Consider the following 230686-nt stretch of genomic DNA (forward strand, 5'->3'; position numbering starts at 1 on the left):
CGGCGGGCCATACCGAAAACCCGGCGCGACGTGAGTCGGTAGAATTCGGCGAAGGCGGCCTGGTCGCCCCGGCCTATGCCTTCCAGCAGGACTGAAAGCCGGTGGCTGAGATCGGCCGGAGGGTCAGTTACCGCGGCATGGGCCTCGGAATGCGGGGCCTCGGAATGCTGGGCCTCGGAATGCGGGGCATTGGGGGTTTCCATTACTACCAAGCATAAGTGTCCGGACCGTGAATCCTCAGCAGTGCCGCCCCGGCTGCTGCGGGCGGTCCTGGAACGTGACTCCAGCAATGTCACCTGCAGCTCCTTGAACACGATGGAATGTTGTCGGGAGTGATTCGACGCCGCAGCAGGGGCGGATGGGTTGGCTGGGAAAAATGATACGGCCCGCCCGTTGTGTGCCTGGAACGGAGCGGGTCAGATCCTGGCGCCGGCGAAGCCCTGTTGGCGCCACGCTTCGTACACGGCGATGGAGGCGGCGTTGGCCAGGTTCAGGGAACGCAGTGCCGGCAGCATGGGCAACCGGACGGTGGAGGTGACATGGGGATCTGCCTTCAGTTCCGCCGGCAGGCCCACGGATTCCCGTCCGAACATCAGGACGTCACCCGGCTGGTAGGAGATGTCCGTGTAGCTGGCGGCTCCGTCCGACGTAAAGGCGTACACCCGTTCCGGCTTCAGGTGCTGCCAGGCGTCCTCGATGCTCGGGTGCACTGTGACGACGGCGAGGTCGTGGTAGTCGAGGCCGGCCCGTCGGAGTTTCGCATCCGAAAAGTCGAAGCCGAGCGGTTCCACGAGGTGCAGTTCGGCCCCGGTGATGGCTGCCAGCCGGATGGCGTTGCCGGTATTGCCGGGGATTTCGGGGGCATGGAAAAGGATGCGGAACACGGTTCCATCCTAGCGACCGTTGCAGGCGCAGGGCGTCCAGGGTCAGTGCATGCCGCGCAGCAGCCTGGCCAGCACCGGAACGTTCACCGTATTGGGGGCCGGCCCGGCGGCAAGGAACTCCTTGAGGCCACGCACCATCCCCGCGGCATTGACCACCTGTACGGCTTCCAGCCCGCCTGCCGACCGGCGGTGGTTGTCGATCACCGGCTCATGAAGGTTGCCGCCCGGACTGAGCACGACGGTCCAGCCTGTGACATTCAGTTCCGGGAAGATGTCCTGCATGGCACGCACCACGTGTGCGAGCTGCGGCGGGGGGATGGCACGGCCGCCGTGGTTCAAGGTCCGGCCGTCCCAGGCATAGGCTCCTTTGGGCAACAGCATGGAGCCGATCAGCGCCAGCCGGTACCCGGACAGCACAGCATGGTCGATGTGGCTGTTGTCCGCGGGGGACTGGAGGCCATTAATGAGCCTGGCGGCCGGAATTGCCGGCAGGACGTGTCGGGTGAGGAGCTGGACGGTGCGCATTTCCCGCTGAATGCGTGCCTCGGCGCCGAATATTCCACGTTTCCGGGGCATGCCGTGGACCTGCTGGCTGGCGAGTTCCAGCGGAATAAGGGGAACTTCGCTGGCAGGAACGCTGTCGTACGCCGGGACGTAGACCGGGGGATCTCCGGCGGTGTTGCGGGCGTTGCCTGGCCGGTGCACGGTGGCAGAAGCGCGGCTGCCTGCCGCCGGGGCGTCGAAGTGCGGCTCCCTCCCGGCCTCGTCCCCGCGGACAGTGCCGGCGGCGTAGGAGCGGTCGTAGGCTTTCCTGCGGATGGGGTCGATGAGGGTTTCATAGGCCTTTGTCACCCGCCGGAATGCTGCGGCATCTCCCCCGTGATCGGGGTGGGCCGTGCGGGCAGCCCGGCGGTAGGCCACCTTGATTTCCTTCTCCGTGGCTGTCACCGGCACGCGAAGCACCTGGTAATACGAGCCGCTGCTCTCGGTCAAGCACCCATCCTTTGGTTGATTCGGCCAGTCTTCGCGGGTAGCCCGGTCTGCACAGTTTAATGGCCCTGCCTGAACAACGACGTTCCGGCCCCGCCGGGTTCCCTGCAGCCGGCAGGGGCTGGCGTTGCGGGGCGGGGACCAGGGCGTTGGCCCGGGCCCGGATACCTCTAGACTCGTGCATGCGCGGCCGTCCGGCCGCGGCGGGATGCATTGGGGTAGGAATGGAAATGCCGGCGACGGCGGGAACGGCTGGCTGGGCCGGGCGGCGGCCCGTGCCGATACTGGCAGCCGCAATGGCGGCCCTGCTCATGGGCGGCTGCAGCGTTGAGGTACGGGACCCGGCGGCTCCGGAACCTGCGGCCAGCACGCCCGCAGTGGCTACGCCCACCATAACGCCGGGCCACGACGCTGAGGCAGTAGCCGGCCGGGACCTGCCCTTTGCTGCCGGCGGCACCCTGGCCCCGGGGGTGCCGGTTGGAATCTCGGATGGACTCAAGGAAGCTCCGGGCTGGAAGGCCGGGAGCCGCAACGTCGCGGGCGAAAGCCGGTACACCAAGGCCGACGGATGCCTGGTTGCCGCCAAAGCCCGCACCAACCAGAACGCCCTTGCCAGGGCTGATGACCGGGAATCGACCATTGCCCTCTTCGAATACCTTGATCCGTCCATCCTGCCCGGCTACCTGAAAACGGAGACCCTGCAGTGGGGCGCATCCCCGGAAGGGCCAGGGCGCGCGGTGGAGGTGCTGGCCCTGGAGCCGGCACCGCAGCCGGGCGGCAGGGCAACGGCTGTGCTGGCCAGGCTTTTCGGCACGGCCGGTTCGTCGGTCTATGTCTCCATCTCCTGTCCGGACGCCGCCTCGCTCGCGTCGGCCAGGTCCGACGTCGTGCGTTTCCTGCCTCTGGTCCCGCCGGCCGGCTAGCAGCCCCAGGCGCAGCCGCTCCTGCCTCAAGGCATGGACAGTAGAATTGGGAGGTGCCCGTTTACCTGGACCATGCCGCAACCACGCCCCTCTCACCTGAGGCGCTGGCTGCCTTGACGCGTGAGCTCGCGCGCACCGGGAATCCCTCCTCCCTGCACGGCTCCGGCCGACGCGCCCGCCGCGCGGTGGAAGACGCGCGGGAGGCCATTGCGGCTGCAGCGGGGGCCCACCCCTCGGAAGTCATCTTCACCTCGGGGGGCACGGAGTCTGACAACCTGGCCGTCAAGGGCCTCTACTGGTCACGGGTGGCAGAAAACCCTGCCCGTCGCCGCATCCTGTGTTCCGCCGTCGAGCACCATGCCGTTCTGGACACCGTGGAGTGGCTGGAGCGGCACGAAGGCGCCGAGGTGGCATGGCTTCCCGTGGACAGCGAGGGGGTCGTGGAACTGACCGCCCTTGAAAAGGAACTTTCCCGTGACCCGGACACCATTGCCCTGGCAACGGTCATGTGGGCGAACAACGAGGTGGGCACCATCCAGCCCGTCAGCCGGATCGTGGAACTGGCCCACGCCGCAGGGGTGCCCGTGCACTCGGACGCGGTACAGGCATTCGGTTCGCTTCCCGTGGACTTCAAGGCCTCCGGCCTGGACGCCATGTCAATCTCCGGGCACAAAATCGGCGGACCGGTGGGGGTGGGGGCCCTCCTGCTAGGGCGGGCGGTGAAACTGACGCCCGTCCAGCACGGCGGCGGCCAGGAACGTGACGTCCGCTCAGGCACGCTGGACACCGCATCCATCGCAGCCTTCGCCGCGGCTGCGGAAAAGGTTGCGGCCACCCTGGGCCAGGAGTCGGCGCGGATCGCGGCCCTCCGCGACCGGCTGATTGACGGCGTCCATGCACAGGTTCCGGAAGCCGTCCTGCGGGGTGCCCCAGGGAACGGCCGGCTCCCCGGGAACGCGCACTTCACCTTCCCCGGCTGCGAAGGGGACTCCCTGCTGTTCCTCCTGGACCTGGCAGGGGTGGAGTCATCCACGGGGTCTGCCTGCACGGCAGGGGTGCCGAGGCCTTCGCATGTCCTGCTGGCCATGGGCCTGGACGAGGAGACGGCGCGCGGAGCGCAGCGGTTCACCCTGGGCCACGCGTCCGTGGAGGCCGACGTCGATGCGCTGCTGGCCGCGCTTCCGGGAGCCTATGCGCGGGCGCGGCAGGCGGGCATGGCAGGACACGAGTCCAGTATCCAAACCGCAGGAACCCTGGCCCGCCGGGTGCCGGCCCAGGAATGACGGTAGCTTGCCGCGCCCGTCGAATTGACACCGCCGTAGAATAGATAGGCGAAGATCGTTTCCGGGTGACTGCCCGCCTTTTAAGCCGGCCTCCGGCAGTTCGGCCCCGGAAGTACCCCAACAGAAAGCAAACATGCGAGTTCTAGCAGCCATGAGCGGCGGAGTCGACTCCGCCGTTGCCGCCGCCCGCGCCGTCGAGGCAGGGCACGACGTCGTCGGCGTCCACCTGGCGCTGTCCCGCATGCCCGGAACGTTGCGCACCGGAAGCCGGGGCTGCTGCACCATTGAAGACTCCCGCGATGCATGGCGCGCCTGCGATGTGCTGGGCATTCCGTACTACGTCTGGGATTTCTCCGAGCGGTTCAAGGAAGACGTCGTCCAGGACTTCATCGATGAATACGCCGCCGGCCGCACGCCCAACCCCTGCATGCGCTGCAACGAACGGATCAAGTTCGCGGCACTGCTGGAGAAGGCCATCGCGCTGGGCTTCGACGCCGTGTGCACGGGGCACTATGCCAAGGTGATCGAGGACGCTGACGGTAACCGCGAACTCCACCGCGCAGCTGACTGGGCCAAGGATCAGAGCTACGTCCTGGGCGTCCTGACCCACGAGCAGCTCAAGCACTCCATGTTCCCGCTCGCCGATACGCCGTCCAAGGCTGAAGTGCGTGCAGAGGCGGAGCGGCGCGGCTTGTCTGTAGCCAACAAGCCGGACAGCCACGACATCTGCTTCATCCCCGACGGCGACACCGCCGGATGGCTGGCTGAAAAGATCGACATGTCCACCGGTGACATCGTGGATGAAACGGGCACCAAGGTGGGCGAACATCCTGGCGCCAACGCCTTCACCGTGGGCCAGCGCCGCGGGCTGAAGCTGGGCACCCCCGCCGCCGACGGCAAGCCGCGGTTTGTCCTTGAGATCCGGCCCAAGGAGAACAAGGTTGTGGTGGGCCCCGAGGCGCTGCTGGCGATTGACGAGATCCGCGGCATCAAAGTGTCCTGGGCCGGAATGCCCATCGCTGAAGTAGGGACGGGCGGGGACTTCGAATGCCACGCGCAGGTCCGTGCCCACGGCGATCCCGTTCCTGCCACTGCACGCATGGAGCCGGCCGGCCGGGATACGGAAGCGGGCGGAGGCCAGCTCGTCGTCCGGCTCGCCACTCCGCTGCGCGGAGTGGCCCCCGGGCAGACGATAGTCCTTTACCAGGGCAGCCGCGTGCTGGGCCAGGCAACGATCGACGCTGCCCGCTCGCTTCAGCGCGCCGCGCTCTAGACCCTTATTTTCGAGCACCGCCCCGGTTCCGCCGGGGCGGTGTTCTTTGTTGTGCGCGCCCTGGCGGGAGGACCGGGGCTCATTCAGGTAAATTTTGTGTCTCAACTCACAAAATCGTCCCGTCTGAGGGTTGACTCTCTGATTGAATCTAGGCATCAGCACCGCGCGCTTCCCGCCTGAGCACATGTACCCGTCAGCGGTCGGCGGGCGCGCACTCATCGAACAGAAAGTTCACAGATGACGAAGAGCAACAAAGCACTGCATGGCGCAATCGCGCTGGCAGGCATCTCCGCAATCGCACTGACAGCCTGCACGGGCCCCTCAGGCGGCGGCGGAACCTCAACCGGCGAGGCAGGAGGCGGTGCCATCACCTACGGCACCACGGACAAGGTGGTCACCCTCGACCCCGCCGGATCCTATGACGGCGGATCCTTCATGGTGATGAACCAGATCTACCCGTTCCTGCTCAACTACAAGCCCGGCACTGCAGACGCCGCGCCGGACATCGCCGAGTCCGCCTCCTTCACCAGCCCCACCGAGTACACGGTGAAGCTAAAGCCCGGCCTGAAGTTCGCCAACGGCAACACGCTGGACTCCTCGGACGTCGTGTTCTCCTTCAAGCGGGTCAAGGCCATTGACGATCCCAACGGCCCGGCCTCACTGCTTTCGAACATGGAAAAGATCGAAGCGACGGACCCCAACACCGTCGTATTCACCCTTGCGGCCGGAAATGACCAGGTGTTCCCTGGCGTCCTCGCCTCCAACCCCGGGCCGATCGTGGACGAGCAGGTCTTCCCGGCGGACAAGGTCATGGACGACGACGCCATCGTCGCCGCAAAGCCCTTCGCCGGCCAGTACACGATTGAAAGCTACAAGAAGAACGAACTGGTCAGCTTCAAACCCAATCCGGACTACCAGGGCCTGCTTGGCAAGGCGGCCAACGACGGCGCAACCCTCAAGCACTATGCCGACCCGAACAACCTGAAGCTCGACGTGCAGCAGGGCAACATTGACGTTGCCGGCCGCATCCTCACGGCCACGGACGTCGCCGACCTCGAGAAGGATTCCAAGGTCAAGGTCCACAAGGGCCCGGGCGGGGAACTGCGCTACATGGTCTTCAACTTCGACACCATGCCGTTCGGCGCGAAGACGCCCGAAGCCGATCCCGCGAAGTCGCTGGCCGTGCGCCAGGCGATAGCACACCTCGTTGACCGCGATGTCATCGCCTCCCAGGTCTTCAAGAACACCTACACTCCGGTCTATTCCTACGTCCCCAAGGAATTCGAAGGAGCAGCGGAGCCGCTGAAGAGCCTGTACGGCGACGGAAACGGCAAGCCAAGCGTGGACAAGGCCAAGAAGGTCCTGGCCGACGCCGGCGTCACCTCCGTGGTTGACCTGAAGCTGCAGTACACGGACCGCTACGGTACGTCAGCTGCCGACGAGTACGCCCTGGTCAAGGAGCAGCTTGAGAAGTCAGGTCTCTTCGCCGTTGACCTGAAGTCCACGGAATGGACTACTTACACCAAGGAGCGCCGTGCTGACGCCTACCCGGTCTACCAGCTGGGCTGGTTCCCGGACTACTCGGACGCGGACAACTACCTGACCCCGTTCTTCATTCCGGGCAACTTCCTCGGCAACCACTACGAGAACCCGGCCGTCACGGAAATCGTGAAGAAGCAGCTCGTCACCACGGACAAGGCGGAACGCAGCGATCTCCTGGGCCAGGCCCAGGAAGCCATTGCGAAGGATCTCTCCACGCTTCCGCTGCTGCAGGGCGCCCAGGTAATGGTGGCCGGAACGGATGTCAAGGGAGTCGAGAAGACCCTGGATGCGTCCTTCAAGACCCGTCTTGGCGTGATGTCCAAGTAGGTCCACTGAACAATCCGGCTCTGACCTAAGACGGGGCGGGACGCGGTGCGCCTGCACAGGTGCGCGTGTCCCGCCCCGTCTGCTGGTCGGGAAGCGGTGAACGCCCACCGCGGGCACCGCAAATAACAACCTGAGGCACCATGACTACATTGATCGACGCGCCGCCAACAGACGCGGACGGCCTGCTTCCGGCGGCCAAGAAATCCTCCGGCGGGGGATTGGGACAGTACATCCTGATCCGTTTCCTGCTGATTTTCCCCACAATATTCATCCTGGTGACCATGGTCTTCTTCCTGATGCGGATCACGGGAGACCCCATCACCGCGGCCATGGGCGGACGCCTGCCCGAGGACCAGCTGCAGGCGCGGATCCAGGCTGCAGGCTACGACCGGCCCATCCTGGTCCAGTACTTCGAGTACCTCGGCCAGCTGGCCACCGGCAACTTCGGCCGGACGCTCACCGACAACCGGGCCGTCGTCGAAATGCTGACAACCTACGGCTCAGCCACCCTGGAGCTGAGCATCAACGCGCTGCTCGTCGCCCTCCTGGTGGGCATTCCCCTGGGCATGGTGGCGGCCCACCGCCGGGACAAGGCGCCGGACGCCGTCCTGCGGGTCTTTGCCATTCTTTGCTACGCCACCCCCGTCTTCTTCGCCGGCATGCTCCTGAAGCTGACCTTCTCTGTCTGGCTCGGATGGCTGCCGGTGGCCGGGCGGGCCAAGACCTCCAGCGAACTCGCCCTGACCTCCCTCCAGGCCCCCACCGGGATCTATTGGCTCGATGCCCTGCGGAGCGGCAACATGGCCGCACTCGGAGACGTCCTGGCGCACGCGGTCCTGCCTGCGGTGGCGCTGGGACTGCTGACGGCAGGGATTTTCCTCCGCCTCGTCCGGACCAACGTGATCGGCACCCTGGGCCGGGACTACATAGAAGCGGGGCGGTCCAGGGGCGTCAGCGAATACCGACTGGTCACCAAGCACGCCTACAAGCCCGCGCTCATCCCCATCATCACGGTGATGGGCCTGCAGATAGCGGTCATGCTTGGCGGCGCGGTACTGACCGAAAAGACGTTCGAATGGAAAGGCCTGGGGTTCCAGCTGGCCAACTACCTCACCGCGCGCGACTTCGTCGCGGTGCAGGGAATCGTGGTGCTGCTCGCCATCATCGTGGCCATGACCAACTTCATCGTGGACATCATCGCCGCGCTGATCGACCCCCGCGTGAGGTACTGACCATGAGCATCCCCACTGTTCCCGTCCCCATGGAAAATCCCAGGGCGCCCTGGTACCGGCGCCTGCCGGTGGTTTCACATTTCAACAAGAGCGTGGGCCTCCAGCGCGGCATGCTAGTGGCGGGCCTGATCCTCACCGGCCTCTTTGTCCTGACGGCACTTTTCGCGCCGCTGCTGGCACCTTACGGTTTCTCCCAGCTTTCCGACGCCGACGGCAACTTCCCCACGCAGGAGGCCCCCGGAGGCAAGCACCTTCTGGGCACAACGGTGGGCGGTTACGACGTCCTGTCCCGTGTCGTCTGGGGAGCGCAGACGGCCATCCTGGTGATCGTCGTCGCCGTCGCCATGTCCATCGTCCTGGGTGTTGCCCTCGGCCTGGTCAGCGGCTACCTGGGCGGGTGGCTCGACCGGATCCTGGTGGTCATCGCCGACGCCGTGTACGCCTTCCCGTCCCTGCTGGTTGCCATTGTCATGGCCATTGTCATCAGCGGCGGCCAGTCCAGCCTGCTTGGCGGCATCTTTGCCGCCGGCACGGCAATCACACTGGTGTTCATTCCGCAGTATTTCAGGGTGATCAGGGCGGAGACGGTCCGGCTCAAGGCCGAGCCGTTCGTGGAGTCGGCCAAGGTGGTGGGCGCTTCCAACATCCGCATCATGACCCGCCACATCTACCGCAACGCCACCCGCACCCTGCCGTTGATCTTCACGCTCAACGCTTCCGAGGCCATCCTCACCCTTGCCGGGCTGGGGTTCCTTGGCTTCGGCATCGAGCCGAGCTCGGCCGCTGAATGGGGATTCGACCTCAACAAGGCGCTCGCCGACACGACTTCCGGGATCTGGTGGACCGGCCTGTTTCCGGGCCTGGCGATTGTGCTCACCGTGGTGGGCCTGACCTTGGTGGGCGAGAGCATCAACGACCTGAATGATCCGCGGCTCCGGGGCCGCAAGAGCACGGGCGGCGGTTCGCCCGCGCCGGTGGACAACGCCGCCATCGCAACAGAAGTGAGGGCATCATGACCGTTAACATCGATCCGTCGTCCGGGGCCGGCTCCGGCCACGAGTCCGGCGGCGGCCGTCCGGTCCTCGACATCGACCACCTCCAGGTCACCTTCGCCACCGACGGCGGCCCGGTCCATGCCGTCAAGGACGTCAGCCTGGAGGTCCGGAAGGGAGAAGTGCTGGCCATCGTGGGGGAGTCGGGGTCCGGCAAGACCGTCACCGCCAAGACCATCCTGGGCCTGCTTCCGGAAACAGCCAGCAGTTCGGGGGCCGTGGTGATCAACGGCGCTGACGTGATCAGCGTCAGCGCCGCCAAACTGCGCCAGATCCGCGGCCGCGATGTCGCCATGGTGTTCCAGGAACCTTCAACAGCCCTGAACCCGGTGTTCACCGTGGGCTGGCAGATCGCCGAAGGCATCCGCGCACACGCCGGCAGCGGCGGTAAGCGGGTTTCGGCCAGGGAAGCCAAGTCCCGGGCCGTCGACGCGCTCCGCAAGGTGGGCATCCCCGACCCCGAACACCGCGTCAACTACTACCCCCACCAGTTTTCGGGAGGACAGAAGCAGCGGGTGGTGATCGCCGCCGCGCTGGCCCTGAATCCGGGGCTGATCGTAGCCGACGAGCCAACCACCGCCCTCGATGTCACGGTCCAGGCAGAGATCCTGGAACTGCTGCGGGACCTGCGGGACAAGTACGGCACGTCCATCGTGCTCATCACCCACAACATGGGTGTGGTCGCGGACCTCGCCGACCGCGTGGTGGTCATGTACCAGGGGGACGTGGTGGAGGAGGCGCCGGCCCGCACCTTGTTCGCTGAACCCAAGCAGGACTACACCCGGAAACTGCTCGCAGCAGTGCCGCACCTGGGGCGCAACTCGGCGTCGGAGGGCCTGACCAGCCGGGCCCACCAGGATGAGGAAATCCTGGTGGAGGCCAGGAACCTCACCATCGAATACCCCGGCAGGCTGGGAACGCCGGCGTTCAAGGCAGTGGATGGCGTCAGCTTCACCGTCTCCAGGGGCGAAGTCTTCGGGCTGGTGGGGGAGTCCGGTTCCGGGAAGACCACCATCGGGCGCGCAATCGCCGGCCTCAACAGGACCACCGGCGGGAGCCTCAAGGTCCTGGGCTACGAGATGCTGAACCTAAAGGAACGCACCTTCAAGCCGCTCCGGAAGGACATTGGCTTCGTGTTCCAGGACCCGGCGGCGTCCTTCAACCCGCAGCTGACCATCGGGGACTGCATTGCCGAACCCATGGTCATCCACACGAAGCCAAGCCCGGCCCAGGCGCGCAAGCGCGTAGGCGAGCTGCTCGAATCAGTCCAGCTGCCGGCGTCGTACGCGGGCCGCTACCCGCACGAACTGTCCGGCGGGCAGCGGCAGCGGGCCTCGTTGGCCCGGGCACTCAGCCTGAACCCCCGCCTGCTGATCGCGGACGAGCCGACGTCTGCCCTGGACGTGTCGGTGCAGGCGAAGGTCCTGGAGCTGTTCAGGGACATCCAGGAGGAGTTCGGTTTTGCCTGCCTGTTCATCAGCCACGACCTGGCCGTCGTGGACACGCTGTCATCCTGGGTGGGCGTGCTCTATAAGGGGAAGCTGGTGGAGCAGGGAATCGGGAGCCAGGTGATGGGAAGCCCGCAGCATGACTACACGCGGCGGCTGATCGCGTCACTGCCGGTGCCGGACCCGCAGGAACAGGCACGGCGCCGGGAGGAGCACCGGGCACTGCTCGGCATCTGATGGGTCGCGGCAAGCCCGGGGTTTGCGGCGCCGGTGCCGGTTGCGGCGCCGGCGCTTAACACCCGGGCTATCCGCGTGCCCTCCCATAGACTTGAGCCATGACGCAGCACAACCCCCACTCTCCTGATTCCGATGACTACGACCCCTCCGCCAGTTCTTTGGCCGGCCAGGTGGACAACTCGGTGATGGCTGAGCTGCTGTCCATCCGTTCCAGCATTGACAACATCGATGCGACCCTGGTCTATCTGCTGGCTGAGCGCTTCAAAGCCACCCAGAAGGTGGGGTTCCTCAAGGCCGCCCACCGGCTCCCCGCCGGCGACCCCGGCCGTGAGGCAGCCCAGATCGCCAGGCTGCGCAGGCTGGCCGAGGATGCGCACTTGGATCCCGCGTTCGCGGAAAAGTTCCTGAATTTCATCATCGGCGAGGTCATCAGGCATCACGAGGCGATTGCCGAAGACCACGAGGCGGCCTCCGGACAGCACCCGCAGGCACCAGCACGCGCGTGAGCCGGGACGAACGGCGCCGCGCCGACTCCAGCACCGGACCGGGGAACGGGGCTCCGACGCGTCAGGTGACGGCCACCGCGCTGGGACCCTGGCCGGGTGAAGATCCGGTGGAAGCGGCAAAAATCATCCGCGGCGAGCTGGGCAGCCCCCACCTGCCGTTCCTCGCCGAGCTGCCGGACCGGGGCGTCGGCTCTGATGCCCTGGGACGCACTGCCTGCCTCCTGGAGGAGCTGGCGGTCGACGTCCAGCCGTATGGCTGGCGGCTCGTGGACCGTCCCGGCAAGGACTTCCGGCGTGCGGCCTCCGCCCTTGCCACGGACATCAATGTCCTGGCCGACGTGGCCGGGACCGAGGAAAATCCGGCAGCCGAAATCAAGGTGCAGCTGGTGGGGCCGCTGAGCCTTGCGGCCGGGCTCCACCTGCACAACGGCGAACGGGCACTCATCGACTACGGGGCCCGCCGGGACCTTGCGGCTTCCCTTGCCGCCGGTGTGGGACGGTACCTCTCGCGGGTTGCCGCTGCCGTGCCGGGTGCCCGGCTGGTGGTCCAGGTGGATGAGCCGGACATCGCCGCGGTGCTGGCCGGCACCATCCCCACCTCCAGCGGCTACCGCACCCTGCGTGCTGTGGCCGCCTCCGAAGTACGGGAATCGTGGCGGGTGGTCCTGGACGCACTGCGCGCGTTCGGCGCAGCCGAAGTCGTCATAGCCGTGCCGGCGATCGAGGCGCCCTTCGAGCAGATCCTCGCGGCAGGAGCCGACGGCATTGCCGTTCCGTTTAACGCCCTGACTTCCCGGCAGTGGGAACAGTTGGCTGGAGCGGTTGAGGCGGACAAGCGCCTGTGGATCGGCGCGCTGGATACTGCGGGACGGTCCCTGCCAAAGGTGTCGGACTGCGTCGAGGGCGTGTGGCGCCCCTGGCGCCAGCTGGGGCTGCCCGCCACAGCGCTTGGCACCGTGCGGATCACTCCCTCGCAGGGGCTGGCCGGCGGCACCCCGGCACAGGCCACGGCGGTCCTCGGACGCCTCACGCAGGTGGCGGATGGGCTGAACCAGCTGGCGCTGGGATAGCGGGACTCAGACCCGGTTTTCCCAACGGTCCGGCTGCGCGTAGCGGGGCAGGAAACTCTGGGCTGAACTGCCGCCGGTGTAGGGGCGCAGCCTGTAGTCGAAGCTGCCGGCATACACCAGCACCAGGCCGATCTGCGGCTGGATCACCTTTACCTGGATGCGGTGCTTGCCCGCGGCGCCGTCGGCCGGGTCCCACCACTGTTCCGCGTATGCTTTGGCATCCAAGGCGGCGGGAAGGGGGATGCGGAGGGGGCCAATGAAGAGCCGGGAGGCTTCGGAGATGCCGCGAAGCCGGCCCTCCGGCGTGACGCTCAGGTTCAGGTCGGTCACCAGCCTCCGGTACCGTCCCACGTAGTCCACCAGCTGGGTGGCGCCGGCCCGGCGGGTCGCACTGGTGGTGTCCTGGAAGATCCGCGTCCGGCCCGGGAACCGGATTTCGCGGCGGGCTGTCAGGCTGGAGCGGCCAAAGGGGTCCTGGTGGGCATGGTTCTCAATCCGGAAAGGAATGTTCTCGCCGTACTCGGGGAAGAATGCTTCCTCCCCGCTGGTAAGCCGCAGCAGGGGGCGCAGCCATTCCTGCCGGCAGCCAACGACGTCGAAGGTCCCTTCCCCCACTCCGTAGCTGCCGGAACCCGGGGCCAGGGAAAAGTATTCCTGGAGCTCCGGCTGGAGCCGGGAAAAGTGCGCGCCGAGCGCCTGCTGGTAAATGGGAATGTTCAATGGGGCCTCCTGCGAAACGGTAGGACAAGATGCTGTGAATTCACAATGTACCGGCGGCCTTGAGCCTGATGTACATGTCGGCCAGCTTCGGCGGCAGCTGGTGCGGTTCGGCGTCCACCACTTCCACGCCGTGCTGCCGGAGCTCGGTACTGATGGCCGCGCGCTGCAGCAGCGCCCGCTCTGCGGCGGCGGCGCGGAATACACCGGTGGCGTCGTCGCGTTCCTTGAGCATGGAACCGAGCTGGGGGTCCCGGACGGCTGCCACCACCACCACGTGCTGCCGGGCCAGCTGTGCCGCGACGGGAAGGAGGCCTTCCTCGGGTGCGCCGCCGTCCAGCGACGTCAGCAGCACCACCAGGGAACGGTGCGCGGAAACGGCGCGGACCTGGGCCGGGACCGCTGGCCAGTCCATCTCGATGAGTTCAGCCTCAAGCGGTGCCATCGCCTGGACCAGCTGGCCCAGGAGGTTCCCCTGCCCGCAAGAGCCCGCCCGGGCGCGGGTGCGGCGGTCAAACGCCACGAAGTCCACGCGGTCCCCGCCCCGCTCGGCCAGCACACCCAGCAGGAGCGCCGCTTCCATGCCCGTGTCCAGGCGGGTTTCGTCGTCGATCCTTGCCGCCGAGGTCCGTGAGGTGTCCAGGACCATGACCACCCTTCGGTCCCGTTCAGGCCGCCACGTGCGCACCACCACCGCTGACCGGCGCGCGGTGGCCCGCCAGTCAATGGACCGGACGTCGTCTCCCCGGACGTAGTCCCGCAGTGAATCGAACTCGGTGCCCGCGCCGCGGATCTGCACCGCAGCCTTGCCGTCGAGCTCACGCAGTTTTCGCAGCTTTGACGGCAGGTGCCGCCGGGAATGGAAGGGAGGCAGCACCCGCAGCGAGCCGGGGCAGTCAATGGTCCGCTGCCGCGCGGCCAGCAGCAGCGGGCCGAAAGAGCGAAGGGTGACGTGGGGTACTTCCAGGTCGCCCCGCCGGACCGGCCGCAGCCGGACGGTGACGCGCCTGCCTTCCCCGGCCGGGACGTCGATGTCCTGCACCGGATTCTGCGCTCCCGCGGAGGGCTGCCATGCGTCGCGGAGGACACCTCGGAGCCGCCGGCCGCCGTCGTTCTGCACCTTTAACACGGCGTCCGTACCCGCATGCAGCGTGACGTTGCCAGGCTCGGAACGCAGGACGTGCACCGGACGCAGGGAAGCCGCCAGCAGGAGGTCGACGGCGGCAAGGGCCGCCAGCGCGGCGGCCACCAGCAGCACCGTTCCCCAGCCCGGCAATGCCAGGACCGGCACGGCGCCCAGCAGCACCAGCAGCACGAAACGCCCGGAGACGGCCATCAGCGGGGAACGGGAACGGACGCCAGGATGCTGCCCAGCACGTCGTCCACGCGTACTCCGTCCATTTGGGCTTCAGGCTGCAGCGCCACGCGGTGCCGGAGGCAGGGGAGGGCCAGGGCCTTGACGTCGTCGGGGGTGACAAAGCTCCTGCCGGAGAGCCAGGCCCAGGACCGCGAAGTGTTCAGCAGGGCAGTGGCGCCGCGGGGCGAGACCCCAAGCAGGAATGAAGGTGCGGAGCGGGTGGCACGCACCAGGTCCACGATGTACGCGATGACTTCAGGGTCCACCGCCACGGAGGCCACCGCCTGCCGCGCCCGTGCCAGGTCCTCCGCACCTGCAACGGCGCGGACGCCGGCGGCGGTAAGGTCCCTCGGATCGAAGCCGGCGGCGTGGCGCCGGATGACTTCCATTTCGTCCTGGCGCCCTGGCAGCGGCATGGTCAGCTTGAGCAGGAACCGGTCAAGCTGCGCCTCAGGCAGCGGATAGGTGCCTTCGTACTCCACCGGGTTTTGGGTGGCAGCGACGAGGAACGGTCCGGGCAGCGGCCGGGACTCGCCGTCCACGGACACCTGCCGCTCCTCCATGGCTTCGAGCAGGGAAGCCTGCGTCTTGGGAGGCGTCCGGTTGATCTCGTCCGCCAGCAGGATGTTGGTGAAGACCGGCCCCTCCCGGAAGGTGAATTCCGAGGTGTGCGAGTCATAAACCAGCGAGCCCGTGATGTCGCCTGGCATCAGGTCCGGAGTGAACTGGACGCGCTTGGTGTCCAGGCTCAATGCGGCGGACAACGCGCGGACCAGCAGGGTTTTCGCGACCCCCGGAACGCCCTCCAGCAGCACGTGCCCCTGTGACAGCAGCGCGATCAACAGGCCGGTAACGGTGGCGTCCTGGCCCACCACGGCCTTTGCCACCTCACTGCGCACGTCCAGGAGTGCCTGCCGGGCGGAGTCATGTTCCATGTGGTCCAGGACCCGGGGGCCGCTGCCTTGCTCGCTCATCGCCTTTTGACTTCTTTCTCTAGGTTGTCCAGCTCCCGCGACCAGGCAACAAGCCTTGCCTCGGTCCGCGGATGTTCGTTGACGAGTTCGTGTATCTGCCGGGCCGGCTGGCCGAGGTGCCGTGCTGCGGCGTTGACCACCTGGTCGGCCGTGGCCGCGGCGCCCACCCGCAGGTGCCCTGCAAGCCGAACCAGGGTTCCGGCCCGGAGGTTGTCCCGGGCCTGGTCCACGGCGCGGGAATCGTGGTAAAGCCGGGCCCTGCCCTCTGCTGTCTCCACTGCCTTGACCACTACGGGAAGGGGCTCAAACACCAGCGGGCCCAGGCGCCTGCCCCGCCAGGCTATTGCCGCCGCGGCCACCAGGGCGAGCCACGGCCCGAGGAAACGCACCCAGTCGGGTGCGAGTTCGTCGAGGGTCTGCGGGGAAGCGCCGGTTTCCAGGTCCTCGATGGTCGGGAGGTACCAGACCAGGTCCGGGGAGGTGCCGAGGGTGCGGATGGCCAGCGCAGCGTGGCCGAGATCGTCCAGCCGCCCGTTATTGAGGATGCCGGTGCTTCCCAGGACAGTGAGCCGCCCGTGACCCTCCACGGCAAGCACTCCGGCGGCAGAACCGGCAGGCCGGTAACAGGAGGTCCCGCCGTCGTAAATAAAGCCTGACTCGCCGGACACCGGTCCGGCTGCTTCCGCGTCAGGAAGGCTGCACCCGGGATCCAGCGCGGAGGAGGCGTCCGGGACCACCCCTGCCTGGCGGATGCTGCCGCTGAGCGCGGCCAGGGTCTGCAGCCTGGGCGAAACCAGCACCACCCTCTCCGCGGACGCCGCCAGTTCCTGGAGCCGCGGCTCGTCGAGGAAGCCGCTCCTGTCGTACAACAGAAGGGTCGGGGAGGTTCCCGCCTCCAGCGCCGCCATGGCCGCCTCGAAGTTCCCGACGCCGTGGACCTTGACGCCGTGCCGGCCCAGGATCTGCGTGACGGCCCGGGCACCGTCCGGGCCGGCGTTGTTGAGGGACAGGGGAACGGCGTCACCTTTCGGAGCGAGCTGCGCCCAGAGAACCAGCGCCAGGGCTGCGCCGACGAGGGCCCACAGTGCGGCGAGGGCACGGTGCCGCCCCAGCCACCCCCACAGCCCCTTGGCTTTCCCGGTGCCGCTGTCCGGTGCAGCGCCCGGCTCAGGCACCTCGCGGGTTGAGGGTGCCGGAGACACGGCGGTCATGGGCGCGCCGCCGTGTGAGGCAGGGAATCCTGCCGGGCCTGCTCCTGTGGGGCCTGCTCCTGCTGGGCGGGGGTGCGGGCGGGCTTCATGGCTTCGAGGCTCTTGTCCAGGCTGGCCATTGCCTGGTAGTCGGCGGCGTCCGCCGCCAAGTTCCCGTACCGGATAGCGTCGAAGGTCCCTGCTGCCTTGCCCAGTCGGTCCGCTTCGGTACGGAACGGTGCAGCAAGCTCACGGACCACCTCGTCAGCCGTCCGTCCCGGCTGCGGATCCAGGATGGTGCGGTCCTCGGCAGAACGGACCAGTGCCCGGAAACGGTCGACGACGGCGTCCCCCCACTTCCCGGCCGCAGCGGACGTTTCGGCGCGCTGCCGGTAATCCGCTGGCGTCAAGACGCTGTCAGGCTCAAAGACCTCCTTGGCCCGCCGCACTTTCGCATTTAGCCGGGGCTTGGCAATGATCACGGCGGCGGCGATGACCACGGCGATGACGATCCCAATGACCGGGCTGGGCACTGTGCTCCCGTCAGCCGCGGAGCCGTCCAGCGACTGGAGCCAGTCCACGAAGTCCTTCCAGAGCTCCTCAAGCCAGCCCGGAGCAGCTTCGCGGTACTCCGGTTTAGCCAGTTCCTCGGCCGCCCACCGCCGGGCTTCCTCTGCCGCGGGCAGGACCGGGGGTTCAGCGGCCATCCGGCCATGCCCCCGCCACGGGTCCGGGTCCGGGGCTCCAGCCAGGCTGGCTCCAGCCTGGCGTGCCCCTTGCGTGGCCCCGGCCCGGAATGCCGTCCGGATCGGCGCCGGACTCCATTTGGCGGAGCAGTGAGATGTCCAGCCCGTCCTTCCTCATCCGGAGGTCCATGTAGACCAGTGCCATCACAGACGTCTGCAAGGCGTAGCCGAGGGCCCCGGCCAGCGCGCCGAGGATTGCTGTGATGACTCCGACTGCCACGGCGAGGGCCACCTCCTGCTCACTGCCGCCGTGCGGGGACAGGAAACCGGCCACCAGCGGGGGCAGCAGGCCTACCGGGATCATGACGATCTGGCTGGTGACGCCGACCAGAATGCCCACCACCAGCGTGATCCCCAGGATCCGCCACCAGTTGGCCCGGGTCAGTTCCCATGACCGGCGGAGGCTGTCCAGCGCACCCAGCTCCTCAATCACGACCGCGGCCGGGGCTACCATCAGCTTCACGTAAATCCATACGTACAGGGCAACGAAACCGAGGAACAGGGGGATGAGCAGCAGGATCCCGATCCCTTCCATGCTTGCGATCAGCGCGACGGCCAACGCTGCGGGGACAAGCACCGCCAGCAGGCCGGCGGCCATCAGCAAGGCAGCAAGCCGGACCAGGGCTCCGACCCGCGGGCGGGCGAGCGACCACATCTGCTTGAAACTGGTGGGCCGGTTGAGGATGGACCGGGCCACCGGCACCACCATGGCGCCCTGCAGGACGGAGGCAATGAAGAGGCTGAGGACGGCCACCAGCAGCATGGCGGCCACGAACCCCAGGCCGAGGGTTGCCAGATCGGCATTACTGGCGCTGTTTGCCCAGCCTTCGATGGAGCCCGCCGAAGTTGCCGTGGCCGCGGTGAGGACAGCGGTAAGGATGGCGGCGAGGGATTGCGCCAGCAGGGAAGCGCCCAGCATGGCCTTCGCGTTCCGCCGGATCACCTGGAAGGACCCGTCCATGATTTCCCCGAACACCAGGGGACGCAGCGGGACTATGCCCGGCTTCGGGGGAGCAACATACCGCGGCTGGCCGTAGGGAGGGCCCTGGTTCGGAAAGTGCTGGCTGGGATACCGGGGCTGCGGCAACCCGGGATAGGCAGAACCGGGCTGCCCCCAAGGCTGCTGCGGCGAGGGCTGTTGAAACGGCGGCGGCCCCCAAGGCTGCTGCGCCGAAGGCGGTTGCCACGACGGCGGCCCCCACGGGTTCCGGGCCGGCGGTTGCTGCTCCGGAGGTTGTTGCCCGGACGGCTGTTGTCCCGATGGCTGCGGTCCTGGCGGCTGGTGGCCGGAAGGGTGCCGCCAGGCAGCCTGCCGGTCCTGAGGCTCCTGCGCGTCCGAATCCTGTGGTGACACCGATGTTCCTTCCCCCGTACCAGTGCGCCGTCAGCCAGGCGCCCGCTCCATTGACGCAGGCGCGGCGCGCCAACGCACGGCGTGGCACCAGCCTATAGTTCCGGCGTCGGGCATCCTAGCGCCCCGCCATGCCGGAGGGCGTCCAATAGGACAAAGCCATCCTCATAAGGGAATATATAGCTATGAAGGCACGCATTCTGGTGGTAGATGATGACGAAGCGCTGGCCGAAATGATTGGAATTGTTCTCCGCAACGACGGCTTCGAGCCCGTCTTCTGCGCGGACGGCGCCCAGGCGCTGGACGTTTTCCGGTCATCCCGGCCGGACCTTGTGTTGCTGGACCTCATGCTTCCCGGTGTGGACGGCATCGAGGTCTGCCGGCAGGTCCGCGCGGAGTCGGATGTTCCGATTGTCATGCTCACCGCCAAGTCAGATACGTCCGACGTCGTCCGCGGACTCGAGTCCGGCGCCGATGACTACGTGCCCAAGCCGTTCAAGCCGGCGGAACTCGTGGCCCGCGTCCGTGCACGGCTCCGACCCGGTGACCAGAAAGCGCCCGAAACGTTGCGCATCGCGGACATCACCATTGATGTCGCCGGGCACACCGTCAGCCGGGGCAATGAGCGGATCTCTCTGACGCCCCTGGAGTTTGACCTCCTGGTGGCGCTCGCCCGGAAGCCTTGGCAGGTGTTCACCCGCGAACTGCTGCTCGAGCAGGTCTGGGGCTACCGGCACGCTGCCGATACGCGCCTTGTGAACGTCCATGTCCAGCGGCTTCGTTCCAAGATCGAGCAGGATCCGGAAGCTCCGGAAGTCGTATTGACGGTGCGTGGTGTCGGCTACAAAGCAGGGGCCTGAACCCGCGGCGCAAGGCGGTACACCCGGTACGGGCGTGCCAGCTTCCGCGAACCCCGCTCCGGGGGAAACTTCCGGGCACCACAGCAGCGGCACCGGGCCGCCGCCTCCCCCCGAACACACGGATGCCATCAGCCTGCGGGGCCTGACGTTCCGCGCCCATCTCTGGCAGCGGCGGTCCCTGATTGTCAGCCTGCGCGTTGCGCGGCTGGTCAAGACCGGAGTCCGCCGGTTCCTGCCGGCGCTGCGGTACGTCGGACGTTCCCTCCACCGCCGGTGGCGCCGGTCCCTGCAGTTCCGGACTGTCCTCACCACCCTGCTCCTGGCCGTCACCTCCTTCGCTGTGGTGGGCGCGTACCTGTCCAACCAGATTGCCAACAACCTCTTCCAGGAGCGGTTGACGCAGGCCGAGTCGGAGACCCGCTACAACGTCAAGCAGGTGCAGGACACGTTCGACGGCGCGCAGGTCACCGACCAGGCCAGCGTGATCACCCTCGTTTACGACACCCTGAACGCCGTGGAGGGCCGCGGGTCGGTCATCCAGCGCAGGTACGTCTTCGAGGCCGTGCCTGAACAGACCAAACCGCGGAACCGCTGGGTCGAATCCCGGGCCTCCGACCAGTTGACCGTCAGCGTCATTCCGCCGGCGCTTCGCAAGGCCGTGCAGGAATCCGGGAAGGACCAGTACTGGGCATCCACGGTCATCCCGGTCGGCACCGAGGACCGGCCAGGCATTGCCGTGGGCAACAAAGTGACCTTCAACGGCACCGTCTACGAGCTCTACCTTATTTACGACCTGAATACCGCCCAGAAGACGCTGGACGAGATCCAGAGCGTCCTGTGGGCGGGCGGTGCGGTGCTGGTGCTCCTGATCGGAGCCGTCGCCTGGTATGTCACGCGGAACGTGGTCAGCCCGGTCAGCCACGCCGCCATGGTCTCCGAGAAGCTCGCCGCGGGCCAGCTGCAGGAGCGGATGGTGGTCCGGGGTGAAGATGAAGTGGCCCGCCTCGGCGCCTCCTTCAACCACATGGCAGCCAGCCTCCAGGAACAGATCACCCAGCTGGCAACCCTCTCCCAGATGCAGCAGCGCTTCGTCTCCGACGTCTCCCACGAGTTGCGGACACCGCTGACCACCGTCCGGATGGCTGCGGAGGTCCTGTACGACGCCCGGCACGATTTCGACCCCATCAACAAGCGTTCGGCGGAACTGCTCTACAACCAGGTGGAGCGTTTCCAGTCGCTCCTCTCGGACCTGCTGGAGATCTCCAGGTTCGACGCCGGTGTGGCGGTACTGGATGCGGAAGCGGAGGACATCCTGCAGGTGATCGCCCACGCCATCGAGGGTGCGGCCCCGGTGGCTGCCGAATATGGTTCCGAGATTGTCCTCAGGGCACCGGAGGGGGCCGTCATCGTGGAAATGGATGCCCGCCGTATCGACAGGATCCTGCGGAACCTGATCCTCAACGCCGTGGAGCACGGCGAAGGTAAGCCCGTCACTGTCACGGTGGCAGCCAGCCAGACCGCCGTCGGGATTGCCGTCCGGGACCAGGGGATCGGAATGGATCCCGCGGAAGCGGCGCGCGTCTTTGACCGTTTCTGGCGGGCAGACCCTGCACGGGCGCGCACTACCGGCGGAAGCGGCCTCGGCCTGTCCATCGCCATGGAAGACACCAAACTGCACAACGGCTGGCTCCAGGCGTGGGGCAGGAAGGGAAGCGGCGCCAACTTCCGGCTGACGCTGCCGCTCCGCCAAGGAGAAGAGATCGACAAGTCGCCGGTCCAGCTGGAGCCGGAGGACATCACCCTTCCCGGTGAGCCGCGCTCAGAGAACATACTCGTCCTGGAAACGGGTGCCGCGTCGCTTGCTCCGGCATCGTCCCCGAAGGAGGGAAAATGATCGGTCGCGCCGGCCGCCGGGCGAAGCTGCATGCTTCACTGCTGGTCCTCCTGCTGGTGCTGCTGGCCGGCTGCGCCCGTATTCCCACCTCGGGGCCGGTGGGCAAAAGCAGCGAAGGCAGCGCGGGGAGCGTCAGCGCGCCGGTGTTCCTGCCGGCAGCTCCCCAACCGGGTGCCTTGCCGGAAACCATCATCGATTACTTCTACCGGGCCGGCAGCGGCTATGAGGACGACTACGCTGTGGCACGCCAGTACCTGACCCAGGCCGCCTCGGTGTCCTGGAAGCCGGACCAGCGGGCGCTCGTCTACCGGGAGGCGCGGGTGGTGGCAACAGGAAACGAGAACGTCTACAACTACGAGCTGGATGTCGCCTACACCGTGGATGCGGACGGCATCGCCACACAGTCGCCGGAGGGAACCATTGAGAATATCCCGGTGACTCTCACCCAGGTGGATGGTGAATGGCGTATTTCAGGCCTCCCGGACGGCACCGCCATTGCTGAGGAAACCTTCAAGGTGATTTACGGGGCTTACCCCATCTACTTCTACGACCCCACATTCACGTTCGCTGTCCCGGATGTCCGCTGGTTCATCAAGAACAAGACCGTCAAGGCGATGACCAGCGCACTGCTGGCAGGGCCGGCGCCGTACCTGCGCGGGGCGGTGGCGAGTGCCTTTCCGTCCGGCATCAAGCTCGCGCGGGAGTCGGTCCCCGTCGTCTCAGGGGCTGCGCAGGTGGACCTGACGGCCAAGGAACTGATGGAGACGTCCCCGGAGGACCGGCTCCGGATGCAGATGCAGCTGACGCTGACGTTCCGCAGCCAGCCCGACGTCGTCAATGTCGAGCTGCGCGCCAACCAGGACCTGGTGCGGGTGGAAGACAACGGAGCCGTCCTCCCGCCGGTCCAGGACAAGAGCGTGCCGTCCCGCCAGATTGCCATCAGCGGCAACGAGCTGGTGCGGTACGAGAACAACAGGGTTTCGCCGCTTCCGGACATGCAGCCCGTATCATCGTTCGCGCCGCGGTTCCCCGCGGAGTCCCCGGTTTCGCAGACGGCCGCTTTCCTCAACGAAAGCCGCACGACGCTGTACAGCATCAGTCCCGGGCAACCCGCCCGGGCCCTGACCACGAGGAGCACCCTGAGCAGGCCATCCTTCGGCCTCAGTGAATGGGTGTGGTCGGCAGGTCCGGGTGCCACGGGCGGCACTGAAGTTGTGGCGTTCCGCCCGGCCGGGATTGCGGAGGGCGCCCCCGTTCCAACTGTCACCCTGTCGCCCGCATGGCTGGCTGGAAGGACAGTCAAGGAGTTCCGGATTTCCAGGGAAGGGGTCCGGGCGCTGGTGATTTCGGAGCAGAACGGCAAAACCAGGGTTCAGGTAACCGCAATCATCCGGGGCGCCGACGGCACCCCGCGGGAGCTGACACCACCGGCCACCTTGGCCACCGGCAGCGATCCGGACCAGGGCGTCTGGGTCACGGATACAACTGTTGCCGTGATGAAGGCATCAGCGGGGCAGAACGTCACCCCGGAACTGCTGTCCCTCACCTCCGGGCAGCCGCAGCAGCTGGCACCGTGGCCAGGCCTCGTGGCCCTCAGCGCGGGCAACGGGGCTGAGGAAATCTATGCACAGTCGGCTGAAGGGATTTTCCAGCGGCTTGGTAACGGCTGGTCTCCGCAGATCAAGGGCCCGATCGATCCGGCATTTCCCGGCTGAGAACCGCGGCCGGACATCGTGGCCGGCAGTAGCGCTTCGGGGCACTGTCCACATAGCGCGCCTGCCCGCTGCGCGGCGACGGGGCGCAGGCCGAAGATGGTGGGGTGAGCCGCAGACCCTCAGCCGGCGGGCGGGCCGTGACAGGTGTCCGGCCCGATCCCGACCTTGACCCGCCCGACGGAATTGCCGCCCGGCACCGCTCAGACCACGGCAGCGCCTTCCTCCGGTTCACCGACCAGCTCACGGGAGCGGCGGCGGACCTCCTGTCGCTTGCTGTTCCGGTTGACTGCGTCAGCTGCGGCGCGGAAGACCGGGCGCTCTGCATCCCCTGTGATCGTCGCATCCGGCACCTCACCGCAGCCCCGTTCCGGGCAGAAAGCGGAGCGCCGGCACTCATGGATGTGGACGGGTCGGTGCTGCTTCCGGTGGTGGCTGCCGGCGTCTACCGCGAAGAGCTCGCGCAGGCCCTGCTTTCGTTCAAGAGGCACGGCCAGCAGCAGCTCAAGCGAAGCCTGGGCCGCGCGCTCGCCGGGGCGGTTCGCGCAGCCGCCGAGGGCTCCGGAGAGATCTGCCTCGTCCCCGTGCCCACCAGCACCAAGGCCTACCTGAATCGGGGTTTCAGCCCTGTCCACCTGCTGCTGGCCGGGGCCTCGCAGCAGCTTGCAGGGTTGCCTGTCGCAGATGTCCTCGCCAAGGCCGGCGGGTCCGTCCTGCAGCTGCCGGGCGGCCAAAAAGGCCTGGGCCGGGGCGCCCGGGCGCTGCGGGTGCGCGGTTCCATGCGGGTTTCCAGGCGGGGGCGGGCAAAGGTGGCCGGGCGCCGCTGCGTCATCATCGACGACGTCCTGACCACCGGTTCCACGCTGGCCGAAGCAGCCCGCGCGCTCCATGCATCAGGGGCACAGGTAACGGGTGCCGTCGTCCTCGCTGCGACACGCCCGCCGGACGCCGAGGGCCACGGCGCCCCACTCCCGAAGACCCGCGGAAGCCGCCATGACTTAGAAAAAAATAAACCAAGAAAGGATGAATAACGGGTGCCTATGAACTAACGTCGGTGGTGGGTACCAAGAACAGAATGTACCTTTCGATGGCGGCTCGGAGAGGGGCTCGACTGTCACACAGATCGGCCCAGGGAAGCGCCGCCGTCGTGTCACCGAAGTCATTTGGAGGGCACCATGGAGTTTATGATCAGCGGACGAAATCTGACAGTCTCAGACCGGTTCCGTGAATATGCCGGGGAAAAGATTTCGAAAATCGAGTCGCTTGGGGACAAGGTCCAGCGGGTGGACGCGAAAGTCTCGAAGGAGACCAATGCCCGGCAGACCGGCGACCAGCTGACCGTTGAGGTGACGGTGCTGGGCCGGGGACCCGTGATTCGTGCCGAAGCCAGCGCCGCTGACAAGTTCGCGGCCTTTGATCTTGCCTACAACAAACTGCTTGAACGGCTCCGTCGGGCCAAGGACCGCAAGAAGGTCCACCATGGACGGCACACCCCTAAGGCTGTCCGGGAAGCGACGGCCACCCTGGAACCCGCCAGCACGCAAGAACCGCTTTATGTCGAGGCCAGCCACCGGAATGAGGCCGTCGCCGCCCCCGAGGACAAGTCTCCCTACGATGTTGAAAACGACATCCCGGCCGGCAACTCGCCCGTCCTGATCCGGCGCAAGGTTTTTCCTGCCGCCTCCCTCTCCCTCGACGACGCCGTGGACAACATGGAACTTGTGGGCCATGATTTCTACCTCTTCGTGGACAAGGCCACCAACACGCCGTCGGTCGTGTACCGGCGCCGCGGCTGGACCTACGGGGTCATCACGCTGGATCACGAGTGCGAACCCGGAGACACCGTGGTGGAGGAAAAGGTCATTGCGTACCGTTCGGACGACGCCGCCGCAAACGCGTAGGGTGGTTGACACCATCCACAGAGAGGACTGAAGTGTCAGCGACGCTGAGCCTGGACCAGGCACGGCGAATCGCTTTGGCAGCCCAGGGACTCGACAAAGGACGGCCCACCGGCCCCGTGACCTCACGGGCGGTGGGCCGCACCTTTGCCCGGATCCAGCTCGTCCAGATCGATTCCGTGAACGTCGTCTCCCGGAGCCACCTCCTGCCCTTCTTTTCGCGGCTGGGAAACTACGACCGAACCATCCTCCAGCGAATGACCGCCGTCCATCCGCGGCGCATGGTGGAGTACTGGGCACACGAAGCGAGCTACATCCGCCCGGAGCACTACGCGGACCTCCTCCTGTGGCAGAAGCGCTCCTGGGTCGGCGCCTCCCGCATGGACCCTGACCTTCGCGCCGCAATCGCAGGGAAGATCCTGGACACGCTGGCACGCTCCCGGCCCCTGACCGCGGCCCAGCTGACTGCCAGGATGGGCCACGTCGAGGAGAAGGAGACTGCCAACTGGGGCTGGAACTGGAACGCCGTCAAACGGGTGCTCGAGCACCTGTTCGAGGAAGGCGTGGTCTCCGCGGCAGCGCGGACGGAGCAGTTCGAGCGCAGGTACACGTTGACATCCAGGGTGCTGCCGGAGTTGTCCGGGCCGGCGACAGGCGACGCCGGTCCAGCGGAAGCGATGCACCGGCTGATCGACGCCGCTGCCCAGGCACATGGCATCGGCACCGTACGTTGTTTCGCGGATTACTTCCGCACCCCTCCGAAGGCCGCGGCGGCCGCCGTCGAACATCTGGTGCGGATGGGCAGGCTGGAACGCGTCACAGTTCCGGGCTGGGAGCGTGATGTCTTCCGCCATGTCGAAGCGAGGTTGCCTCGGCGCGCCACCGGCCGCGCCTTGCTGAGTCCGTTCGACTCCCTGGTGTTCGAACGCCGGCGGCTTGAGGAACTGTTCGGCTTCCACTACCGGATCGAGATTTACACGCCCGAACACAAGAGGCGCTACGGGTATTACGTCCTTCCCTTCCTCCTCCGCGACAGGATCGTGGCCCGTGTGGACCTGAAGGCGGACCGCCAACGCGGGATCCTGCTGGCGAGGTCCGCCTTCGCGGAGCCTTACGCCCCGCCGGACACCGCCGTCGAACTCGCTGCGGAGCTTCGGCTCATGGCCGACTGGCTCGGCCTGTCCGAAGTGGAAGTCTTCCCGGTTGGCGACCTCGCCGGGAGCCTCGCCGCGGCGGTCAGCGGCAGGGGAGTATCCGCTCTGAGGGAACAAACGGGGCTCGCGGCGGCGTCTCTCCCGTAGACTAAAAACGCCAGAATTCGGCGGCATGAGACTGGGAGCATCTTCACGTGGCATCACTTATCGAAAAACTTCTCCGCACCGGTGACAAAAAAACACTCCGGCAGCTGAGGAACTATGCCGACTCCATCAATGCCCTGGAAGACTCCTTCAAGACCTTCACGGATGCCGAACTCCGGGAAGAAACTGCCCGGCTCCGCGAACGCCACCAGGATGGCGAGGAGCTGGATGACCTGCTTCCGGAGGCTTTTGCCGCAGTCCGCGAAGCTTCGTCACGGACCCTGGGGATGCGCCACTTCGATGTCCAGTTGATGGGTGGTGCCGCCCTGCACCTGGGCAACATCGCGGAAATGAAGACCGGCGAAGGCAAGACCCTGGTGGCGACCGCTCCCGCCTACCTGAACGCGTTGACCGGCAAGGGTGTCCACGTGGTCACCGTTAACGACTACCTCGCCGAATACCAGTCCGACCTCATGGGCCGCGTCTACCGTTTCCTTGGTTTGACCAGCGGGTGCATCCTGGCCAACCAGGACCCGGCGGTCCGGCGCCAGCAGTACGCCGCGGACATCACGTACGGCACCAACAACGAGTTCGGTTTCGACTACCTCCGCGACAACATGGCGTGGGACAGGAACGAGCTCGTCCAGCGCGGGCACAACTTCGCCATCGTTGACGAGGTGGACTCGATCCTCATCGATGAGGCGCGTACCCCGCTCATCATCTCCGGCCCCGCGCAGGGGGACACAAACCGCTGGTACAGCGAATTTGCCAAAGTGGTCCAGCGGCTGCAGCCGGAGAAGGATTACGAGGTCGACGAGAAGAAGCGCACCGTCGGCGTCCTGGAGAGCGGCATCGAAAAGGTGGAGGACTACCTCGGCATCCAGAACCTGTACGAGTCCGCGAACACGCCCCTCATCGGGTTCCTTAACAACGCCATCAAGGCCAAGGAACTGTTCAAGCGGGACAAGGACTACGTCATCCTGGACGGTGAAGTGCTGATTGTCGACGAGCACACCGGCCGCATCCTGGCCGGCCGGCGCTACAACGAGGGCATGCACCAGGCGATCGAGGCCAAGGAAGGCGTCGAGATCAAGGCCGAGAACCAGACCCTGGCCACCGTTACGCTGCAGAACTACTTCCGCATGTACGACAAGCTCTCGGGCATGACCGGCACCGCCGAAACCGAGGCGGCCGAGTTCATGAGCACCTACAAGCTGGGCGTAGTGGCCATTCCCACCAACCGGGACATGCAGCGCATCGACCAGCCGGACCTCGTCTATAAGAATGAAACGGTCAAGTTCGACGCCGTTGTGCGGGACATTGCCGAACGCCACGAAAAGGGCCAGCCTGTCCTGGTGGGCACCACCAGCGTTGAAAAGAGCGAATACCTCTCCCGGCTCCTTGCCAAGGAAGGCATTCGCCACGAGGTCCTCAACGCGAAGAACCATGCACGCGAAGCCGCCATCGTTGCCCAGGCGGGCCGAAAGGGTGCCGTCACGGTGGCAACCAACATGGCCGGCCGCGGTACCGACATCATGCTCGGCGGCAACGCTGAGTTTACCGCTGTCGCCGAGCTCGCGAAGCGCGGACTGGACCCTGAAGAGAACTCCGAGGAGTACGAGTCCCAGTGGCCCGCCGCCCTTGAGGCTGCCAAGCAGTCCGTCAAGGACGAGCATGAAGAAGTCCTGGATCTCGGCGGACTCTACGTCCTCGGCACCGAGCGCCACGAATCACGCCGCATCGACAACCAGCTCCGCGGACGTTCCGGCCGCCAGGGCGATCCCGGCGAATCCCGGTTCTACCTGTCGTTGACCGATGACCTCATGCGGCTCTTCAACTCAGGGGCGGCGGAACGGCTCATGAACAGCTCCGTGCCCGACGACGTCGCACTGGAATCGAAGCTGGTGTCCCGGGCAATCGCCTCCGCCCAGGGGCAGGTTGAGGGCCGCAACGCCGAACAGCGCAAGAACGTCCTGAAGTACGACGACGTCCTTAACCGCCAGCGAGAAGCGATCTACAGCGACAGGCGCCGGATCCTCGAAGGCGACGACCTGCATGAGAAAGTACAGTTCTTCGTCGAAGACACCATCACCGCTTTCATCGACGCCGCAACGGCCGAAGGAAACGGGGACGACTGGGACTACAACTTGCTCTGGACCAACCTCAAGACGCTCTACCCTGTCAGCGTTACTCCGGACGAGATCATCGAGGAAGCCGGCGGGAAGTCCAGGCTCACTGTTGAGTTCCTGAAAGAGGAGCTGTTGTCCGACGCACGGCTGGTGTACCAGGCGCGCGAGGAAGCCATCGGCTCCGAAAGCATGCGGGAACTTGAGCGCCGAGTGGTCCTCTCCGTCATTGGACGGAAGTGGCAGGAACACCTGTATGAGATGGACTACCTCAAAGAGGGCATTGGCCTGCGAGCCATGGCACAGCGTGATCCCCTCGTGGAGTACCAGCGTGAAGGCTTCCTCCTGTTCCAGAGCATGATGGAAGCCATCCGCGAAGAGAGCGTGGGGTTCCTGTTCAATCTCGAAGTGGAAGTCACTCCTGCCCAGGACGTGGTGGTGCCGGATGCACAGGGCGGACACACCGAGCATGTCGAACCGCAGGTACGGGCCGCCGGTCTGGAAGCTCCGGAAAAGCCTGCCCAGCTGCAGTACACGGCTCCGAGCGAAACCGGTGGCACGCAGACCAGGGTAGAGACCCGTTCCTCCGGCCGTTCCGGAAATCCGGCCAAGGCGGCCGCGCAGGATGCGGCAAAGCGCCCCGCAAAGAAAAAGCGCCGCTGACCACAGAACGACCTGCCTGCCGGCCGCGGTGCCAGGCAATGAGTGCGGGCAGGGCCGGGAACAGTGGTTCCCGGCCCTGCTTTCTTTCCGCTGCGTCGTCAACCAATGACAAGTTCGGTCACCCGCCAAACCTGCTTGCTTTGCTCCAGCCGGACGGCAACGGCACGGGCCCGTACGTCGTCCACCACCACTGCGCTGGCCTCGTAAATGCCGTCGGCGACCTCGCAGACCCGGACCGACCTGACAGTCGAGTTGCGATGGAGCCTTGCCAGGGCCGGACTGCCCGTACGCGTGAGCTCGCGGCGGATAAGGGCGGCCCGGTGTTGCAGGGCCGCCAGGCAACGGGGGTCAAGGCGCCGGGCAAGCTGATGGATCGGCCGGATCCCGGCAAGTACCTCCATGGCCGCCTGCACTGTGGTGCGGGTGACTGCGCGGACCTCCGCCATGTCGTCGACGGGACGCAAAGGCGTGGAAGCTGCCTGGCGGCCCGGAGACAACGGTGGCGTGGTTGGCCGGCGCGGCGCATGTCCTGCCTCCGCTCCCGGGGCCGTCCCTTGGCCCGCCCTGTTTGTGGTCTTGGCCGTGCGTATCGGTGTCACTGCACTCATTGGTTTCCCCTTGGTTGGATTGCCCGTCAGTGGGATGGCGGACGGGATCGGGCTTGGCTCGTAGGGTGTGGCCTGGCTATTCGCGGCCCGGCTATTTGTAGGCGGGTGAAGGTGGCTGAAGAATCTGTCCCGGGAGCAGCACGTCAGGGTTCTGTCCTATGAGTGCCAGGTTGGCCTGGTACCAGCGGGGCCATTGAAGTGCGATGTCCAGGTCCGAAGCACCGTGTCCCAGATGACGGGCAGCGATGTCCCACAGGGTGTCTCCCGCCTGGACGGTGACGCCTTCAACCTCCGCAGGCGCTGCTTCCCGGGTGGCACGGATGGCAGGAGCCGCAAGCATGCCCGGATTCACCACCGGCGGGACCGGTTGCCAGCCGGGGTGGACGGGTGGCGGTGGCGCCGTTGTTTCAACGACGGCGTGTTCCTTCCCTGTATGGACCGGCGCCACGTTGCCGGCCGGTGCTTCATTCCCGGATCGGGTCACTGCACCGGCCAGCGTCTCCGTATGGGCCGGCGGGGATTTGGCTGGATCTTGGGCTGTCGCAGTGGCAGGGCCGGCGGGCGCCGAGGATGAGTGGCCTTGCGTGGGTGCCCACACCGGGCCGGGCGCCGGTACCGAGGCGTGGGCCACGGGTCCGGCCAGGAGTTGAACGGACAGCGCGCCGAGCACCAACCGCTGCATGAAAGCGGGGGAAAGCTTCCGCGTGGCTGCTGCGGCCCGGGCTCTGCCTGTTCTGGCCAGGACGGCGGTAGCGGCCGCGCACGCCAGCGACACGAACCACCAGGCCACAATGCCCGCTCCTGCAATGCCTGCTGCGGCAGCCAGATGAATCTCCACGCCGGGCAGCTGCTGCCGCGCATACGAATCCTTCCACTGTGCCAGCAGCCCCGAGCCGATGAGGCACAGCAAAAGGCCCAACAGGAGGACAGCTGCCGCTGCCACGGCGTCGGCAGACAACCGCCGTGATCCAGGCCTAGCCACAGAACTGCTCATTTGACGCAGTTTGATGTTGTTTGATACGCATAAGGAAAGTTTGAGCCCGTGCGTGCAGGTTTGTCCATACGCTGGAACGAATTACTTGATGCATTGACCGGCCGCCCGGCCCGGTCCTACGCTGACGCAATGCGCTGGGATGCACTCTTCAATGACATGGAAAGCCAATTTGCCGAATCGGAGCGGCTTTCCCTGGACGCGGAGATCAACGAACGGACCCGGGCGGAGATGGTGGACGTCGGGCTCGCGGACCGGCTCCGCGGCGCCGTGGGGTGCCGCCTCGCCGTGCATCTCGCGTGTGGCGATGTTGTCCGCGGCGCGCTGAGCCACGCCGGCGCGGACGCCTTGGTTCTCGATGAGGAGCGGCACCAGGTCCTGGTCCCGTATGCCGCCGCTGTACGTTATGTGGGCCTGGGCAGGTTCTCCGTGGCTGAACCGTCGGCGGTGCGCAGGGGGCTGGGACTTGCGCACGCGCTGCGCGCTTTGGCACGGGACCGCGCGGAACTGGCGGTGACGTTGGCGCATGGTGCCGGTGCGGTGAGGCTGGCCGGGGTCATCGACCGGGTGGGGAAGGATTATCTGGACCTGGCGACGTTCACTCCGGGAGAGGTGCGCCGCAGCAACCAAGTCGGCCAGGTGTCAGTCATCCCCTTGGCGGCGTTGGCGGCCGTCAGGTCACGGCGGACTGGCGATTCTTAGCCGGCGGTGCTGTTGGCGCCGAAGTCCCGGACGGAGCTCAGACGGACCTGGACTTGGATTCCTGGATCATCCGGCTGGCCTCGGCGTAGCGCTCCTCGATGTATTGCTCCAGCATCTTTTCTTCAACCCGCCATTGGCCGCGGTTATCTTCAATGGATTCTTGGTGTGAGAATTGTGGGTTTTGGCACGATACCCGTAGGTCCCTAACACTCTTCTCGTGCTTGTGAGCGTGATTGTGGCAAATGGGTCGGTGGTTATCGCCGCTGGGATCCCCTGCGCTGGTTGGCGACTGCACCTGTGCCGTATAGGGTTCCTTGGACTACGCCGATCCTTGGAAGGCCGCCCAGTGGTTGCAGCTGGCGCTGCTATGGTTCTGTGCCTCCCCTCAACAGCGGCGCCGGTGGGGTGGCTAGGCGTCAAATCCGAAGCGCCCGCAATTCAAAATCCGTCGGAATGGAGACTTTGGCGAGAATCCAGTGGGAACCGTTGGGCGCCCTTAGCACGGCGTTCCCTCTGCCGTCCGCGGCGAACCACATCCGAATGTGAGACCCTTCCTCTGGTTCGAGTCCTGCAGGTCTGCGCCCATTGCAGCGGACCAACAGGTTGCGGCTCTTGCCGACCGAGTCGGTAACAAGCATCACGAATGACTCCGGTCCGTCGTAAATCCATACACCGGTGACCAGGCCTTCAACCTCATGCCACGGTCGGGCCCGTGTAAGACGCTTCACCAAAACGTATCTTCTGGTGATCCACAGCATGACACCGAATGCCACGGTGGTTGCGCCCAGTCCAACAAGGAAAGTCAACTCGGATAATTGGCTCAGGTAGCGGTCGTAGCCCACAATCCTTATGGCCCGGCCATCGGCGTCGATCAGCAATGTGACCGGTTCATTCGGCCCAGGCATGCTGCGGCAATGGTTTGGTGTCTCTACGACAGTCGTCCTTTGCTCCGATCCCACCGTGAACCCAAGAAAGACATCACAGTTTGCACCGCCCCTTAACACCGTAAATTCCCTGGTGCTTAGAACCGCCGCGGATACGGGGCGGAACTCTCCCCAAAATGGTTTGGATGCCAAGGAAAAAAGGATCGCTGACACAACAAGGGTCAAGACCAAAATCGCGCTGTATTTCCAGGACCTGGCCCGCAAATTCCGCCTCTGGGGCAGTGTGTCCCACGCCGGGTCTTCCCCGGCAGGCTTAATAACGGGCAACCGGAGTCCGTCCGTGAGGTGAAAATCATCCGGCTGCATCAATCCCCCATTGCTCGCTGCGCATCAGTTTACGTGGAGCGTGGACGCTTGGTCGGAAACCAGGTTCAAAGGCTTCCCTTAGCGCTAACAGTCCTGGTCAGGGTTCCTCAAATGGGCCACATGGTGGCAGCCGGAAGTGCGATTTCATTAACCCTCTGTTTGCAGACGCCCGGATCCCGGGGAATAGCTCTTCGCATCCGTTTGGATACAGTTAATCCCGCTGTTATCTGATGGTGGTTGTTGACGTTATTGGGACTGGATAGGTTGCGTTTTATGCGGGTTTTCTATGCGGTCGCAATTGCAGCGGAGGAGGGCCCCAGGGTGTGGGCTGTGGTGGATGATCGGTTCCGCCTGAGTGATGAATGCCGCGGCTACGCCCTGTGGCTGGCGCATTCGGGGCGGGCGGTAAATACGCAGAAGGCCTACCAGCTAAGGCTGGCACGGTTCCTGTCCTGGTGCGAGCAGACTGACTCTTTCTGGAAGACTCTGCGGTTCCATCGGCTGGCAGCCTACAAAGCCCATCTTGAACGGCAGGACGCCGAAGGCGGCCGCCTATCGGGCCGGACGGTCAATGCTCATCTGACGGCCGTGATGGTGTTCCTCCGTTACGCGGTGGCGCATGGTTTTGGAACTGACACGCTGCAGGCCACAGTGAAAGAGCGGCAGCACGGTGCAGCGCCGCTGTTTCTGGCGGGAACCGGAAAGACTCCTCCTCCAGCTAGGCTGCTCAAGGCCCGGGAGATACATCGCCGACCGGTTGTGCTGTCGCCGTCGCAGGCTGAACGCGTCCTCGGAGCGGTTGAACGGCCCCGGGACAGGCTTCTGATCCTGTTGATGCTGCGGTGCGGACTGCGTGCCGGTGAAGCGCTCGGACTGAGACTGGAAGACATGCACATGCTGCCCGACTCCGGTCATGTGGGCTGCATAATTCCAGGGCCCCACGTCCACATCGAAAGGCGCAGCAACCCGAACGGGGCCTGGGCCAAGTCACCCTATGAGCGAAATGTCCCGGCTCCGGCTGATGTCTGCGAGGTGCACGCCGCCTACATGGCCCAGAGATACAGTTCCCTTGGCCACCACCAGCCCGACGCAGTGTTCCTGTCGACTGCGGGTAAGAACCCGGCACCGCTGGGATATTCGGGGCTTCACAGCATGCTCACGGCTATCGGGAAGGCCACGAATTTGCCGGTCAAGGCCCATCAGTTCCGGCATACCGCAGCCACCTGCTGGGCGAGGGCCAAGGTCGATCCGGATGTCATCATGGCATTGCTGGGCCACCGGTCTTTGGCGTCGACCTCCATCTATCTGCATCCTGCACAGGAGGAGCTTCGCAACGCGGTTGACAGCACAATGCCAAGCCGGGAGGCACCGCAGTGACAGCTGCCGCCGACTTCCTGCGCCGTGAATCACCGGTGCCCGAGGCCGGTTCATACCTCGCCTATCTGGAATCCATGCTGAAACACCCGTGGCGTTCAGAGGAATGGAACGCCCGGCTATGGCTGTTCGCTGCAGACCCGGACAACCCGCTGACCGGAATCTACGCCTGCCCCACGCCCGGGTGCCCCCGGGTCGCAACCGTCACAGGTCGTCTCTGCCTCTCCTGCACGGGCGGCGAACCAGATGCTGAACCTGCGCCCACCCGGCGCCGGGCCTTGGACCCGAACCCACCGCGCTGCATAGTCGGCTCAGCCGGGCAGGGCTGCCGGGCCATGGGCATGATCAAGGGACTCTGCCACCGGCATTACGCACGCTGGCACCACAGCTCTAACAACGGACAGCAACGGCCCACCATCGAAGACTTCGCCGCGGCGGAGAAAGAGATGTTTCCTCCCGGCAAGGCGTGCGCATCGCGGGGTTGCAGGGAGGAATCGAACCAGCGCGCGTCCGGTCTGTGCCTGTGGCACCACGCCATGTTCCGGAAACTCGCCAAACTCGGTGTCGACCACGAAGCCTTCATCACCGTCGAACGTCCCCTCGACATCCGCTACCACCGTCACGAGTTCTCCTTCATCGATCTGCCACCGATCCTTCGCACGGAGTTGCTGCTCGTCCTCCAGGAACGCGACCGGAACTCATACCGGATCCTGCCTGCCACGATGCGCAGGATCGTCCGCGTGGCCATGGAAACCCGCGCCCGCTCCATCCACCGGCTGCTGGACACCGAACAGGCCCGGCCACGACCCGACGCCGGCGTCGTCGGCTTCCTCCGGCACGCCGGCCTGCTCGCCGCCCGCTGGCGCTACCGTCACTCGGGCCGGGACATGCGCTCCGAGGACATCTGGGACGCCGCGGTCATCGGCCTCCGCAAGGACCGGACAACCCACACAATCTGCTCCAAAGGCACTCTTGATTTTCGTCCCATCACGGTGGACTGGCTGCGTCGGGCAGCCAAGGATTACTGCCGCCACTTCGACCTCGCAGCCGATCAGGTCCGCGACGTCATTCGCACCGTTCAGGTCGCCTCGGACGCTCTGGCACGCCGGCCACACGGAACCCGGCCCGAGCAGCTGACCCGGGCCGACGCGAACGCGGTCGTGGACGCATACCGTCACCTCACCGGCGCCGACGGCGAACCTCGCACGGATTCTGTCAAGTACGACTACTTCAAGCTCTTCCAGCGGATGCTGCGCAATGGAGGCGACCTGGAGATTCTGGCCCGGGTGAGCGCCCGATTCATGTTCATCACCGCAGAGTCCCTGCCGACGGCAGGACCGCACAAGAACCCCGGAAAAGCGGTCCCGGACCACATCATCAGGATTCTTGATGCGAACCTGGAACTGCTCGCCGTGGACCCGGCCTATGCCGTTCCGGCCGGACGAACCCGGGCCTCCCAGAACCTTATGCTGCAGACCATTTACCAACTGATGCGGGACCTCGGCCGGCGGCCGACTGAAATCTACTCGCTTCGTCGCGACACCCTGCGGGAAACCGATGACGGCCAGCCCTACATCATTTACGACAGCCACAAAACGGCCGAATACGGGCTGGAACTTCCCATCCACCGCTCCACGGCCCGAGTTATCCAGACCTGGCAGAATGCGCTCGGGACAATCGAGAACATCCACCCCGACGCCGTTGGTTACCTGTTCCCTTCGCCAAGGCCCTACGGTCCCCAGTCCAGGACCCACATCACGCCCACCGGCTTCCACACCAACTACTGGCGCTGGATCGACAGGATCCGAGACCTGCCCGAAGTCCAAGACGACCCAGCAAGACCAGCCGACTTCCTCACTCGCTCCCGGATGGGCCTCTACAACTGGCGCCACACCTACGCCCAACGGCTCAGCGACAACAGCACCCCTCCCGACGTCATCCAAGAACTGATGAACCACAAAAGCTTCACCACCTCCACGGAATACATCAAGATCACCAGGGAACGACAGCGTCAGGCCATCGAGACCGTCAACAGCACCACCATCGACCGCCGGGGACTGCTCCACGGCCCCAAAGACTATGCAGCTTATGTCCGGGAATCCGTCTCAACACCACTGGGGCTCTGCACCGAACCCAGCAACGTGAAAGCAGCCGGACAATCATGCCCCGTCCGCAACAAATGCGGCGGCTGCCAGTACTATCGCGCCAACCTCTCCCACCTGCCCCAGATCGATGCCCATATCGTCGCCCTTACCGCCGACCTGGCCTCAGCCGGGGACATCGCCGAACCCTGGGTCCACCAGTCACTCAAAGAGGAGATCAGCTCCTATAAGCGAATGCGCACCGCACTCGTGAAGGAAAAATCAAGGCTTACTCCTGAAGACAGGGCCGCGATCGACGACGCCGTCACGCTGCTGCAGCAGATCCCTGCCGCGGCACCGCCTCACACCGCGGCAGGAGGGCGCCGAATGCTGCCATTGACCCCCGTCAGCACCGGCAACCGAACGTGAGCGAAAAACGGCAGGTAGCGGTTGCCGTGCTCATTGCGGCCAAGAAAAAGGAAAGTAAAGCTAAACACGCCAGCGTCCGCAAAGCGGCGGCCAAACTTCTCAAAGGCCCGGAGCTCCTCACGGTCTCCTCAGTAGCCAGGACAGCCGGCGTCAGCCGCTGGCTGATCTACAACACTCCCGAGCTCAAAACCACGGTTACCCGCGCCGCCGCCCAGCAACGGGCAGCATGGGCCGAAGGACACGAGCAAACAGGGATGACCCCAAAAGGCGCCGTGACGGAACTCCTGCGGCTCCAAGAGCGGCTCGCCGCCGTCAGCCGACAACGCGATGACTACAAGCGGGCGGTGCATACCAACCTGGCCGAGGCACTGGCTGGCCGAACACCGGAGCAGATGGCGAGCTACATCACGGAACTGGAAAACGAACTCACCGCAGAGCGGGAGAGCGCTGACCGGGCCCGCACCGCCATCTCAATCCTCGAAGCCAGAGTCGAAGACCTGAACGATCAGCTGCGCGCCGCGCAGTCCATCAACAGGACCATGATGAAACAACGGAACGAGACATCACCCGTCACGGAGCTCGAATCTCGAAGACCCTGAAAGCGCTAGACCTCGTCCGGCACGGGTCGGGTCTCGGCGGACTGCGCACGGACATACTCCGCGGTCTTCTCATAGCCCCGGGAAATGTACTCCTCCAAAAGGCGCGACTCAACCCGCCACTGACCTCGGCCCCCGACCTGGATCGCCGGCAATTCGCCCGATCGCACCAGGGCATAGGCCTGGGCTGAGGAAATATTCAGAATCTCCGAAACATCAGCCAACGCCAAAAATCGCTTCTCAGCCACAGAACATCACGCCCCAAAGACTACCGAACCAGGCCCTACGATCCTCACGACCCTCGCACAAATCAGTCGCCGCCATCAGACCCTCTGCCCCTGAATTCCGGCAAAGCATTGCATCGACCCAACTGGCTGAGCAAGATAACCGCGCCCGCCCACCTGGATGGCCTTCAGTTCTCCACTGCGGACCAGCGCGTACGCGGCCGGCGAGTTGATCTGAAGCTGCTCGGCGACATCTGCGAGCGTTAGGAACCTTGGCATGCCTCCATTTTGCCATCGAATGGGACCTTATGCTGCTGTTATCCACAGATTGGCCCTGTTTGGCATCGTGACTTTCGTTCCAGCGTCACGGCGGTAACAATGAGGGTGTTTGGACACGGCGAGCAGGGCCGGCGCACATAGGGGGAGAAATTTTCATGGTTCTTGATTCATCTGCCACGGCGGCCAGGCTGAAACGGCCATCATGGAAGGACCCCCGCCTGCTGGTAGGTGTCCTCCTGGTCCTGGTGTCCGTGGCGGGTGTTGTGTTCCTTGTCGGCAGCGCGGACCGGACCACCGAGGTATATGCGGCCCGTGACGGCATCGCCGTAGGGGAGAGGCTGACCCGGGATAACGTTGTGCGCGCAAAGGTGCGCCTGGGTGAGACGGAGGAGCAGTATATTACGGCCGAATCAGGCATCCCCGAAGGGGTGGTGGCGGTCCAGCGCATCGGCAAGGACCAGTTGGTGCCCCGCGCCAGCCTTGGCTCAGTCGACCAACTCGACCGGAAGCCGGTAGCCCTCACCATCGAGGAAACCCTCCCGACGCAAGCCGTCGCCGGCGCGAGGGTGGACGTTTGGGTTGCGCAGCCGGATGCCCGCAACGGATTCAGTGAACCGAAACTCCTCCTTCCCGGCGCTGAGATCGCGGAAGTAACTTCCGGCTCGACGGCTCTGGGCTCATCAAAAACCACCGTCCTGATGGTGTTGGTGGAGGATGGTCAAATGCCGGCCCTTCTGGGGGCCCAGGCCAACGAGGCGAAAATCTCTGTGGTCTGGAACCCGGGCGGCGGTGCCAGGTGAGCATCCCGGTAGTTACCGTCGGCCAGAGCAGGGACGATCTGGTGGGCGGGCTCGAGCGCCTGCATGGACCGGTAACGGTGGTCAGGAGGTGCACGGAACTTCCCGAACTTCTGGCGGCGTGCCAAAGCGGCCTGGCCAGGGCTGCGGTTGTGGCGGACGGGTCCGAAGGACTGACTTCCTCGCTCGTGGACAGGCTTTCGGCAGTTGGGGTGGCAATCATTGCCCTGACTGACAACGCCGACGAAGCCGCCCGGCTGCGGTCGATAGGGGTAGCTTCAGCGCTGACCGGCGTGGAGTCCGCGGCGCTCTCGGACAGGATCGCAGAGGCGGTAGCCCAACTTACAGGGCAGGGGCCAGGTGTTGCCCGGAGAAGCGGCCCGGCTGACCCCGGGGCTGCACTGAAGTCCGTCCAGGCCGAGCCGCCGGCGGGGCCGGATGAACCGGGTCCGGGCAGGATCATTGCGGTCTGGGGGCCGGCCGGAGCTCCCGGACGGACCACCGTTGCTGCAAATATCGCCGGTGAGTTGGCTGCGGAAGGAACGGCCGTGCTTCTTGTTGACGCCGACAGTTACGGCGCCAGCATCGCGGCTGTCCTGGGCCTCCTCGATGAGTCGGCGGGCCTGGCACAGGCATGCAGGCTCGCGGACCAGGGCCTGCTGGACAGGGAGGCGCTCGAGAAGATCGCCGCGCCAGTGGCAACCAAAGCGGGCACCTTCAGGGTCCTTACCGGGATTACCCGGGCGGACCGCTGGACGGAGCTCCGGGCCTCCGCCCTTGCGCTGGTCCTCGAACGCGCCCGGGAGATTGCGGAAGTCGTGGTGGTGGATGCCGGGTTCTGCCTTGAAGCGGACGAAGAACTCAGTTTCGATACGCTGGCCCCGCGGCGGAACGCAGCCACGCTGCGGTCGCTCGAGCTGGCTGACACGCTCTACGCTGTGGGTGCCGCGGACCCGGTGGGAGTGCCGAGGCTGGTCCGTGGCCTCGCAGAGCTCGAGTTGGCTGTTCCGCAGGCATCACCCATTGTTGTGATGAACCGCGTACGCGCCTCGTCGGTAGGCAGAGGGCCGGAGCGGCAGCTGATGGATGCCTGGGAGCGGTACGGTCCCGCGTCTGAGCTTAAGGCTTTCCTTCCCTACGACGTGTCTGCGGCGGATGCCGCACTGTTGGGCGGGTCCCTGCTGCTTGAGGTTGCTCCAGATTCGTCCCTCCGCCACGCCATCCGCAATTTGGTTTGTGCATCCGACCAGCAAAATCGGAAATCCTCTGTATTTTCTTCCACAGCACGGCGCCGGGCGAAGGACTAGGCTCGCCATAAGAGCTGCAAGGGTGCAGCGAATATCTTGTGATGGAGGCGTTTGTCGATGTCGTCTGGATCCAGCGTGGAGGATCAGCCCCTTTCCCTTGTAGGCGATGAGGGCTTCATTGGGGACTACTACCAGCACCTAGCCGAAGAAGACGCCCGAACGTACCCCCGGGACGTGCTGGTTGCCCGTGCCGATTATCACCGGGAGATCGCCTCCGTCCGGAGGCCTGGCCAGGCGAAGGTCGCCATTGCGGACGAGGAAGACAGCAGCGTGGTCTTCGTTGTCACAGATGACATGCCCTTCCTGGTGGACTCGGTCAACGCCGAACTCGTCCGGCAGCATGCCGCCATCAAGCTGGTCATCCACCCCCTCTTCGTGGCTACCCGGAACAGGGAGAGCGGCGAGCTCACCAAGGTCAGCAGGGTCCCGGCGCACCTTGGGATTTCCAGCGGCGACACGGCCGCCATGCCCAGCCTGTCCCACCTCATTGCCCAGGGTGAGAACGCCTCGCACATGGAGTCCTGGATCGCCGTCGAGATCAACCGCGTCTCGGAAGACGCGAAAGCCTCCCTCCTCGAAGGCCTTGAACGGGTCCTCAAGGATGTCCGCGCCGCCGTGGAGGACTGGCCAAAGATGCGCCAGAAGGCCATCCAAATTGCGGAAAGCCTTGACCAGACAGCCAACTCCTCGCAAATCGCCGAACTGCGGCAGGCGCAGGACCTCCTTCGCTGGCTCGACGACGGGAACTTCACCTTCCTGGGCTACCGGGAATACGACCTGGTCAACGTTGACGGGGAAGACGTCCTGGAGCTCCGTGAAGACAGCGGCCTTGGGCTGTTGCGGCCCTCCACCGACTCGCCCCACATTCAGCACTTGACGGACACCGGCCGGAAGAAGGCACGGGAAAAACGCGCCCTGGTCATCACGAAGGCAAACTCCCGCTCCACCGTCCACCGCTCGGCCTACCTGGACTACATCGGTGTGAAGAGCTTTGACGCCGCGGGGAATGTCAACGGCGAGCGGCGCTTTATCGGACTCCTGGCAACCAGCGCCTACACCGGCTCCGTCCGGAATATTCCGATTGTGCGCGAGAAGGTTGACGCGGTGCTTCGAAGCGCCGGCTTTCCCCCGGACTCCCACTCCGGCAAGGACCTGCTGGGCATCCTGGAAACCTATCCCAGGGACGAGCTATTCCAGATTGAGGTCCCGGACCTAGCCGCCACTGCCCTCGGTATCCAGAAACTCCAGGAGCGTCGGCGCACCAGGCTGTTCCTTCGGCCTGACATCTACGGCCGGTTCATGTCCGCCGTCGTCTATCTTCCACGGGACAGGTACACCACAAACGTTCGCCTCCGCATCGAGCAGGAGCTGCGCGAAACGTTCCAGGCCGTCTCCATTGACTACGAAGCCCGCATGACGGAGTCGGCGCTGGCCCGCCTGTTCTTCCGCATCCGGCTGCCCAAGAACGCAGACATCAGCAACGTCAATGCGGAGGAGCTGGAGAAGCGCCTTGTGCGGGCTGCCCGCTCCTGGAGCGAAGGGATCGCGGAGGTCCTGCGCGAGGGGCGGGACGTTTCTGAGGCAAAGGAGCTTGCCGCCATCTGGTCGGAAGCGTTTCCCGCCAGCTACCGGGTGGACTACGAAGTCGAGGACGCACTCGAGGACATTGCACGGTTCGAGAAGTACGGTGCCGCCGCGGAGCGGGCTGAAGGTACTGTCCAGGAGCGCCCCGGCGTGCACGTCTATCTCCCGGAAGGTGCGGGGGCAACACTGGAGGAGGACGCGCGGGTCAAGCTGTACATGCTGGAGCCCAAGAGCCTCAGCCAGATCCTGCCGTACTTCCACAACCTCGGACTGGAGGTCCTGGACGAGCGGCCTTTCGAAATCGAAACGGCGGACCGCCGCGACTTCTTCCTGTACGACCTTGGCCTGAAGTACCCGGCAAAGGTGGACCCGGTCTCCACGGGCCAGCTCCTTGCCGAGTCCTTCGGCGCTGCAGTGACGGGTGCAGCCGAGTCGGACAGCTTCGACCGGCTGGTGCTGCGCGAGGGTCTGCAGTGGCGGAAGATCACCGTGCTGCGGGCCTACGCGCGGTACATGCGCCAGATGGGTAACACCAACTCCTTCGGCTTCATGGCCGATACCCTGCTGGCCAACCCCCGCGTGACCAAGGGGCTGACTGCGCTCTTCGCCGCGCGCTTCGATCCTTCCCTCAACGACGAAGAGCGCAATGAGGCCCAGGCGTCCGCCCGCAAGGACCTGGACTTGGCCATTGAAAGGGTGGAGACGCTCGACGCCGACAGGGTCCTCCGCACGTTCGTCAACCTGATCGAGGCGACGCTCCGGACCAACTACTACCAGAACAAGCCTCACCTGAGTTTCAAACTCGATCCCGCCCGGCTTGAGGGCCTGCCCTTCCCGCGCCCCATGTTCGAGATCTGGGTCTACGCGCCGCGGGTGGAGGGGGTCCATCTCCGCTTCGGCAAGGTGGCACGCGGCGGGCTTCGCTGGTCCGACCGCCGCGAGGATTTCCGCACCGAGATCCTGGGGCTGGTGAAAGCGCAGACGGTGAAGAACGCCGTCATCGTGCCTACGGGGGCGAAGGGCGGTTTCTTTGCCAAGCAGCTTCCCGACCCCACGGTTGACCGCGCCGCCTGGATGGCGGAAGGGATCGAAAGCTACAAGACCTTCATCAGGGGCCTGCTGGACATCACAGACAACCTCCTCACCGAGGGTGACAGCGAAAGGCTCGTGCCGCCGTCGGACGTTGTAAGGCACGACGACGACGATTCCTACCTCGTGGTGGCTGCCGACAAGGGCACCGCGACGTTCTCCGACATCGCCAACGGGCTCGCTGCCGAGTACGGTTTCTGGCTCGGGGACGCATTCGCGTCCGGCGGATCCGTGGGGTACGACCACAAGGCGATGGGCATTACGGCGCGGGGTGCGTGGGAGTCGGTGAAACGCCACTTCAGCGAACTCGACCTGGACACCCAGACCCAGCCGTTCACCGTGGTGGGCGTGGGGGACATGTCAGGGGACGTCTTCGGTAACGGCATGCTGTTGTCCCGCCACATCCGCCTCCTGGCGGCCTTCGACCACCGCCACATTTTCCTCGACCCCAACCCGGACGAGGAAGCCTCGTTTGCGGAGCGGCAGCGTTTGTTCGAGCTGCCGAGGTCCTCGTGGGATGACTACAACAAGTCGCTCATCAGTGAAGGCGGCGGAGTCTTCGCCCGGCAGGCCAAGTCGATCCCGGTTTCGCCCCAGGTCCGCACGGCGCTGGGACTGCCGGCCGAAACCACCGAACTCAGCCCGCCGGAACTCCTCCGCGCAGTCCTCCTTGCCCCCGCCGACCTGCTCTACAACGGCGGCATCGGGACTTACGTCAAGGCGAGCACCGAGACCAACGCCTCGGTGGGGGACAAGGCCAACGACGCGATCCGGGTGGACGGCCGGGACCTGCGCGTCAAGGTGGTGGGCGAAGGCGGAAACCTCGGCATGACACAGCGCGGCCGCATTGAAGCGGCGCTGCAGGGTGTCATCCTCAACACGGACGCCATCGACAACTCCGCCGGCGTGGACTGCTCCGACCACGAAGTCAATATCAAGATCTTCGTGGACCGGATGGTGGCTGCCGGAAAGCTGTCGGCGGAAGAACGCTCCGGCTTCCTTGCATCGATGACCGACGAAGTGGGCCGGCTGGTTCTTGAAGACAACATTGACCAGAACATCCTGCTGCTGAACGACCGGACCAAGGTGGCCGAGTGGAGCCCGAGCTACGAACGGCTGATGGACTGGCTCGAGAAGACGGCCGACCTGAAACGGGACCTTGAGGCGCTTCCCTCCACCGAAGCGCTCCGGGAGCGGCTGCAGCAGGGCCAGGGGCTGACATCTCCTGAACTGTCGGTACTCGCCGCGTATGCCAAGATCGAGCTCGCGACGGCACTGCGGGAAAGCGACCTGGCAGACGACCCCTGGTTCAGGCAGACGCTGCGCGCCTACTTCCCCGCGCAGCTGCGGGAGCGTTTTGACGCTGAACTGGACACCCACCCGCTGCGGCGCGAGATCATTGCCACTGTGGTTGCCAACGACATGATTAACCTCGGCGGCATCACGTTCGCGTTCCGGGTGATGGAGGAAACGTCGGCCAGCGAAGCAGCGGTGGCAAAGGCATTCGTGGCCCTGCGGGAGATCTACGAGCTGGACCACATGGTGGGGGAGCTGAACAGCCTGCCGGCGTCCTTCCCCACCGAGCACTGGAGCGCCGTCCACCTGGACATCAGGCGGTTGCTTGACCGTGCAGTCCGCTGGCTCCTGGGCCAGGGCACGGTCTCCCGGCCGATAGCCGACGTCGTGTCGGAGTTCAAACCCGTGATGGAGCCGATGCGGGCCCACCTGCTGGACTACCTGCGGGGTGATGACCGGGAACGGGTGGCAGGCTGGCTGGAGACAGCGCGTGAATGGGAGCTGCCGGAAGGCCTCGCCCTGCGATGGGCGGAGCTTTTCGAGAGCTTCGTGCTGCTGGACATTGCCAAGATCGCGCATGGGCGCAAGGAGCCTGTGAATGAAATCGCGGCCGTCTACTACACCGTCTTCAACCGGTTCCACGCCGACTCGCTGCTGGAACGGATCAGCAGCCTGCCCCGGCAGGACAGGTGGCAGGCCCTGGCTCGGGCGGCCCTGCGGGATGACCTGTATTCCACCATCTCGGACATGACGATGGCGGTGCTGGACGCCACCGCTGCCAGCGACTCGCCGGAGGCCCGCCTGAAGGACTGGGAGGCTCAAAATGCCGAGCAGCTGAGCCGGGCCAAGTCCATGTTCGACGAGGTCAATTCACTTGAGGCCGACGATATGGCGTCACTGTCGGTAGCATTGAGGCTCTTGAGGTCAATCGTTCGACGCTAGCCAAGCCGGCGTCGCAAATGGAGGTGCAGTGGCAATCTTTACGGACCCTATCAGGGAACATGCTGATTTTGGGCCGGGCGATGCCGAGTGGCTGCACCTCCTGGTGGGGGACTGGCAGATGGTCGCGGACCTGGCGTTCGCGGACCTTGCGCTGTGGTTCCCGCACCCTGACCACGGGTATGTGGCGTTGGCGCATGTCCGGCCCTCCACCACGCACACGGTGTTCCACGGCGACTTCGTGGGCGAGGGCATCCGGTCCGACCTGCAGCCGCTCGTGGACAAGGCATGGAACAGCCGTTCCATCGAACGCTCCAGCGAAACGAACTGGAGCAGTGACATGGCCCTGCGGGTGGAGGCGGTCCCCATGGTCCGCAACGGGCGCACCCTTGCCGTGGTCACCACGCACATGGACCTGTCCAGCTCGCGGATGCCGTCCCGGCTCGAACTGACCTACCGCCAGTGCGCGTATGACCTGCTGCGGATGGGCACGCTGGGGCTCTGGCCGGACTTCGCGTCGCCTACGGGTTCCCGGCGCGGTGCGCCGCGCGTGGGGGACGGGCTGATCAGGCTGGATGCAGAAGGCATCGTGCAGTACGCCAGTCCCAACGGTGTTTCTGCCTTCAGGCGGCTGGGTGACGGGGAATCCCTTGAGGGCCGGTCCCTCGCGGAGGTGACCGCCAGCCTCCTCAAGGACCGCCGCATGGTGGACGAGACGCTCCCCCTCGTAGTGACCGGCCGGATGCCCTGGCGCAGTGAGATCGAGTCCCGGGGGGTGAGCCTGTCCCTGCGCGCGATTCCGCTGCGCGACGAGCAGCAGCGCTTCGGCGCGCTGGTCCTGTGCCGCGATGTGTCCGAGTTGCGTCGGCGGGAAATGGAGCTTGTCACCAAGGACGCCACTATCCGGGAGATCCACCACCGGGTCAAGAACAATCTCCAGACCGTGGCGGCGCTGCTGCGCATGCAGTCCCGGCGCATGGTCAGCGACGAAGCCAAACAGGGCCTGGAGCAGGCGATGCGGCGGGTGGCCACCATCGCGCTCGTCCACGAGACCCTGTCCCAGGGCCTCACCCAGAGCGTGGATTTTGATGAACTGATCGGACGTCAGTTCCGTCTTTCCGCGGAAGTCGCCTCGCCCTCGCAACAGGTCAGGACGGAACGCTCCGGCACCTTTGGCGAGCTGCCCAGCGACCTCGCCACCCCGTTGGCCCTGGTCATCAACGAACTGGTAACCAATGCCGTGGAGCACGGACTGGAGGGAAGGGCCGGAACGGTCTCGCTGATCGCTGACCGGTCGGAAGGGGATGACGGCGAGGAGCTCACCGTCACCATTGCCGACGACGGCGTGGGGCTTCCTGACACACCCCACGTTGAGGGGCTGGGGCTTCAGATCGTACGGACCCTCGTGACGAGCGAACTGGGCGGGACCATCCAGTGGCGGCCACGGGAGGGCGGCGGCACTGCCGTCGAGATCCGCCTCAGCCTCGCCGGGAAGTAGGTCGGGAGCCCGGCTACCTTTGCCGGAGCCGGACTACCGAGGAGGAACAACTGGAACAGCCCCGGCTGCAGCCTTGGAAGGTTGCAGCCGGGGCTGTTTGTGCCTGGAGGTTTCCGGTGGGATCAGGAAGCGCGGCGGGCGCGGGCAGCGCGGCGCTTCAGCGCCCGGCGCTCGTCTTCGCTCATGCCGCCCCAGACGCCGGCGTCCTGGCCGGACTCGAGGGCCCACTGCAGGCAGGTATCCACAACGGGGCACCGGCGGCAGACGCTCTTTGCTTCCTCGATCTGCAGGAGGGCAGGCCCGGTGTTCCCGACGGGGAAGAAGAGTTCAGGGTCCTTTTCGAGGCACGCTGCGCGGTTACGCCAATCCATGCTGATCAGTTGCTCCATTTCTGGGAAGAGCCCTTGTGAAATTATTCACTAGTAGCTACAAAGGAAAAGGGCCCGGCGGGGCCCCCTTGGTCATCTGAATCAAGCCTGTCATGTTAACGCTGTGTAAACAAGGGGTAATAACGCTTGATATCCCCCGAAAGCTGAGCGATACATCACACCGGCGCTGCTGGCCCTCACCACTGTCCGACTATGTCCGGTAGGGTGCCAGTGTGTCAAGACCCCCGGTAAACCCAGCAGAGCCCCCTTCACCCGCACCGGACCCCGGCCAGGGCCGAAACGGCCAGCACGATAAGGGCCCGGGTGGCCGGCCCGCGGCGGTGCTTGTGGTGGCCCTGGTAGTGGCCGCGGAGGCCACTGCCCTCCTGGTCGCGGCGGGGTGGTACGGCTACCAGTTGCTGGCGGGGAGCCCTGTCCTGTCATTCTGGGGAGCTGTGTTCACCCTTGTACTCCTGCTTGCCTTCTCCGCCTGGCTGTATGCGGTGGCCCTCTTCCTGAACCGTGGCTTCCGCTGGACCCGGGCTGCTGCCCTTGTAGCGCAGCTGTTCGTTCTGACCATCGGATTTCCAACGGTCAGCAGCGGCCTCCTGCTAGCCGGGCTGGCAATGCTGGTTCCGGCCGTCACTGCCATCGTCCTTCTGTTCCAAAGCAAGGTGATCAGTTATGCGTCGCGCACCGGTGGGGGGACGCCGGCACTCTAGCAGGTTCTGCCGCCCGGTCCTGTTATTCCGTCCCTGCCCAGGCAACCTGGACCGGGGAGGACCGCCCCCGGGATATCAGCATCCCCCTGCCCGCAGGGGGATCCGGCTCGATGTCGAACCGGACCCCGAACAGGTCGCCCTCCGAAGCGGACCGCGGAGACAGCAGGAGTCCCCGTCCGGCGGCCCGGCAATCCATGACCAACGGAACGCGCTGAAGCAGCAAGGGACTGTAATTTGCGGTCAGGACCACAGGGTGGCCGAGGGCGTGCAACTCAGACAGGTCCTGTAAGGCGCCGGCAGGCAAGAGGTCAATGTCGTCTGCCAGCAGCACCGCCGCCCTCGGCAGTTCCCCCTCCCTGGCCTTGGCCAGCGAACACTTCCAGAATTCCTCCGGGTCCGTGCCGCCGTCCGGGCAGGTCCACCGGCCCGCGGCCGGGTTCAGAGCCTGCAGGGTACGCAGGACGTTCGTCTTTCCTGAACCGGCTCCACCGAGGACGGCGAAGACGCCTCCGGCCGGAATCCGAACGGCGACAGGTTGAAGTTCATCGCCACCAACGCCCAGGAGCAGGTCCCGCGAGTGGGCGTCGCCGGCAATCCGGCGTGGTCCCTTCCCATTCGCAAGCGGCGCTTCGGGAACCGTCGCTCCGACGTCATCCATCCCGGCAGCCAAAGCCTCAACCTCCGGGACTGATACCAGGGAGGGAAGCGGCTCAACCCGGAAAGGCCGGGTCCCCGCCGCAACGACTTCGTCCGGGCTGGTGCCGTCCTGCGCTGCACTGGCCGAAGCGGGTTCGAAGAGCTGGCAGACGGCTCCTGGGCCGCCGACGATCGGCCCGAAGGCCGCGCCCCTGCCTTTGACCGGGGCCATGGAAGGCATCTTTGGCCATGCCATTCGGCTGTCCTCATTGGAGCCTGCGGGGAAGTAGATGCGGTTGGGAAGTGATCCGCAGAACCGGGCCGTAACCAGTTCCCTCTCACCGGAGATGAGGACCGTGATTCCGGCGTTGGCGCCGTCGCGGACCAGATCCTGGACAAGGTCTTCGGCCCAGGCCAGCGGTCCTGCCCGAAAAGCCGATACCCAGGACCCCCAGCCGGAGATCACAAGGACAAGCGGAACGCAGCTGTCAGCCCGGTTCAGGCGGCTGGCCAGTTCCTGGGCCAGCCGTTCAAGTATGCGGACGGCACGCCGCAGCTCGTGCAGCCCTGCGTGGGCCCCCGTCCGGGTGTGCGCGGCCAGGCCGAGGAAGGATCCGCCGGCGTCCAGGAAATAACAGTGTGATTCCGCTGTATGACCGGCCACTTCACGGGCGGCCAGGTCAAGGGCCTCCGCCGCGCCGGACGCCGGACCTCCGACAAAGGCGAGGTGGCTGTCCTTTGCGGGTCTCCACAGCAGGGCCGTCACCTCTTGGCGCTCGGGCAAGTCCACCAGGCCCAGATCAATGGTCCACTGGCTGGTGCCGTCCTTCGCCGTTGCCCCGGCGGTCAGGCCGCCACGGGATATCTTCCTTTGGGGCTGAGTGAGCTTCCGGGGCAGGGGAGGGGCAACCGGCGGCCGTGGTGCTGCCCCTGCCTGCGAGGCCCAAAGATTTCGAACCAGCGAGACGAGGGGAGCTGCTGCTTCTGCCGGTGTCAGGTCTGCGGTGCCGGCGGTGGCCGCGGTGTCTTCGCCCACGGCCTCCAGATACTCCGTGGCGAGCTGTATCTCCGTCTCTTCGACTGCCATGGCACGGCACGCTCCAGTTGCTGCCGCCTGGAATTCCTCCGGCTCCTCCATGCCGCGGGCGATAAAGGCACGCCCCGGAGTTGCCAGCCTGATGTCGGCCGCCGCCGCGGTCCTGATGACGTCGTGGGACTCCATCTCCGACTGGACGCGAAGCGCAATGCTGGACGTGACGTTGGCGCGGATGTCGGCGGTCAGCGCTCCCTGGGGACGCTGGGTTGCCATGACGAGGTGCAGACCGAGCGAGCGCCCGATGGAAGCGATCCGCATGAGTTCGCGGATTACCTCTGGAGCGTCGTCCACGAGCATCCGAAACTCGTCGATGACGATGACCAGATGGGGAAGGGGACAACTAAGGGATGCGCGTGTGGAACGGTAGGCGGTGAGGTCCGGAACCCGGGCAGCGGCGAGGGCTTCCTCCCGGACCCTGATTTCCGCCCGAAGTGATGCGAGGGTCCGTTCGAGTTCGTGGGTGGACAGGTCCGTCAGGACGCCGACGCAGTGGACCAGGCCCGCCAGCGGACCCAGGCCCGATCCGCCTTTGAAATCGACAAAGAGGAAATTGACCCTGTCCGGGGGGTGGGTGAGCGCCAGCGCCAGCGCCAGGCTTCGGAGCAGTTCCGATTTGCCCGAGCCTGTGGTTCCCGCCACCAGCAGGTGGGGCCCGTCATTCAGCAGGTCAAGAAGTTGAGGCCCCGTTGCTCCGAGTCCCAGCGGAACGCCTAGACCGCGGACGCCGGCGCTCGCAGCCCAGCGGGCAGCAGTGTCTGCGGGAGTGATCGGCAGCAGTTCGTCCAGTGCGCAGGCAGACGGGACCGGGCGCTCCTGGCCCTCCGGCGGCCTCGGAGAGGCCGCTACCTGCCGACAGAAGCTGCTGAACACGTCCTCGGGTGCCAGGTCCGGGACGAACGCAATGCGGCGCCCCGTTTCCCGCAGGAACGACTGCCGCTCGGCGAGTACCACTTCGGGGACACCCGGAACGGTGTCAGGCTCACAAAACTGGAGCACTTGCCAGCCCAACCCTGCTGCCTTTTCCCGTAGTCCGTCCTCGTGCATGTGTGACGCTTCGATGGACAGGAGGACACCGTGATCATAGGTGGAGCCGAAGCCGTCCGCGAGTGCCTTCATGCCGGCACGCCGGGTTCCTGCGAGGGTCACGCCGGGAAGAAAGCGGGCAGGGAGCGGAAGACTTTCCAGCGGGCCGCAGATGATGATGCGGGTCCTGCTGCCACACGGGTAGCCTGCCAACTGCATGACGAGCGACCTGATCATCGCCTCCGCCACGGTCCGAGGCCCGCGGAACGTGGTGTTGGGGGGATCCGGATCCAGCAGCACGGGGACTTCCCCGACTGACGGAACAATGCGGGGCGCGGTCCCCGACTCGACTTTCAGACAGGCTTCCTGGGCCGCTTGCCCGAGGCGAAGCCACACCCTGCCGTTCCCCTCGGCCCGCGAAGGCGCAACCTGCCCGTGGCGGGCAGCCAGCATCAGCAGCGGGAGGGAGGGCCCCGCCCGCTGCCGCCGCTTCCGGTCCTCCTCCACTGCCGACTGGATCCGTTGTGCGAACTCGCGCGCCTGGCGGCGGCCCGTCGCCAGCGGGATGAGTACGGAGACTGCTGAGACGGCCGCGAAAGCAAGGAACATCCACATTCCTGTGAGGACCGTGAGTCCTATGCCGATGGCCAGGGGGAGCACTGCGGTGAGCAGAAGGATTCCGCGATTGCCGGACTCGGTGAGGCCTGGAACGGTGAGGGGCTCCTTAACTGACGTGCCGGCGTCGGCCAGTGCCTTGTCAGGCAGGTCCAGGAAGACGAGCGACATTGCCGTGTTGCCGCAGCGGATGGTGGAGTCAGTGGTGACGCGCGCATGGCGGACCCGTCCGCCGTCCACATAGGTGCCGTTGGCGCTCTCCAGATCAACGATCATGATGTCCTTCTCGGTGACCACCAGGCGGGCATGTTCGCGGGAGAGTTCAGGATCGGGAACCACGATGCGCGTATTGCTTCTGCCTATCGTGTAGGTGCCGCGCCTCAGGGGGACCAGGATGCCTGCTCCGGCGCCGGTGTGCACAGCCAGCGCGATGGGTGCAGCGGGATCAGGAGCCGGACTCCTCGGCCTTCTTCGGCTGGGGGGCTGGCTCCCGCCGTCGACCAGGATGGCGCCATTCACAAGGGGTGCTTTGCCGAGGCTCATGGAACACAGGTCATCCCCGCCGATAGAGACCGCCCCCGTGCCGAACCTCTCCACCAGCCGGGCGTGGATTTTTGCGCCGGAAGTGCCCGGTGGTGCCGTAATGGAAAGTTCCATGGGCGGCCCGGCCGGAAGCGCGTGGGGGCTGCGGACCAGTGTGCAGTGGAGTGTCATGGGCGTGAATCCTTCGGTGCCTTTGAATCCACGCTAGGCAATTGGCATGGTGTGGAACACGGCCTAAATCTTCTATGTGGACAAGTGGCAGGGGCACTTCGATTCGACGGGGCCCGCTATCCCTCGGGTAGGCTAGAGCAGCAGACAATGCGCACAATTGCGCTGCCCGCATTCAATCCAGGAGATTTTGTGACCGCTGACCTCGTCATCGTAGGGTCCGGCTTTTTTGGCCTGACAATCGCAGAACAGGCCGCTACTGAGCTGGGCTTGAAGGTCGTCGTCATCGACCGCCGCCACCACATCGGCGGCAACGCCTACAGCGAAAAAGAAGAGCAGACCGGCATCGAGGTGCACCGCTACGGCGCCCACCTCTTCCACACATCCAACGAGCGGGTGTGGGAGTACGTCAACCGGTTCACGACCTTCACGAACTATGTCCACAAGGTCTATGGCGTGCATAAGGGCGAGGTCTTCTCACTCCCCATCAACCTGGCGACCATAAACCAGTTCTTCCGTGCCAACCTGACACCCGGCCAGGCGCGGGAACTCATCCAGGAGCAGGCCGGCGAGCTCGCCGGGACCGATCCGCAGAACCTCAATGACAAGGGCATCCAGCTGATCGGCCGTCCCCTGTACGAGGCCTTCATCAAGCACTACACCGGCAAGCAGTGGCAGACGGATCCCAAGGACCTGCCGGCCGGCATCATTTCGCGGCTCCCGGTGCGGTACAACTACGACAACCGGTACTTCAACGACAAGTACGAGGGCCTGCCCACGAACGGCTACACGGCGTGGATCGAAAAGATGGCGGAGCACCCGAACATCGAGGTCCGGCTCAACACCGATTTCTTCGATGAGTCGCATGAGTACAGCAAGAACAAGGTGGTCGGGAACATCCCGGTGATCTACACGGGCCCCGTGGACCGCTACTTCGACTTCGCTGAAGGTGACCTGTCCTGGCGCACCATCGACTTCGAGGAAGAAGTGCTGGACATGGAGGACTTCCAGGGCACCTCCGTTGTGAATTACAACGACGACGACGTCCCCTACACCCGGGTCATCGAGCCCCGCCACTTCCACCCCGAGCGTGACTACCAGACGGAAAAGACCGTCATCATGCGAGAGTTCTCACGTTTCGCCGAGAAGGGTGATGAGCCGTACTACCCGGTCAACACGTCCGCTGACCGGGAACGGCTCCTGAAATACCGCGACCTGGCGGCGGCCGAGAAGGACGTCCTCTTCGGCGGGCGTCTCGGGACGTACAAGTACCTGGACATGCACATGGCCATCGGTTCGGCACTGAGCATGTTTGACAACAAGATCCGGCCGCACTTCGAAAGCGGCGTAAAGCTGGAAAGCGGAGGCGTCGACGCATGACTGACACGCCGGGCTGGGCAACGCTCCAGAGGGTCATATTCCCTCCGGAATCAGGAGTGGACACCATGTCCCTCTATGCGGACGCCGGCCCGGCAAGCGGCGTTCGGATGCAGGAGAGCAACGAGTTTGCCCGGAATCCCAAGCCTCTCGGAGAGAGGCTGCACCTTGTTGGGGCAAGCCCGAAGGAGGTGCATTTCGATGACCTGGTGTCCCGTTATTCCATTCGTGTGCGTTCAGGCGAACAGCTTTCGCTCGGAACTTACTTCAATGCCTTCCCGGCCAGTTACTGGCGGCGATGGACCCATGTCAGGCAAATCCGGCTTGTCGTTGAGACCTCCGGCCACGGTTCGGTCACCGTCTACAAATCGAATGCCCGCGGAACGATCCAGCGTGTTGAAGGCGCAAGGCTGGATGGCGACACGACGACGGCATTCGAGTTGTCCATCAAACCATTCGGTGATGGCGGTTGGTATTGGTTCGATCTGGCGTCGAGCCGCGGCGACCTCGTCCTAAAGCAGGCATGCTGGGAAGGGCCCCAGCCGCTGAGGTCCGGGGAGCGGGCGACGATCCAGATCACTACTATGGACAAGCCCGACTTCTGCCTCGCCAACATTCGCTCGCTCGTTGAGCATCCGGATGCCCTTGAACTGGCGAAGGAAGTTATCATCGTCGACCAAGGGTCACGAAAAGTGGCGCACCAGCCCGGATTCGCAGAGGTTGCGGAGCTCTTTGGCCCAAAACTCAGGGTGATCGACCAGGCCAACCTTGGGGGTTCAGGAGGTTTCGCGCGGGGAATGTACGAAGCTGTCGAAAACGGCAGCGACTACGTTCTCCTCCTGGACGATGACGTCGTCATGGAGCCGGAGAGCATCATGCGGATGATGGCTTTTTCCGGCAGATGCAAGAATCCCACCATCGTTGGTGGCCATATGTTCGACCTCTACAGCAGGAGCACCTTGTATTCGATGGGCGAGACCATCGACGCCCGCCGCTTCTCGCCAGGCCAGCCGCATCAGGATATGCAGATGCGGCACGACTTTGGCGTTTCCAACCTTCGGCAGACGCCATGGCTTCACCGCCGCGTCGACGTAGATTACAACGGTTGGTGGATGTGCCTGATCCCGACGTCCGTCATCCGGACGATTGGCCTGCCCCTGCCCGTGTTCATTAAGTGGGATGACTCCGAGTATGGTCTTCGGGCCAGAGCTGCCGGAACCCGGACGGTATCCCTTCCAGGGGCGGCACTCTGGCACATCTCCTGGATAGACAAAGACGACCTTGTGGGCTGGCAGGCCTACTTCCACAACCGTAACCGGCTCATTACCGCACTTCTCCATAGTCCCTATCCCAAAGGGGGCAACGTCCTTCGGGAATCTTTCCAGGAAGACGTCAAACATCTGGTATCCCTGCAGTACTTCACCGCGCACAATCGTTTGGCTGGAAGGGACGACCTCCTGACAGGTCCCGGGCACCTGCATCCCTCCCTGAGTACAAAGCTCGCGGAGATCAACGAACTCCGTGAGTCATACTCCGACGCAACGATGCGCGAGGACGTGGACGATTTTCCTGCGCCTGCACTGGGCGCCGGCCTCTCGGCCGCTGCCGATGTCCAAATGCCCGCCAAGAAGGACATGGTCCAGTGGGGTTTGACCATGGTGGCGCGGCAGCTGATGAAGCAGCCCCCGCCGGAATCGCTGGAACGCCCCCAGGCGTACCTTGCCCACCTTGATAATCGCTGGTTTCGGATAGCCCACTACGACTCCGTCGTAGTTTCAAACGCGGAGGGTACGGCCGCCTCCTGGTATAGGCGCGATCCGAAAAAGCTCAGGGCAATGCTGACACGGTCGGCCAGACAGCATGCACGACTGTACAAAGACTGGAATGCGCTGGCTGATAACTACAGGTCGGCGCTGCCGGCCCTTGTTTCGATGGAGGCCTGGCGCGCCACCTTCGATGCCGCCGCCCCGGCGCAGGGCCATAAAAATGACCCTGCCACCAGGAGCGCGGGCGCTTCTAAATGAATCTCCCGCCGCTCATCATCTGCTGAGCGGTGGCTGCAACGGGGCTATATGCTTCTGCCGTGCCTGTGCCGGCGGCGTAGTCAAGAGGCGGTAGAGGAAACTACCGCAGGTTGCCAACAGCAGGATGTAGATGACCGCGAGCACTTGCCAGGTACCTGGAGGCTGCCACAGCGGTTCAAACATCTCTGTCCAGTTGACGTGATCTTGAATCCCGATGGTGTAGCGGCGCAAGCCTTCCAGGAACACATAGGCGTGCGCCAATCCCCCAAGAACCAACCCCCAGCGGACCATGGACTTAGTCCAAGGCGTAATACGGAACGGGCGGAAGCGCGTTGCGATTCCAGCCGCCAAGATGAGGGTGACAACCATTGCCAGCGTGTATCTTCCCTGCCAAATCCAACCCAGCTGTTCGCTTGAGCTTGCTTGCAGGGCGGTTGGAACTGCGATAACGGTAACCGTCAGCAGCACCATGACCCAGCGCGCCCTGAGAGGGCGGGCCGTGTAGGCAAGGAACAACATGGCCCCAAACCCCAGGACCCAGGCGTAGAGAGCGGCCGGCGGCGGCAGAGTGTCGATCCACCCAAGGACACCTACGTACTCCACCATGAAGAAAACCGTTTTGTCGAGCATGGCAACAGCTGCACTCTCCGCAGGAATGGGGGCGCCCGCCAGCAGGCTTTCGAAGCTTTTCGCCGACACGACCCACCACAGTGCAAAAGCGCACGATACGCCGACGATGAGCAGCGCTAACTGGAATCTCCTTTGTGCCAGCGTGCGCAGAGAAGCATTGATGCCAAAACAGAGCACAGCGGCGGTCGCGGCAATTGCCAACCACAAGAGGGAAAGCGGACGGGTATGTGCGAGAACTGAGGCGGACAGGGTGAAGACAACTAAGAGCAGAGTGCTGAGCCTAACCTTGCTGGCCGTTTGCTCGGCGATGGCGCAAAGACTCGCGAATACGGCCCCCGTGGAGGCAATCTCCAGCGCATTCGGGTTGATCGAGCCGGTTAAGAAGAAGACAGCTGGTGTCAGTGCTATTGAAGCCGCGATGACTGGCCGGTGGAAACGACGCAAGGACGCGGTGGCTGCGAAGATTGCAGCCAGGAAGAATGCCACCATCCACGTACTGATCAGCCTCATGGCATATATCGCAGTTTCGCCGCTGAGGCCGCGGCTACCCAGGCCGACAATGCCGTAATACACAGGATTGTAGTTTCCGGCGGATGTCTTGCCGGTTCTCCATCCTCGATCGGAGGAGTCGATCGGAGTCGCGCAGTCAGCGGTTACGTTTGATTTTTGCGCGAAACATACATGTTGGTTAAGATCCGCGATGTAACCGGGCACTTGAACCATCAAGGGGGCACCTTGGACTCCGGAGCTGGTTCCCGACAGTTGTCCACGGGCTACTGCTGCCGCCTTGATGGTGTGAGCGGGTTCGTCAGGAATGGACATGAGGGGCGAAGCGAAACTCCATACGCTTCCGATGCATCCAAAGAGCAGCCAGGCAACTATGAGGACTCGGAAGGATGAGGGGGCGGGTCGGTGGGTCTTTAGGTGGTTGAACTTGGCTAACAGGGGAGGGAGCGTCGAATGTGGCATGATAGCTTTAAGCGTACTTGGAGGCTGGCTGTCAAGAGGCTGAACACTCCGTTCCACTGGAGAGGATCAACCCCACGATGCGAATTCCCGGTTCTGGCATGCCGTCATCCAATAAATCTTCCGCCGAGGCAGCTCCTCCTGTGCCACGCCTTGCTATGGTCCTTTACCGGCATCCCGTAGTCAGATTTCTGGCGGTTGGTGGTCTTTCATTTGCGCTTGATCTGGGACTGCTGGCGGTGCTTCACGAAGGGTTCGGCGTAGACCTTTGGATTGCCACGCCCATTGCGTTCGTCGTTAGCCTGGTTTTCAATTTTCTGCTCCAGCGAGTATTCACTTTCCAGGCAACGAACAAGGGAAGCGTCAGTGCAGCAAAGTACCTGCTCCTGGTTCTACTGAACATCGTCGTAAGTGATGTGATAGTTACCGGTTTTGATGCTGTTGGCTGGTCGTATGTTTTGGGCAAGACCACTGCAACGACTCTCACCACGGTTTGGAACTATTTCCTCTACCGGCACTGGATCTTCCGGCGTGAACCGCAGGACGTGGAAACGAACTAGTTCTCTGCCCGGTAGGGGGCTTCCGGGGGGCAACTCGGGCAACAGACAGCCCGGACGAACGACGCCAAACCCTGGAGGGCCTGCTCCCGGGCACCTTTCATTCCGCAGTGAGCAGGCCCTGCGGCTGGCCGAACACATCCAAGCCCGGCCCAACGGTCCAGCACGATCGACGGTGTGACCACATCCAGTGCCCGGTTCTGAAGGGGCAGGGAGGGCTATGGCGCCGCCCAGGCTGGGTGGAACGCTTCGGCCACGCCCGGGCTTTACACATGTGCATAGCCAAAACAGCCTCCGGCGCTCGTTGTGAGTGCCGGAGGCTTGAAGCGTACGCATCACGGCGTGCCGTGCGGCACCTTTGAATTACATGGACGGTTCCCGCGGCGCCCTGGAGACTTCGGGCTCGGGGGAAACGGGGTGGGAGGCCCCGGATGCGGAAATAAGGTCTGCCGCAGCGTTCCGCTCCGCGTGGGCGGTGGCTCCCGAAGTGGAGAGCCGGCCCGGCCTTCCAGCTCTCACCGAGCGAGCTATCAAAGGCTGCCCGGTGAAGAGGTAGCGGAACAGGATCAGGCCCGCGAGCGCGGTTATAAGAAGGTAAGCGATGGTCAGGGGGAGCCAACCGAACGGCGGCTGCCAGTCAGGCGAAGAGAAAAGCGTCTGCCAGTTGGCGATCTCACTAATGCCTACAACGTAGCGCCTCAAGACATATGCGAAGGTCAAGGTGTGGCAGAAAACAATGAGCCAGAACATGATCCGCGAAACGTGTAAGGCAACGGGGCCGTCCGGGAATCTGAGTTTCCTCAGTCCAAGACCTACGCTGACGAATAGGACCACAACAAGGGGAAGCGTGTAGCGTCCTTGCCAGATGAACCCCATCCCACGCCATAGCGCGGTCTGCAGCAGCGCAGGAACCAGGTAGAGCATTGCGAGGGCAACCCAGTATCCGGTCCAGTTGCGAAGCGGCCGGACACAGAAAGGGATCAGCAGGCCGGCGATCATCAATCCGCCCCAAACCAGCGTCACCAGTTCGGGTGCAGGGGTGTCGAGCCATCCCATGGTTCCGATGTACTGCGGGAAGAAATCGTACGTCCGGTCGAGCATAATCATGAAACCGCGGTACAGGGGGGCGTCGGGATGTGGATTGGCAATTCCCTCTGGCGCCACGCCGACGTTTGCTGGCCCGTTAGCTGCCAAGTACATCCAAACTAACCCCAACAATGCCCCTGGAACGGCCAAACCCACGGCAGCGAGCACCCGCCTGTCCTTAAAGACGGTGACAGTGCGCCGGAACCGGAAAGAGCAGACACCGACGATCAGGGCGCAGAGAAGCCATATCAACGATATTTGCCGGGCGTTTGCGAGTGCCACCGTGGACGCGGCAACAGTGGCCAGCGCGGGGATCACACGTCTTGTGTCCCGCCAGTTGTCGAGGATCACCACGAACCCCGCGAATGCTGCCATGGTGGCCGCAATCTCCAAGGAGTTCGGGTTGATGCCCCCGCCAAGGAACAGGATCATCGGAGTCATTGTCAGGGCCGCAACCAAGACGGGGTACTTCGGACGCCTCAGTTCGGTCAGTGCGGTGAAGCCGGCTGCAAAGAAAGCGGCACAGAGTAGAGCGCTTACCAGCCGCATGGCATAGAGCGCCGGGGCGCCGGACATCAGTAGTGATGGCAACCCGACAACAAAGTAGTACATCGGGTTATAGGAGCCTGCAGAGGTCACAGCAATGTTTGTGAAGGTGTCGTCGGCATAAATGGGAGCTGTGCAATCGGCAGCCTGAGCCCGGTTGAACTTGTAGCAGCTTTGGGCGTGGAGGCTCGCAATATAGTTGGGTACACGTACGTGGACGCCGTGGCCGAACGAGGTACCTTCCTCCACCAGGATCTGGCCGCGAACTACAGCTGCGGCCTTAATGGTATGCGCGGGCTCGTCTGGAGAGCCCATGAGGGGGGTGGCGGCCGACCACAATCCGAACAGCAGAAAGAACAGTGCCGTGAGAAGACCGAAAGTAGGCAGTGGTCGGGGCAACCCACGTCGGCGAACATTTCGGAATAGCAGGGTCATTGTCCGTCTCCAATGGTGCTGATGAGTGCCAGTCCTTCGCTTGCGGCTTTTTTGCTAGGTGACATGACAAACGCGAATGCGTTGGCGTTCTTCTGGGCATCGCTGCCAAAGACATTTTCGCTGAACGAGCGGCCCAGCCGGCTCAGGGCCGGTTCCGAGTACTCCCTGCAGACGTGCAGGTAAATGACAGTGCCCAGGGCATATCCGGAGCGCCCATCCAACGATTGGACGACTGAGGTTGATGAGGCTTCTACATCGCCCGTACTGACAGCGTCTACCACCGAGGAGGCTTGCAGCCTCCGGGGCTTCCCGTCGAACATCAGTTGGGCTGCAGTAAACCTGTTGCCGATAATGCTTCCATCGAGAATGGAGAGGCCACCATTCGTATCGTCAAGTTTGTCCGCAAGAGCCAGCGGCGGCGACGACGACTGCCCGACTACGTCGGCTGGCCAGCGGTCTTCATGCTCGGGATCCCAATCGGTGCCTGTCCGCTCACTGATGTAGTTGTTGACGGGCCGCACTGTATCCGACGGCCCTTCCGGAACAAGAACAGTGATTGCCAGGTCCGGCAACGCAATTCCAGGGTTCAGCTCAGCCAGCCTCGAATCGTTCCATCGCGTGATTTCCCCGCGCAGTATGGCTGCGAGGGTTCGAGGGTCCAGCACAAGGTCATTTACGCCTTTGATCTTGACCGCAACACCTACCGGCAGGACTCCGGCTGCCAGCGATAATGCGCCCTTATCAGTGCACATACCGCGCACCGCTGCAGCCTCCCGCTCAGGCAGCGGAGCAGAAGTGATTGCAAAGTGCGCTTGTCCGTCCTGGAACGCCTTGAGTCCCGCCGCGGAACCATCGGGCGAGAAGCTGACCGAAGTGCCCTTGACCGCGCTGCCCCATGCCAAACCCCAAGCGCTGACGGCTCCCTGCCCGGCGTTGCTGCCGATGCCGGTAAGAGCGCCCTGGATGGTTCCGGGGGGAGTGGTGGAGCACGAGGTTAGGGTGAAGAGCCCCGACAGTAAAGCGGCGGCCAGGAGACGGGATGTTCGGCGGGAAACAGGAATCACCTGTCCAGCCTAATGCCGACGCGGAGCCGGTATGGGCAGGCTGATGTCTGCCGGCAGTTGCCCATGGTCATGGGCAGGCCGTGATCCGGTAAAGTTTGGCCCCGTCACCTTGTGAATCTACAAGGTCAAGCCCCTGGACATCACTTATGTCGGTTACACCGGGATAGGTTTCGGATCCCGGCAAATCGATCAGGTACTGCGATCCAAAGTCCAAAACGTATTGCACATTCTTTTTCTTCAACGCGCTGCAGACGGCTTCGTTGTCCGGAGCTTCCTTCAGTTCTCGGTCGATAAGCGATGTGTCAGCGTCCTTCTCCGCAAATAGATGAGCCGTCAGTACCCGCCGGTTCGCATAAGCGTAGGCCAAAGAGCTGCCGTTCCAGGGGTTATCGGCGATGACTGCATCCGGAGGAACCTGACTGGGGATTCGTTTCAACAACGCCAACTCGTCAGGAGTCAACAAGTCGGATCCAGCGTCGAACCGATAGACGGTGGCGGCGCCGGCGATATAGTGCGACAAGGGGCCAGCGACAGTTGCGAGCGCAGCGAAGGCAAAGGCCGTAATGGTTGCCAGTGCAGTTGCCCCGGTGTGTGAGCGCCAACGAAACCGGTGTCCGATCACGCGCTGGAGTTTGAAGGCCGCGGCGGAAGCGCGCCAGGAATCCCATATGCGCAGTCCGCCGACCACGGCAAGCGGCGTCGCGAACAGCGGCAGGAGAGCCGCCAGCCGGTAGGTGTCCTGGTACCAGGTCCCCACCAGAGCGTCCCTAAGGGCGCTCTCAGGCAGTGATGCTGCCACGACATAGAGCGCCCCGACGATGGCATAACAGGCGGCGAGCCAACGGAGGCTGCCCATCCGGAAGACCGTGAGCAATCCCGCGATGGACAGGACCGAGACCACCACAGCCGGGATGGCTGACTGCATCGGGCTCATTGTCAGGATCTCACCGACGGCGGCACCCGGCTTAACGGATGGTCCCCAGTTGTCGTACGGAGCAGGGCGGAGCTTGAACCAGAGGGCGGCTGCAACAATAACAACGGCCAACGTCCCGGCAATAAGCAGCCAGGCCCGTCGCGGGTCAGGTTGCCGCAGTTTAGCCCGCTCAGCAAACCGCCACCACAGCAGGGCAGCGATCGGAAAACCAGCAGCCATAGTGGTGTTAATGGAACTGGTGTGGGCGAAGGCAAGGCCCGCCATCGCGATGGCGAGCGCACAGGTCCAGCTCCGCAGCGGATCCGTACGGGTCCGTCCGAGCCGTGCCAGCCCGGCCAGGGCAGTGATGGCGGCGGGCATCATGCTAATTGCCAGGGCGTAGGGGAACAACGGTCCCCAGACGATCATAAGGAACGGGAACGCCACCTGTGTCCCGGCGACAACGGCTGCAAGGATAAGCGCAGCGGGCCTTCTCGAAATGGTCTTTGCCACCAGAAAAAAGCAGGAAGCGGGCCACAGAACAGCTGCTACGACCAGATTCAGTGCATTTTGCGCTGTAGGGATATCGACGGCGGCCAACTGCACCAGTAGGGCGGCAAAAGAATGCCATGCCGCCGGATAGACAGCATCCAAGCCGCTCACCCCCTGGATAGAAGCAAGGTTCAGCGAGGAAGCATTGCCGGTGTCGAGGATGAACCGGATGGCGTTGAGGTGAAAGACGTTATCGAATACCTGTGAGGGATGCTCAGGTGAGCCGACCAGCTGGATGAAGCGCCAGGTTATCGGAACAGAAGCCAGGGCGATGGCAGCGAAGGGGAGACACTGCCGCCATGACGGGAGCCGGGGCATTCGCCACGGAATACCCCGTGTAATCACCAGTGCGGCCGCGGCAATCAGGGCGCTCACCAGCAGAAACGGCAGGACACTCCAAGGGATCCCCAGTTGTCCGGCAATGACACCCGTAAGGCCTGCGGCCGCCGTCGAATGCAATGGTGCAAGACCAAGGACAGCACCCGGGCGGAATTTCAGGCAGCTGGCAATCAGGGCTCCGGGGACGTACAGCAGGAGGGCTGCCAAAACCACCACCGGGAGGAAGCCGATCCATATCATGGAGTCAATCCCTCCACCTTGTCCTCCGGGGCTTTGGCCCGGATGAGCCGCAAAACGGCTGCGAACTGAATTGCGGTGACCAGGATTTCACCTATCGCCAGGCCAAGGGCCCCGCCTTGGCCGCCCATCAGTCCGGCCAGGACAATCATGGCGGGGAGGCCCACAACGGCACCGGCGATGGTACTGGTGAACACGACCCGCATCTGCTTGGCCGGAACCAGCCAATGGGCGCCAGTCGACGTTGTGACACATACCAGGAGGAATGACAGGCCAAACCAGAAGCACGTCCAAAAGTCCGCAGCCAGTGCCGGGCCAAAAAGCAGCGTGCTGGCCCAAGGCCCGAGGAGGGCCATGATCAGCCACCCGGCGGTACCAAGTCCGGACAGCGCCACCAGCGAAAACTTCCGCCTCTGACGGTGGTCCGTACCAAACTCGCTGACCCAGCCCTGCAGGCTGTTGCCCAACGCGGCAGTAGCCAGTTGACCGATCCGGTACAGCTTCTCGGCCGACACAAAGGCGGCCAGGCCGCTTGCCGACGCAGCAAACTGAACCACCAGTACAGGCGTTGAAGCGTAAGCTCCGGCAGCTACAGTGATTCCTGCGCCTGCCCGCAATCCCCAGATTTCCCTGAAAACAACCGGTAGTGACAGGCCCCTGTAATCCTGGCGGTCGGAGTGGTTCTTGTTGAACCAGAAGGTTCCTGTCAAGCCCAGCACCAGCAATGCCAGCGGGTAGAGATAGATCTCACTCGTCGCGAAAATCAGCGGTATCACTCCGAGCGTCGCTGCCATCCTCGGCAGGACGTCGTACTTGGCTATCCGGCCGGCGTGTCCGGTCGCGATGCAGTACCAGGCCGGCGTCAGGCCCGCCGCCGCCTGGGCGCAGGCCATCAGGAATGCGACCGGGAACTGGCTGGTGCCGCTAGCGAACCCAAGGGCGAGCGCCATCAGGGGCACAGAGCAAACGAACATGAACGAGCGGGTGACGAAGCTGACGGCATAATGCCGGCGCCGCACGCTTTCCTCGCTGGCTGACGCGACGGCGGCGGGTCCCGTGAGGGGCCAGCCGAGCCCGATGACAATGGCGGCAATGGCGCCTACGGCCTGCCCGACAGCCAAAGAGTTCCACGCCGGAGCGCCGCCCACCCTTGCAATGATTGGCAGGAGGATGAAGGAGGCCAGCGAGGCGAGCAAGGGTAACCCGGCGAACGCCGCGATCCTTTTGATCATGCCGTCGCTGCTCCGGGGTTGGCTGGTTTGCTACAGGTAGTCATACGCGTCCTTGCCAAGCCGGCCGTTCACGAACACGTCTTCAACCTCCCGCTTGAACCGGGAACGTTCATTCAGGATGGTTGCCCGGTAGGTGTCCTGTTTTGCCACTTCAACATCGAAGTTTTCGATGAGCCGAGGCAGCATCCCCACGGCTGTTGCCACCTCTTCGTCGCCGGGGGTGATCTTGTGCTCCCAGGGGATGGGGACGTCGGCATAGAAAGCACCTGAGCCCCGGCGGGCAACGACGGTGAGCGCGCCGGACAACGTGGCTTCGCGGGGCATGCGGTCCTTGCCAGGGTGATGACCCAGGTCCAGGTATACGCCGCAGCCCTGGAGGGTTTCGACGACTTCCGCCCGGGTCATTCCTACGATGGGACGCCATTCCAAGGAAGGAGGGCATTGGGCCTTGACGGCTTCGATGATGTGCCCACCCTTGGCGGGGTTGTACGTGACCATGTTGCGGTTGCGCTGAAGGGCTGTGGTCCCCTGGAACTCGTCCGTTGGTGTGTAATCGGAGATGAGTGAGGGTACGACGTCCAGGCGCGTGGCGATAAAGGCCCAGGCATAGGACGACTGCACCAAATGGACAACGTCACGGTCCTTCCGAAGGGACTCCGGATTAACGCGGTTCTTCCACATCCGGGCATAGGGAAAGGCGGCTTCGCGTGCCTTCTTCAAAAGGCCGGCCTGGTTGCGGTGCCACATCCGTTCGGCCATGAACGTCAGGGAATTGTCGATGCTGAGCCACCAGCACATCCGCCGGGCGTGCTTCACTTTCGACATCTCAAAAACATAGGTTTCCGGGAAAACCACCGTGTTCCCGGGCGCATCCACGATTTCAGGGGCTTCCGGTGCGTCATAGATGTTGTACTGTTCCACCCGCGGGTTCCGGGCCGTGTGGGGATGCGGGACGAGAAAGGCATCCTGGCCAAGCTCGCGCAGCATGTCGACGAGCTGGTGGAGGGCTTCCGGCCCCCCGGTCCTGAGTCCCCTGTGGTAGAGGACGAAGATGGTTCCTGAGTTGGTGGTCATGGGTGTCTTTCGATCTCGGCCGGGCCAGGGGGTTGCCCTGAGTACTGGGATTCTTCCTTAGCGCAGGCGGGCGGCGAGGGCGTCGTCTATCTTGCCCATCTTCTGACGGAGCGCATCGCGGACACCTGCCACGGCCGCGACGAAATGCTTCCGCCTATTGGGGCCAAATCCAAAGCGGACAACGTTGCTTTGGATTTCCATGTAAATCCTGCGAAGCACCCACGTTGGCTGTTTCATCGCATACCGGCGGGCAAGGATGAGTGAATTGCGGGTGATGTAGTAAACACGGAACGGCGCGTGGTAGTAGACGAACAGCTTCTTTGAGCCGACGCGGGCATGCCATCCCAGAATTTTCATGGGGCGCGCACTGCCAAGGCTGTGCTCCAGGTTGCATCCCCGTCCCGCGAGGGCACGGAGTCCATGCTCGCGTAGGCGGGCATTGAATTCAGAGTCCACGCAGTCGATGAAAAAGCCCTCGTCAAAGAACCCAACGACGTTGAAGACGCTTGTCCGTACCAAGCTGCCGCTGGTCATGGGGTCGAAGATCTGGGGTTCCTGCCGATCGCCCCAGGTGGGCAGTGGAATATGGTTATGTGACTCCGCGCACACCATGCCCACGCTTCGAGGGTCGCGGGAGGAAGCCGCGGTTTCGAGTGCGGACGTGATGTAATCGCCGGTAAAGCGGGAGTCCTGGTCCATGGTGACGATCCACTCCGGACCCCACCGCTCCACTGCTTCCTTGATTCCAACATTCAGGGCCCGTGCTATGCCGGAGTTATTGCTCAGCCGTACCACGATTGCGCCGGCGTCCTCCATCTCCGCCAGCGCCTGTGAAACGTCGCCCGGCGAGCCGTCGTCGACGACCACAACGTGGGAGACGAAGCGCAGCAGCCATTTGACGTTGGAGACGTTTTCCGGACCTGGGTTGTATGCGGAAACGACCCCGCACACGTCCTGGTGCGGTTCTTTGGCTTCAAAGTCTGCAGGCGCCATTACTGCGCCGTCCTGGCGTGGCGAAAGCGTCGTCGTACAGCCTCGACAACGTTGCGGAGGAACGCGATACGTGCCCGGACTATCTTTGCGGCGGAGCGGATGCCGTGAGGGGTCAGGTTCCCGCCGTGCAGTCGGTGAAGGATGGTGTCTTCTTCCATGTAGATAATGGAGCGGTTGACATTGCCCACGGTTGCCACCCACTGGTCATGTGATTCAGTCATGTACGAGGGGAAAGGCAATACCTGCTGGAGGATTTCCTGCCGGAGCGCCATGGCACAGCCCCAGTGCAACCGGTAGCCGACGACAATGCCGAGGATGTTTCGGAGGTTGTGTGTCGAGTCCTTGGAGCGCAGCCGAATTTCGTGGAACGAGCCCAGCGGACCGTCAAAGTGCCGGCAATTGCTGACAACCATGTTTTTGCCGTCCATGGCGGAGATCATGCGTTCCACCCTGCCAGGGAGCCACACGTCGTCCTGGTCGGAAAGGAATACGAATTCTCCGCGCGCCTCACCAAGGGCCCGTTCGAAAGTGCGGACGTAACCGTTGTTGCGCTCGGCCTGGATGAGCCGAATCCGCGGATCATTGATGCCGGCCACTAGCTGGGATGTCTCGTCGGTGGAGCAATCGTTGACCACTACCAGCTCATCGTGCGGGCCAATTTCGCTCAGGATTGAGTCGATTTGTTCCTCTATATGGCGCGCGCCATTGTACGCCGCCATGCACACGCTCACGCGCGGCTTGGGGGCGGTTTCGGGCTCCATCAGTTTTTCTCCTCAGGCCTCCGGGCGGTGCCAGCGGGGCGGGCAGGTCCCAAGCAGTCTAGCAAGCTGTGCCTGCCCGAATGGACGCGTGCCAGTCAACTATAATCGAGGGGACGCAGCCGCCGGGCTCTTCGCGCGGAAACCACGGAAGGAACCTCAGGTCCATGACCGTTGACGTAATGTTGCCGTACTACGGCGATGTCCATCAGATGAAGCTTGCAGCCCGCAGCGTAATGAATCAGGAGAACCAGGACTGGCGGCTTGTTGTCATCGACGATGGGTACCCGGATCCTGAACCCGAACGATGGTTTTCGACCATCACGGATCCTCGGGTTACCTACCTCAAGAACGACCAGAACCTGGGCGCAAACGGCAACTACCGCAAGGCGCTGACCCTCGTAGAAGCCCCTTACGTCGTCATTATGGGCGCCGACGACATCATGCTCCCCAACTATCTCGACGTTGTGGTGAGCGCCTTCGAAGAGTACCCAAAGGCAGACGTTGTCCAGCCGGGGGTGCAGGTAATTGATGAGCAGGGCATCGCGTGCACGCCGCTCGTGGATGCTGTGAAGAAGGTCTATGCACCCAAGACCAGTGAGCGCATCGAACTTAAGGGTGAGGCCATGGCGACAAGCCTGGTGCGTGCCGACTGGGCGTACTTCCCGTCCCTGGCATGGCGTTCAGAGACGGTCAAGCGTATCGGGTTCACCGAAGGTCTCGACGTTGTCCAAGACCTCGCCCTCTTGCTCGATATCGCCGCAGAGCACGGTTCGATGATTGTTGATCCCGTGCTGGCCTTCCTGTACCGCAGGCACCAGGCGTCCGACTCGTCGGTGCGTGCGCTGGACGGCAGGCGTTTTGATGAGGAGCGGCGCTTCTTTCAGCAGCAGGCTGAGCGGTTCAGCCGTCTTGGCTGGAAAGGTGCCGCGCGTGCTGCGAGTTTCCACACCACCTCCCGGCTCAACGCTGTGTCGTTAATCTTCAAGTCAGTCGGGAAAGGCAAGTTCGATTCACTGCCCCGGCTTGCGAAGCACGTCGTCAGATAGGGAACAGCGAACAAAAAAGGACGCCTCGGGCGTCCTTTTTTGTTGTTTCACTCACATCCGCGGCCGGGCTCTCCTATTGGCCGTTTTCGGGTTCCTCCCCAGACGTGGAGACCGCTTTCAGGCGGTGTCGAACATCGGCCAGGTCCGCCCTGAGAAGGGCTACTTCCTCGCAAAGGATGCGCACCTCGTCTTCAGCCTGAGACTGCTCCCTCGAGAGGTGCAGGCACACTCCCACCAGGAGGACCAGCGTCATGATGAAGAGGAGGTTTGCCGGTACCTGGATTCCGAGGAGTCCACTGGCTTTCTCCAATACGGAGGGGAAGGCCGAGAGCAGGAGGGTGCCGATACCGATCACGATCCACAGCACAGCGTACTTTTCACGCAGTTTCTGGCGGCGGAGCATTTCGAACACAAAGAACAGGATCGCCACGACGACGATGGAACCCATAAGGAGTGACATGTTGAATTCCTAGTTGGTGGACGGCTCGGTTTTCTTTCGCGTCAGTGCGAACAGCAAAGCCATTCCTGAGCGTCCGAGATAAATGGCGGCTTTGAGGGGGTCATGGCTTGGCGTTCCGCCCTGGCGGGCGCGCATTGAAACCCCAACCTGTTTAACCGTGCAGCCGGAACGGATCGCGACAACAAGGGAGTCGATGGTGTCGCCGAGGTATTCCGCAGGATAGTGATCCACGTACTGGCGGATGGCTTTTGTATTTGCGGCCCGAAACCCTGAGGTGACGTCGGTCAAAGTGGTGCCGGCAACACGGGAAACCGTCCACGCCAGTACTTTCATGGCCCATTTCCTGGGTCCACGCACCGTGTAATTGCCCTTGTCGGCGAACCTGGCGCCTATGGCAATGTCGGCATCCTGAAGGCCGTCCAGCACCGTTTTGATATCCCGCGGATCGTGCTGGCCGTCAGCATCGACTTGGATCACTTGGCTGTAGCCATGGTTCTTCGCATATTTGAATCCGGTACGCATTGCGCCGCCGACTCCCATATTGAAAGGAAGCTGGAGGACCATGGCGCCGGCATCACGTGCCACCTGGGCAGTGTTATCGCGGGATCCGTCGTCGACGACCAATACATCGCACAGAGGCCCAAACTCGTACACTTCCCGAATGGTGTTGCCAATGGATTCGGACTCATTCCAGGCAGGCATGATGACCAGTGTTTCGGGCCTGCGGTTGCTTAGTGTCACGGGTTGATCAACTCATTCTTCAAGTATTCGGCCAACCGGTTGCTGGAGGAGGCCGGCTCAAAGCCCGTCGCTTTGATCTTCGTCAAGTCCAACGTGCTTGCGAGGGGGCGGGGCGCGGCGGTTTTACCGCTGAAGTATTCTTCGGTGGTAACTCCGCTCACCGCTTCCCTTGGGCTGCCCGACAGCTCGTAGACGTCGGCGGCAATGTCGGCCCATGACTGCGGCTCACCCTCATTGCTGAGGTTATAGACGCCATATTCAGCTTCGTGCTCCAACAGGTGCTTGATGCCGGCGGCGATGTCCTGGGTGAAGCTCAGCCGGCCGATCTGGTCGTTGACCACTGATGGTGCTACGCCGCGTTCCGCCAGGGAAGCCATGGTCCGGACAAAGTTGTTGCCGGCTCCGATGACCCAGCTCGTCCGCACAATGTAGTGGCGGGGAACAACGCTCACGATGGCGTCGCCGGCGGCCTTGGTCTGGCCGTAAACGCCGAGCGGGGCGAAGGGCTCGTTCTCATCGTGAACGCGGCGGGAGCCGTCAAAAACGTAGTCCGACGAGACATGCACCAGTGTGAGGTTGTGCTCGACGGCGGTCCTGGCCAATTGCGCGACGGCCGTGACATTTACGTTCCAGGCGGCCGCACGTCCTTCAGCAGTTTCCGCAGCATCGACCGCCGTGTAGGCGGACGCGTTGATGATCGCCGTGTAGTTCTTCCAGTTGCGGCTGCTGAAGGATTCCGCGGTGGTGAGGTCGAACTCGGCCCTGGACGCGAACTCGACGGATGGGTCGCCGTCGTACAGCTTCCGCAGCGCCTTGCCCAACTGCCCGTCTGCACCGATTACGAGGATCTTCCTGGCTGGCATCGGGGTGACGTCAGCCATCTTTGGATGCGCCCTGTCCTTGTCGGAAAGCTCGGCCTGTTCCAGCGGAATCGGCCAGCCGATGGCAGCTGTTTCATCCGCGAGGTTCAGGAAGGTGTACTGCCCCTGCGCGTCAGCGGACCAGTGGTCGTTTACGAGGTAGGAGTATGCAGTGTTGTCCTCAAGGGTCTGGAAGGCATTGCCTACGCCGCGGGGAATGAAAATGGCCTGGCTCGGGTCGATTTCCGCCGTGAAGACTGCACCAAAAGTGGGGCCTTCGCGGAGGTCAACCCAGGCACCGAAGATCCGGCCCGTTGCGACCGAGATGAACTTGTCCCACGGTTCTGCGTGGATGCCGCGGGTGGTCCCGGCCTTTTCGTTGAAGGAGATGTTGTTTTGGACCGGCCGGAAATCCGGCAGTCCGATTTCCAGCATCTTCTCCCGCTGCCAGTTTTCCTTGAACCAACCTCTGTTGTCACCGTGGACCGGGAGGTCATAGAGCACGACGCCGGGAATGGGCGTTTCGTGTGCGGCGAGCTTTTTGGAAAATTCGATCGGCATTCGTTTACTGGCCCTGTTCCTTGTACTTCGCTTCGGTCTGGGCCTTCTGGGGGCGCCACCAGTCCTCGTTGTCCCGGTACCAGGCGATGGTGGCTTCGATGCCTTCGTCGAAGTTGGAGAACTCCGGTTCCCAGCCCAGCTCCTCGCGGAGCTTGGTGGAGTCGATAGCGTAGCGCAGGTCATGGCCAGGACGGTCCACAACGTGGTCGTAGGCGTCCGCCGCCTGGCCCATGTGCTTGAGAATCAGTTCGACGACGTCCTTGTTGTTCTTCTCCCCGTCCGCGCCGATCAGGTAGGTCTCGCCGATCCTGCCCTTGGCGATAATGGCCAGGACCGCGGAGGAATGGTCGTTGGCGTGGATCCAGTCACGGACGTTTTCGCCCTTGCCGTAAAGCTTGGGGCGGATCCCGTCGATGACGTTCGTGATCTGGCGGGGAATGAACTTCTCCACGTGCTGGTACGGCCCGTAGTTGTTGGAGCAGTTGCTGATGGTTGCCTGGAGCCCGAAGGACCGGACCCATGCACGGACCAGCAGGTCTGAGCCTGCCTTGGTGGATGAGTACGGGCTGGAGGGATTGTAGGGTGTCTGTTCGGTAAACCGCTCAGGGTCATCGAGTTCCAGGTCACCGTACACCTCATCCGTGGAGATGTGGTGGAACCGCTTGTTGTGCTGCCTGGCAGCTTCAATGAGCGTGTAGGTGCCGATGATGTTGGTGTCCAGGAAGGGGCGGGGATCGTGCAGGGAGTTGTCGTTGTGCGACTCGGCAGCATAGTGGACCACGACGTCGGTGTCCGCGACAAGGCGGTTCACCAGGGCCGCGTCGCCGATGTCACCGTGGACAAACTCAAAACGATCCTCGGGGAGGCCCCGCAGCGATGCCAGGTTGCCGGCGTAGGTCAGCTTGTCCAGAACAGTGACGTGGGAGTCCGTATTCTCCAGAACGTAGTGGACAAAGTTTGAGCCAATGAAGCCGGCGCCGCCGGTAACAAGAAGTCGCTGCATAATTCCCAAGGGTACCGGATTTGCCGCCGCACTTAGCGAAGGGAAAGATGGGAGCATGCGCGGAATAATACTTGCCGGCGGTACCGGCTCAAGGCTTCACCCCATAACCCTGGGAGTCAGCAAGCAGTTGGTCCCGGTCTACGACAAGCCCATGATCTACTACCCGCTCTCCACCCTCATTCTTGCCGGGATACGGGACATCCTGATTATCACCACTCCGCATGACGCAGAGCAATTCGAACGCCTGCTGGGGGACGGGTCCCGTTTCGGAGTGTCCATCACTTACAAGCAGCAGCCTTCGCCGGACGGCCTTGCCCAGGCATTCGTGCTCGGTGCAGAGCACATCGGTGATGACAGCGTGGCCCTGGTCCTCGGCGACAACATCTTCTATGGCCACGGAATGGGCACACAGTTGCGTCGTTTCGAGAACATCGATGGCGGGGCGGTGTTTGGCTACTGGGTGGCGGACCCCAAGGCCTACGGCGTGGTGGAGTTCGACTCCGAGGGCAAGGCCATCTCGCTGGAGGAAAAGCCGGCAAAACCCAAGAGCCATTACGCCGTCCCCGGACTTTATTTCTATGACAATGACGTTGTGGAGATCGCGAGGAACCTCAAGCCCTCGGCCAGGGGCGAACTGGAGATCACCGACGTCAACCGTACGTACCTGGAAAGGGGAAAGCTGCAGGTTGAGATCCTGCCGCGGGGGACGGCTTGGCTGGACACAGGCACTTTCAACGATCTTAACGATGCCTCGAACTTCGTCCGGACAACCGAAAATCGCCAAGGACTGAAGATCGGTGCACCGGAGGAAATCGCCTGGCGGCTGGGCTTCCTTACCGATGACGAACTGCGGGAGCGGGCCGAGCCGCTGGTAAAGAGCGGCTACGGATCTTATCTAATCGATCTGCTGGAGCACGGCCACTAGAACATAGTCCATAACGAAGAGCGGGACCCGGAGATCCGGGTCCCGCTCTTCGTTATCGCCTGGCTAGTTCAGCCGGATTTTCGCTCCATCGGAGGCGGTCCAGCTGATGCTTCCTCCCTGGAACGTCTGGCTGCAGGATGTCCTGTCGACTGTGCACGTCTGGCTGCTGGTGGGATAGGCGAGTGTTCCGTTTTCGAAGCCCTGGCTGGCCCAGCTCTGCTGGATCGGGCCCGGCACCATAAGGTGGGCGCCGCTTCCCGAGGACCACATCACCGTGCCCTTCTCGAAGTTCTGGAAGCAGCCGCCGTTCCTCAGGCCGCAGATTGTGGCACTTGTGGGGTAGCCCAATGACCCTGACTCGTAGCCTGTTGCCGCCCACCGCTCCCTGATCGGCGTTGAAGTCATCGCATGTGCCCCGGTTGTGGGCGAGTACATGACCGTTCCCCTGGCGAAGTTCTGGAAGCAGCCGCTGTTCTTGAGCCCGCAAACCAGTGCACTGACAGGGTAACCAAGCTTCCCGCCTTCAAATCCGGAGCCCACCCAAGCATCCCGGACGGGGCCGAACATCACGGCGTTCGCTCCGGTTGCAGGAGACCACATGACGGTCCCGGTGGAGTAGTTCTGGAAGCAGCCGCCGTCAACGAGGCCGCAGATGACGTCGGAGGCAGGGTAGCCCAGTACCCCGTTCTCGAAGCCGGTTTTCTGCCACAGATCCCGGATCGGTCCCCAAATGCTGGGCTGGGCCCCTGTAAGCGGCGAGTACATAAGCGCGCCCTTGGTAAACATCTGGAAGCAGCCGCCGTCCTTGAGCCCGCAATACTGCGGAGATGCGGGGTAGCCGAGGGTTCCTGCGCCCCACCCCAGACGCTCCCAGCCTGCCGCCAGGGGACCGGCAGGAACCGTTTCCGGGGGCGTGCTGGCTGAGTAGCCCACAACGCCCTTTTCAAACGCCTGCCGGCACTCAATCTGCACTCCGCCGCAGCTCGCGGCGCCGGCCGGGTAGCCCAGCCGGCCGTTCTCAAAGCCGGACTTCTGCCAGTAATCCAGCAAGCGGCCGGTAAGGGTAAAGGCACCGCGGGCCGGGGAGAACATAAGTGTCCCGCCCTGGAACAGTTGATAGCAGCCGCCTTCCCGCAGGCCACAGACTTCCCCTGCCACGGGGAACCCGATGGGTTCCCCGTTCGTCCTGGCCGCTTTCCAGGTCTCGCCCATTCCCATGAAGACAGGCCAGGCGCCTGAGGTTGGCGTCCAGGCAATAACGCCACCGCTGAAGTCTTGGGTGCAGGCTGAGCTGCTGCAGGTGGCCTCCGATTTCGGGTAGCCGAGCAGGCCGTTCTCAAATCCCGCCCGGGACCAGGCATCGAGGAGCGGTCCTGTCTTCACCAGGCGGGCACCTGTGGCAGGGCTCCAGAGGACAGAACCAGCCTGGAAGAGCTGGAAGCAGCCGCCGTTCTTGAGCCCACATGTCTGATCGCTTGTGGGGTAGCCCAGAGCGCCATTTTCGTACCCCTGGGCTGCCCAATAGTCTCGGATCGCTCCGAAAGGTACCTGCGATGCCGGCGACGCCGGCGACCACATGATTGATCCACCTTGATAGTTCTGGAAGCAGCCGCCGTTCTTGATCCCGCAAATGACAGCCGAGACCGGATATCCCATCTGGCCGTTCTCGAATCCAGTCCTTGCCCAGGAATCGCGGATTGGCCCGATCATGCTCGGCTGGGCACCTGACAAGGAGGACCACATAACGATTCCCGATTGGTAGCCCCTAAAACAGCCTCCATCCCTAAGCCCGCAGATCGTGTCAGAAGTCTGTGCTCCGAGCGACGGCATGGATGACCGGAGCGCATCAATGGCCCTGGTCGCGGCAGGAGGGATGCCGCTTGAGGCAAATGCCTTCAAGCCCGCGTAATCCCCGTTCCAGACGTTGGAGTCCCCAGCGAATGGCCCCGTGCTGCTGTACTGCCACATGCTGTAAGTACCCCAGCTGGCGGTGGGTACCGGGCCGGCGTTGTTCGTGGGAGAGCTTGGGTACGCCGCAACCCACAGGGGATAGTCACCAAAACCGGCCGGATTTCCCAGGCACTGGTTCCACCAGCTTGTATTGGTGTAGATAACCGGGAGCCTGCCGGTCAGCGCCTGCATGGTGTTGCCAAAATCCCGAACCCAGGATTGCAGCTGGGCTGGGGCCATGTTGTAGCAGGTATTGCCGAAGTAGAACCCGTTGATGGTGCGTCCCTCGTACGGGTTGAATTCGAAGTCCAGGACGGGCGGCATGGTGTACCCGTCGGCGGACCAGCCCCCGCCGTTTTGCACGAAGTAGCGCGCCTGGTCCGCTCCGGAAGACCAGTTGGGTATGGCGAAGTGATAGGCGCCCCGAATCATTCCAACGTTGCGGGACCCCTGGTACTGGGGGCCGTAGGAGGGGTTCGTGTAGTAATTGCCTTCAGTGGCCTTTACGTAAGCAAAACGAGCGCCCATATTCCACTGCTGCTGCCAGTCCACGCTCGGTTGGTGGCCGCTCACGTCCAGTCCCTGGATGCCAAAAGTGGGCATCCAGGTGCCTTCGGTGGACAGTGACTCCGTGCTCAGCCGCTTGAACGAGTCCGAGGGAGCCGAGGCCGTGACGCGGGCGGACCGCTGCCCCATCTCAGCTCCGCCGACGCCGACTGCTTCCGCCATGGACTGGGTAGCCTCTGCAGTGGGCGGGGCGGCCGGCGCTGCCGCCGGTGCTGTTTCTTCGGGAGAAGGGGGCGGCGTGGAGACCGACGGAGAAGGTGAAACAGTTTGCGACGGATCACTCGTCGGCGAGGAAGTTGTCGGCGTCGGGGCAGGCTCAACGGCGGAGGCAATACCCGCCAGGCCTGGGCCGGCCACCAGGGAAGCGGCCAGCAGAACGATCCCAAGGGACTTCCTGACGGGGCGACGGGACTGAGACAGGTTCCGTTTCATATTGGCTCCGGAGACAATGAGGCACTCCCACGAGCCCTCATCTGGGTTGCTGTTCCGGCTGGTTCCCCCAGGAACCGGACGGACAGGGGTTTTTGACACTTAACGCGCTCACCATAGCACCGTGTTGCTGGTGGAAACAGTGGTGCTGATGGTGCATGTGTTGATCCTGTGGCTATCTTGCGCTTATCCACAGACAATCCTTATGACTTGGCAGCATGTTGTATGGTCCCTAGTCTTTATCCCAGTTGCACTGCCTCCGCCGGGGGCGGCAGTTGTATTGGGGAACGTATGGACGCGCTTGGAATTGTCGAGGACGAGGTCCGTGAGCTGATCCGTCGTCGAGGGCTGGATCCGCTGCACCAGGCTGGTGAGGTGCGCCGGCTTGTTGAGGCAGCGGTTACGGACTACGACGAGCGAGCGCTCATGGGACCTCTTCCTCCCATAGGTCCACTCGATGCAGCGCGCCGGTTCCTCTTCGATGCTGTTGCCGGCTTCGGCGTGCTGCAGCCCCTGCTGGACGATCCCTCAATTGAGGAGATCTGGCTCAATGCGCCCAATGAAATTTTTGTGGCCCGCAACGGCGAATCGGAACTTACCTCCCTGAGCCTCACCGAGCAGCAGGTCCGGGACCTGGTGGAGAGGATGCTCAAGAGCTCAGGGCGCCGCCTGGACATGTCGTCTCCCTTTGTGGACGCAGCACTTCCCGATGGCTCCAGGCTGCACGTCGTCATTCCCGATGTGACCCGCAAGCACTGGGCAGTGAACATCAGGAAGTTCGTGGTGAAGGCCAGCCGCCTTGAACATCTCGTCGAGCTCGGCACGCTCACGCCGCAGTCAGCCCGTTTCCTGGGTGCAGCCGTATCAAGCGGCCTCAACATCCTGGTTTCCGGTGCAACCCAGGCCGGCAAGACCACGATGCTGAACTGCCTGGCAGCGAGCATCGGCAGCCGGGAACGTGTGATCACCGTTGAGGAGATCTTCGAACTGCAGTTTCCCCTGCGCGACGTCGTCGGCCTCCAATGCCGGCAGCCGAACCTGGAGGGTGAAGGCGAGATCCCGCTTCGCCGGTTGGTCAAGGAAGCCCTTCGCATGCGGCCCGACCGGCTGGTGGTGGGCGAGGTCCGTGAGGCGGAGAGCCTGGACATGCTGATCGCTTTAAACAGTGGCCTTCCCGGCATGTGCACCGTCCATGCAAATTCAGCACACGACGCCGTCACGAAGATCTGCACCCTGCCCCTGCTCGCGGGAGAAAACATCTCAAGCGCCTTTGTTGTCCCCACCGTCGCATCCTGTATCGACCTGGTGGTGCACTGCAGCCGGCACACCAACGGACGCAGGGAGGTCACCGAGATCCTGTCCTTGGGCCGCCGCGTCGAAAACGGCATCATCGAGTCCTCCCCGGTGTTCACCATGATGGATGGCACCCTGCAGGCCAGGGCCAACTCGATGCCTGCCGCTGAAAAGTTCAACCGGGCAGGCTACGACGTCGCGGCGTTGCTGGATCCGCGATGACGTCAGCATTGCTGGGGGTGACGGCAGGGACGGGCCTCTTCCTGATCTGGTGGTCCTGCTGGGAGTCTCCGGCACACGGTCCGCGGGAGCGGAAGGCCAGCCGCCTGGCCGATCTTCTCGCCTCCGCGGGCGTGGACAGAGTATCTCCGGGCGGATTGTTGGGTACGTGCTTGGGTCTGGGGCTCTTCGTGGCCCTGGTGTTCTACGCCATCAGCCGCTCCTGGCCAATCGCTGGCTGCTTCGCGCTGTTCGCGGCATGGCTCCCCGTCAGTGTCCTGCGCTGGAGGGCGAAAAAGAGAAGCGCCCTGTTGCGACAGTTGTGGCCCGACGTCGTCGATCACCTCCGCTCCGCGATACGCGCCGGTTTGCCGCTGCCCGAGGCACTGATTCAGCTGGGGGACAAAGGCCCCGAAGAGTTGCGGCACGTCTTTCGGGAATTCGCCGCCGACTATCGCGCGGGAGGCCAGTTCGATGCGTCGCTGAACAAGCTCAAACACCGGCTCGCCGACCCTGTCGCTGACCGCATTGTCGAGGCCCTGCGCCTCACCCGCGAGGTCGGGGGCTCCGATCTGGGCAAGCTGCTCGGTACGCTGGCCGAATTCCTCCGCGAAAGTGCTCGCACCCGCAGCGAACTTGAAGCGAGGCAGTCCTGGACCGTCAATGCGGCGCGCCTTGCTGTCGCTGCCCCGTGGATCGTCATGATCCTGCTGGCAACGCGGCCGGAAGCGGTGCAGGCTTACAACACGGCTGTAGGCGCGGCAGTCCTGCTCGGGGGACTGGTGGTTTCGCTGGTCTGCTACTCCATCATGCTAAGGATTGGCGCTCTTCCGCAGGATGAGCGGGTGTTGAGGTGATCGGGATTTCGCCGGCGGCAGTTGTATGTGGGGCTGTACTGGGCGTCGGCCTATGGCTCGTCGTGTTTAGATCCCCGCTCATGCGTGCCACCACACTGACAGAACGCATCGAGCCGCAGCTGAGGTCCCAGAACCTCGAATCACGGCTCCTGAACTCCGCGGAGCAGAACCTGACGCCCTTCGGACCGCTCGAAAGGATACTTCGCCCGGTTTTCCGTGACGGCATGGCGGCGCTGGGACGGCTGAACCCCTCGCCGGGAGCCACCGCCCGACGCCTGGCACAGGCAGGCATCAACAAGTCTTCCATCGACTTCCGTGCGGAGCAGCTCCTGTGGGCTGCTGCAGGCTTCGTGGTTTCCCTTGGCTTAATTCTCATAGGAGCAGCAGCCGGGAGGTTCAGTCCATTGTTTGCGGCCGTGGCAGTCCTGGGCAGCGCCGTGGGCGGCTTCATGCTGCGTGACTATTGGCTGGGCGCGCAGGTCCGTCGGCGGGAAGCGCGAATGATGGCGGAGTTCCCGAGTCTCGCCGAACTGATGGCGCTCGCCGTCAGCGCAGGGGAGAGCGCAACCGGAGCGCTTGAGAGGGTCTGCCGCAGTGCCAGGGGCGAACTGTCCCAAGAGTTCTCGAACATTATTGCCGAGACACGGGCCGGCAAACCGTTGGTGACGGCACTGCAGGAATTCTCGGGCAGGACGGATCTGGCGCCACTGGTCAGGTTTGTTGACGGCATCATCGTCGCAGTTGAGCGAGGCACACCGCTCGCGGATGTCCTTCGTGCCCAGGCCCAGGACGTGCGGGACACAGCCAAACGGGACCTCATGGAAGCTGCGGGCAAGAAGGAGATCGCGATGATGGTGCCGCTTGTTTTCGGCGTGCTCCCCCTGACTGTGGTCTTCGCCGTTTTTCCCGGGCTTGCAGCCATCAACCTGGGCTTCTAGGAAGACAAGACACGGAACGCAAGAAGCTCGAAGAATCAAATCAGGAAGAGGACGAGAAATGAAAACCATGGGTAACCGCTGGGCATCCCTGCTCCTGGTGTTGGGTGCCCTGCTGGGCACCGGACTTTGCTCAGGAGGGCGCCACGCTGAGGACCATGAGAGGGGAGACGTCCCCGGGTGGGTCATGATCACCTTGATGTCAGCAGTCCTGGTGGCCGCGCTCCTGGCACTTGCCGGACCGGCGCTCGAAGCAATGTTCAACCAGGCGATGGAAACGGTCGGAAGCTAGCCGATGACGCAGTCCTCCCGTCGCGCCGGCCAGGCCAGCAACAAATGCGGGTTGCCCGGGGCGCGGGAGCAGGGCTCGGCAGTGGTGGATTTTGTCTTGGTGGGAGGCCTCCTCACCATGTTCTTCCTGGCGATTATCCAGCTGACCTTGATCCTGCACGTTCGGAATACCTTGATCGATGCTGCGGCGTCAGGGGCACGCTACGGAACCCTGGCGGACCGGGGAGCCGCAGACGCAGAGGAACGGACCCGTCGGCTGATTGGCGTAGCCCTGACTTCCGGATTCGCCGAACACGTCAGCACGAGCGAAGTGACCGTCCAGGGGCTTCGCACCCTCGAAGTGACAGTCCGGGCTCCAATGCCCGTGATCGGTCTCATCGGTCCCCGGGAGATGCTGGAGGTGAAGGGGCATGCGGTGGTCCAGCCATAAATGCCTGTGGTCCCCGCTCAGGGCCGGCCTGGGCGAAGCCCTTTGCCGGATACCGCGGGAAAGCGATGCGCCGCAGGAACCTGCCCGCAAGCACGAACAGGGGAGCGCGGTGGTCGAATTCACGTTCCTGGCCCTTCTGCTGATGGTGCCGCTGGTCTACTTCGTCATCACCGTGGGGCAGATCCAGGGCGGCTCCTTTGCCGTGGTGGGAGCAGCCGACCAAGCCGCGAAGGTTTATGTGGCCCAGCCTGACGGAACAACCGCCCAGGCTGCAGCAGAACAGGCTGTTGCCGTCGCCCTTGCCGACTTTGGGCACCAGCCTGAGGAGGCGAGCGTTGCCACATCCTGCAATCCGGCAGACTGCCAGGCCGCAGGCACCGCAGTCACCGTTACAGTGACCCTGGCCGTGCCCCTGCCGTTCGTGCCCTTTAACGATGGTTTCCGGCTGGCGGCGAGCGAGGTACAGGCATCCTCGACTCAACTGGTGGGCCGGTTCCGGTGACCAGCAGGACCGTGACCGGCAGGACCGTGACCGGCAGGACACGAGGCGAGGACGGCCAGATGATGGTGATGATCCTCGGCTACGTAACCTTGGCGTTGCTGGTGGCAACGGTGGTGGTTGGCATTTCGTCCGTCTACCTGGAGCACAAGCGGCTGCTGTCGCTGGCCGACGGCGCCTCCCTGGCTGCCGCTGACAGCTACACCCTGGGCGAGGTGGAAGGGCAAGGCGGCAGCCCGTCGGCCACCCTTGACCCCGCCCGGGTCCGGAGCGTCGCAGCCGACTTCCTGGCAAGGAGCCCCGCATCGCAGCGTTTCGACGGCCTGGCGGTCACGGGGGCAGCAGGCAGTCCCGACGGCGCCACCGCCGTCGTTGTCTTGACCGCAGCAGTCCATCCGCCGGTGGTGAACTTCCTGGTGCCCGACGGCATCAGGATCGAGGCAACGTCGACGGCCCGCTCGCGGCTGACGCGCTGACTTCCCGGACGCGCAGAATGTATGCGCTCCGGGCGCCCACTAGCGCACGCCGGTGCGCTGCCCCGGATAGCGTAGGCTTAAACAACCATGGCCAATATTGATTTTTCTGCTGAAATCCGCGCCCTTCGCGCTACCTACGAGTCCATTGAGCGGGTCTCCGACGTAGACGCACTGAAGGAAGACATCGCCGAATTGAGCGAGCGGGCGGGCGAGCCGGACCTGTGGGACGACCCCGCAGCGGCGCAGAAAATCACCTCACGCCTTTCCCACCGACAGTCGGAACTGGAACGCCTCAACAACCTTGCGTCACGGATCGATGACCTCGAGGTCCTGGTGGAGCTGGGGCAGGACGAGGACGACGCCGATTCCATGGGGGAGGCAGCGGCTGAACTCGAGTCCATCAAGAAGGCCCTGAAGGAACTGGAAGTGGTCACCCTGCTTTCCGGTGAGTATGACGAACGGGAGGCAGTGGTTTCCATCCGCGCAGGTGCCGGCGGCGTGGATGCTGCCGATTTCGCCGAGATGCTGATGCGCATGTACCTCCGCTGGGCGGAACGCCACGGTTACCCCACCACGATCATGGACACCTCCTACGCGGAGGAAGCCGGGCTGAAGTCGGCCACCTTCGAAGTCAAGGCACCCTACGCCTTCGGCACGCTCAGCGTCGAGGCCGGCACGCACCGGCTGGTCCGCATCAGCCCCTTCGACAACCAGGGCCGGCGCCAGACGTCCTTCGCCGCCGTCGAAGTAATCCCGCTGATCGAACAGACAGACTCCATCGAAATACCGGACAACGAGATCCGGGTTGACGTGTTCCGCTCATCCGGCCCGGGCGGCCAGTCGGTCAACACGACGGACTCCGCAGTCCGCCTCACGCACATCCCCACCGGCACCGTCGTGTCCATGCAGAACGAAAAGTCGCAGCTGCAGAACCGCGCCGCCGCCATGCGCGTGCTGCAGTCCCGGCTCCTGCTCCTTAAGAAGGAGCAGGAAGACGCCGAAAAGAAGGCACTGGCCGGCGACGTCAAGGCATCCTGGGGTGACCAGATGCGGTCCTACGTCCTGAACCCGTACCAGATGGTCAAGGACCTGCGGACCGAGCACGAGGTGGGCAACACCTCGGCCGTGTTCGACGGGGAGATCGACGACTTCATCGACGCCGGAATCCGCTGGCGCACCGACAACCGCAACGCTGAAAAATAGGCCAGGCGGCCGCCAAGGCCCAAGAGCGAATTCGCCGACACGCCCCCGGATAACAGCGTGATACGCAAAGACTCCTGCGTATAGTCGAGGGGCCGGGGCCCTACTTCCCCCAAACGAAAACCCGCGCACCGGCTGCAGAACTGGGCTGCATCAGAATCAGCCATGCCCTGCAGGGTACTTAGGGCCATGATCCGATTCGAAAATGTCACCAAGGTCTACGACCAGAAAGCCCGGCCTGCGCTGGACTCCGTCAACCTTGAGATTGACCGCGGCGAATTTGCCTTCCTGGTGGGCGCATCCGGCTCCGGCAAGTCCACCTTCCTCCGGCTGGTGCTCAAGGAAGACCGGGCGACATCCGGCGCCGTCTACGTCGCCGGCCAGAACGTCGCCAAGATATCAAGCTGGCGCGTGCCCAGGCTCCGCCGCGGAATCGGCGTCGTCTTCCAGGACTTCCGGCTCCTGCCCCAGAAAAACGTCTTCGCCAACGTAGCTTTCGCCATGCAGGTCATCGGCAAGAGCCGCAGCGTCATCAGGGACACCGTCCCCGAGGTCCTGAAAACTGTTGGCCTCGAGGGCAAAGAGCACCGCATGCCGCACGAGCTCTCCGGCGGTGAACAGCAGCGCGTGGCCATTGCCCGCGCAGTGGTCAACAGGCCCGGGATCCTCCTCGCCGACGAGCCCACCGGAAACCTTGACCCCACCACCTCGATGGGCATCATGGGTGTCCTGGACAAGATCAACCAAAACGGAACCACCGTGGTGATGGCCACCCACGATGACGACATCGTCAACGAGATGCGCAAGCGCGTGGTTGAGCTCAAGAACGGCATCGTCATCCGTGACGAAGCCAAGGCGCTGTACACCTCCATGATTCCCGTTGTCGGCCAGTCGCGCAGGCTCAAGGACGCCAGCGGCCGGGAAAACCCCGAAGCGGGCCTGCCCGGCGAAGGCGAGGGACAGCGATGAGGCTAGCGTTTATCCTCGGTGAGATCGGCAGCGGACTCCGCCGCAACCTCTCCATGGTGGTCTCGGTCATCCTGGTCACCTTTGTCTCGCTCACCTTCGTGGGCGCGGCCGGCATGCTGCAGATGCAGATCAACCAGATGAAGGGCTACTGGTACGACAAAGTCCAGGTGGCCGTCTTCCTGTGCAGTGAAGGGTCGACGGCGGCGGGTTGCGCCAGCGGGCCAGTCACCCCCGAGCAGCAGGAGAGCCTCAACGCCTTGCTGGAATCTCCCGCAGTGGCGCAGTACATCAACGATTTCCAGTTCGAGTCCAAGGAAGAGGCCTACAAGCACTTCAAGGACCAGTTCTCGAATTCGCCCATCGTTGACTCGGTCACGCCGGACCAGCTCCCGGCATCCTTCCGCATCAACATGAAGGATCCGGAAAAGTACCAGATCATCAGCGAGACCTTCTCTTCCCAGCCGGGAGTGGAAACGGTGATCGATCAGCGCCAGCTCCTTGAGCGCCTGTTCTCGGTCATGAACGGCGCCTCGCTGGTGGCCGTCAGCATCGCAGGCGTGATGATTGTGTGCGCCATCCTGCTGATCGCCACCACCATCAGGCTCTCCGCCTTCAGCCGCCGCCGCGAAACGGGCATCATGCGCCTGGTGGGGGCCTCCAAGACAGTGATCCAGCTTCCCTTCATCCTGGAAGGTGTCATTGCCGCCGTCATCGGTGCGGCGCTGGCCTCCGCCACGCTCTGGGCCGTGGCCCACTTCTTCCTGGGCGACTACATGGCCCAGCAGTACCCGGACACAGCCTTCATCTCCGCCGGGCAGACGCTGATCCTCGCGCCGGCATTGATAATCCTTGGCGGATCCTTGGCCGGAATTTCGTCTCTCTTGACCTTGCGCAGATACCTTCGCGTCTAGGTATGCAAACCGAACTAGGAATGCCCATGAACTTAACGGACCAAACGTCGCCGCGACACCGGCTCAACAGCCGCCGCACGGCGCACCGCAAAAGCATTCTCAGCGGCGTGCTGGCAGTCGTCCTGGCCGCGGGCCTGGCCTCCTCTTCGGCGCCGGCCTTCGCTGACGAGCTCGAGGACAGGCAGAGGGCACTGGAAGCGGAGGCTGCCCGCGTCCAGCAGTCCCTGGAATTCGTTGATTCGCGCATTGCCAAGGCGGCCAGCGACCTGGTGATCTACCAGGGCCAGTTGCCCGGCGCGCAGCAGGCACTGCTCGAGGCGCAGGGGCGCGTGGCCGGTGCCGTCAAGGAGGTGGAGGCGCTCTCCGCCCGTGTGGACATGGCGCAGCAGAACAAAGCCAAGATCACCCAGCAGCTTGAGACGGACAAACAAAAGATTGCCGACACCAAAAAACTGATCGGCCAGATCGCCACCCAGGCGTACAAATCCGGCGGCGTTCCGTCCAACCTGTCACTTTTCTTCGGGGCCAACAACGGCGGCAGCCTCACCGAAACCATGGACCTGGCGGACCAGGCCATGCGGAGCCAAAACGCCGCCATGGACAAGCTGTCGCAGCAGAACGCGACCAACGTGAACTCCGAAGCCCGCCTGCAGGCCGTGGAAGCCGAGATCAAGGACCTCAAGGCAAAGGCCGACGCAGCCCTTGAGCGGGAGAAGGCCGCCCGTGATGAAGCGGCCGCGAAGAAGGAAGAAGTAGACCGCCTGATCGCCGACACCACCCGCCTTGACGCCGAACTCCAGGCGGCCAAGCCCGGCATCCAGTCCCAGCTCGCCGGCGTGCAGGCCAGCCAGAACGCTGTGGCCGCGGAAATCCAGGAACGCGACAGGAAACTCCGCGAAGCCTGGGAAGCCGAGCAGCGCAGGCTGGCGGCGGAAGCCGCTGCCGCTGCCGCGGCCGCCGCGGCAGCGAGGAACCAGCCGCCGCCCCCGGTGCAGCCTTTTGTGCCCTCTGTAGGATCGCCGTCGGCCTTTGGCCTCCGGCACCCGTTCGACGGCAGCGTTCCCATCACCTCCGGTTTCGGCTGGCGGGCAACCCCGCCGGGCACCATCGACTTCTACGGCCAGGGCGGGTACCTGCACACCGGCATCGACTTCGGCGCCGCCTGCGGCACGCCCGTCTATGCGGCAGCGGCGGGAGAGGTCTTCAGCTCGGGCTGGAGTTCTGCTGACGGCGGCGGCTGGCGGGTCAAGATCTCCCACGGCCTGATCGAGGGCAATACCCTGAACACCATCTACTACCACAACGCCAGCATCGTGGTGTCGAACGGGCAGCGGGTCTCGCAGGGACAGCTGATTGCCTACTCGGGCAACACAGGTAACTCCACGGGCTGCCACGCCCACTTCGAGACCTGGCTGAACGGCGCCGCCGTGGACCCGATGCGCCTGCTGTAGGGCGGCCGTCAGCCTGCCGTAGACTGGTATGACTCCGCGCCGGCCGGGCCGGAGGACATCCGATTCTCGAACTGAGGAGCTTTCCCTTGCCTAAAGAAAGTGGCCGTAAAGTGGTGGCCACCAACCGTAAGGCCCGGCATGACTACCACGTGCTGGACACCTACGAGGCTGGAATCGCGCTCATGGGCACCGAAGTAAAGTCGCTGCGGGAGGGCCACGCGTCCATGGTGGACGGGTTCTGCACCTTCTACAACGACGAGCTGTGGATGGAAGCCATCCACATCCCCGAGTACAACCAGGGTAGCTGGACCAACCACGCCGCCCGCCGCCGCCGCAAGCTGCTGCTGCACCGTGAGGAGCTCATCAAGATTTCCCACAAGGTGCGGGAATCGGGCTACACCATCGTGCCGCTGCAGCTGTACTTCGTTGACGGCAAGGCCAAGGTGGAGATCGGCGTGGCCCGCGGTAAGCGTGAATACGACAAGCGCCAGACCCTCCGCGAGCAGCAGGACAACCGTGAGGCGCAGCGTGAGATGCGGGAACGCAACCGCCGCCGCTAGTGATCCGGCGGCCGGGAATGAATCTCCGGGAACATGCGTTACTATAAGTAGTCCGGAGGGGAAGCCCGCCGGTTTGATAACAAAATACGGGGATGATCGGTTTCGACGATGTTAGTCGCGACAGGTGAAGCGGGCCGAGGATGCAGAATTATCTCGTAAACGCTGTCTGCAAACCAATAAGTGCCAATTCTAAGCGCACTGACTTCGCTCTTGCTGCCTAAGCAGTAAGACAGTCCGTCAGCCCGAGGTTGCTATTGCCCCGGAACCTGGCGTCATTTAGATAGCCACTGCTGCTTACCCCCGTCATCGGGGTGAGCGGGACTCTTAGATGACTGGGCCCGGATCAGCCAGCTGTTTGCAGCATGGCTGGGGCCGAGAAAATCCGACGCAAACTGCGCCCGGAGAAGCCCTGACAACACGACATCGGACGGGGGTTCAATTCCCCCCATCTCCACATTTTGAAAGCCGCAAGGCACACTGAAAGACCCGGACCCCTCGTCCGGGTCTTTCAGTGTTTAAGCGCACGGCCTCAAGAAGCGGCTGTTCACCGACGGCGTAGCCGGTCCGGGACTAGCAGCCGCCGTCCATGGGTTGTCCTCTATAAGATCCGGCGTCGCGGCCCCGGCTGGGCCGGAGGCAGCCGGAGCAGCCAGGAGGTGCCCCATGAACCAGACACGCAAGCCCAGCCCGGAAGAGTTCGACGACGGCCCGCTGGACTCATATTCGGAGACGGTCATGCGGGTGGCTGAGACGGTTACGCCGCACGTTGCGGCCATAGAAATGACCAGCACCCGCCGGACCGGCCGGTTCCGGGTGGGAGCAGGTTCTGCAGTCCTTTTTACCGAGGACGGGTATCTCCTGACGAATTCCCACGTGGTGGCCGGCACCACTAAGGGCCATGCCGCGTTTGCCGACGGCAGCCGGACCGATCTCGAACTGGTTGGCGTTGATCCACTGTCGGATCTCGCCGTGGTCCGTGGCAAAGCACCGAGGGTGGCCCCTGCCCGGTTCGGCGACGCTGAGACACTGCGTGTGGGCCAGCTGGTCATTGCGGTCGGGAATCCGCTCGGGCTGGCAGGATCGGTCACGGCCGGAGTGGTCAGCGGCCTGGGCCGTTCCATCCCGGTCTGGGCGGGCGGCAACCGGCGGGTGATCGAGGACGTCATCCAGACCGACGCGGCCCTCAACCCGGGCAGTTCCGGCGGCGCCCTGGCAGACGCGCACGGCAGGATCGTGGGCATCAACACGGCAGTGGCCGGCGCCGGGCTTGGCCTCGCCGTGCCCATCAACACGACGACACGGCGGATTATCGCAGCCCTGCTGAAAGATGGCCGGGTCAGGCGGGCCTACCTCGGAGTGGTCAGCACCCCCATTCGGCTAAACGCCAGTGCGGTGATCAGGACGGGACAGCGGGAGGGGCTCAGGGTGGTGGAGGTGCTGGCCGGATCGCCTGCAGAACGCGCGGGACTACAGGCCGGCGACATCATCCTTACAGCCGGAAGCCGTGCCGTCAGCAACGCTGAAAGCCTGCAGAAACTGCTGTTCGCCGATGCAATCGGCAAGCCGCTGCAGATCAGGGTGCTGAGGCACGGCAGGGATGAGGACCTCGTTGCCGTACCCGACGAGATGCAGGCAAACGGCCAGTAAGGCTACCGGCGCTTCTTCAAGTGCGCCACCGGGTCCTGGGCGCCCTCAGGGTTCTTCGCCTTCTTCTCGGCGCGTTTTTCCTTGATGGTCTTGACCGGCTTCTTTGCCAGGTTCTGGTGGGGTGTTTTGTCCGGCATGGCGTGCTCCTTACAGCAGGGGACGGGCTGCGTCCCACTTCGTAAGTTACGCCTATTCAGCCCCGAATGTAATGGCCTGGATCGACACGAAATCAGTCCGGAACAGGTACGTCGGCGATGCCCACAAAACGCGTCCCGACGCCGTCGAACTCGCTGCGGACGTACCCCTCACGCGTGCGGGGCACCTCTTCGGGATCGTGGTGCCCGCACACCACGTAGGTGAAGTCCGGCCACCATTTCTTGGGGCGGGCGGCTTCCTCGTAACCGCAGACTGCACATTCCAGATGGACCCACACAGGGCGTTTGCCGGTGCGGTTTGCGCGGGACTGGACCAGCCAAGGCGGCGGGTTGTCCAGGATTTCACCCAGCTCGGCCTCGGTCATCCACTTCGGAAGGCCATGGCGCTGTGCCATCTCCATGGGTACATCAAGGGCAATGGCCGCGTCGCGTCTGCTAATCATCACCATCCACGATACGGGAGCCCGCCAAATCAGCGCGCCGTCACCACAGCTGACAAGGCAGCAAACGCTAGGACACCAGGGCGATCCCGGCAGCTGCCGCGCCAAAACCCAGGACCAGGTTGGCCGCAAGATTCACTGCGGCAGCGCCGAATCGTTCCTCGCTGAGCAGCCGCACCGTTGCGGTGGTCCACGAACTGAAGGTGGTCAGCCCTCCGGCCAGGCCCGTGGCCAGGCCGGCCTGCCACTCGGCGCCAAGCCCCAGCGCCGCGGTGGAGCCGTGCGCTGCTCCGATGACGAAGCTGCCTGCCACGTTCACCAGCAGCGTGGCCCAGGGCCAGTGCAGCCTCTCTGCGCTGCCTGTGGCGCGTGTACTGCGGATGGAACTGTGATGCGCAAACCAGCTGTCCACGCCGAAGCGGAGAAGGGCGCCTGCCACGCCGAATATTCCTACCATGACCGCCGCGATCACCGGCGGACCCCGGGGTGCCGGCCAACCAATTTCCCGGCCCGCCACCCCACGCCGGCGGCCGCAAGTCCAAGGAGCAGCGACAGTGCGAGGTAGGCGGACCACACACCATGTTGCCCGGCCCGGGCCAGTTGGTCCACGGAAAAGACCACGGCCGAGAATGTTGTGAAGGAGCCCAGCAGGCCAGGCCCCAGCCCGGCCCGCAGCCAGAAGGCAGTCTGCGGCCGGGCCATCCACATGGTGGTCAGGGCGGCCAGGACAAAGCTGCCGGCCACGTTGATGCCCAGGGTGGTCCAGGGAAAGGCGCCGGGCAGTTCAGGAAACGCAACAGCCAGGCCGTAGCGCAGCTCGGTACCGATCAGGGCGCCGGCCGCCACCGCAAGCCAGGCGCGCAGCCCTACGCCGGAAGTCTTCAGCCGGCTCACACCCTGGGCAAGTCAGCGTCCCCGAGGAGGCAGCCGGGGTGGGGGTGGTCGCTGTGCACCCACAGCGCCGACGTAACCTCGTCAGCGAGGTCGTAATTCCGTTCGCGGCCCGAATTGCTGATCCGCACCACCAGGGCGCCGCCGAAGGGCCGGCGGCCCACCACCTCAACTTCGGCGTCGAGGTCTATCTCCTCGGCGGCCAGGTAGCGGAGCAGTTCCGGGTTGTCGTCGCTGATCCGGGTAATCCGGCCGGTATGGCCCTCATCAAGTTCACCCATGAGGTGCGCGCGGGGCATGAACACTTTGCCATCGGCGGTGGGGATCGGATCGCCGTGCGGATCCCGCTGCGGGTTGCCCAGCTTGGCTGCCATCCGTTCTATGAAGGTGTCCGAGACGGCATGCTCCAGCAGTTCGGCTTCGTCGTGCACCTCGTCCCAGCTGTACCCCAGCTGCTGGACGAGGTACGTCTCGATCAGCCGGTGGCGCCGCACCATGGAAAGGGCAAGCCGGAGACCGGCGTCCGTGAGCCTGATGGCACTGTACGGTTTGTGGTCCACCAGGCCCTGGTCCTTCAGCTTGCGGACCATTTCCGATACGGAGGAATTGGCCACGCCAAGGCGCTGCGCCAGCTGGGAGGACGTGATGGGCTTGTCCTGCCATTCGGTGAATGAGTAGATGACCTTGACGTAGTCCTCGATGGAGGAGGAGGGCGCGCTGGTCTTCACGGGATCAAGCCTACCGGCTCGCCGCCGCCATGCGGGGACTGGCGGGGCCGGCGGTGGAGGGCACTCATGCCCTCACCGCCCGCCAGGCCAGGGTGAGGTATGGCAACTCCAGGTCTTCGTCCGGCGCATGTCCGAGGTGCTCATGCAGGTACCAGTCGAGGTTCGCCAGTACCTTCGCCCGGGTGGCCTCACCCGCACGGAGGTAGTAGCTGCGCGACTTTGTCAGCTCCATCAGGTCGGTGGTGGTGACGGAGTCCTGCCAATGCGTCAGGTGGTCCTGCAAGCCCTCGAACTCAGGCCCCACCAGCGGCCGGAAACCGGGTTTGTAGACGTCCCCGGCATGCATGATCCTCGAGAGCCGGTGGACCCAGGGGACGGACGTGTCCAGCTGGTTCCACACCAGGCCAAGCGTTCCCCCGGGGCGGAGGACGCGGGCCAGTTCCGTGCTTGCCCGCAGCGCATCGCACCAGTGCCAGGCCTGCGCCACGGTGACGACGTCGAACGCTGAGTCAGGCAGGCCGGTGGCCTCCGCGGTGCCCAGGACAGCCGCGGCGCCGGGATAATGTTCCGCCAGCTGTCCGAGCATGTCGGCTGAGGGGTCCACCGCCGTGACGGACAGCCCCAGCCCCAGCAGCAGTTCAGTGAACTTGCCCGTGCCGGCACCAACGTCGAGCGCGTACCGGGCGCCCGGAGGTACCAGCCACTGTGCTGTCTCAGCGGGATACCCGGGCCGCACCTGCTGATAGTGCCTACCGCCATCCTGGAAGCTCTGGCCCAGCTCCCGCCGCCGGCCGTGATCCAGCCTGGGGCCACCCCGTGCCACGCGTGGCCTCCTTCGTTGGGTCTCGTTGCTACCTTCCGAATTTACCGTACCCGCCCGGGCGTGGCTGAGCGCACGCCGCAGGTCAGTCGTCGATGCAGGGGGCGGCGCCGGCCGTTCCCGGGGTGTTGGGCGCCCAGTGGGGGTAGGTGCGGTTGTCGTTGGCGGGAACCCAGCGGCCCGCGTCCACCACGTAGTCCCAGCCGAGCCCCTTGGTCCGCAGGTCCCGGATGCCTGCCAGCAGACGCTCGGCATCGTCAAGCCGGGATCCCACGCCGAAGCTGGCACGGAGGGATCCGGACGGCAGCCCCAGCCGCTTCAGCAGCGGGTGGGCGCAGAAGCGGCCGTCACGCAGGCCCACGCCATGCTCTGCCGACAGGTATGCCGCCACCAGTCCGGCGTCGTAGCCTTCCACCGAGAAGTTGACCACGCCGATGGTGTCGGTGTCCGGGTTGGTGTCCTGAAAGATCTGGTGGACGGTCACGCCGTCGATCTCCTGCAGGCCTTCCACCAGGAAGGAGCGGATGGCTGATTCATGGGCATGCCAGCGGTCCTGGTCCAGCCCCGCGATGACCTGCGTTGCGCGGGCCAGGGTGGCCGCTCCCAGCACGTTCGGTGATCCGCCCTCATGGCGGGCCGGGCCCGTTGCCCAGCTGACGCCGTCGAGCCTTGCCTCCTTGACGGCGCCGCCGCCGGCAAGGTGCGGTGTTCCGGCGTCGAGCCAGTCCGGCCGGCCCACCAGCACACCGGCGCCAAAAGGCGCGTAAAGCTTGTGCCCCGAGAAGGCGATGTAGTCGACGTCGTCAGCGGTGATGTCGATGCGGCGGTGCGGCGCCAGCTGGGCCGCGTCCACCACGATCCGTGCGCCGTGCTCGTGGGCGAGTGCGGCGAGGGCACGGACGGGAAGGATCTCGCCCGTGACGTTCGACGCGCCGGTGACGGCGAGCAGGCTTACCCCGCCGTGCTGCAGTTCGGCACGCACGGCCTCAATGGTTCCTGCGATGGTGTCGTCCGCCACGATGCTGCGGTGGGGGACACCCTGCCATGGCAGCAGGTTGGCGTGGTGCTCAATGTCGAGGTACAGGACGTCGCCGTCAGCCCGGCCGTTCGTGACGGGCAGGCAGCCGGCCAGCAGGTTGAGGGAGTCGGTGGTGTTCCGGGTGAAGATCACGGAATCGTCCGGGCGGCCGCCCACGAACTCCCGGACGATGGCACGGGCATTCTCGTAGACCGAGGTGCTGATCTGGGAGGCGTAGCCGGCTCCGCGGTGCACGCTCGCGTAGAACGGCAGGATTTCATTGAGGTAGGCGGACACCACGGAAAGCGCCGGCGCGGACGCGCCATAGTCCAGGTTCGCGTACCGGACGTGCCCGCCATGGATCAGGGGAGCCTGGATTTCGGCGCCCGTGACTGCCGCCAGGGGACGGCCGGCTGCGGCGTGGCGCTGGTCGAAGAGGGCGTCCTGTCCGGGTTGTGCTGCGGCGTCAGGCTGGATTGCGGCGTTGGGGGAGACGGTGGCTGTTGTCACAGAGACCTCACTTTGAAACAGGACTCCGCTGGGGGAATCCGCGCTTGCCGCATCCGTTCCGGACCGGCCTGGTCGTCACCCGGGGCACCCCACCGCGAATGGAGGGTTGCCGGCCAGCAAACCGGGGTTTAGCGCTGGCACTCGTGACCTGGTTAAGAGCGTAGGACATAGCCCGCGCAGGCTAAAAGCCGGCTGGAATGTTAAGGCCTTTGTTACGCGCAGTTGAAAAGGTCCGCTTTTGCCGAAGATAACGACGGCGGGCGCCTCCTTTCGGAGGTGCCCGCCGTTGATTATTCGGAAGAGGAGGGTCAGAGGAGGTCGTCCAGGTCCGGGTTCAACCGGCGCAGCACCTCCGAGTGAAGGATGGAATTCGTGGCCAGTGCGTTGCCGCCGAACGGGCCGTCCTCACCTTCCAGCGATGTGAACCGGCCGCCCGCTTCAACCACGATGGGCACCAGGGCGGCCATGTCGTAGAGGTTGAGCTCGGGCTCGCAGGCGATATCCACCGAGCCTTCCGCCACCATGCAGTACGACCAGAAGTCCCCGAATGCCCTGGTACGCCACACGTCCTCCGTGAGGCCCAGGAATTCGTTGAGGTTACCGCGCTCCTTCCAGCCGCCAAGGCTCGAATATGACAGGGAAGCGTCGGACAGTTTGGACACGTTGGACACGCGGAGGCGGGTTGCGGCTGCCAGGGAACGTCCCATATAGGCGCCCATGCCCTTGGCCGCCCACCAGCGCTTGCCCAGTGCAGGGGCGCTCACCACGCCCACCACCGGCTCGCCTTCGTCCACGAGGGCGATCAGGGTGGCCCACACCGGAACGCCGCGGACGAAATTCTTGGTGCCGTCGATGGGATCGATGATCCACCGCCGCGCACCATGGCCGGTGCTGCCAAACTCCTCGCCGAGTACGGCATCGCGCGGACGGGAACGGGAGAGCTGGCCGCGGATGGCCTCCTCGGCCGCCTTGTCGGCATCGGTGACGGGCGTCAGGTCCGGCTTGGTCTCGATGTGGAGGTCCAGCGCCTTGAAGCGGCTCATTGTCTGGTCGTCCACTGAGTCGGCCAGGACGTGGGCCAGGCGCAGGTCATCGTTGTAGCTCGAAGCGGGTTGGATCATGGTTCCAAACTACCGTCTGCGCGCCGTTCTGCCGGGAACCGGGCCCCGTCAGTTAACGCTGCCCAGCTCCTTGGCCTCCTGGGCTTCCATTCGGGGGTCCGTCCCCAGGAGCCGCCGCAGGGAGGCCAGCCTTGCTGAACCGGTGGGTCCGGCATGGCCTCCCGCTACCCACGCGTCCAGCCCACAGTCCACGGCGGTGGCTGTGTGCTTGCAGCCGCGCTCGCAGTCATCCGTGCCGGGGGAGAGGTCCGGGAAGGAGCGCAGGATCCGGTCCGGGTCCACGTGGGCCAGGCCGAAGGAGCGGATGCCGGGGGTGTCGATGATCCAGCTGCCGGACGGCGCGTCAGCGAGGCGCAGGGCGAGGGCGGACGACGACGTGTGCCTGCCCCGGCCGGTCACCGCGTTCACCCCTCCGGTGGCCCGTTCGGCCCCGGTCAGCGCATTCACCATGGTTGACTTGCCCACGCCGGAATGCCCCAGCATCACGGTCACTTTCCCGCCGAGGTGGGTCCGGAGCTCCGCGACGGCGGCCCTGTCCAGGCGGGCGGAGAGCCCGTCGTCGGAGCGGGCATCCACGCCCGAGGCCTGCGCATCCGCCGTCCGGCTGATGATCACGGGGAAGTCCAGGTGGGTGTAGTTGGCCAGCAGCTCCGCAGGATCCTTGATGTCCGCCTTGGTGACCAGCAGGATCGGCTCGATACCGGCGTCGTAGGCGGCCACCAGGGCGCGGTCGATGAAGCCAGTCCGTGGCTCGGGGTTGGCAGCGGCCACCACAATGACCAGTTGGTCCGCGTTGGCCACCACGGCGCGTTCCACGGGATCAGTGTCATCGGCGCTGCGCCGCAGGAGCGTCTTGCGGTCCTGGATTTTCACCAGCCGCGCCAAAGTGTCCGGCTCGCCGGAGACGTCACCCACGAGTGAAACGAAATCCCCCGCCACCACCGGGTTCCTTCGCAGTTCCCTTGCCCTGGCGGCAATAACCACACGCTCGTTGCCCGAGTCCTCACCCACCACAGCCCTGTAACGGCCCCGGTCAACCGTGATGATCCGGCCGATGACGGCGTCGTCGTGGCTGGGCCTGTCCTTTGTGCGGGGCCTGGAGCCCTTTTTGCTGGGCCGAATCCGGACGTCGGATTCGTCCCAGGAGTCAGTGCTCCGCGCCACCGCTGGAACCTTCCGCCCCCGCCTCGGGGGTGCCGTCCTGCGCAAGCATGTCCGCCCACAACCGGGGGAAGTCCGGCATGGTCTTGGCGGTGGTGGCGATGTCCTCCACCTCGACGCCCTCCACGGCCAGGCCGAGGATGGCTCCTGCGGTAGCCATGCGGTGGTCCGCGTAACTGTGGACGACACCGGCGTGCAGCCTGGCAGGACGGATCACCAGGCCGTCGCTGGTCTCCTCAGCGTCACCGCCGAGCCGGTTGATTTCGGCCACCAGCGCGGCAAGCCGGTCCGTTTCGTGTCCCCGCAGGTGTGCAATGCCGCTCAGCCGCGACGGCCCGTCCGCCAGTGCACACAGGGCGGCTACGGTGGGGGCCAGCTCGCTGGTGTCGGCGAAGTCCGCGCCCTTGATGGCCGGTCCGCCCGTGACTGTCAGGACGCCGTCGTGCAGGGTGACGTCCGCGCCCATCCGGGCGAGGATGCTGCGCCAGAGGTCACCCACCTGCTGCGTTTCCTCGGGCCAGCCGGGGATCCGCACGGTGCCCCGCGAGGCCAGGGCCGCTGCGAGGAACGGCCCGGCGTTGGACAGGTCCTGCTCGATCCGCTGGTCAAACGCCCGGATGGGTCCCGGGCTGACAACCCAGTGGTTGGGAACGGAGTCGTCCACGGCAACACCGGCCCCACGCAGGACGGCCACGGTCATGTTGATGTGGTCGAGGCTGGGCACGGGTTTGCCCACGTGTTCCAGGTGCAGCCCCTCCGTGAACCGTGCCCCCACCAGGAGCAGCGCCGAAACGAACTGGGAGGAGGCGCTGGCGTCGATCACCAGGTGGCCGCCGCGGACCTCACCCGTGCCATCCACCACAAACGGCAATGACGACGGCGTGCCGCCCTCCGTGGAGGAAACGGCCACTCCCAGCGACTTGAGTGCTTCGATGATGGTTCCCATCGGCCGCTTGCGGGCGTGGGGGTCGCCGTCGAATTCGCCGGCGCCCCTGCGCAGTGCCGCGAGGGGCGGGACGAACCGCATGACCGTGCCGGCGAGGCCGCAGTCAATCCTGGCCAGGGACGGGGCGGCGTCCGGGTTCAGCGGAACAACTTCCAGGTCGGGTCCGAAGGCTCCGTCCCCGGGCACCTCCGTAATGGTGGCCCCCAGCTGGCGAAGTGCTTCGATCATCAGCGCGGAGTCCCTGGAGTGCAGCGGTGCGCGCAGGCGCGACGGTCCGTCAGCCAGGGCTGCAAGGACCAGGTACCTGTTGGTCAGCGACTTGGAACCGGGTACCGTGACGGTGGCATTGACGGGCCGGGACGCGAAGGGAGCGGCCCAGTGGGGGACAGGCGTGCCGGAATCATCCCGGACGGCGGCTGCTGCGGTCATTCGTTGTTATGCCCCCGTGGCCTGCTCCACCGCGCGGCGCACGGCTTTGTCCGCTTTGTGGAGTTTCTTGTTGGTGGTCTTCCTGGCATCCGCCGCGAGGTGGGACGCGCCCTTGCGTGCATCCGCGGCCAGGTGCTCTGCCCGCCAGGCCAGGCCCGGCTTGCCGGCAGTATCCACTGACGCCAGCAGTGCGCCCCCGCTCAACGACAGGTTCTTGAGGAGCTGGTTACGCCGGGTGTCGCGGCCTTCCTTGCTGCTGATGTCTGCGCTGCGCCATTCGACGAACGTGTTGAGCAGGGAAACCACGGTGAGCACAGTGGCCGAAAGCCTGGAGAACTTGCCCAGCCCGAACAGCACGCCGGCACCAACCTGGGTTCCGCCGATGACGCGGGCCAGGGTCTTCTCGTCCGTTTTGAAGGGCAGCGAGGCGGCCGCCTTGCGGAGCAGCGGCGAGAGCTGCTGCGCGGTGTCGTCAGCGTTCTTGAGCTTATCCATTCCAGCAAGGACAAAGCTGGAGGCCAGCATGGGGCGGGCGAGCGTGCGGACAAAGGACATGAATTTCCTCCCGGGTGGACGAACCGCGTCGAATGCGGCGGAGTCCGTCCTAGTCTTGCACTTTTGGGGAATATTTGCCGAGCGCGGGAGGTTATGGATGTCGGATCCGGGAACACCGGTCCGCAGGGAAGTCATGGGTGAAACCATGGAACAGATGGCCGGGCACGGATCGCCAGACGCCGGTCCCCGGCCGGACAAGCAGAGCGGAGTTGGGCCCTTGGCGCGCGTGTTGGACGGAATTGAAGCAGCAGGCCCGGTGGCAGTGGACACGTTTAAGTCGGAACCATCAGGGTACGGGCCGCCGCGTGCGCGGAGCCTGACAGTAGACTTGAGGGCAATGAGCACCTTGGATCCGGCCGTCTCGGCCATGTATGAAGCTTCCCATGACGAAGCGAAGAGCAGTCTTGCCGCCGGAGCAGAGGCTGCCGATTCCGCCGTTGTCCCGGTGGCCGGGCCTGCCGCGGAAACGGGCGGGGACCTGGTGGATGTTTCCACTGAATCTGTGGAAGAACGCAGGCTGAGGTTCGAGCGCGATGCGATGCAGTATGTCGACCAGCTGTATTCGGCGGCGATGCGCATGGCCCGGAACCCGTCAGATGCCGAGGACCTCGTCCAGGAGGCCTACACCAAGGCTTTCTCCGCGTTCCACCAGTACAAGCCCGGAACGAACCTCAAGGCCTGGCTCTACCGCATCCTGACCAACACGTACATCAATCTGTACCGCAAACGGCAGCGGGAGCCGCTCCAGTCCAACTCGGACACCATCGAGGACTGGCAGTTGGCGAGGGCTGAGTCCCACACCTCCAGCGGTCTCCGGTCCGCCGAGGCCGAAGCGCTGGACCACCTCCCGGATTCCGACGTGAAAAGGGCGCTCCAGGACATTCCCGAGGAATTCCGCCTTGCGGTCTACTTCGCCGATGTCGAAGGGTTCGCCTACAAGGAAATTTCAGACATCATGAACACGCCCATCGGCACGGTGATGTCCCGGCTCCACCGCGGCCGGAGAATGTTGCGGGACATGCTGGGGGAGTACGCCGCAGAGCGCGGATTCAAGACAGCCGCCGAATCACCGGACGCGGCAGGAAGCACACAACAGGAGAGCAGGAAATGAGCGACTGCCAGGGATTGGGCGATTGCGATGACACCCGGATGCAACGGATCTACGAGTACCTCGACGGTGCTTTGACCCGCGAGGACATCACCGAAATCAAGAACCACCTTGATGATTGCCCGGAATGCACGGAGCAGTACGACCTCGAATGCGTGATCCGCAACATGGTTAAGCGCTCCTGCACCGAGGCTGCCCCGGAAAACCTGAAGAACGCCATTCTTGACCGGATCCACACGATCCGGCCGGTAGACGCGTAGGGCGGCCGCACAGCCGCCGCTGACAACAGCGAAGGACCCCGGAAGCCATGTGGCTTCCGGGGTCCTTCGCTTGAACCGTAGTTCCTGGCATGTGCCTAGGTGTTGGGGCGCTTCCCGTGGTTCGCGCCGCCACGCTTACGGTCACGACGCTTGCGTGCACGCTTGCTCATAGCTGGCCTCCTTCTTACTGTTGGTACTCAAAAGAGCTGCCCTCAAGTCTCGCACATCAAGTAGCTGCCCGCGAACCAGGGACGGCCGCGTGACCTGCGCTTTGTCAGCTGTAAGGGCGTACAGGCCTAGGGTCTGAGCGAGTTGCGGATCGAGATGCCGGCCTGTTCGAGGACGGTCCTGACTGTTTCCAGTGCCAGGGGGCTGAGCGGCTGCCTGCCTGCGTGCAGCCGCAGTTCCGCCCTGAGATCGTCCCGGAACCGCTGGAGCATCATTTCCGCTTCCTTCAAGGAGCGCTGGCTTTCCGGGGGCAACCTGCCGGGGACCTTGAATTCCGTCGACAGCGCGGTGGCCCGCGCGGCCTCCGCCGTGGCGGCAAGATCCGCGCGCAGGCCCCGCATGTTGCTGCGGATGTCCTCGCGGAGGTTGTCGGCCAGGCGCCGGACGGAGGCGGAGATTTGGCTCTCCACCCCGGCCAGTTCGTCACGGCGCCGGTTCAGCTCAGCCAGTCCGGAAGCGGTGATGCGGTAGTTTGTCCGGCGCCCGGCGGATTCAGTGGCCACCAGACCCTCCTCCTCAAGTTTTCCCAGCCGCGGGTAAATGGTTCCGGCGCTGGGGGAGTAGGTGCCACCAAACCGTTCCTTGAGTTCCTTGATGAGCTCGTAGCCGTGTTTGGGACCCGACTCAAGCAGTGCCAGCAGGTAGAGGCGAAGCGCGCCGTGGGCGAATACCGGGGCCATTAGGAGCCGGCTTCTGCATTTTCAATCGCCGGGCCGTGGAAGATGGAGGTTTTGCCGGACACCGTGTTCGTCCGCACCAGCATGAGCTGTCCGTCCGGGCCCGCAATGGTTTCCACCTTGCCGCCGACCACCGTGTACCGCTGGTCTCCGATCACCACCGCACCGCTGGCAGACTTGGCCACGATGTCCACGCCGACGTCATGGGGCAGGCGGATGGTGAGGTCTCCGGACACCGAGTTGGCCCCGAAATCGTGCGTGAAGCCCAGGAGGTCAAAGCTCATGTCCCCGCTGACGGTGTTGGCGCGGATATTGCTCAGGTGCCCGGACGCGGTCACTTCGCCGGAGACGCTCTTGGCGGTGAGGACACCGGTGTGGTTCCGGGCGGAGACTTCTCCGCTGATGGTGCTGATGTGCAGTTCACCCTCGGTACCGTCCGCCATGACCGAGCCGGAAACCGTGTTCAGGCGGGTCTGCCCTTTGATGCCGGACACCAGCCCGTCACCGCTGACTGTTCCCGCCTCCACGCGGACGTGGGCTGGAACGGCAATACTGATGACGGCTGAATTCTCGCTGTTGTGGCTGACGGTCCCCATCAGGTTCTTGAACCAGCCCTGGGGGCCGTGCAACTGGTGGCGGACCTCCAGCCGGCCATCGCTGAGGGATACCGCCACCGGGTCTCCCTGGACGTCCGCGATCTCGATCCGGGCTACGGGTTCCTCGTGCGTGACTACGTCGAAGCGGCCCTGGACCATGCCCAGCTTCAGGGACGCCACGCCGTCGACGTCGATGGTCTGCGGGCTGGTGACAGTCCATTCTTGATCAGTCACGGGGTCCTCCAAAAGGCGATATATCGTGTTGACCCTTCCAAGCTACCCGCCCATGGAAACAGCGTCAAGATATATCGCGAATCGGGCCTACTCCGGGACGTCCATGCCGAGCCACTGGAACCAGCCCCGGTGAAGAACCAGCCATGCCATCAGTCCGTAACCTGCCTGCCCCGGAGTTCCCCCGTTGGCTGCCAGGTCCTGGCGCCACTGTTCGTGGTTCAGGAGAGGGGAGAAGGTGTCAACGTACAGGTGCTTGCGCCGTGTTGTGACGTCGGCGAAGGCCGTGTTCAGCTCATCCAGGCGCCTGTTCCGGTTCGGGTCCAGTGTGGGGGGCGGCCCCACGACGAAGACCTCGATCCGGTTCTGCGACGCCGAATCCAGGATGTTGGCCAGGTTGAGCCTGCTGCGCGCCGTGGAGAGCCCAAACTCGATGTCACGCCCGGAAAGTCCGATGACCAGCCTGTTTTCGGCGTGGTCGCTGAACCGGCGGCCGGCTTCCTCGAGCCACCGCGCGGCCAGGCCTTCCGTGCCTTCCTGCGGGCATGGGAGGGCGTAGCTTTCCAGGAGCATGCTGTCCCGGGGCGTGCGGGCGAGGACGCGTCCCAGCCAGCCGAGCGCCCGGGGATCACCCAGTCCGGCCAGCAGTTCATCTCCTACAGCTGCAATGCGCAGCTTCCTGTCTTCCACACGTTCCTCTTTACGTCAGTGCCTTGCCGCTGCAACCGTGGATTCAACTGCCGGCCACGGAGCGGCGCCTGTGCATTCGTTGGGCTGTCCATCTCGCGCCGTGCGTTTCATCGGCGCTGTGCACTCCATTAAACAGAACTGCCCGGCCGGAGTCTGGGATTTCGACGTCCGGCCGGGCAGCCTTACTGCTTTACTTCCGTGCAAATGCCTGCTTCAGGAGGACGTCCTGCTCAGCGGCGTGCCGCTTCATGGACCCTGCAGCGGTGGATGCCGAGGCCGGGCGGGAGACCAGCCGGATGCGGCGATCGAGGGCGTCCGGCAGGTTCAGGCCGATGAATGGCCACGGCCCCTGGTTGGCGGGCTCATCCTGGGCCCAGACAACCTCGGCGTTCGGGTACTTGGCCAGCTCCTTTGCGATCTCCTCGTGCGGCAGCGGGTAGAGCTGCTCCACGCGGACAATCGCGGTGGTCTTGTCACCGGTCTTTTGCCGCGTGGACAGGAGGTCGTAGTACAGGCGGCCGGAGACCAGGAGTACGCGTTCGACGGCGCCTCCCGCCAGCTGCTCGTGCTCGCCGATCACAGGGCGGAAGCTGCCGGTGGTGAAGTCCTCCACCGAGGATGCGGCCGCCTTGAGGCGCAGCAGCTGCTTGGGCGTGAAGATGATGAGCGGCTTCCGCGGACGGCTGTAGGCCTGGCGGCGCAGCAGGTGGAAGTGCGAGGCGGCCGTGGTGGGGTTGGCCACGATCATGTTCTCTTCGGCGCACAGCTGCAGGAACCGCTCGATCCTTGCGGAGGAATGGTCCGGTCCCTGGCCTTCGTAGCCATGGGGCAGCATCAGTACCAGCGAGGAGCGCTGGCCCCACTTCTGCTCAGCGGAGGAGATGAACTCGTCGATGATGGTCTGCGCGCCGTTGACGAAGTCGCCGAACTGCGCTTCCCAAAGGACCAGCGCGTCAGGCCGCTCAACGGAGTAGCCGTATTCGAAGCCCATGGCCGCGTATTCGGAGAGCAGGGAGTCGTAGATCCACAGCTTCGCCTGGTCGTCGGAGAGATGGCCCAGTGGCAGCCATTCCTTGCCGTTGGCGCGGTCGTGGAAGACGGCGTGGCGCTGCACGAACGTGCCGCGGCGGGAATCCTGGCCGGCAAGGCGTACGGGGACGCCTTCCATGATCAGCGAGCCGAAGGCCGCAATTTCACCGAAGCCCCAGTCGATGCCGCCTTCACGGGACATCTGTTCACGCTTCTCGAGCAGCTGCTTGAGCTTGGCGTGGACGGTAAAGCCCTCGGGGACCTCCACATGGGCCTTGCCGATCCGGGCCAGGGTCTCGGCGGAGATTGCCGTGGAGGCAGGGGCATTGACGCCGGAGTCCGACTGCTGGGAGATGGGACGCTCGATGTCCGAGACGGCGGCAGTATCCGCCGTCACGATCGGGATGGGGGAGGTCTGCGCCGCGTGGGTTTCGGCAAAGACGCGTTCCAGGCGCTCCTGGTAATCGCGGAGCAGCTGTTCGGCCTCTTCCTCGGTGATGTCGCCACGGCCGATGAGGGACTCGGTGTACAGCTTGCGGACTGAGCGCTTGGCCTCGATCAGGTTGTACATCAGCGGCTGCGTCATCGAGGGGTCATCGCCCTCATTGTGCCCGCGGCGGCGGTAGCAGACCATGTCGATGACAACGTCCTTGTGGAACCGCTGGCGGAACTCGTAGGCGAGCTGTCCGATGCGGACCACGGCTTCGGGGTCGTCGCCGTTCACGTGGAACACCGGTGCCTGGATCATCTTGGCAACGTCCGTGGAGTACGTGGACGAGCGGGATGACGAGGGGGCCGTGGTGAAGCCCACCTGGTTGTTGACCACAACGTGGATGGTGCCGCCGGTGCGGTAGCCACGGAGCTGGGACAGGTTGAGTGTTTCGGCAACCACGCCCTGGCCGGCGAAGGCGGCGTCGCCGTGGACCATGATGGGCAGGACCGGGAAGGACTCACCCTGGTCCAGCCGGTCCTGCTTGGCGCGGACGATGCCTTCGAGGACGGGGTCCACGGCTTCCAGGTGGGAGGGGTTGGCGGCCAGGTAGACCTTGGTTTCCTTGCCGTTGTCCGAGGTGAACGTCCCCTCGGTGCCAAGGTGGTACTTTACGTCGCCGGATCCCTGCACGGAGCGCGGGTCCTGGGTGCCTTCGAACTCCCGGAAGACCTGCGCGTAGGTCTTGCCGGCGATGTTGGTGAGCACGTTGAGGCGGCCGCGGTGGGCCATGCCGATGGCAACCTCGTCCAGGCCGTCGTCGGCCGCGTTGGACATGATGGCGTCCAGCAGCGGGATCAGCGATTCGCCGCCCTCGAGGGAGAATCGCTTCTGGCCTACGAACTTGGTCTGGAGGAAGGTTTCGAAGGCCTCGGCTGCGTTCAGCTTGGAAACGATGCGCAGCTGCTCTTCGCGGCTGGGCTTCGAGTAGGGGTGCTCCAGCTGGTCCTGGAACCACTTGCGCTCGGCAGGCTCCTGGATGTGCATGTACTCGATGCCCGTGGTGCGGCAGTATGCATCGCGCAGGACACCCAGGATGTCGCGGAACTTGAGCATGGGCTTGCCGCCGAAGCCGCCCGTGGGCCATTCGCGGTCCAGGTCCCAAAGTGTCAGGCCATAGGTGAGGACGTCGAGGTCGGGGTGCTTGCGCTGGACGTACTCCAGCGGATCGGTGTCCGCCATCAGGTGTCCGCGGACGCGGTAGGAGTGGATCAGCTGCTGGATCCGGGCCACCTTGTTGATTTCGTCGGCCGGGTCCACCTGCTTGTCGGCGCTCCAGCGCACGGGCTCGTAGGGGATGCGGAGGGACTCGAAGATTTCGTCGTAGAAGTCCTGCGCACCCAGCAGCAGCTGGTGGACCAGCTTCAGGAACTCGCCGCTGCCGGCACCCTGGATTACCCGGTGGTCGTAAGTGGACGTCAGCGTGAGGACCTTGCTGATCGCGTTATGGGCGATGATCTTTTCGCTGGCACCCTGGAACTCCGCAGGGTAGTCGAGGGCGCCGACGCCGATGATGGCGGCCTGGCCCTTTGACAGGCGGGGCACCGAGTGGACCGTGCCAATGCCGCCGGGGTTGGTCAGCGACACCGTAGTGCCCTGGTGGTCCTCCGCGGTCAGCTTGCCGTTGCGGGCACGCTTGATGAGGTCCTCGTAGGTGTGCCAGAACTCGGAGAAGTTGAGGGTCTCGGCCTTCTTGATGTTTGGCACCATGAGCAGGCGGGTGCCGTCAGGCTTGGGCATGTCAATGGCGATGCCGAAGTTGACGTGGGCCGGCTGGACCGCAACCGGCTTGCCGTCCACTTCGTCGTAGTACACGTTCATCGACGGGAACTGGGAAAGGGCGCGGATCACGGCATAGCCGATGAGGTGTGTGAAGGAAACCTTGCCGCCGCGGGCGCGGGCGAGATTCGAGTTGATGACCACGCGGTTGTCGATCAGCAGTTTGGCCGGGATGGCGCGGACGCTGGTGGCGGTGGGCACCTGGAGGCTGGTGACCATGTTGGTGGCGATCGCCTTTGCCGGTCCGCGAAGGACGGAGACGACGTCCTCTTCGGGGGCGGTGGGGGCCTTGACGTTCTTGGGCAGCTGCGCGGGGATGGGCTGCGAGCCGGTCCCGGTCTTCTTGCCGCCGTCGCGGGCTTCGGTGGCGGGAGCCTTCTTTGCCGGGGCTGCAGCGGACGCCGGCGGCGCGGCAGGAGGTGCCGGAGGCGCGGCGGGGGCAGCGGCCGGCGACGGTGCCGGGGCTGCGGGGGCGGGGTTTACGGCAGGCATTTCCCGGGTGGCAGGGTGGGCTGCGGCATGCGCCGGATGTCCGTTGGAAGAAGAACTGTTGCCCGACTCGAACGATTCAAACAGCGGCCACCACTTGGCATCCACAGCGTTCTTGTCCTGCTGGTACTGCTCGTACAGTTCGTCAACGAGCCACTCGTTTCCGCCAAATTCCTCTGGTAGACGGTGGCTAGGCTGCTCTGGCACTTGAAATACGCCTCTTCCATGAGTTTGATTTCTCTCCGGCCCCACGGTGCCTCAGCAACACGTTCGAACCGATCTCTGCGTCCTCTGAACCCAGACCTTTGCAAGTCTAGTGAGCATCTTGTCTTAACTGCCAATAAGGGTGATTCAAATCATGAAGTGACGCCGGGATCGCTGAATGTGGCGTTATGCACCATGGTCGAGCAGCGCCCTGCCGTGGCAAGAACCAGGCTGGGGGAGCTGCCGGCGGGCCGGCGGCGGCGGGGCGGGGGGTGCTGCTCCTGTAGACTAAAAACCTTATGGACAGTAAATCTAGGTGCCGGCCTGGGGGCTGTCAGCGGAGCATGAAGACCAGCTCCGCGCAGTCCACCCGCAGAGCCGGCAAACCCCGAACACGAGCCCATCATCCGCCGGCAGCCCGGCCGGCCGTAGCCCCCGCGGAAAGAGCGTCGATCTCTGCCGACCATCCTCCGCCGGGAAGATCGTCCAGTCCCCGGCTTTCCCTTTTAAATGCCACGCCGTCGGCAACCGCCTCCCGGGCGGGATGCTGAATGGAGTGGCTACTCCTCGCAGCAGGACTGCTGCTCATCGCCGGTACGGGTTTCTTCGTCGCCGTCGAGTTCTCCCTCATCGCCCTGGACCAGGCAACGGTCCAGCGCGCCATTGACGACGGCGACACGGCCGCCGCGCCATTGCTCACCTGCCTGAAGTCGCTGTCTACGCAGCTGTCCAGCTGCCAGCTGGGCATTACCCTGACCACCCTCCTCACCGGCTACGTGATGGAGCCCTCCTTGGGCCGCCTCCTGGAGGCCCCCCTGGCCGCCGTCGGACTTGCCGGCGTCGCGGCCTCCTCCATTTCCCTGGTCCTGGCCATGGTGATCGCCACCCTGCTCTCCATGCTCCTGGGCGAACTGGTGCCCAAGAACATGGCCATTGCGCTGTCCTTCCCCGTAGGGCGGGCCCTGGCGCGGCCGCAGCTGATGTTCACCGCCGTCTTCAGGCCCGCCATCGTGGTGCTCAACGGATTCTCCAACAAGGTGCTGAACGTTTTTGGACTGGAGGCAAAGGAGGAAATCTCCGGCGCCCGGACGCCCGCGGAACTTGCATCCCTGGTGCGCCGTTCGGCGGCGATGGGAACGCTCGACGCCGGCACCGCCAACTTCGTGGCGCGCACCTTGAACTTCTCCACGAGGACAGCGGCGGACGTGATGACGCCGCGCATCCGGGTGGAGACGATCGACGCCGACCAGCCGGTCTCGGACGTGGTGGATGCCGCGCGCCGGACCGGATACTCCCGTTTCCCGGTCATCGGTGACTCCGCGGACGACATCCGGGGGCTGGTGCACGTGAAGAAGGCGGTGGCTGTTCCCTGGGACCGCCGCCCGAACCTGGAAGCCGGGGCCATCATGACGGAGGTCCTGAGGGTTCCCGAGACCATCCACCTTGACGCGCTGCTGGCAGAACTCAGGGACGGCAACCTGCAACTCGCAGTGGTCCTGGATGAGTACGGCGGAACTGCCGGCATCGCCACCCTTGAGGACCTGGTCGAGGAAATCGTGGGGGAGGTGGCGGATGAGCACGACAAGGTCCGCCCGGGACTGCTGCAGAGTGCCTCCGGCGACTGGTACTTCCCGGGCCTGCTTCGCCCGGACGAGTTGTCCGAGCAGATTCCGCGGCTGACCGTCCCCGACGAAGCGGCCTATGAGACCGTGGGCGGGTACGTCATGAGCAAGCTGGGCAGGATTGCCGCCGTGGGGGACACGGTTCCCGTTGGCGGGGGGACACTGAGTGTCACCAGGATGGACGGCCGCCGGATTGACCGGATCTGCTTCCACCCGACCGTTGAGCCCGAGCCCGCGGCCACCGATGACAAGACGAAGCGCAACGGCAGGTCCAAGCGCAACGACAGGACAGAACCATGAGCGACTGGGCCGGAATCGTCTGGCTGGGGATCCTGCTGCTTGGTAATGCGTTCTTCGTTGCCGCTGAGTTCGCGGTCATGTCCGCGCGGCGAAGCCAGATCGAGCCGCTGGCCGAGGCCGGGTCCAAGCGTGCGCAGACCACCCTCCGCGCCATGGAAAACGTGTCGCTGATGCTGGCATGTGCCCAGCTTGGCATCACCGTGTGTTCGCTGCTGATCCTGCTGGTGGCTGAACCTGCTATCCACCACCTGCTGGCCGTCCCCCTGGAGACGCTTGGCCTGCCGATGGAGATCGCCGACGTGGCGGCCTTCGCCGTTGCCCTGATGCTGGTGACGTTCCTGCACGTCACGTTCGGCGAGATGGTGCCGAAGAACATTTCGGTAAGCGTGGCGGACAAGGCGGCGCTGCTGCTTGCCCCGCCGCTGATGTTTGTTGCCCGGCTGGTCCACCCCGTGATCTCGGTCCTGAACTGGTCCGCGAACCACATCCTCAAGCTCCTCCGCATTGAGCCCAAGGATGAGGTGAATTCCTCCTTCACCCTTGAGGAGGTGCAGTCGATCGTGCAGGAGTCCACCCGCCACGGCCTGGTGGACGACGACGCCGGGCTGATCACCGGCGCGCTGGAGTTCTCCGAATACACGGCCGCGGACATCATGGTGCCGCTGGACAAGCTGGTCATGCTGAAGGCGTCCACCACACCGGTGGAGTTCGAAAAAGCAGTCAGCCGCACCGGGTTTTCCCGGTTCCCCATGCTTGACGAGGACGACATGCTGTACGGCTACCTCCACGTCAAGGACGTGCTCTCCATCCCCGAGGAGGCGTATGGGCTGCCGATAGCCGAAAGCCGCATCCGGTCGTTGGCCAACCTGGCACTGGACGACGAGATTGAAAAGGCGATGTCCGTCATGCAGCGCACTGGCTCGCACCTGGCCCGGGTGATCGGCCCGGACGGCAACACCCGGGGCGTCCTGTTCCTCGAGGACGTGATCGAGCAGCTGGTGGGCGAGATCAGGGACGCCACGCAGGCCACCGGCATCCGCAGGCTGGGACAGCCGAACGGCAGCTGATCCGACGGCGCCCTTCCCGGCCAGTTCGGGGAAGGCGCCTTTTCTGCCGGCCTTCCGTCCTAAATAGGAATGATTCCCATTTAGGTATAAGCTGGACTGGTTGTTTTCACCTTCCCTTTTGAATGAGGTTCCCGTGCGCCGTACCGCCGCTGCCCGATCGTCCCTGGCCGCCCTTGCCGGGCTAGGCCTCCTGCTCACCGCGTGCAGCCCGCAGGCGGAACCGTCAACGCAGGCTGCCGACGGGATCAACGTGGTGGCGTCAACCAACGTCTATGGGGACATCGCCAAGACAATCGGCGGTGACAAGGTCAGCGTTACGGCCCTCATCACCAAGACCAGCCAGGATCCGCATTCCTACGAAGCCACTGCCCAGGACCGGCTGGCAGTGTCCAAGGCGGACCTTGTCCTGGAAAACGGCGGCGGTTACGACGGCTTCATCCACACCCTGGCACAGGACAGCGGCCTCGACGACGCGAAGGTGCTGAACGCCGTCGAACTTTCCGGCCTTGCCCACCCGGAGGAGGAAAAGCCCTCCGCTGGGGCGACCACGACGGAACCAGCAGCGGGGGATGACTCCGCACACGGCCACGGCGAAATGAACGAGCACGTCTGGTACAGCCTGCACGCCATGGAGCAGCTGGCCGACGGCATCGCCGCCAAGCTCGGCGAGCTGGACCCCGCCTCTGCTTCGACCTTCCAGTCCAACGCTTCCGCCTTCAAATCCAGCGTTGAAGAGCTGCACCTAAAGCTCGATGCCCTCAAGCCTGCGTCAGCCGGGGCCCAGGTTGCCGTCACCGAACCCGTGCCCCTCTACCTCCTTGAGGATGCCGGACTGGTGAACGCCACCCCTGCGGACTACACTGCTGCGATTGAAGAAGGCTCCGACGTGCCGCCTGCAGTCCTCAAGGCGGCAACCGACCTGGTGGCCACGAAGTCGGTGCGGCTCCTCGCCTACAACAGCCAGACCGAAGGCCCGCAGACGGAGTCGCTGAAGAAGGCCGCGGAAACTGCCGGGGTTCCGGTGGTGGATTTCAACGAAACACTGCCTGAGGGCAAGACGTACCTGCAGTGGATGACGGACAATGTGGACAACATCAGCAAAGTTCTGGAGACAAATAGTTGAAACCCCTGGTCAGCCTTACCGGTGCGTCCCTGAAGTTCGGTAAGCGGGCGCTCTGGGAGGACCTGGACCTGGACATTAAGCCCGGCGAGTTCTTCGCCGTGCTTGGTCCCAACGGAAGCGGCAAGACCACATTCCTGAAGGTCCTCCTGGGTCTCCAGGACCTGCACCGCGGCCAGGCCGTCCTGGGCGGCCGCCCCGTGGAGCGCGGGAGCAGCCTGATCGGCTACATCCCCCAGCAGAAATCGTTCGCTCCGGACACTCCCATGCGTGCCAGGGACCTCGTGGGCCTGGGCGTTGACGGCCACCGCTGGGGCCTGCGCCTGAACACCGCCAAGGCCAACCGCAGGATTGACGAACTCCTTGAACTGGTTGGTGCCACGGAATACGCAAAAGTCCCGGTGGGCCAGCTCTCCGGCGGCGAGCAGCAGCGGCTCCGCGTGGCGCAGGCGCTTGCCACGGATCCGCAGGTCCTGCTTTGCGACGAACCACTGCTTTCCCTGGACCTGCACCACCAGCAGGCGGTCAGCGCCCTGATCAACAAGCAGTGCCGCGACCAGAACAGCGCCGTTGTGTTCGTGACCCACGAAATCAACCCCATCATCGACTACGTGGACCGTGTCCTGTACTTGGCCGGCGGACGCTTCAGGGTGGGAACCCCGGAGGAAGTCATGACCACGGAAGTCCTCTCCGGCCTCTACGGCAGCCACGTTGAGGTTATCCACGCGAACGGCCGCATCGTGGTGGTGGGCCTCCCTGACGCCACTACCCACCACCATGCGGAGACGCACGCGGCGGGAGAGGCTGCCTGATGGACGCGGACAGCATCCTTGGCGCGATCTTCAGCTTCGAGAACTACGGCGAGCTGCTGGTCCTGGTCCAGAACTCGATTTGGGCAGGTGCCGTCCTTGGCCTGCTGGGCGGGCTGGTTGGCACCTTTGTCATGAAGCGCGACCTGGCCTTCGCGGTCCACGGCATATCCGAACTCTCCTTCGCCGGTGCCGCCTTTGCCCTGCTGGTCGGCGCGAACATCGTCTTTGGATCGCTCATAGGATCGGTTGCCGCCGCCCTGCTTTTGGGCCTGATGGGCGTCCGGGCCAGGGACAAGAATTCAATCATCGGCGTGATCATGCCGTTCGGGCTGGGACTTGGGATCCTGTTCCTGTCCCTTTACGAAGGACGGGCTGCGAACAAGTTCGGCCTGCTGACCGGGCAGATCGTGTCCGTGGACACGGTGCAGCTCCAGGCGCTTGCCGGTACCGCCGTGGTGGTGATGCTGGCCCTGGTGGCCATTTGGCGGCCGCTCAATTTCGCCAGCCTGGATCCGGAACTGGCGGAGGCCCGGGGTGTTCCCGTCCGGACGCTTGCCATCGTATTCATGGTCCTCCTGGGCGTCTCCGTAGCGCTGTCCATCCAGGTGGTGGGCGCGCTCCTGGTCCTCGCCCTGCTGATTACCCCGGCCGCGGCGGCGCTGCGGGTGACGTCGTCACCGGTGGCGGTGGTGGTGCTTAGCGTGCTCTTTGCCATGACGGCCACGGTGGGCGGGATCCTGCTGGCCCTGGGCGGACGCATCCCCATCAGCCCCTACGTCACTACCCTGTCGTTCCTGATCTACGTGGTGTGCCGGGTGATCGGGTCGGTGCGGGCCGCAAGGGGCATCAACGGGCGGGTCCTGGCCGCATCCTGAAAGGCGGCCTGCCCACGGGCCTGCCCCCTGCATGGTCGCATACCTGGCTGCGTGCCTAAAGGATGCCGGCGGCCTGGCGCACCGTGCAGTCAGGGCAGAGCCCGAAAATCTCCACCGTGTGGGCCACATCGGTGTATCCGTGTTCTGCCGCGATGCGCGCCGCCCACGTCTCGACGGCGGGGGCCTCCACTTCCACGGCCTTTCCACAGTTGCGGCACAGCAAGTGGTGATGGTGCCCGGTGACGGCGCAGCGCCTGTACACCGCTTCACCGTCGCCGTTCCGCAGAACGTCCACCAGCCCCTCGTCCGCGAGAGACTGCAGGATCCGATAGGCGGTTGCCAGCGAGACCGGGGCGCCCTGGTTTTGCAGGATCCGGTACAGCTCCTGCGTGCTGACGAAATCGTCGAGTTCATCCAGGGCGGCGCTTACGGCCCGGCGCTGCTTCGTGACGCGCTGTTCCTTGCCGCCGCCCGGCACGGGGGACGGGGTGGTGGAATCAGCCTTGGCGCCGAAGGGCATGGGTGGACTCGCTTCCTCAGGATGGTGGCAAAGATACAGATTACCAGCCGGAGCGTCGTGGACACCGTCCCGCGGCGGACCCTAGGCTGGCGCTATGAAGCTGACCAAATACACCCACTCCTGCGTCCGCCTTGAAAAGGACGGCCGGGTCCTGGTCCTGGATCCGGGCAACTTTTCCGAGTCAGCGGAGGCCCTGGAGGATGCGGAGGCGGTCCTGGTCACGCATGAGCATGCCGACCACATCGACGTTCCGGTTGTGGTGGAGGCGTTGCGCGCAAACGGGGCGCTGGCGGTTTTCGCTCCGGCGCGGGTTGCCGGCCAGCTGCAGGACAAGGCCACGGGCGAAGCCGCGCGCATCCACGCCGTGAACCCTGGCTCAACATTCCAGGCTGCCGGCTTCACCGTCCGCAGCTTCGGAGGCCAGCATGCCCTGATCCACCCGCAGATCCCCGTTGTCGCCAACATCGGATACCTCATCGACGACAACGTCTACCACCCGGGGGACTCCTTCGTCATTCCGGACGGGACCAGCGTCCGGACCCTGTTGGTTCCCCTCCACGCGCCGTGGAGCAAATCCGCCGAGGTGCTGGACTTTGTGATCGGCGTCCGGGCGCCGAAGGCGTTCCAGATCCATGACGGACTGCTCAACGAGAACGGCCTGAAGATCGTGGAAGGCCATGTCCAGAGGATCGGCGCCAAATACGGCACCGAATACACCCATCTGGCTGCCCGGGAGTCGGTGGAAGTTTGAACCCCTTGATCGACGTGGCCGGCCTGCAGGCCCGCCTTGCCGAACACCGGCGCACGGTGCTCCTTGACGTCCGCTGGGTCCTGGGCGATCCGCACGGTTACCGCCACTACCTGCAGGGGCACCTGCCGGGTGCCGTGTTCGTGGACCTCGCCACCGAACTTGCCGCCCCGGCAGTTCCGGAGCGCGGGAGGCACCCGCTGCCGGCCGCCCGGGACTTCCAGGAAAGCGCCAGGCGCTGGGGCATCCGCGACGGCGACGTCGTGGTTGCCTACGATGACAGCGGCAGCATGGCCGCGGCACGCGTGTGGTGGATGCTTCGGAACGCCGGCTTCGCGGACGTTTACCTGCTCGACGGCGGCCTGGCCGCCTGGCGTGCCGCGGGCCTTCCGGTGGAAGCAGGACTGGTTGTCCCGGAGGCGGGAGACGTGACGCTCGCGGACGGAAACATGCCGGTGCTCGACGCCGCTGCCGCGGCCGGCTGGCCGCACGCCGGCCTCTTGCTGGATGCCCGTGCCGGGGAGCGGTACCGCGGGGAGTTTGAGCCTGTTGACCCCCGGGCCGGACATATCCCGGGTGCGGTCAGCGCGCCGACGTCGGAAAACGTGGACAGCAGCGGGCGGTTCCTGCCGTCCGACGCCCTCCGCCGCCGTTTTGAGTCGCTGGGCGTCCGGGACGGCGTGCACGTCGCGGTGTACTGCGGCTCCGGGGTCACTGCGGCCCATGAGGTGGCAGCCCTGGAACTCGCCGGCTTTCGGGCTGCACTGTATCCGGGTTCGTTCTCGGAGTGGTCCAACAACCCGGACCTGCCGGTGGCAACCGGCGCAGAGCCCGGCCGCCCAAGCGGACCGCCGAGTGGAAACACGGCTGCGGTCAAGGGTAGCGTCCCACTATGACTCCAGGACGCCCCGTACCGCCGCCCCTTGCCAAACCAGTCGCCCCGGAACCTGCCGCTCCTGAAGCAATTGTTGTCGACGGCGGCCGCCTCGCTGCCGCGTACGGCGCGACGTCACCGGACAGCGGGCTCGTGCCGCTGACCCTTGCCCGGCGCGCTCCCGGGGCGGACGACGTCGAAATCGCCATCGAGTTCTGCGGGCTGTGCCACTCGGATGTGCATGCAACCCGCGGCGAGTGGGGCGGCAAGGTCTGGCCGCTGGTCCCGGGACACGAAATTGTGGGCACCGTCAGCCGGGTGGGCTCCGCGGTGACGGATTTCGCCGCTGGCGACCGCGTGGGTGTGGGCTGCATGGTGGACTCGTGCCGCGAATGCGAAAGCTGCCTGGACGGCCTGGAGCAGTACTGCGAAAGCGGCATGACCGGCACGTACGGGGCCGTTGACCGGCGGAACGGCGGCGCCCTGACGCAGGGCGGCTACTCCTCCTCCGTGGTGGTGGACCGCCGCTACGTCCTGCGGGTGCCGGCAGCCCTCGATCCCGCCGCCGCTGCCCCACTGCTGTGCGCCGGCGTCACCACGTTCTCGCCGCTTCGGCACTTCGACGTCGAAGAAGGCGACGTTGTGGGCGTGGTGGGGCTGGGCGGACTCGGCCACATGGCCGTCAAGTTCGCCAAGGCAATGGGAGCGAAGGTGGTGGTGTTCACCACGTCGGAGGCAAAAGTGGCGGCTGCCGTGGAGCTGGGCGCGGATGAGGTTGTCCTGTCCCGCGACGAAGCGGCGATGGCAGCGGCCAACCGCAGCATCGACCTCATCATCGACACCGTGGCGGCCCCGCACGACCTGAAACCGTTCTTCCGGACCCTGCGGGTGGACGGTGCGCTCTTCCAGCTGGGCCTGCCGTCGGAGGCGATGCCGCCGGTGAACCCGGGCGCGCTCATCGGGCGTCGGCTTTCCTACACCGGCTCGCTGATTGGCGGCATCGCCGAAACCCAGGAGATGCTGGACTTCTGCGCCGGGCACGGTGTTGCTGCGGACATCGAGGTGGTGCGGGCAGACCAGCTGAATGAGGCCTACGACCGGATGGTGGCAGGCGATGTGAAATACCGTTTTGTGCTGGACACCAGCACCTTGCAGGCACCCGCCAAGGAGGCAGACGCATGAGCACGCTTTTCACCAGGATCCTGAACGGCGAAATCCCGGGCCGCTTCGTGTGGCGGGAACCGGATGTTTCCGCTTTCCTCACCACCGGTCCGCTGGCTGACGGCCACACCCTGGTGGTACCCACTGAGGAAGTGGACCGGTGGACGGACGCGTCGCCGGAAACGCTGGCGAAGGTCATGGAGGTGGCCCGGCGGATCGGTGCTGTGCAGGTGGAGACCTTCAAGGCCGCGCGGGCCGGGCTGATCGTGGCGGGTTATGAGATCAACCACCTCCACGTGCACGTCTGGCCCTCAAGGAGCATGGCCGAGTTCAATTTCGCGACGGCGGACCAGAACCCCGATCCGGACATCCTCGACGCCAACGCCGAGAAGCTCCGCCAAGGGTTGCGGGCCGCCGGGTACGGCGAGTTCGTCCCGTCCTAGGCAGCCGGTCCCGGTCCCGCTCCCGGTTTCCGCCTAGGCCGGGGCGAGTGCCTTGTTGAGCACGGCGCGGATCCTCTTCTCCGACACCGAATACGCTGTTCCGAGTTCAACGGCGAAGAGGCTCACCCGGAGCTCCTCGAGCATCCAGCGCACCTGGGTTAACTCAGGGCCGGCCTTCCGTCCGGGGAGCAGGGCCGATACGGCGTCGTCGTAGTCGTCCTCGAGCCGCTGCACCGCGGCCATGTTCAGGGCGTCGCGCTGGACGTTGCCCGGCAGGCGTTCCAGCCTCTTCTCAATGGCCGTAAGGTACCGGGGGAGCTGGCTCAGCTGGGCGTAGCCCGTCCGTGCCACAAAGCCGGGGTAGACCAGCTGTTCCAGTTGGCTTTTGATGTCGTTGAGGGCACTGATCAGCGCCAGGCTGGTGGTGCCCTTCAGCTGTTTTTCGATCCGCCGGGTGCTGGCCAGGATGCGTTCCACCACGGCGGTGACGCTGAACACGGTGTCGATCAGTTCGGCCCGGACCACCTCGTACAGCCGGTCAAAGGACTCCCGGTCCCAGGGCAGTTCCGCGGGCGTGAGCTTGTCGATGGCGGCCAGGGCGCAGTCCGCGATCAGGCTTGAGACCGAGCCGTGCGGGTTTTGGCTGAAAGTGAGTTTCTCCGTGTTGCTCAGGTGCTCCAGCACGTACCGGTCAGGAGCCGGAACGCGCAGGGCCAGCAGCCTGACCACTCCGCCGCGCATTGCCTCCTGCTGTTCCTCGGCAGTCTGGAAGACACGCAGTGACACCGACGTGCCCTGGTCCACCAGTGCCGGATAACCCGTCACTGTATGGCCGTTGACCGTGCTGCTGACCTGGCGCCGGACCGTTCCGACCGTCCATTCGGTGAGCCCGTCCTGTTCCCGGAAGCCGGGTGGGGCTCCGGCCCCCGGCACTTCGGCAGGCTGCCGCGCCGCGGATGATCCGGCGTCGTGCGTTTTCCCTGCTTTTTTGCCGTTGCCGGCGCCGGGCGCGGTGGAGGCAGGCGTGGCCCCCAGCGACTCGGCGATGGCCCGCCGCGTTGCCGGGGCCAGCTTCTCCTGGAGCGCGGCGAGGTCCTTGCCCTCGTCCAGGACTTTGCCCTTGCTGTCCACCACCTTGAAGCTGACCCGCAGGTGCGGGGGCACCGCGTCCCAGTTCCACGAACCCGGCGGGATGACGTGTCCCCGGATCCGGCGCAGGGCAAGCTCAAGGGAAGGTTCGAGTTCATCCACGGCTGGATCGAAATCGGCTTCCAGGAGTGCCACCGCCTGCCGGGCAACGTCCGGGGCGGGAACGAAGTTCTTCCGGACCTGCTTGGGCAGGGATTTGATCAGGGCCGTCACCAGCTCAACACGCTGCCCGGGTATGAGCCAGCGGAAGGCCTTGTCATCCAGCTGATTAAGGAACAGCACCGGCACCTCGGCCGTGACGCCGTCGGACGGGTTGGGCGGCGAACCCGGAGCCACCGGGTGGAACTCGTAGCTCAGCGGAAGCTCGAAGCCCTTGTGCAGCCACGTTTTGGGGTAGGCGGAGTCGTCAAGGTCGTCCGCGTCGTCGCTGAGGAGGAGGGATTTGTCGTAGTCCAGGAGGTCCGGGTTCTTCTGCCGCGCTTCCTTCCACCACTTGTCGAAGTGCCTCTCGGACACCACGTCAGGTCCGATCCGCGCATCGTAGAACTCGAACAGCGTCTCGTCATCCACAAGGAGGTCCCGGCGGCGCATCCTGGCCTCCAGTTCCTCCACCTCATTGAGGAGGGCCCGGTTGCGGTGGAAGAACTTGTGGTGGGTTTTCCAGTCGCCTTCCACCAGGGCATGGCGGATGAAGAGTTCCCGGGCGACGACGGGGTCAACCCTCCCGTAGTTGATCCTGCGCTGGGCGATGATGGGCACGCCGTAGAGGGTGACCTTTTCGTAGGCCATCACTGAACCTTGCCGGGTGGACCAGTGCGGTTCGCTGTAGCTGCGCTTCACCAGGTCCGGGGCCACCTGCTCGGCCCATACAGGATCGAACTTCGCAGCCACCCTCGCCCAGAGGCGGCTGGTCTCCACGAGTTCCGCCGCCATCACGAATGTGGGCGACTTCTTGAAGAGGGCGGAGCCGGGGAAGATGGCGAACCGGCTGCCGCGGGCTCCGGCATACTCCCGCTTGCGCTCATCCAGGATGCCGATGTGGCTCAGGAGGCCGGAAAGAAGGCTGATGTGGATGCCCTCGTGGTTGCCCACCGGATCGGCAAGCCGCTTGTTGTCGAGGCTGATGCCCAGGGGCCGGGCCAGCTGGCGCAGCTGGGCAAACAGGTCCTGCCACTCCCGGACCCGGAGGTAATTGATGAACTCGGCCCGGCACATCCGGCGGAAGGCGGACGACGAGAGCTCCTGCTGCTTCTCCTGCAGGTAGTTCCAGAGGTTAAGGAAGCCGGTGAAGTCCGAGTTCTCGTCCTTGAACCGGTTGTGCTTTTCCGCCGCGAGTTGCTGCTTGTCTGTTGGACGCTCGCGCGGGTCCTGGATGGTGAGGGCCGCGGCCAGGACCATCACCTCGCGGACGCAGCCGCGTTTGCCCGCCTCCACGATCATCCGGCCCAGGCGGGGGTCCACCGGCAGCTGGGCGAGCTTCTGCCCGACGGCGGTGAGCCCGCCGCCGCTTTTCGCCCCGTCCGTGCCGTGCTGCGGCCGGGCGGCAGCGAGGGCGCCGAGTTCGCGGAGCAGCGTGACGCCGTCGTTGATGGCCCGTGTTTCGGGCGGCTCCACGAAGGGGAAGTTTTCGACGTCCTTGGGGCCGCGCGCCACTCCCATGGCGGTCATCTGCAGGATGACGGCGGCGAGGTTGGTGCGCAGGATTTCCGGGTCGGTGTACAGCGGCCGCGAATCGAAGTCTTCCTCGGAGTACAGGCGGATGGCGATGCCGTCCGAGACGCGGCCGCACCGCCCCGAACGCTGGTTGGCGGACGCCTGCGAGACCCGTTCGATGGGCAGCCGCTGGACCTTGGTGCGGTGCGAGTACCGGGAGATGCGGGCGGTGCCGGTGTCGATGACGTACTTGATGCCTGGAACCGTGAGCGAGGTTTCGGCGACGTTGGTGGCCAGCACGATCCGCCGCTTGTTGCCCGGGTGGAACACCTTGTGCTGTTCCTGCAGGCTCAGCCGGGCGAAGAGCGGAAGGACTTCCGTTCCGGCCAGCCGGCGGTTGGACTGGATGCGGGCCTGCAGCGCTTCGGCAGCGTCGCGGATTTCGCGCTCGCCGGAGAAGAACACCAGGATGTCGCCCGGCGCTTCCAGGGCAAGTTCGTCGACGGCGTCACACACGGCGTCAAGCGGATCGCGGTCTTCCTCGAGTTCGTCATCGGAACCGTTCTCGTCGTCAGGGCCGGCTCCGCCTGGCGGCTGGGAGAGCGGGCGGTACCGGATTTCCACCGGGTAGGTCCGCCCGGAGACCTCGACAATGGGTGCGGGTTCTTCCGGTGTGCCGAAATGGTTGGCAAAGCGCTGGGGGTCGATGGTGGCGGAGGTGATGATCACCTTGAGGTCCGGCCGCTGCGGCAGGATCCGCTTGAGGTAGCCCAGGATGAAGTCGATATTGAGGCTTCGCTCGTGGGCCTCGTCGATGATGATCGCGTTGTACTTGCGCAGCAGTTTGTCCCGCTGGATTTCTGCAAGCAGGATGCCGTCGGTCATCAGCTTGACCTTCGTGGCGCGGCTGACCTCACCGGTGAAGCGGACCTGGAAGCCCACCTCCTGGCCGATGTCCACGCCAAGTTCCTCGGCGATGCGCTCGGCCACCGTGCGGGCGGCCAGCCTGCGCGGCTGGGTGTGGCCGATCAGCCCGTTTTCGCCCAGGCCAAGTTCGAGGCACATCTTTGGTATCTGGGTGGTCTTACCGGAACCGGTCTCGCCGGCGATGATGGTGACCTGGTTCGCCGCTATGGCTGCCATCAGGTCTTCGCGCCGCTCGGAGACCGGCAGCTCGGCGGGATAGGAGATGTGAAGTGTCATGTCTGCTGACAGTCTACTGCGGGAGCCCGGGCTTCCCGTCTGTACTGCCGGCAGTTGTCCGGCGCCTTTTGGTCCTGCCGGCTAGAAGACGCGGAGCGTGTAGTTGATGCTGGGGAGGTCCAGGGCGGACCAGGCTTCGTGGGATTCGACAGGAGGCGTATGCCCCCGGCCGTCACGCAAAAGTGCTGAAACGGTGGCGGCGGCCACGAGGAGGATCAGGAGGACGAGGAGGGTTATGAGGATTTCCATGACTCCATGCTTCTCCTCCCCGCAGCCAAGAAAAAGTGGCAGAAATGCCCAAAAAGCTATAATTCCTGCCACAATGGAAGCATGCTCAAATCAGTGGCTCTCATAGTGGTTCCCAACTTCTCGATATTCGAGTTCGGTACTGCCTGCGAGGTCTTCGGTATTGACAGATCCGGCCGGGGGAGCGGCGTCCCGGCCTTCGACTTCCGCGTCTGCACGCCGCAGCCTGGTAACGTCCGGCTCAAGTCCGGCCTGTCCCTGAACGTCGGCCTGGGACTTGAGGCAACCGACGATGCGGACCTGGTCATCATGGCGCCCTACGGCAGGGACGACGAGTTGCCCGAATCCGTCCTCGAGGCGCTCCGGGCTGCCGATGCGAGGGGAGCCTGGGTAATGTCCATCTGCTCGGGCGCTTTTGCCTTGGCCCGCGCCGGCTTGCTCGACGGGCGCCGCTGCACCACCCACTGGCACTACTCAGGCCAACTGGCTGCAGAGTATCCGCGCGTACAGGTGGACGAAAACGTCCTCTACGTGCAGGACGGCAACATCATCACTTCCGCAGGCACCGCCGCCGGGATCGATGCGTGCCTGCACCTTGTGCGCGTCGAACTGGGGGCGCAGGTGGCGGCCGCGATCGCCAGGGACATGGTGGTTCCCCCGCACCGTGACGGCGGCCAGGCGCAGTTCATCGACCGGCCAATGCCAGCCTGCGGTTCCGCTCCCATGGAGGAACTGCTGCGCTGGATGGTGGAGAACCTGGACCGCGAGCACACGGTGAACGAACTGGCGGCACGGGTCCACATGTCGCCGAGGACCTTTGCACGGCGGTTCAGGTCGGAGACCGGAGCGACGCCTGCCGCCTGGCTCAATTCACAGCGTGTTCTACGCGCCCAGGAACTCCTTGAGTCCACCGACCTGAACATCGAAGAAATCGCCAGGGAGTCCGGCTTCGGGCACCCTGTCCTGCTGCGGCACCACTTCGCCAAGGTCCTGGACACCAGCCCGCAGTCATACCGCCGCGCTTTCCGCGGCCAACTGGCTGTGGCGGGATAGCGCCCCTTGCACGCTAACCGGGCGCCGGTCCGTTGCGGCGTTGTTTGGCGCGGATTTCCTCGGCCGCTTCCCGCGTACTGTCCACGAGAATCCGCCAAGGTCCGGTGACGGCCTGCTCAGGCAGGGCTGCCCGGCGCTGCCCTGCCCGGATCGAATAGATGAACCTGTCCGGTTGGGCTTCCGCAAACTGCTCGGAGGCTGCCTTCGGGGTCCTGGGTACTGAATCCCACGGGCATGCCTCCACGATGGGCTGCCACTGGCTGATGGCGCTCTTGGATTGGGCTTCCACAGTCCACACCCGTGGTATCGCGGCGATTCCTCCGGTGCGCTCAACACTGATCTTCATGGCCTGGTCCTTGGGCTTGCCCTACAGCCTGGCTGCCGCCCCGAAGTACGGCAGCCAGGCGTCCGTTAAAGCTTGACCTTCACAGTTTCCCACGCCTTCCGGACGGCGTCATGCTCGGTGGATCCGGAACCGAAGAGCTCCACGGCGGATGCGGCCGTGGCACGCGCAAAGACCCTGAAGGTCGCCGTGGGAGGCAGTGTTCCGCCCGTGAGTGTCTCGTACCAGATGCGCCCGGGCGAGTCCCAGGCGTTTCCCCCGAGGGTCTCCGCCACGAGGTAGAAGGCGCGGTTGGGGATGCCGGAGTTGATGTGGACCCCGCCGTTGTCGGCGCTCGTCTTGACGTACGCGTCCATGGAGTCCGGCTGGGGGTCCTTGCCCAGCACGTCGTCGTCGTACGCCGTGCCGGGGGCCTTCATGGAACGCAAGGCGCTGCCCTGCACTTCGGCTGTGAAGAGGCCCTCGCCGATCAGCCAGCTGGCCTCGGCAGTGGACTGGTTTTTGACATACTGCTCGACCAGTGCGCCAAAGACGTCGGACATGGATTCGTTAAGGGCCCCCGCCTGGTTGCGGTAGGCGAGCGCGGCGGAATACTGGGTGACACCGTGGGCCAGTTCGTGGCCGATGACGCTCAGGGACCGGGTGAACCGTTCGAAGACCTCGCCGTCGCCGTCGCCGAAGACCATCTGTTTGCCGTCCCAAAAGGCGTTGTCGTACAGCTTGCCGAAGTGGACCGTTGCGTCCAGCGGCAGCCCGCGTCCGTCGATGGAGTTGCGTCCGAACACGTCCGCGTACAGGCGGTGCGTGTGGCCCAGCCCGTCGTAGGCCTCATCGACGGCAGGGTCATCCGTGGCGGCTTCACCCTCCTTGCGGACCAGCCTGCCGGGGAGGGTCTCCGAGCCGCCGGCGTCGTAGATGGCCCGGGTTGACGGTCCCGGCTTCGCCTGGCGGACGCCTGCCGGAATGCCCGGCACAGGCTGGGACCGTGCTGAATGGAACGACTCCACATGGCCCAAAGCTTCCTTGGCTGCCCTGGCCGCGGAGGAAAACTCCGGCGCACCCTGTTTGGCCAACCGCCTCAACAGGTATGGCGGAACGATGGAACAGAACGGAACGTGCATGGCGTACCCCCTCGACTTGGTGATTTCAGCCTACGAGGGCGCACCGACAATCCTTCGCAGGCTCACGTACGGAAGCAGGCAGCGTGAACGGGCGTATGGGAGCAGAAAACCCCGCCACTTCATTGAAGTGGCGGGGTTCTTCTGGTGCCCTCGATAGGATTCGAACCTACGACCTTCTGCTCCGGAGGCAGACGCTCTATCCCCTGAGCTACGAGGGCAATCCGGGGTTTCCTGCCGTTGCTGGCGGGACGTCCTAGAGCTTAGCAGGAAGGTGGCCCGCAAGGGAAAATCGCTACCGCCCCGCCACCCCGTGCGCGGTCCCGGGCCGGAATCAGTAGCCGGAGAATGAGTCCACGTGGAGCCGGCGGGCCCCTGCCTGCTTAGCCGCCCGCCGCAGCGAGGCGACGCTGGCCGGTGAGCCCGAGACGTAAACGTCCCGCTCCGCGATGTCCGGGACCAGTGCCCGGAGGGCTTCGCCATCCAGCCGCGTGCCGTCCCAGGAGGCGGCGGCCAGGTCCGGCGGCGGCGCGGAACCATCCGCAGTGCGCACCAGGACGCGGATGCCCGCCGCCCGCAGTTCCTGCGCATAGGCAATCTCGTCGGCGCTCCTGGCAAGGAGGAGGAGGACAGCGTCCCGTTCCCGCAGTCCTCCCGAAGACAAGTGTGAAAGGTAGGGCGTGATGCCGATTCCGGCGGCAATCAGCAGTACCGGCTTCCGGGGATCCCGGGGGAGGACAAAGTCTCCCCCCACGGACGTGGCGGTCACTTTGTCCCCGGGCTTCAGCGCAAGGAGGACCCGCTTCGCCGGGGACACCGGCTCAGCTGTCCGCACGCCAAACTTCACCAGGCGGTCGTCCGGCGAACCTGTCAGGCTGAACACACGACGCCGTCCCTTCCTGTCCGACTTGACCTGCGGCAGGTCCAGCTCCATGTACTGCCCCGGCACAAAGCGGACCGGCCGGGACGGTTCGAAGGAGAACTCGGTAGTGCTGGGTGTCAACGCCCTGGTTCCGGCAAAACGAAGGGACACGCTCCCATGCTGGCCCGCCAGGAAAGCCAGCAGATTGCCCAGCAGGAGCGCCGCCTCCGGAGAGTTGGCCAGGAAACCGACGTTGTAGGGGACCGCGAAAACGACACCTACCACTGCGGCCAACGCCAGCTGCTGCCAGCGCCGCGGCGGCAGCGTCAGCGGCTCGGTAAGCATGAACCCCGCAAAGAACAGCAGCGGCCGCTGGGCAAAGGACTGCCACAAGGCCATGCCCGCTGACAGCCCGGCCTGGATCAGTTCGGAAGTGATGATCGCGGCGGCAACAACGGTGAACACCGAAGCCATGAGGAACTTCCGGGTGCGGTACAGGACCAGCAGGATCCCGGGGACCAGCAGCCACAGCATGGCCGGCGTGGCGGCCCACCAGGTTGCGATATTCAGGCCGGTGAGGCCCGTGACGAACGCGCCGGCGGCGGCGGGGTTGAACACATGCCGGCCGCGCCAGGCGAGGGCGTATTTCGACGCCGATGCCAGCACGCACGCCAAAGCCACTCCCGCCACATCCATGGGGGCGAAGGAGGGCCAGAACAGGAAATAGAGCAGCAGCCCGGTGATCAGCGACGACTCGGAGTGCGGCCGTACCCGGAACAGCACTGCCAGCGCCCTGTTCGACGCGTACGTCAGCCCAAGGCAGAGGACCAGGTGCGCCAGCATCTCCGGAATGCCGAAAGTCAGCCAGCCCAGGGCATCCAGCAGAAGGCTGTATCCGGCGAGGGCCGCCAGGACCAGGAGGATCAGCCGGTACATGGTGAACCGGCCCAGCACGGTATCCAGCAGGCCGGCCACGGACAGGGCCGGTCCGGCCCCCGGCGCTTCAACGGGGCTCATGAAAACAGTGTCCCTTCAAATCCTGCGGAATGGGTGGCGCTTCCGTCCGAGAAGACCGTCAACCAGGAAAAATCGAAAGACCGCTGGAGTTCGTCACCAGGGAGGAAAAAGAGCGCCGTTGCCAGGGCATCGGCCAGCATGGTGGTTTCCGCCAGAGTCCACGTGGCCACGGCGGTCCTGACAGGGCGACCGGTCCTGCCATCCAGGACGTGGTGCAGGCCGTCGCCCCAGGCGCGCCGGTTTGCGGCAGATGCACAGAGTGCCCGGCCTGCCAGCTGCACCACCCCGATGGCCTGGGCTTCGTTGTAGGGGTGTTCCAATGCCACCGGAACGGGATCCGGGCCACGCGCCAGGAGGTCCCCGCCGGCATCGATGATGAAGGCCTCCACGCCTCCCGCCTCAAGCTCCGCCGCCAGCAGATCCACGAGCAGGCCCTTGCCGGCGGCCCCGATGTCCAGGACGGCAGGAGCCTTCGTGGTGAGGGTGGTGCCGGCCCAGTCCAGTACGTCGTCCCAGGCCGGAGCAGGCAGCGGGGAGCCGGACGGCCGAAGCGAGTAGCCGGCGTCGTAGCCCAGGCGCTCCAGGCTGGTGCCGATGAGCGGGGTCATGGCCCCGCCGGTGAGCTGGTAGAGGGTGCGGTAGATCAGCCCGAGCGGTCCGGCCTCGGCGGGAAACTCGTACCGGCCGGGTTCCCTGGCCATCGCGGTGACGCGGGAATCGTCCCGGAAGCGGGACCAGTCGGCGTCGAACCGTTCCACCACGTCCAGGAGGCGGGTCCGCAGGGCGGGACCGAGCAGCCCGGGCGCAGAGACCTGCCAGCGCGTCCCGATCCCCTCAAACGCAAAGTCCTCCCGGTCCCCGTCCGGCACGGCCTACCGGGCCTCCGACTTGATCTGCTCCAGGGCCTTGTTGAAACCGCCGCTGGTGAGGGAAGAGCCCGCAACCTTGGACACATTGAGCTCGTCGATGTTCCTGCCAACCACCTGGGCCGCGATGCCGCCGGCAAACTCGCCCTGGAACTTGCGGGTATTCGGGTTGGACGGATGCTGGGTGATCTGCACGTCCGTGACGGTCCCGGCGGCGAGCGTGAGCTGGACGCCCACTGTCTCCGTACCGTTGGGCGACACATAGGTGCCGTCGGCGCTGTACGTGCCGTCCTTGTATTCCGCCCCGCCGGCCGCCGTTGTCGACGCTCCGGTGGAGGGGGTGGTTGCCGCGGTGCTGCTCCCGGCTGACGGCGCGCAGCCTGCCACCGCTCCCGCCAGGGACAGGCCGGCGACTCCGGCGTAAACACTTTTACGGACTGAGGGTCTCATCAGGGTTCTCGTTTCATCAGGGGACGCAGGAAGGGATCTGCTCAGTGCTTACTGTGTTGTCAACGCAAAAGCCAGCGTATTGGTTCAACCTGTGCGGTGATTTCCGGTTTCCTGTGGATCGACAGGGTGCAGGAAGCGCCCTGGATTCCTTTGCTGTGACCGGCCCCCGGTAGTCTAGAAGGGTGACTCCCGAAGAACTCTCCCTCGCCATATCCGCCTGCCTGAAGGACGCTGTCGCCGCCGGTGACATCGCCCTTGCAGCATCAGCTGTCCCTGATGAGGTGCGCGTGGAGCGACCCAAGAACCGGGACCACGGCGACTGGGCTACCAACATTGCCCTGCAGCTTGCCAAGCAGGCCGGCACCAGCCCGCGTGAATTCGCCACCATCCTCAGTGCCCGGCTGAAGTCCATCGACGGCGTTGCCGCCGTGGACATCGCGGGGCCGGGGTTCCTGAACATTACCGTGGAGGCGGCTGCCGCCGGCGCCCTGGCCAAGGTGATTGTCGAAGCCGGAAAGCAGTACGGCACCAACTCCGCGCTCGCCGGCCACACGGTGAACATGGAGTTTGTCTCGGCCAATCCCACCGGTCCGCTGCATATCGGGCACACCCGTTGGGCGGCGTTGGGGGATTCGATCGCGCGCGTGCTGCGTGCGTCCGGGGCGGATGTGACCGCTGAGTATTACATCAATGACGCCGGCACGCAGATGAACGTCTTCGCACACTCCGTCTACAACCGGCTGCACGGCCTCCCCGTGCCCGACGGCGGCTACCCCGGACAGTACATTGCGGACCTTGGGCATGAGGTGCTGACGGAGCACCCGGACATCCGCGAACTGACTGAAGTTGCGGCCCTTCCAGTGATCCGCGCCGCTGCCTACGAGGCGCAGATGAAGGACATCAAGGCCACCCTTGCGGACTTCGGCGTGGAGTTCGACGTGTTCTTCTCCGAGCAGGAGCTGCACGACGCCGGCGCGATCGAGAGTGCAGTGGCGCGCCTGCGCGAGCAGGGCCACGTGTTCGACGACGGCGGCGCGGTCTGGCTGCGGACCACGGACTTTGGCGACGACAAGGACCGGGTGATGATCCGGGCCAACGGCGAGCCGACGTACTTCGCAGCCGACGCCGCCTACTACCTGTCCAAGAAGGACCGCGGCTATACCGAGAAGATCTACCTCCTCGGCGCGGACCACCACGGCTACATCAACCGGCTCAAGGCGATTGCCGCGTGCGCCGGCGACGACCCCGAGGTCCACATCGAGGTGCTGATCGGGCAGCTGGTGTCCGTTAACGGAGCGAAGCTGTCCAAGCGCGCCGGAAACATCATTGAGCTCAAGGACCTGATCGACTGGCTTGGGAAGGACGCCGTCCGCTACTCGCTGGCACGCTTCCCCGCAGATTCGCCCCTGACCCTGGACCCGGAGCTGCTGAAGAAGCACAGCAACGAAAACCCGGTGTTCTACGTCCAGTACGCCCACGCCCGCTCCCGCGGTGCTGCCCGGAACGCCGTGGCGGCCGGAGTGGAGCGCCAGGTGGACGGCAAAGACAGCTTTGACGCCTCGCTGCTGGACCACGCCACCGAGAACGAGCTGCTTTCCTACCTGGGCAGTTACCCCTCGATCGTGGCCAAGGCCGCCGAGCTGCGCGAGCCGCACCGTGTGGCCCGCCACCTCGAGGTCATCGCCGGCGCCTACCACCGCTGGTATGACGCCTGCCGCATTGCGCCCATGGGCGACGAAGCGGTGACGGATGTCAACCGCACCCGGCTGTGGCTCAACGACGCCACGAGCCAGGTGCTGGCCAACGGCCTTGACCTGCTTGGCGTTTCCGCGCCGGAACGGATGTGATCCAATGACTGCACAGGACCCCATTGCCGGTTCTCCGCTAGCCCCGGGCTGGCTGTCTGTCCCTGCGGACTTGAATGCCCTCGAGCCAAAGATGTGGGCACAGGATGCAGCCAGGAACGAGTCCGGTGAACTCACCATCGACGGCATTCCGGTCAGCGAGCTCCAGCGGCAATATGGGACCCCGCTCTTCGTCATGAGCGAGACCGACTTCCGTGCCAGGGCACGCGCCTTCAGCGACGCCTTCAACAATGCGTTCGCCGATATCTGCGGGGGAGTGGACGTCTACTACGCCGGCAAATCATTCCTGTGCACCGCCGTGGTGCGGTGGGTCGAGGAGGAGGGGCTGCGGCTGGACACTGCGTCCGGCGGCGAGCTGGCCGTCGCGGCAAAGGCCGGAATTCCCGGCGCCGACGTGGCCCTGCACGGCAACAACAAGTCCGACGGCGAGATCCACCGTGCGCTGGACATGAAGCTGGGCCGGATTGTGGTGGACAGCCTCAGCGAACTGGTCCGGGTGGGCGCCATCGCTGAACTGCGGGGGGAAAAGGCCAAGGTCATGCTCCGGCTCACGCCGGGGGTCCACGCGCATACCCACGAATTCATTGCCACGGCCCACGAGGACCAGAAGTTCGGCCTCTCCATGGCGGCGGACACCACCGAACAGGCAGGGCTGTCCGCTGCTGAAGAAGCAGTGGCAGCCGCTGCCGCGCACCCGGGCATTGAACTGCTGGGACTGCACTGCCACATCGGATCCCAGATCTTCGAGCCGGACGGCTTCGCGATGGCTGCCGACAAGCTCCTTCGCTTCCTCGCCGCCATGCAGGAAAAGTACTCCATTGTCCTTCCGGAGCTGGACCTCGGCGGCGGCTACGGTATCGCCTACACCCCGGTGGACACCCCCCGCCCCGCAGCCGAGATCGCGGAGGCGATGGCCGCCGTCGTCCGTTCCACCTGCGCAGCACTGGGCATTGACTCGCCCCGCATCTCCATCGAACCCGGACGCGCCATCGTGGGCAGCACCACCTTCACCCTTTACGAAGCGGGGACGATCAAAACCGTGCGCGTGGACGCGCCGGCCCCCTCCGGAGCCAGTGACGGAGGCAACAACGTTACGTATCCGCGCCGGTATGTTTCGGTGGACGGCGGCATGAGCGACAACGCCCGGCCCGTGCTCTACGACGCCGATTACTCCGCAATTCTGGCCTCCCGCGCGTCCGCGGCGGCTCCGCAGCTGTCCCGCGTGGTGGGCAAACATTGCGAGAGCGGCGACATAGTTGTTAGAGATGTATATCTGCCCGAGGACGTGGCAGCCGGTGATCTGCTTGCTGTACCGGGGACCGGCGCCTACTGCTGGGCCCTGTCAAGCAACTACAACTATCTGGCCCGGCCGGGCGTTGTCGCGGTGCGCGACGGATCTGCCCGGCTGATTGTCCGCGGGGAAACCGAAGAAGATCTGCTGAACCGCGACATGGGAGCCTGAATGACGGAATTGCGAACCCTGAAAGTAGCCCTGCTGGGCTGCGGCAACGTTGGGGCCCAGGTTGCGCGGATCCTCATTGAGGACGCCGACACCCTTGCCGCCCGCACGGGCGCGAAGCTGCAGTTGAGCGGCATCGCCGTGCGCAACGTCAATGCCCCCCGCGACGTGGACCTGCCGCAGGAGCTCTTCACCACCGACGCCGAGACGCTGGTCAAGGACGCGGACCTGGTGATCGAGCTGATGGGCGGCATCGAGCCTGCCCGCACGCTGATCCTTTCGGCCCTCCGCAACGGTGCCTGCGTTGTCACTGGGAACAAGGCGCTCGTGGCGCAGGACGGCCCCACCCTGCACGAGGAAGCTGACAAGGCGGGCGTCCAGCTCTCCTATGAGGCCGCCGTCGCCGGTGCCATCCCCATCCTGCGGCCCATCCGCGACAGCCTCGCCGGCGACCGCATCACGCGCGTCCTGGGCATCGTCAACGGCACCACCAATTTCATCCTTGACCAGATGGACACCACCGGAGCCCAGTTCGCCGATGCCCTCGCCGAAGCGCAGCGCCTTGGCTACGCAGAAGCGGACCCCACTGCCGACGTCGAAGGCCACGATGCCGCGGCGAAGGCCGCCATCCTTGCCTCGCTGTCCTTCCACACCCGGTTTGCCCTGGAAAACGTCCACTGCGAAGGAATCACCTCGGTCACCGCGGCGGATATTGCCGCGGCCAAGGACGCCGGCTTTGTCATCAAGCTGCTGGCCATCGCGGAAAAGCTTCCCGCCGCAGGCACGGACGCGGACGGCGGCGAGGGCGTCTCCGTGCGCGTGCACCCCACGCTGCTTCCCCGTGAACACCCGCTGGCCGCCGTCCACGGCGCCTTCAACGCGGTGTTCATCGAAGCCGAGAACGCCGGCGAACTGATGTTCTACGGGCAGGGAGCCGGCGGTACACCCACGGCGTCCGCTGTCCTGGGCGACCTTGTCTCGGCCGCGCGCAGCCTGGTCCTCGGCGGCCCCGGCCGCACGGAAACCACCACCGGCCAGGTTTCGGCCCTGCCGATCGACGCGGCCGTCACCAGCTACTACATCGGCTTGGACGTCGCCGACCAGCCCGGCGTCCTGGCCAGGATTGCCCAGCTCTTCGCCGAGCACGGCGTGTCCATCGAGATCATGCGGCAGACCATCCACCGTGACGCGGAGTCCAACGTGGAATCCGCCGAGCTGCGGATCGTCACCCACCGCGCGTCAGAGGCTGCCCTAGCGGCCACCGTCGAGGCCGTGAAAGGCCTGGACGTCATCAATTCAGTTACATCCGTTCTGCGGGTAGAAGGAGTCTAAGTGGCTCACCAATGGCGCGGCGTCATCCGCGAATATGCTGACCGTCTGCCCGTGACGGAATCCACCAGGGTCATCACCCTTGGCGAAGGCGGCACACCGCTGGTGCGCGCGCAGAAGCTTTCCGAGCTCACCGGTTCCGAGGTGTACCTGAAGGTTGAGGGCATGAACCCCACGGGTTCCTTCAAGGACCGCGGCATGACCATGGCCATGACCGCCGCCGTCGCCTCCGGGGCAAAGGCTGTAGTCTGCGCCTCCACCGGTAACACCTCCGCCTCTGCTGCCGCCTACGCCACCGCTGCCGGCTTGAAGTGCGCTGTCCTGGTGCCGGAAGGCAAGATTTCCATGGGCAAGCTCAGCCAGGCCATCGCCCACGGCGCCACGCTGCTGCAGGTGGACGGCAACTTCGACAACTGCCTGGACATCGCCCGGAAGCTGGGGGAGTCCTACCCTGTGTTCCTGGTGAACTCAGTCAACCCGGCCCGCATCCAGGGCCAAAAGACCGGTGCCTTCGAAATCGTCGACGCGCTGGGCGACGCTCCGGACATCCACGTCCTGCCGGTCGGCAACGCCGGAAACATCACCGCTTACTGGAAGGGCTACAAGGAGTACTCCGCTCCCTTCGAGTCCGAAACGGCCGGCACCCTTCCCGCCGTCTCCACCAAGACCCCGGCCATGTGGGGTTTCCAGGCGGCTGGCGCGGCCCCCTTCGTCGCCGGCCACCCCATCACCGAACCGGACACCATTGCCACGGCCATCCGGATCGGCAACCCCGCCTCCTGGGACGGCGCCATTGGCGCCCGTGATGAGTCCGGCGGACTGATTGACGCAGTCACGGATGAGGAAATCCTGAATGCGCACCGCTGGCTGTCCGCACGCGAGGGCGTTTTCGTGGAGCCCGGATCCGCCGCAGGCGTGGCCGGGCTGCTGAAGAAGCACGCCGCCGGTGAAGTCCCGTCGGGCAAGACGATCGTCATCACCGTTACGGGCCACGGCCTCAAGGACCCCCAGTGGGCCCTGCGCACCGAGGACGGCAGCGATGTGCAGCCGGTCAAGGTACCCAACGACGTCGTCACCGTTGCAGCCGAACTGGGACTGGAAGACAAGTAACCGTGGAAACCACCCTCACTGTGCCTGCCGAGTCCGCAGCAGCTGCGCCGGCAGTCCCGGCCGGCCAGCTGGTGACCGTTCGCGTGCCCGCCACCAGCGCGAACCTGGGCCCCGGGTACGACAGCCTGGGGCTCGCCCTGTCGCTGCACGACACCCTGACGGTGGAAACCCTGGGCAGTGGCGAGCTGCACTTCGACCTCAGCGGCGAGGGGGCTGAAACACTTCCCCGCGATGCCAGCCACTTGGTGGTCAGGGCCCTCACGGAGGCCCTGCACCGCCTGGGCTTCCGGCACGAGGGGCTTCGGATCACGGCGGACAACGTCAACCCGCACGGGCGGGGGCTCGGGTCCTCGGCGTCGGCAGTGGTAGCTGCCGTGACCGCAGCCAATGCCCTGGTTCCTGAGGCTGCCCGCCGCGGGAAGGACTGGATCCTCCAGCTCACGTCCGAGATGGAGGGCCACCCGGACAACGTCGCACCCGCCATTTTCGGCGGACTGGCACTGTCCTGGCAGAACAATGACCAGTACAGCAGCACGCGGGCAACGGTGTCGGAATCGGTCATCCCCGTTGTGGCGGTGCCTGACTTCGAACTTTCCACGGAGGCGGCGCGGGCCCTCTTGCCGGCCTCGGTGGGCCACCACGCGGCCGCAATGAACGCCGGCCGCGCCGCGCTGCTGATCCACGCACTGACGGCCAAACCAGAATTCCTGCTGGCCGGCACCGAGGACTACCTGCACCAGAGCTACCGGGCGGAGGCAATGCGCCCGTCCGCAGCGCTGATCGGGGCGCTGCGCACGGCGGGATATGCCGCCGTCGTTTCGGGCGCCGGGCCCACCGTGCTGGTCCTGGCTGACGGCGAGGCTGAGGCTGCCGCCGTTGTGGCTTTCATCGAGGACTTCATCGCGGCCAACACGCCGGATATGGCATGGCGGGTGCTGAAGCTGGCAGTGGACGTTGAAGGTGCTAAGGTGGAGATGCACCGGCGGTAATTCCGCCTATCTGATCTCCTCCAGCATTCATTTGCGATTTGATCTCCTACTGCGCAATCTATTCCGGTGCCGCCTGCTTGGTCTGTCGCAGGAATCTGTAGCTATAAAGCTGCCCCTGATGCGTCAGCCCATCCCTCCGCCACGGGCGGAGTGGAAGGTGAATCAGTATCCGGCCCTGCTGGCCGATCTCCAACCGGCAAGGCCGAACAATCCGGCTGCAGATCTGAACTGCAGCCCAGATCAAATCATCGCGTCCAGCTCCTCGTCTGGACGCCGTCGAGGGGGAAGGATCCTTCGTGACCGAAACCACTGAGCTGTCGCCAGCTGTGGAACTATCATCTTCTGCTGCCGAATCGCCGGCCGCACCCGCCAAGAGCAGTGGCCTCGCAGGCCTTAAGCTCGCCCAGCTGCAGGCACTTGCCAGCCAGCTCGGTATTTCCGGCGGTTCCCGGATGCGCAAGGGGGACCTGGTCTCAGCCATTTCCGCCCATCGCGCCGGCACCCCGTTGACCAAGGCTCCTGCCAAGGCAACCGAGAAGCGGGCCGAGAGCATTGCCGCCCCGGCCGTCTCCGCCCCGGCTGCCGCCGCTCCGGCTGAGACTCCGGAAGCGCCCGCCGAAGGCACCCGCGCCCGCCGTGGCCGCAGCCGCCGCGCAGTGAGCGACGGAGTGGTGGCACCGGCCGCCGCTGAGCCCGCTGCTGCCGAAACGGGCCCCGCCGCGCCGGTGGAAGCGCCTGCGGAGGCTCCCGAAGCAACTGAAGGCGCCACCGAGCGCCGCCAGCCGCGCACCCGTAACCGCCGCCGCGGCGAAGCTGCCGCCGCAGCACCCCAGGGTGCGGAGGCCGCCGAGGCTCCTGCCGTGCAGGCCGACGTCGAACAGCGCCCCGCAGCACAGGCCGCGGAACAGCGCACCTCAGAACTGCGGACGTCAGAACAGCGCACCGAAGCTCCGGCTGAGGGCGATGCAGGCCAGCGCACCGACCGCCGTGAAGGCGGCCGCACCCGCGGCCGCGACGGCGGCCCGCGTGAAGGCACCGAGGGCGGCCGTGACAACGCAGGCAGCCGCGAGGCCGGCCAGCGCGAAGGGTCCCGCCGCGAGGACAGCCGCGACAGTGACGACTCCGACGGCGGCAGCCGCCGCAACCGCCGTAACCGGCGCGACCGGAACGATCGCAATGACCGCTCGGGCGGCCAGGACCGCGATAACTCCCGCAATGACCGCTTCCGCGACCGCAATGACCGCCGCCGCGGCCGCGCCCAGGGTCCGGATGTCGACGACGTTGAGGTCACCGAGGACGATGTCCTCCTGCCGGTAGCCGGAATTTTGGACGTTCTGGAGAACTACGCGTTCATCCGTACCTCCGGTTACCTGCCGGGCCCCAACGACGTCTACGTCTCCCTGGCCCAGGTCAAGAAGTACAACCTCCGCAAGGGTGACGCCGTCGTCGGCGCCATCCGGGCGCCCCGCGATGGCGAAGACCGCAGCCAGCAGTCCGCCCGCCAGAAGTTCAACGCCCTGGTCCGCGTCACTTCCGTCAATGGCAAGACGCCGGAAGAGCTCAAGGACCGCGTCGAGTTCGCCAAGCTGGTTCCGCTCTACCCGTCCGAGCGCCTGCGCCTGGAGACCGATCCCAAGAAGATCGGCCCCCGTGTCATCGACCTCGTGGCGCCGATCGGCAAGGGCCAGCGTGGCCTGATCGTCTCGCCGCCGAAGGCCGGAAAGACGCTCATCCTGCAGTCCATCGCCAACGCGATCACCACCAACAACCCTGAGGTCCACCTCATGATGGTGCTGGTTGACGAACGCCCCGAAGAAGTCACGGACATGCAGCGCACCGTCAAGGGCGAGGTCATTGCCTCCACCTTCGACCGTCCTGCCGACGACCACACCACCGTGGCCGAACTTTCCATCGAACGCGCCAAGCGCCTCGTGGAAATGGGCATGGACGTTGTGGTCCTCCTGGACTCCATGACCCGCCTGGGCCGTGCCTACAACCTGGCGGCACCGGCCTCGGGCCGCATCCTGTCCGGTGGTGTCGACTCCGCGGCACTGTACCCGCCCAAGCGTTTCTTCGGTGCAGCCCGCAATATCGAAAACGGCGGCTCGCTCACCATCCTGGCCACCGCGCTCGTAGAGACCGGTTCCAAGATGGACGAGGTCATCTTCGAAGAGTTCAAGGGCACCGGCAACATGGAGCTCCGCCTGTCGCGCCAGCTGGCTGACAAGCGCATCTTCCCGGCCGTGGACGTCAACGCGTCCGGCACCCGCCGTGAAGAGAACCTGCTCTCGCCCGAGGAAGTCAAGATCATGTGGAAGCTGCGCCGCGTCCTCTCCGGACTCGAGACCCAGCAGAGCCTTGAACTGCTGACCAACAAGATCCGGGAAACCCAGAGCAACGTTGAGTTCCTCATGCAGGTCCAGAAGACGACGCTTGGTGCGAAGTCGGATAACGACAAGTAGCTGAGTCACCGCTCAAAATATGCCGGCCCCGCCCCTACGCCGGGTGGCTTGCGATCTACGATCCCAAGCCACCCGGCTCCGGCAGGCCCGTAAGGGAGATGACGAGGGCCCCGACCTGAGCTTGCGAAGGTTGGGAGTCATCGACTGCTCCCTGGCTGGCATATTTTGAGCGGTTCGTCGTTAACGGTTCCGCACCAAGAGACGCGACGCGGGGTCACTTTTGGCCCTCCGGGAGCCCTGGATTGGGCGTTAACTGACCCCGCGTTGCAGTAACTAGACTTGTACAAGTCGAAAGAGGTTTTAAATGTTTGAGTCCGTACAGGGCCTGCTTGATGAGCATGACTCCATCCAGGCGCAGCTGGGGGATCCTGCTGTTTATGCTGACCAGCGGCTTGCCCGGAAGCTGGGGCGGCGGTCGGCTCAGCTTAATGGCATTGTTGAGGCCTACCACAAGTGGGAGGCCATCCGGGATGACCTTGCTGCTGCCAAGGAGATGGCGGCCGAGGACCCTGAATTTGCTGCCGAGGTTCCCGAGCTTGAGGCCGCGCTGGAAACTGCCGCGGCCAAGCTGCGGCGGCTGCTCATTCCGCGGGATCCTGACGACGCCCGCAACGTCATCCTTGAAGTCAAGGGCGGTGAGGGCGGCGACGAGGCTGCGCTCTTTGCCGGCGACCTGCTGCGCATGTACACCCGGTACGCGGAATCGCGCGGCTGGAAAACCGAAATCATTTCCGCCACGGAATCCGACCTTGGCGGCTACAAGGACGTCCAGGTGGCCGTGAAGGGCAACTCGAACGATCCTGCCGAGGGCGTTTACGCCCGCCTGAAGTTCGAGGGCGGCGTACACCGCGTCCAGCGCGTTCCCGTCACCGAATCCCAGGGCCGCATCCACACCTCGGCGGCCGGCGTGCTGGTCCTCCCCGAGGTGGACGAGCCCGAAGAGCTTGAGATCAACCAGAACGACCTCAAGATCGATGTCTACCGGTCTTCCGGCCCGGGCGGCCAGTCGGTCAACACCACGGACTCTGCCGTGCGCATTACCCACCTTCCCACCGGAATCGTGGTGGCCATGCAGAACGAGAAGTCGCAGCTGCAGAACCGTGAAGCCGGCATGCGCGTGCTGCGGGCACGCATCCTGGCTCACCAGCAGGAGCAGATCGACGCCGAGAACTCGGCCCAGCGGAAGTCGCAGATCCGCACCATGGACCGCTCGGAGCGCATCCGCACGTACAACTACCCGGAAAACCGCATCGCGGACCACCGCACCGGCTACAAGGCATACAACCTGGACCAGGTGATGAACGGCGACCTGGAACCCGTCATCCAGTCCGCAATTGAGATGGACGAACAGGCTCGCCTGGACGCCATCGGCGATTAGTCCTTCCGGCACATCCCAGACATGACACTTGAGCCAGGCCAGTCGCTTGCGGATGCCGTCGCCGAGGCAACAGCCATCCTCCGGGACGCCGGCGTGCCCAGCCCCCGCGTGGACGCCGAACTGCTCGCCGACCACCTCCTGAGTGTCGGGCTCGGCCGCCTCCGCGCCATGATGCTTGGCGATACTCCAGCGCCGGAAGGCTATGCGGCCCTCGTGGCGGAGCGTGCCGGCAGGACGCCGCTGCAGCACATCACCGGTGTGGCGCATTTCCGCTACCTCGAACTGGCCGTGGGGCCGGGGGTCTTCATTCCCCGCCCGGAGACCGAGTCCGTGGTGCAGTTGGTGATCGACCACGTCATCGGCGTGCCGCACCCGCGCATTGTGGACCTTGGTACCGGATCCGGCGCCATCGCCGGCTCCATCGCCCACGAGGTGCCCGGCGCCGAAGTCCACGCGGTGGAGTTCAGCCCCCTCGCCCACGCCTGGGCTGCAAGGAACCTGGCGCCCCTGGGCGTCAACCTCGTCCAGGGGGACCTGCGGGACGCGCTGCCGGAGCTCAACGGAACTTTCGACGTGGTGGTGTCCAACCCGCCCTACATCCCCGCCGAAGCCATCCCCAACGAACCCGAAGTCGCCCTCCACGATCCGCCCGAAGCGCTGTACGGTGGGGGAGCGGACGGGATGGAACTTCCGACGGCGGCCGCTGCCTCCGCGGCCCGCCTCCTGCGGCCCGGCGGCTACTTCGTGATGGAACACGCGGAAGTCCAGGCGGGCTGGATCTCGGCCATGCTGGCCAGGGCAGGGAACTGGACCGGAATCAGGACGCATCTGGACCTCAACGGCAAGGAACGCGCCACCAGCGCCCTGCTCGCGGATCCGGACTACAGGGAATGAAAGAATAGGCGAGTGACCACTACCTACGACTGCACCAGTGACGACGAGCGCGCCAAGGGGCTGGAGCACGCCCAGCGGGCCATCAGCGAGAAGAAGTGCGTGGTCTTTCCCACGGACACTGTTTACGGCATTGCCGCCGACGCCTTTTCGCCCCAGGCCGTGACCATGCTGCTGGTATCCAAGGGACGCAGCCGCACCATGCCACCGCCCGTGCTGATCCCGCGGATCAATGCACTTGATGGACTGGCTACGGATGTGTCCCCGGACGCCCGCAAGCTTGCGGAGGCGTTCTGGCCGGGCGGCCTGACCCTGATCCTGCACGCCCAGCCGTCTCTCGACTGGGATCTGGGTGAGACCAAGGGGACGGTGGCACTGCGCATGCCTGACGACGAGATCGCCCAGGAACTGCTGACCCTCACCGGGCCGCTCGCCGTATCCTCTGCGAACCGGACGGGCCACGCGCCCGGTCAGACGGCCGCCGCCGCGCGCGAGCAGCTTGCCGATTCCGTGGAGGTCTACCTGGAAGGAGGCTTCCGGCCGCAGGAAGGCCAGGACGCCGTGCCCTCCACCATTGTTGACGCCACGGGGCCGCACCTGCGCGTGGTCCGCAACGGTGCCGTAAGCCTTGACCAGCTCCGGGAGCACGTTCCGGGTGTTCTGGGCCTGGGGGAGATCCCCATGGCTGAAGAGGAACCGGTGGATGCAGGACCCGCTGACGCGTCGCCTGCGGTTGCGGCTCCCGTGGCGGAGGAGCAGGCCGCCGCGTCGGTCCAGCCCCCGGCAGGGTCCTCCGCCGTCGAACCCCCCGCTCCCGCAACCCCGGCGCCGGCGCGGGACACTGAATCTTGATGGCACTGGACCGCCAGCAGGTCCCGGTGCTGGATGTTGAAGCAACCCCGCTGCGCGTTCCGGAACTGGTGGCGGAACTCAGCCGCTACGTCCAGGAAGGCTCCACCCGGACGGTGCTGGGCCATAACCTCCACAGCGTCACGCTGACCCTCTCGGATGAGGGCTTCCGCGACCTCTACCAGCGGAGCGACGTGGTCCTGCTGGACGGGGCTCCCGTGCTCTGGCTGTGGGGGAGGACAGGCAAGGCTGAAGGCCCCGTCATGGACTACAGGCTGGGCTCGACCGACTGGCTTCCGGCGCTGGACCAGGTGCGGGGACTGGAGCGGATTGCCGTGCTTGGCGCCGGTGCGGAGGCCAACGCCGGCGCCGTCAGGAAGCTGCAGTCAATCGTCCCCGGCGCAAAGGTTGCAGGCTTTCCGGGGGAGGGCTGGGATGACGGGCTTGAGGATGAAGCTGTGGCCTGGCTCCACCGGCAGCAGCCGCAGCTGGTCCTGATCGGACTTGGCATGCCCCTGCAGGAAAAAGTCCTGCAGCGGCGCCTTGGCGAGATGCCGCCCGCGGTCTACTGCGCCGTAGGCGGAGCGATCGAACAGCTTGCCGGCTTCCAGAAGCTCGCCCCCCGGTGGCTGGGCAGGCTGGGACTGGAGTGGGCGTGGCGCCTGCTGCTTCATCCCCGCCGCGTGGCGTACCGCGTGCTTGGCGAGCCCTGGGTGCTGCTGTGGCTCCTGGCCGCCCGCGGGCTGAAGCGCCAGGGGCTGGCGCGCAGGAGCTAGGAACCGCAGCCTAGAACTTCTGGTCTTCCAGCGGCGCGAACCCCTTGCCCCGGAGGCCGGTGGTGAAGGACCTGGCCCAGCCCAGGAAGCCGGGAAGGTCCCGGTGCTGCAGGAAGTAGCCCAGATAGCCGCCCACATCCGCAACGAAGGACCTGACGCGGAAGTACCGGCGGATCAGATAGCCGCGGTTCCGGTAGTAGTAGTACCGCTTGAAGGCCGATTCCGGAACAATGACGTGCCAGCCGGCGCCGAATACATGCTGGGTCTCCGAAAACGCGTGCGGGTGGGTGATGGCGGTAGTGGTCACCGTGCCGAACCTGATCCCCGCCTTGCGAAGACGGATGGTGAAGTCAACCTCGTCGCCGCGGATAAAGAGCCGCATGTCGGGCAGGCCCACTTTGAAGAAGACGTCGGAACGGATCAGCGCCCCGTTGAAGAAGTGGCCGTCGTTGGGCAGGAAGCCCAGCTTTTCCACCTCGGCGCGGCTGTGCGTGACCTTGCCGTCCAGACGGAAGAAAAAGGAAAGCCGGTCGGGCTGGCCCGGCGCCGTCACCAGCGGAACCACCGCTTCCAGGTCCCGTGCCTCAGCCTCACGCACCAGCGTTGCAAGGCATTCCGGATCAGCCGGCTCGGCGTCGTCGTCCATCATCCAGATCCATGTGGCACCGCTGGCCACGGCCTTCAGCGCCGCCAGGGCGAATCCGCCTGCTCCACCGAGGTTTGCTTCCGAGCGGACGTAGTCGACATTCGGGTGCTTGGCGGCGACGTCCACGGCCGGGGCCGTGCCGCTGTCCACCAGGCAGATCGTCTCCACGGGTGCGCTCTGCGCGTTGATCGCGTCCAGCAGGACAGCCAGTTCATTGGGCCGGTCGAAGGTCACGGCAGCGACGGCTATGCGGGGGGTCATTGGGGTCCTTTCAGCATGGCTGACAGGGATTTCCCCGCTCGCACTGCGCCGTGTGGCGCGAAGCCATGATGCTGTTGGCGCTAGTATCTTTGACTAGAGTCCACTGTAATACAGCCCTGTAAGGCACTGCGTTTTGTAAGACACTGCGTTCTGTAAGGCACTGCGTTTTGTATGGCACTGCGCATACGGAAATGCGTACTGCCTGCTGCGCGCTCGGCGACGGAGAAGTTTCATTTATCGAAGAACAGATTCCCGGCCAGTGAGCCCCTCGACCAAGGACCAGCTGCCGGCACGGTTGCCCTGCTTCAGCTTCCCCCCTGAAACGGCCCCCGCCCCATGATCATGTACCTGCTGATGGGGCTGACGGCTGCCATCGTGTCCTACGCGGCCACCTGGGCAGCGCGGGTCGTCGGCCACCGGCTGGAACTGCACCTGCCCATCCGCAGCCGCGACATGCATTCGATCCCGGTGTCGCGGCTGGGCGGCGTGGCGATTTTCCTCGGAGTGATGGTTGCGCTGATTGTTGCCAGCCAGTCATTCTTCGTCAAGGACATCTACCGCAATAACTTCTCCCCCTGGGGCGTCCTTGCCGGTGCTGCCGTCATCGTCCTGGTGGGCGTGGCGGACGACCTGCTGGACATCCGCTGGTGGGTGAAACTCATCGGGCAAAGCGCCGCGGGCCTTACTGTGGCCATCTGGGGAGTCCAGATGACCATCGTCCCCTGGGTGCCGGAAGCGATCTACCTCGAAAACGAGACGGTACGGGTGCTCTTGACCGCGGGACTGATCGTCACCACGATGAACGCCTTCAACTTCATCGACGGCCTGGATGGCCTCGCCGCGGGTGTGGCCATCATCGGCGGGACCGCGTTCTTCTTCACCGCATACTGGGTGCACCGCAACGCCGTGCTGCTGGACTATTCGGACCTCGCCACCCTGATCACCGCCGTCCTGGTGGGCAGCTGCCTGGGCTTCCTCCCGCACAACTGGTTTCCGTCCAAAATCTTCATGGGCGATTCCGGTGCGATGCTGATCGGGCTGCTGATGGCTTCTGCCGGCGTCGTGTCCACCGGACAGATCACCTCGGGTCTGTATGACAGGGCCAACGGTATCTCCACCGTGATTCCCATCCTGCTTCCGTTCGCCGTCCTCTTCCTGCCGCTGCTGGACCTGGGCCTGGCCGTGGTGCGGCGCACCGCCCGCGGCCGCTCGCCCTGGTCCGCGGACAAGGGCCACCTGCACCACAAGTTGCTGGACATCGGCTACTCGCACCGCACCGCGGTGATCCTGATGTACCTCTGGACCGGCATCCTCTCCTTCGGGGGACTGGCCTTCGCCATCTTCCCGTGGCAGGTGGTGCTCGCTGTGGACCTCTTCGCCACCCTTGTCATGGGCCTCGTCACCGCCTGGCCGTACCTTGCCCGGCGCGGCGAAGAGACGCGGGCGTAACCTCGATGCCAATTATTTCTATCTCGTGTAGAATTTAGGGGCAGCCAAAGCTGCCCCTCCAAACCTGCCTGCCGGCGAACCGCCTGTTGGTGCCGACGATTGGGATCGAATGACCTCCAACGCCGAGTCCGGACCTCCGTCCGGCAACGGAAGTGTTGGCGCATCCGGCCCCACTCCGTCGCTCTGGCTGCACCTCCTCAAGCTGAGCTCGATTGCTTCTGCCGCCGGCCTGCTCCTCTGCGCGGTCGCAGCCGTGCTTCTGCAGGGCGTGAACGCCGCCCTGTCCAGTACCGCGGGCGGCCTGCTGGTCATGCTGTTCTTCGGAATCAGCCTCCTGGTGGGACATTTCGTGGGCCGCGGTAACCCTTCGGGCGCCATCGGCATGTTCGTGGCAACCTACTTCGTCAAGGTGGTCGGCTTCGCCGTCGTGCTGTTCGTCGTAGGGGCTCCGCAGTGGCTGCAAGGGCGCTGGTTTGTGGCCGGAGCGGTGACCGCAGTGGTCCTGTGGCAGGCTGCTGAAATCTACGGTTTCAGCAAGGCGCGCCTGCAGATCTACAACGAGCCGGAACAAGGAAAACCATGATGCGTGATCCGAAGAAACCCAACAAAGGCCGCAACGGGAACAGCGGATCGAGCGGTTCTGCCCCCGGTGTATCGAGCGACGGAACCAGCGGCGGATACAACGCCGGCATGGCCGTATTCAGCTACATCATTGGCGGAATCATCGTCTGGAGTTTGATAGGGTGGGGACTGGATTACGTGTGGGGAACGCGCTGGATCGTGCTCGCAGGCGCCCTGCTTGGAGCCGTCGGAGGTTTCTACCTTTCCCACATGCATGGCCTTACCAGTTCTCGAAACAATGCTGGGGAGCGCCGTGCTTCCAGCGGGCCGTCCCAGGACGGCGACACTAATGCCAAATAATTTCACAGGGGGAACAGCAGGCCTTCCGGCTGCCGGTCCCCGCCCAACGCCCAATGATGGACACTGCAGAGAGGAAACGCGTTGATCGCGCTTGCGCTCCCGGCCCAAGATTCAGGAGAGTTTACTCCTCCTGGTATTAACGAAATGCATTTGCCGGCAATCCTGCCGTGGGGTGCCGCAGAAGGATTCTCCAAGCAGATGCTGCTGGTCCTCCTCTCTGTCGTCTTTATCGCCGTCTTCTTCGTGCTTGCCGCACGCAAGCAGCAGCTGGTACCCGGCAAGCTCCAGTTCGCCGGCGAGGCCGCCTACGGCTTCGTCCGGAACGGAATCGCCAAGGACATCATCGGCGGCAGGGACTTCATGAAGTACGTCCCGCTGCTGTTCAGCCTCTTCTTCTTCATCCTGGTCAACAACATCTACGGGGCCATCCCGTTCTTCCAGCTCCCCACGTTCTCGCACGTGGGCGGCGCCTACGTGCTGGCCGGCATTGTCTACGTCACCTGGATCGCCATCGGCGTCAAGAAGAACGGACTCCGTTACTTCAAGCTGGCCACCGTGCCCTCCGGTGTTCCGTGGTTCATCCTTCCGATCGTCATCCCGATCGAGATCATCTCCAACTTCCTGGTCCGGCCTGTTACGCACAGCCTCCGTCTGTTCGCCACCATGCTCGCAGGCCACCTCATCGTGATGATCGCCGGCTACGGCATCGAGTTCCTCGTCATGCAGGAGAACCTCCTGCTCAAGGGAACCTCGCTCCTGGTCCTGGCCGGGGCGATCGCCATGTACATGCTTGAAGCCCTGATCATGGTCCTGCAGGCCTACGTCTTTACCCTGCTGACTGCGATCTACATCGAAGGCGCACTTCACGCCGACAGCCACTAGGCACCCTGCCTGCCGGCAACCCGCCGCCGGGCACTAAGACTTCCCCTCGCGGGGATAGAGCAAACCAAACAACCTGCCACATGGGTGGCATCTTGAAAGGAATAAAAATGGAAGGCAATCTCAACCTCGTAGGTTACGGTCTGTCCGCAATCGGCGGTGGTATCGGTGTTGGTCTCGTATTCGCTGCCTACATCAACGGCGTTGCACGCCAGCCGGAAGCACAGCGCGTCCTGCAGCCGATCGCATTCCTCGGCCTTGCGCTGACCGAAGCCCTCGCCATCCTCGGCCTGGTCTTCGCCTTCGTTCTCTAGTCCTTAGAGCGAAGCGAACTTACAGAACCGAGTAGATAAGGACGGGTGAAATATGAATCAGCTGATCATCTCAGCCGCCACTGAGGGCGAAGTCAACCCCCTGGTTCCCAATATCTGGGAAATGGGCGTTGTTTTCGTGGGCTTTGCCATCCTCTTTTTCATCGTGGTCAAGTTCGTTGTCCCGATGTTCGAAAAGACCTTCGCCGAGCGTGCCGAGGCCATCGAAGGCGGCATTGCAAAGGCTGAAAAGGCCCAGGCTGAGGCGTCTGCTGCACTCGAAGAGTACAAGCAGCAGCTGACCGACGCCCGCACCGAAGCCAACCGCATCCGTGAGGAAGCCCGCGCCGAAGGTGCCCAGATCCTCGCGGATCTCAAGGAGAAGGCAGCTGCAGAGTCTGCCCGCATCACGGCCCAGGCCCACGCACAGATCGAGTCCGAGCGCCAGGCGGCCGTTGTGTCCCTGCGTTCCGAGGTCGGCACCCTGGCCACCACCCTGGCGGGCCGGATTGTCGGCGAAGCGCTCAGCGACGACGAGCGTGCAGCACGGGTCGTGGACCGTTTCCTGGCAGATCTGGAGACCCAGAACGCAGGTGCAGCTAAGTAATGGCAGGCGTATCGAGCGAATCGCTGGCAACAGCGCTGGCAGAGTTGGAAGCCAAACTTCCCACCGCGTCGCTGCAGCTGGCAAAGGAACTCTTCGGAATTCTGGGAATGGTGGACAGCTCGGCTGGCTTGCGCCGCGCCCTGACTGACCCGTCCCGCAACGGTGACGAAAAGTCGGCGCTGGTCAAGCAGCTGGTTGGCGGGAAAGTCTCCGCTGATGCTGCAGAGATCGCGGGCGGACTGGCCAGCTCGCGCTGGGCAACGGCCCGTGACATCGGCGATGCACTCGAGACTCTTGCCGCAACGGTGGTCATTTCCGTTGCTGAAAACAAGTCGGCCGTTTCTGCCTCCGGAATCACTGGCCTGGAAGAACTGGAAAACGATCTGTTCTCCTTCAACCAGGCCGTTGCCTCCAGCCACGAGGTGCAACGTGCTCTGTCCGAACCACAGGCCAGTGCTGCGGCCAAGGCCACACTGGCCGCGAAGCTGGTGCCAGCTGCAAGCGAGGAAGCTAAAGTCCTCATCTCGCAGGCCGTCACCCAGCCCCGCGGCATCAAGCCCACGCGGCTGGTTCAGCGGTTCGCCGAACTGGCGGCCAAGCGGCAGCAGCGCTGGATTGCAACGGTCAGCGTGACCCGTCCCCTGACGCAGACGCAGCTTGACCGCCTCCAGGCGGGCCTGAATGCCATGTACGGGCGGGAACTGAAGGTCAACTTCAATGTTGACCCGTCACTTATTGGCGGCATCCGTGTCCAGGTTGGTGACGAAGTGCTCGACGCTTCGGTCCTCGCCAGGCTGGGCCAATTGCAGCGCCAGCTGGCCGGCTAGCCGGACAAGCACAACCTAACTGATAGAAACCCCGGTCACCGGAAACGGTGATCACAAAACAGGAGAGCAGGGACTGCAGATGGCCGAATTGACCATCAACGCCGACGACGTCCGTATTGCGCTGAACGAGTTCGCGGCGTCCTACGAACCCGGAAACGCAGAACGCGTAGAGGTCGGCCGCGTATCTACCGCTGGTGACGGCATCGCCCGTGTTGAGGGCCTTCCCTCGGTCATGGCGAACGAGCTGCTTCGCTTTGAGGACGGCACGCTGGGCCTGGCCCAGAACCTCGACGTCCGCGAAATCGGCGTCATCATCCTCGGCGACTTCACCGGCATCGAAGAAGGCCAGGAAGTCCACCGCACCGGACAGGTTCTGTCCGTTCCCGTGGGCGACGCCTTCCTTGGCCGCGTTGTCGACCCGCTGGGCATGCCCATCGACGACCTCGGCGAGATCAAGGCCGAAACCACCCGCGCGCTGGAGCTCCAGGCTCCCGGCGTGACCCAGCGCAAATCGGTGCACGAGCCGATGCAGACCGGACTCAAGGCCATCGACGCCATGATCCCGATCGGCCGCGGCCAGCGCCAGCTCATCATTGGCGACCGCCAGACCGGCAAGTCGGCCATTGCGATCGACACCATCATCAACCAGAAGGCCAACTGGGCTTCGGGCGATGTGACCAAGCAGGTCCGCTGCATCTACGTGGCCATCGGTCAGAAGGCGTCCACCATCGCCGCCATCCGCCAGACCCTCGAGGACAACGGCGCACTGGAGTACACCACTATCGTGGCGTCTCCGGCATCCGACCCCGCAGGCTTCAAGTACCTGGCACCGTATGCAGGTTCCGCTATCGGCCAGCACTGGATGTACGGCGGCAAGCACGTCCTCATCGTGTTCGATGACCTCTCCAAGCAGGCCGAGGCCTACCGTGCAGTGTCGCTGCTGCTCCGCCGCCCGCCGGGCCGCGAAGCCTACCCGGGCGACGTGTTCTACCTGCACTCCCGCCTGCTGGAGCGTTGTGCAAAACTGTCCGACGAACTGGGTGCCGGTTCCATGACGGGCCTGCCGCTGATCGAGACCAAGGCGAACGACGTGTCCGCCTACATCCCGACCAACGTCATCTCCATCACCGACGGCCAGATCTTCCTCCAGTCGGACCTCTTCAACGCCAACCAGCGCCCCGCTGTCGACGTTGGTGTGTCCGTTTCCCGCGTGGGCGGCGCCGCACAGGTGAAGTCCATGAAGAAGGTCTCCGGTACGTTGAAGCTGGATCTGGCCCAGTACCGCGACATGCAGGCATTCGCCATGTTCGCGTCGGACCTGGATGCCGCATCCCGCCAGCAGCTGACCCGTGGCGCCCGCCTGATGGAACTGCTCAAGCAGGGCCAGTACTCGCCGTTCCCGGTGGAGAACCAGGTTGTGTCCATCTGGGCCGGCACCAACGGCTACCTGGACGACGTTCCGGTTGAGGACATCAGCCGCTTCGAGTCCGAGTTCCTGGAGCACCTGACGCACAAGTCCTCGATCCTCACCACGCTGGCGCAGACCAATGTGCTGGACGACGACACCGCAGCAGCCCTGAAGTCCGCCATCGTGGACTTCAAGAAGGGTTTCTTCGGCGAGGGCGACGACCGCTTGGTAGGCGCCGGCCACGAGGAGCATGAAGCCATCTCCGAGGGCGAAGTCGACCAGGAAAAAATCGTCAAGCAGAAGCGCTAGTTCCGCTGGCCGGATGTGCCGGGCCCAAGGGCCCGGCGCATCCGGTCTAAGGAATGTTAGGAAAGGATAAGTATGGGAGCCCAGATTCGGGTCTACCGCCAGAAGATCAGCTCGACCACGTCGATGCGCAAGATCTTCAAGGCGATGGAACTGATCGCTACCTCGCGCATCGGCAAGGCCCGTGCGCGCGTAGCAGCTTCACTGCCTTACGCGAACGCGATCACACGCGCCGTTTCTGCTGTCGCAACTCAAAGCGAAATCGACCACCCGTTGACCACCGAGCCGGATCAGATCCGCCGTGCCGCTGTCCTGGTAATTACCGCGGACCGTGGACTGGCAGGTTCGTACTCGGCCAGCGTGCTCAAGCAGGCGGAAGGTCTCATCGAGCTGCTCCACGAAGAAGGCAAGGAAGTCAAGACGTACGTCGTTGGACGTAAGGCCCAGGCCTACTTCGATTTCCGGAACCGTGAATACGCACGGGTCTGGACCGGAGGCACGGACGCACCCGAATTCGCCACCGCGCGCGAAATCGGCGAAGCACTGCTGTCCGAGTTCGCAACCGACTACGAAGAGGGCGGCGTGGACGAGATCCACGTGGTGTACACCCGCTTCAAGTCCATGGTTACCCAGGAGCCCACGGTCATCCGCCTGCTTCCGCTGGAAGTAGTGGAAGAGCAGGCCGCTTCTGAATCGGACCTGTTGCCGCTGTACGAATTCGAGCCGGAAACCGAGCAGGTTCTTGATGCCCTGCTGCCGCGCTACATCGAGTCACGCATCTTCGCGGCCATGCTGCAGGCTGCGGCTTCGGAGCTTGCTGCACGCCAGCGGGCCATGAAGTCCGCCGGCGACAACGCCACGGACCTCATCAAGAAGTACACGCGTCTGCGCAACACGGCCCGCCAGGCTGAAATTACGCAGGAGCTTTCCGAGATTGTTGCCGGCGCCGACGCCCTCGCGTCCTAGCCTGCAGCAGGTCGGATTCCGCAGGACCTGCACCACCACAGATAAACTTAAACCCACGCCATCTACTGAGTGAAGTGAGAGAGATGACTGCCACTGCTACCGAACACGTAGCCGCAACGTCCGGTGCCACCGGCCGCATTGCGCGCGTAATCGGCCCGGTTGTCGACGTCGAATTCCCGGCTGACGCAATCCCGTCCATCTACAATGCCCTCACCACCGAGATTACTCTCAACGGTGTAACCAAGACCATCACGTTCGAGACCGCCCTGCACCTGGGCGACAACCTCATTCGCGCCATCTCCCTGCAGGCTACCGACGGACTGGTCCGCGGCACCAACGTAGTGGACACCGGCGCCCCCATCTCCGTACCCGTTGGCGACGGCGTCAAGGGCCACATCTTCAACGTGCTGGGCCAGCCCCTGGACGTTGCAGAGTCGGAACTGGACATCAGCGAACGCTGGCCGATCCACCGCAAGGCACCGAACTTCGCCTCGCTCGAAGGCTCCACCGAGATGCTGGAAACCGGCATCAAGGTCATCGACCTCCTCACCCCCTACATCAAGGGTGGAAAGATCGGCCTCTTCGGCGGCGCCGGCGTGGGCAAGACCGTTCTGATCCAGGAAATGATCACCCGTGTGGCCCGCAACTTCGGTGGTACCTCGGTATTCGCCGGCGTCGGCGAGCGTACCCGTGAGGGCAACGACCTCTGGGTTGAAATGGAAGAGGCAGGCGTCCTCAAGGACACCGCCCTTGTGTTCGGCCAGATGGATGAGCCGCCGGGAACGCGCCTCCGCGTGGCCCTGTCCGCGCTGACCATGGCGGAGTACTTCCGCGATGTCCAGAACCAGGACGTGCTGCTCTTCATCGACAACATCTTCCGCTTCACGCAGGCAGGTTCCGAGGTCTCCACCCTCCTCGGCCGCATGCCCTCCGCCGTGGGCTACCAGCCGAACCTGGCTGACGAGATGGGCCTCCTGCAGGAGCGCATCACCTCCACCAAGGGCCACTCCATCACCTCGATGCAGGCCATCTACGTCCCCGCGGATGACTACACCGACCCGGCCCCGGCAACTACCTTTGCGCACCTGGACGCGACCACGGAACTTTCCCGTGAAATCGCCTCCCGTGGCCTGTACCCGGCAGTTGACCCGCTGACGTCCACCTCCCGCATCCTGGACCCCCAGTACATCGGCAAGGACCACTACAACACGGCTGTCCGTGTCAAGCAGATCCTGCAGAAGAACAAGGAACTCCAGGACATCATCGCCATCCTCGGCGTTGACGAACTCTCCGAAGAGGACAAGATCGTCGTGTCGCGTGCACGCCGCATCCAGCAGTTCCTCTCGCAGAACACCTACACCGCCAAGCAGTTCACCGGCGTCGAAGGTTCCACGGTTTCCATCAAGGACACCGTCGAAGGCTTCTCCGCCATCTGCGATGGCGAGCTCGACCACATCGCAGAGCAGGCGTTCTTCAACGTCGGCGGCCTGGATGACGTAGAGCGCCAGTGGGCCAAGATCCAGGAACAGACCAAGTAATATGGCTGAGCTTGAGGTTGAGATTGTCGCAGCGGACCACTTTGTGTGGTCCGGAGCGGCCAAGATGGTCAAGGCCCGCACCAGCGATGGTGAAATCGGAATCCTGCCCGGCCACTCGCCCCTGCTGGCGATCCTGGCCGAGGGTGAACTGGCCATCCAGCCGGTTTCGGGAGACCGGATTGCGGTAGAGGTTGACGGCGGGTTCTTCTCCGTCGACAACAACCGTGTGGTTATCGTTGCTGACAACGCCCAGCTGGGCGGCTCGGCTACCGCTGGGATCCGCTAGCATCACTTTGATGGACGCACCGGGTCTGTTCATCGCCTTGGCAGTCGCTTTTGGATTGCTGATATTTGCACTGTGCCTTTCGGGGGTGCGCCGCTTCAATCTGCGGCGTGCCCTCGGCACGGTGGACGCCTCCATTTGCATGGCTGGAAACAGCTGGCAGATGGGGGTTTGTCGTTATCAGGACAACGACCTTGAATGGTTCCGGCTGCTCTCCCTTAGCGTGCGGCCCAAGCACAAGTTCAAACGGCATTCCCTGGAACTGCTCGGCCGGCGGACGCCCACGGAGGCCGAGGCTGTCAAGGTGCAGCCCGACGTCGTCATTGTTGAACTGCGGTACGAAGGCCAGGACATGCGCCTCGCCATGAACTTCGACGCCTACACGGGCCTCTCTTCCTGGCTGGAAGCCGGCCCGGTCATCGGCATTGGGACTTGGCGCTAGCCAACGTGGACTGGTTCTTCGACATCCGGCTCATCGACGGGCCGCTATATTGGGCTTCCCTCGCCCTTGGGGTGGCCGGTGCCGCGTACCTTCTGCTGCCCCCGTCCGCCGTCGCCAGGCGGAGCTGGTTCTTGAAAGTCATTGCGGTTGCGGCTGCCGCCTTCGCCCTCGTGGCTTCCACCCACTGGGCTCTCATCAACGTTTTCTCGATCTTCCCGGAAAACATTCCCGATACCGTCCTCCTGTGGGTGGTGCCCGGCGTGGCCGCCCTGATCCTCCTCCTCCTGAGGATGCCCCGAAACACGTGGCGCCGGCGTGCGGCCGGATTGGTGGCCGCCCTTTTGGTGACGGCACTTTCGGCAGTGCAGATCAACGCCTATTTCGGCCTCAATAAGACGGTCAGCGATCTCTTCGGCACAGCACTCGCGAGGATTCCGACGCTGGAGCAGGAGCTGATGCGGCAGCCGGGACAGTCCGACGGCGCTACCCTCCGCGGGTGGGTGCCGCAAGGGGACGTCCCTGCCGAAGGCGAGCTGCGGAAGGCCTTCATCCCGGGGGAAAAGTCCGGGATGAGCGCCCGGGACGCGTACATCTACCTGCCGCCCGCCTACTTCGCCAAAAACCGGCCAGCCCTGCCGGTGCTGGTCCTGATCGCCGGACAGCCGGGCGGCCCCGCGGACTGGCTGACCGGCGGTGCCCTGGGCGGGCACATGAATTCCTTTGCGGCGGCGCACGGCGGCCTGGCACCGGTGGTGGTGATCCCCGATCCCAACGGCTCGCAGTCTGCCAACACCATGTGCATGGACAGCCAGATAGCGCAGGCTGACACCTACTTGTCACGTGACGTGCCGGCCTGGATCAGTTCCACCCTGGCCGTGGACACCAACCATAGTCAGTGGGCCATTGGCGGCTTTTCCTTTGGCGGCACCTGTGCCCTGCAGATGGGAACCCGGCACCCGGATCTCTTTCCGGCTGTCCTTTCGTTCTCCGGGGAAGCTGAACCGGCCATCGCCAAGGAGCGGCAAAAAACCATTGACGCTGCCTTTCCGGGGAGGCCGGAGGAATTTGAGCGGCAAACCCCCCTGGCCATCATGAAGGAACAGCGCTTCGAATCCAGCGGCCTGTACTTGACTGCCGGACAGAACGACCCAGAATTTGTGGGTTATCTCCGTACCCTGGCCGCCGCGGCACGGGAGGCCGGCTTTGACGTCCGCGCCTACGAGGTGGAACAAACAGGCCACTCCTGGGACACGTCCTCCAAGCGCCTAGCCGATGCCCTGGAGTTCCTGGCCGCCCGGTGGGGGATGGGGCAATGACAACGGGACATAAGGTCCGGACAGGATCGCTCGCCTGGGCAACGGTGGTCCGCCCGACACTCGACCGTGCCATCAGTGCCCTGAAGTCAATGCCCTTCTCCGTGGCGGTCCTGCTCGTGTTCCTCGCCACCGGTGCTGTCACCGGCAGCTTCCTTGCCGGGCCCCCGGAGCAGTTGCTGGACGGTGCAGGCGTCAGCGGACCGGGGCTGCGGGCCGGCAACTGGTGGTGCCTGTTCACCAGCCTCTTCTTCGCCACGAACCCGCTGGCCTATATTTCCGCGTCGCTGATGATCCTCCTGCTGCTGGGGCTTGCCGAGCGGAAACTGGGAACCGTCGCAGCGGCCGCCTTCTTTTTCGGAGGACAGTTCGGTGCCGTAACGCTCTTCCTGCTGATCACGCAACTGGCGGGATACGTCGGGGACGGGTGGCTCGACCGGATGGCCGACGACATCCTGATCGGACCCTACCCTGCGGTCCTCGCGGCAGGTCTGGCAGCCTCCGGCCGGCTGCCGGTCCTCTGGCAACGCCGGCTCCGGACAGCTGTGCTGTCCATCTCCCTGCTGCTGGTGCTGTACATCGGGCATGCAGAAACGGTGATCGGCCTGATCGGTGCCATCCTGGGACTCCTGGCCGGCTGGTGGATCCAGGGTGATCGCGGCCAGCTCCACCGGCACCGGTCAACCGGCCGCGAAGCACGGAACCTGCTGGCCCTGACGGTGGCAGTCTTTGCGGTGGGGCCCATCCTCACCGGAATCGCCCGGTCACCCACAGGCCCGCTGGCGCTCCTGCGCGACGTAGTCCTCAACCCGATGCCAACCCTGAGCCAACTGGAGTTCAACTGCGGCGCAACCGTGGAGTCGTCCTGCCTTGAAGCGGGCCGGGCAGGCTTTGCCGGGCCCTTCGGACTCGCGCTTGCGGTGGTTCCGGTCATCCTGCTGCTGATCTGTGCGGACGGCATGCGCCGCGGCCGGCGCCTGGCCCTGAACATCGCCATTGTCATCCAGCTTGCGGTCACAGCCCTTGCCGGCGTCTATCTTGCGCTGTTCGCACTGATCCCGTCCAGGCCGCACAGCGCGTCCGCCACACCCATGGCCTCGGCGTTTGCCCATGTGCTTCCCCTGGTGTTCGTCCCCCTGCTCCTGGCGGTCCTTTTGTGGCTCAACCGGCGCCAGTTCCGCGTCCAGACGCGGCCTGCTGCCCGCCGGACGCTGGCCGCAGTCGTGGGAGGAACATGGCTTGTCCTCGCCGGAGCATACGCGGCGGCCTGGTTCTGGGCCGGCGGTCTGCTACGCGACGGCGGCATCCTGGCGCTCTTTGCAGAGCTTGCGCGCCAGTACGTCCCGGTTCCCATCCCGCAGTACTACCACCGGGTGTTCGCCGACCGGAACAACCTGGAAGCGGTGCTCTTTGCCTATTCCGGACCCGTGTTCTGGGTTGTCGCGCTGGTCAGCGTGTGGTGGGCCCTGCTCAGCGGCCACCACGGCAACGACTCCGGACGGCAGGACAGGATCAAAGCACGCGCCCTGCTCCACCAGGGCGGCGGACCCCTGTCCTGGATGGCGCTGTGGGAACCCAACACGTACTGGTTCAGCCCCGACGGCCGCGGCGCCGTGGCGTTCCAGCGGCACGGCAGCGTGGCTCTGACACTGGGCGGGGCTTTCGGGCCGCAAACTGCACAAGGGCGCGTGACCGAGGGTTTCCTTGACTACTGCAGCCACGAAGGCCTCATCCCTGCGCTCTACTCCTGCGATGATTCGCTCTGGCCGATGCTGCGGGAACGCGGTTTTTCCAGGGTTGCCGTTGCCCAGGAGACCCGGCTGGCCGTCCGTGAACTCGAATTCAAGGGCAAGGAGTGGCAGAACGTCCGGACCGCACTGAACAGGGCAGCCAAGCTGGGGGTTCAGGCTGTTTGGGGAACGTACCAGTCCCTGCCGCCGGCGCTGCGGTCCAAGCTGATCGAGGTCTCCGAGGAATGGGCGGCCGGAAAGACCGTTCCCGAAATGGGTTTTACCCTCGGCGGCATCGACGAGCTCGATGACCCGGAGGTGCTGTGCTGCCTTGCCGTGGATGCCGGCGGCACGGTCCACGGGGTGACCAGCTGGTTGCCGGTTTATGACGGCGGGGTCCTGGTCAGCAGGACGCTTGACGTCATGCGCCGCGGCGCCGACGGATTTCCCGGGGTCATGGAATTCCTCATCGCCTCTGCCGTGCTTGAGCTGCGCAGTTCGGTTGAGGTGATCTCGCTCTCGGGCTCACCGCTGGCCAGCCTTCCCGAATCCCCTGCCGGTGACGGCTCCCGTTCTGAGGCCCCCGGTGAAGGCGAAGCGGACAACCTGGTCCGGATACTCGACCTCGTGGGCCACGCACTGGAACCCGTCTACGGATTCCGCTCCCTGGCCGCATTCAAGTCGCGCTTCAAACCCGAATACCGTGCGCTTTACCTGTATTACCAGGACGCGTTGTATCTGCCGGCGATCGGCCGGGCATTGACCCGCGCGTACCTGCCCGGGCTTTCCCTTCCGCAGGGCGCCCGCCTGGTGCGCAAATTGGTGAAATAGCTGTCCTGATTAACAACAATGGTCCCCGGCATAATTGCCGGGGACCATTGTTTCGCTGCCCGGCCGCAGCTGCGGCCGGAATGCGGGACTAGACCAGCGTTACGCCGGTAGCCTGGGGACCCTTGGCGCCCTGGCCGATTTCGAACTGAACGCGCTGGTTCTCGTCGAGGGTCTTGAAGCCGCCGGTCTGGATTTCGGAGTAGTGGACAAAAACGTCCCCATCCGAGTCATCCGGGGTAATGAAGCCGAAGCCCTTTTCAGCGTTGAACCACTTGACGGTTCCCTGTGCCATTTATTTCTCCTCATTATGGAACTTTTTAAGATCGGCACACCTCGTGCCGGCCTTGGTCACTCCGCGAGAAGAATCCTGAATTACCGTCCCGGAAAGGGAAGCGGCGTTGCAGGAGCTTCGCGCTCGCAACATGTCTTGCGAGCATGAAAAACACCTACACAAAGACTGAGACAAGAATTTCATGCCCGTTCCCGCAGGTCAACGGTTTGCACGGGGAAACGGACAAATTTTCGGCAAAAGACAGGTTAATGCGCATGTCAGGAGCTTATTCAACCGGGGTTTGAACACCTTGGCCCTGCGGTCAGAAAAGCCGTGACTCGCTGTCGTCAACGCCGCGCATGGCATCGTAGTCCAGGGTCACGCAGTCGATCCCGCGGTCGTTGGCAAGGACCTTTGCCTGCGGCTTGATTTGCTGGGCCGCAAAAATCCCGCGGACCGGGGCAAGGAGGGGGTCGCGGTTGAGCAGTTCGAGGTACCGCGTCAACTGTTCCACCCCGTCGATGTCACCGCGGCGCTTCAGCTCAATGGCCACAGTGGCGCCCTCAGCGTCGCGTGCAAGGATGTCCACCGGGCCGATGGCGGTGAAGTATTCCCGGCGGATGAGGGAGTAGCCGGCTCCAAGTGTTTCAATCTGTTCCGCCAGCAGGCGCTGCAGGTCCGCTTCCACGCCGTCCTTGATCAGCCCGGGGTCCACGCCGAGGTCGTGGGAGGACTCGTCGAGTTTTTCGTGGATGTTGATGATGAGCCGGTCGTCGGTTTTGGCGGACTGGACGGTCCACTGCTCCACCACCCCGAGTTCGAGGTCCACGTCCTCGGGGGAAATCACCCTGAGCGTGGCCGGCGGACTCATCCAGTTGAGCGGTTTGTAGGAACCGCCGTCGGAGTGGACCAGGACGGAGCCGTCGGCCTTCACCAGCAGGAGCCTGGTGGCAAGCGGGAGATGGGCTTTGAGCCGGCCAACATAATCAACGGAGCATCGGGCTATGACAAGTCGCACGCCGTACAGACTACCGTCTGCCGGGTTCAGGCTCCGCCGGCGGTCTCCGGGCGGCTGCGGCCGGCTCCGGCCGGTTGAGGAGCCTGCCGGCCCGCCGCTGGGGCAGAATGGAGGCATGCCGCGCTCCAACCGCCCCCGCCGTCCCGTTTCCGGAAAGGGTTCCGGGTCCGGAAGAGCGGGCGCCGGAAAGAAGGGCGGCCAGGACGTCCCCGAACTCGACCTCGAACGGGCACGTGCCGGCATCGCGCGCCGGGAGACTGCGCCCGACGGCGAATGGATGGTCCGCACCATGACCGCCAAAAACGCCGAGAAAACCTACATCTGCCCCGAATGCTCCACCGCGGTGCTGCCCGGCGTCGCCCACCTGGTGGTCTGGAAGGATGACCACCTGTTCGGGGCCGCGGCCGGCCTGGCCGAACGGCGGCACTGGCACACCAACTGCTGGATGTCGCGCAGTTACCGCTACCGCTGACGGGCGGGCAAAGATGCGCCCGCTGTCGCTAAGCTGGCAGGCATGACTTTTGATCCGGCGTCGTACGAATTCCACCAGGCCGCAGGGCCCGCTCCCATCCGTGCCTCAACCGTGCTGCCCGCCAAACGCGAGCTGGTGAAGCTGGACACGGAAGACGGACACACCCTGGTGGCCGAGCTGGCGCTGCCGGAATCCGGCCCCGTGAATGCCACGTTGATCACCCTGCATCCCCTTCCAACGCACGGCGGCTTCATGGACTCGCATGTCTACCGCAAGGCGTCCTACCGGCTGCCGGCGCTTGCCGGCATCGCCGTGCTGCGGTTCAATACCCGCGGAACCGCGTCCCCGCACGGAACCAGCAGCGGGGCCTTCGACGAGGGCGTCGGGGAACGCCATGACATGGAGGCCGCGGTGCGCTTCGCCGTCGAACGCGGCCTGCCCAACCGCTGGCTGGTGGGATGGTCTTTCGGCACGGAACTCGCCCTGATGTACGGAGCCGTGGAACCCGTGGCGTCCCTGGTTGAGGGCGCGGTCCTGCTCTCGCCCCCGCTGCACCGCGCCACAGATGAGCACCTGCGCCTCTGGGCCGCATCAGGAAAGCCGCTCACGGTCCTGGTGCCGGAGCACGATGACTTCCTCAAGCCGGACGAGGCCGCAGCCCGCTTCAGCCTGGTCCCGCAGGCCCGCGTGGTGGGCGTGGACGGCGCCAAGCACCTGTGGGTGGGGGAGAAGTACGCCTCCCGGGTGCTCAACGAAATTGTGGATGAGGTCACCGAGGCGGGATCGGGCGCCGCCGGACTGCCGCACGAATGGAACGGGCCCGCGGCAACAGCGTCAGCCTAGGGAACGGCTGGGGCCGGGTCCGGTGACGCACACTTAGTGCTGGTCCTGCCTGACGATGTAGATCTCCCTGACCAGCAGCAGGACGGCGGCCGCCGTCGGAATGGCGATCAGCGCGCCGAGCACGCCCAGCAGGCTGCCGCCGGCAATGACTGAAATGACGGCCACGGCGCCGGGGACCGCCACGGCCTTCTGCATGATGCGCGGCGAGATGAAGTAGGCCTCGAACTGCAGGTAGGCGAAGTAGCAGATCCCGTACACCGCTGCCGCCTGCCAGCCCTCGGTGAGCGAAACCAGCAGTACCACGATCCCCGCGATCATGCCGCCTACCAGCGGAATGAACGCGAGCAGGGCCACCACGAACGCCAGCAGCAGGGCGAAAGGGATGCCCACGATGGACATCACGATGAAGGCGAAGGTGGCGTTCAGGAGGGCAACCACCGCCTGGCCGATCACGTAGTTGCCCACCGATCGGGTGATTTCCTCGGACAGCGCTTCAACGCGGTGCCGCCGGGAACGCGGCGCCAGCCGGTAGCCCCACTTCTTCATTGCGGGCAGGGCAGCGAGGAAGTACAGGCTCAACACCAGGACGATCAGGGTGCCGAAGAGGCCGTTGGCCACGGTGGAGCCAAAGCCCACCACGCCCCCGAAAATCCCGCCCATCGCGGCGGGGTCGTTGACGAACTTCTCCAGTTCCTCTGTGATCCGGTCGCGCACGCCGAACTGGTCATCCAGGCTGCGGAAAAAGTCGGAGTCGATGAAGTCCCGGATCCACACCGGTGCCTGCTCGACGATCTGGGTGACCTGCTCCACGATGGTGGGAATGAGCGTGGCAAAAAAGCCGACGACGGCGCTTATCAGCACCGTGACGGACACCAGGATTCCGGCGGGGCGGGGGATCTTCCGGCTTTCCAGCCAGCCGACCACAGGTTCCAGCCCCAGCGCGATGAACAGCGCAGCCACAATCCACAGCAGCAGCTGCGTGGTGTTGGAGCCGATCCAGTAGACCAGCAGGGCAAGTCCGACGCCCACCGTGCCCATGAAGCCCAGATAAAGGGGATGCTGCGGCGAGATCCGGGGGCCGGGGCTGCCGAACTGCGGCTGTACCGCGCTGTCCCGGCTGGCGTCTTCCCCGTTCTGGCGGGAGTACTCCGGCGGCATTTCAAACCGGAGCCTGGGTTGGGCGCCGGGGAGTGGCTGGCGCAGGCGGTGAAGCAGCAGCCCGAGGGCGGCCGCGGCGGGCCTCTTCCGGCGGGCAGCTGCGGGACCCTGCGGAGCGGCTGCCGGCGGCTGCCCACCCCCCGGGTTCTCTGGCGCCGCGGAGGATTCGTCCGTCTTGTCAGTCACTGGTTTTAAGGGCCTGTTCCGTTGATGGCACCGCGTCGGCGGGCCGGTGTGATGATCATCGCAAACACTATCAGCAGCCTTGTCAACAGCAGCGGAACGGCCCGGCCGGCGACCCGCTGGCGGTCCTCGCAGAAGCCCCGATCCGGGCCTTCGATAACAAAACGGATACTATTGAAAGGAAACCCCCGCTGATGATAGGTGTTCCCTTGCGTTTAAAGACTGCAGTCGCACTCGTGCTGCTCGGCCTCCTGACACTTCTGGCCGGCATCGGCCAGAGAACCATCTGGGCCCCCTCCGAGACTTTTACGGCCGCCGCTCCGGTGGATGCTGCCGAGGCCCCGCTGACCGTGATCGACCAAAACCTGCGCACCCTTCACGGCGGGACCGTCAAGATCAAGATCGAGGGCGACGGCAACTTCCTCCTGGCAGCGGGCCGGCCGGACGACGTGGAGGCGTGGGTGGGCCAGACTGCGCACAACACCATCACCGGCGTGTCCGGGGACGAGAAGTCGCTGCTGGTTGAACACGCCGACGGCGAAGCCACCGCGCCCAACCCCGCCGGCTCGGACCTCTGGGTTTCCACCGAGAATGCGAGCAGCGAGCTTGAATACTCGTGGACAGCACCGGCGGACGGCGACTGGACCCTCCTGCTCGCCTCCGACGGAACCAAGCCGGCGCCGGCCACCGTTTCCATGACGTTCCCCAACGACACGTCCACCCCGTGGGCCATCCCGCTGATCATCCTCGGCTCGCTGCTGATCCTGGGTGGAATCGCCCTGGCCCTGCTCTCCGCCCGCAAGCGCAACGGCGAAGGCGACGGCAAGGGCAGCGGCTTTGCGCAGCGCGCCCGGGCCCGCAATGAGGCACGGTCCTCGCGGGTAACCATGGCGGCCGCCGGAGTAGTGGCTGTTGCCGTCGTGGCCGGAACCGGTGCCGCCGCCAGCGCCACATCGCCGGCGCCTTCCCCGGATCCGTCTTCCGCAGCTTCGCCTGCCGCGCAGGGGCAGTCCGGTCCGCCCGTCCTGCTGGATGCCCAGTTCCGCAGGATCCTGGAACAGGTTTCCAGCGCCGTTGACGCCGGCGATGCCGCAAAGGATGCGGCCAAGCTCGCGGACCGCGTGGGCGGCACTGAGCTTGAGGTCCGCACCCAGAATTACAAGATCCGCTCCCAGGTGGGCTCCTACGAGCCCCGCATGCCGGTCCGCTCCACCAAGCTGCTCACCACCGTGGTGACCAGCGACCGCGAGTGGCCGAGGTCCGTTATGGCGGTGACCCAGGGCGACGGCAACGTGGTGCCGCAGCTGCTGACCTTGGTCCAGCCCTCTCCGCGCGAGAACTACAAGCTGGTGGAAACCAACCCGCTGCAGCCCGGAACCACCTTCCCCACCATCAACCGGGACGGCACGGAGACCCTGGCCGCGGGCGACAAGACCGGCCTGCTCTACAGCGGCGAGGAGGCCATGTCCGGCCTTGCCGACCGACTGACCACCGCTGAGTCCGCCTACAAGGACAAGCTCGTGGAAGGGGAGTCCTCGCCGTACATTGCGGACACCCTGTCCTACCAGGCCGAGGTGGTGAAGGCCGGCGAGAACGGCAACTTCTCCTTCACCCACAAGGTGGCTCCGGAAAATACGGTTGTTTTCCGGACGGCTGACGGCGGCGCCCTGGTCCTGGGCCGGATCAACTTCGGCTTCGAGGGAACCCCCAAGGCCGCAGGTGACAAGCTCACCATTGGTGACGATGCCGCAGCCCTGGCCGGCGGCAAGGAAACCACCACCGGCATGGTCCTGACCTTCGCCGAGTCCGTGGCCGTGTACGTGCCGCCGGCAGGGTCAACCGACCCGATGAAGCTCGTCGCGGCGACCCGCGGACTGACGGGGGCCAGCTTCAAGTAACCCCGGTTCCTTCAGTAGCCCCGGCAGCGGCCGGAGTGGCTAGAGTGGAAAGCATGAGTTCGCCAGCTTCCCGCCCAGTCCCTCCTGCCGCTGCCAACCTGCTTAACCTGCGCGGCGCCGTCGACCTTTCCACGCTGAAGCAGCGCCCCGCGTCCCCGGCCGGGACCGGAACGCCGCAGGGCGGAGCCCCCGATGCTCCTGGCTCGCCGGAACTGAAAGTCAACGTCACCGAAGGCAATTTCCAGCAGCTGGTGGAGCTGTCAGCGCAGGTGCCGGTTGTTTTTGCGCTCTGGGCCTCCTACTCGCCGGAGTCCGCAACCATGCTGGACGTCCTGGAGCGGGTGGTGGCAAGCTACGGCGGCCGCCTGGTCCTCGGCGCCGCGGACATCGAGGCGTTCCCGCAGTTGGCCCAGGCCTTCCAGGTGCAGGCCGTGCCCACCGCGGTGGCCGTCCTCAAGGGCCAACCCGTACCGCTCTTCCAGGGCGGCGCAGACGAACAGCAGGTCCGCAGCCTCTTTGACGAACTGCTGAAGGTGGCTGCGGCAAACGGCGTGACCGGCAGCCTGGGTGCCGGCGCGGCTGAAGACGACACCCCCGCGCCCCTGCCGCCGCTGCACCAGGCGGCTTTTGACGCCATCGAGGCGGGGGACTACGCCGCAGCAGCCGATGCCTACCGCCAGGCACTGACCGAGATGCCCTCGGACCACGAGGCGAAGGCCGGCCTGGCCCAGGTGGAGCTGATGGCCAGGCTGCAGCCGCTCTCCGCGCAGGACAGCGAAGCCCTGCGGGCGCTGGCGGCCAACGAACCGGACAACCTTGAGGCGCAGCTGGGCGTGGCGGACCTGGATGTGGCAGGCGGCCACGTGGAGGATGCGCTGAACCGGCTGGTCACCTTCATCGGCAGGAACTTCGGCCCGGAACGCGAAACTGCCCGCGTCCGCCTGCTGGAGCTGTTCGACGTGGTGGGGTCTGCCGACGAGCGGGTGGGCAAGGCGCGCCAGGCACTCGCGAGGGTCCTTTTCTAGTGCCGGCACTGTTCCAGCCGCTGAAGCTCCGGGGGCTGGAGCTCCAGCATCGCGGCTGGGTCTCACCCATGTGCCAGTACAGCTGCGATCCCGACGACGCCCCCGGCGTGCCGAACGACTGGCACCTGATGCATTTGGGGTCCTTCGCGGCCGGCGGCGCAGCGCTGATCCTCACCGAGGCAGCGGCCGTCAACGCCGAGGGCAGGATCAGTCCCCGGGACGCCGGGCTCTACAACGACGCACAGGCCGAGGCCTGGCAGCGGATCACGTCCTTCGTGCACCGCCACGGCCCGGCGGAGGCCAAGATCGGCGTGCAACTCGCCCATGCCGGCAGGAAGGGATCCACCTACTGGCCGTTTTCCGGCAGGCAGGGCAGCGTGCCGGAGTCCGACGGCGGCTGGACCACTGTGGGTCCCTCGGCATCGGCTTTTGACGGCTATGCCGTTCCCGCCGCGATGACGGAGGAACAGATCCGCGGCGTCATCGGCGACTTCGCCGCGGCTGCCGGACGTGCCCTGGACGCAGGCTTCGACACCATGGAAATCCATGCCGCCCACGGGTACCTGCTCCATCAGTTCCAAAGCCCGCTGATCAATACCCGCGACGACCAGTGGGGCGGGGACGAAGCCGGCAGGAACCGACTGATGCTCGCCGTGGTGGACGCGGTACGGGCGGTCATTCCGGAGTCCATGCCGCTGCTCCTGAGGATCTCCGCCAGCGACTGGGCGGACGGCGGTGTGGACCTTGCCGCTTCCGTGCGCCTGGCCCGGCAGGCAGCCGAACACGGGGTGGACCTCATCGACGTTTCCAGCGGGGGTGCCGTGGCTCATCAGCACATCAAGGCCGGCCCCGGCTACCAGACCGGGTTTTCCGCCGCCATCCGCAAGGAAGCCGGAGTGGCCACCGGGACCGTTGGCCTGCTCACCTCCGCCGGGCAGGCAGAACACGCCCTTGCCACGGGACAGGCTGACGGCGTCCTCATTGCCAGGGCAGCGCTGCGGGACCCGCACTGGTGGCTGCGGGCCGCCTTCGAACTGGGCCACGACATTGCGTGGCCGCCGCAATACGAACGGGCCGTTCCCCGGCATTCATTCTGATGTCCGGCTCGATGGAGGCCCGCCGGCAGCACAAAGGCGCAGCTGGATAAGGGGCGTCGCCACGCCTTGTTCACTCCTCCTGCGGGAGGACCCCGAAGGGGTGGGCTGAGGGCTACGCTGGCTTCATGACTGCTCCGCAACCCGAGCCGGCGCTGCCACCGGACCCGGCCGCGCTTCCCGGCCCTGCGGCACACCTGCCTGCCTTGTCCATCAGGGGCCTGGCCAAGCGCTTCGGCGGCAAAATCGCCGTGGACGGCATCAGCCTGGACGTGCCGGCAGGTTCCTTCTACGGGATTGTGGGCCCCAACGGTGCCGGCAAGACCACCACGCTGTCCATGGCCACCGGCCTGCTTCGCCCGGACTTTGGCACAGCGGTGGTCCATGGCGTGGACGTGTGGCAGCGGCCGCTGGAAGCCAAACGGCTAATGGGCATCCTTCCGGACGGCGTGCGGCTGTTTGACAGGCTGACCGGGGAACAGCTGATCACCTACGCCGGGCTGCTGCGGGGAATGGACAAGGATGTCGTGGCCACGCGCGTTGCGGACCTGCTCGCGGCCATGGACCTCCAGGATGACGCCGGCACACTGGTGGTGGACTACTCCGCCGGCATGACCAAGAAGGTCGCGCTGGCCTCCGCCCTGATCCACGCGCCCCGGCTCCTGGTCCTGGATGAACCCTTCGAGGCGGTGGACCCCATCTCCGCGGCCAACATCCGCTCGATCCTGGACAAGTATGTTGCCTCCGGCGGCACCGTCATGGTGTCCAGCCACGTCATGGACCTGGTCCAGCGGATGTGCGACCACGTGGCAGTGGTGGCCGGCGGCCGGCTGCTGGCTGCGGGAACGGTGGACGAGGTGCGCGCCGGGGCAACACTTGAGGACCGGTTCGTCCAGCTGGTTGGCGGCCGCAGCCACACGGAGGGCCTGGAATGGTTGCGCACCTCCTGAGGCTCAAGCTCACCCTGCTGCGCAACGGCCTGCGCCGCAGCCCCTTGCAGCTGGTGGGCATGGCCTTCGCCGGACTGTATGCGCTCGGCCTGGTGGGCATGCTGGTGGTGGTCCTGGTACTGCTGCGCAACGCGCCGCACGATCTCGCCTACGCCGCCGTGGTGCTGGGCGGGTCCGCTGCCATCCTGGGCTGGGGAATCGTGCCGGTGGTGGCGTCGGCAACGGACATGACGCTGGACCCTGCGCGCTTCACAACCTTCGCCATCCCCATGAACCAGATGCTGGCGGGACTGGCCCTGGGCGGCCTGATCGGAATTCCCGGGCTCGCAACGTCCCTCGTTGCCCTGGCCACGGTGGTGACGTGGTCCCGGGCGGTCCTTCCCGCGCTCGCTGCCTTCGCCGGAGCAGTGCTGGGGGTGATGACCTGCGTGGTCATCGCCAAGGTGGTCACAACCGCGACGGCAAGCCTGGCAGCGTCACGGCGCTTCAAGGACATCAGCGCCGTCGCCTTCATGGTGCCCCTGGTCCTGATGGGACCCATCGTGGCCGGGGTAGGCCAGGGCATCTCCTCGTCCGCCGGATTCCTCCCCGGCTTTGCCCGGATGCTGTCCTGGACGCCGCTCGGGGCCCCATGGTCCATTGCCGGTGACGTCGCCGCCGGCGAGCCAGGCGCGGCAGCCCTGAAGCTGCTCCTGTCCGCGGCAACACTTGCCGCCCTGGCGTGGGCCTGGAAGGTCCTGCTGGAGCGGGCGCTGGTGACTCCTCCCTATGCGGGAAGCGGGAAGAGGAAAGGCGGCAAGCTGGGACTTTTGGAGGTCCTGCCCGCGGTCCCGGCCGGGGCGGTGATGGCCAGGTGCCTCACGTACTGGTTCCGGGACCCGCGGTATTCGGGCTCGCTTGTGGTGATCCCGTTGCTTCCCGTGGTGCTGCTGTTCCAGGGCAGCCAGACCGGGGATTACACCAGCCTGGCTTTCCTCGCCCCGATGTCCGCGTTCATCCTCGCCTGGTCCATCTCCGCCGATGTGTCCTATGACAACACCGCGTTCGCCCTCCACCTGGCCACGGGCGTCCGGGGCGTGGCGGACCGGCTGGGCCGTGCCCTGGCCTGCCTGGCGTTCGCCCTGCCGGTGGTGCTGGTGTTTGCGCTGGGGTACTCCGCCTTCACGGGGGACTGGGGTGCCCTGCCCGGCCAGCTGGGCCTCAGCCTGGGCGTCCTGTTCACCGGCCTGGGCCTGTCTTCGGTTGTCTCCGCACGCTACACCGTGGCCGTTCCCTTGCCGGGCGACAGCCCGTTCAAAAAACCGCCGGGCAATGTGGGGCAGACCCTCGCGGTCCAGTTCGGCGGACTGGTGCTCCTGATGGTCCTGGTCCTGCCGGAGGCCGGGCTCCTGGCCGCCCAGCTGGTCACCGGCAACCGGATCTTCGGCTGGATCAACCTTGGCGCAGGGACGGCCCTGGGCCTGTGCCTGTTCGTGGCAGGCGTGCGGCTGGGCGGAAAATGGCTGGATGCCCGCGGTCCCGAGCTCTTGGCCCAAGTGGCCGTCAACCGCTGAAAAACTTCGGAAAGGAAGAGCATGGAAGTAGTCATCCTCAACGGCAGCAAACAGATCGGTAAGCTCGCCGCTGACGCCATCGAGGAACTCCTGCGGCGCAAACCGGGTGCTGTCCTGGGCCTGGCAACGGGCTCGTCCCCGCTGCCCGTCTACGATGAGCTGGCCGCCCGGCACGACCGGGACGGCCTGGACTTTAGCCGGGCGCACGCATTTGCCCTGGACGAATACGTGGGCCTTCCTGCCGGCCATCCCGAGTCATACCGCGAAGTCATCCGGCGTGAATTCACCAACCGGGTGAACATCTCCCCGGAGAATGTGCACGGACCGGACGGGACAGCCGAGGACATTCCGGCGGCCTGCCGCGCCTACGAGGAAGCCATCAGCGCCGCCGGCGGAATCGACCTGCAGCTCCTGGGAGTGGGGACGGACGGCCACATCGCGTTCAACGAACCGGGGTCCTCCTTCACCTCCAGGACCCGCATCAAGAGCCTCGTCGAGCAGACACGCCGGGACAACGCCCGGTTCTTCAACAGCCTGGCCGAGGTCCCGCACCATGTCCTCACCCAGGGCCTCGGAACCATCATGGAGGCGCGGCATGTCATCCTGGTGGCAACGGGCGCGCGCAAGGCACAGGCGGTCCGCGACTTCGTGGAGGGTCCCGTCTCGGCCATCTGCCCGGCGTCGATCCTCCAGTTCCATCCGCACGCCACCGTCCTGCTGGACCAGGCCGCCGCCTCGGCGCTGAAGCTGGCGGATTTCTACCGTCACACCTATGACAACAAGCCCGCCTGGCAGGGCCTCTGACCACCGGCTGGCCGCTGGCTGACCGCGGGCCGGCAGCCAGGGTGCCCGGCGGAAAAGTACGACGGCGGCCGGTTCCGGGCGGCGCGGCGGCAGCGTCCGGCGTCGAACGTGGCCCCGCTCGAACGGCTAAGATGGTTCGCATGACTAGCATGACGGACCCTCTCGAGAACGACCCGATGCGCGAGCTTTCCGGGGCTGGATCGTCCACAGCCACCATTGAGCGCGAGGAACTGCGCCAGGAAGTGGAACCCGGGGACCGGGAGCGCTTTTCGCACTATGTGCGCAAGGAAAAGATCATGGAGTCCGCGCTGACCGGGGAGCCCGTCATCGCCCTGTGCGGCAAGGTCTGGACGCCGGGCCGGGACCCGCAGAAATTCCCGGTGTGCCCGATGTGCAAAGAGGTCTATGACGGCCTCCGCCCGGGCAACGACGGCGGCAAGGGTCCCGGAGGGGACTCGGGCAACAACAAATAGTGACGGAGACGCTCTTTGGCGGCCCCACCCTGCCTCCGGCTTATCCGGAACGCGCAGCCTGGGGAACCGCCCCGAAACTCCGTGCCTGGCAGCAGGAAGCGCTTGACCTCTACGTGAGCAACAGCCCCCGTGATTTCCTCGCGGTAGCAACCCCCGGCGCCGGCAAGACCACCTTTGCCCTCCGCGTGGCCTCCACGCTCATCGACTCCGGCGCCGTGAACAGGGTGACCATCGTGGCGCCCACGGACCACCTCAAGCGGCAGTGGGCGGATGCGGCGGCCAGGGTGGGAATCGCCATCGACCCCAACTTCAAGAACTCCGACGGCCAGCACGGCCGCGGCTTCATCGGGGTGGCCGTCACGTATGCCCAGGTGGCCAGCAAGCCGCTGCTGCACCGTGCCAAGACCGAGGCCGCCCGCACCCTGGTGATCCTGGACGAGATCCACCACGGTGGCGAGGCCCTGTCCTGGGGCGACGGCCTGCGCGAGGCGTTCGACCCCGCAGTGAGGCGCCTCTCCCTGACCGGTACGCCGTTCCGCTCGGACACCTCGCCCATCCCGTTCGTCGAGTATGCCGAGGACCGGGACGGGATCCGCCGCTCCAAGGCCGACTACACCTACGGCTACGGCAACGCCCTGCGGGACCACGTTGTCCGCCCGGTGATGTTTATGGCCTATTCGGGGCAGATGCGCTGGCGGACCAGTGCCGGTGAAGAGATGGCGGCGTCGCTGGGGGAGGCCGCGGTGACCAAGGACATCACGTCACACGCCTGGCGTACCGCCCTAAACCCCGCAGGCGAGTGGATTCCGGCTGTCCTGGCCGGTGCGGACAAGCGCCTCAGCGAGGTCCGGCGGACCGTCCCCGACGCCGGCGGCCTGGTGATTGCCACTGACCACGAGGACGCGCGCGCGTACGCCGGGCAGCTCAAGAGGATCACCGGGGAGTCGCCCACGGTCATCCTTTCCGACGACGCGAAGGCGTCGAGCAAGATCGAGGAATTCACCGCCAGCGAGAAACGCTGGATGGTGGCGGTCCGGATGGTGTCCGAAGGCGTTGACGTGCCCCGGCTTTCCGTGGGCGTGTACGCCACATCGACTTCAACGCCGCTGTTTTTTGCCCAGGCTGTGGGGCGTTTCGTGCGTGCCCGCAAACGCGGGGAAACGGCGTCGGTCTTCCTGCCCTCGGTGCCGCAGCTGATGGCCCTGGCCAACTCCATGGAGGCGGAGCGGGACCATGCCCTGGACCGCCCCGAGAAGGAAGACGGGGACGGCCTGTTCAATCCCGAGGACTCGCTGATGGCCGAGGCCAACCGCGAGGACAAGGCGTCGGACAGCCTGACCAAGGGCAAGTTCGAGGCCCTGGATTCACAGGCGTCCTTTGACCGTGTGCTGTTCGACGGCGGCGAGTTCGGCACGGGCGGCGAAGTGGGGTCCGACGACGAGATGGACTTCCTGGGCATTCCCGGGCTGCTGGACGCGGAGCAGGTGGGCACGCTGCTGCGGCAGCGCCAGCATGAGCAGCTGAACCGCAAGAACCGGAAGGCTCCTGCGGCGGCCGAAACCCCGGCGCCGGCCGTCCCGGACCACCGGATGCTGATGGACCTCCGGAACGAGCTGGCCAAGAACGTGGCCGCCTGGTCAGCCCGGACCGGTACCCCCCACGGCGTGGTGCACACCAAGCTGCGGACGGTGTGCGGCGGACCGCCCGTTGCCCAGGCAAACGAGGAGCAGCTGCAGTCGCGTCTGCGGAAGCTCCAGGACTGGTTCATCGGCCGGAAGTAGCGGCCGAAGCCGCCAGGGACACTCAGGCGACGTCTACCCCGCCGAGTTCCATTTCGGCCACCGCGTCCTCCAGGTCCTCCGCGATCCCCGCGGTCAGGGACCGGAGGACGGTGACCGAGTAGCCTGCCTGGACGGCGTCCAGGGCGGTGGCCATGACGCAGTAGTCGGTGGCGATTCCCACCACCACAACGTCCTCGACGTCGTGGCTTTGCAGCCAGTCATCCAGCCCGATAGCGTCCTCGTCCGGGGCGAATTTTTCCTCGCCTGCCGGTCCGGGCAGGGCCCCGGGCCGGCGTTCCCCGGTGGGCACTGCGTCTTCAGGGGCCAGCAGGCCCTCGAAGCCGGAGTAGGCAGCGGCGAACTGGCCTTTCTGGAAATACGCCTGGATGTATTCGGTGTCGAGGTCCGGATGGAGTTCGGCGCCCCGGGTCCCGGCCACGCAGTGCGGCGGCCAGCTGTCCTTGAAGTCCGGTGTGTCGGAGAAGTGGGCGCCCGGGTCGATGTGCCAGTCCTGGGTGGCCACGATGTGGTCGAACTCGCCGTGGTGGGCGTCCACGTATTCGCTGATGGCGCCGGCAACGTCCGCACCGCCGGATACGGCGAGCGAGCCGCCTTCACAGAAATCGTTCTGGACGTCGACGATGATCAGTGCGCGGGACATCAGTCCTCCTCAGTTGTCTTCATAGAGAGTCGGGATGGCGGCTTCACCGCGCTGCAGGCGGTTAACCACCGGGGGGAGTTCCGCCATGGAATCAGCATGGCGCTGGCGTGCGCGAAGCACCCCTTCATGGCCGGTCCAGCCCGGCATCACCTCGCCGTTCTTCATGAACTGCTGGAGCAGCGGGCGGTCATTGCCGTCATCCTCGGGCCGGTGCCCCACGCCCACCACTTCGGCAGTGGCGATGCCGCGTTCATCCAGCTTGCGCAGCGCGTATTTGCGGCCGCCCACACTGGCCTTGTTCTTGGCCGCCTTGGCGACGGAGACGAAGTTTCCGTCATCGTCCGTGCGGCTGACCAGTTTGTAGACCATGCTGGCGGTGGGTGCGCCCGAGCCGGTGACCAGCGAGGTGCCCACCCCGTAGGAATCGACCGGGGCGGACTGCAGGGCCGCAATGGCGTACTCGTCGAGGTCGGACGTGACCACGATCTTGGTGTTCTCGTTGCCGAGGTCGTCCAGCAGGCGGCGCACCCACTGGGCCTGCGCAACCAGGTCCCCGGAATCCAGGCGGACCGCTCCCAGCCGGGGACCGGCAAGGTCCACTGCCGTGCGGACGGCCGCTTCGACGTCGTACGTGTCCACCAGCAGGGACGTATGGTGCCCGAGGGACGCAATCTGCGCCTCGAACGCGTCGCGTTCGGTGTCGTGCAGGAGGGTGAAGGAGTGGGCGGCGGTGCCCACCGTCTTGATCCCGTAGCGGATGCCGGCCTCGAGGTTGGAGGTGCTGTCGAACCCGGCAATGATGGCCGCCCTGGCGGAGGCGGTGGCCGCTTCCTCGTGGGTGCGCCGGGAGCCCATCTCGATGCAGGGCCGGCCTCCGGCGGCACTGACCATGCGGGACGCGGCAGAGGCGATGGCGCTGTCGTGGTTCAGCACGGACAGCAGGTAGGTCTCCAGCATGCAGGCTTCGGCGAAGGTGGCTTCGACGATCAGGATGGGGGAATTGGGAAAGTACGCTTCACCCTCCGGGTAGCCCCAGATATCCCCGGAGAAACGGTAGGAGGCCAGGTATTCGAGGGTCTGGGCATTGACTACCTTGGTGCGCTCCAGGAACTCCAGCTCCGCTTCCCCGAAACGGAAGTTGGCGATGCCCTCAAGCAACCGTCCGGTGCCGGCCACGATCCCATAGCGCCGGCCGTCCGGCAGGCGGCGGGCGAACGCCTCGAACACCGATTTGCGGTGCGCGGCCCCCGAGTGGAGCGACGCCTGCAGCATGGTCAGCTCGTAGTGGTCGGTGTAGAAAGACGTGCGGGGATGGTCCCAGCCGGCGGAGGTACTCACGAAAGTTACTCTAGTCCCCACCGGCTCCCGCGTCTCGCTTCGCTTCGCCGCGGGGCCCTCGCCGGTGTGGGCCCACCCACCGGCTCCCGCGTCTCGCTCCGCTTCGCCGCGGGGCCCGGGCCCATCATCCCCATAGAATGGATAGATGACCATAAGCGTTGCGCCCGGCCCCGATACACGGGAGGGCACCCGGACCGGAACAGCGGAATCCACCGATTCCCTGACGGCACCGGACATCCCCTGGAACCTGGTGATCTGGAACGATCCCGTCAACCTCATGAGTTATGTGAGCTACGTTTTCCAGAGCTACTTTGGCTACTCGGAGAGCAAGGCGAACAAGCTCATGATGGAGGTCCACAAGAAGGGCCGGTCCATTGTTGCCTCCGGCAGCAAGGAGCAGGTGGAGCGCCACGCGGTGGCTATGCACGGTTTTGGCCTGTGGGCGACGGTGGAGAAGGCCAGCGGCGGGAACGGCGGCAGCACCCGCAAATCCGGCGGACCGGGCCAGGGCAAGGGGAAACGTGGCTAAGGCATTCAAGTACGGACTCAAGGGCATTACCGGCTATCTTGAGCCTGCGGAGCGGGACCTGCTGCGCAGCCTGATCAGTGACGTCATTTCCATGCTGCAGCCGGAGGAACGGACGGGGCAGGATCCGCTGGCCGCCCTGATCGGCCTGGACATGGACGTCGCCGAGCCTTCGGACCGCGCCGTTAAGCGGCTCCTTCCCAACGTCATGAAGGACGACGCCGGCGCGTCCCTTGAGTTCCGCCAGCTCACCGAGCGGTCGCTGCGGGAGACAAAGATCGGCGCCCTGCAGGCGGCCGCCCTGGACCTGGACAAGGACGAGATTGTGCTGACGCCCGAGGGGGCGAATCACTGGTCCATGGCGCTGAACGACGTCCGGCTTGTCCTGGCCGAGCGGCTGGACATCCAGGATGAGGAGGATGCCGAACATGTCCACCTCATGCAGGACTGGTCCCAGGCGGAGGACGTGGAAAGCTACCTGGCGCTGGTCTACAACTTCGCCACCTGGCTCCAGGAATCACTGGTCCAGGCCATGCTGCAGTCCCTGGACGCCCGCCGATGAGCGGCGCAGGCCGGTCTCCGTCCCCGTGCTGTGACACACCAGACATGAGCTGCTGGCCACAAGATCACCGCCGGGGCTGCAGGGAAGCCCTATCCTCGAATAATCATGAGTAGAGCCTCGAGCATTGATCCGCCGGCAGGCGCTGCAGCCGGGTCCGCCGCAAGCGACATCCCTGCCGCCGCCGTGGAGTCACGGCCCATCGGTGTCTTTGACTCCGGCGTGGGCGGCCTGACGGTGGCACGGTCCATCATCGACCAGCTGCCCAATGAGTCCATCCTCTACGTGGGGGACACGGCGCACGGGCCCTATGGCCCCCTGCCCATCGCGGAGGTGCGGGCAAACGCCCTCGGTGTGATGGACGAACTCGTGGACTCCGGCGTCAAGCTGCTCACCATCGCCTGCAACTCGGCGTCGGCCGCTGTCCTGCGCGACGCCCGGGAGCGCTACACGGCCAAGTACGGCATCCCGGTCATCGAGGTCATCCAGCCGGCGGTGCGGCGTGCCGTTGCCGCTACCCGCAGCGGACGGGTCGGCGTGATCGGCACCTCCGCCACGGTAGGGTCCCGGGCCTACGAGGACACGTTTGCCGCGGCTCCCGACCTGGCGATCACCTCGGTGGCGTGCCCTGAGTTCGTCAGCTATGTGGAGGCCGGCGTCACCACCGGACCGGCCCTTCTTGCTGTTGCCGAGGAGTACCTTGCACCCCTCAAGGCGGCCGGCGTGGACACGGTGGTCCTGGGCTGCACGCACTACCCGCTGCTCACGGGGGTCATCTCCTACGTCATGGGAGCGGACGTGACCCTCGTGTCCAGCGCCGAAGAGACCGCCAAGGACGTCTACCGCGCCCTGGCCACCCACGGTCTCCAGCGCACGGACGCCACGCCCCCGGAACACCACTTTGTGGCCACCGGCGACGCCGGCCAGTTCGAGGCCCTGGCCAGGCGGTTCCTTGGCCCGGAAGTGCTCTCCGTCCGGCACGTGGACCATGTGTCCGCGCAGTACCCCACCGGCAGCCTTGCCCGGATCACCCCCGAGATGATCGCTGCCGCCCAGGGCGCCGCCGCCCGTCCGCGGATCTCCAACTTCGTTGGGACGTCAGTGACCGGGGGGCCGGGCCAGTGAAGCTCACCATCGTCGGCTGTACCGGTTCCTTCCCCGGCCCCGGATCGCCCGCATCCTGCTACCTCCTGACCGCGAACGACGGCGAGCGGACCTGGAAAGTGGTCATGGACCTGGGCAGCGGCGCACTGGGTGCCATCCAGCGGTACACGGACCTCGAGGACATCGACGCGATCTTCCTGACCCACCTGCACCCCGACCACTGCATGGACCTCTGCGGCCTGCACGTGGCCGTCCGCTGGAAGCCCGGCGGCTGGGGCCGGGGACGGATTCCGGTCTGGGGACCGGCCGCCACTGCAGACCGGATGGCCACCGCGTACGGGCTGCCGCTGGACCCTGGCATGCATGAGGAATTCGACTTCACCAACTGGGCCGAACGCCAGCCGGTCACCGTGGGTCCCTTCACCGTGACCCCCTTTGCCGTGAACCACCCCGTGGAGGAGGCCTACGCCCTTCGGGTGGAAGTGGTGGAACCGGACAAGGAAGGCAACACCGTCTCCCGGACCCTGACGTACTCCGGTGATACCGATTCCTGCGCCGGGCTTGAGGAAGCCGCGAAGGACGCAGACCTCTTCCTGTGCGAAGCTGCATTCGAGGAAGGCCGCGACGACGGAATCAAGGACGTCCACCTCACCGGCAAGCGTGCGGGGGAGGCCGCCGCGGCGGCGGGGGCACGCCGGCTCCTGCTGACGCACATTCCGGTATGGACGTCCCAGACCACCGTGATGGCCGAGGCCCGGCCGGTGTTCGGCGGCGATGTTGCGGTAGCGGTTGCCGGCGTCCACTACACCATCTAGGCCCCGAAGCAGGGCCAGGCGTCGGCAGCACCTGCAGTGGATAAGCTAAAGGCATGACTTCTGAAGCAACTGCAGTGCCCATCGTGCGCGCCGACGGCCGCGCTCCCGACCAGCTCCGGCCCATCAGCATCACGCGCGGATGGTCTTCCCAGGCCGAAGGATCGGCCCTGATCGAGTTCGGCAACACCCGGGTCCTGTGCACCGCCTCCCTGACCGCGGGCGTCCCGCGCTGGCTCAAGGGTGAGGGCCGCGGCTGGGTCACCGCCGAGTACGCCATGCTGCCGAGGGCCACCAACACCCGCTCCGACCGCGAATCGGTCAAGGGCAAGATCGGCGGCCGCACCCACGAGATCTCACGGCTGATCGGCCGTTCGCTCCGCTCGATCATCGACACCAAGGCCCTCGGCGAGAACACCATCGTGCTGGACTGCGACGTCCTCCAGGCCGACGGCGGAACCCGCACGGCAGCCATCACCGGCGCCTACGTTGCGCTCGCTGATTCCATCCGCTTCGCCCGGGACAACAAGCTGATCGCAAAGAACGCCCAGCCCCTCATCGACACCATCGCCGCGGTGTCCGTGGGCATCATCGACGGCGTTCCCATGCTGGACCTGCCGTACGTGGAGGACGTCCGGGCCGAAACGGACATGAACGTGGTGGTCACCGGGTCCGGCAAGTTCGTGGAGGTGCAGGGCACGGCTGAGGGCGCACCCTTTGACAGGGCAGAACTGGACCAGCTCCTGGACCTTGCCCTGCTGGGCACCACGCAGCTCGCGGCCATCCAGCGCGAAACCCTGGCAGACACGCTGTGAGCGCGGCCGCCGCCGCCCCGTGGCAAGGTGCTGCCCCCCGCCTGGTCCTCGCCACGCACAACAAGGGCAAACTCCGGGAACTGCGTGAGCTGCTGCGGGGACAGGTGCCCGGGCTCGACGTCGACACGCAGGTGGTGGACGCAGCGGCTGCAGGTGCCCCGGACGTCGTCGAAACAGGCGTGACGTTCGCCGAGAATTCGCTGCTCAAGGCGCGCGCTGTCGCCGAGGCCACCGGCCTGGTGGCCATCGCCGACGACTCCGGCCTCGCCGTGGACGTCATGGGCGGAGCACCCGGGATTTTCTCAGCCCGGTGGGCCGGCAGCCATGGCGACGACGCCGCCAATCTCCGGCTCCTGCTCGGCCAGCTCTCGGACGTTCCGGACCACCATCGGGGCGCCGCCTTCGTCTGCGCGGCGGCCCTCGCGGTCCCGGACGCGGACGGCACCCCCGGACGCGAGGTAGTGGAGTACGGGCAACTCGAAGGGATCCTGCTGCGCGAGCCGCGGGGGAACGGCGGCTTCGGCTACGATCCGGTACTCCAGCCCGCGGGGGAGGACCGCAGCTGTGCCGAGCTGTCCGCCGAGGAAAAGAACGCCATCAGCCACCGGGGCAAGGCGTTCCGCGCGCTGCTGCCCGCCATCGTCGAGGCCCTGCAGGCGCCGAAGTCCTGACGCCCGCCGGTGGACGGCTGGCTGGGCAAACAAAAAAGGTGTGCACCCCGCCGGAGCGGGGGCACACCTTTTGCGTAGGATCCCTGGCCGGCTTCCTAGGGCAGGCGCGGCGTCTTCTGCTCGTCCTCGGGGGCGTGCTCTTCGATGAACTCGTCCACCGGATCGGTGCCGTAGGCCTTCGCCTGCCGCTTGGCGGAGATGCCGCGGAGGACCTCCACTCCGATGGGGAGGACCGAAACCAGGACGATGGCGATGAAGATGATGTCCAGGTTCTCGCGGACCCACGGCACGCGGTCACCCAGCAGGTAGCCCAGGAGCGTCACGCCGCCGCCCCAGAGCACTGCACCGATGACGTTGAAGAGGAAGAACTTCTTTTTGCTCATCTGGGCCACGCCCACGATGACGGGAACGAAAGTCCTGATGATGGGGACGAAACGGGCCAGGATCAGTGCCTTACCGCCGTGCTTTTCGAAGAACGCGTGTGCGTTTTCCACGTTCTCGCGCTTGAAGAGGCGTGAGTTTGGCTTGTTGAAGATGGCGGGGCCGGCCTTTGAACCGATGAGGTAGCCGGTCTGGTTTCCCACGATGGCCGAGATGATGATCAGCAGCGCGAACAGCAGCACGTTGAACTTGATGGTGTCCGTGGCCACCAGCAGTCCGGCGGTGAACAGCATGGAATCACCCGGCAGGAAGAAGCCAACCAGCAGGCCGGTTTCCGCGAAGACGATTCCGCAGACCAGCAGGACCACCCAAGGTGCCAGGGCGGGATCGGCCAGGAAGACCTGGGGGTTCAGCCAGTCGGGCAGGAAGGAGGCCAGCTGGGGCTGCACCGGTCCTGCCCCGCCCAGCATGGACACGGCGAGGTCATTCATCACAGGAAAGTTCACCTCTCAAGGGTACTTGACAGAGCTGTGCCTGCACGGAGGGGCGGCATTCCGGCGGTAAGGTTGGGCCGTGGGTTTGGACTTTACGGCGATCGACTTTGAAACTGCGAACGGCTTTCGGGGCTCTCCCTGCGCGGTGGGCCTGACCAAGGTCAGGGGCGGCCGGATCGTCGAGGAAGCTTCGTGGCTCATGCGGCCGCCGCAGGACCACGACCACTTTGACTACCACAACGTCCGGATCCACGGCATCCGGGCCGAGGACGTTGCAGGCAAGCCCCGCTTCGGGGACCTCTTCCCCGAGATCGGGGCCTTCATCGGCGACGACATCCTCGCGGCGCACAATGCTGCCTTCGACCTGGGCGTGATCCGTTCCGGCCTGGAGGTCTCGGGCCTGCCGGGGCCCGCTTACGACTATGTCTGCACCGTGATGCTCTCCCGGCGGTGCTATTCCCTGGTGTCCAACTCCCTGCCGTTCGCCGCGGAGGAAGCCGGCGTTCCCCTGGTGAACCATCACGACGCCGCCGAGGACGCGCGGGCGTGCGCGGGGATCCTGATCGACATAGCCCGCAGGAACCAGGCCAACAGCATCGCCGAACTCTACCTCTCCCTGGGACTGGTGATGCCCCGGCAACAGGCTTTCCACCCCGCGACGGATGCGCTCTCCAAACCGAGCCTGGCCGCCCTCTCGGCTGCGTCCGGCAGCACTGCTGCGCCGCTCCGGCCCTTCCAGGCGGGCTGGCCGGAGGAGGGCGCCAACCCGCTGCCCAACCCCGACGCCGAGCCCGGCCATCCCCTGTACGGGCAGACCGTCGTCTTCACCGGGCAGCTGTCCATGGGGCGCCCGGAGGCGAAAAGGCGCTCTGCGGACGTCGGCGCCCGGCCCGAAAGCCGCGTAACCGGACGCACCACGGTCCTGGTGGTGGGCGACGGCTTTGTCGCCGCAGACCTTCGGTCCGGCAGGCTGACGGGCAAGGCCCGCCGGGTCCTGGAACTCCATGAGCGGGGGCAGGCCATCGAGGTGCTCTCCGAAGGGGAGTTCCTGCAGATGGTGGGCGGTTTCGCGGCCGCGGGCATCGCCTGAGGTGCCCGCCGGTTCATCCGGCGCAACAAACCTTGGTTGCGGGACAGACCGCTCCTAGCCTTGGCTCATGAGTTCCGTGTTCGCCTTCCCGAATCCCGTCAATGAGTACGCCGCACGCGTGACCGCGGGCCTGGTTGTGCTGCTCGCGGTTGTGACGGCAGCGAGCGGCTCAGTGTGGGGCCTGCTGGCCATCGCCGTCGGGTTCTGGCTGCGCGTGCTGTTCGGGCCGAGGGTTTCGCCGCTGGCGCTCTTGTCCGTGAAGGTCATCACGCCGCGGCTGGGACGGGTGAAGCTGGTCCCCGGACCGCCAAAGCGCTTCGCGCAGGGGATTGGGGCCGCAGTGTCCACCACCGCCCTGGTCCTGTTCGTGGCCGGGGCAGCGCCCGCAGCATGGGCAGCACTGGGCATCCTGGTCGTCGCGGCGTCACTTGAGGCTTTTGCAGGCTTTTGCCTGGGGTGCGTGATCTTCGGGTTCCTGCAGCGGAACGGACTGATTCCGGAGGACGTCTGCGAGGCGTGCAACAACATCAGCCTTCGGCGGTCGTAACCCCCACCAGCAGATCGGCCATGCCGCGGACCGCCTCGGGCGCTTCCAGCGATCCGAGCCAGTCTGCGGGCAGGCACTCCTCGCCGTAGAAGGCCCCCAGGATATTCCCGGCCAGCGAACCGGTGGAATCGCTGTTCCCGCCGTGGTTCACCGCCAATGCCAGCGCCGCCCGGAAGTGCCGGACGGGCAGCGTGCCTGCGCCGGCGTCGTCCGTGCCCTGGTTGTCCCCGCCCGTACCGCCTGTGCCTGGCGCAGTGGCAAGCACCGCGTAAAGCGCGACGGCGAGTGCTTCCGCCGCGGTCCGGCCTTCACCCAGTGCCTCCGTGAGTTCCTCCGGGCTGACTACGCCCTTGCCCGCGAGCCGGAGGGCGTAGTCCAGGCGGTCGGGCAGTTCCGGTGCCACCTCGTTGAGCGAACGGGAGCGGGCGGCCACTGCGGCAGCCGCCTCGTGGAGCCCTTCGCCCGTGACGAGCCGGTGGATCAGCAGGCTGAAGATTCCGGCACTCTGGCGCGCCGCCGGGTGCCCGTGCGTCAGGGAGGCGGCGTCTGCACTCAGCTTATAGACGGAGTCGGGCGTGATGTGCGGGACCAGCCCGAACGGCGCCGACCGCACCACCGTTCCGCAGCCCTTCGACACCGGATTTACCGGGCGGAAGACAGTCCCCATCTCACCCGTGGCCAGCCCGGAGATGGACGCCTTGTCCGGACGCCGGCGCTCGTGGAGCACTGCCTGGCGGTCGATCCACCGCGGCTGGGGTGCGGGGGCCGCCGCAGGGGCAGACTCTCCCTGCGTGGCCAGCCACCGGAGGTACGCGAGCCACAGGCAGGCGTTGACGTCCGCGCCCACCCCGGAATTCGCCCACTCAAGTGCCTCCACCAGTCCGTCAACCGTGTAAAGGGTCAGCTGGGTCTCGTCCGAAAAGGGGCTCCCGGACAGCTCATGGAAACCGGTAAGGCCGTGCCCGCCGAACCGGCGCCGGATCTCCTCCATCGAGTCCGTGCCGACGGCATAGCCCAGGGCATCGCCCAACGCGCCGCCCAGCAGGCAGCCGTGGATGCGTGATCTCAGTGCGGGCGCGGACGGGCCGGGTTCAATGCTCATGCTGCAAATTTACCGCGGCAGCGGCCGGCTTCCTGACGGGTGCCGGCCATCGCCGTCCGGGTCAACGCGCGGGCGCGGCAAACGCCCGGAAGCAGCTGGAATAATGGAGGGGTTGCCCGGCGGCCGCACCGCCATCTCCTGCCTACCAAAGGGTCCACCATGAGCACCCCCGCCCTTGACCATCACGACGCCTTGCTGCCCCGCGGTCCGGAGGCCTCACGCCCCGGACTGCTGCCCAGGCTGGGGGCCGAGGCCTTCGGCACGCTGTTCATCGTGATGGCCGGCCTCGGTGTTCCGCTGTTCACCATCCCGGACTCCAGCCCCCTCCCTGCGGCGCTTGCAGCCGGCCTGGCCGTGACCGCCGCGATGCTCGCCTTCTCGCACGTTTCGGGCGGCCACTTCAACCCGGCCATCACCGTGGGGCACCTCCTGGCCGGACGGATCCGGGCCGGCGCCGCTGCCGCCTATGCCGGGGCCCAGCTGGCCGGTGGACTGGCTGGTGCCCTCGCCCTCTTCGGAATCCTGCGCACCCTCCCGGGGATTGCGGACAGCCGCACCGCTTTCGACACCGTCACGGCCGGCTTTGGCGAACACTCCATCATCCAGGCGCCGCTCGCTGCGGTGCTGCTCCTTGAAATGCTCGGCGCCGCAATCGTTGTTGCGGTCTTCCTGGGGACGTCCGGCAGGGACAATTCGCAGGACGGCGGCGGCCGGTCCGCCGCTGCCGTGGCGGTCGGCCTGTCCTTTGCGGTCCTCCTGCAGCTGGGCCAGTCGGTGGGCAACCTGCCGTTTAATCCTGCCCGCGCAGTCTCGTCCGCCCTTTTCAGCTCGGGCTGGGCTGCCGGGCAGCTGTGGGTTTTCCTGACTGCCCCGGTGGTGGGCGCTGCCCTTGCGGGACTGGTGTTCCGGAGCTTCGGAGCGGCCGCTGGCGGACGCCGGCCGGCTGTCAGCGCGGTCCCCGGAACGCAGGGCGCAGACGTGTCCCCGCCCGCAGTGCCCGCCGTTTCCGGTGCGGACGGACGCCCCGATCCACGCACGGACAAGCCCGGGCCGGGGACCAGCGAAGCCCAGGACTTCTTTGAAGGAACGCGGGGCTGATCCCGGTGCCCGCGGCGGTTGCCGTTGCTGTCAGTGGCAGCCGATAGCTTAGGAACATGCGGTTACTACACACTTCGGACTGGCATTTGGGCCGGTCTTTCCACGGCGTCGGGATGCTGGACGCCCAGCGCGCCTTCGTTGACCAGCTGGTCGGTGCCGTCAAGCAGCACGGCGTGGACGTTGTCCTGGTGGCGGGGGACGTCTATGACCGCGCCCTTCCCGGCGTGGACGTGGTACGCCTGCTTGACGAGGCCCTGGTGCGCCTGACCGCTGCCGGCGCCAAGGTGGTGCTGACCAGCGGCAACCATGATTCCGCCATCCGCCTGGGCTTTGCGTCCCGGCTCCTGGAACGCGGGGGAGTGCACCTCCGCACCAGGATCGAGGACCTGGACGAACCGCTGCTGCTGCCGCTGGGGGACGCGGCTGCCGGGGAAGGTGGCAAGGCCGTGCTGGCCATCTACGGCATTCCGTGGCTCGAACCCCGGCTCGTCGCCGAACAACTCGGTGCGGACACCCCCAGCCACTTTGAAGTTACCCGGGCCGCAACAGGGATGATCCGCGAGGACATCAAGCGGCGTTCAGCATCGGCCACCGTTCATTCCGTGGTCCTGGCCCACACCTTCGCCAGCGGGGGGATCAGCTCGGACAGCGAGCGGGACCTCAGCATCGGCGGCGTCGGCGCCGTACCGCTGGACCTCTTCGAGGGCTTCAGCTACACGGCACTGGGGCACCTGCACGGACGCCAAACCCTGTCGCCCCAGGTGAGGTATTCTGGCTCGCCGCTCGCTTACTCCTTTTCGGAAGCCACCCACCAGAAAGGCGGCTGGCTCGTGGACCTCGGCGCGGACGGAGTCACCTCAGTGCGGGAAGTCCTGTGGCCGGCGCCGCGCGCACTGGCCGTGCTGCGCGGGCCCCTGTCTGAGCTGCTGGAATCGCCCGCGCACCAGTGGGCCGAAACCGCCTACTGCCAGGTCACCCTGACCGACGCCCAGCGGCCCGCCCGAGCCATGGAGCGGCTCCGTTCCCGGTTCCCGGACACCCTGGTCCTTGGTTTCGATCCGGAGGGCGGAGCCCAGGCCGCCGCCTCAAGCTACAGCAGCAGGCTGGCCGAGGCGCCGGACGACCTCGCGGTGTGCTGCGGCTTCCTGGAACATGTGCGCGGCAGGGAACCCGATGCGGCCGAAAAAGCCGCGGTGGCTGCTGCCCTGGAGAACGTCCGGCTCCTGGAGGCTTCACGATGAGGATCCACCGCCTCCTGATCTCCGCGTTCGGGCCCTTTGCCGGTACCGAGGAGATTGACTTCGACAGGCTCAGCGCCCATGGCCTTTTCCTGCTCAACGGCCCAACAGGCGCAGGAAAGACCAGCGTCCTGGATGCCATCTGCTTTGCCCTGTACGGCTCCGTTCCCGGGGCCCGCCAGGACGGGAAAAGGCTCCGCAGCGACCATGCGGAACCGGCGCAGGAGCCTGCCGTCACCTGTGAGTTCTCGGCCCAGGGCCGCCGCTTCGAAGTGACGCGGTCCCCGGCCTGGGACAAGCCGAGCGCCCGGGGGAAGAACGGCTTCACCACGCAGCAGGCCAAGACGCTGCTGCGTGAACGCGTCAGCGGAACCTGGACGGAAAAGTCCGCCCGCAATGATGAGGCAGGCGCAGAGATTCTGGCCCTGCTTGGCATGGACCGGGAGCAGTTCACCCGGGTGGTGATGCTGCCCCAGGGCGACTTCGCCGCTTTCCTCCGTTCCAAGGCCACCGACCGGCTGGAACTTCTGCAGAAGCTTTTTGGTACCGAGCGGTTCGAATCGGTGGAGCAGGAACTGGCCCGCCAGGCGCAGGCAGCCAAGGAGGAAGTCTCCCTCCTCGCCGGCCAGCTCGAAATCCTGGCGGCGCGGGCGGAGTCGGAGACGGCCCCCCTGGGGCTGGACGGGGCCGGCGCTCCATCCCCGGATGATGCGGTGGCCCGGCTTGAATGGCTTGAAAGCGCGGTAAACGGGCGGCTGGCGGAACTCACGGGCCAAGCGGAACGGGCGGAAGCCGCAAGCACCGAATGCAGGGACGCCGTGGAAGCGGAAGCAGCGCGCGGGGAGCGGCGCCGCAAACTCGATTCCGCCGCGGCCCGGAAAGCGGCCGTGGACCAGGGGGCGCAGTTGCTGGAGGAACAGCTCCTCCGGCTGGCCCGGCACCGGAAAGCCGAGGTCCTGCACGGGCAGCTGCTGAACGTTGATGCAGGTGCCGCGAAGGTCCGGCGGGCCGCTACTGCCGTGGAGTCCGCCTTTACGTTGCTCAGCATGGCCGCAGGGGAAGACCCCGAGTTGGCCCAACTGGAGTTGGGAATTGGCGCGGTCCCGCCTGCGGACGGGGCAGGAGCCGCTGCCGGCTGCGCCGCCGAACTGGGGCGCCTGCGTTCGCTCCTTGCCGTCGTGGAGGCCCGGGTGCCGGACGAGGACAGGCTGCTGGGCCTCCGGAAGCGCCACAGCGGGCTGGTGAAAAAGCAGGAAGAACTCGCCGCCGTCCTCGTGCAGGCGGGGAGCCGCTCCGAAGAACTCCAGGCCGAGCGGCGCCGCCTCCAGGACGGGCTGCAGGATCTCGAGCAGCGAGCGGGTGCCGAGGCCCTGCGGCGGAAGGAAGCCGCGGCCGCGGAGGAGCTGCTCGACGTCGTCAGGCGCTATGGCGGGGCCGTTGCTGTCCGGGACCAGGTCAAAGTCCGGTACGACGGGTTCCGGGACAGCCAGCTGGAAGCAAAACGCCACTGGCTGGACCTCAGGGAAGAGCGGCTCGCAAACGCGGCTGCTGAGCTGGCCGCCAAGCTGGTACCGGGCGAACACTGTGCCGTCTGTGGCAGCACCGATCATCCCGCCCCCGCCGCAGGCGGTCCGGGTGGTCCAGGGCTCGCGCAGGAGGAGGAGGAAGCGCGGCGTGTCCACGAGGCGGCGGAGGCCGCCTGTGCCGTGGTTGCCCATGAACTGGCAGAAGCCAGCCAATTGGTGGCCGTCCTGGCGGGCCAGGGCGGGGAAACAGCCGCGGAAGAGGCCGAAAACGGCGCGGTCCGCGCGCGCCTGGCAGCTGCCGAGGCAGAGGCCGCGGTCAAGGAACTCAGCGCTGTCCGGTTGCGGCTCGAGAAGCTTGAGGCCGCTGTTGAAGCAGCACAAAAATCGAGGACGGACGCAGAAGCCGAGCTTGCCCGGACTGTGGCCTCGCTGGCCGATGTGACCGAACAGTCCGCCGCCCTTGACCAGGCACTGGCCGGGCTCAGGGGAAGCCACCGGAGCCTGGCCCAGCGGTTGCGCGCGCTGGAAAACGCAGTGGCAGTCCTCAATAAGGCGGTTGAAGCACAGGCCCAGCTGGAACAGGCGGAGGCCCAGGCCGCCGAGGCGCGGGAGCAGCTGGAACAGGCTCTTCCTGCCGCCGGCTTCGCAACCGCCGGCGAGGCCCGGGAACAGCTGCTTGAGGCCGCCGAGGCAACTGCCCTCCAGGCCAGCGTGCGGGCCGCCCAGGACGAGCAGGCAAAGGTAGCGGAACTGTTCGTTTCAGCGGATGTTGTGCTGGCACTGGAAGAAAAGTCGGCCGGTTACGAAGTGGACCCGGCGCGGCTTGCGGGGTTCCGGGAAGCTGCGGCCACCGCAGTGCAGGAAGCCCGGGACGCGGACCTTGCTGCCGGCATGGCGTCCAGGTGCCTGGCCTCGCTCCGGGGTATCCGGGCCGAGTACAGCGATCTGGCAGGATCGGCGCGGCAGCCTGCCGAGCGGGCACAGATGCTCGCGGGCCTGGCGGATGCCGCAGCAGGCCGGGGCGAGAACACATACCGGATGAGCCTGAACAGCTATGTCCTGGCCGCCCGCCTGGAGCAGGTGGCCCTGGCGGCCTCGGAGCGGCTGGTGGCCATGAGCGATGGCCGGTACCTGCTCCAGCACACTGATGCCAAGGCCGCGCGCGGCGCAAAGTCGGGGCTTGGCCTGGAGGTAGTGGACCAGTGGACCGGGTTCCGCCGGGACACCTCCACGCTGTCCGGAGGCGAGTCGTTCATGGCCTCCCTGTCCCTGGCGCTCGGGTTGGCGGACGTGGTCCAGCAGGAGGCCGGCGGAGTGGAGATCGAAACCCTGTTCGTGGACGAAGGGTTCGGCAGCCTGGATGAGCAGTCCCTCGAACAGGTGATGGACGCCCTTGAAGGCCTCCGGGACGGCGGCCGCGTGGTGGGGCTTGTCAGCCACGTGGCAGAGATGAAGCAGCGGATCGGCGCCCAGCTCCAAGTACTGAAAGGCCGGAACGGATCGACGCTGCGGATCTCCGACGCGGTGGATGCTCCCGTGTGACAGCGGCGGCGGTCTCGGGAGCCGGATATAATTGGACAGTTACCGGGTTGCGCGCATCGGGAGGAGGGACGGTGTGCACAACATGAACGAGCCCGGAATTGACTTCATCCACCTCACTTGACAGCCCGCAAGTAACTGTCCCTGCCGGCCAGCCGTCGCCTTCCCCTGCACCCGCCCACGTCCCTGAGCCGCCTGGCGCCGCCAACCAGCCAGCTGCCAACCCGACGTCCGCCAACCCGGCTCTCGGCGGCAGCCGCTTCGCCCGGCTGCCCCGTCTTGCCGGCCGCAGCTTTATTCCGCTGGGGCTGTTTGCGCGGCTTCCGCTGGCCATGCTGACAGTCGGGACACTCACGCTGGTTACGTCAGCCAGCGGTTCCTACGCACTGGGCGGGACGGCTGCCGGTGCGGTCGGGATCGGTTCGGCATTGGGCGCTCCGGCCTTGGGAGCCTTGGCCGACCGGCGCGGACAACGTCCCGTGCTGTTGATCGCGTCCCTCCTTAATACCGCGGCAGTGGTGGCCCTGATGCTTGCGGTGTGGGCCATGGGGGAGTTCGGCGGTGTCACTGCGGCGGTGCTGGCGTCCGCCTTCGTGTCCGGTGCAAGCTGTCCGCAGGTCGGACCGCTGGCCAGGGTGCGGTGGATGGCCCTGGCCTCACGGGGGCCGGCCGCGGACAGGGCGAAGGACCTGCACACTGCCCTTTCCTACGAAAGCACCGCGGACGAGGTGACTTTTGTCCTTGGGCCGGCCCTGGTGGGAATCCTGGCCAGCCTGCTGGCGCCCTGGCTGCCCCTTGCCCTTGCGGCCGCCATGACCATCACCTTCGTTCCGGCCTTCGCCGTGCACCGCACCCATCGTGCCGTTCCGGTCATCAGGGCTGCTCCGGCGGGCAGCGCGGCCCGGACCGCCGCGGACCGGCGTTCGCAGGGTGCAGGAACCGCTGCCGGGCGCCTCCCGGCAGCGGTGGCCCTGCCGGTGCTTGCCATGGTGTGCATGGGAACGTTCTTTGGCTCGACGCAGGCCGCCCTGAGCTCGTTTTCGGGATTGTTTGGAGGCTCGGAGGTTGCCGGCCTGCTGTACGCCTCGATGGGCCTGAGCTCGGCCGCGGCGGCATTGTCGGTTGCCTACTGGCCGCAGGCCTTCAGCCTGTCCGGGCGGTGGGCGCTTTGCGCCGGGCTGATGGCCGCGCTGGCCCTGCTCCTGCTGCTGCCGTCCTCGATGCCCGGGATGGTGGCAGCGCTGCTGGTCCTGGGCCTCCCGGTGGGGCCGGTCATGGTCACGGTCTTTGGCGTCGGCGGTGCCGTCGCTCCGGCTGGCCGGCTCGGCACCGTAATGACGGCGCTGGCCAGCGGCATCGTGGCCGGCACTGCCCTTGGCTCGTCCTTGGGCGGTCAGCTGGCCGAACTGCACGGCTACGCAGCGGCGTTTGTTGTCCCGGTCTGTGCCGCAGCGGTCCTGGCACTCCTGGGTGCCGCGTCCGGCGTTGTTCTTCGCCGCAGGCCCTAAGCCAGTTGCCGCTCGATCCTGGCGGCGCTCTCCACCAGAGCCGCGCCCACCGTCGCGGGGTCATGGGATGAGCGGATATAGACGACGGCGAGGGCGGCCGGGCGGCTGCCGGGTACCCGGACGGGCGTAGCCAGGGACGATACGCCGGCGATGACCTCGTCGTGGCTGGCCGAGTATCCGGCACGGCGGGCCTCGGCGGCCTCGGGGCGGTAGGGGATTCCCGTGGCCAGCCGGTCCCATTCGGCCTCGGTGAGCGCCGACTGGATGGCGATGCCCGGGGCGCCGGCGTTGACGGGATGGCGGGTGCCGGGATGCTGGGCCACAGTGGCGCCCGAGTGCCTGGGTTCCACCGTGAGCAGGGTGATGCAGTCGTGGTGGTCCCACACGGCCACGAACGCCGTCATATCCAGAGTATTGGCGAGTTGCGTCAGCTCCGGAAGGGCTGCCGCCTGCAGGTTGCGCGAAACCCCGCGTGCCAGGACAGCCAGCCCCGGCCCCGGCTGGACGCGCCCGGCGTCGTCCCGCACCAGCAGCGAGTGGTCCTCCAGGGTCCGGAGGATGCGGTACGCCACCGACCGGTGCACGCCCATCGCGTCCGCCAGTTCCGCAATGGTCAGCGGGCCGGGCGCTGCCGCGAGGATCTCCAGGGCGCGGATTCCCCGGGACAGGGTTTGCGACGCGGACGCCTGGGCCGGCGCTGCTCCGGCCGGCGCTGCAGCGGTGGGATTCATGGTGACCATCCTAGGTGGCAGGTTCCGGCAGGCGGTGCCGGGGACCGGCCAGGCGCGCGGTGTCCTCAATTCGAAAGGGCAATTCAAATATAGAACTGGGTGATCGCGGAGCCCAAACGTCAGGTCGGCTTTCCTGCAGGTTCCCGCAGTTCAACCGGCTGCGCATAAAAGTTTGCGCGGGCCGTGTTGTGCCTCACATTTTCGTAGTACCCTACTAACTAACTGACCGTTCTGTCGGTAATCCTGATGGCGTCCCGGCAGCGCTGCTGCCTTGAACAATGGAGTTTCAATGACCACACCTTCCAAGGTGGACACACTCGCCGGTCCCAGCACCCGGCGGGAGGAACGCAAGGTCCTCGCCGGCACCCTCGTCGGAACCACCATCGAGTGGTACGACTTCTTCATTTTTGCCCAGTTGACCGCAACGCTGCTGTCGCCGCTGTTCCTGGCACCGCTGAACCAGTCCAACCCCGGGCTGGCACAGATCCTCTCATTCGCCCTGATCGGCATCAGCTTCCTCTTCCGGCCCCTCGGCGCCGTGGTGGCCGGCCACCTGGGCGACCGCCTGGGCCGCAAGGCGATGCTGGTCTTCACCCTGGTGATGATGGGTGCAGCCACCGCCCTGATCGGCATGCTGCCCACCTACGCCCAGATCGGCGCCTGGGCACCTGTGCTGCTGATCACGCTCCGCATCATCCAGGGCTTCTCAGCCGGCGGCGAGTGGGGCGGGGCGGCGTTGATGGCCGTTGAACACGCGCCCCTGAACAAGCGCGGCCTCTTCGGTGCCTACCCGCAGATTGGCGTGCCCATCGGCATGATCCTGGCCACCGGCCTGCTCTTCTTCCTCAACACCAGCATGTCCAAGGAGGACTTCGCGGCCTGGGGCTGGCGCGTGCCGTTCCTGCTCTCCATTGTCCTTATCGTGGTGGGGTACCTGATCCGGCGGGCGGTGGCCGAAAGCCCCGTCTTCCGGGAGATGGCTGCCCGGAAGCAGGAAAGCAAGGCCCCGCTGGGCGAGCTGGTCCGCAGCCACAAGAAGCCGGTCCTGTACTCCACCATGATCTTCATCGGGAACAATGCGGCCGGCTACCTGCTGATTGCCTTCTTCATCGCCTACGCCACCAGGACCTTGAAGATGCCTACCGCGGAGGTGCTGCTGGCCACCACCCTGGCCTCCTTCGGCTGGCTGATCTTCACCCTTGCAGGCGGCTGGCTCTCGGACCGCATCGGCCGGGTCAAGACCTTCCTGACGGGCTACGCCATCATCTTTGCCTGGATGATCCCGATGTTCGCCCTCATCGACACGAAGAACATCTGGTTCTACGGCCTGGCGCTGTTTGTCCTCACCATCGGGCTTGGGCTGTCCTACGGGCCCATGTCAGCCATGTACGCCGAGATGTTCCCCGCGAATGTGCGGTACTCCGGGATTTCCATCGGCTACGCTTTCGGCGCCATCCTGGGCGGGGCATTCGCGGCGACCATCGCTGAAACGCTGCTGCAGTCCACCAAGTGGACCGGGTCCATTGGCATCTACATCATGGTCCTGTGCGTCATCTCCGCCATTGGTGTGGTTCTGGCCAAGGAAACCAAGGGGCGGCCACTCGGCGTCAGCCACCACTAATCCCACCACCGCCCAGTGCAGGACGACGGCGGGCCGGACCATGGCGGTCCGGCCCGCTTCGCCGTCTGGGCCGCCTGTGCCGTGCCGGTTCGTCTCCTTTGCCATACTGCGAAAGGACATGGCCTGCGGTGTTACTGCTCCAGGATGCTGATCGCATCGTCGTCGGACAACTGCTCAAAGTGCCGGTAGAAACTGCCGACCGCGCGGAACTTTCCGGGCAGGTGCAGGCACAGGACGGCGTCGCATGCGCGCTCCACGGAGGCCTCTGCCTCAATGGAGCCGACCGGGGCAGCCGCCACGACGGTTGCCGCACCGCCGTCGCGCACTGCTTCCACTGCTGCGCGCATGGTGGCTCCCGTCGCCAGGCCGTCATCGACCAGGAGGACGGTCTTTCCGGCGAGGTCGAGGTCCACGCCCGGATAGAGCTCCGCGCGGCGGAGCAGCTCGGCGCGTTCCCGCTGCTCCACGGCGTCGAGCCATTCCTGGCGGACGCCGTGTTCAAGGACGCGGTCCAGCAGGGGCTTGTTGACCAGCCGGACGGTTCGGCCGTGGACCCAGGCCAAGGCGCCGTAGGCTGTTTCTTCATGGCCGGGAATTCCGAGCTTCCGGACCAGGACGGTTCCGAGTGGAAGATGGAGGGCCTTTGCCACCGCGGCTGCCACGGGGATTCCCCCGCGGGCCAAGCCAAGCACAAGGGTGTCGGGCCGCTCCCGGAACTGCGGAAGGATGGCCGCAAGGCGTTCGCCGGCGTCCGTACGGTCTTCGAAGAACGTGCGCATCAGTCCCTCCGCGAAAAGGCTAGACGGCCAGGAAGGAAATGGCAGCCTGCTTGAAGGCCCTGCTCGTCACAGCGTTCGTATGGTTCCTGCCGGGCAGGATAAGCTGCTCGGCCATGGAACCGGCCTTCCGCGCCAGTTCTTCAAGCTGCGGCAGGCTGGCGGCCCGTTCGTCCATTTCCCCCGCCACCAGGAGCATCGGCACGTGGGGAACTGCCTCTGCGGGGTCGTACGGCTCGGCCTTGATGGCCTCCACAAGGGAGAGCAGCGCGAAGATGTTGTTGCTGGGCAGCAGGAGTGCCATCTTGAGCAGCCGGGCCGTGGACTCGTCGGCGATGGGTGTGCCGTCGGCAAGGTAATCCTGCGCGGCGCGAAGGTCGAACTCGGCCAGCGGATCAGAAATGTTGGGGCCGCCAAGGACAAGGCGGTGGGTGATTTCCGGCTGGGTGGCGCCGAATTCCCAGGCGAGCCTGGAGCCCAGCGAGTAGCCCACAATGTCGAGGCCGCTGGAAGGGTCACCCTCCTGCAAAGGCCGCACGCCGGCGTCGAACGCTGTTTGAAGCAGGTCTGCGCGGATCCTGCTGGGGGAGTAGGAGTCCCGGTCCTCCGGGGCGCCGCTGCGGCCGTGGCCGGGCAGGTCCACCGTGATGACCCGCCGGCCGGCGTCCAGCAGCGCGGCCACCCACCCGGTGTCCTCCCAGTTGAGCTTGCTGGAGGAGGAGAATCCGTGCACCAGCAGGACCGGGCGGAACCCGGCATCAACCGCAGGATCATGCACCGCCACGTAGAGTTGCGGGTCCGTGCCTTCCACGGTGTGCGTGTGCTGTTGGCCGGTGTGCCTGCCGCTCATGGTGTCAGTCCTCATCAAGTACGGCGCCCAGGCGGACCCGGCGCTTCGGAACCTCGTGCTACTGGTTTTACTCTACCTGCCGGCCGCCCGGCTGTTTCCCCTCACCGGCGGCAGCCCCCGGCCCCAACTAGGTAGCGTCAAGTGTCGTTTTGAGCCGCCGAAACGACACTTGGCGCTACCTAGTTGGGGCGGCGGGTCCGGGCGGTGAGCCGGGCGCCCGCCGCGCAGGCCAGGGCAATCCCGGCGATAAGGGCAAAGGTGCTGAAGAGCTGGAGGCGGCTCTCTTCCGCGCTGAACCCCACAGCGAAAATGACGGCCAGCAGGACAAGTCCCAGGATGGTCAGCCCGGGGAAACCCTTCATCCGGAGGGGCAGCGGAGTTCCTGCCCGGTCCGCCCGCCGCCGCAGGATCAGCTGCGAGACGAGGGCGCTTCCCCAGACCACCAGGCAGGTGGAGCCCACCAGCTGGAACAGGGCCGGAAGGATCCGTTCGGGGAACAGCAGCTCCAGGACGGTGGCGATGAAACCGAAGGCGACCGATACCCCCACCGCGAGCATGGGGACGTTGGCGCCGCCCAGGCGGGTGAGGATGCGGGGCGCTGCGGAGCGCTGTGCGAGGGAGTAGGCCATCCGGGACGCCCCGTAGAGATTGGCGTTCAGTGCGGAGAGGAGTGCGACGACGGCCACCAGGGTGATCGCCGTTCCGGCACCGGGGATTCGCGCCGCGTCCAGCACGCCGGCGAAGGGTGAGGCGAGGCTTTCCGAGGTGGCCGGAAGGACGGCGGCGATGACGAACACGGAGCCGATGTAGAACACCAGGATGCGCCAGACAACAGTGCGGATGGCCTTGGCCACGCTCCGCTCCGGATCCTGTGTTTCGGCCGCGGCAACGGACACAATCTCCGTCCCGCCGAACGCGAAGATGACCACGAAGAGTGCGGACGCAATGCCGCCCAGGCCCTGCGGCGCGAAGTCGCCGGTGATATTGGACAGTCCGGGTGATGTGACGGGCAGCAGGCCCAGGAGGAGGGCGGCACCCACGGCCAGGAACAGCACGATCGCGGCAACTTTGAGGATGGCGAACCAGAACTCGAACTCGCCGAAGTTCCGGGCCCCCGCGAGGTTGATGCCGGTAAAAACCACCATGAACACCAGTGCCAGCGCCCACACTGGAATGACCGGCCAGACGGAGAAGAGGAGTGCGGCCGCCCCCAGCGCTTCTGCGGCGATCACCACCACGAGCTGGAGCCACCAGAGCCAGCCGATCGTGGCGCCGGCCGTCTTCCCCAAAGCGCGTTCCGCGTAAACGGAGAAGGCGCCGCTGTTGGGGTTCGCGGCAGCCATTTCGCCCAGGGCCCACATGACCAGGATGATCAGGGTGCCGGCCACCAGGTAGGAAATGAGGACGGCGGGGCCGGCGGCCTGCACTCCCGCGCCCGAGCCCAGGAACAGGCCGGCGCCGATGGCGCTGCCGAGCCCCATCATGGTCAGCTGCCGGGGCTTCATGCTGTGGGGAGGATGCGCGGGCTTTCCGGTGGGCCGGGCTGTGGTGGACTTCATCGTCATGTGCCGTGAACCTTCTTGGGGTTTGGATGGTGCCGCCTTGTGGGACCTCTTGAATTTACCGTTTACGGTCCCGCAGCGGAATTTGATGCCCCCGGGCGGCGGGAACCCCGGGACGGCAAACTTCCGAAATAGTTGGCGTTTATGGAGCGGCAGGCCGTAGAATTAGTTTTGGTCAAAATGACCATAACTCAGTCGGGCGCCTTTGCGGAGGGCGAGCCCCTGGTCCCCGGAAAGGCGGTGGGACATGTACTCCAGTTCTGCCAACGTCTCCGAGCGCCAGGCCGCGCCGCCGTCGCTGGCCATCTCCACGGTCATCTTCGCGCTCCGCCCCAGTGAAAAATCCGGGCGCCCTACGCTCTGGCTGCCGCTGGTGCGAAGGATCCGGGAACCCTTCAAAGGACTATGGGCGCTGCCGGGCGGCCCGCTGAGCCACGCGGAGTCGCTCCAGGACGCGGCCTCACGGAACCTGAGGGAGACAACAGGACTTGCCCCCAGCTACCTGGAGCAGTTGTACGCGTTCGGCGGGCTTCACCGCTCACCCACCCAGCGCGTGGTTTCGATCGTCTACTGGGCCCTGGTCCAGCCGACCGAAGCCGCGCTCGCGGATGAGTCCGAGAACGTCCGGTGGTTCCGTGCGGACCGCCTTGGCGAACTCGCCTTTGACCACAACGCGATCGTGGACTACGCGTTGTGGCGGCTGCGCAACAAGTTGGCCTACGGCTCCGTGGCCTACCACCTGCTGGGGGAATACTTCACCCTTGCCCAGGTGCGGGAGGTTTACGAAGCCGTCCTGGACCGCGAGTTGGATCCGGCGAACTTCCGCAGGCAGCTCAAGTCCACCCCCGAAATAGAGGAAACGGGCGAGTACCTCCAGGGCGGCAAGCACCGTCCACCGCGCCTCTACCGCTTTACCGGCCGGCCCGGCCTTGACCCAGACAACAGGAGCACACCATGAGCAGCGTCAACACGGCAATCCAGCTGATCACGCGCGAGCAGGCCGAAAACGGCGCCACCGCAAAGGGCAGCACCTGCAGCCCGGCCCTGGCCAAGGGCCCCTGGGACTACGACCTTGCCGAGGCGCTCGCCGGCGTTCCCGCCTACGGCCCGGGTGCCTCCAGTGCGGACGTGGCTCCCGCCGCCACCCCCCGCCAGGGCCAGCTGCCCGAGGAATACAAACTGGCCAGCGACGCCGAGCTGGGCGAAAGGATCCTGGCCGCGAAGGCTGCGCTGGGGGACCGGGCCGTCATCCTGGGGCACTTCTACCAGCGCGATGAAGTGATCCAGTACGCCGACTTCGTGGGCGACTCCTTCCAGCTGGCCAACGCCGCACTCACCCGTCCGGACGCAGAGGCGATCGTTTTCTGCGGCGTCCACTTCATGGCCGAAACCGCTGACATCCTCTCCGCCCCCGGGCAGGCCGTCGTCCTGCCCAACCTGGCGGCCGGCTGCTCCATGGCGGACATGGCCGACGCCGACTCCGTGGCTGAGTGCTGGGAGCAGCTTGAGGAGATTTACGGCACGGAGCCCGACGCCGAGGGCCGGGTTCCGGTCATCCCCGTCACCTACATGAATTCCTCCGCCGCGCTGAAGGCCTTCTGCGGCGAGCGCGGCGGCATCGTCTGCACCTCCTCCAACGCCAGGACGGTCCTTGAGTGGGCGTTCCAGCGCGCCCGGCGGGTGCTGTTCTTCCCGGACCAGCACCTGGGCCGCAACACTGCCAAGGCCCTGGGCGTGCCGCTGGAGCAGATGCCCATGTGGAATCCGCGCAAGGACCTGGGCGGCAACGACGAGCAGGCGCTGCTCGATTCCCGCGTCATCCTGTGGCACGGGTTCTGCTCGGTGCACAAGCGCTTCACCGTGGCCCAGATCGAGAAAGCCCGCGCCGACTTCCCCGGCGTCCAGGTGATCGTGCACCCGGAGTGCCCCATGGAGGTGGTGGACGCTGCCGATTCGGCCGGCTCCACCGACTTCATCAGGAAGGCCATCGCCGCGGCCACGGAACCCACCACTTTTGCCATCGGCACAGAGATCAACATGGTGAACCGGCTTGCCGCCGAATACCCGCAGCACACCATCTTCTGCCTGGATCCCGTGATCTGCCCCTGCTCCACCATGTACCGCATCCACCCGGGCTACCTTGCCTGGGTGCTGGAGGAACTGGTGGCCGGGCGGATCGTCAACCGGATCACGGTGGCGGACTCCGTCCAGGACCATGCACGGACCGCGCTCGAGCGCATGCTCGCCGCCAGGCCATAATGTCCGCCGCGCCCATTGTGCCCGGCACGCGCCGGCGGCTGGTCGTCGTCGGCAGCGGTATTGCCGGACTTTACGCCGCACTGCTGGCGGCCGACGCCGGGGCAGACGTGGTGCTGCTGAGCAAGGGCCAGCTTTGCGAGAGCAACACCTGGTACGCCCAGGGCGGCATCTCAGCCGTGCTGGACGAGCCCACCCCCGGGGACACCGTTGCGGCCCACATTGCCGACACCCTCCAGGCAGGTGCGGGACACTGCAACGAAGAGGCAGTCCGGCTCATGTGCACGGAGGCCCGCAGGGACATTGCCGGGCTGGAACGGTTCGGCGTGGTCTTTGATCCCGGTACAGACGGCGGCCCGGCATTGGGGCTGGAAGCCGCCCATTCCGCCCCGCGGATCCTGCACGCGGGCGGCGACGCCACAGGCGCGAAGGTGGCCGCGGCCCTGATCCGTGCAGTGCTGGCCCGGCAGGCAGGCGGTTCCCTGGCACTTCATACCGGCGCCCACGCCACAGCCCTCCGGCAAACGGACGGCCACGTCAAGGGCGTCGAGTTCCTGCAGGACGGCCGGACACTCACACTGCGCGGGGACGCCGTGCTGCTCGCCACCGGCGGAGCAGGCCAGTTGTTTGCCCAGACCACCAACCCCGCGGTGGCCACCGCCGACGGCCTTGCGCTCGCCGTCCGCAGCGGGGCAGCAGTGTCCGACCTGGAATTCTTCCAGTTCCACCCCACCTGCCTGGTGCCCGGCGCCGGCACCCCGGGCCCGGGCACCGCCCGCGGGCTGGACCAGGATCCGCTCCTCATCTCCGAAGCCGTCCGCGGCGAAGGAGCCGTCCTCGTCGATGGCAACGGGAAGCGATTCATGCGGGCCTACCACCCCGGCGCCGAACTCGCCCCCCGCGACGTGGTCTCCCGCAGCATTGCCCTGCACCTTGCCAAGCTCGGCGATCCCAACGGCCACGTCTACCTCGACGCACGCGTCATTGAGCAAGCCAAGGGTCCCGGATTCCTGGCGAAGCGGTTCCCCACCCTCACGCAGAGGACCCTCGACGCCGGCATTGACTGGACCCGCGAACTCGTTCCGGTGGCACCCGCGGCCCACTACTGGATGGGCGGAGTCCTTACCGACCTCCACGGCCGCACCACTGTTCCAGGACTGTATGCGGCCGGGGAAGTTGCGTGCACCGGGGTCCAAGGGGCAAACCGGCTGGCCAGCAACTCCCTCCTGGAGGGACTCGTCTTCGGCCGCCGCGCTGTTGAACACTTCCTGGCAGGTGACGACGGCGGTGCGCCCCCTCGGGGCACCGATGCTCCGCGTGCTGCCTCGGCCGCGGGCGGCCTCCCCTTGACGCACGCTTCCGCACCGCTGCCCCGAGAAGCTATGGACGCCGGCACCTTCCCTGCTGTTTTAGTAGGCGAGCCGGCCGCATCAGCTGCTCCGGGTGGGAGCCGGCCGTCCAACTTCGGTGGGGGGAGTGAGCCGTTCTCCCGTGAGGCCCTGCGCCGGATGATGACTGCCAAGGCCGGGGTGCTTCGCTCCGGGGAGCTGCTCCGGGAAGCGGGGGACACCCTGGGGCGGTGGGCCGCCGTCGTTCGTCCCGGCACTGTTGCCCCTTCTGCGGACGCCCGACTGCATGAGGACCGGAACCTGCTCCTGGCAGCGCAGCTCCTGGTGGCTGCGGCCCAGGAACGCCAGGAGTCCTTGGGCGCCCATTACCGCAGCGATTGCCCGGAGGATGCTTCCGGCATCAGGGAAGAATTCGACACCACGTACCCGAACCGCCCGAAAGTGAGCATCCTCCATGACTGAAACAACCCTGCTTGACCTGGCGCTGCCGTCGGCGCCGGTGCGGGAGATCCTGGAGCGCGCCTTCGCCGAAGACGCTCCGGCGGGGGACATCACCTCCCAGCTGCTCATCCCCGCCGAAGCCCGCGCCACCGCCGTGCTGAACGCCCGCGTGCCCGGCGTCTTCAGCGGCGCCACCGTGTTCCGAGACGCCATGCTGCTGGTGGACCCGGACACGGACGTGGAACTGCTGCGGGGGGACGGCGACAGGTTCGACGCCGGCACGCACCTCGCGAGGGTCAGCGGACGGGCCCGCTCGGTACTGCTTGCCGAACGCGTGGCCCTCAACCTGGTCCAGCGGATGTCCGCGATCGCCACCAGGACCGCGGAATTCGTCGAGCTCACCGAAGGGACGCCCGCCCGCATTACCGACACCCGCAAGACCACCCCAGGACTGCGGATCCTGGAGCGCTTCGCGGTGCGCTGCGGGGGAGGCGCCAACCACCGGTACAGCCTGTCGGACGCGGTTCTCGCCAAGGACAACCACCTGGCCGTCATGACCGGAGGGGACCCCGCCAGGCTCACGGGACTGCTCCTGGCCGCCAAGGCGCAGCTGGGGCACACCACGCACTTCGAGGTCGAGGTGGACCGGATGGACCAGATCGAACCTGTCCTGGCGGCAGGCGTGGACACCATCATGCTGGACAACTTCACCGTGGAGGAGCTGCGCGCCGGCGTTGCCCTGGTTGCAGGCCGGGCACGGGTGGAGGCCAGCGGCAACGTCAACCTCACCACCGTCGCGGGAATTGCCGCCACGGGGGTGGACGTCATCTCCGTTGGCGCGCTCACCCACACGGTGGCCGCGCTGGACCTCGGCCTGGACGTGGAACTGACGGCCGGGTGAATACACCATGATCTTCCTTGATGCTGCCGCCACCACCCCGGTCCGCCGCGAGGTCCTGGACGCCATGTGGCCCTACCTGACCGGCGAGTTCGGAAACCCCTCCAGCCACCACACCCTGGGCGAGGCTGCTGCCAGGGCGCTCGCGGATGCAAGGGCCTCGGTGGCAGCGGTCCTGGGCTGCCGGCCCGGTGAGGTCACCTTCACCTCCGGCGGCACCGAAGCGGACAACCTGGCCGTTAAAGGCATTGCCCTGGCGCGGCAGGCAGCCGACCCCGCGCTGAACCGGGTGGTGATCAGCGGCGTCGAACACCCGGCCGTTGAGGAGTCCGCACGGTACCTGGCACGCTTCCACGCCTTCGAGGTTGACGTGGTGCCGGTGGACGGGACCGGGCAGGTCACTCCCGAGGCGCTCCTCGCAGTACTGCGCCCGGAAACCGCGCTGGTCAGCATCATGTACGCCAACAATGAAGTGGGGACGGTCCAGCCGGTCGCCGAACTGGCCGCCGCAGCACACAGCCATGGGGTTCCCTTCCATACGGATGCAGTGCAGGCGGCGGGCTGGCTGCCCCTTGACACCAGGGCGCTGGGCGTTGACGCGATGAGCCTTTCGGGCCACAAACTGGGGGCACCCAAGGGCTGCGGGGTGCTCTTCGTCCGCGGCCGCACCAGGATCGAGCCGCTGATCCACGGCGGCGGCCAGGAGCGCGGCCGCCGTTCGGGGACGGAGAACGTTGCAGGTGCCGTGGGGCTGGCCGCCGCGCTGGCACTCGCCCAGGCCGGCCAGGAGGAAGAACGACGGCGGGTGGCCGCCCTGCGGGACAGCTTTATTGACGCCGTGCTCACGGGGGTACCGGGGGCGGTGCTGACCGGGCACCCCGCAGAGCGGCTGCCCTCCGTGGCATCGTTCTGCTTCCCCGGAACCAGCGGCGAATCGGTGCTCCTGGAACTGGAGCGCCAAGGGGTGGTGTGCTCGAGCGGCTCCGCCTGCGCAGCCGGGTCCGATGCGCCGTCGCCGGTCCTCACGGCCATGGGGTTCGAGGCTGAGGTGGCCCAGACAGCGGTCAGGTTCAGCTTTGACGCCGCGGTGGCGGGGGAGGACCTGGCGGTTGCCGCCAAAGCTGTCCGGCAGGCAGTGGCAAGCGTGCGGACCCTCGGCTCCTAGCCGTTACGGATGCCCCCGGTGCGACCTGCTAGTAGAGCTCTCCGACGGGGATATCCACGGCCAGCCGGTTTGACGGGCCCGGCAGGGGGCACGCCCAGGCCTCGTTGTAGGCGCAGGACGGGTTGTAGGCAAAGTTGAAGTCCAGGACAAAGGGGGCATCCGGTCCTGTCCCGTGGACGCCGTGGAAGGCTCCCTTGATGGTGTCCAGGAGGTAGCGGCCTGCCCCGTAGCTTCCGCCGGGCTGGCCTGCGGTCGCGTCGCGGAAGGGCACGAAGATGCCGCCGCCGTAGCCCCGCAGCTTCCACACGGCGAGCTGCCCCATCTCGGGGAGGTCGAACGTGCCCATCCTGACGAAGTTCACCACGCCGTCGGTCCCGGTTTCGATGCTCATTTCCCGTCCGGCACCTTCCTTGGTCAGCGGAACGTGGAAACGGAAAATCGGATCATAGTCCGCAGTCTTCAAGCCCCCGAAGCGTGCTTTCTCCTCGGCAGTCAGCGGGGATGCAGGGTGCGTGGCGAACATGAGGTCCCGCTGGTGGCGCCAATACAGATGCGCTTCCGCCGGACTCTCGGCCGAGACTTTGCGGACATTGGCGTACAGGCCAAAGGTCCGGAGGCGCCAGTCGGCGATGTCGACGGCGGAAATGTCCGCCAAATCTTCTTCGGCCGTGCCGTGGTGGGCTTCCATAAGCACCAGCCTAGTCCCCGGCGCCGGAGTTGCGCGTCCGACGGCGACACGCATCCCTGCCATACGGCTTCCGCGCATCGGCGCAGGCCGAAACACCGTCCGGGGAAAGGACCCGACGCTGCCGCGTCCCGTTAGGCTGGCTGCATGGAAGGCATGGCAACATCAAGGGCCCTGGCGGGCGCATCAGTGCTCGTGGCCGGCGCGCTCCTGGCAGGATGCTCCACACCGTCAAACAGCGGGCCGGGATGGACAGCGGAGCCTGGCGGGCCGGGCACCGCGGCCGCCTCCACCGCGCCGGCGGAAGCATCAGCGTCAGCAACGGCCTCCGGAAGCGCCAAGCCCGGTGCCACGGAGTCCGCTACGGCCGGGCCCGTGGCCACGGCTTCCGCCTGGAAAACCTTCTCGGACCCTGCAAAGAGCGTGAGTTTCGAGCTGCCGCAGGAGTGGATAGCGCAGTCGGTGGCCCCGGAGGAGGGTGCCCTGCCCGGGGCCTTGAAGGTCGAGGTGAAGAAGCCCGACGGCACCTTCATGGCGGCACTGCGGACGGGACTCCCGCCGTCGTCCGCTGAATGTCCGCAGGACGCGCGGCGGCCCTACACCGTGATCAGCAGCGTGCCGTCGGACATGAAAGCCGAAGGCGGGGAGGGGACCATTCCGCCCAGGGTTGTGTTCAGGGTGATCCAGGGGTACCGGTACTTCGGCTCGTACGGGGTCACGAACCTTGTGGGCGGGGCGGACGGCCAGGCCTGCGAACTGCGCAACGTCATCCGGGGCCCGGCCGGCAAGGGGGACTACTCCTTCGGTGACCTGGTAGCCGTCAGGGCATTCGCGCCAGACGAAAAAGTGGCACCCGCCAAGGCATTCGACACTCTTGGCCAGGCCGCACAGTACGTCGGTGATAGCAGCGACTTCGCCAACGTCCAGCGGATGCTAATGTCTCTGGAGATCAAGAACTAGTCCCCGTTCCCGGCCCACATCAACGGCCGCGACAACCGGCGACTTCCTTCCACTGCCGACACCCCCGGAGAGTCATGGAACGCACTGTTTCCGCACGCCTGGTTTTCAGGACCACAGCCAACACCAAGGTGGCCATGGCCATAGCCGCGGCGAGGAACGACGGCTATTCCTCGTTTGAGGAAAGCCTGTCCATCACAGCCGGCGGCCGGCAGGTTCCCGTGTCCGAGGTGCCGGACCACCACGGCGGCAGGCTGCACTACATGGAGTTCACCGACCCGGCCGAAGTGACCGTGGAATACTCCGCGACGGTGGCGGGGAAGGCACTGCCCGAGGAAACCGGGCTGGCCGACCGGATCCGGTACGTCCGGCCCAGCCGCTACGCGGAATCTGACCGCCTGTTGCCCACCGCGTATGCCGAGTTCGAAGGACTCTGCGACGGCGAACTGCTGCTCGCCGTCCGGAACTGGGTGAACGGGGAACTCCGGTACATGAGCGGCTCCTCCCGCGGCACGGACGGTGCGGTGGAGACACTCCTCAGCCGCCGCGGGGTGTGCCGCGACTTTGCGCACCTGGCCATTGCGCTGCTGAGGTCCAAGGACATACCCGCACGCCTGGCGGCCGTGTATGCCCCCGGCCTGAGCCCCATGGACTTCCACGCCGTGGCCGAAGCATACGTGGAAGGCGCATGGCACGTCATCGATCCCACCGGGCTGGCCCCGCGGGAGTCGATGCTGCGGATCACGGCGGGCAGGGACTCGGCCGACACGGCGTTCCTGTCCACGGTGGGCGGAAGCCTGACGCTGAACCAGATGCAGGTCACCGCCGTGGTCAACGGAGACCTCCCGGTTGAGGATCCCGCCCGGCTGGTGGCGCTGGGCTAGCCCGGTTCCTGCCGGGGCGGGCGCGGTCCCAGGGAGCTCCTGAGCTTGGTGGTGAGCCTTGTCAGTTCCTTCTGCTCAGCCGGTGTCAGGGCGGGACCCAGGACGGCGGAGATATCGCGCACGTGCTCGCGCCCGATCTCCTTCTGAAGCTCCCGCCCCTCGTCAGTCAGCTTCAGGAGCACGCCACGGCCATCCTCCGGTGCCGGCATCCTGGCCACGAGCCCGCGCTTCTCCAGCCGCTCCACCAGGCGGCTCAGGCTGGACTGGCTCAGCAGGACGTTGTCATTGAGCTCGTTGAGCCGCAGCCAGCCTGACGGGCAGCGGGACAGCGTGAACAGGACGTCGTACTCGTTCACCGCGAGCTTCCGGAACGCAGGCCCGGACTGCAGCTTGCGCATCACCGCCACCTGGGCCCGGAACAGCGACTCCCAGGTCTCTGCTGCGAGGCGGACCGGCGATTCAGGAGCCTTGCCGGCCATCACGCCTCCGCAGCAGACTTCTCGGCGTCCTGCGCTGCCAGCAGCGCGGCAACCCGGCCGGCGTGCGTGGGCGGCTCAGGAATGTGCGCGGGCTTGCGGGCGGCGTATTCCTTGCGCAGGACGGGCAGGACTTCCTCGCCGAACAGGTCCAGCTGCTCCAGCACCGTCTTCAGCGGCAGGCCGGCGTGGTCGATCAGGAACAGCTGCCGCTGGTAGTCGCCGAAGTACTCCCGGAACGTCAGCGTCTTTTCGATGACCTCCTGCGGGCTGCCGACGGTCAGCGGCGTCTGGGAGGTGAAGTCCTCCAGTGACGGGCCGTGCCCGTACACAGGGGCATTGTCGAAGTAGGGGCGGAACTCCTTGACGGCGTCCTGGGAGTTCTTCCGCATGAAGAACTGGCCGCCCAGGCCCACAATCGCCTGGTCCGCCTTGCCGTGGCCGTAGTGCTCGTAGCGCTCCCGGTAGAGGCCGATCAGCTGCTGGTAGTGCTCCTTGGGCCAGAAGATGTTGTTGGCGAAGAAGCCGTCCCCGAAGTAGGCCGCCACTTCCGCGATCTGCGGCGTGCGGATGGAACCGTGCCACACGAAGGGGGCGACGCCGTCAAGCGGGCGGGGCGTCGACGTAAAGTTCTGCAGCGGGGTCCGGAACTTGCCGGACCAGTTGACGGTGTCCTCGTCCCAGAGCTTGCGCAGCAGGCTGTAGTTCTCGATGGCCAGCTCCACGCCGTCCTGGATGTTCTTGCCGAACCACGGGTACACCGGCGCGGTGTTGCCGCGGCCCAGGACCAGGTCCACCCGGCCGTCAGCCAGGTGCTGGAGCATCGCGAAGTCCTCGGCGATCTTGACCGGGTCGTTGGTGGTGATCAGCGTGGTCGCCGTTGAAAGGGTGATCCGCTCGGTCTGGGCGGCGATGTAGGCAAGGGTGGTGGTGGGGGAGGAGGAGAAGAACGGCCGGTTGTGGTGCTCGCCCAGGGCGTAGACATCCATCCCGATTTCCTCCACCTTTTTGGCGATGGCCACCGAGGCCTTGATGCGTTCGTTCTCGGTGGGGGTCCGGCCCGTCGTGGGGTCCGTGGTGATGTCGCTGACGCTGAAAACACCGATCTGCATGATGTGCCTTTCCGTTCCTGGACTGCTGGCTTGTTCCCAGTGTAGTCCAATTTAGATGCATTTGCATCTATCGACGGGTACAACGCGTCCTGCGGGAAAATATTCCGGGCCTGCCGTCGGCCCTGCCTATTCGGGGCTTCCGGGTGCAGCGCGCCTGCCGCTGGTTTTCCGCACCATGCCGGTGGTCCAGTCCCGGAACTCCTCATCGACGTCAGCCCCGGGGCCGAATTCCGGCCTCGCCTGCAGTTCCCGGAGCAGGGCCTTCCTCTCGCGCCGGCCCTCCACCAGCCTGTACAGGACAGGCACCAGGACCAGGGTGAGGGCCGTGGAGGAGATGAGCCCTCCGATGACCACCACAGCCAGGGGCTGCGAGATAAAGCCGCCGCCGCCCGTGAGGCCCAGCGCCATGGGGGTGAGGGCGAACACCGTTGCAAGGGCTGTCATCAGGATGGGACGCAGGCGCTGGCGCGACCCGTGCGTGATCGCGTCCGCAACGTTCATGCCCGGCCGTCCGTCGCGCGGCTGCCGGTACTGGTTGATGAGGTCGATGAGCACGATCGCGTTGGTGACCACAATGCCCACCAGCATGAGCATGCCGATCAACGAAGGCAGTCCCAGCGGGACCCCGGTGACCAGGAGCAGTGCGACGGCCCCGGTGGCCGCGAACGGCACCGAGACCAGCAGGATCAGCGGCTGGACGAGCGACTTGAAGGTGGCCACCATGATGACGTAGACGATGGCGATTGCCGCCAGCAGCGCGAGCCCGAGCTGCTGGAAGGACTCCTGCTGCTGGGTGGTGGCACCGCCGATTTCGGCGGTGACGCCCGCCGGCAGCTGTAGTTCTTCGAGCCGTTTCTGGACCTCCGCGTTGACGGCGCCCAGGTTGGAGCCCGACGGCGTCACGGAGATCCGCGCTGTGCGCTGGCCGTTGCTGGCGGTGATGGATACAGGGACGTCCACCTGTTCAACCGCGGCGATGGTGCCGAGCGTGACAGGGCCCCCGGCTGCCGGCAGGGGAATTTGCCGGACCGCGTCGATGCTGGTGAACCTGGTGCCTTTGCCGATCCGGACCGGGAAGTCATCCGTGTCGATCCGGACGGTTCCGGCGGGGATGGGGCTGATGGTGGATGCGAGCACGCCCGCAACCTGTTCCTCGTTGAGCCCGGCGGCGACGGTCTTCGCCCGGTCAACCTTGACCTGGACCACCGGCTGGCTTGCCGCGAGGTTGGTTGCCACCTCGCTGGTGCCCGGTACGCCGGTCATCGCCGAAACCATGGTGTCGCTGGCCTCGCGGAGGTCGGCGGTGGTGGCGGCCTTGAGCGTGATGTCCACCGTGGACGATGTGCCGAAGCCGCCCTGCTGGGTGCCCACCGAGACCTTCCCGGAATCGGGGACCTTCGCCAGTTCGCTCCGCACCGTCTCCTGCAGCCGTGCCTGGTTCGCCTTTTCGTCCGTGACCACCGTGAACGTGGAGTTCGAGGACCCGGTGGAGGTGAGCGCGGCGAACCCGGCCTGCGCGTTGCCGGACGTCACCTGGACGTCCTTCACGCCGTCGATGCCTCGAAGGACTTCTTCCAGCCGGACGGCCGCTGCGCTGGTGTCCGCCAAACTGGTTCCGGCGGGCAGCACCTGCCGGACCGTGAGGCTGTTCTGGCCCGAGTTACCCAGGAGGTTCGTGGCCAGCAGGGGCGTCATGGCCGCCGTTGCGCCAAGCACCAGGACGGCGGCAACAAGGGTGAGCACCGGATGCTTCTGGGTTTTGGTGAGGATGGGCAGGTACCCGCGCTGGAGCCTGCTCCGCTGTTCCGCTTCCAGCGCCCGTTCCCGCACCTCGTCCGCGTTGCGGCGGGCAGCTGCTGAACCTGCCGCAGCCGCACCGGCCGCGGCGCCGGTGTTCTTCAGGAACCAGTACGCCAGCACCGGGACGATGGTCAGCGAAACCAGCAGGGATGCAAGCAGCGCCATGGTGACCGTGAGGGCAAACGGCCTGAACAGCTCGCCCGCGAGCTCACCCACGAAGGCAATGGGGAGGAAGACCGCAACGGTGGTGAGCGTGGATGCGGTAATGGCCCCCGCCACCTCCCTGATGGCGGTCAGGATGGCGGTGACCTTGTCTTCGCCGTAGCTCAGGTGCCGCTTGATGTTTTCAATGACCACAATGGAGTCGTCCACCACCCGGCCGATGGCGATAGTGAGCGCGCCGAGCGTCAGGATGTTCAGGGAATATCCGGTGGCGGACAGGCCGATAAAGGTGATCAGCAGCGAGAGCGGGATGGAGACTGCCGTGACCAGGGTGGAGCGGGTGGACATCAGGAAGACAAGGATGACCGCCACCGCGAAACCCAGCCCCAGCATGCCCTCGGTAGTGAGGTCCTTGATGGATTTTTCGATGAACGGTGCCTGGTCGAACACCGGGGTGAACTTGGCGTTCGAGCCAAGCTCGGCTTCGAGTTCGTCGAGGGTGTCCCGGACTGCGTGCGAAATGCCCACGGTGTCGCCTTCAGGCTTTTTGGTGATGGACACGGCAAGCGTTTCCGAACCGTTGGTCCGGGTGATGGAGGTGCGTTCGTCATCCTTGAGGGCGACGTCCGCCACGGCGCCGATCGTGGCGGCGTTCCTGGCCCCGGCAAGCGGAAGCGCCTTGATGGCGTCCAATGAATCGACCGGGCTGCCGATCTGCAGTGACAGCGTCTTGCCCTGCTCCTCCAGCGTTCTGGCCGGGATCAGCGCACCGTTGTTGGCCATCGCATCCCGGATGGAGGCGATGGTGGCGCCCGATGCCGCCATCGCGTCGGGCCGGGGAAGGATCTCGATGTGCTGGGTAGCGCCGCCTGTCACGTCGGCGCCCCGGACGCCGTCGATCTTCTGCAGGCGGGGCACGCTCAGCCGCTGGAGGTCGGCGTTGAGTTCGCTGAGGCCCTTGTCCGAGGAAACCGCCAGGAAAACGATGGGGAAATCATTGATGCTGCCGGCGAAGGCCTGCGGTTGGACGTCCTCGGGCAGGGTCCGCTTGGCGTTGGAGATGGCCCGGTCAATCTGGTTCCGTGCCCGGTCCAGGTTGGAACCGTACGTGAACACCATGGTGATCTGGGAGACGCCGTTGCGGGACGTGGAGGAGGTGGATTCCAGCCCCTCCACGCCGTTCAGGGCAGTCTCCAGCGGCCCGCTCACCTGCTTGTCCACCACCTCCGGGGAGGCGCCCGGCATGGCGGTCAGCACGGTGATCTGCGGGAACTCGATCGACGGGATCAGTTCCTGCTTCAGCGACGACATGGTGATCACGCCAAAGACGGACGCGAAGACAGTAACCAGTGCGATCAGGGCCCGGTTCGCAAGTGAGAGTTGTGCCAGCCGGAACATCGCATGGTCTCCTGAGGGGTTGACTGACGGATACGGACCCGGACGTGCCGGCCGCCGGCCCCGGCAGGGTCAGCGGCTGGCGGAAACGCTCTCCAGCTGAAGCGACTTGGCTGTTGCCTTTTCCAGCTCGACGGCAAGCTCCGGGTTCTCGTCCAGCTTGACCCCGTAGCCGGGCATCATGTCCTTCAGCTTGGACTGCCAGCCCTTGAAGTTCCGCGGGAAGGTCTTCTTCAGCAGTTCGATCATGATAGGGACCGCAGTGGATGCTCCGGGGGACGCGCCCAGGAGCGCGCCGATGGAACCGTCACGGCCGGCGATCACTTCAGTTCCGAACTGGAGGATGCCGCCCTTCTGCGGATCTTTCTTGATGATCTGTACACGCTGGCCGGCTGTGATCAGTTCCCAGTCACCATCCTTGGCCTCCGGGTAGTACTCACGCAGCGCTTCGACTTTGTCGCCGTGGCGCTTGGCCACTTCCTTGACCAGGTACGCGGTGAGGTCCATGTTGTCCTTCGCCACCGCCAGCATTGGAATGATGTTGCTCGGCCTGATGGACCGCGGAAGATCGAGGTAGGAACCGTTCTTCAGGAAGTTGGTGGAGAACCCGGCATACGGTCCGAACAGCAGCGAACGCTTTCCGTCCACGTACCGGGTGTCAAGGTGGGGCACCGACATGGGCGGCGCGCCCACCGATGCCTGGCCGTAGACCTTGGCACTGTGCTGGGCGGCGATGGTCTCGTCCGTGCAGCGGAAGAACTGCCCGGAGACCGGGAACCCGCCGTAGCCCTTGCTTTCCGGGATGCCCGAAGCCTGCAGCAGGTGCAGGGCGCCGCCGCCGGCACCCACAAACACGAACTTGGCGTGGATCTTGCCGTGCTCGCCTGACTTGGGGTACTTCAGCGAAAGGTCCCAGCCGCCGTCGGACGCCCTGGAGATGCCCGTGACGTCATGGCCGAAGTTGATTTCGACGCCGTTGTTCCCAAGGTAGGTGGTCAGTTCGCGGGTGAGTGCCCCGAAGTCGACGTCGGTGCCCTCTGCGGCGCGGGTAGCGGCGATGCGCTGCTTGGGATCGCGCCCCTTCACGATCAGCGGCGCCCACTTGGCGATCTGGCCGTGGTCCTCGGAGTACTCCATGCTCCGGAACAGGGTGTGGGGCTTGAGTGCCTCGTACCGGGTCCGCAGGAAGCGCGTGTGGTCCTCGCCGATGACGAAGCTCATGTGCGGCACGGTGTTGATGAAGCCCTTGGGCGAGCCGATCAGGTTCCGGTCCACCAAATGGGACCAGAACTGGCGGGACAACTGGAACTGTTCATTGATCTGCAGTGCCTTGGAGGGGTCCACTGAGCCGTCTTTGGCTGCAGGGGAATAGTTGAGTTCGCAGAGGGCAGCGTGGCCGGTGCCGGCGTTGTTCCACGGGCCGGAGCTTTCCAGCCCGGGCTGGTCCAGCCGTTCGAACAGGGAGATGGTCCAGTCCGGCTCCAGCTGCTTGAGGAATGCCCCCAGTGTGGCGCTCATGATGCCGCCGCCAATCAGGACGACGTCGGCATGTGGGGTCTTGGAAATGAAGGTCACGATCAGTCTCCGATTGCAGCGGCTCTGGCTGTCACAGAATATCCCCGGGCAGCGGACATACTGAAATTGGGCCGCTCCGTCAAGGCTTTAGTTGCACCTTCGTGAAAACTTCATTTAAGACCGGCGACGCCGGATAGCTCAGGACACGGTCGGACAGGGCCAGGGCGGAGATGGGGAAGGCGACGGGGACTGCGGGTACGGTCGCCGCAATCTGGGCGTTGATGGTGTGATATTGCTCATCCCGTTCCTTGCCTTCGGGCAACCCGCGCGCCCGGTTGATCTTCGAAAAGACCTGGGGATCATGGTAGCCAAACTCGCCGTTCTTCTCCCCGAAGAGGGGGCCCACGAAATTATCGGCGTCGGAGTAGGAGCCGTTCCAGCCCAGGAGATGGAGCGCGTGGTCGCCGGGGGACTGCACCTTCTGCAGGTAGCCGTCGGACCAGTCCACCGGAACCGGCTGGATGTTGAATCCGACGGCGGTGAGCTGGCGGCTGATCTCGGCATAGACCTTCTCGGGGGTGGGCAGGTAGGGGCGGGTGACGTTCAGGGGGTAGTAGAACTTGAGTTCCTCGCCGGCGTACCCGCCCTCCTTCAGGTACTCCTTGGCCTTGGCGGGGTCGTGGCCCAACTCCGGGGCCTCGTTGTTGAATCCGCTGATCTTGGGCGGGACGAACTGCGTGGCCTTGGCCGTGTTGTCGATGAAGAACCTGCGGATCAGGGTCTCCTTGTCGATCGCCATTTCGATCGCCTGGCGGACCTTCAGGTTCTGGAGCACGGGGACATCCTGGTTGATGCCCACGTACATGACGGAGAAGGGGTCGCGCTGGACGATCTGCTTTCCGCGCTTGACCAGTTGATCGAAGTTGCCCACCGTTACGGCGTCATAACCGTCGATCTTGCCGTCGAGCAGGGCCTGGAGCCTGGCCTGCGGATGGTCGTAGGCGACGAAGTTGATGGTGGAAATCTGGCCGCGTTCGCCCCAATAGGACTTGTTGGTGGCCAGCGTCACGCTTCCTTCGTCCCAGGAGGAAAGGCTGAACGGACCGGTTCCCACCGGCTTGGTGCCAAAGGCGGAGACGGGCTGGCCGCCGCGGCTTTGGTCTAGGACGTCGGCCTTGCCCGCGGCGAGGGCGGCAGGGGAGGCCATGGCAAAGGCCGGCAGCGTAAGGGCCTGGAGGAAGGCGGTGAACCGCTGGGTAAGGTCAATCCTCACAGTGTCCGCTGAGAGTGCGGTGCAGCTTTTGAAGATGGAGAGCTCCGGCTCATCCGAATGCGCCTTGAAGACACCCTTGAAGGTTCCGCCCGGAGCCTGCCGCCTCAACTCCGCGGAAAAGGCGAACCAGCGGTTGAAGTTGACGCAGACGGCCTCCGCGTTGAACGGGGTCCCGTCCTGGAAAACGACGTCGGAGCGGAGTTTGAAGGTGTAGGAACGGCCTTCGTTCGATTCAGTCCACTCCGTGGCGAGCAATGGCGTGGGCTTTCCGGTGATTTGGTCCACTCCCACCAGACCTTCGAGGATCTGGCGGGTAATGCGCTGGGACTCGACATCGTTGGACAGGGCAGGATCCAGGCCCAGGGGCTGGGCAGCAGTTCCAAAATTGAAGGTGGCGGCGGGCTCGGCGGCGGTTGTTGCGCTGGGGGAGTCCGACGACGGCGAGGGGGCGGGGACGGCCGTGCAGGAGGTCACGCCCAACGCCAGGAGGACAGCGCCCGTCTTGATGACTGTCCGCCGCGAAGTACTGCTGGGCACTCGTTTATCACCTCTGGATCTGCCGGAGCCGCCGCGTGCGGACCGAAGCCCAGTCTAATAGACGCCACCTGCAGGTCCCTGGCGCCGCCGGGTGTTCCGGCCGCGGGGCAGCAGCGGCCTCCGCGGCACAGGGAAGCCGGGGGCCATCCTTTCGGCAGGCCCCCGGCTTCGCTGTTCCCGCGGACACGGTGGGGTGTCCGCACCTGGTGGCTACTTGGGCATCAGCACCGAGTCGATCAGGTAGACGGTGGCGTTCTTGGTCTGGACGCCGCCGCAGACCACGTTGGCGTTATCAACCTTGAGCTGGTCACCGCTGCCCGTGACAGTAACTGAACCGCCCTGGACCGTAGCGTGGGTGCCGGCGATCTTGTCGGGGGTGATCTGGCCGGGAACAACGTGGTAGGTCAGGATCTTGCTCAGGAGGGCGTCGTCCGTCTTCAGGGTTTCGATGGTGGCGGCATCGATCTTGGCGAAGGCGTCATCCACCGGAGCGAAGACCGTGAACTCGCCGCCGTTCAGCGTGTCCACCAGGTCAACCTTGGGGTTCAGCTTTCCGGAAACGGCCGCGGTGAGGGTTGTCAGGATCGGGTTGTTGGACGCTGCAACCGCCACCGGATCGAGGGCCATGCCTTCAACGGAGCCTGCACCTGAGGGAACCTTTTCGGCGTAGCCCGCGCAGCCCGGGCCAACCAGGTTGGCCGCCGGATCCATGGCCGCAGCGGAGGCGGTGGCGGACGGTGAAGGCGCCATGCTCGTAGCCGCCGGCGATTCCGCGGGAGCGGAGGAGCCGGACGTCGATGCCGAACCGCCACAGGCGGTGAGGCTGAGCAGAGCTGCTGCTGCTACGCCTGCGACGGTGAAGGTTGTGCGCTTGATGGTCTGCATTTCGGTTCTCCTTGGATTGTGGCGTCTGCCCGCCGCGGACACACTGTCGGACGGCGTCGTTCGAATCTTGCTGGTGGGCACCTGCCCTTGGCCGGTGTCTCACTGGGTATTCGGCCGGGGGCGGGACGCGGATGGGTGCATTGCAAGGAGTTTTTCGGCGCCCTGCGAATTTTGCCGTGCATACGCGCAGGTGGCGGGCCGGTTAAACGGAGTGGTCCCCCGGCCACAGCCGGGGGACCACATAGTGCGCAAGGGGGGACTTGAACCCCCACGCCCGAAGGCACAGGAACCTAAATCCTGCGTGTCTGCCAATTTCACCACTCGCGCAGGGCTTCCTGCCGCCGTTTCCCTTCGGCAGGGCCCGACGGCGGATGCCAGTGTCCATTGTAGCGTCGCCACGGCAGGGCCTTGGTTAGCGCCGCATGGTCAGGCGTCGAGGTTGAGGTCCCGCCGCAGCTTGGCAACGTGGCCCGTGGCCCTGACGTTGTACTGGGCCAGCGCAACCTTGCCCTCGGGGTCCACCACGATGGTGGAACGGATCAGTCCCTCGTAGGTCTTGCCGTAGTTCTTCTTCTCGCCCCAGGCACCGTACGCCTCCGCAACGGCATGGTCCGCGTCCGAGAGCAAGGGAAAAGTGAGCTCTTCCTTTGCCGCGAACTTCGCCAGTTTTTCCACCGGATCGGGGGAGATGCCCAGCACGTCGTAGCCGGCCGACTGGAGAGAGGCAAGGTTGTCGCGGAAATCGCACGCCTCCTTGGTGCACCCCGGTGTTGCGGCTGCCGGGTAGAAGTACACAATGGTGTGGCGGCCGGGGCGCCCGGACAAACTGACGTCCGCGCCGGAAGAGTCCTTCAGTGTGAAACCGGGCGCGTCGTCGCCGGTTACGAGTCTGTCAGCCAATGTTTTTCTCCTTTTCGCGGGCGGGACACACCAGCCTAGTAAGGGCAGGGAACCAGTGCTAATCGGCACTTGGCTATACTTGCTGCATGCCTGATATGGATCACTGGCCCACGGGGCGCCTCTTGTCCACTGCTGCGCGCCTCGTTGAACACTCCTGGAATGAAAAACTGGGTGCCATCGGCCTCACCCATGCGGGAGTCATTGCCATCGAGGTTCTCGATGCGCAAGGCCCCATGACCCAGGCGCAGCTTGCCCAATACGTTCGTGTCCAGGCGCAGACTATGGGTAAGACGCTCAGCCGCCTTGAGGCCCACGGACACATCGTCCGCGTCCGCAGCACGTCGGACCGCCGGAGCCATGTGGTGTCCCTCACCGAGCAGGGCAAAGAAGCCGTTAAGGCCGCGGTGGAAATGGAACGGTCGGTGCTGGCGTCAGCCTCAATTGATCCGGACTTGCTGCGTCAGGAACTCCAGGCTGTCGTGCGCGAACTGGCCAGCCAGTTCGCCACAACCCCCAGCTCCGCCAACGGCGCGCTGGTGGAGAACACACCCTAGAAGTAAGGCGCCGGGCTAGTCGCCGGCGGGCAGGCGTGACTGCGGCCTCCAAGGGCTGCGGTCACGCCTTTTTTGTTGCCCGAGGACGGCCCCCGGCCACCTTCGCAACGTCGGCGCCATGCAGGTCCCTCCGCGGTGGCCAGGGGCCGAAACAAGTGGGGACACAACAAAACAGCCTCCTGCTCGCGTTTCCGCGAGCAGGAGGCTGTTTTCCCAATCGTGCACCCCCCGGGACTTGAACCCGGAACCCATTGATTAAGAGTCAATTGCTCTGCCAATTGAGCTAGAGGTGCATCTTTTTGCTGTGATCACCGGCTTTTCTTTCCCGGTTGATCTCCGCAACGACATGAAACTCTACACGAACTTTTTGCGCATGTGAAATCGGGTGGAAAGCCGGGCCCGCATCGCGGGGGAGGGGGCAGAACCAGCACAAAATCAGGGTTTTTGTTGCCGGGTGGGAGCCGGAATCCGCCCTCCGGCGTCCTGGCGACGTCGCGGATCGTGCCGTACGGGCCTGTGAAATGGGCCACAGGGCAGCAGTGAAACCGATGGTGGTGCCGTAGGTGCCGGCGCGGGCCTTACTCGAGCCGCCTCCGGCGGGGAACCCGGAAGCCCGCGGCCTCGGCATGGGCGGCCGACTCAAACCAGACCTCAGCCCGCGCCTGGTCATATTCGGGATGCCCCTCCTCGTAATAGACCATGGTTCCGGCGTCACCCTTGACCGTGTAGCCGGCCGGTCCGCTGCCATCCGCTCCCGCGGCCGCTGAGCCCGCCCCGTAGGGTTCATCCGCCGCCAGGTGTCCTGCGGGTTCCGTCGCTGCTGCGGCCTGGGGCTGCCGGGCGTGGTCGGCTCCGTTTTCAGTCACGGCGGAAGACTGGGTGCGGTCCGCCGTTTCTGCCGCGGGAGCGCTGTCGGGAACGACGGCAGCTGTCGGCGTTGCGGGCGCGCCGCCACCGGCGGGCTGGCCGGCGGCAGAGGCACTCGCAGCACTACTCTCAGCACCACTTGCAGTGCCGTTTTCAGTACCGGCACCCGCCGGCGTGGAAGCCCGGCCCGCCGGACCGGCGTCGTCCAGGTCCTCCACCGCCGCCGTCTCGGCGCCCGGGAGGGTGGGGGCGTGCGGCTCCGTGTATTCAGGGTGATGGACCGGCCGGGATGCCGGCGCCGGTTCTGCCGGCTGGTCCGCGGGAGCCGGGGAAGGAGCCGCCATGGACGCGCCACCGGTCCCGGCCGGGCTTTCCTGCAGAGGACTTTCCTGCGGCCCGCGGTGCGATGCTCCGCCGGCTGCAACGACGGAGGAGCCCGAGGCCTCGGACCATTTGGTTTCCCACTCGTCCCCGTCCTGGCGGCGGCGCTCGTCCTGGCCGGGTACTGGCGGGACTGCAGCCGGTGCCGCCGTATCTGCGGGTTCCTCTGCGGTGGTCGGCGCTGCAGGTTCGGCGGGACGGCCGAAACCTGCTGCGCCGGGAAGGCCGGTGGTGCCGGCTGCTTCAGCAGAGGCAGCGGCGCTTCCGCCCGAGAGCGCTCCGTCGGCGCGCGTGCGCCCGGCGCCGGACTCCCCGGACGGCTTGGATGCACTGTTGCGGTTCAGCAACCACCACACAACGCCGATGATGACAATGATCAGGATGATCCAGAAAACGAAATCCATGGCAGGCCCTTCAGTCCGGATGGCAAGGTGTCTTTTCCTGACGCTACGTCCGGCGGCCACGACTGTCCAGATTGACGGCAGTGGCTGTTGCGCGGCGCGGGGCTGGAAGACGCCCGTGAGCCAGCGCCCGGCGGGACGGGCCCCGAACGATTCGTCTCACTATGCGGGATGGCAGTCCATGATCCGGCATCGAATTTCAGGCTTTTGGTATTGAGGGGCATGAACCTGTCGTTCCGGTGTGGAGCCGAGCCCTAGACTTTCCCCTATGAGTGACGCCCAGATCGCAACCGAGAACAAGCCTGACATCAAACCCCGGAGCCGGGTCGTAACGGACGGAATCCACGCGGCGCCCGCCCGCGGCATGTTCCGGGCGGTCGGTATGGGTGATGACGACTTCGCCAAGCCCCAGGTCGGCGTCGCCAGTTCCTGGAACGAAATCACTCCCTGCAACCTCTCCCTGAACCGGCTTGCGCAAGGCGCCAAGGAAGGCGTTCACGCCGGCGGCGGGTTCCCCATGCAGTTCGGCACCATTTCGGTTTCCGACGGCATCTCCATGGGCCATGAGGGCATGCACTTCTCCCTGGTGTCACGCGAAGTCATTGCCGACTCCGTGGAGACCGTTATGCAGGCGGAGCGGATTGACGGTTCGGTCCTGCTGGCCGGCTGCGACAAGTCCCTCCCCGGCATGCTGATGGCAGCTGCCCGCCTGGACCTGTCCAGCGTCTTCCTTTACGCCGGTTCCATCATGCCGGGCTGGGTCAAGCTTGAGGACGGCTCCGAGAAGGAAGTCACCCTCATCGATGCATTCGAGGCCGTTGGTGCCTGCGCCGCGGGCAAGATGAGCATGGAGGACCTGACCCGCATCGAAAAGGCCATCTGCCCCGGCGAAGGTGCCTGCGGCGGGATGTACACGGCCAACACCATGGCCTGCATCGGCGAGGCCCTGGGCATGTCCCTGCCCGGCTCGGCCGCCCCGCCCTCGGCAGACCGCCGTCGTGATGAATTCGCCCGCAAGTCAGGCGAGGCAGTGGTCAACCTGCTCCGCCAGGGCATCACTGCGCGCGACATCATGACCAAGAAAGCGTTCGAGAACGCCATCGCCGTCACCATGGCCTTCGGCGGCTCCACCAACGCAGTGCTGCACCTCCTGGCGATCGCCCGCGAGGCCGAAGTTGGGCTGACGCTGGATGACTTCAACCGCATCGGCGACAAGATCCCCCACCTGGGCGACCTCAAACCGTTCGGCCGCTACGTCATGACCGACGTGGACAGGATCGGCGGCGTGCCGGTGATCATGAAGGCACTGCTCGACGCCGGCCTGCTGCACGGCGACTGCCTCACCGTCACCGGCAAGACCGTGGCCGAGAATCTCGACGCCATCAACCCGCCGGATGTGGACGGCAAGATCCTGCGCGCGCTGGACAACCCCATCCACAAGACCGGCGGCATCACCATCCTGCACGGCACCATGGCGCCCGAGGGCGCAGTGGTGAAGAGCGCAGGCTTCGATGCCGATGTCTTTGAAGGCACCGCCCGCGTCTTCGAGCGTGAACAGGGAGCCCTGGACGCCCTGGACAACGGCCGGATCCACGCCGGGGACGTCGTCGTTATCCGCTACGAAGGCCCCAAGGGCGGTCCGGGCATGCGCGAGATGCTCGCCATCACGGGCGCCATCAAGGGCGCAGGCCTGGGCAAGGACGTCCTGCTCCTTACCGACGGCCGGTTCTCCGGCGGCACCACAGGCCTGTGCATCGGCCACGTGGCCCCGGAAGCGGTCGACGGCGGCCCCATCGCCTTCGTGAAGGACGGTGACCGTATCCGCGTGGACATCGCAGCCCGCAGCTTCGACCTGCTGGTCGACGAGGCCGAGCTCGAAGCCCGCAAGGTGGGCTGGGAGCCGCTCCCGGCCAGGTACACCAAGGGCGTGCTCGCCAAGTACGCCAAGCTGGTGCACAGTGCCAGCACAGGCGCATACTGCGGCTGATGCCTGCCCCTTGCATGAGGCGCTGAGCGCCTCATGCAAGGGGCCCCTCGGCATCACCCTTGTTAAGCCCTTCCGGGCCAGGGTGATTGGCTGTAGGTTTTGATCCTTCCGCTGGAGGATCAATAAGTGGACAATGGGGTCCACATGGTGAGATCGTGGCACGGCTCGTTGACACGCATCTCGCCCAGAGGGAAAACTGAACGCATGACTTTCGTTACCAGCTGCGCTGTTGCAGAAGCAGTCGTCGTCCTTAGCAAGCGCGTGGCCCACTAGCCCCGGCAACGAACTGTCACGCGCGAACCCCTCGAAGAGCCGCCAGGCTGAGGGGTTTTTTTATTTCCCGCAGTTTCCACGAACCACAGATGATCCACAAGGAAGAGTCCGATGAGCAAAGGATCGCCCATCAGCCCCTCGCTGATGGCCACCAAGTCCGCCGGAGCCGCCAAGGCTCCGGACCGCGCCGACCGGACGGCTGAGAACGCCGTCGTCGCCGAGCTTGCCGCCGTCTCTCCTGTCCTTGGGCCGAACAACGTCGTACCCCCGACGGTGATGACCGGCTCGCAAGCAATTGTCCGCTCGCTCGAAGAACTCGGCGTCGACGATATTTTCGGTTTGCCCGGTGGCGCGATCCTGCCCACCTACGACCCCTTGATGGCCTCCAGCATGAACCACGTGCTGGTCCGTCACGAACAGGGAGCCGGCCACGCCGCGCAAGGCTACGCCATGGTGACCGGGCGGGTGGGCGTCTGCATCGCCACCTCGGGCCCGGGCGCCACCAACCTCGTTACCGCCATCATGGATGCCCACATGGACTCCGTTCCGCTGGTGGCCATCACCGGCCAGGTGTCCAGCGGTGTGATCGGCACCGACGCGTTCCAGGAAGCCGACATCGTGGGCATCACCATGCCCATCACCAAGCACTCGTTCCTGGTGACCGACCCCAACGACATCCCGCATGTCATGGCGGAAGCGTTCCACCTCGCTTCCACCGGGCGCCCCGGTCCCGTCCTCGTGGACGTGGCCAAGGACGCCCAGGTAGGCGAGATGACCTTCTCCTGGCCGCCGCGCATCGACCTGCCCGGTTACCGCCCGGTCACCCGAGGGCACAACAAGCAGGTACGCGAGGCCGCCAAGCTGATTGCCGCGGCCAGCAAACCTGTGCTGTACGTGGGCGGCGGTGTCATCAAGGCGCACGCATCCGCTGAGCTGCTGGCACTCGCCGAGGCCACGGGAGCCCCGGTCGTCACCACGCTGATGGCCAAGGGCGCGTTCCCGGACTCACACCCGCAGCACATGGGAATGCCCGGCATGCACGGCACCGTTTCGGCGGTGACTGCCTTGCAGCAGTCGGACCTGCTGATCACCCTCGGTGCCCGGTTCGACGACCGCGTCACCGGCGTGCTGAAGACGTTCGCACCGATGGCCAAGGTCATCCACGCCGACATCGACCCGGCCGAAATCTCCAAGAACCGCACTGCGGATGTGCCGATTGTTGGTTCGGTCAAGGAGATCATTCCGGAGCTCACCGAAGCCGTGCGCACCCAGTTCGAGGCGTCGGGCACCCCGGACCTCACCACCTGGTGGGCCTTCCTCAACAACCTCAAGGAAACCTACCCGCTGGGCTGGACCGAGCCGGACGACGGCCTGACCGCCCCGCAGAAGGTCATCGAGCGGATCGGCGCCCTGACCGGTCCGGAAGGCATCTACGTGGCAGGCGTTGGCCAGCACCAGATGTGGGCAGCTCAGTTCATCAAGTACGAGCGCCCGCATGCCTGGCTCAACTCGGGCGGCGCCGGCACCATGGGCTATGCCGTGCCGGCTGCGATGGGCGCCAAGGTGGGCGAGCCGGACCGGGTGGTCTGGGCCATCGACGGCGACGGCTGCTTCCAGATGACCAACCAGGAACTGGCCACCTGCGCCATTAACAAGATCCCCATCAAGGTTGCCGTCATCAACAACTCCTCCCTGGGCATGGTGCGCCAGTGGCAGACCCTCTTCTACGAAGGCCGCTACTCGAACACCGACCTGAACACCGGCCACGACACCGTCCGCATCCCGGACTTCGTCAAGCTGGGGGAGGCGTACGGCTGCGCCTCGTTCCGCTGTGAACGCGACGAGGACATCGACGCCACCATCCAGAAGGCCCTCGAAATCAATGACCGCCCCGTAGTCATCGACTTCGTGGTGAGCCCCAACTCCATGGTGTGGCCGATGGTGCCCGCCGGCGTGAGCAACGACCAGATCCAGGTTGCCCGCAACATGACCCCGGAATGGGAAGAAGAGGACTGACCATGAGCCGCCACACACTTTCCGTCCTGGTGGAAGACAAGCCGGGCGTCCTGACCCGGGTTGCGAGCCTCTTCGCCCGGCGCGCCTTCAACATCAACTCCCTGGCCGTCGGCCCCACCGAGGTTCCGGGCATTTCCCGGATGACGGTCGTTGTCGACGCCGACGGCGACCTCATCGAGCAGGTCACCAAGCAGCTCAACAAGCTGATCAACGTCATCAAGATCGTTGAGCTGACTTCCGAATCTTCCGTACAGCGCGACCACATCCTGGTCAAGGTACGTGCGGATGCCGCAACACGCCTGCAGGTTACCCAGGCCGCAGACCTGTTCCGTGCCGCCGTCGTCGACGTGTCCACAGACTCGTTGGTGATCGAGGCAACCGGTACCCCGGAGAAGCTCGCAGCGCTGCTTTCAGTGCTGGAGCCCTTCGGCATCCGCGAAATCGTGCAGTCCGGCACCCTGGCCGTTGGACGGGGATCCCGCTCCATGAGTGACAGGGCGCTGCGCTCCGCTTAGGCCCTCAAGGTCCCGCGCGGCAGTACGCAACGCCCGTAACCGCACCACGCAAGACACCTATCTACAATCCACTCAAGAGGAGTTACGCAAGTGACTGAAATGTTCTACGACGACGACGCCGACCTGTCGATTATCCAGGGCCGCAAGGTAGCCATTGTTGGCTACGGTTCCCAGGGCCACGCCCACGCGCTTAACCTGCGCGATTCCGGCGTCGAGGTTGTCATCGCCCTGAAGGACGGCTCCAAGTCCGCACCCAAGGCCGAGGACGCAGGCTTCACGGTCAAGAACGTTGCCGACGCCGCCGAATGGGCCGACGTCATCATGATCCTGGCGCCGGACCAGCACCAGCGCTCGATCTACAACGACTCCATCAAGGACAAGCTGAAGCCCGGCAAGGCCCTTGCCTTCGCCCACGGTTTCAACATCCGCTTCGGCTACATCCAGGCTCCGGAGGGCGTTGACGTCATCCTCGTCGCCCCGAAGGCTCCGGGCCACACCGTGCGCCGCGAATTCGAAGCCGGCCGCGGCATCCCGGACATCATCGCCGTCGAACAGGACGCCACCGGTTCCGCCTGGGAGCTGGCCAAGTCCTACGCCAAGGCCATCGGCGGCACCCGCGCCGGCGTCATCAAGACCACCTTCACCGAAGAAACCGAAACGGACCTCTTCGGCGAGCAGGCCGTCCTGTGCGGCGGCGTGTCCCAGCTGGTCCAGTACGGCTTCGAAACCCTGACCGAAGCCGGCTACCAGCCGCAGATCGCCTACTTCGAGGTCCTCCACGAGCTCAAGCTCATCGTCGACCTCATGTGGGAAGGCGGCATTGCCAAGCAGCGCTGGAGCGTTTCGGACACCGCTGAGTACGGCGACTACGTCTCCGGTCCCCGCGTCATCACCCCCGAGGTGAAGGAAAACATGAAGGCCGTCCTGGCCGACATCCAGTCCGGCGCCTTCGCCAAGCGTTTCATCGAGGACCAGGACAACGGCGGCGTCGAATTCAAGGCCCTGCGTGCCAAGGCTGAGCAGCACCCCATCGAGGCTGTTGGCCGCGAACTGCGCTCCCTCTTCGCCTGGCAGCAGCAGGACGTGGACTACGTCGAAGGTTCCGCAGCCCGCTAAGGCTGGCCCAACGTGCCGTTATAAAGTCAGACTGTGAGGCCGGGTTCACACTTAACAATGTGAGCCCGGCCTTTCCGTCGGCCTAGACTTGTTTTTATCCCCCGGACTGCAACGCAGAGGATCAGCCGTGTCAAAACCCGTAGTACTGCTCGCCGAAGAACTTTCCCCCGCTACCGTCGAGGCCCTGGGCCCGGACTTCGAGATCCGCCAGACCGACGGCGCCGACCGTTCCCAGCTGCTCTCCGCCATTGGCGACGTTGACGCGATCCTGGTCCGCTCGGCAACGCAGGTGGACGCCGAGGCGATCGCCGCTGCGAAGAACCTCAAGGTCATCGCCCGTGCGGGAGTAGGCCTGGACAACGTGGACATCAAGGCAGCCACGCAGGCCGGTGTCATGGTGGTGAACGCGCCCACCTCCAACATCGTCTCGGCAGCTGAACTCACGGTGGGACACATCCTCAGCCTGGCCCGCCACATCCCGCAGGCCAGCGCCGCCCTCAAGGACGGCGAGTGGAAGCGCTCCAAGTACACGGGCATCGAACTCTTCGAAAAGAAGATCGGCATCATCGGCCTCGGCAGGATCGGCGCCCTCGTCGCTGCCCGCCTGAAGGGCTTTGACACCAAGATCCTCGCCTACGATCCGTACATCACCTCAGCCCGCGCGGCACAGCTCGGCGTCCAGCTGGTGACCCTGGATGAGCTCCTGGCCCAGGCGGACTTCATCACCATCCACATGCCCAAGACGCCGGAGACGGTGGGCATGCTGGGCGCGGACGCCTTCAAGAAGATGAAGAGCACCGCCTACGTTGTCAACGTGGCCCGCGGCGGACTGGTGGACGAGGAAGCACTCTTTACGGCCCTGCAGGACGGCGAAATCGCCGGCGCCGGCGTGGACGTCTTCTCCAAGGAGCCGAGCACCGACCTGCCGTTCTTCAAGCTGGACAACGTGGTGGTCACCCCGCACCTCGGGGCCTCCACCGACGAAGCCCAGGAAAAGGCCGGCGTTTCGGTCGCCAAGTCGGTCCGCCTCGCCCTCGCCGGTGAACTGGTGCCCGACGCCGTGAACGTGGCCGGCGGCGTCATCGCCCCCGATGTCCGCCCCGGCATCCCGCTGATCGAGAAGCTGGGCCGGATCTTCACAGCCCTGACCCATGCCTCCCTGACCCAGTTCGACGTTGAGGTTGCCGGCGAGATTTCCTCCCTCGATGTCAAGGTCCTGGAGCTGGCCGCCCTCAAGGGCATCTTCGCCGACGTCGTGACCGAGCAGGTCTCCTATGTCAACGCGCCGGTCATCGCCGAGCAGCGGGGCATCAACGTCCGCCTGATCACCACCCCGGAAACCGAGTCCTACCGGAACGTCCTGACCCTCCGCGGCGCCCTCAGCGACGGCAGCCAGATCTCGGTGGCCGGTACCCTGACCGGACCCAAGCAGATCCAGAAGCTGGTGGGCATCAACGGGTTCGAGGTGGAAATCCCGATCAGCGAACACCTGGTGGTAGTGGCCTACACCGACCGCCCGGGCGTGATCGGAACGATCGGCCATATCCTGGGCATGAACAACATCAACATCGCCGGAATGCAGGTTGCACGCTCTGACGAGGGCGGCCAGGTGCTCGCGCTCCTGACCATCGACAGCTCGGTGCCCCAGCAGGTCCTCGACGCCATCAAGGCCGGCATCGGCGCCGAAATGGTGCGTGAAGTGGACCTCGAGGACTAGTCCACGGCAGCGAAACGCCGTACCCGCCGTACCCGCTTCGGCGAGTCCCCGCAAGGCCACGTATGATTGGCCGGTCTGCTTACAATGGCTTGGTCCTGATTCAGGACCGGGGCCGGCAGGCCGGCCAATTACCTTTTGCACATCAGTCCGTAATAGTCCATGTCCGCCCCGCGCGGACTCGAATGTGCGCACGCATTCCAGGTTTCAGGGAGTTCCATGAACGCCGTCCAGAGGTTCATCAGAAGCAGGGTGCTGCTGTTGACCGCGGCCATCTTGATCGCAGCCATGTGCTTGTCGGTCCTCGTCCAAAGCCAGTCACAGGCTGCACTCAACAGGACCGTGGATGAAAATTCACGGGGACTCTATGACATCCTGGTCCAGGCCAAGGCGCCTTCCGGCGCGCTGATGCAGCCGGAGATCGCCAACGGGACCGGAGGCATCAGCTTTGAACAGCTGGAAGCCATCAAGAAGCTGACCGGAACCTCCGTGGCAGCCCCCATCAGCCTCGTCTCCCGGGTGACCCAGAACCTCGAGTCGCCCCGCCTGGAGGCCATGGACTACCTGGGCTACAACGCCGGGCTGGCCGGCACCGCAACCGCCGACCAGGCCGCCGGGGCAACCGCCCCGGACCAGTGGCCTGCCGCCGAATCCGTGCTGAGCGACGAAAGCAAGAAGTACCGCCTGACCGCCAGCGCCGTCAGCTCCGACGGTGTCTCTGAGCAGACGCTGTTCAAGTCCACTGCCGAAGGCACCCTGGGCAAGGCCAAGCTCGTTGAAGAAAAGGCCGCCGGAGGCAGCAGTATCAGGATCGCTGCACCCAAGGATGAAACGGGCATCAAGTTTCCCGCCCCGGCCGGCGGCTCCGAGCACAACCTTTTCAACCTGTCCGTATCACTGCCCCTCGCCCCTGAGGTAACCGAATCGGTGGTTGCTGTCGATCCGGCCGCAGAGCGCGCCCTCCTGGGTTCCGCCGGTGACTTCCTGGCTCCGCTGGAAAAGGCGCCGCCGGCCGACGCTCGCGACGCCGGGGCAATTGGACGCTACTTTGAGGGACTTTTCACCAACGGCATCAGCCTGGACCAGCTGAAGGAAGGACCTGACTTCCTCGGCGTCAAGCTCAAGTACTGGGCACCGCTGATGACCCAGTACCAGCAGGCCAAGCGGACCGGGCAGCTGACTGCCGACTCCCAGGCCATTCCGCTGATCGTGCGCTCCGGCACGTCGCTGGACCTCAAGTACAACGTCAAGATCGAAGAGATTGACGGCGCCGGCAAGGTCGTCAAGGACGTCGGTACCGTTTCCCGGTCCCTGGACAAGGATTACCTCCCGTTCGTCTCCAAGGACCCCTTCGTCCTTTCCTGGCCGGGCTCCACGGACCACTCATCCCTGCTTGGGAGCACCGGCAACTTCAACCAGGGCCTCTACACCCCGGCCACGTGGAGCACCGACTTTGCCGCCGCACCCAAGTACACGGACGGCGAAACGGCTGCGAACGGCGCCGTGGACAAGGCAGCAGTTCCCGGCGAATGGGTGACCGTCAACCGGCTGCCCGAGAAGAGCGCCAACGGCGCCCCTGTTGACCAGACCCAGCGCGAACCCGTGGACGAACGTTCCTACCGCGAGAACCTCGAAACGGGGTCGCAGGCAGCTGCTCCGCTGGCGATGGTCTACGGCACGTTCGACCCCTCTGCCGTTGCTGCCGCCGCCGGCGACGTCAACAAGCTGCCGCTCGGTGGCTACGACCCCACCCCGTTCACCCTGGTCAAGGACGCTGCCGGAAACGATGTCCCGGCCACGGAGCTGGAACCTTCCCTGAGCGCCACCGGCCTGGCCAGCCAGTCCGCCGGTGCCATCACCGATTACTACGGGCTTGCCGCTGCCCGGGGTTACACCGACAACGCCAGCGTGATCGACGCCGTCCGGGTCCGCGCGAAGGCGCCGGGCAGCTGGAAGCAGGCGCAGCCCGACGTCGAGAAGCTGGCGGGCGAAATTCGCGCGATGGGCCTGGAAGCCACCATTGTGGCCGGTTCCGCACGCGAGGATGCCAGCATCTTCGTTCCCGGCTACTCCAAGGACGGCGCCGGGAAGGAATCCGCCCTGGGCACCGTCCGGCAGTCCTGGGTGCGGCAGAACGCTGCCGAAGCCGTCACCGGATCCTTGTCCGGCACCAACGTCACGCTGCTCTTCCTGACGCTCTGCGGTGCAGCCCTCCTGACGGGGGCATCCACCGTCAGCTACATCCGCAAGCGAAGGAGCGAAGCCGGAACGCTCCGGGCCATGGGCTGGACCCAGCGCCGGGTGCGCCGGTGGGTGCTGGAGGAGTTCGGAGTGGGCGCCGTCCTGCTGGCCGTCGCCGGGACCGTGCTGAGCCTGGTGAGCTGGAGCCTTGCCACGGCCCTCGTGTCCGTGTCCGTCCTTGTGCTCTACGCCGCTGCGGCCTTCTTCGCAGCGCAGCAGCTGCGCCATGGCCACGTCGTGGACCAGGAGCCGCAGCATGACGAGCGGCTCATCCCGGTGGACTCGCCGCTGACTTTCGCCAACCGCCAGCTGAGCACCAACAAATTCAACACGATCTCCCTTGCCTTGGCCGTAGGCGTGTTCGGCGCTGCAGTGGGCGGCCTCATCGCCTTGCTCATTGACATTCCCCGCGCTGCCGGCGCCAGTGCCCTGAGTGGCCTGGCCGCAGCCAGTGTTGCCCTGCCCAGCATCCTCCTCGCTCTTTCGGGCGTGGCTGTCGGGCTGGTGCTCACGCTGGTCACCGGGCGGTTTGAGCTCAACGCCAAGCGCCAGTACCTCGGCATCCTCGAGGCGATGGGTTGGAACCCGGACATGCTGCGCCAGGTCCGGCTGTTCGAGAATGCCCTGGTGGGAACCCTTGCCCTGCCGCTGGGCGTGCTGGGCGCCCTGGGGATAGGCCTGCTGCTGGCGCCGTACGCTGCACTGTGGGCGGGCGTGGCAGGCCTTGTGGCTGTACTTTGCTGGATACCGATTGCAACGAAAGTGGTCCAATGACAAACCCGACGAATGTCCAGCGGAGCCGCCGGTCCGGCTCCGCGGAGGTCCCCCTGCAGACCCGCGCCAACACCATCGTCAAGGCCGCCGACCACGGGACCCCGCTGGAACTGAACGACATCACCATCCGCTACGGCGGGGGCAAGGGCGGTGCCGAAGCCGTCAGCGTGGTGGAAGGCTTCGACCTCACCCTGCACGCCGGCGAGATGCACTGCGTTGCCGGCCGCAGCGGCTCCGGCAAGACCAGCATCCTCACCGTCGGCGCGGGACTGACGCTGCCGACGTCGGGCCGTGTCTACTGGGAAGGCGATTCCCTCGAAAGCATGGGCGACGACGAAATCGCCGACCGCCGTCGTGCCTTGATCGGTTACGTCGACCAGGGCGGTGCACTGATTGACGGGATGAGCGCCCTCGAGAACGTGCTGCTGCCCGCTGTCCCTGACGGCGAAGTGGACCAGCGCCGCGACATGGCCAAGGACCTGCTGGACCTCGTGGGGCTGGGCCGCCGGATGCGGCACCGTCCTGCCCAGCTCTCCGGCGGTGAACGCCAGCGCGTCGCCATTGCCCGGGCACTGATCCTGGGCACGCGCGTCCTGGTGGTGGATGAGCCCACTGCCAGCCTCGACCGTGCCTCCGCCAACCGGATCATCAGCATCCTGAAGGACACCACGTCGGACGGAATCGCCGTCCTGGTGGCCTCGCACGACCACGAACTCGTCCGTCTCAGCGATACCCTGACCGAACTCATCTAGCCCGCCCCTCCGCACCGAAGGTAACGTCCTCTACGTGACTGCTTCAGAGAAAACGCCGTTCTACATCACCACGGCCATCACCTACCCCAACGGGGTGCCGCACATCGGCCACGCCTACGAGTACATTGCCACCGACGCAATGGCCCGCTTCAAGCGGCTGGACGGCTACGACGTGATGTTCCTGACCGGCACGGACGAGCACGGGATGAAGATCGCCCAGACGGCCGAGAAGGAAGGCATCACCCCCAAGGAACTGGTGGACCGGAATGTCGAAGCCTTCAAGGCGGCGCATGCCGCGCTGGGGATCTCGTACGACCGTTTCATCCGGACCACTGACGAGGACCACTACGCCGCGTCGCAGGCCATCTGGAAAAAGATGGAAGCCAACGGGGACATCTACCTGTCCAAGTACGAGGGCTGGTACTCCGTCCGGGACGAAGCCTTCTACGTTGAGGACGACACCGTGGTCAAGGACGACGGCGTGCGCTACTCCAAGGAGACGGACACGGAGGTGACATGGACGGCGGAGGAGAGCTACTTCTTTCGGCTGTCCGCCTACCAGGACAAGCTCCTGGCGCTCTACGAGTCACATCCGGAGTTCGGTGCCCCGCAGTACCGCTTCAACGAAGTCATCAGCTTCGTGAAGCGCGGCCTGGAGGACCTGTCGATCAGCCGCACCACGTTCGACTGGGGCGTCCCGGTTCCGGGCAACGACAAGCACGTCATGTACGTCTGGGTGGACGCCCTGACGAACTACCTCACGGGAGTTGGCTACCCCGACGTCGAATCTGAAAAGTTCCGGAAGTACTGGCCCGCCGACGTGCACATCATCGGCAAGGACATCTCACGCTTCCACGCCATCTACTGGCCCGCCTTCCTCATGAGCGCAGGCCTTGAACTGCCCAGGCGCGTCATGATCCACGGCTTCCTGCAGAACAACGGAGTGAAGATGTCCAAGTCCTTGGGCAACGTAGTGGCTCCATCCGATTTCGTGGACCAGTACGGCGTGGACCAGGTGCGGTTTTTCTTCCTCCGCGAAGTGCCGTTCGGCGCTGACGGCAGCTACAACCACGACGCCATCGTGGGGCGGATGAACGCGGACCTGGCCAACAACTTCGGCAACCTGGCCCAGCGTTCGCTGTCCATGGTCGCCAAGAACTGTGGGGGCACGGTCCCCGTTCCCGGCGCGTTCACTGCGGAGGACAACGCCATCCTGGAGCAGGCCGGCGGCCTCCTCGCCGCGGCCCGGGCAGCCTTTGATAAGCAGGAATTCAGCCGCGCCCTTGAAGCGATCTGGGGAGTCCTCGGCGACACCAACGCCTATTTCGCCGAGCAGGCGCCGTGGGTGCTGCGGAAAACCGACGTTGAGCGGATGAATACCGTGCTCTACGTGACGCTCGAGGTGCTGCGGATCGTGGCCATCCTGGCGCAGCCGGTCATGCCCGCCGCAACGGCGGCGCTTCTGCAGACGCTGGGCCAGCCCGAAGGGGAAGCCCGGCAGTTCGCGGCCATTGGCACCCCGATCGTTGCAGGGACGGAGCTGCCGGCCCCTTCGCCGGTGTTCCCGAAGTACGAAGAGCCGGCCGAGGCCAAGTAGTTCCGTATTCCGAAGATAAGTACGTCCTACTGGGGATTCCGGACAGGAAAATCCATAGCCTGAACGTGTTAGCAAACTGACAGTTCGCATCTGGGAGAACCGTCGCCCCGATGCTGTCTGTTTGCCTTTGACCCGTCACATTGGGTTGACCCGTCAGGTTGGGGCGGTGCGTTCTCCTTCGCGTCTGGACAGTCTGAAGCAGACTATTGACGGAGACGGAAATGAAACGGATCCTTGCCACCTTGGGAGTCACAAGCCTCGCACTCTTGGGCGCAACAGCCACGGCATTCGCCACGGGTGAATCGGGCGGCGGTGAAAAAATCACCATCTGTCACGCCACGGGATCGGAAAAGAACCCCTACGAGTCAATCACGGTTGACCTCCATGCGTTGAACGGCCACGCCGGTTCGCACCACCAGCACAGCGAGGACATCATCCCGGCCAACAACGGGAAGGTCCTGCCTGGTGGCCAGAACCTGGACAAGGTCGATGTGTGGAACGCCGGTTGCGCCGAGCCCGGCGGAAGTCCCGCCGGGCCGCCCAAGGACAACGACAAGAAAATCACCATCTGCCACGCGACGGGATCGGAAAAGAACCCCTACCGGGTCCTTGACATTGCGCTGCAGGGCCTGAACGGCCACGGTGGCGCCCACCACCAGCACAGCGAGGACATCATCCCGCCGAACAGCGGAAAGGTGGTTCCGGCCGGCCAGAACTGGACCGCCGCCGGGCAGGCAACCTTCAACAACAACTGCGTTCCCGTGGAAGTTACCACGACGCCGCCGACGACCCCGCCGACGGTACCGCCCGCGGGCAATGTACCTCCTCCTGCCGGTGGAGTGGTGCCCGGAACGACTCCGCGCGGCGCTGTTGCCGGAGGCGGAACCGGTGCAGTGGCCGCGCCAAACCAGGGCTTCAACGTGCAGACCGCTGTTTCGGCTTCGTCCGGTCCGGGTGCAGCTCCGTGGCTTGGCGGACTGGCCGCTGTGATGGTCGCCGGCGCTGCCCTCGCTGTCCGGAAGACGATGGCTAGGACTGCCGTCCGCGGACAGCAGCGCGGATAGCGCGTGGTAGCCGCCGCCCCGGCGGCATTCGGGTAAAAGGGACGCGAAGCGCCGTGCAGGTGTTGCACGGCGCTTTGCGTCTCCCGGCATTTTCCCCACGCTGAACCGAAGCATGAGGACAATTCATGGCAGGTAATGACCCGGAGGAAGTACCGGGAGAGAACGCAACATCCGGCACAGCCGGCCACGGTCACGGGCTGTCAACTCTCAGGACCGTTGTTCTGCTGGCCCTGGCCGGAGCCGTGGGCTTCCTTGCCGTGGCCCTTCTCCCTGCGCTGGTTGAGCCCGGGGCGCGGACGTCGCCGCCGGGCGGCGCAACTGCGGTGGCCTCAGCGCCCGTTCCACTGCAGTCCGAGACGGGCGCCGTTTCAGTTTCCCCTGTTCCGGCCATCACCCCGGAAGTGCCGTCGGCCGCCGCCGGGCCGCCGGCTGCTCCTCCGGAGCGGCTGGTCTATCCAGCTGCTGATATCGACGTCCCCATCCATCCGCTCGATCCGAGCAGCTCGGACGTTGCCTCCCAGACCATAATTCCGCCGCCCACCATGGACGGATACTGGCTGACCCCCTACGGAATGCCGGGGGCGGGCTCCACCAACACCACCTACGTTGTGGGCCACAGCTGGCAGGACCTTGAGGCGCCCTTCAACCGGCTCAGTTCAAAGGCGGCAGCGGGGGACAGGCTCACGGTTGCCACGTCCGCGGGTGAGCTTGAATACCAGGTGGACTCTGTCACCACGTACGTAAAATCGGGACTCAAGGACAGTCCTGTCTGGGATGTTGCGCCCAACAGGCTGGTCCTCATCTCGTGCTACACGGACGACCTCTGGGGCACGAACGTCGTTGTCAGTGCCTCCCCGGTAGCCCAGTGAGTGCCGCCCAGCGCCTCCTGCCGCCCGGCGCTGCGGCGGCCCTCGGCATCTTCTCGAATATTGAGACGGCTTGACCAGCATATGGATGTTTTGGCTAACCTGAATCCATGAGCGCATCCTCCATTGATCTTGCAGTTATTCCCGGCGACGGCATTGGCCCCGAGGTGATTGCCGAGGCCATTAAGGTCCTCGAAAAGGCCGTGGCAGCGGAGGGCGTGGAGCTCAAGCAGACCCACTACAAGCTCGGTGCAGAGCACTGGCTGGCCACCGGGGAGACCCTGCCGGACGAGGTCCTGGCGGACCTCCGGACCCGGGATGCCATCCTGTTCGGCGCGGTGGGCGCCGCCCCGGGAGACACGCGTATCCCGTCGGGACTTATTGAACGCGAGATGCTGCTCAAGCTCCGCTTCAGCCTGGACCACTACGTCAACCTGCGGCCGTCCCGGCTCTATGGAACGGTGGGAAGCCCGCTCGCCAACCCGGGCACCATTGACTTCATCGTGGTCCGCGAGGGCACCGAGGGGCCCTACGTGGGCAACGGCGGCACCCTGCGTGCGGGCACGCCCCACGAGGTGGCCACCGAGGTTTCACTGAACACTGCCCACGGCGTGGAACGGGTAGTCCGGGACGCGTTCCGCCGGGCCAGCGCCAGGGAGCGCAAGCACCTCACCCTGGTCCACAAGCACAATGTCCTGGTTTACGCGGGGCACCTGTGGAAGCGCACCGTTGAGGCGGTGGCGCAGGAGTTCCCGGAGGTCACCCACGACTACCTCCACGTGGACGCCGCCACCATCTTCATGGTCACCGACCCGTCCCGCTTCGACGTGATAGTCACTGACAACCTTTTCGGCGACATCCTCACCGACCTGGCCGCCGCGATCACCGGCGGCATCGGGTTGGCGGCATCCGGCAACATCAACATGGACCGCACGGCCCCCTCCATGTTCGAACCCGTGCACGGGTCCGCCCCGGACATTGCGGGCCAGGGCAAGGCAGACCCAACGGCTGCCATCCTCTCCGCTGCGCTCCTGCTGGACCACCTCGGCTACGCCGCAGCCGCCCGCAGGATCGAAGCGGCAGTGGTTGCCGACGTCGAGAAGCGCGACGGCGGTTCACGCACCACAAGCGCCGTGGGCGACGCCATCGCCGCCGGGCTCTGACACCGCGCCAGGGGCTCCGGCATCGGGCGTAAGCTTGTCTCGAATCACCAAATGCCGCCGCGCCGTTCAGTGCTGAACACGGGGCGGCCGATCGTGGAGGAACCATGACCCAGACCGCCCATGGCGTCGAATTCAGCCAGCAGCTTTCGGCCAACCCGAAGTCTGCTGAAGAGCGTGCAGCCATCCTGGCCAACCCGGGATTCGGCAACCACTTCACCGACCACACCGCCGTGGTGGACTACAGCGTGGACGAGAACGGCCACGGCGGCTGGCACAACGCCAGGATTGAACCGTACGGTCCCATCGTCCTGGATCCCTCTGCCGCCGTGCTGCACTACGGCCAGGAGATTTTCGAAGGCCTCAAGGCCTACCGCCATGCCGACGGCTCCATCTGGTCCTTCCGTCCCGAAGCAAACGCGGCCCGCCTGAACAAGTCAGCCCGCAGGCTTGCCCTTCCCGAGCTGCCGGCTGAATACTTCCTCGGAGCGATCCGAGCCCTGGTGAACGTGGACAGGGACTGGGTTCCCGGCGGCGACGGCGAGGCCCTCTACCTGCGGCCGTTCATGATCGCCACCGAGGCCTTCCTGGGTGTGCGCGCCGCACGCGAAGTTTCCTTCCGGGTGATCGCCTCACCGGCCGGCAACTATTTCGGCGGTGAGCTGAAGCCCGTATCCATCTGGATCTCCCGTGAATACGCCCGTGCCGGCCGCGGCGGAACGGGCGATGCCAAATGCGGCGGCAACTACGCCGCGTCGCTGATTGCCCAGCAGGAAGCAGAAGCCAACGGCTGCAAGCAGGTCCTGTTCCTCGACCATTTCAACGACAATGCAGTCGAGGAACTGGGCGGCATGAACGTCTTCTTCGTGATGAAGGACGGCTCGCTGGTCACCCCCGCGCTGACCGGCACCATCCTGGAAGGCATCACCAGGATGTCCGTCATCCAGGTGGCCAAGGACATGGGCCGCCAGGTCACCGAGCGCAAGATCACCCTTGACGAATGGCGCGACGGCGTTGCTTCCGGCGAGATTGCCGAGGTCTTCGCCTGCGGTACCGCAGCCGTCATCACCCCGATCGGAGTCCTCAAGGACGCCACCGAGTTCATCGGCTCCGAGGACGCCAAGGCGGGGGAGACCACCATGGCCATCCGCGAGCAGCTGCTCGGCATCCAGACCGGAACTGTCCCGGACACCCACGGCTGGCTGACCCGCCTGGCCTAGGCGCCCACTTTCCAGACGCGTACGACGGCGCCTGCCGGACTTTGCTCCGGCAGGCGCCTTTCGCGTCTGCAAGGATGGTGTGGTGACTTCAGCTTCCGGCCCCGTCCTGCAGCGCAGCTCGGCCCTGACCCGGTGTCTCCTGGCGCCCAATCCAGGACCCATGAGCCTGGCGGGGACCAACTCCTACGTCCTGCACGCACCCGGTAACCCCGGCGCTGTGGTGGTGGATCCCGGTCCGTTCGACGAGGCCCACCTGGAGGCCCTGGCAGCGGCAGGCCCCGTGGACCTCATCCTCATCACCCACCGCCACGCGGACCACACAGCAGGTTCCGCCCGGCTCCATGGCTTGACCGGCGCCCCCGTGCGTGCCGCCGACGCCGTCCACTGCCACGGGAGCGGCACTCCTTTGCAGGATGGCGAAGTTCTTTCCGCCGCGGGCGTGGACATCCGGGTGGTGGCCACTCCCGGCCACACTTCCGATTCCGTGTGCTTCCACCTCCCCGGCGACGGTGCCCACGGCTCGGTCCTGACCGGGGACACCATCCTGGGCCGCGGCACCACAATGATCGACTACCCTGACGGGACCCTCGCGGACTACCTTGCCTCCCTCGACCGGCTGGAAGCGATTGGCCCCGCCACAGTGCTTCCCGCCCATGGTCCCGTTCTTCCGTCGCTGGCGGAAATTGCGCGCGCCTACCGCAGCCACCGCCTCGAGCGGCTGGAACAGGTCCGCGCTGCGCTGGACACCCTGGGCCGGGACGCAACCGCCCGTGACGTCGCCGGCGCGGTGTATTCCGACGTCGACCCTTCCGTGCGGCGGGCCGCTGAAACGTCCGTGGCGGCGCAGCTCCACTACCTCCGGGGCACTGCGGCCCAGACGTAGCGCTGGCAGGCGCGGGGTGGCGAGACGGTAGGGTAGGAGCCATGCGTATTGCCAGGTTTGTCGTTGATTCTGATCCCCTCTACGGCGTTGTCGAAGGTGACACGGGCAGTGAGGAAATCACTGTCATCCACGGAGACCCGTTCTTCAACGGGGTGGAGCGCACCTCCGTCCGCCACAAGCTGGAGGACGTCCGGCTGCTGGCCCCGATCATTCCCCGCAGCAAGGTCATCGGCGTGGGACGAAACTTCGTGGAGCACGCGCATGAACTCGGCAACGAAGTCCCGGCCCAGCCCCTCCTGTTCCTGAAGCCCAACACCGCCGTGGTGGGCCCCAACGATCCTGTAGTGCTGCCGGAGTTCTCCGAGGAAGTCTCCTTCGAAGCTGAGCTCTGCGTGGTCATCGGTAGGATCTGCAAGGACGTCCCTGAGGACCGCGTGGATGACGTCATCTTCGGCTACACGTGCGGCAACGACCTCACTGCCCGGGACGTTCAGAAAACCGACCTGCAGTGGACCCGGGCCAAGGGCTTTGACACCTCCGCGCCGCTGGGCCCGTGGATCGAGACAGAGCTGGATACCGAGGACCTGCAGATCCAGGGCAGGCTGAACGGGGAGCTGCGGCAGGACGGCAGCACCAGCCAGATGGTCAGGGGAGTGCGCGAGCTGGTCTCCATTGTGTCCCAGGCTTTCACCCTCCTGCCCGGCGACGTCATCATGACGGGGACTCCGGCCGGCGTAGGACTCGTCAACGCGGGGGACCGCTTCGAAGTGGAGATTGAGGGCATCGGCCGCCTGTCCAACCCCATCGTGCGCCGCTGACGCCAGGCCCGCCTTCACCCCTGGCGGCAGACGGTAAAGTTGGAGCCACTATGACTACTGCTTCTGCGTCGACTGCTGCCTCCTTGCCCTCCGTTTCTGCCGACACTCCCGTACGGGTCCGGTTCTGCCCGTCACCCACGGGCACCCCGCACGTGGGGCTGATCCGCACGGCACTGTTCAACTGGGCCCATGCCAAGCACACCAAGGGCACCTTCGTCTTCCGCATCGAGGACACGGACGCTGCACGCGACTCGGAGGAGAGCTACCAGCAGCTGCTGGAAGCATTGAAGTGGCTCGGCATCACATGGGAAGAGGGCGTGGAAGTGGGCGGGCCCCACGAACCGTACCGGCAGTCGCAGCGGCTGGACCTTTACAAGGACGTCGTGGCCAAGCTGATCGAGGCCGGCTACGCCTATGAGTGCTACTCGTCCCCCGAGGAGGTCGAGGCGCGCCACCGCGCGGCCGGCCGCGACCCCAAGCTCGGCTACGACAACTTTGACCGCGAGCTGACCGAAGATCAGGTGGCTGCCTTCAGGTCCGAAGGCCGGCAGCCGGTGCTCCGGGTCCGGATGCCCGATGAAGACGTCACGTTCACCGACCTGGTCCGCGGCGAGATCACCTTCAAAGCCGGCAGTATCCCGGATTACGTCATCGTGCGTGCGGACGGGTCCCCCCTGTACACCCTGGTAAACCCCGTGGACGACGCCCTCATGGGCATTACCCACGTACTGCGCGGCGAGGACCTGCTGTCCTCCACACCGCGCCAGGTTGTCCTCATCCGCGCCCTGATGGAAATCGGTGTTGCCAGCTACATGCCGGAGTTCGGCCACCTGCCCTACGTGATGGGCGAAGGCAACAAAAAGCTGTCCAAGCGTGATCCGCAGTCCAACCTCTTCCTGCTGCGCGACCGCGGCTTCATTCCCGAGGGCCTCCTGAATTACCTGTCCCTGCTGGGCTGGAGCCTGTCCGCGGACGAGGACATCTTCACCGTGGACCAGCTGATCGAAAACTTCGATGTCCACGACGTTCTGGCCAACCCTGCGCGCTTTGACATCAAGAAGGCCGAAGCCATCAACGGGACCCACATCCGGATGCTCGCGCCGGGGGACTTCCGGGAGCGGCTGGTGCCGTACCTGCGCACCGAGGGCTACGTGGGGGAGCAGCTTACGGCGCGGCAGGAGGAAATCCTCACCGAGGCCGCGCCGCTGATCCAGGAGCGCATCACGCTCCTGGGCGAGGCGCCCGACATGCTCGGATTCCTGTTCAAGGATGACGACGCCATCGATGTAGCGGACGACGCCCGGAAGGGACTTCCGGAGAACCTTGGGGAGGTCCTCGATGCGGCAATAGCCGCCCTGGACGGCGTGCAGGAGTGGACGGCGGAAGAAATCCAGGCTGCCCTGAAACGGACCCTGGTTGAGGAGCTGGGCCTCAAGCCCCGGCTCGCCTTCGGACCGGTGCGTACGGCTGTTTCCGGCCGCCGCATCTCGCCGCCGCTCTTCGAGTCCATGGTGATCCTCGGCCGGGAATCCTCACTCCGCAGGCTCCGGGCCTTCCGCGGCTGATGTCAGCTCCCACCGCTGCCTCCACCAGTTTCCTGGACACGCCCTTCGGGGCGGTGCGGGGGATCCTGTTCGACATCGACGACACACTGGTGGACCTCGAGTTCTCGATGACAACCGCGCTGCGGGAAGTCAGCGAACACCTCCTGCCCGGACTGGACCAGGCCGGGTGGGAGAGGTTCGGCCGTATCTTTACGCACGAAACCACCCACTATTACGACCGCTACCTGGCCGGTGAACTCACGTTCAACGAGCAGCGGCTGCTGCGCGGCCGTGCCGCCCTGGGCCACTTCGGCGTCGAGTTGGACGAGGGCGAGCAGTCCCACCAGTGGCTGGCGGCCTACATTGAAAAGCAGCCCGCCTACGTAAAGCCCTTTCCGGATGTCATGCCGCTGCTGGACGTCCTGGACCAGGCAGGCATCCCTTACGGGGCGGTCAGCAACAACGTGCATGATTACCAGCGCGCCAAGCTGGACGGAGCCGGACTGGAACGCGTCCGGCGGCTGGTGGGGACGGACACGCTGGGCGTGGCGAAGCCCGATCCGGCCATCTACCTGGAAGGTGTCCGGCTGCTGGGTACCGCACCGGCCGACACGCTCTATGTGGGCGACAACCGGCTCCTGGACGCGGAGGGCTCGACGGCGGCGGGGCTGGTCGGCGTTTGGCTCAACAGGGTGGGGGAGCCGGTGGCGGAGTTTGAAGGCAACGCCGTGTCCTCGCTGGCAGAGCTGGTCGGCTAGGAAGCGCTCCGGGCAGGGGTCCGGCCGTCCTCCCCGCCCGGGGAAGTTCCGCTCTGCTCGGCCCGTTCACGCAGGCCGGCCAGCATTTTGCGGATCATCCAGAAGTCGGCAACCTCCAGCAGTGCCGAGAATGCAATGGATGCGGGCGACCACCGGATGCGGGAGCGGATCCGGGTGAGGAGCCGGGTGGTTCCGTCCGGTTGCGGGTCAAGCTGCCAAACCCATGTGGTGTCACCCGGGGTTCCCCAGACCATGGAGCGCGGGTAGTCCATTGAGTAGACGTTGATACCGTGCTTGCCGCCCGGACTCATCGGCAGTGTGTCGCCCGGTTCCAGGGCCTGCCATTCGGGGCGGATCTGCCTGGCGCTGGGACGTCCGAGGTTGTCCAGCAGGTCATAGCTGTACCACCCGGCCCGCCGCACCCCGACCTGGACAAGCCAGGGCCAGATCCGTTCGGGTGCAGCTCCGACTGAGATGGCACGGGTGGCGTTGAAAGTCGGAGACCGCACCAGGTCATCACCCGGCAACGCCCGGGCCACCTCATCAGGGGTTGCGCCCCACGTCAAGTGCCGGGGGCGCCAGGCCCGAGCCCACGCCGCGACCCCGGCCGCACCGAGCAAACCGATGACTGTCCGCGCCCTCCAAGCCATTCCGTCGCCCCTTCCGTCCGTCCATTCACTATGCAAGGCTGTCGTGGCCAGCATCACCCGCGCCGATTTGTGCGAGCCAAGAGTCTCAGGTAAAGTAATTTCTCGTGCTGAGGCGCACGGAGCAGGGTAAAGCCCCTGAAATCCGGCCCGAAAGTATCATTGGGATATGGTGTAATTGGCAACACTACGGTTTCTGGTACCGTCATTCTAGGTTCGAGTCCTGGTATCCCAGCTCTGGTTTGAGCAGCAGTTCGAAGCTCGAAACAGACGGTTTCAGCCGGTCCGCCGATTTGAAACCAAAGCAAAGTGTGTGAAAGAATCACTGAGCTTGATCAGCGGAAACGCTGGCAAAAGTACGGAAATGTACACGGCCCCATCGTATAGCGGCCTAGTACGCCGCCCTCTCACGGCGGTAACGCGGGTTCGAATCCCGCTGGGGTCACCACCGAAATGGTCCCGGGCAAACGCCCGGGGCCATCTTTCTTTAATGCTTCGGCAAACCTGACATGTTTCTTGGGGAAGCTGCCATACCTTGAACCCAAATCGAAGCCATTTGGGGGAATCTGTGCTGGGAAGCCGGTTTGCCGGAAGCAAGAACTCTTTGAACGCCATCCGGCTGGTATTGGCCTCGGCTGTCATCCTGTCCCACTCCTGGTGGCTGGGAGGCTATGGGCCCGAGCCCAGTCCGGGGAGTGTAAAGCTCGGCAGTTGGGCTGTGCTGGGCTTCTTCGGGATTTCTGGATACTTGATAACGCGAAGCAGGACACGGGCGAGTTCAGCCGGCAGTTACTGCCTAGCCAGGTTTCTGCGGATCTTCCCCGGCCTTGCTGCTTGCGTGACCGTTGTAGCTTTTGTGATTGCCCCTGTTACGGCCGCCTCGACGGGCCGGCATTACTCGCTTTCCGATGCTGCGGTCTACTTTGTCACCAATCTGTCCGCCGGCACCCCCTTTATCGCAGTCGGGGGCATTCCCGGGTCGCTTGAAGGCCTGCCAGACCCCCGATTGTGGAACGGCCCACTGTGGACGCTGTTCTGGGAGATCGCCTGTTACATCCT

General features: G+C 65.5%; 201 protein-coding genes, 5 tRNA genes, 1 other RNA gene, 2 pseudogenes and 1 riboswitch (2 of these 210 only partly in view). Of the genes and pseudogenes, 130 read left to right on the plus strand and 79 right to left on the minus strand.

Features of this window, described 5'->3' with window-relative positions; all coding sequences use genetic code 11:
* From sigK to PV768_RS03070, 3 genes are all read right to left on the minus strand, one after another.
* Nucleotides 1–203 carry the 5' end (the start) of an ECF RNA polymerase sigma factor SigK gene (gene sigK, locus PV768_RS03060; protein WP_321213956.1) on the minus strand. It extends 436 nt beyond the left edge of the window, so the window shows 203 of its 639 coding nt (coding positions 1–203); its start codon is at nucleotides 201–203; its stop codon lies beyond the left edge, outside the window.
* A 213-nt stretch (nucleotides 204–416) separates the two neighbouring features.
* Nucleotides 417–884, minus strand: coding sequence for a tRNA (cytidine(34)-2'-O)-methyltransferase (locus tag PV768_RS03065; RefSeq protein WP_321213955.1), 468 nt, complete (start codon nucleotides 882–884; stop codon nucleotides 417–419).
* Nucleotides 885–926: 42 nt separating this feature from the next.
* A complete protein-coding gene (locus PV768_RS03070; RefSeq protein ID WP_421092256.1) occupies nucleotides 927–1877 on the minus strand; it encodes a J domain-containing protein in 951 nt (316 codons plus the stop codon).
* 227 nt (nucleotides 1878–2104) lie between these two features.
* Between PV768_RS03070 and PV768_RS03075 the strand changes: the two genes are divergently transcribed.
* The 9 genes from PV768_RS03075 to PV768_RS03115 all read left to right on the plus strand — a co-directional run bounded on the left by PV768_RS03075 (nucleotide 2105) and on the right by PV768_RS03115 (nucleotide 12767).
* Nucleotides 2105–2797, plus strand: coding sequence for a hypothetical protein (locus PV768_RS03075; protein WP_421092257.1), 693 nt, complete (start codon nucleotides 2105–2107; stop codon nucleotides 2795–2797).
* 53 nt (nucleotides 2798–2850) lie between these two features.
* A complete protein-coding gene (locus tag PV768_RS03080) occupies nucleotides 2851–4080 on the plus strand; it encodes a cysteine desulfurase family protein (RefSeq protein ID WP_421092258.1) in 1230 nt (409 codons plus the stop codon).
* Nucleotides 4081–4213: 133 nt separating this feature from the next.
* On the plus strand, nucleotides 4214–5353 hold the full coding sequence (gene mnmA / locus PV768_RS03085; protein ID WP_157241748.1) for a tRNA 2-thiouridine(34) synthase MnmA: 1140 nt from the start codon (nucleotides 4214–4216) through the stop codon (nucleotides 5351–5353).
* 237 nt (nucleotides 5354–5590) lie between these two features.
* The gene (locus tag PV768_RS03090; protein WP_157241749.1) at nucleotides 5591–7222 is read left to right on the plus strand and encodes an ABC transporter substrate-binding protein; all 1632 of its coding nucleotides are present in this window, start codon (nucleotides 5591–5593) and stop codon (nucleotides 7220–7222) included.
* A gap of 140 nt (nucleotides 7223–7362) precedes the next feature.
* Nucleotides 7363–8454, plus strand: coding sequence for an ABC transporter permease (locus PV768_RS03095; RefSeq protein ID WP_157241750.1), 1092 nt, complete (start codon nucleotides 7363–7365; stop codon nucleotides 8452–8454).
* Nucleotides 8455–8456: 2 nt separating this feature from the next.
* Nucleotides 8457–9470, plus strand: coding sequence for an ABC transporter permease (locus tag PV768_RS03100; protein ID WP_157241751.1), 1014 nt, complete (start codon nucleotides 8457–8459; stop codon nucleotides 9468–9470).
* Nucleotides 9467–11191 carry an ABC transporter ATP-binding protein gene (locus PV768_RS03105; RefSeq protein WP_421092259.1) on the plus strand — a complete coding sequence of 575 codons (1725 nt, stop codon included), beginning with the start codon at nucleotides 9467–9469 and terminating at the stop codon, nucleotides 11189–11191. The genes PV768_RS03100 and PV768_RS03105 overlap by 4 nt, the downstream gene beginning before the upstream one ends.
* Nucleotides 11192–11289: 98 nt before the next feature.
* Nucleotides 11290–11697, plus strand: coding sequence for a chorismate mutase (locus PV768_RS03110; RefSeq protein ID WP_157241753.1), 408 nt, complete (start codon nucleotides 11290–11292; stop codon nucleotides 11695–11697).
* A 65-nt stretch (nucleotides 11698–11762) separates the two neighbouring features.
* The gene (locus tag PV768_RS03115) at nucleotides 11763–12767 is read left to right on the plus strand and encodes a hypothetical protein (protein WP_421092353.1); all 1005 of its coding nucleotides are present in this window, start codon (nucleotides 11763–11765) and stop codon (nucleotides 12765–12767) included.
* 6 nt (nucleotides 12768–12773) lie between these two features.
* On the opposite strand, the gene PV768_RS03120 is transcribed toward PV768_RS03115, so the two are convergent.
* From PV768_RS03120 to PV768_RS03145, 6 genes are read right to left on the minus strand one after another with little or no spacing between them, the layout of a single operon-like run.
* Nucleotides 12774–13487 (minus strand): DUF4166 domain-containing protein, encoded by a 714-nt coding sequence (locus PV768_RS03120; RefSeq protein WP_157241754.1) that lies wholly within the window; start codon nucleotides 13485–13487, stop codon nucleotides 12774–12776.
* 40 nt (nucleotides 13488–13527) lie between these two features.
* A complete protein-coding gene (locus PV768_RS03125; protein WP_421092260.1) occupies nucleotides 13528–14820 on the minus strand; it encodes a DUF58 domain-containing protein in 1293 nt (430 codons plus the stop codon).
* The gene (locus PV768_RS03130; RefSeq protein WP_157241756.1) at nucleotides 14820–15815 is read right to left on the minus strand and encodes an AAA family ATPase; all 996 of its coding nucleotides are present in this window, start codon (nucleotides 15813–15815) and stop codon (nucleotides 14820–14822) included. The genes PV768_RS03125 and PV768_RS03130 overlap by 1 nt, the downstream gene beginning before the upstream one ends.
* Nucleotides 15812–17026 (minus strand): DUF4350 domain-containing protein, encoded by a 1215-nt coding sequence (locus PV768_RS03135; RefSeq protein WP_421092261.1) that lies wholly within the window; start codon nucleotides 17024–17026, stop codon nucleotides 15812–15814. Before PV768_RS03135 ends, PV768_RS03130 begins: the two co-directional genes overlap by 4 nt.
* Nucleotides 17023–17712 (minus strand): DUF4129 domain-containing protein, encoded by a 690-nt coding sequence (locus PV768_RS03140; protein ID WP_421092262.1) that lies wholly within the window; start codon nucleotides 17710–17712, stop codon nucleotides 17023–17025. Before PV768_RS03140 ends, PV768_RS03135 begins: the two co-directional genes overlap by 4 nt.
* Nucleotides 17702–18712 carry a hypothetical protein gene (locus PV768_RS03145; protein WP_421092263.1) on the minus strand — a complete coding sequence of 337 codons (1011 nt, stop codon included), beginning with the start codon at nucleotides 18710–18712 and terminating at the stop codon, nucleotides 17702–17704. The genes PV768_RS03140 and PV768_RS03145 overlap by 11 nt, the downstream gene beginning before the upstream one ends.
* 575 nt (nucleotides 18713–19287) lie before the next feature.
* On the opposite strand from PV768_RS03145, the gene mtrA reads away from it, so the two are divergent.
* From mtrA to secA, 7 genes are all read left to right on the plus strand, one after another.
* Entirely contained in the window at nucleotides 19288–19962 is a 675-nt protein-coding gene (mtrA, locus tag PV768_RS03150; protein WP_102974915.1) for an MtrAB system response regulator MtrA, read from the plus strand.
* 142 nt (nucleotides 19963–20104) lie between these two features.
* On the plus strand, nucleotides 20105–21856 hold the full coding sequence (mtrB, locus tag PV768_RS03155; protein WP_157243075.1) for an MtrAB system histidine kinase MtrB: 1752 nt from the start codon (nucleotides 20105–20107) through the stop codon (nucleotides 21854–21856).
* The gene (locus PV768_RS03160) at nucleotides 21853–23571 is read left to right on the plus strand and encodes an LpqB family beta-propeller domain-containing protein (protein ID WP_421092264.1); all 1719 of its coding nucleotides are present in this window, start codon (nucleotides 21853–21855) and stop codon (nucleotides 23569–23571) included. Before mtrB ends, PV768_RS03160 begins: the two co-directional genes overlap by 4 nt.
* A gap of 104 nt (nucleotides 23572–23675) precedes the next feature.
* Complete coding sequence (locus PV768_RS03165; RefSeq protein WP_421092265.1) at nucleotides 23676–24599, plus strand: ComF family protein; 924 nt, start codon at nucleotides 23676–23678, stop codon at nucleotides 24597–24599.
* A gap of 144 nt (nucleotides 24600–24743) precedes the next feature.
* Complete coding sequence (hpf, locus tag PV768_RS03170) at nucleotides 24744–25469, plus strand: ribosome hibernation-promoting factor, HPF/YfiA family (RefSeq protein ID WP_157241760.1); 726 nt, start codon at nucleotides 24744–24746, stop codon at nucleotides 25467–25469.
* A gap of 32 nt (nucleotides 25470–25501) precedes the next feature.
* A complete protein-coding gene (locus tag PV768_RS03175; RefSeq protein ID WP_323056582.1) occupies nucleotides 25502–26767 on the plus strand; it encodes a winged helix-turn-helix domain-containing protein in 1266 nt (421 codons plus the stop codon).
* A gap of 47 nt (nucleotides 26768–26814) precedes the next feature.
* The gene (secA, locus tag PV768_RS03180; protein WP_323056581.1) at nucleotides 26815–29553 is read left to right on the plus strand and encodes a preprotein translocase subunit SecA; all 2739 of its coding nucleotides are present in this window, start codon (nucleotides 26815–26817) and stop codon (nucleotides 29551–29553) included.
* Between the two features lie 98 nt (nucleotides 29554–29651).
* Here secA and PV768_RS03185 read toward each other — a convergent pair whose 3' ends face one another.
* Both PV768_RS03185 and PV768_RS03190 read right to left on the minus strand, forming a co-directional pair.
* Complete coding sequence (locus PV768_RS03185; protein ID WP_321213941.1) at nucleotides 29652–30161, minus strand: Rv3235 family protein; 510 nt, start codon at nucleotides 30159–30161, stop codon at nucleotides 29652–29654.
* Nucleotides 30162–30252: 91 nt separating this feature from the next.
* Complete coding sequence (locus PV768_RS03190; protein WP_421092266.1) at nucleotides 30253–31155, minus strand: LysM peptidoglycan-binding domain-containing protein; 903 nt, start codon at nucleotides 31153–31155, stop codon at nucleotides 30253–30255.
* A 129-nt stretch (nucleotides 31156–31284) separates the two neighbouring features.
* Here PV768_RS03190 and PV768_RS03195 point away from each other — a divergent pair, with 129 nt between their 5' ends.
* On the plus strand, nucleotides 31285–31854 hold the full coding sequence (locus PV768_RS03195) for a hypothetical protein (protein ID WP_421092267.1): 570 nt from the start codon (nucleotides 31285–31287) through the stop codon (nucleotides 31852–31854).
* A 37-nt stretch (nucleotides 31855–31891) separates the two neighbouring features.
* On the opposite strand, the pseudogene PV768_RS03200 reads toward PV768_RS03195, so the two are convergent.
* Nucleotides 31892–31996 (minus strand): annotated as a pseudogene (locus PV768_RS03200) (DNA-binding protein); the annotation flags it as partial.
* 274 nt (nucleotides 31997–32270) lie between these two features.
* Nucleotides 32271–32732, minus strand: a complete 462-nt coding sequence (locus tag PV768_RS03205) for a hypothetical protein (protein ID WP_421092268.1) — start codon at nucleotides 32730–32732, stop codon at nucleotides 32271–32273.
* Nucleotides 32733–33377: 645 nt separating this feature from the next.
* On the opposite strand from PV768_RS03205, the gene PV768_RS03210 reads away from it, so the two are divergent.
* The 3 genes from PV768_RS03210 to PV768_RS03220 are packed head-to-tail and all read left to right on the plus strand — an operon-like array spanning nucleotide 33378 to nucleotide 37587.
* A complete protein-coding gene (locus PV768_RS03210) occupies nucleotides 33378–34481 on the plus strand; it encodes a tyrosine-type recombinase/integrase (protein WP_421092269.1) in 1104 nt (367 codons plus the stop codon).
* Nucleotides 34478–36988 (plus strand): hypothetical protein, encoded by a 2511-nt coding sequence (locus PV768_RS03215; RefSeq protein WP_421092270.1) that lies wholly within the window; start codon nucleotides 34478–34480, stop codon nucleotides 36986–36988. The genes PV768_RS03210 and PV768_RS03215 overlap by 4 nt, the downstream gene beginning before the upstream one ends.
* Nucleotides 36985–37587 (plus strand): DUF6262 family protein, encoded by a 603-nt coding sequence (locus PV768_RS03220; protein ID WP_421092271.1) that lies wholly within the window; start codon nucleotides 36985–36987, stop codon nucleotides 37585–37587. The genes PV768_RS03215 and PV768_RS03220 overlap by 4 nt, the downstream gene beginning before the upstream one ends.
* A 5-nt stretch (nucleotides 37588–37592) precedes the next feature.
* Here the strand turns inward: PV768_RS03220 and PV768_RS03225 are convergent, their stop codons facing one another.
* A complete protein-coding gene (locus PV768_RS03225) occupies nucleotides 37593–37832 on the minus strand; it encodes a helix-turn-helix domain-containing protein (RefSeq protein ID WP_421092272.1) in 240 nt (79 codons plus the stop codon).
* A 138-nt stretch (nucleotides 37833–37970) separates the two neighbouring features.
* Nucleotides 37971–38087 (minus strand): annotated as a pseudogene (locus tag PV768_RS03230) (helix-turn-helix domain-containing protein); the annotation flags it as partial.
* A gap of 155 nt (nucleotides 38088–38242) precedes the next feature.
* Between PV768_RS03230 and PV768_RS03235 the strand changes: the two are divergent.
* Genes PV768_RS03235 through PV768_RS03250 form a run of 4 tightly spaced genes read left to right on the plus strand, consistent with a single transcriptional unit; the run spans nucleotide 38243 to nucleotide 46597 of the window.
* Nucleotides 38243–38887 carry a hypothetical protein gene (locus PV768_RS03235; protein WP_421092273.1) on the plus strand — a complete coding sequence of 215 codons (645 nt, stop codon included), beginning with the start codon at nucleotides 38243–38245 and terminating at the stop codon, nucleotides 38885–38887.
* Complete coding sequence (locus tag PV768_RS03240; protein WP_421092274.1) at nucleotides 38884–40191, plus strand: AAA family ATPase; 1308 nt, start codon at nucleotides 38884–38886, stop codon at nucleotides 40189–40191. Before PV768_RS03235 ends, PV768_RS03240 begins: the two co-directional genes overlap by 4 nt.
* A 57-nt stretch (nucleotides 40192–40248) precedes the next feature.
* Nucleotides 40249–45102, plus strand: a complete 4854-nt coding sequence (locus PV768_RS03245; protein ID WP_421092275.1) for an NAD-glutamate dehydrogenase — start codon at nucleotides 40249–40251, stop codon at nucleotides 45100–45102.
* A 28-nt stretch (nucleotides 45103–45130) separates the two neighbouring features.
* Complete coding sequence (locus PV768_RS03250; RefSeq protein WP_321213935.1) at nucleotides 45131–46597, plus strand: PAS domain-containing sensor histidine kinase; 1467 nt, start codon at nucleotides 45131–45133, stop codon at nucleotides 46595–46597.
* A 122-nt stretch (nucleotides 46598–46719) separates the two neighbouring features.
* Here PV768_RS03250 and PV768_RS03255 read toward each other — a convergent pair whose 3' ends face one another.
* A complete protein-coding gene (locus PV768_RS03255) occupies nucleotides 46720–46968 on the minus strand; it encodes a WhiB family transcriptional regulator (RefSeq protein ID WP_015937605.1) in 249 nt (82 codons plus the stop codon).
* Nucleotides 46969–47306: 338 nt separating this feature from the next.
* Between PV768_RS03255 and PV768_RS03260 the strand changes: the two genes are divergently transcribed.
* Nucleotides 47307–47687 (plus strand): hypothetical protein, encoded by a 381-nt coding sequence (locus tag PV768_RS03260; protein ID WP_321216269.1) that lies wholly within the window; start codon nucleotides 47307–47309, stop codon nucleotides 47685–47687.
* Between the two features lie 22 nt (nucleotides 47688–47709).
* On the opposite strand, the gene PV768_RS03265 is transcribed toward PV768_RS03260, so the two are convergent.
* Entirely contained in the window at nucleotides 47710–51771 is a 4062-nt protein-coding gene (locus tag PV768_RS03265) for an FtsK/SpoIIIE domain-containing protein (protein ID WP_421092276.1), read from the minus strand.
* Between the two features lie 189 nt (nucleotides 51772–51960).
* Between PV768_RS03265 and glf the strand changes: the two genes are divergently transcribed.
* Together glf and PV768_RS03275 are read left to right on the plus strand one after the other, a co-directional pair.
* The gene (gene glf / locus PV768_RS03270) at nucleotides 51961–53148 is read left to right on the plus strand and encodes a UDP-galactopyranose mutase (RefSeq protein ID WP_321213933.1); all 1188 of its coding nucleotides are present in this window, start codon (nucleotides 51961–51963) and stop codon (nucleotides 53146–53148) included.
* A gap of 65 nt (nucleotides 53149–53213) precedes the next feature.
* Nucleotides 53214–55169 (plus strand): glycosyltransferase, encoded by a 1956-nt coding sequence (locus tag PV768_RS03275; RefSeq protein WP_421092277.1) that lies wholly within the window; start codon nucleotides 53214–53216, stop codon nucleotides 55167–55169.
* A gap of 15 nt (nucleotides 55170–55184) precedes the next feature.
* Here the strand turns inward: PV768_RS03275 and PV768_RS03280 are convergent, their stop codons facing one another.
* Entirely contained in the window at nucleotides 55185–56768 is a 1584-nt protein-coding gene (locus PV768_RS03280) for a DUF2142 domain-containing protein (protein WP_421092278.1), read from the minus strand.
* 77 nt (nucleotides 56769–56845) lie between these two features.
* On the opposite strand from PV768_RS03280, the gene PV768_RS03285 reads away from it, so the two are divergent.
* Complete coding sequence (locus tag PV768_RS03285) at nucleotides 56846–57325, plus strand: GtrA family protein (protein ID WP_421092279.1); 480 nt, start codon at nucleotides 56846–56848, stop codon at nucleotides 57323–57325.
* Nucleotides 57326–57685: 360 nt separating this feature from the next.
* On the opposite strand, the gene PV768_RS03290 is transcribed toward PV768_RS03285, so the two are convergent.
* The 7 genes from PV768_RS03290 to PV768_RS03320 form a co-directional block, all read right to left on the minus strand.
* On the minus strand, nucleotides 57686–59389 hold the full coding sequence (locus PV768_RS03290; RefSeq protein WP_321213930.1) for a DUF2142 domain-containing protein: 1704 nt from the start codon (nucleotides 59387–59389) through the stop codon (nucleotides 57686–57688).
* Nucleotides 59386–60453: a substrate-binding domain-containing protein gene (locus PV768_RS03295; protein ID WP_323056575.1), complete on the minus strand. Its 1068-nt coding sequence runs from the start codon at nucleotides 60451–60453 to the stop codon at nucleotides 59386–59388. Before PV768_RS03295 ends, PV768_RS03290 begins: the two co-directional genes overlap by 4 nt.
* A gap of 67 nt (nucleotides 60454–60520) precedes the next feature.
* The gene (locus tag PV768_RS03300; RefSeq protein WP_421092280.1) at nucleotides 60521–62497 is read right to left on the minus strand and encodes a DUF6541 family protein; all 1977 of its coding nucleotides are present in this window, start codon (nucleotides 62495–62497) and stop codon (nucleotides 60521–60523) included.
* Nucleotides 62494–63726 carry a lipopolysaccharide biosynthesis protein gene (locus PV768_RS03305; RefSeq protein ID WP_323056573.1) on the minus strand — a complete coding sequence of 411 codons (1233 nt, stop codon included), beginning with the start codon at nucleotides 63724–63726 and terminating at the stop codon, nucleotides 62494–62496. The genes PV768_RS03300 and PV768_RS03305 overlap by 4 nt, the downstream gene beginning before the upstream one ends.
* A 30-nt stretch (nucleotides 63727–63756) precedes the next feature.
* Entirely contained in the window at nucleotides 63757–64800 is a 1044-nt protein-coding gene (locus PV768_RS03310; RefSeq protein WP_421092281.1) for a hypothetical protein, read from the minus strand.
* 57 nt (nucleotides 64801–64857) lie between these two features.
* Complete coding sequence (locus PV768_RS03315) at nucleotides 64858–65793, minus strand: glycosyltransferase (protein WP_421092282.1); 936 nt, start codon at nucleotides 65791–65793, stop codon at nucleotides 64858–64860.
* On the minus strand, nucleotides 65793–66554 hold the full coding sequence (locus PV768_RS03320) for a glycosyltransferase (RefSeq protein ID WP_321213924.1): 762 nt from the start codon (nucleotides 66552–66554) through the stop codon (nucleotides 65793–65795). The genes PV768_RS03315 and PV768_RS03320 overlap by 1 nt, the downstream gene beginning before the upstream one ends.
* A gap of 164 nt (nucleotides 66555–66718) precedes the next feature.
* Here PV768_RS03320 and PV768_RS03325 point away from each other — a divergent pair, with 164 nt between their 5' ends.
* A complete protein-coding gene (locus tag PV768_RS03325; RefSeq protein WP_157241778.1) occupies nucleotides 66719–67600 on the plus strand; it encodes a glycosyltransferase family 2 protein in 882 nt (293 codons plus the stop codon).
* A gap of 73 nt (nucleotides 67601–67673) precedes the next feature.
* Here PV768_RS03325 and PV768_RS03330 read toward each other — a convergent pair whose 3' ends face one another.
* Genes PV768_RS03330 through rfbB form a run of 4 tightly spaced genes read right to left on the minus strand, consistent with a single transcriptional unit; the run spans nucleotide 67674 to nucleotide 71225 of the window.
* The gene (locus PV768_RS03330; protein WP_157241779.1) at nucleotides 67674–68060 is read right to left on the minus strand and encodes a DUF2304 domain-containing protein; all 387 of its coding nucleotides are present in this window, start codon (nucleotides 68058–68060) and stop codon (nucleotides 67674–67676) included.
* 9 nt (nucleotides 68061–68069) lie between these two features.
* The gene (locus tag PV768_RS03335) at nucleotides 68070–68762 is read right to left on the minus strand and encodes a glycosyltransferase family 2 protein (RefSeq protein ID WP_421092283.1); all 693 of its coding nucleotides are present in this window, start codon (nucleotides 68760–68762) and stop codon (nucleotides 68070–68072) included.
* A 35-nt stretch (nucleotides 68763–68797) separates the two neighbouring features.
* The gene (locus tag PV768_RS03340) at nucleotides 68798–70222 is read right to left on the minus strand and encodes a sugar nucleotide-binding protein (protein WP_421092284.1); all 1425 of its coding nucleotides are present in this window, start codon (nucleotides 70220–70222) and stop codon (nucleotides 68798–68800) included.
* A 4-nt stretch (nucleotides 70223–70226) separates the two neighbouring features.
* Nucleotides 70227–71225 carry a dTDP-glucose 4,6-dehydratase gene (gene rfbB / locus PV768_RS03345; protein WP_157241782.1) on the minus strand — a complete coding sequence of 333 codons (999 nt, stop codon included), beginning with the start codon at nucleotides 71223–71225 and terminating at the stop codon, nucleotides 70227–70229.
* A gap of 55 nt (nucleotides 71226–71280) precedes the next feature.
* On the opposite strand from rfbB, the gene rfbA reads away from it, so the two are divergent.
* Nucleotides 71281–72150 (plus strand): glucose-1-phosphate thymidylyltransferase RfbA, encoded by an 870-nt coding sequence (gene rfbA, locus PV768_RS03350; protein ID WP_321213922.1) that lies wholly within the window; start codon nucleotides 71281–71283, stop codon nucleotides 72148–72150.
* A gap of 63 nt (nucleotides 72151–72213) precedes the next feature.
* On the opposite strand, the gene PV768_RS03355 is transcribed toward rfbA, so the two are convergent.
* A complete protein-coding gene (locus PV768_RS03355; RefSeq protein ID WP_421092285.1) occupies nucleotides 72214–75099 on the minus strand; it encodes a GH25 family lysozyme in 2886 nt (961 codons plus the stop codon).
* 288 nt (nucleotides 75100–75387) lie between these two features.
* On the opposite strand from PV768_RS03355, the gene PV768_RS03360 reads away from it, so the two are divergent.
* The 14 genes from PV768_RS03360 (at nucleotide 75388) to PV768_RS03425 (ending at nucleotide 86834) form a co-directional block, all read left to right on the plus strand.
* Nucleotides 75388–76611, plus strand: coding sequence for a CpaF family protein (locus PV768_RS03360; protein WP_421092286.1), 1224 nt, complete (start codon nucleotides 75388–75390; stop codon nucleotides 76609–76611).
* A complete protein-coding gene (locus PV768_RS03365; RefSeq protein WP_157241786.1) occupies nucleotides 76608–77465 on the plus strand; it encodes a type II secretion system F family protein in 858 nt (285 codons plus the stop codon). The genes PV768_RS03360 and PV768_RS03365 overlap by 4 nt, the downstream gene beginning before the upstream one ends.
* Entirely contained in the window at nucleotides 77462–78403 is a 942-nt protein-coding gene (locus PV768_RS03370) for a type II secretion system F family protein (RefSeq protein WP_421092287.1), read from the plus strand. The genes PV768_RS03365 and PV768_RS03370 overlap by 4 nt, the downstream gene beginning before the upstream one ends.
* Nucleotides 78404–78461: 58 nt before the next feature.
* Nucleotides 78462–78692, plus strand: a complete 231-nt coding sequence (locus PV768_RS03375; RefSeq protein WP_157241787.1) for a hypothetical protein — start codon at nucleotides 78462–78464, stop codon at nucleotides 78690–78692.
* A gap of 3 nt (nucleotides 78693–78695) precedes the next feature.
* Nucleotides 78696–79121 carry a TadE family protein gene (locus PV768_RS03380; RefSeq protein WP_421092288.1) on the plus strand — a complete coding sequence of 142 codons (426 nt, stop codon included), beginning with the start codon at nucleotides 78696–78698 and terminating at the stop codon, nucleotides 79119–79121.
* Nucleotides 79102–79623 (plus strand): hypothetical protein, encoded by a 522-nt coding sequence (locus tag PV768_RS03385; RefSeq protein WP_421092289.1) that lies wholly within the window; start codon nucleotides 79102–79104, stop codon nucleotides 79621–79623. The genes PV768_RS03380 and PV768_RS03385 overlap by 20 nt, the downstream gene beginning before the upstream one ends.
* A 59-nt stretch (nucleotides 79624–79682) precedes the next feature.
* Nucleotides 79683–80096, plus strand: a complete 414-nt coding sequence (locus tag PV768_RS03390; RefSeq protein ID WP_421092354.1) for a pilus assembly protein TadG-related protein — start codon at nucleotides 79683–79685, stop codon at nucleotides 80094–80096.
* Nucleotides 80097–80183: 87 nt separating this feature from the next.
* Nucleotides 80184–81299 (plus strand): peptide chain release factor 2, encoded by a 1116-nt coding sequence (prfB, locus tag PV768_RS03395; RefSeq protein WP_157241789.1) that lies wholly within the window; start codon nucleotides 80184–80186, stop codon nucleotides 81297–81299.
* 186 nt (nucleotides 81300–81485) lie between these two features.
* Nucleotides 81486–82265 carry a cell division ATP-binding protein FtsE gene (gene ftsE, locus PV768_RS03400; RefSeq protein WP_157241790.1) on the plus strand — a complete coding sequence of 260 codons (780 nt, stop codon included), beginning with the start codon at nucleotides 81486–81488 and terminating at the stop codon, nucleotides 82263–82265.
* A complete protein-coding gene (gene ftsX, locus PV768_RS03405) occupies nucleotides 82262–83176 on the plus strand; it encodes a permease-like cell division protein FtsX (RefSeq protein ID WP_157241791.1) in 915 nt (304 codons plus the stop codon). Before ftsE ends, ftsX begins: the two co-directional genes overlap by 4 nt.
* Nucleotides 83177–83202: 26 nt before the next feature.
* On the plus strand, nucleotides 83203–84627 hold the full coding sequence (locus tag PV768_RS03410) for a peptidoglycan DD-metalloendopeptidase family protein (protein ID WP_321213891.1): 1425 nt from the start codon (nucleotides 83203–83205) through the stop codon (nucleotides 84625–84627).
* Nucleotides 84628–84713: 86 nt separating this feature from the next.
* Complete coding sequence (gene smpB, locus PV768_RS03415) at nucleotides 84714–85187, plus strand: SsrA-binding protein SmpB (RefSeq protein ID WP_009356865.1); 474 nt, start codon at nucleotides 84714–84716, stop codon at nucleotides 85185–85187.
* Between the two features lie 88 nt (nucleotides 85188–85275).
* Nucleotides 85276–85644: a transfer-messenger RNA gene (ssrA, locus tag PV768_RS03420) on the plus strand.
* A 206-nt stretch (nucleotides 85645–85850) separates the two neighbouring features.
* Nucleotides 85851–86834, plus strand: coding sequence for a S1C family serine protease (locus PV768_RS03425; RefSeq protein ID WP_421092290.1), 984 nt, complete (start codon nucleotides 85851–85853; stop codon nucleotides 86832–86834).
* 2 nt (nucleotides 86835–86836) lie between these two features.
* Here the strand turns inward: PV768_RS03425 and PV768_RS03430 are convergent, their stop codons facing one another.
* The 11 genes from PV768_RS03430 to PV768_RS03480 all read right to left on the minus strand — a co-directional run bounded on the left by PV768_RS03430 (nucleotide 86837) and on the right by PV768_RS03480 (nucleotide 95608).
* Entirely contained in the window at nucleotides 86837–86971 is a 135-nt protein-coding gene (locus PV768_RS03430) for a hypothetical protein (RefSeq protein ID WP_255428760.1), read from the minus strand.
* Between the two features lie 92 nt (nucleotides 86972–87063).
* Nucleotides 87064–87432 (minus strand): hypothetical protein, encoded by a 369-nt coding sequence (locus PV768_RS03435; RefSeq protein ID WP_157241794.1) that lies wholly within the window; start codon nucleotides 87430–87432, stop codon nucleotides 87064–87066.
* A 67-nt stretch (nucleotides 87433–87499) separates the two neighbouring features.
* On the minus strand, nucleotides 87500–87901 hold the full coding sequence (locus PV768_RS03440; RefSeq protein WP_370460665.1) for a fluoride efflux transporter FluC: 402 nt from the start codon (nucleotides 87899–87901) through the stop codon (nucleotides 87500–87502).
* A complete protein-coding gene (locus tag PV768_RS03445) occupies nucleotides 87898–88323 on the minus strand; it encodes a fluoride efflux transporter FluC (RefSeq protein WP_370460666.1) in 426 nt (141 codons plus the stop codon). The genes PV768_RS03440 and PV768_RS03445 overlap by 4 nt, the downstream gene beginning before the upstream one ends.
* Nucleotides 88320–89048: a metal-dependent transcriptional regulator gene (locus PV768_RS03450; protein WP_321213887.1), complete on the minus strand. Its 729-nt coding sequence runs from the start codon at nucleotides 89046–89048 to the stop codon at nucleotides 88320–88322. The genes PV768_RS03445 and PV768_RS03450 overlap by 4 nt, the downstream gene beginning before the upstream one ends.
* 64 nt (nucleotides 89049–89112) lie before the next feature.
* On the minus strand, nucleotides 89113–89871 hold the full coding sequence (locus PV768_RS03455; protein WP_421092291.1) for a class I SAM-dependent methyltransferase: 759 nt from the start codon (nucleotides 89869–89871) through the stop codon (nucleotides 89113–89115).
* Between the two features lie 82 nt (nucleotides 89872–89953).
* Nucleotides 89954–91396: an aminotransferase class V-fold PLP-dependent enzyme gene (locus tag PV768_RS03460; protein WP_421092292.1), complete on the minus strand. Its 1443-nt coding sequence runs from the start codon at nucleotides 91394–91396 to the stop codon at nucleotides 89954–89956.
* Nucleotides 91397–91431: 35 nt separating this feature from the next.
* Nucleotides 91432–91545: riboswitch (SAM riboswitch) on the minus strand.
* A gap of 159 nt (nucleotides 91546–91704) precedes the next feature.
* A complete protein-coding gene (hisN, locus tag PV768_RS03465; RefSeq protein ID WP_157241797.1) occupies nucleotides 91705–92517 on the minus strand; it encodes a histidinol-phosphatase in 813 nt (270 codons plus the stop codon).
* Between the two features lie 48 nt (nucleotides 92518–92565).
* Nucleotides 92566–93681, minus strand: coding sequence for a ribosome small subunit-dependent GTPase A (locus PV768_RS03470; protein WP_421092293.1), 1116 nt, complete (start codon nucleotides 93679–93681; stop codon nucleotides 92566–92568).
* Nucleotides 93665–95053 carry a 3-phosphoshikimate 1-carboxyvinyltransferase gene (aroA, locus tag PV768_RS03475; RefSeq protein WP_421092294.1) on the minus strand — a complete coding sequence of 463 codons (1389 nt, stop codon included), beginning with the start codon at nucleotides 95051–95053 and terminating at the stop codon, nucleotides 93665–93667. The genes PV768_RS03470 and aroA overlap by 17 nt, the downstream gene beginning before the upstream one ends.
* 6 nt (nucleotides 95054–95059) lie before the next feature.
* Complete coding sequence (locus PV768_RS03480; protein WP_157241800.1) at nucleotides 95060–95608, minus strand: DoxX family protein; 549 nt, start codon at nucleotides 95606–95608, stop codon at nucleotides 95060–95062.
* 337 nt (nucleotides 95609–95945) lie between these two features.
* Between PV768_RS03480 and PV768_RS03485 the strand changes: the two genes are divergently transcribed.
* Together PV768_RS03485 and rsrA are read left to right on the plus strand one after the other, a co-directional pair.
* Nucleotides 95946–96719: a sigma-70 family RNA polymerase sigma factor gene (locus PV768_RS03485; RefSeq protein ID WP_421092295.1), complete on the plus strand. Its 774-nt coding sequence runs from the start codon at nucleotides 95946–95948 to the stop codon at nucleotides 96717–96719.
* The gene (rsrA, locus tag PV768_RS03490; RefSeq protein WP_157241802.1) at nucleotides 96716–96976 is read left to right on the plus strand and encodes a mycothiol system anti-sigma-R factor; all 261 of its coding nucleotides are present in this window, start codon (nucleotides 96716–96718) and stop codon (nucleotides 96974–96976) included. The genes PV768_RS03485 and rsrA overlap by 4 nt, the downstream gene beginning before the upstream one ends.
* Before the next feature lie 95 nt (nucleotides 96977–97071).
* Here the strand turns inward: rsrA and PV768_RS03495 are convergent, their stop codons facing one another.
* From PV768_RS03495 to PV768_RS03515, 5 genes are all read right to left on the minus strand, one after another.
* Complete coding sequence (locus PV768_RS03495; RefSeq protein ID WP_369299106.1) at nucleotides 97072–97146, minus strand: 50S ribosomal protein bL37; 75 nt, start codon at nucleotides 97144–97146, stop codon at nucleotides 97072–97074.
* Nucleotides 97147–97272: 126 nt separating this feature from the next.
* Entirely contained in the window at nucleotides 97273–97884 is a 612-nt protein-coding gene (locus tag PV768_RS03500; RefSeq protein WP_157241803.1) for a PadR family transcriptional regulator, read from the minus strand.
* Nucleotides 97884–98711, minus strand: a complete 828-nt coding sequence (locus tag PV768_RS03505; protein WP_421092296.1) for a DUF4097 family beta strand repeat-containing protein — start codon at nucleotides 98709–98711, stop codon at nucleotides 97884–97886. Before PV768_RS03505 ends, PV768_RS03500 begins: the two co-directional genes overlap by 1 nt.
* Nucleotides 98712–98798: 87 nt before the next feature.
* Entirely contained in the window at nucleotides 98799–99398 is a 600-nt protein-coding gene (locus tag PV768_RS03510; RefSeq protein WP_321213879.1) for a GDSL-type esterase/lipase family protein, read from the minus strand.
* Between the two features lie 190 nt (nucleotides 99399–99588).
* The gene (locus PV768_RS03515; RefSeq protein WP_421092297.1) at nucleotides 99589–103392 is read right to left on the minus strand and encodes a multifunctional oxoglutarate decarboxylase/oxoglutarate dehydrogenase thiamine pyrophosphate-binding subunit/dihydrolipoyllysine-residue succinyltransferase subunit; all 3804 of its coding nucleotides are present in this window, start codon (nucleotides 103390–103392) and stop codon (nucleotides 99589–99591) included.
* Between the two features lie 548 nt (nucleotides 103393–103940).
* Between PV768_RS03515 and PV768_RS03520 the strand changes: the two genes are divergently transcribed.
* The 5 genes from PV768_RS03520 (at nucleotide 103941) to PV768_RS03540 (ending at nucleotide 109185) form a co-directional block, all read left to right on the plus strand.
* The gene (locus PV768_RS03520; protein WP_421092298.1) at nucleotides 103941–105311 is read left to right on the plus strand and encodes a hemolysin family protein; all 1371 of its coding nucleotides are present in this window, start codon (nucleotides 103941–103943) and stop codon (nucleotides 105309–105311) included.
* Nucleotides 105308–106378: a hemolysin family protein gene (locus PV768_RS03525; protein ID WP_421092299.1), complete on the plus strand. Its 1071-nt coding sequence runs from the start codon at nucleotides 105308–105310 to the stop codon at nucleotides 106376–106378. Before PV768_RS03520 ends, PV768_RS03525 begins: the two co-directional genes overlap by 4 nt.
* A 133-nt stretch (nucleotides 106379–106511) precedes the next feature.
* Nucleotides 106512–107501 carry a metal ABC transporter solute-binding protein, Zn/Mn family gene (locus tag PV768_RS03530; protein WP_421092300.1) on the plus strand — a complete coding sequence of 330 codons (990 nt, stop codon included), beginning with the start codon at nucleotides 106512–106514 and terminating at the stop codon, nucleotides 107499–107501.
* Nucleotides 107498–108310: a metal ABC transporter ATP-binding protein gene (locus PV768_RS03535; protein WP_321213875.1), complete on the plus strand. Its 813-nt coding sequence runs from the start codon at nucleotides 107498–107500 to the stop codon at nucleotides 108308–108310. The genes PV768_RS03530 and PV768_RS03535 overlap by 4 nt, the downstream gene beginning before the upstream one ends.
* Nucleotides 108310–109185, plus strand: a complete 876-nt coding sequence (locus PV768_RS03540; RefSeq protein ID WP_157241809.1) for a metal ABC transporter permease — start codon at nucleotides 108310–108312, stop codon at nucleotides 109183–109185. Before PV768_RS03535 ends, PV768_RS03540 begins: the two co-directional genes overlap by 1 nt.
* A gap of 55 nt (nucleotides 109186–109240) precedes the next feature.
* On the opposite strand, the gene PV768_RS03545 is transcribed toward PV768_RS03540, so the two are convergent.
* Nucleotides 109241–109705 (minus strand): Fur family transcriptional regulator, encoded by a 465-nt coding sequence (locus tag PV768_RS03545; protein ID WP_321213873.1) that lies wholly within the window; start codon nucleotides 109703–109705, stop codon nucleotides 109241–109243.
* Between the two features lie 94 nt (nucleotides 109706–109799).
* Here PV768_RS03545 and PV768_RS03550 point away from each other — a divergent pair, with 94 nt between their 5' ends.
* The 4 genes from PV768_RS03550 to PV768_RS03565 are packed head-to-tail and all read left to right on the plus strand — an operon-like array spanning nucleotide 109800 to nucleotide 112931.
* Nucleotides 109800–110456, plus strand: a complete 657-nt coding sequence (locus PV768_RS03550) for an MBL fold metallo-hydrolase (RefSeq protein WP_157241811.1) — start codon at nucleotides 109800–109802, stop codon at nucleotides 110454–110456.
* A complete protein-coding gene (locus PV768_RS03555; protein ID WP_421092301.1) occupies nucleotides 110453–111349 on the plus strand; it encodes a sulfurtransferase in 897 nt (298 codons plus the stop codon). The genes PV768_RS03550 and PV768_RS03555 overlap by 4 nt, the downstream gene beginning before the upstream one ends.
* Nucleotides 111346–112509: an NAD(P)-dependent alcohol dehydrogenase gene (locus PV768_RS03560; protein WP_421092302.1), complete on the plus strand. Its 1164-nt coding sequence runs from the start codon at nucleotides 111346–111348 to the stop codon at nucleotides 112507–112509. The genes PV768_RS03555 and PV768_RS03560 overlap by 4 nt, the downstream gene beginning before the upstream one ends.
* On the plus strand, nucleotides 112506–112931 hold the full coding sequence (locus PV768_RS03565) for an HIT family protein (RefSeq protein WP_157241814.1): 426 nt from the start codon (nucleotides 112506–112508) through the stop codon (nucleotides 112929–112931). Before PV768_RS03560 ends, PV768_RS03565 begins: the two co-directional genes overlap by 4 nt.
* A 33-nt stretch (nucleotides 112932–112964) precedes the next feature.
* Here the strand turns inward: PV768_RS03565 and hrpA are convergent, their stop codons facing one another.
* Both hrpA and PV768_RS03575 read right to left on the minus strand, forming a co-directional pair.
* Complete coding sequence (hrpA, locus tag PV768_RS03570) at nucleotides 112965–116936, minus strand: ATP-dependent RNA helicase HrpA (RefSeq protein ID WP_421092303.1); 3972 nt, start codon at nucleotides 116934–116936, stop codon at nucleotides 112965–112967.
* A gap of 81 nt (nucleotides 116937–117017) precedes the next feature.
* Complete coding sequence (locus PV768_RS03575) at nucleotides 117018–117185, minus strand: hypothetical protein (RefSeq protein WP_197432488.1); 168 nt, start codon at nucleotides 117183–117185, stop codon at nucleotides 117018–117020.
* Nucleotides 117186–117266: 81 nt separating this feature from the next.
* Between PV768_RS03575 and PV768_RS03580 the strand changes: the two genes are divergently transcribed.
* Nucleotides 117267–118235: a GlxA family transcriptional regulator gene (locus PV768_RS03580; RefSeq protein ID WP_321213869.1), complete on the plus strand. Its 969-nt coding sequence runs from the start codon at nucleotides 117267–117269 to the stop codon at nucleotides 118233–118235.
* Between the two features lie 13 nt (nucleotides 118236–118248).
* Here PV768_RS03580 and PV768_RS03585 read toward each other — a convergent pair whose 3' ends face one another.
* The 6 genes from PV768_RS03585 to PV768_RS03610 all read right to left on the minus strand — a co-directional run bounded on the left by PV768_RS03585 (nucleotide 118249) and on the right by PV768_RS03610 (nucleotide 122891).
* Nucleotides 118249–118581 (minus strand): protealysin inhibitor emfourin, encoded by a 333-nt coding sequence (locus PV768_RS03585; RefSeq protein WP_157241817.1) that lies wholly within the window; start codon nucleotides 118579–118581, stop codon nucleotides 118249–118251.
* Between the two features lie 65 nt (nucleotides 118582–118646).
* Entirely contained in the window at nucleotides 118647–119699 is a 1053-nt protein-coding gene (locus tag PV768_RS03590; RefSeq protein ID WP_157241818.1) for a M4 family metallopeptidase, read from the minus strand.
* Nucleotides 119700–119841: 142 nt separating this feature from the next.
* A tRNA-Arg gene (locus PV768_RS03595) sits at nucleotides 119842–119917 on the minus strand.
* A 113-nt stretch (nucleotides 119918–120030) separates the two neighbouring features.
* Nucleotides 120031–121575, minus strand: a complete 1545-nt coding sequence (locus PV768_RS03600) for an FAD-dependent oxidoreductase (protein WP_157241819.1) — start codon at nucleotides 121573–121575, stop codon at nucleotides 120031–120033.
* On the minus strand, nucleotides 121572–122444 hold the full coding sequence (locus PV768_RS03605) for an FAD:protein FMN transferase (protein ID WP_421092304.1): 873 nt from the start codon (nucleotides 122442–122444) through the stop codon (nucleotides 121572–121574). Before PV768_RS03605 ends, PV768_RS03600 begins: the two co-directional genes overlap by 4 nt.
* Before the next feature lie 3 nt (nucleotides 122445–122447).
* A complete protein-coding gene (locus PV768_RS03610; RefSeq protein ID WP_157241820.1) occupies nucleotides 122448–122891 on the minus strand; it encodes an FMN-binding protein in 444 nt (147 codons plus the stop codon).
* A 182-nt stretch (nucleotides 122892–123073) separates the two neighbouring features.
* Between PV768_RS03610 and argS the strand changes: the two genes are divergently transcribed.
* The 10 genes from argS to PV768_RS03660 all read left to right on the plus strand — a co-directional run bounded on the left by argS (nucleotide 123074) and on the right by PV768_RS03660 (nucleotide 135999).
* Nucleotides 123074–124738 (plus strand): arginine--tRNA ligase, encoded by a 1665-nt coding sequence (gene argS, locus PV768_RS03615; protein WP_421092305.1) that lies wholly within the window; start codon nucleotides 123074–123076, stop codon nucleotides 124736–124738.
* A gap of 4 nt (nucleotides 124739–124742) precedes the next feature.
* Nucleotides 124743–126218: a diaminopimelate decarboxylase gene (gene lysA / locus PV768_RS03620; protein ID WP_421092306.1), complete on the plus strand. Its 1476-nt coding sequence runs from the start codon at nucleotides 124743–124745 to the stop codon at nucleotides 126216–126218.
* Complete coding sequence (locus PV768_RS03625; RefSeq protein WP_421092307.1) at nucleotides 126219–127547, plus strand: homoserine dehydrogenase; 1329 nt, start codon at nucleotides 126219–126221, stop codon at nucleotides 127545–127547.
* Entirely contained in the window at nucleotides 127548–128654 is a 1107-nt protein-coding gene (gene thrC, locus PV768_RS03630; RefSeq protein ID WP_321213864.1) for a threonine synthase, read from the plus strand.
* 2 nt (nucleotides 128655–128656) lie between these two features.
* Entirely contained in the window at nucleotides 128657–129643 is a 987-nt protein-coding gene (thrB, locus tag PV768_RS03635) for a homoserine kinase (protein WP_321213863.1), read from the plus strand.
* A 296-nt stretch (nucleotides 129644–129939) separates the two neighbouring features.
* Nucleotides 129940–132105, plus strand: coding sequence for a transcription termination factor Rho (gene rho / locus PV768_RS03640; protein WP_421092308.1), 2166 nt, complete (start codon nucleotides 129940–129942; stop codon nucleotides 132103–132105).
* Between the two features lie 304 nt (nucleotides 132106–132409).
* Nucleotides 132410–133483 carry a peptide chain release factor 1 gene (prfA, locus tag PV768_RS03645; protein WP_157241824.1) on the plus strand — a complete coding sequence of 358 codons (1074 nt, stop codon included), beginning with the start codon at nucleotides 132410–132412 and terminating at the stop codon, nucleotides 133481–133483.
* 21 nt (nucleotides 133484–133504) lie between these two features.
* Nucleotides 133505–134377, plus strand: coding sequence for a peptide chain release factor N(5)-glutamine methyltransferase (gene prmC, locus PV768_RS03650; RefSeq protein ID WP_323056550.1), 873 nt, complete (start codon nucleotides 133505–133507; stop codon nucleotides 134375–134377).
* Between the two features lie 12 nt (nucleotides 134378–134389).
* Nucleotides 134390–135226, plus strand: coding sequence for an L-threonylcarbamoyladenylate synthase (locus PV768_RS03655; protein ID WP_421092309.1), 837 nt, complete (start codon nucleotides 134390–134392; stop codon nucleotides 135224–135226).
* The gene (locus PV768_RS03660; RefSeq protein ID WP_157241826.1) at nucleotides 135226–135999 is read left to right on the plus strand and encodes a WecB/TagA/CpsF family glycosyltransferase; all 774 of its coding nucleotides are present in this window, start codon (nucleotides 135226–135228) and stop codon (nucleotides 135997–135999) included. The genes PV768_RS03655 and PV768_RS03660 overlap by 1 nt, the downstream gene beginning before the upstream one ends.
* 10 nt (nucleotides 136000–136009) lie before the next feature.
* Here PV768_RS03660 and PV768_RS03665 read toward each other — a convergent pair whose 3' ends face one another.
* Entirely contained in the window at nucleotides 136010–136906 is an 897-nt protein-coding gene (locus PV768_RS03665; RefSeq protein WP_421092310.1) for a glycosyltransferase, read from the minus strand.
* 336 nt (nucleotides 136907–137242) lie between these two features.
* On the opposite strand from PV768_RS03665, the gene PV768_RS03670 reads away from it, so the two are divergent.
* From PV768_RS03670 to PV768_RS03735, 14 genes are all read left to right on the plus strand, one after another.
* Complete coding sequence (locus PV768_RS03670; protein ID WP_157241828.1) at nucleotides 137243–138355, plus strand: MraY family glycosyltransferase; 1113 nt, start codon at nucleotides 137243–137245, stop codon at nucleotides 138353–138355.
* A gap of 109 nt (nucleotides 138356–138464) precedes the next feature.
* A complete protein-coding gene (locus PV768_RS03675) occupies nucleotides 138465–138938 on the plus strand; it encodes a hypothetical protein (RefSeq protein ID WP_421092311.1) in 474 nt (157 codons plus the stop codon).
* The gene (locus tag PV768_RS03680; protein ID WP_157243091.1) at nucleotides 138938–139276 is read left to right on the plus strand and encodes an AtpZ/AtpI family protein; all 339 of its coding nucleotides are present in this window, start codon (nucleotides 138938–138940) and stop codon (nucleotides 139274–139276) included. Before PV768_RS03675 ends, PV768_RS03680 begins: the two co-directional genes overlap by 1 nt.
* Before the next feature lie 81 nt (nucleotides 139277–139357).
* Nucleotides 139358–140158 (plus strand): F0F1 ATP synthase subunit A, encoded by an 801-nt coding sequence (gene atpB / locus PV768_RS03685; RefSeq protein WP_321213856.1) that lies wholly within the window; start codon nucleotides 139358–139360, stop codon nucleotides 140156–140158.
* 107 nt (nucleotides 140159–140265) lie between these two features.
* Complete coding sequence (gene atpE, locus PV768_RS03690) at nucleotides 140266–140469, plus strand: ATP synthase F0 subunit C (RefSeq protein ID WP_009356484.1); 204 nt, start codon at nucleotides 140266–140268, stop codon at nucleotides 140467–140469.
* A gap of 52 nt (nucleotides 140470–140521) precedes the next feature.
* Nucleotides 140522–141073, plus strand: a complete 552-nt coding sequence (locus PV768_RS03695; protein WP_323056548.1) for a F0F1 ATP synthase subunit B — start codon at nucleotides 140522–140524, stop codon at nucleotides 141071–141073.
* Nucleotides 141073–141900 carry a F0F1 ATP synthase subunit delta gene (locus tag PV768_RS03700; RefSeq protein WP_421092312.1) on the plus strand — a complete coding sequence of 276 codons (828 nt, stop codon included), beginning with the start codon at nucleotides 141073–141075 and terminating at the stop codon, nucleotides 141898–141900. Before PV768_RS03695 ends, PV768_RS03700 begins: the two co-directional genes overlap by 1 nt.
* A 79-nt stretch (nucleotides 141901–141979) precedes the next feature.
* Nucleotides 141980–143617 carry a F0F1 ATP synthase subunit alpha gene (gene atpA, locus PV768_RS03705; protein ID WP_157241833.1) on the plus strand — a complete coding sequence of 546 codons (1638 nt, stop codon included), beginning with the start codon at nucleotides 141980–141982 and terminating at the stop codon, nucleotides 143615–143617.
* A gap of 72 nt (nucleotides 143618–143689) precedes the next feature.
* Nucleotides 143690–144580, plus strand: a complete 891-nt coding sequence (locus PV768_RS03710) for a F0F1 ATP synthase subunit gamma (RefSeq protein ID WP_157241834.1) — start codon at nucleotides 143690–143692, stop codon at nucleotides 144578–144580.
* 83 nt (nucleotides 144581–144663) lie between these two features.
* Nucleotides 144664–146118: a F0F1 ATP synthase subunit beta gene (gene atpD / locus PV768_RS03715; RefSeq protein ID WP_157241835.1), complete on the plus strand. Its 1455-nt coding sequence runs from the start codon at nucleotides 144664–144666 to the stop codon at nucleotides 146116–146118.
* A gap of 1 nt (nucleotide 146119) precedes the next feature.
* Nucleotides 146120–146404 (plus strand): F0F1 ATP synthase subunit epsilon, encoded by a 285-nt coding sequence (locus PV768_RS03720; protein WP_157241836.1) that lies wholly within the window; start codon nucleotides 146120–146122, stop codon nucleotides 146402–146404.
* A gap of 10 nt (nucleotides 146405–146414) precedes the next feature.
* Nucleotides 146415–146843 (plus strand): DUF2550 domain-containing protein, encoded by a 429-nt coding sequence (locus PV768_RS03725; RefSeq protein WP_157241837.1) that lies wholly within the window; start codon nucleotides 146415–146417, stop codon nucleotides 146841–146843.
* 5 nt (nucleotides 146844–146848) lie between these two features.
* On the plus strand, nucleotides 146849–148159 hold the full coding sequence (locus PV768_RS03730) for an alpha/beta hydrolase (RefSeq protein WP_421092355.1): 1311 nt from the start codon (nucleotides 146849–146851) through the stop codon (nucleotides 148157–148159).
* A complete protein-coding gene (locus PV768_RS03735; RefSeq protein WP_421092313.1) occupies nucleotides 148156–150717 on the plus strand; it encodes a bifunctional lysylphosphatidylglycerol flippase/synthetase MprF in 2562 nt (853 codons plus the stop codon). Before PV768_RS03730 ends, PV768_RS03735 begins: the two co-directional genes overlap by 4 nt.
* A gap of 88 nt (nucleotides 150718–150805) precedes the next feature.
* On the opposite strand, the gene PV768_RS03740 is transcribed toward PV768_RS03735, so the two are convergent.
* Together PV768_RS03740 and nucS are read right to left on the minus strand one after the other, a co-directional pair.
* On the minus strand, nucleotides 150806–151009 hold the full coding sequence (locus tag PV768_RS03740) for a cold-shock protein (RefSeq protein WP_011692441.1): 204 nt from the start codon (nucleotides 151007–151009) through the stop codon (nucleotides 150806–150808).
* Nucleotides 151010–151310: 301 nt separating this feature from the next.
* Complete coding sequence (gene nucS / locus PV768_RS03745) at nucleotides 151311–152006, minus strand: endonuclease NucS (protein WP_321213851.1); 696 nt, start codon at nucleotides 152004–152006, stop codon at nucleotides 151311–151313.
* 115 nt (nucleotides 152007–152121) lie between these two features.
* Between nucS and PV768_RS03750 the strand changes: the two genes are divergently transcribed.
* Together PV768_RS03750 and PV768_RS03755 are read left to right on the plus strand one after the other, a co-directional pair.
* The gene (locus PV768_RS03750; RefSeq protein ID WP_421092314.1) at nucleotides 152122–152478 is read left to right on the plus strand and encodes an ATP/GTP-binding protein; all 357 of its coding nucleotides are present in this window, start codon (nucleotides 152122–152124) and stop codon (nucleotides 152476–152478) included.
* Nucleotides 152479–152520: 42 nt separating this feature from the next.
* On the plus strand, nucleotides 152521–153321 hold the full coding sequence (locus PV768_RS03755; RefSeq protein ID WP_421092315.1) for an alpha/beta hydrolase: 801 nt from the start codon (nucleotides 152521–152523) through the stop codon (nucleotides 153319–153321).
* A 33-nt stretch (nucleotides 153322–153354) separates the two neighbouring features.
* Here the strand turns inward: PV768_RS03755 and PV768_RS03760 are convergent, their stop codons facing one another.
* Nucleotides 153355–154665, minus strand: a complete 1311-nt coding sequence (locus PV768_RS03760) for an AI-2E family transporter (RefSeq protein ID WP_321213849.1) — start codon at nucleotides 154663–154665, stop codon at nucleotides 153355–153357.
* A 191-nt stretch (nucleotides 154666–154856) separates the two neighbouring features.
* On the opposite strand from PV768_RS03760, the gene PV768_RS03765 reads away from it, so the two are divergent.
* The 8 genes from PV768_RS03765 (at nucleotide 154857) to PV768_RS03800 (ending at nucleotide 164240) form a co-directional block, all read left to right on the plus strand.
* Nucleotides 154857–156560 (plus strand): hypothetical protein, encoded by a 1704-nt coding sequence (locus PV768_RS03765; protein WP_321213848.1) that lies wholly within the window; start codon nucleotides 154857–154859, stop codon nucleotides 156558–156560.
* Nucleotides 156561–156613: 53 nt separating this feature from the next.
* Nucleotides 156614–157585 carry a tetratricopeptide repeat protein gene (locus tag PV768_RS03770; protein ID WP_157241843.1) on the plus strand — a complete coding sequence of 324 codons (972 nt, stop codon included), beginning with the start codon at nucleotides 156614–156616 and terminating at the stop codon, nucleotides 157583–157585.
* Nucleotides 157585–158682 (plus strand): NADH:flavin oxidoreductase/NADH oxidase, encoded by a 1098-nt coding sequence (locus PV768_RS03775; protein WP_321213846.1) that lies wholly within the window; start codon nucleotides 157585–157587, stop codon nucleotides 158680–158682. The genes PV768_RS03770 and PV768_RS03775 overlap by 1 nt, the downstream gene beginning before the upstream one ends.
* 125 nt (nucleotides 158683–158807) lie before the next feature.
* Nucleotides 158808–159629 carry an ABC transporter ATP-binding protein gene (locus PV768_RS03780; RefSeq protein WP_157241844.1) on the plus strand — a complete coding sequence of 274 codons (822 nt, stop codon included), beginning with the start codon at nucleotides 158808–158810 and terminating at the stop codon, nucleotides 159627–159629.
* Complete coding sequence (locus tag PV768_RS03785) at nucleotides 159611–161182, plus strand: transporter (protein ID WP_421092316.1); 1572 nt, start codon at nucleotides 159611–159613, stop codon at nucleotides 161180–161182. The genes PV768_RS03780 and PV768_RS03785 overlap by 19 nt, the downstream gene beginning before the upstream one ends.
* Before the next feature lie 21 nt (nucleotides 161183–161203).
* Entirely contained in the window at nucleotides 161204–161986 is a 783-nt protein-coding gene (nagB, locus tag PV768_RS03790) for a glucosamine-6-phosphate deaminase (RefSeq protein ID WP_321213844.1), read from the plus strand.
* 131 nt (nucleotides 161987–162117) lie between these two features.
* Complete coding sequence (locus PV768_RS03795) at nucleotides 162118–162459, plus strand: DUF3039 domain-containing protein (RefSeq protein ID WP_139029610.1); 342 nt, start codon at nucleotides 162118–162120, stop codon at nucleotides 162457–162459.
* Entirely contained in the window at nucleotides 162459–164240 is a 1782-nt protein-coding gene (locus PV768_RS03800) for a DEAD/DEAH box helicase (RefSeq protein ID WP_421092317.1), read from the plus strand. Before PV768_RS03795 ends, PV768_RS03800 begins: the two co-directional genes overlap by 1 nt.
* Nucleotides 164241–164262: 22 nt before the next feature.
* Here PV768_RS03800 and PV768_RS03805 read toward each other — a convergent pair whose 3' ends face one another.
* Both PV768_RS03805 and PV768_RS03810 read right to left on the minus strand, forming a co-directional pair.
* Nucleotides 164263–164901, minus strand: coding sequence for an isochorismatase family protein (locus tag PV768_RS03805; RefSeq protein ID WP_157241847.1), 639 nt, complete (start codon nucleotides 164899–164901; stop codon nucleotides 164263–164265).
* A gap of 9 nt (nucleotides 164902–164910) precedes the next feature.
* Nucleotides 164911–166239: a nicotinate phosphoribosyltransferase gene (locus PV768_RS03810; protein ID WP_321213842.1), complete on the minus strand. Its 1329-nt coding sequence runs from the start codon at nucleotides 166237–166239 to the stop codon at nucleotides 164911–164913.
* Between the two features lie 145 nt (nucleotides 166240–166384).
* Here PV768_RS03810 and clpS point away from each other — a divergent pair, with 145 nt between their 5' ends.
* From clpS to rdgB, 6 genes are all read left to right on the plus strand, one after another.
* Nucleotides 166385–166768 (plus strand): ATP-dependent Clp protease adapter ClpS, encoded by a 384-nt coding sequence (gene clpS, locus PV768_RS03815; RefSeq protein ID WP_157241848.1) that lies wholly within the window; start codon nucleotides 166385–166387, stop codon nucleotides 166766–166768.
* Nucleotides 166761–167327 carry a DUF2017 domain-containing protein gene (locus PV768_RS03820; RefSeq protein WP_421092318.1) on the plus strand — a complete coding sequence of 189 codons (567 nt, stop codon included), beginning with the start codon at nucleotides 166761–166763 and terminating at the stop codon, nucleotides 167325–167327. Before clpS ends, PV768_RS03820 begins: the two co-directional genes overlap by 8 nt.
* Nucleotides 167328–167432: 105 nt before the next feature.
* Nucleotides 167433–168449, plus strand: a complete 1017-nt coding sequence (gene murI / locus PV768_RS03825; protein WP_321213840.1) for a glutamate racemase — start codon at nucleotides 167433–167435, stop codon at nucleotides 168447–168449.
* A complete protein-coding gene (locus tag PV768_RS03830) occupies nucleotides 168446–169243 on the plus strand; it encodes an MBL fold metallo-hydrolase (protein WP_321213839.1) in 798 nt (265 codons plus the stop codon). Before murI ends, PV768_RS03830 begins: the two co-directional genes overlap by 4 nt.
* A 53-nt stretch (nucleotides 169244–169296) precedes the next feature.
* Nucleotides 169297–170055 carry a ribonuclease PH gene (gene rph, locus PV768_RS03835; protein WP_157241850.1) on the plus strand — a complete coding sequence of 253 codons (759 nt, stop codon included), beginning with the start codon at nucleotides 169297–169299 and terminating at the stop codon, nucleotides 170053–170055.
* Nucleotides 170052–170726, plus strand: coding sequence for an RdgB/HAM1 family non-canonical purine NTP pyrophosphatase (gene rdgB / locus PV768_RS03840; RefSeq protein WP_421092319.1), 675 nt, complete (start codon nucleotides 170052–170054; stop codon nucleotides 170724–170726). The genes rph and rdgB overlap by 4 nt, the downstream gene beginning before the upstream one ends.
* A 95-nt stretch (nucleotides 170727–170821) precedes the next feature.
* Here the strand turns inward: rdgB and PV768_RS03845 are convergent, their stop codons facing one another.
* Nucleotides 170822–171598 carry a VTT domain-containing protein gene (locus PV768_RS03845; RefSeq protein WP_157243098.1) on the minus strand — a complete coding sequence of 259 codons (777 nt, stop codon included), beginning with the start codon at nucleotides 171596–171598 and terminating at the stop codon, nucleotides 170822–170824.
* 82 nt (nucleotides 171599–171680) lie between these two features.
* On the opposite strand from PV768_RS03845, the gene PV768_RS03850 reads away from it, so the two are divergent.
* Together PV768_RS03850 and PV768_RS03855 are read left to right on the plus strand one after the other, a co-directional pair.
* Nucleotides 171681–172691 carry an exonuclease domain-containing protein gene (locus PV768_RS03850; protein WP_321213837.1) on the plus strand — a complete coding sequence of 337 codons (1011 nt, stop codon included), beginning with the start codon at nucleotides 171681–171683 and terminating at the stop codon, nucleotides 172689–172691.
* 67 nt (nucleotides 172692–172758) lie between these two features.
* Nucleotides 172759–173238 (plus strand): DUF4395 domain-containing protein, encoded by a 480-nt coding sequence (locus tag PV768_RS03855; RefSeq protein ID WP_157241851.1) that lies wholly within the window; start codon nucleotides 172759–172761, stop codon nucleotides 173236–173238.
* On the opposite strand, the gene PV768_RS03860 is transcribed toward PV768_RS03855, so the two are convergent.
* The gene (locus PV768_RS03860) at nucleotides 173219–174340 is read right to left on the minus strand and encodes an ADP-ribosylglycohydrolase family protein (protein ID WP_421092320.1); all 1122 of its coding nucleotides are present in this window, start codon (nucleotides 174338–174340) and stop codon (nucleotides 173219–173221) included. The genes PV768_RS03855 and PV768_RS03860 overlap by 20 nt on opposite strands.
* Before the next feature lie 159 nt (nucleotides 174341–174499).
* Here PV768_RS03860 and PV768_RS03865 point away from each other — a divergent pair, with 159 nt between their 5' ends.
* The 4 genes from PV768_RS03865 (at nucleotide 174500) to PV768_RS03880 (ending at nucleotide 181249) form a co-directional block, all read left to right on the plus strand.
* Complete coding sequence (locus tag PV768_RS03865) at nucleotides 174500–175438, plus strand: aquaporin (RefSeq protein WP_421092321.1); 939 nt, start codon at nucleotides 174500–174502, stop codon at nucleotides 175436–175438.
* Nucleotides 175439–175494: 56 nt separating this feature from the next.
* The gene (locus tag PV768_RS03870) at nucleotides 175495–176679 is read left to right on the plus strand and encodes an exonuclease SbcCD subunit D (protein ID WP_421092322.1); all 1185 of its coding nucleotides are present in this window, start codon (nucleotides 175495–175497) and stop codon (nucleotides 176677–176679) included.
* Entirely contained in the window at nucleotides 176676–179744 is a 3069-nt protein-coding gene (locus PV768_RS03875; protein WP_421092323.1) for an AAA family ATPase, read from the plus strand. Before PV768_RS03870 ends, PV768_RS03875 begins: the two co-directional genes overlap by 4 nt.
* A gap of 98 nt (nucleotides 179745–179842) precedes the next feature.
* Nucleotides 179843–181249, plus strand: coding sequence for an MFS transporter (locus tag PV768_RS03880; RefSeq protein WP_421092324.1), 1407 nt, complete (start codon nucleotides 179843–179845; stop codon nucleotides 181247–181249).
* Here the strand turns inward: PV768_RS03880 and PV768_RS03885 are convergent.
* Nucleotides 181246–181980, minus strand: coding sequence for an IclR family transcriptional regulator (locus tag PV768_RS03885; protein ID WP_421092325.1), 735 nt, complete (start codon nucleotides 181978–181980; stop codon nucleotides 181246–181248). The genes PV768_RS03880 and PV768_RS03885 overlap by 4 nt on opposite strands.
* Before the next feature lie 289 nt (nucleotides 181981–182269).
* Here PV768_RS03885 and PV768_RS03890 point away from each other — a divergent pair, with 289 nt between their 5' ends.
* Nucleotides 182270–183601 carry an MFS transporter gene (locus tag PV768_RS03890; RefSeq protein ID WP_157241858.1) on the plus strand — a complete coding sequence of 444 codons (1332 nt, stop codon included), beginning with the start codon at nucleotides 182270–182272 and terminating at the stop codon, nucleotides 183599–183601.
* A gap of 131 nt (nucleotides 183602–183732) precedes the next feature.
* On the opposite strand, the gene PV768_RS03895 is transcribed toward PV768_RS03890, so the two are convergent.
* From PV768_RS03895 to PV768_RS03905, 3 genes are all read right to left on the minus strand, one after another.
* Complete coding sequence (locus tag PV768_RS03895) at nucleotides 183733–184380, minus strand: phosphoribosyltransferase (RefSeq protein WP_157241859.1); 648 nt, start codon at nucleotides 184378–184380, stop codon at nucleotides 183733–183735.
* A gap of 19 nt (nucleotides 184381–184399) precedes the next feature.
* Nucleotides 184400–185227, minus strand: coding sequence for an alpha/beta fold hydrolase (locus PV768_RS03900; protein ID WP_323056538.1), 828 nt, complete (start codon nucleotides 185225–185227; stop codon nucleotides 184400–184402).
* 179 nt (nucleotides 185228–185406) lie between these two features.
* The gene (locus tag PV768_RS03905; RefSeq protein WP_421092326.1) at nucleotides 185407–186792 is read right to left on the minus strand and encodes an amino acid permease; all 1386 of its coding nucleotides are present in this window, start codon (nucleotides 186790–186792) and stop codon (nucleotides 185407–185409) included.
* Nucleotides 186793–187036: 244 nt separating this feature from the next.
* On the opposite strand from PV768_RS03905, the gene PV768_RS03910 reads away from it, so the two are divergent.
* From PV768_RS03910 to PV768_RS03930, 5 genes are read left to right on the plus strand one after another with little or no spacing between them, the layout of a single operon-like run.
* Nucleotides 187037–187747 carry an NUDIX hydrolase gene (locus tag PV768_RS03910; RefSeq protein WP_104998334.1) on the plus strand — a complete coding sequence of 237 codons (711 nt, stop codon included), beginning with the start codon at nucleotides 187037–187039 and terminating at the stop codon, nucleotides 187745–187747.
* The gene (nadA, locus tag PV768_RS03915) at nucleotides 187744–189048 is read left to right on the plus strand and encodes a quinolinate synthase NadA (RefSeq protein WP_157241862.1); all 1305 of its coding nucleotides are present in this window, start codon (nucleotides 187744–187746) and stop codon (nucleotides 189046–189048) included. The genes PV768_RS03910 and nadA overlap by 4 nt, the downstream gene beginning before the upstream one ends.
* A complete protein-coding gene (gene nadB / locus PV768_RS03920) occupies nucleotides 189048–190856 on the plus strand; it encodes an L-aspartate oxidase (RefSeq protein ID WP_157241863.1) in 1809 nt (602 codons plus the stop codon). The genes nadA and nadB overlap by 1 nt, the downstream gene beginning before the upstream one ends.
* Entirely contained in the window at nucleotides 190849–191736 is an 888-nt protein-coding gene (gene nadC / locus PV768_RS03925) for a carboxylating nicotinate-nucleotide diphosphorylase (protein ID WP_197432490.1), read from the plus strand. The genes nadB and nadC overlap by 8 nt, the downstream gene beginning before the upstream one ends.
* Before the next feature lie 7 nt (nucleotides 191737–191743).
* Complete coding sequence (locus tag PV768_RS03930) at nucleotides 191744–192898, plus strand: cysteine desulfurase family protein (RefSeq protein WP_157241864.1); 1155 nt, start codon at nucleotides 191744–191746, stop codon at nucleotides 192896–192898.
* A 28-nt stretch (nucleotides 192899–192926) separates the two neighbouring features.
* Here the strand turns inward: PV768_RS03930 and PV768_RS03935 are convergent, their stop codons facing one another.
* The gene (locus PV768_RS03935) at nucleotides 192927–193586 is read right to left on the minus strand and encodes a DUF1684 domain-containing protein (protein ID WP_157241865.1); all 660 of its coding nucleotides are present in this window, start codon (nucleotides 193584–193586) and stop codon (nucleotides 192927–192929) included.
* Between the two features lie 144 nt (nucleotides 193587–193730).
* On the opposite strand from PV768_RS03935, the gene PV768_RS03940 reads away from it, so the two are divergent.
* Together PV768_RS03940 and PV768_RS03945 are read left to right on the plus strand one after the other, a co-directional pair.
* On the plus strand, nucleotides 193731–194543 hold the full coding sequence (locus PV768_RS03940) for a hypothetical protein (RefSeq protein WP_197432491.1): 813 nt from the start codon (nucleotides 193731–193733) through the stop codon (nucleotides 194541–194543).
* A gap of 74 nt (nucleotides 194544–194617) precedes the next feature.
* Nucleotides 194618–195424, plus strand: a complete 807-nt coding sequence (locus PV768_RS03945; protein WP_421092327.1) for a transglutaminase-like domain-containing protein — start codon at nucleotides 194618–194620, stop codon at nucleotides 195422–195424.
* On the opposite strand, the gene PV768_RS03950 is transcribed toward PV768_RS03945, so the two are convergent.
* The 8 genes from PV768_RS03950 to bcp form a co-directional block, all read right to left on the minus strand.
* Nucleotides 195421–195903, minus strand: a complete 483-nt coding sequence (locus tag PV768_RS03950) for a MarR family winged helix-turn-helix transcriptional regulator (protein WP_157241867.1) — start codon at nucleotides 195901–195903, stop codon at nucleotides 195421–195423. The genes PV768_RS03945 and PV768_RS03950 overlap by 4 nt on opposite strands.
* On the minus strand, nucleotides 195903–197012 hold the full coding sequence (locus PV768_RS03955) for an LLM class flavin-dependent oxidoreductase (RefSeq protein WP_157241868.1): 1110 nt from the start codon (nucleotides 197010–197012) through the stop codon (nucleotides 195903–195905). Before PV768_RS03955 ends, PV768_RS03950 begins: the two co-directional genes overlap by 1 nt.
* A gap of 126 nt (nucleotides 197013–197138) precedes the next feature.
* Nucleotides 197139–200372 (minus strand): efflux RND transporter permease subunit, encoded by a 3234-nt coding sequence (locus PV768_RS03960; protein WP_421092328.1) that lies wholly within the window; start codon nucleotides 200370–200372, stop codon nucleotides 197139–197141.
* A 69-nt stretch (nucleotides 200373–200441) separates the two neighbouring features.
* Complete coding sequence (locus tag PV768_RS03965; RefSeq protein WP_323056529.1) at nucleotides 200442–201944, minus strand: malate:quinone oxidoreductase; 1503 nt, start codon at nucleotides 201942–201944, stop codon at nucleotides 200442–200444.
* A gap of 79 nt (nucleotides 201945–202023) precedes the next feature.
* Entirely contained in the window at nucleotides 202024–203694 is a 1671-nt protein-coding gene (locus tag PV768_RS03970; protein ID WP_321213830.1) for an ABC transporter substrate-binding protein, read from the minus strand.
* Between the two features lie 210 nt (nucleotides 203695–203904).
* Nucleotides 203905–204579: a fasciclin domain-containing protein gene (locus PV768_RS03975; protein ID WP_157241871.1), complete on the minus strand. Its 675-nt coding sequence runs from the start codon at nucleotides 204577–204579 to the stop codon at nucleotides 203905–203907.
* A gap of 245 nt (nucleotides 204580–204824) precedes the next feature.
* Nucleotides 204825–204906 (minus strand) — tRNA-Leu (locus tag PV768_RS03980).
* Between the two features lie 99 nt (nucleotides 204907–205005).
* Complete coding sequence (gene bcp, locus PV768_RS03985; RefSeq protein WP_157241872.1) at nucleotides 205006–205479, minus strand: thioredoxin-dependent thiol peroxidase; 474 nt, start codon at nucleotides 205477–205479, stop codon at nucleotides 205006–205008.
* Nucleotides 205480–205574: 95 nt separating this feature from the next.
* Between bcp and PV768_RS03990 the strand changes: the two genes are divergently transcribed.
* On the plus strand, nucleotides 205575–206033 hold the full coding sequence (locus tag PV768_RS03990) for a MarR family winged helix-turn-helix transcriptional regulator (RefSeq protein WP_157243103.1): 459 nt from the start codon (nucleotides 205575–205577) through the stop codon (nucleotides 206031–206033).
* A gap of 220 nt (nucleotides 206034–206253) precedes the next feature.
* Here the strand turns inward: PV768_RS03990 and PV768_RS03995 are convergent.
* Nucleotides 206254–206326: transfer RNA gene (locus PV768_RS03995), tRNA-Lys, on the minus strand.
* Nucleotides 206327–206611: 285 nt separating this feature from the next.
* Complete coding sequence (locus PV768_RS04000; protein ID WP_421092329.1) at nucleotides 206612–207685, minus strand: hypothetical protein; 1074 nt, start codon at nucleotides 207683–207685, stop codon at nucleotides 206612–206614.
* Nucleotides 207686–207950: 265 nt separating this feature from the next.
* Here PV768_RS04000 and ilvD point away from each other — a divergent pair, with 265 nt between their 5' ends.
* The 16 genes from ilvD (at nucleotide 207951) to PV768_RS04080 (ending at nucleotide 228980) form a co-directional block, all read left to right on the plus strand.
* Nucleotides 207951–209669: a dihydroxy-acid dehydratase gene (gene ilvD / locus PV768_RS04005; protein ID WP_421092330.1), complete on the plus strand. Its 1719-nt coding sequence runs from the start codon at nucleotides 207951–207953 to the stop codon at nucleotides 209667–209669.
* A gap of 384 nt (nucleotides 209670–210053) precedes the next feature.
* Entirely contained in the window at nucleotides 210054–211958 is a 1905-nt protein-coding gene (locus PV768_RS04010) for an acetolactate synthase large subunit (RefSeq protein WP_157241875.1), read from the plus strand.
* Nucleotides 211959–211960: 2 nt separating this feature from the next.
* Nucleotides 211961–212473 (plus strand): acetolactate synthase small subunit, encoded by a 513-nt coding sequence (gene ilvN / locus PV768_RS04015; protein WP_009356538.1) that lies wholly within the window; start codon nucleotides 211961–211963, stop codon nucleotides 212471–212473.
* A 90-nt stretch (nucleotides 212474–212563) separates the two neighbouring features.
* Nucleotides 212564–213589 carry a ketol-acid reductoisomerase gene (ilvC, locus tag PV768_RS04020; protein ID WP_321213825.1) on the plus strand — a complete coding sequence of 342 codons (1026 nt, stop codon included), beginning with the start codon at nucleotides 212564–212566 and terminating at the stop codon, nucleotides 213587–213589.
* 127 nt (nucleotides 213590–213716) lie between these two features.
* Entirely contained in the window at nucleotides 213717–215306 is a 1590-nt protein-coding gene (serA, locus tag PV768_RS04025) for a phosphoglycerate dehydrogenase (protein WP_321213824.1), read from the plus strand.
* 216 nt (nucleotides 215307–215522) lie between these two features.
* Entirely contained in the window at nucleotides 215523–218318 is a 2796-nt protein-coding gene (locus tag PV768_RS04030) for an ABC transporter permease (protein WP_421092331.1), read from the plus strand.
* Entirely contained in the window at nucleotides 218315–219070 is a 756-nt protein-coding gene (locus PV768_RS04035) for an ABC transporter ATP-binding protein (RefSeq protein WP_157241878.1), read from the plus strand. The genes PV768_RS04030 and PV768_RS04035 overlap by 4 nt, the downstream gene beginning before the upstream one ends.
* A 34-nt stretch (nucleotides 219071–219104) precedes the next feature.
* The gene (metG, locus tag PV768_RS04040; protein WP_321213822.1) at nucleotides 219105–220667 is read left to right on the plus strand and encodes a methionine--tRNA ligase; all 1563 of its coding nucleotides are present in this window, start codon (nucleotides 219105–219107) and stop codon (nucleotides 220665–220667) included.
* A 221-nt stretch (nucleotides 220668–220888) separates the two neighbouring features.
* A complete protein-coding gene (locus PV768_RS04045; RefSeq protein WP_421092332.1) occupies nucleotides 220889–221731 on the plus strand; it encodes a hypothetical protein in 843 nt (280 codons plus the stop codon).
* A 125-nt stretch (nucleotides 221732–221856) separates the two neighbouring features.
* The gene (locus PV768_RS04050) at nucleotides 221857–222600 is read left to right on the plus strand and encodes a class F sortase (protein WP_421092333.1); all 744 of its coding nucleotides are present in this window, start codon (nucleotides 221857–221859) and stop codon (nucleotides 222598–222600) included.
* 107 nt (nucleotides 222601–222707) lie between these two features.
* Nucleotides 222708–223760, plus strand: a complete 1053-nt coding sequence (locus PV768_RS04055; protein ID WP_323056521.1) for a 3-isopropylmalate dehydrogenase — start codon at nucleotides 222708–222710, stop codon at nucleotides 223758–223760.
* 104 nt (nucleotides 223761–223864) lie between these two features.
* Nucleotides 223865–224977 carry a branched-chain amino acid aminotransferase gene (locus tag PV768_RS04060; protein WP_157241881.1) on the plus strand — a complete coding sequence of 371 codons (1113 nt, stop codon included), beginning with the start codon at nucleotides 223865–223867 and terminating at the stop codon, nucleotides 224975–224977.
* 82 nt (nucleotides 224978–225059) lie between these two features.
* Nucleotides 225060–225860, plus strand: a complete 801-nt coding sequence (locus PV768_RS04065) for an MBL fold metallo-hydrolase (protein WP_323056520.1) — start codon at nucleotides 225060–225062, stop codon at nucleotides 225858–225860.
* Between the two features lie 41 nt (nucleotides 225861–225901).
* Nucleotides 225902–226678, plus strand: coding sequence for a fumarylacetoacetate hydrolase family protein (locus PV768_RS04070; RefSeq protein ID WP_321213817.1), 777 nt, complete (start codon nucleotides 225902–225904; stop codon nucleotides 226676–226678).
* A 50-nt stretch (nucleotides 226679–226728) separates the two neighbouring features.
* A complete protein-coding gene (gene gltX, locus PV768_RS04075) occupies nucleotides 226729–228243 on the plus strand; it encodes a glutamate--tRNA ligase (RefSeq protein ID WP_421092334.1) in 1515 nt (504 codons plus the stop codon).
* The gene (locus PV768_RS04080; protein WP_157241885.1) at nucleotides 228243–228980 is read left to right on the plus strand and encodes an HAD family hydrolase; all 738 of its coding nucleotides are present in this window, start codon (nucleotides 228243–228245) and stop codon (nucleotides 228978–228980) included. The genes gltX and PV768_RS04080 overlap by 1 nt, the downstream gene beginning before the upstream one ends.
* Here PV768_RS04080 and PV768_RS04085 read toward each other — a convergent pair.
* Nucleotides 228977–229630, minus strand: a complete 654-nt coding sequence (locus PV768_RS04085; protein ID WP_421092335.1) for a hypothetical protein — start codon at nucleotides 229628–229630, stop codon at nucleotides 228977–228979. The two genes, PV768_RS04080 and PV768_RS04085, sit on opposite strands and share 4 nt — an antisense overlap.
* A gap of 160 nt (nucleotides 229631–229790) precedes the next feature.
* On the opposite strand from PV768_RS04085, the gene PV768_RS04090 reads away from it, so the two are divergent.
* The 3 genes from PV768_RS04090 to PV768_RS04100 form a co-directional block, all read left to right on the plus strand.
* Nucleotides 229791–229862: transfer RNA gene (locus tag PV768_RS04090), tRNA-Gln, on the plus strand.
* 137 nt (nucleotides 229863–229999) lie between these two features.
* A tRNA-Glu gene (locus PV768_RS04095) sits at nucleotides 230000–230075 on the plus strand.
* 120 nt (nucleotides 230076–230195) lie between these two features.
* On the plus strand, nucleotides 230196–230686 hold the beginning of the coding sequence (locus PV768_RS04100; protein WP_421092336.1) for an acyltransferase family protein. The gene runs 565 nt beyond the window's last position; 491 of the gene's 1056 nt are visible here — the first part of the coding sequence; the start codon lies at nucleotides 230196–230198; the stop codon falls past the right edge of the window.

The sequence above is a fragment of the Pseudarthrobacter sp. CC4 genome (assembly GCF_048957775.1).
Lineage (GTDB): Bacteria > Actinomycetota > Actinomycetes > Actinomycetales > Micrococcaceae > Arthrobacter.

What these genes read in the sequence shown, in the direction of transcription:
- PV768_RS03100 (WP_157241751.1), top strand. Translation starts at nt 8,457, where the DNA reads ATGAGCATCCCCACTGTTCCCGTCCCCATGGAAAATCCCAGGGCGCCC.
- hrpA (WP_421092303.1), bottom strand. Translation starts at nt 116,936, where the DNA reads ATGACACTTCACATCTCCTATCCCGCCGAGCTGCCGGTCTCCGAGCGG.
- PV768_RS03480 (WP_157241800.1), bottom strand. Translation starts at nt 95,608, where the DNA reads ATGTCCTTTGTCCGCACGCTCGCCCGCCCCATGCTGGCCTCCAGCTTT.
- rph (WP_157241850.1), top strand. Translation starts at nt 169,297, where the DNA reads ATGACTTCTGAAGCAACTGCAGTGCCCATCGTGCGCGCCGACGGCCGC.
- PV768_RS03900 (WP_323056538.1), bottom strand. Translation starts at nt 185,227, where the DNA reads ATGAGCGGCAGGCACACCGGCCAACAGCACACGCACACCGTGGAAGGC.
- PV768_RS03435 (WP_157241794.1), bottom strand. Translation starts at nt 87,432, where the DNA reads ATGATTAGCAGACGCGACGCGGCCATTGCCCTTGATGTACCCATGGAG.
- ftsE (WP_157241790.1), top strand. Translation starts at nt 81,486, where the DNA reads ATGATCCGATTCGAAAATGTCACCAAGGTCTACGACCAGAAAGCCCGG.
- PV768_RS03090 (WP_157241749.1), top strand. Translation starts at nt 5,591, where the DNA reads ATGACGAAGAGCAACAAAGCACTGCATGGCGCAATCGCGCTGGCAGGC.
- PV768_RS03910 (WP_104998334.1), top strand. Translation starts at nt 187,037, where the DNA reads ATGTACTCCAGTTCTGCCAACGTCTCCGAGCGCCAGGCCGCGCCGCCG.
- PV768_RS03335 (WP_421092283.1), bottom strand. Translation starts at nt 68,762, where the DNA reads ATGCCTGCCTGGAATGAGTCCGAATCCATTGGCAACACCATTCGGGAA.
- PV768_RS04055 (WP_323056521.1), top strand. Translation starts at nt 222,708, where the DNA reads ATGAGCGCATCCTCCATTGATCTTGCAGTTATTCCCGGCGACGGCATT.
- PV768_RS03190 (WP_421092266.1), bottom strand. Translation starts at nt 31,155, where the DNA reads ATGAGCAGTTCTGTGGCTAGGCCTGGATCACGGCGGTTGTCTGCCGAC.
- PV768_RS04035 (WP_157241878.1), top strand. Translation starts at nt 218,315, where the DNA reads ATGACAAACCCGACGAATGTCCAGCGGAGCCGCCGGTCCGGCTCCGCG.
- PV768_RS03255 (WP_015937605.1), bottom strand. Translation starts at nt 46,968, where the DNA reads ATGGATTGGCGTAACCGCGCAGCGTGCCTCGAAAAGGACCCTGAACTC.
- PV768_RS03860 (WP_421092320.1), bottom strand. Translation starts at nt 174,340, where the DNA reads ATGAGCATTGAACCCGGCCCGTCCGCGCCCGCACTGAGATCACGCATC.
- PV768_RS03185 (WP_321213941.1), bottom strand. Translation starts at nt 30,161, where the DNA reads ATGAGTGCAGTGACACCGATACGCACGGCCAAGACCACAAACAGGGCG.
- PV768_RS03720 (WP_157241836.1), top strand. Translation starts at nt 146,120, where the DNA reads ATGGCTGAGCTTGAGGTTGAGATTGTCGCAGCGGACCACTTTGTGTGG.
- PV768_RS03935 (WP_157241865.1), bottom strand. Translation starts at nt 193,586, where the DNA reads ATGGAAGCCCACCACGGCACGGCCGAAGAAGATTTGGCGGACATTTCC.
- nadC (WP_197432490.1), top strand. Translation starts at nt 190,849, where the DNA reads ATGACTGAAACAACCCTGCTTGACCTGGCGCTGCCGTCGGCGCCGGTG.
- PV768_RS03310 (WP_421092281.1), bottom strand. Translation starts at nt 64,800, where the DNA reads ATGACCACCAACTCAGGAACCATCTTCGTCCTCTACCACAGGGGACTC.
- PV768_RS03680 (WP_157243091.1), top strand. Translation starts at nt 138,938, where the DNA reads ATGCGTGATCCGAAGAAACCCAACAAAGGCCGCAACGGGAACAGCGGA.
- PV768_RS03300 (WP_421092280.1), bottom strand. Translation starts at nt 62,497, where the DNA reads ATGATATGGATCGGCTTCCTCCCGGTGGTGGTTTTGGCAGCCCTCCTG.
- PV768_RS03955 (WP_157241868.1), bottom strand. Translation starts at nt 197,012, where the DNA reads ATGCAGATCGGTGTTTTCAGCGTCAGCGACATCACCACGGACCCCACG.
- PV768_RS04010 (WP_157241875.1), top strand. Translation starts at nt 210,054, where the DNA reads ATGAGCAAAGGATCGCCCATCAGCCCCTCGCTGATGGCCACCAAGTCC.
- PV768_RS03360 (WP_421092286.1), top strand. Translation starts at nt 75,388, where the DNA reads ATGGACGCGCTTGGAATTGTCGAGGACGAGGTCCGTGAGCTGATCCGT.
- PV768_RS04000 (WP_421092329.1), bottom strand. Translation starts at nt 207,685, where the DNA reads ATGGATTTCGTTTTCTGGATCATCCTGATCATTGTCATCATCGGCGTT.
- PV768_RS04030 (WP_421092331.1), top strand. Translation starts at nt 215,523, where the DNA reads ATGAACGCCGTCCAGAGGTTCATCAGAAGCAGGGTGCTGCTGTTGACC.
- PV768_RS03725 (WP_157241837.1), top strand. Translation starts at nt 146,415, where the DNA reads ATGGACGCACCGGGTCTGTTCATCGCCTTGGCAGTCGCTTTTGGATTG.
- PV768_RS03245 (WP_421092275.1), top strand. Translation starts at nt 40,249, where the DNA reads ATGTCGTCTGGATCCAGCGTGGAGGATCAGCCCCTTTCCCTTGTAGGC.
- PV768_RS03320 (WP_321213924.1), bottom strand. Translation starts at nt 66,554, where the DNA reads ATGGAGCCCGAAACCGCCCCCAAGCCGCGCGTGAGCGTGTGCATGGCG.
- rfbB (WP_157241782.1), bottom strand. Translation starts at nt 71,225, where the DNA reads ATGCAGCGACTTCTTGTTACCGGCGGCGCCGGCTTCATTGGCTCAAAC.
- PV768_RS03235 (WP_421092273.1), top strand. Translation starts at nt 38,243, where the DNA reads ATGGTTCTTGATTCATCTGCCACGGCGGCCAGGCTGAAACGGCCATCA.
- PV768_RS04080 (WP_157241885.1), top strand. Translation starts at nt 228,243, where the DNA reads ATGTCAGCTCCCACCGCTGCCTCCACCAGTTTCCTGGACACGCCCTTC.
- PV768_RS03610 (WP_157241820.1), bottom strand. Translation starts at nt 122,891, where the DNA reads ATGAGACCCTCAGTCCGTAAAAGTGTTTACGCCGGAGTCGCCGGCCTG.
- PV768_RS03585 (WP_157241817.1), bottom strand. Translation starts at nt 118,581, where the DNA reads ATGAAGATCAGTGTTGAGCGCACCGGAGGAATCGCCGCGATACCACGG.
- atpA (WP_157241833.1), top strand. Translation starts at nt 141,980, where the DNA reads ATGGCCGAATTGACCATCAACGCCGACGACGTCCGTATTGCGCTGAAC.
- PV768_RS03770 (WP_157241843.1), top strand. Translation starts at nt 156,614, where the DNA reads ATGAGTTCGCCAGCTTCCCGCCCAGTCCCTCCTGCCGCTGCCAACCTG.
- PV768_RS03265 (WP_421092276.1), bottom strand. Translation starts at nt 51,771, where the DNA reads ATGACACTCCACTGCACACTGGTCCGCAGCCCCCACGCGCTTCCGGCC.
- PV768_RS03390 (WP_421092354.1), top strand. Translation starts at nt 79,683, where the DNA reads ATGATGGTGATGATCCTCGGCTACGTAACCTTGGCGTTGCTGGTGGCA.
- clpS (WP_157241848.1), top strand. Translation starts at nt 166,385, where the DNA reads ATGACCATAAGCGTTGCGCCCGGCCCCGATACACGGGAGGGCACCCGG.
- PV768_RS03780 (WP_157241844.1), top strand. Translation starts at nt 158,808, where the DNA reads ATGACTGCTCCGCAACCCGAGCCGGCGCTGCCACCGGACCCGGCCGCG.
- PV768_RS04050 (WP_421092333.1), top strand. Translation starts at nt 221,857, where the DNA reads ATGGCAGGTAATGACCCGGAGGAAGTACCGGGAGAGAACGCAACATCC.
- ftsX (WP_157241791.1), top strand. Translation starts at nt 82,262, where the DNA reads ATGAGGCTAGCGTTTATCCTCGGTGAGATCGGCAGCGGACTCCGCCGC.
- PV768_RS03135 (WP_421092261.1), bottom strand. Translation starts at nt 17,026, where the DNA reads ATGACCGCCGTGTCTCCGGCACCCTCAACCCGCGAGGTGCCTGAGCCG.
- PV768_RS03710 (WP_157241834.1), top strand. Translation starts at nt 143,690, where the DNA reads ATGGGAGCCCAGATTCGGGTCTACCGCCAGAAGATCAGCTCGACCACG.
- PV768_RS03375 (WP_157241787.1), top strand. Translation starts at nt 78,462, where the DNA reads ATGAAAACCATGGGTAACCGCTGGGCATCCCTGCTCCTGGTGTTGGGT.
- PV768_RS03095 (WP_157241750.1), top strand. Translation starts at nt 7,363, where the DNA reads ATGACTACATTGATCGACGCGCCGCCAACAGACGCGGACGGCCTGCTT.
- PV768_RS03410 (WP_321213891.1), top strand. Translation starts at nt 83,203, where the DNA reads ATGAACTTAACGGACCAAACGTCGCCGCGACACCGGCTCAACAGCCGC.
- PV768_RS03670 (WP_157241828.1), top strand. Translation starts at nt 137,243, where the DNA reads ATGATCATGTACCTGCTGATGGGGCTGACGGCTGCCATCGTGTCCTAC.
- PV768_RS03540 (WP_157241809.1), top strand. Translation starts at nt 108,310, where the DNA reads ATGGACGCGGACAGCATCCTTGGCGCGATCTTCAGCTTCGAGAACTAC.
- PV768_RS03740 (WP_011692441.1), bottom strand. Translation starts at nt 151,009, where the DNA reads ATGGCACAGGGAACCGTCAAGTGGTTCAACGCTGAAAAGGGCTTCGGC.
- PV768_RS03315 (WP_421092282.1), bottom strand. Translation starts at nt 65,793, where the DNA reads ATGGCGCCTGCAGACTTTGAAGCCAAAGAACCGCACCAGGACGTGTGC.
- murI (WP_321213840.1), top strand. Translation starts at nt 167,433, where the DNA reads ATGAGTAGAGCCTCGAGCATTGATCCGCCGGCAGGCGCTGCAGCCGGG.
- PV768_RS03565 (WP_157241814.1), top strand. Translation starts at nt 112,506, where the DNA reads ATGAGCACGCTTTTCACCAGGATCCTGAACGGCGAAATCCCGGGCCGC.
- nadB (WP_157241863.1), top strand. Translation starts at nt 189,048, where the DNA reads ATGTCCGCCGCGCCCATTGTGCCCGGCACGCGCCGGCGGCTGGTCGTC.
- ilvD (WP_421092330.1), top strand. Translation starts at nt 207,951, where the DNA reads ATGAGTGACGCCCAGATCGCAACCGAGAACAAGCCTGACATCAAACCC.
- rfbA (WP_321213922.1), top strand. Translation starts at nt 71,281, where the DNA reads ATGCGCGGAATAATACTTGCCGGCGGTACCGGCTCAAGGCTTCACCCC.
- nagB (WP_321213844.1), top strand. Translation starts at nt 161,204, where the DNA reads ATGGAAGTAGTCATCCTCAACGGCAGCAAACAGATCGGTAAGCTCGCC.
- PV768_RS03905 (WP_421092326.1), bottom strand. Translation starts at nt 186,792, where the DNA reads ATGACGATGAAGTCCACCACAGCCCGGCCCACCGGAAAGCCCGCGCAT.
- PV768_RS03975 (WP_157241871.1), bottom strand. Translation starts at nt 204,579, where the DNA reads ATGCAGACCATCAAGCGCACAACCTTCACCGTCGCAGGCGTAGCAGCA.
- PV768_RS03695 (WP_323056548.1), top strand. Translation starts at nt 140,522, where the DNA reads ATGAATCAGCTGATCATCTCAGCCGCCACTGAGGGCGAAGTCAACCCC.
- PV768_RS03580 (WP_321213869.1), top strand. Translation starts at nt 117,267, where the DNA reads ATGCTCAAATCAGTGGCTCTCATAGTGGTTCCCAACTTCTCGATATTC.
- PV768_RS03195 (WP_421092267.1), top strand. Translation starts at nt 31,285, where the DNA reads ATGCGCTGGGATGCACTCTTCAATGACATGGAAAGCCAATTTGCCGAA.
- PV768_RS03865 (WP_421092321.1), top strand. Translation starts at nt 174,500, where the DNA reads ATGAGCACCCCCGCCCTTGACCATCACGACGCCTTGCTGCCCCGCGGT.
- PV768_RS03940 (WP_197432491.1), top strand. Translation starts at nt 193,731, where the DNA reads ATGGAAGGCATGGCAACATCAAGGGCCCTGGCGGGCGCATCAGTGCTC.
- PV768_RS03575 (WP_197432488.1), bottom strand. Translation starts at nt 117,185, where the DNA reads ATGGAAATCCTCATAACCCTCCTCGTCCTCCTGATCCTCCTCGTGGCC.
- atpD (WP_157241835.1), top strand. Translation starts at nt 144,664, where the DNA reads ATGACTGCCACTGCTACCGAACACGTAGCCGCAACGTCCGGTGCCACC.
- PV768_RS03525 (WP_421092299.1), top strand. Translation starts at nt 105,308, where the DNA reads ATGAGCGACTGGGCCGGAATCGTCTGGCTGGGGATCCTGCTGCTTGGT.
- PV768_RS03340 (WP_421092284.1), bottom strand. Translation starts at nt 70,222, where the DNA reads ATGCCGATCGAATTTTCCAAAAAGCTCGCCGCACACGAAACGCCCATT.
- PV768_RS03365 (WP_157241786.1), top strand. Translation starts at nt 76,608, where the DNA reads ATGACGTCAGCATTGCTGGGGGTGACGGCAGGGACGGGCCTCTTCCTG.
- PV768_RS03355 (WP_421092285.1), bottom strand. Translation starts at nt 75,099, where the DNA reads ATGAAACGGAACCTGTCTCAGTCCCGTCGCCCCGTCAGGAAGTCCCTT.
- PV768_RS03325 (WP_157241778.1), top strand. Translation starts at nt 66,719, where the DNA reads ATGACCGTTGACGTAATGTTGCCGTACTACGGCGATGTCCATCAGATG.
- PV768_RS03485 (WP_421092295.1), top strand. Translation starts at nt 95,946, where the DNA reads ATGAGCACCTTGGATCCGGCCGTCTCGGCCATGTATGAAGCTTCCCAT.
- PV768_RS03285 (WP_421092279.1), top strand. Translation starts at nt 56,846, where the DNA reads ATGCGAATTCCCGGTTCTGGCATGCCGTCATCCAATAAATCTTCCGCC.
- hisN (WP_157241797.1), bottom strand. Translation starts at nt 92,517, where the DNA reads ATGATCCAACCCGCTTCGAGCTACAACGATGACCTGCGCCTGGCCCAC.
- PV768_RS03130 (WP_157241756.1), bottom strand. Translation starts at nt 15,815, where the DNA reads ATGAGCGAGCAAGGCAGCGGCCCCCGGGTCCTGGACCACATGGAACAT.
- atpE (WP_009356484.1), top strand. Translation starts at nt 140,266, where the DNA reads ATGGAAGGCAATCTCAACCTCGTAGGTTACGGTCTGTCCGCAATCGGC.
- PV768_RS03560 (WP_421092302.1), top strand. Translation starts at nt 111,346, where the DNA reads ATGACTCCAGGACGCCCCGTACCGCCGCCCCTTGCCAAACCAGTCGCC.
- PV768_RS03945 (WP_421092327.1), top strand. Translation starts at nt 194,618, where the DNA reads ATGGAACGCACTGTTTCCGCACGCCTGGTTTTCAGGACCACAGCCAAC.
- PV768_RS03550 (WP_157241811.1), top strand. Translation starts at nt 109,800, where the DNA reads ATGAAGCTGACCAAATACACCCACTCCTGCGTCCGCCTTGAAAAGGAC.
- prmC (WP_323056550.1), top strand. Translation starts at nt 133,505, where the DNA reads ATGACACTTGAGCCAGGCCAGTCGCTTGCGGATGCCGTCGCCGAGGCA.
- PV768_RS03990 (WP_157243103.1), top strand. Translation starts at nt 205,575, where the DNA reads ATGGATCACTGGCCCACGGGGCGCCTCTTGTCCACTGCTGCGCGCCTC.
- PV768_RS03075 (WP_421092257.1), top strand. Translation starts at nt 2,105, where the DNA reads ATGCCGGCGACGGCGGGAACGGCTGGCTGGGCCGGGCGGCGGCCCGTG.
- PV768_RS03160 (WP_421092264.1), top strand. Translation starts at nt 21,853, where the DNA reads ATGATCGGTCGCGCCGGCCGCCGGGCGAAGCTGCATGCTTCACTGCTG.
- PV768_RS04085 (WP_421092335.1), bottom strand. Translation starts at nt 229,630, where the DNA reads ATGGCTTGGAGGGCGCGGACAGTCATCGGTTTGCTCGGTGCGGCCGGG.
- PV768_RS04060 (WP_157241881.1), top strand. Translation starts at nt 223,865, where the DNA reads ATGACCCAGACCGCCCATGGCGTCGAATTCAGCCAGCAGCTTTCGGCC.
- PV768_RS03280 (WP_421092278.1), bottom strand. Translation starts at nt 56,768, where the DNA reads ATGCCACATTCGACGCTCCCTCCCCTGTTAGCCAAGTTCAACCACCTA.
- PV768_RS03430 (WP_255428760.1), bottom strand. Translation starts at nt 86,971, where the DNA reads ATGCCGGACAAAACACCCCACCAGAACCTGGCAAAGAAGCCGGTCAAG.
- PV768_RS03330 (WP_157241779.1), bottom strand. Translation starts at nt 68,060, where the DNA reads ATGTCACTCCTTATGGGTTCCATCGTCGTCGTGGCGATCCTGTTCTTT.
- PV768_RS03425 (WP_421092290.1), top strand. Translation starts at nt 85,851, where the DNA reads ATGAACCAGACACGCAAGCCCAGCCCGGAAGAGTTCGACGACGGCCCG.
- PV768_RS03385 (WP_421092289.1), top strand. Translation starts at nt 79,102, where the DNA reads ATGCGGTGGTCCAGCCATAAATGCCTGTGGTCCCCGCTCAGGGCCGGC.
- PV768_RS03145 (WP_421092263.1), bottom strand. Translation starts at nt 18,712, where the DNA reads ATGGACGGGTCCTTCCAGGTGATCCGGCGGAACGCGAAGGCCATGCTG.
- PV768_RS03590 (WP_157241818.1), bottom strand. Translation starts at nt 119,699, where the DNA reads ATGCACGTTCCGTTCTGTTCCATCGTTCCGCCATACCTGTTGAGGCGG.
- gltX (WP_421092334.1), top strand. Translation starts at nt 226,729, where the DNA reads ATGACTACTGCTTCTGCGTCGACTGCTGCCTCCTTGCCCTCCGTTTCT.
- PV768_RS03380 (WP_421092288.1), top strand. Translation starts at nt 78,696, where the DNA reads ATGACGCAGTCCTCCCGTCGCGCCGGCCAGGCCAGCAACAAATGCGGG.
- PV768_RS03885 (WP_421092325.1), bottom strand. Translation starts at nt 181,980, where the DNA reads ATGAATCCCACCGCTGCAGCGCCGGCCGGAGCAGCGCCGGCCCAGGCG.
- PV768_RS04045 (WP_421092332.1), top strand. Translation starts at nt 220,889, where the DNA reads ATGAAACGGATCCTTGCCACCTTGGGAGTCACAAGCCTCGCACTCTTG.
- PV768_RS03545 (WP_321213873.1), bottom strand. Translation starts at nt 109,705, where the DNA reads ATGCCCTTCGGCGCCAAGGCTGATTCCACCACCCCGTCCCCCGTGCCG.
- PV768_RS03960 (WP_421092328.1), bottom strand. Translation starts at nt 200,372, where the DNA reads ATGTTCCGGCTGGCACAACTCTCACTTGCGAACCGGGCCCTGATCGCA.
- PV768_RS03665 (WP_421092310.1), bottom strand. Translation starts at nt 136,906, where the DNA reads ATGACCCCCCGCATAGCCGTCGCTGCCGTGACCTTCGACCGGCCCAAT.
- PV768_RS03625 (WP_421092307.1), top strand. Translation starts at nt 126,219, where the DNA reads ATGACGGAATTGCGAACCCTGAAAGTAGCCCTGCTGGGCTGCGGCAAC.
- PV768_RS03895 (WP_157241859.1), bottom strand. Translation starts at nt 184,380, where the DNA reads ATGCGCACGTTCTTCGAAGACCGTACGGACGCCGGCGAACGCCTTGCG.
- PV768_RS03125 (WP_421092260.1), bottom strand. Translation starts at nt 14,820, where the DNA reads ATGGCCGTCTCCGGGCGTTTCGTGCTGCTGGTGCTGCTGGGCGCCGTG.
- PV768_RS03950 (WP_157241867.1), bottom strand. Translation starts at nt 195,903, where the DNA reads ATGGCCGGCAAGGCTCCTGAATCGCCGGTCCGCCTCGCAGCAGAGACC.
- PV768_RS03755 (WP_421092315.1), top strand. Translation starts at nt 152,521, where the DNA reads ATGACTTTTGATCCGGCGTCGTACGAATTCCACCAGGCCGCAGGGCCC.
- rsrA (WP_157241802.1), top strand. Translation starts at nt 96,716, where the DNA reads ATGAGCGACTGCCAGGGATTGGGCGATTGCGATGACACCCGGATGCAA.
- PV768_RS03890 (WP_157241858.1), top strand. Translation starts at nt 182,270, where the DNA reads ATGACCACACCTTCCAAGGTGGACACACTCGCCGGTCCCAGCACCCGG.
- PV768_RS03500 (WP_157241803.1), bottom strand. Translation starts at nt 97,884, where the DNA reads ATGGCCCCGGTATTCGCCCACGGCGCGCTTCGCCTCTACCTGCTGGCA.
- prfA (WP_157241824.1), top strand. Translation starts at nt 132,410, where the DNA reads ATGTTTGAGTCCGTACAGGGCCTGCTTGATGAGCATGACTCCATCCAG.
- lysA (WP_421092306.1), top strand. Translation starts at nt 124,743, where the DNA reads ATGACTGCACAGGACCCCATTGCCGGTTCTCCGCTAGCCCCGGGCTGG.
- PV768_RS03785 (WP_421092316.1), top strand. Translation starts at nt 159,611, where the DNA reads ATGGTTGCGCACCTCCTGAGGCTCAAGCTCACCCTGCTGCGCAACGGC.
- PV768_RS03290 (WP_321213930.1), bottom strand. Translation starts at nt 59,389, where the DNA reads ATGACCCTGCTATTCCGAAATGTTCGCCGACGTGGGTTGCCCCGACCA.
- PV768_RS03520 (WP_421092298.1), top strand. Translation starts at nt 103,941, where the DNA reads ATGGAGTGGCTACTCCTCGCAGCAGGACTGCTGCTCATCGCCGGTACG.
- mnmA (WP_157241748.1), top strand. Translation starts at nt 4,214, where the DNA reads ATGCGAGTTCTAGCAGCCATGAGCGGCGGAGTCGACTCCGCCGTTGCC.
- PV768_RS03700 (WP_421092312.1), top strand. Translation starts at nt 141,073, where the DNA reads ATGGCAGGCGTATCGAGCGAATCGCTGGCAACAGCGCTGGCAGAGTTG.
- hpf (WP_157241760.1), top strand. Translation starts at nt 24,744, where the DNA reads ATGGAGTTTATGATCAGCGGACGAAATCTGACAGTCTCAGACCGGTTC.
- PV768_RS03600 (WP_157241819.1), bottom strand. Translation starts at nt 121,575, where the DNA reads ATGAGCCCCGTTGAAGCGCCGGGGGCCGGACCGGCCCTGTCCGTGGCC.
- PV768_RS03735 (WP_421092313.1), top strand. Translation starts at nt 148,156, where the DNA reads ATGACAACGGGACATAAGGTCCGGACAGGATCGCTCGCCTGGGCAACG.
- mtrA (WP_102974915.1), top strand. Translation starts at nt 19,288, where the DNA reads ATGAAGGCACGCATTCTGGTGGTAGATGATGACGAAGCGCTGGCCGAA.
- PV768_RS03210 (WP_421092269.1), top strand. Translation starts at nt 33,378, where the DNA reads ATGCGGGTTTTCTATGCGGTCGCAATTGCAGCGGAGGAGGGCCCCAGG.
- nadA (WP_157241862.1), top strand. Translation starts at nt 187,744, where the DNA reads ATGAGCAGCGTCAACACGGCAATCCAGCTGATCACGCGCGAGCAGGCC.
- PV768_RS03675 (WP_421092311.1), top strand. Translation starts at nt 138,465, where the DNA reads ATGACCTCCAACGCCGAGTCCGGACCTCCGTCCGGCAACGGAAGTGTT.
- PV768_RS03105 (WP_421092259.1), top strand. Translation starts at nt 9,467, where the DNA reads ATGACCGTTAACATCGATCCGTCGTCCGGGGCCGGCTCCGGCCACGAG.
- PV768_RS03805 (WP_157241847.1), bottom strand. Translation starts at nt 164,901, where the DNA reads ATGTCCCGCGCACTGATCATCGTCGACGTCCAGAACGATTTCTGTGAA.
- aroA (WP_421092294.1), bottom strand. Translation starts at nt 95,053, where the DNA reads ATGACCGCAGCAGCCGCCGTCCGGGATGATTCCGGCACGCCTGTCCCC.
- prfB (WP_157241789.1), top strand. Translation starts at nt 80,184, where the DNA reads ATGGCCAATATTGATTTTTCTGCTGAAATCCGCGCCCTTCGCGCTACC.
- PV768_RS03845 (WP_157243098.1), bottom strand. Translation starts at nt 171,598, where the DNA reads ATGAATGACCTCGCCGTGTCCATGCTGGGCGGGGCAGGACCGGTGCAG.
- PV768_RS03795 (WP_139029610.1), top strand. Translation starts at nt 162,118, where the DNA reads ATGGTTCGCATGACTAGCATGACGGACCCTCTCGAGAACGACCCGATG.
- PV768_RS03140 (WP_421092262.1), bottom strand. Translation starts at nt 17,712, where the DNA reads ATGGCCGCTGAACCCCCGGTCCTGCCCGCGGCAGAGGAAGCCCGGCGG.
- PV768_RS03750 (WP_421092314.1), top strand. Translation starts at nt 152,122, where the DNA reads ATGCCGCGCTCCAACCGCCCCCGCCGTCCCGTTTCCGGAAAGGGTTCC.
- PV768_RS03875 (WP_421092323.1), top strand. Translation starts at nt 176,676, where the DNA reads ATGAGGATCCACCGCCTCCTGATCTCCGCGTTCGGGCCCTTTGCCGGT.
- PV768_RS03275 (WP_421092277.1), top strand. Translation starts at nt 53,214, where the DNA reads ATGTCCCTCTATGCGGACGCCGGCCCGGCAAGCGGCGTTCGGATGCAG.
- PV768_RS04070 (WP_321213817.1), top strand. Translation starts at nt 225,902, where the DNA reads ATGCGTATTGCCAGGTTTGTCGTTGATTCTGATCCCCTCTACGGCGTT.
- PV768_RS03855 (WP_157241851.1), top strand. Translation starts at nt 172,759, where the DNA reads ATGAGTTCCGTGTTCGCCTTCCCGAATCCCGTCAATGAGTACGCCGCA.
- PV768_RS03870 (WP_421092322.1), top strand. Translation starts at nt 175,495, where the DNA reads ATGCGGTTACTACACACTTCGGACTGGCATTTGGGCCGGTCTTTCCAC.
- PV768_RS03765 (WP_321213848.1), top strand. Translation starts at nt 154,857, where the DNA reads ATGATAGGTGTTCCCTTGCGTTTAAAGACTGCAGTCGCACTCGTGCTG.
- PV768_RS03110 (WP_157241753.1), top strand. Translation starts at nt 11,290, where the DNA reads ATGACGCAGCACAACCCCCACTCTCCTGATTCCGATGACTACGACCCC.
- ilvN (WP_009356538.1), top strand. Translation starts at nt 211,961, where the DNA reads ATGAGCCGCCACACACTTTCCGTCCTGGTGGAAGACAAGCCGGGCGTC.
- PV768_RS03305 (WP_323056573.1), bottom strand. Translation starts at nt 63,726, where the DNA reads ATGATCAAAAGGATCGCGGCGTTCGCCGGGTTACCCTTGCTCGCCTCG.
- PV768_RS03660 (WP_157241826.1), top strand. Translation starts at nt 135,226, where the DNA reads ATGGCACTGGACCGCCAGCAGGTCCCGGTGCTGGATGTTGAAGCAACC.
- PV768_RS03930 (WP_157241864.1), top strand. Translation starts at nt 191,744, where the DNA reads ATGATCTTCCTTGATGCTGCCGCCACCACCCCGGTCCGCCGCGAGGTC.